The organism is Bacillus cereus group sp. MYBKT111-2, assembly GCF_051915205.1.
Taxonomy (GTDB): domain Bacteria; phylum Bacillota; class Bacilli; order Bacillales; family Bacillaceae_G; genus Bacillus_A; species Bacillus_A paranthracis.
On the sequence record NZ_JBQAEG010000002.1, the window covers coordinates 459,780 to 678,011 of the forward strand.

The window sequence follows — 218,232 nt, forward strand, 5'->3', positions numbered from 1 at the left end:
TATTATCAAATAGGTTCAAGTTTCTAAGAAGGTTGCTCTGCTGAAAAATAAATCCTATTTCAGTAAGACGTAATTTCGCTAACGCTTCTTCTTTCATACATGATAATTCTTTACTATCAATTTTTACACTTCCTGATGACATTTGATCCATTCCACTAATATTATATAGTAACGTCGATTTCCCAGAACCAGAAGGCCCCATGACCGATACAAATTCTCCCTCATAAATCTCTAAATCTATATTTTTTAACACGTGATAATTTGTATTTCCATCCATTGAATATGTTTTGTTTACTTGCTTTACTTCTAAAATTTTTTTCAAGTGATACACCCCTACTCCCCATTTGGCTTTACATCGTTTGTTTGTTTCATAGTAAAACTACTGAAAAGCGTTGTTGCAGTCACACATATACATAATATAGCTGGACATATTACATAAGAAACGATAGGATTCACGACAAACTTTATATGAGCAGCTCCCATAAAAGACCCTAACCAACTTACTAACATTTCACCAAACGTAGCAGCTATACATGTCCCTATCACAATGCCTAATAATACAATGAAGATAGAACGTGTTATATACTGTATACGAATATCTTTACTAGAAAAACCGATATTTTTCATAATTAAAATTTGCGAAGAATCTTTTGCTAATAACATTTTAAAAAACATTGCAGTAATTAAAACTGATATCAATATCGCAATCAAAATAGCCACTTGTGTCACGAGTCTTAATTGTTTAATTGTTTCTCCTAAAGTTTGCGTTACATAATCATTTGTATCTGTTATTTTTACAGAACTAAATTTTTGTTTATACTCCTTCACTTTTTCTTGCAAATCCACTTTAGGCTTCATATCTACATTTACTACATACCATAATATATTTTCATTATTATTAGAAAAACTAGCTTTAGCTGTTTTCCCACCATTCGTTACATCTTGATACATACCACTAATCGTTAGTGTTTTCTCTTTCCCATCAACAAATAAAACGATATGATCCCCTACATTCTTTTTTAATTCATTTGCGTTCATATAAGAAAGAGAAATTTCATTTTCATTTTTTGGTGCCCTACCTTGGATATAGTCTAATGGAAATTTAGTGAAGTCTCCCATTTCTACATTTAAGTTTTCATGTGTACCATCAGCGTTTACCATTTTAAATGTACTCGTAACAAATGTTGCATATTTTTCTACTTCTTTATCATTTTTTACATATGAAATAACACCCTTAAAACGTTTCTCTATATTTTCAGTTTGCTGTAAATCTATTCGAATATCACTTTTTCCTGTTCCCATATAATTTACAAAATCCGGTGACTGAATCGTATACAAAAAGTTAACAGGTACAACAATCATGAACACAGCTATTATTAATACGATACTTAACACACGATATAACTTGAATCTTTTTATAACATCTTGTATACCAATAAATATATTTACATTTGTAAATTTAGTTTGTTTGAGTGAAAAGGATTTTCTAATCTTTCTTTTTCCTAGTTTATCTCTTGATTGTAAAGCGTCTATTGCTGTAATTCCCCTAAAATTCCGCAAAATAATACGACAGAACAGGATAACGACTAAAAATAACAATGTTGTAATTATGAATGGCACAATATTGTGTAAAATGCTTTTATTTGCCGCCCCCATATAAAGGGTGATATTTGAAGTGAAGATTTTTGTAACAAATAGTGAGAGTATATATCCACATATACATCCACCAGCTGAAATCACAATATATTTTGTTATATATAATTTTTGAATATCTTTGTTATGAATCCCAATTGCTTTCATAACACCAATTTCTCGATAATCTTCTTCCATCGAAGTAATGATCGTAAATCTAATACATAACATTGCAATTAACATTAATAATCCACTTATTATGATAAGTACTGCAGCTATTATTCCGTCTGTTAATGAATTGAGTGTTTTAAATAGTGAGTACGTAATAGAGGGACCTTTTTGAGGTAAGTTCGATGACTTATATAGATTTTCAAATTCATTTATTTTATATTCGTCTGTTAGCTGGAATTCAATAAGATATTCGCTTTCTCCAAAATTTCTTTTTATTCTTTCAAAATCCTTATTGCTTATTACAAATCGTTTTGAACTAACGATTGATGGGTTCATTTGAACATCACGAACAAATGCTGAAATCGTAAATTCTAGTTCATTATTATCTTTAATAACCCATATTTTATCTCCCATACGCAAATTATATTTTTGCATATAATAAATGGGTACACCTATTTCCCCTTTCATAACATCGACCACTTCATTATTTAAATTTAATAAAAAATCAAACTTACTATTTTGTTTCACGAAACTAATGTCCATTACACTATTATGTTCTGCTTGATTTTTCTTTTTAATAAAAATGTTAGATCCATTTATTTGAACCATCTCAGCCGTTTGCTGTTTTTTTACAAACGGATTTTTTTCTACAAAGGAATCAATTGACTTTTGATTTACCTCTCCGGCATGCATTTGTACGAAGTGCGGTGCGTTTGATACTTTAACCAATTGATCCATTGAGTTCAATAGAGTAATAACGTTACTTGAAGCACTAGCCATTAAAAGACTTGATAACATGATAAACATAAACAAGATGGTAATTATCATTTTATTTTGAGAGAAATCTCTTTTTAACATTCTCCTAATCATATAAAGCTAGTTCCCTTCATTCGATAATATTTTCTTCGTCACAACCGCTAATAATATCATTATGAAACTAATAGCTAATATCGGTAAATAAATTTTCATGCTGAATTTTTCAAACATAAAACCATATACGACTTGCCCAATCGGTGCCATACATTGGGATACTGCTGTTATAATTGCCATTACTTTTCCTAAGTTTTCATTTGGTGTTTTCTTTTGGACTACAGTAATCACATAGATGGATACAACTGTCATAATCATTGCAATTAAAATAGAAGAAAGTATAAAGAGGATAAATGGTGGATAGTATCCTAAATTAAGAATAACTGGTGTAACTGATAGTGCCATCGGTATTACTAATAGAGCTATTAAAATCATCCAATAATACAATGTTTTCATCTGTAGCTTTTTCGCAAAAAAACCTATTGATAATGCACCTATTATAGTAGCAAAATCAATCAATCCCATTCCAATGCCATATAACGTGTGGCTACTCTCCATTGTTACTCGTATAATAATTGGAGCACCAACAACAAATAGCGGCGTCAGTATTAAATTTAGTAATGCGGCTAAAAGCATAGATTTCAAAATAAATGACTGTTTTAAAACGTATATAAACCCTTCTTTCATATCCTTTACAATTGTCGGTATGATATGGCTTTCTTGCACTCTCTTTATAAAAGGTATTGTAATAAACATTTCTAAAATCGCAGATAAAAAGAAAGCAAAGCAACTTATTATTACGAGCATTTTCAAACCAATTATGCCGTACAATATTCCTCCTAATACAGGAGCAACTATATTAGATAATGCTTGCACACCATTTACGATACCGTTCGCTTGTTCTAACTTTTTCTCTGGAACTAATTGCGGAATACTCGCCATTACAACTGGTGCGTACATTGCATTAACGATTGCTAGTAAAAACATAATTGTTCCGATCAATAGAATAGATACAGATCCAGTAAATAGCAAAACTATAAAGCTTAATACAATCGCAGCATTTATAAAATCAAAAATAACCATTACATTACGGCGATTGAAACGATCTGCTATCGCTCCACCAAGGGGAGCTAGCAAAAACGGAATACTCGTTACCGCATATAATCCTGCGAATATATCAGCACGCCCTGTTATATCAAGTACATATAATGACAGAGCAAAACGTAAAAGTGTTGAACCCAAAATAGTAATAATTTGCCCACTCACCATTAAATAAAAATCTTTCATCGAAGGTTTTATACTAATAGACATCATAATCACACCCTTCCTTTAATTTAGACCGACTGTCGGTCTATAATAAACAAACAGAAAAAATATTATTTCTGTTTCATTAAAACCTCCAGCATATAATTAAACGATCCTTCTTTCGCTCCAACAGATACTTCCATCATTTTAATATAAGCTTTCACTCTCCTCATCATTTCTTCCGGCTTCCATTGGAATAACCCATCATCAAATATAACTTGCGCTGAAGATAGTAATAGTTCAATCGTTTCTTGTGGATATGAAGTCGAAAATATCCCTTCTTCAATTCCTTGTTCTAAAATTTCTGTTAATACAGGAGATAAATGAATAATGGATTGTACTAAACTTTTTTGATGCATTTCTGCATTATTTGGTTGATGAAATTGCTCAATCATTTTATCTTTTACATCCCCTGATTTTGGCGATTGCTCCATTAAAACTCGAAATAACTTTTCTAATACTGGTATATTTGGATTAGAGACGATTACTTTCGCTTTAGCAACATCTTCTTTAATAATCCTCATAATAATCTCATCCATTACTTCTTCTTTCGATTTAAAATAATGATAAAACGTCCCCTTTGCTATCCCTATCTCTTTTAAAATGTCATTTACTGTTGTTTTCGTATAACCTTTCGTAACAAATAATCGTTCAGCCGTTTCTAAAATTTCTTTTCTACGCTCCTCATACTCCTTAATTATTCGCATTCACGTCCTCCTTCCCACCAGACCGACTGTCGGTCTATTTTAATTATATGTTTAATTAGTAAAAAGTTTCCTATTTTATACATATACGACATCCTACTTCCAATTTCCTTTATAAATTTTTATTTTTTAACGCCCATTCAATTTGTTTAAAACGTATCTCACGTTTCTTATCATCACCTTTCATTTTAGGAAAAAGAACGTTTTCGTATTGGTTAACACCACAAATTACATTGATCAAACAAATACTTCTTTCTTTTGTTACAGCAGAAGTAGGTAGGTTCTTCACTTATCTGCTTTTGCTGTATATTTTTTAAGAAATTGAAAATAATACCAACAAGCTGTTTGAACTAGCAGCTTCACTCTTCTCGTAATGGGGATGCAATTTATCACAATTAGCTAACTCATTGAACTCACTGGCAGACAACCAAAATCGTTGTCTGCTTTTTGTATGAGATTTTTTGTTTTACATATACTACTTTTGAACCTGCAGACCAATACGAGCCATTTTGGTGCTTGGGATTTCCCTTCCGGGGATAAGTATTTTTTACTTATCCCTTTTTTTGTATAGACACGTATATTTATGGCAAAACTAATTACAAGCAGATTTTCTGTTTATGCGTAGTTCTAAACAAGATTACTTTTTCTCCTATTAAAGGACGGCAGGTACGACTGCTAGTCCTTTTTTCTTATATCACGTTCCCTTCTGGTAACTTCACACTACATTACCTTCATCGTCGTAGTAAGTAATTTCCCAATAAGGATGGCAGTTATGCTTCTCGAGTTCCCCATCGAATAAAACAAACAAATTAGTTTCCCAGTTTCCAACGATTGTACTCCAATACGAGTTTAATTCTTCATAAACTTCTCTTGTTCCATTTTGATAATTGCGGAATGTATAATGAAAATGCTCACTCGCCTCAATATCTTCTCTTTCAACCAAAGTATTCTGCCGAAATAGTAGACATAATAAGTTCCGTTCTCATTTTGCTGCAGCATAACATTCCCGTACCAGTTGAATGTGTTACGAATTGCTTTCACCCCATCGTCCAATTCTTTGTTTGCAAAAGATGTTTTCATATCTTTATACCAATTGATTTTTTCATAATTCATATCATCATCAGAGGGGCTAGTACGAATTGCTTTCTCTCGATTTTTTTCGATTAAATATTGTTCATACGTAAGTTGCACTTGTTCTTGAATTGTGACATGGTTGTAATACCCTTGTCTTAATGGTTTTGGACTATAAAATTTATTTTAAATACGGTGAATGAAATTTCCCCTCTTCATCACCTTTGTTGTATACAAACGAAAAAGAGCCGCAATATTTTGCGACTCTTTACAATTATAACTATTTAACGGCCACGTCTTTGCTGCCCTTGCTTTGTACTACCTTTTTTATTACTTGGCTTATTAAATGATTGGTTGTTTTCATTTCTTGAACTATTTCTTGAATTACTTCTTGAGCCATTTCTCGAACCACGTCTTGAATCTTCACGGCTATCCTTTTGACGATACTCGCCTGATTTCTTCGGAGCCAGCTTTGGTAGCGGTTTTCCATTTTCATCTACACGTTTTATCTTCGGTTGTTCGATTATTTCTCTTTGTATTGGTGCGCCAAGCGTTTTTTCAATTTCTTCTAAATGTTTTTCGTCTTTCGCTGCAACGAACGTAATTGCAAGACCTGATCCACCTGCACGTCCTGTCCGGCCAATGCGGTGAATATAACTTTCTACATCTTCAGGGATATCATAGTTAAATACGTGCGTTACACCATCAACATCAAGTCCACGAGCTGCTACATCCGTTGCGATTAAATACTGAATTTTAGCTTCGCGGAAACTCTTCATAACTCTTTCACGTTTTGCTTGAGGTATATCACCATGAAGTTCAGCACAATTATAACCTAGTCCTTTTAAATTATCATACAACTTACTTGCTCTAACCTTTGTACGACAGAAAATAACTGCTAAAAATGGCTGATCACGATCCATAACAAAACGAAGTGCATCTGGCTTTGCACGATCTGTCGTCTCAATGACACGCTGCTCAATTGTATTTACCGTTACTTCTTCACTTTGTACTTGAATCATTTGCGGCTCATCCATATAACGCTTCGCCAATTTTTTAATATCTTTTGGCATCGTTGCTGAGAATAACATCGTTTGTTTACTACCAGGTGTCTCATCTAAAATATCTTCAATATCATATAAGAAACCGAAATAAAGCATTTGATCCGCTTCATCTAGTACAATGGTTGTAAGATTACTCAAATCAATTGTTTCACGTCGTATATGATCTAATAATCGTCCTGGTGTCGCAACAACAATATGTGTATTACCTTTTAACTTTCTCAATTGTTGTGCTACATCTTGACCGCCATAAATCGCTAATACATTAATATCTTCTCTTTGCACAAGCATTTTTTTAATTTCAGTTGTAATTTGCAGTGCTAGTTCCCTTGTTGGTGCAACAATTAAAGCCTGAACATCACTAGACTCTGAATCGATTTTTTCTAAAATTGGTAACACAAATGCTAACGTTTTACCCGTTCCTGTTTTCGCCTGCCCAATAATATCTTTACCTGACAGTATAACAGGAATTGCTTCCTCCTGAATTGGTGTTGCTTCTGTTATTCCATTTTCACGTAATGTATGATTAAAAGTTTCACTAATTCCTAATTCTAAAAAGTTTTTCAAATTGACCACTTCTTTTCCTTATTTTTCACATTAGCTTTCATTGTACCATTTGTTTCGCCAAATATGAAAAATAAAAAAATTCTTATCTTCTTTTTTTATATTCATTATGTACTAGTTGGACAAATTCTTTTTGTTTTGTCTCAGAATTTATTAATGCTTTCATATTTGCAGAATTCAAAATGAACTTCTTAATTTTTCTATTACTCCAAATTAATTTTGTATACTTTTTTGTATCTTCGTGTAGCTTTCGAAACCACTCAAATTCGCTTAATTTTGCAATATGATACTTTAATTTCATGTCATTTTGAGGGGAAAATAAAATGATATCTGCTATTACATCAAATAATAAACTCATCTTCTCCCCTCCTGTACATATATATTTCAATGTTACGGAAATATAGTTATAGGGTGATAAAATTGACAACTACATTCATAAGGATCTTTTGCATATTTTACTTACTATATTTTCAATCCACCACAATTATAACGGCAAAATCTCAAACAGATGTAATCAGTGAATTCAAACATGCTTTGCTCAAAAATGATAAAGAATTAATGCAGTCATATGTAACAGAAGGAGTTAAACTACCTACTTTCCAAAAGGAAAAACCTATTCATGAAATTAAAATCGTACCATCTCCAAAGGAAAATATAACGTAAAGGTTTTAATTCAAATTGCAGAATCTATGAATTAAAAAACCAATCTTTTCTATATAAGAAAGATCGGTTTTTTATTATTTTATATATTGACTTTCCCTCCATGATAGCAATAATACTTTACAGCTTTAAGGTCTTTAATCCTCTTTAAAGACTCTTCCGCTTTTTCTATATCTAAACAAAAATTCGGATTAGCTATTACTAATTCACCATTATCTTGAACGGCTGCATCTCCTGTAATTACACTGTGTAAGTCCGGAAAATATAATGAAATATGTCCCGAAGTATGTCCTGGGGTCGCTACTATTTGACATTCACCATTCAAAATCATTTGATCATTATGTACTTTTTCATCGACGGAAATATGTTTTATATTTTTTAACTGTTGTATAAACCATTTGCCAAATTCTTTTTCTTCATTTGGCATACGTTCTAACAGATCTTCAGCTTGAACTAATCTCTCTGATTTTATATCACCATTAATATAGTTAGATTCAATTTCACTAGCAATAATATTAACGTAAGGATATTTAACTTTGAAATCATATAAAGCCCCTATATGATCGTCATCATAATGAGTAATAATTATATTTTTTAAGTTTTTCATCTTGTATCCATGTTTTAAAATTGCCTCTTCAATTAAAGGTAAAAAATTCATATACCCTGTATCTACTAAAGTTAATTCATCGTTTACTATTATTAAACTTGGATAAATACATTGTTTTTGCCCATTAAATTCGAATTCAATTGGTAGTTCTATTATCTTCATTTTTCTTCCCCCATACCGCTTAATAAATGTTTAATAAAAACTAAATCATCTACATACATTTCGTTCAAATTTACGTTTAATGTGTACTATCTATATAGCAAAGAAAAAAGCATCCGTTATGAATGCTTTCCTTATCTTACCTGTTCAACTATATAAATCAACTTAGGCCTATCCGAAACCTGATATGTATAGTCTTCATTTTTATGCATATATGTTTCTATCCTATTTATCACTTCAAACATTCTGTCTGAATTCGCACTGAAACGAGATACTGAATCACATAAAACTATTGACCCTTTCTTGTAAAAATTAATAATTTCATAAATATCTCGTTCTAAACAAACTTCTCCTACTTGCAAATCCTCTTTCGCTTCATAGTTATAAATTCCCATTCCTATCTTCCCCTCAAATTGTATTTTTTCTTACAATATCCCCTTGTTACATAAATAATACCACGATAAAATTCTAAAATTCAAACTCATCGGCTTCATCTGAAAAATAAAAAAACATCACTGAAGTGACAACTTTTAAGAAGATGGGAGAAAAGAGAGGAAAAAATGGTTCAAAACAAGAATTGCAAAAGTTCTCATCAATAGATGTACCATTAGATTATTTAGAAGTAATTCAACATTGTACAAATGCAGAGATTCATGTAAAAAATGAACTTTAATATGTATTACCACCAAACATTATCTGCGTAGTACCTTTACTTGGAACGAACCCAGACACTGTAAGTCGTTATATAACCAACATTCTATTATTTTGAACAGGTAATTCCCTATTTTTATTGAAATATACATTAAGAAAAACTATAAAATTGATTAATCTCTCACTTCTTTGTCTATCCTTTTAAAAAATCTATTTTTTTGTAAAAGGAGTGTTTATATGGAGAAACAGACACTTTGGAAAAAATTCAAGAACAGCTCAGCAGATCTTGGTAAATCTAGCGTATATGAAAGTATTATTTTATATTATATAATGAGAAAAAAAGGGTTACCTACTAAAGCGAAGTTCATCATATTAGCCGCTTTATCTTATTACGTATTAACAATTGATTTTATTCCAGATATAGCTGCTATTATTGGGATTGGCTTATTAGATGATGTTTTGGCGATCGCTGTAGCTCATAAATACGTGATGCGCCATGCAAACGCTGAAATTCGAGAAAAGAGCAAAGTAAAAATGGAGTCATTATTTACTCCCGCACAAACATGATGAAAAAGGAGCTAATATAATTTCACTTAGCTCCTTTTTCATAAAACTATTTCACTTCATTCGCCACAAAAAATTGTTCGCACACACTCGATATGCGCTGTAAGTCTACGTTCCCACCAGATATAACTGCTACTACTTTTTTCTCTTTAATATATGTATCCACTTTCCCTGCAAGTAGAGCAGCAGTAGCTAATGCGCCTGCACCTTCTACAACAGCTTTCCCGCGTTGTAATAAGTCTTTCATCGCTAATTCCAGCTCTTTTTCTGATACTGTTACAATATCATCTACTAATTCTTTTACAACTTCAAAAGTTAAATTGCCTGGTATTTTTACCGCGCAACCATCTGCTATCGTAGGTGCCTCATAATGTTCTATAATTGTACCTTTGTCATAAGATGCCTTCATCCCATGAACATTTTCTGCTTGGACACCAATTATATGAATCGACGGATTAAAAGATTTTAATGCAACAGCAATTCCAGAAATAATTCCTCCTCCACCAATTGGTACAATGACCGTATCAACATCCCACATATCATCAAGAATATCTAATCCTATTGTACCTTGACCAGCCATTACTTCTACATCGTCATATGGATGTAAGTATGTTTCACCTGTTTCTCTAATAATCTCCTCACATTTTGCCTTCGCATCATCAAAGGTTTCACCATGTAAAACCACTTCAGATCCATATCCTCTCGTTGCATCAACTTTCGCTTGAGGGGCAGAAATCGGCATTACAATTTTACTTTTAATACCGAGTAAATGAGCAGATAAAGCAATTCCTTGCGCATGATTACCAGCAGAACAAGCAATTACTCCTCTCTCTTTTTCTTGATCTGTCAGCTGTGACATTTTATTAAACGCTCCACGGAATTTAAACGAACCTGTTAATTGCATATTTTCTAATTTCAAGTGAATTTCTCCACCTGTTTTACTAGTCAAATAAAATGATTTTACTAATGGAGTTTTACGAACATTTCTGTCCAAAATAGTTTGAGCTTTTTTAATATCGTCTATATGCAATGGTAGTTTTTTAGTTATCATACTAACACCTCTTCCAATGTTCTATTCCTAAGTTTTCGTAAGTCGCAGCTCCTTTATACGAAATGAAAAAGTCTTTATATATGTACCCCACTCTGTAATACATACATCTGCAAACAATTTAACATCCTCTTCATATCACGTTCTTTATAATGATTTAGGCATGCGATTTGGATCCAGTTATTCTTTTGTAAGTACGCTGATTCATAATGGACAATATATCCTTGTAATGCTAACGCATCACCGACCGCTTTAGAAGAAAGACCTTCATTTAATTGAATCGTAAGTATAATTGGTGCGGCATGTTCTTTAGGTGAAACAAGTTTTAGGCCTATACTAGTCATAGCTTCTTCCATATAATCATATGTCTCTTTAATTTTTACAAATGCTTTTTCATCTTCAAATCTCTTCAACGCTTCTTGCAATGCATAAATTAAATTCCATGAATGGGAATACGGAATACTTTCATTTTCTTCGTACATACCAATATCCATATAGGCTGGTAATGTCTCGTTTACTTTCACATTATGATTATGAAAAACGAAAGATAATCCAGTAAACGATTTAATTGCCTTTCCGCTCACGCCACTCGCAAAATATACATCCTTTAAATCTATCGGTATCGCTCCAATTGAGCTAATACAATCTACACATAGTTTCACTTTATACTTTTCACATAAAACATTTAGCTCGTCTAAATCATTTAACATTCCAGTTGATGTTTCGTGGTGAACAAACCAAAGCCATTCATAATTTCCAGCTCCCATTATTTTTTCCAATTCTGTATAAATAAACGGTTCTCCTATTTCTTTTTTATACGTATCAAAATGTAACTCTGCACGTGTTGCATGCCCGACTAATCTATTACCAAATTCCCCATTTGTTAATACGAGCCCCTTTCCTTTTAAAGAACGTAACTGTAAAGCAATGGCATCATTCGCTAATGTCCCTGTTCCTAACATAATTTGCACACGTTTTGCTTTTGTCATTTGAAGTAATCGTTTCTTTACATTATCCATCGTCACTTGAAATGACTTAGAACGGTGTGAAATAGGCTTAGTAAAAAATGCCTTTCGAACATTTTCTTCAATATCTACTGGGCCGGGTAAAAACGTATACTCTTTCGTCATAATTCCCCCAACACTCGACGCTTCAAACATAGCAGGGGTAACATACATAGGCTGGAATGCTGCTGCTTCTGTACCAACTAACGAATGGAAAGATTTGAATCCCATTTGCTCATATAAAGGTAGTTCACGTGTTGTTGCAGAAATGAGTGCCAATTCATATCCATTTAGAAGCAAATAACGATGTAAAAAGCGAATTAAACCTAATAACGCTCTTCCATTTCGATATTCACTTTCTACTGAAAGTAAACGAATTTCATATACGTTTTCTCCATGTTCTTGCAAATAAAAATCTAGATTTGAAATTTTATAATCTAACGAGAATGGTCGTTTTCCTCGCAACGCAACCATACCTACTAACTTATCGTCATCTAAACAAATTAAATATGTATTTTCTTCATGAAAACGATCTATACGAACACGATCTTTCGTTTCTTCATGTTGCGGAATTTCTTCTACAAATGTTTTATAATTCAATTTATGTATACTTTCAAATTCCCAAACTTGATCAGCAACTTTATAAATTAACCCCATGCCCTATCTCCTTTATCTATTTAGTAAAAAATGATAAGTGGAGATTAACTCCACTTATTAAATGTTTATTTCATTCGCGATTTACATATAAAATAAGTACAATGATGAGTGCACTTAAAATAGTCGTAACAATTGAGTAAGAATACAAAATCATGCAAAGTGGTAAACAAGCAATTGTAATTAGTCCTGGCTTCGTAAATCCTTTAAAGATTAAATAAAATATAATGAAAACTGCAACGAGGGTAAGCGCTATCAAATAATCAAATGCGATTAGTCCTCCGATAAATGTTGAAATACCTTTACCGCCCTTACCTTTAAATAAAACTGGATAAATATGTCCAATTATTACAGCCAATAATGTTAGCATTACAAATGTAGAATCTTCAAAAAGGTATTTTGCCATAGAAACAACAATTGCCCCTTTGATCGCATCGCCTAAAAATGTAGCGACGAAATACCCTTTTCCATATACGCGCCCCATGTTTCTTGCACCAGGATTACCACTTCCTTCATCACGAATATCAACGTTATGTCTCCATTTCGTTACTATATAAGCGGTCAATATGTTTCCAAATAAATAAGAAGCGACCAAATACAAAAATTGCATACTATTAATCATGTAATCATTCACTTTCTACGTAGGAGTACTTATACAATATTCAAGAACTATGTATATTGTACGTTTCTATCCACATCCCTTTATACATTTTAACATCATATATTTACAAATCATACAAAAATTCTCATACAGCTATTTTTTAAAATATGTATTTTTCATTAAATAATATGTTCCTTTCACTGCAGATTGTGATTGTGATATAAATGTAACTTTTCCTATGCTTTTCTCACAGCATTTCTTAAATTCATCATATATTTCAGGAACGAAACGCAATATGCTGCCACTTACTGCAATGGAAGCTGATAAATCAAACTGCATCTTGTTATAAACATCTATTGTAATCCTTGCTAATTCCTTTCCAGCTTGCATCATAATTTCATGTGCAGCATCATTCCCATTTCTAGCTTCCCGAATAACTAATGGTGTGATTGCTGCAACTTTATCTTTTGCAGATCTATAAACTAGACTTTTTATATGAGACGATGTCAAAAGTTGAAACTCATCTTGAATTCTTAAGCTTAATGGACAAAGTGTAACTCCTTGATCCAATTGATTTACCATTCTCTTTAAAGCTTGTAATGCAATCCAATATCCGCTTCCTTCATCTCCTAAAATATGTCCCCATCCGCCGCTATACTCATGTACTTCTCCTTTTCTCCCTAGACAAATCGCACCTGTGCCACCAATCGTTAAAATTCCATCCTTTCCTTCTAAAGCGGCTGCATGTGCTATCATTGCGTCATTAAAAACTTCAATTTGTATTCCATACTTCTTTTTTAGACGTAATGTTAATTCATTTATATTTGCTCCACTTATACCTGCTAATCCTAAACAAATACACACACAATGCTCTTTCACTACACTTATCTGGCAATGATCAATCGCTTCCATAATATGCACAAGAGCTTCTTCAAAATCTATTAATATGTTTCCAAATCCACTAGTAGCTCTTACAAGTTCATTTCCGTCTTTATCAAATGCAATTGCTTCTGTCTTCGTTCCCCCGCCATCTATTCCAATCATATACTTCATATACGTTCTCCTCATTTTCTTCATATTGAAGGGTACGTTACATTCCCTAAAACTACAGATTTCTTTGCACCTGTTGCGCTCGGCACGTTACTCGGATTACGATGATATGTTTCATTTGCTAAAATGGCAAAGGCGATTGCTTCCTTCGCTTCTGAAGAATAGCCTATACCTTCTTGAAGGAATAATACACATTTTTCTTCTTTCAATCCATACCGTATCATTTCTACAAGTGTATCATTATAGCTTCCGCCACCACCTAAAATTACCTCATCAATTTCATAATACGGCAAAATAAACTCCTTATAATGATAAACAATTGAACTTGCTGTAAACATCGTGACAGTCGTTAATATATTTTCTTTACTATACTTTTCATACCGCTTCAATAACTGACTTACAAACTCTTCACCAAACTGTTCTCTACCTGTTGATTTCGGTGGATTCATTTTCAAAAATGAATGATTCATACAATATGTCAAAATTTCTTCTACAACTACTCCTTGTTTTGCAATGTTACCATTTTGATCATATGGCAACTGAAATAACCTTTGACATACTTCATCAATTATCATATTACCCGGACCAGTATCAAAAGCTATAACGTTCTGATCACTTTTTTGACTTGGTATTACGGTAACATTACCAATCCCGCCGATATTTTGTAGTAGTCTATTTTTAGTTGGATGACGATATAAAATAATCTCTGAATATGGTACAAGTGGTGCACCTTGTCCTCTTGCTGCCATGTCCATCGTTCGGAAATTTGAGATAACCGTCGTGTTCGTGTCATATGCTATTACTGCAGGCTCCCCAATTTGTAATGTGGAAGCTATCATATTCCCTTCTGGCTTTGGCTGATGGTAAATCGTTTGTCCGTGAGAACCTATCAAATCTAATTGTTCCAAAGAAAAATTGGCCTCTTTACAAACTTCTTTTACAGCGTTGGCGAAACATAAACCTAACTTAAAATTTAAACTACATATGAGTTGGACATTTGAATTTTCTATTGATAATGCTTGTTGTATTTCACTTTTTATATCATTACGAAATGGAACTGTAGTAAAATGGATGAGTTCGACCTTAGACTCTACACCACTCCCTTCTATACGAACGAGCGCTACATCTATTCCATCTAATGAAGTACCGGACATTACCCCTGCAATATACATAACATGCATGACCTCCTATTTACTAAAAAACAATCATGTAAGTTACAAATGTACAACCGATCGAAAAGAATATAAATCTAAAAAACAACTGAGCTTTCGATGCAAACGATCCATCAATGAAAGAAACAACTACTGTAAGCAAAATGCTTGCCGCAATGCTTGTAACAAGCCATATACTATGCATTTGTGATAGATGTAGCATTCTTAATAAAGGCACAAAAAGTAAATTCGCACATATCACTCCAAATAATAATAAAAATACACCTTTATAACTAAATTTTATATTCATTCCATTTCATCCTCTCTGGACTTCATGTGCAAGAAGTGATAGGCAAAATACCTATCACTCATAAATTAAAGCATAAAGATTATAGATTAACAGATTCACCTTCACCACTCTTCTCAATTTCAAGCATATTTTTGTCGTACATTTTAAAGAATGGTAAATATATAAGGAACGATATTGCTATATTTATAAAAACTAATACAATCGCACGCCAATCCCCACCTGTTGCTAAATAAGCACCAATTGGAGCAGGTAATGTCCATGGCGGCATAATATGCGTTGGTGTTACAAATCCCATTGCAGTTGCAGAATATGCAACAGTTGCCGTTACAAGTGGTGTAATGATAAATGGGATAATTAAAATTGGATTTAGTACAATCGGTAATCCGAATATGACTGGCTCATTTATATTAAAAATACCCGGAACAATACAAGTTCTTGATAATGCTTTCGAATATTTTGATCGACCAAATACAATCATAGCTAATACAAGCCCTAATGTCGCACCAGAACCGCCAATCCATATAAACCATTGATATAACGGCTCTGGTGAAATAAATGGCAACTGATCTGCTCCACTAGCAACTGCTTCTCCATTTTTCCCTAGATATACTTCCCATAATGGCCGAGCAACAGTTCCAACAACCGACACACCATGGATTCCGAATGACCAAAAAAACGTAATTAAAAACACTGGAATCATTACACCGAAGTAACTATCGCCAGCTTTTACTAATGGTGCTGCTAGTTTATCAACAACATGGTGTAAATCAATGCTAAAAACGACAGTTACTAGACTCATAATAATAATAACGAATGCAGCAGGTATAAGTGCTTCAAACGAACGCGACACAGATGGCGGTACTTGTTCTGGCATTTTAATCATTACATTTTTCTTCTTACAAAACCTTAAAATCTCTACGGATAAAATAGAAACAATCATCGTCACGAATAATCCATGACCTCCAAGATTTGTCATCGGAAGCATAAATCCTTTTTTATCAATTAATTCAGGAGTTAATGTTAATAGCAGTGAACATACTGCAAGCTGTGCTCCTGATAAAGCATCTAGTTTATAACTTTTCGCCAAATTATATCCTATTCCAAATGCTATATATAAAGACATAATAAACATCGTTAGGCGATATGGTATTAATATACTTGTTTGATTTTTTAATGCCCAAACAGATATGAAACTATCTTTCGGTAATGGTGGAAATGCTACGATTAAAAAGAAACTTCCTACGATGATAAATGGTAATGCTGAAATCACTCCATCACGGATTGCTTGTAAATGTCTCTGTTCAGAAAGTCTTGCCATCGGTCCAGATAAGTTTTTATCAAGAAACGTGACAAACTTATTCATAACGGTTCCCCCTAACGAATTAAATCATTTACAGTCTTTAATAAAGTCGGTCCACCAAGAGGTGTATATGCTTGCGGCGGTATAATACCGCACGGGATAGATTCCTCTTCTGCGAATTTTTTAACAGAATCAAATCGATGTCTAACTTGAGGTGCAACCATTACAACGTCCCAGCCATTCTTTACTTCTTCCTCTACCTCATTTGTTCCAATCGCATGCACTTCCATGTTCATACCCTTTTTCTCCGCCTCCTTTTTTAAAGCGTTTACAACAATTGCGCTGGACATTCCTCCAGAACAAACGAACAAAACCTTCATTTATGAATCCTCCTATACTTATAATTTATTCCCCTTCAAATGAAAGGAAGTTTCACTTTACTAACAAGCATATGAAGTAGTAAATGAATTTAGTTATACTGAAAGTAAATTTCATTAAAAATATTTTTCCTATTAAATTAATGTTTCAATATACAATTTTCTCTATTGCAAGGCCAACCTTGCCTCGTATATTATCTTAGATAATCATATGATAAGGAGGCGTATACATGATCGTTAAACGTTTATTTATGATATGTTGCATCGTCATCTTGTTCATCCCTTTCTCTTTCATTTCCCCTCACTTTACTTATGCTGAAGTAACTACTACGTACAAAAAACACGAATTACGTGCTGTATGGATCGCATCTGTTCTTAATATTGATTGGCCCTCAAAAACTGGCTTACCAATTGAAAATCAAAAACAAGAATTTATTAAATTATTAGACGATGTAAAAAACACTGGTATGAATGCAGTCATTGTACAAATAAAACCAACTGCTGATGCCTTTTATCCTTCCAATTACGGCCCTTGGTCTGAATATATTACCGGTACACAAGGAAAAGATCCCGGATACGACCCACTAGCATTTATGATTGAAGAAGCACATAAAAGAAATATAGAATTTCACGCATGGATTAATCCATACCGAATAACGATGAATCACACTGATATAAATCGATTATCAAATAATCACCCTGCAAGACAGCACCCGGATTGGGTTGTACCTTATGGCGGAAAATTATATTACAACCCCGGTATTCCAGAAGTAAAAAAGTTTATAACTGAAGGTGCTTTAGAAATCGTACAAAATTACGATGTTGATGCATTACATATGGATGATTATTTTTATCCATATAAAGTGGCGGGTGAACAATTCCCCGATCAAAAAACGTACGAATTATATAATAACGGTAGATTTACAAATATAGAAGATTGGCGACGTGACAATGTAAATGAACTTGTAAGAGATTTAAATACTGCTATTAAACAAGAAAAGTCATATGTAAAATTTGGCATTAGCCCATTTGGCGTATGGCGAAATATAGCTGATGATCCGACTGGCTCTAACACAACTGCCGGCCAAAGAAACTTTGATGATCTTTATGCTGATACACGTGAGTGGATACAAAAAGGTTACATTGACTACATCACACCGCAAATATATTGGAATATAGGTTTCACTCCTGCTGCGTATGACATATTAGTAGATTGGTGGGTAAAAGAAACAAATAATAAACCGATCCACCTATACATCGGTCAGGCGGCCTATAAAATTAATAATAATTCTGTCCCAGCTTGGTCTGATCCAGAAGAATACCCAAGACAAATTGAATTAAATCGGTTATATCCTGAACTAAAAGGTAGTATGCATTTTAGCTTGAAAGATATTAATAACAATCCACTAGGAATTAAAGATAGACTCTCAAAAGACATATATAAATATCCTGCATTAATCCCCTCTATGCCTTGGCTTGATCATGATCCACCAAAACAACCGACTTTAAAAGGTGCTATTCCAAGAGATGAAGGTATTGCTGTAGGTATCATTGATAATAGAGAGAATGATTCTGCTTATTACGCTATTTACCGCGTGAATGGAAAAAGTGAAGTGAATATAGAAAATCCGAAAAATTTACTTACTACTGTAAGAAAAACAAAACTTGGAGAAATTTATGTAGATAAAGCAGTTATTTCTGGGGAGACGTATACGTATGTAGTAACTGCAGTTGATCGATTGCATAATGAAAGTGTTGCTTCTAGTCATACTACCGTTAAAGCAAAATAACAACTAATAAAAAAACGCCTTAAAGCTAAGTATTATAGCTTTAAGGCGTCTTTTTTATTTATTCTTAAACTTCTCAGTCGCTGCTCTCATCTTCACATTCAAATCGTGATCAATCGAGTCACGAATATCCCGCTCTACTACTTCCATTTCTTTTTGGAAATTTTGTAAGTAGATTTTCAATTCTTCTTCTTTTTCGGGACGTTGTGATGGTGGTAGTTGCACCACTAAAGATAACATTGCTATTAAATCTTTCATTAAGAACGTTTCAAGTTTATGTTGTTGTTCAAACATACGTTGCTCTTGATAGTATGGCAGTGCATTTAATACTGAAATTGTAATATCATCAACTGTTTTTTGTAATGAAGGATTTATTGAACGTTTATACGCTTGAATTGTATTTAATGCATCTGGATATCGATCATAAAAATACAATTTATAAAACGATAAATCTGTCGGTTTTACTGTTTGCTGCGTTTCTTGTCTTAAAAAATCTTTTACTTTCATCGCTGCTACATCAATATCTTCATTAGTAAGCTTTTTCGTCGTTTTTGCCATTACATGTACTTTTTTCTGCTTTTCTTTCGGTAACATTGAGAATACTTGCTCTCTCGTACGTTGACCCGATGCACAGAAAAGCGTGTTTAATATATGTTGTTCTTTCTTTCCTTCCGTACGAATCCAACGATAAAAGAGTGGATGTTGTGTAAATTCTTGTAGAAACGGTAATGATTTATTCGATAACTTATCTAAAGAATCGTGTGCTCTTTTATATGGCTTCGTCCACGAAAAATACAGTTTACGTCCGAAATATACAACTAAAACAACGACAGTAAATGCGATTAAAAACAATGTACCGAGTAGTAATAATACAGTTTGAATAAAACTCATTTTTTCACCTCCTCTAAAAGTCTGCTATTTTCTTGGGCGCTGAATGAGTTTTTGTTTCATTTCATCATTAAATGTGTCTAGTTCAATAACAAACTTCTTACTTGACTCGATAATACGTTCTGACGATTTTTCAGAAGCTTCAATTGCAGCAAATACATTTTGGAATGATTCGCGTAATTTATCCATGCTAATTGCAGGATTTTCAAGAAGTTTTGTTGTTTCTTCTGTATTTTGTTTTAATGCCTGAGAATTACTTAATACCATAGACTCAATTGCTTCATTTGTTGCATTCACTGCATCAATTGTTTTACGCTGATTTGTTAATGCTAACTGGATAGCAGCAGAAACTGTTACAACGTTTTGCGTCATCGTAATTGCATTACGAATTGCCTCTGTTAACTTTTCATTATTTTTCTTAATAATGTCTACTGATGCGATAGATTGTAATAACACACTTTTCGCTTGCTGCATATTGCGCGTACGTACGAGTATCTTTTCTAATGCATCATTAATTAATGGAATATCCCTTTGACGTTCTGGATTTTGTTTCTCAGCTTCCAGCATGCCAGCAAGTTTTTTCCCTAAGTATACTTGCTTATCAAGCGCGTGAATTTTATCGTGTGATTGCTCTTTAAGCATTTCAAGACCGACTGTATCTTCTTGTAAATTATCACGACCAATTAGAAGCGATCTTATAATCTCCTCAATTTGCTTATCTATAGATTGATATTTATGCACGTATGTTTCAAGTGGATTTTTCTTGAATACTTTAAACATAATTTTTTTCATACCACTTGCTTTTAATGAATTCGGATCAAGCTCTGATACCACTTTTCGTAACTCTAACAATGTATTTGGAATTTCTTCGTTCTTTCCATTCATCATCGCTGTGACAGGACGTTTTAATGCTGATAACGTTTGTCCTGCTGCTTGTTGCTCTTTATCCCCTAAATCTCCTAGCTGAGACAATACTTTTGATAAATCTGTATTTTGCTCGCTATTTAACTTTTGTACATAAAGATCGGCTTCCTTATTTAATTCATCAAGTTCTTCATCTTTTATAACTGTATCAACTACTACTTCTACATTATTATCTTTCACAATTGATACGGGTTCTTTTTTCTCGAGTTCAGTCAACAAAATCGCTCCTTTATTTATATGTGCGAATTTATGTGCACTATATTTCATCTAATATATTGTATTTCATGTGCAAACAGCCTATATGAAATCAATTTTCAAGAAATACCTGCTTATGCAGTCATTCCCTGTTTCTTACTATAAGTATACCTGTAAACAACATAATTTTCCTCAGACTTAAGACCTAGAGACCGACATGCTGAAGGCGGATTCTTCGTATGTCACATATATAAATTACGTCCTTCCCATCCTACTGTACTCAATCTTTTGACATACACCCTTTTTCAATGTGATAATTATATTGCGTTCAATCCTATTGCTTCTTACGCGCTACAAATGCACCATTTTGAAATGCCAATAACACTGTTTCAAACATTTTATCTTCTTCAATCATTTTTATAAACTCAGCTAATTCACTCGCATGAGAAGTAGCATTATCGACAACAAGAAGACCTTTTGGTTGTAAAATGCGTTTTATATGCTCAAGCCACCACATGTATTGCGTACGCTCTGAATCTAGGAAAATAAAATCAAATGAATGATCTAGTTGTGAATCTAAAAATGCCCCTGCTTCTTGATTGTGAACATCAATCCTTTGTAAAAGGTTTGCCTTTTCAAAATTGGCAAGTGCCTCTCCAACTCGTTCTGAGGAAAGCTCTACAGTTGTTACATTTCCATTTGTTTCTTCTACCGCATCAGCTAACCACAATGTAGAATAACCATTAGAAGTTCCAATTTCTAAAATGTTTTTTACACTACACCCTTTTACTAAAATTGATAAAAATTGCCCCATCTCACGAGAAATATTCCGTAATTTTTCTTCCCGTGTTTTTTTATTTCGATCATGCTCTTCTCCATATTGTTCAAGTTGAAATAATAATGAATTTAATGTATCCATTTTTTTCATCGCCTTTCTAAAGCAATATGATGAAAAAGCTCTTGTTGCTCGTCTACTTTCATTATATGCGAAACAAAAACCTTTTTCCCGTTATATGACAAAGATTTATAATTTTTTATAGCATATTGTTTCGTTTTTTGGTAAAGTTAATTTCTACGTGCAATTATTCCATTCATACTATTTTTAATTCAATTGCAGTTGTTAAATCATATAAACCTCATTTAAATGAATCGGTATTTCAAATTCAATTAAGCGCCCTTTCCGGACGCATTTTCTTTTGTTTATATATTTCTAGAAGAAAGGATGCTTACAATGAACGTGATTAGCTTAGATGCTGCTCGAAAGCGCAAGCAACATAAAAAATTAATGATTACTATACCGATTATTTCACGTATTTATGAAGAAGACGGGGAAATTAAATTTGAGGTAGCTGGTGAAAAAGATGTACCTCTTGAAATGTTAGAAAAATAATAAAAAAAACGCATTTCTGAAGAAATGCGTTTTTTTATATTTTTACATTTAAATGCATAAGTTTTTCAGGATTAACCATCATATAAATGTTTGAAATCTTCTCATCCTCAAATGCAAACGAAAGAACATACGTTATTTTATTATTTATTGTAACTATTACTCCAGGCATACCATTTACCATTTTGAAATCAACAGTGTACTCTTCTGTCAATCGTTGTGCAATCCCAAAGAACAAACGTATAATTCGATCCGCAGAGTAAATCGGATGAATCGCAGTTGTAACTTTACCACCACCATCTGCTTTCAATATCGCATCTGTTTTTAATACTTCTAACATACCTTGCGCATCACCACATTGTAGTGATGATACAAACTTTTCAACATAATCAGCCATTTTCTTCGTACTTAATGTTGATTGCTTCGGCTTATCCAATATACTATTTCGTGCGCGTTGAAAGATCTTCCTACAGTTCACACTACTCTTATCAACAATTGAAGCTATTTCTTCGTATTCATAACTGAAAACCTCTCTTAATATGAAAACAATCCTTTCTACCTCAGACAGTTGTTGTAAAAGTAATAAATATGCTGTGGAAAGGGATTCTTTCATAACAAATGACTCTGATGGCTCATTACTTTCTTCTACAAGTGGCTCTGGTAACCACATCCCTACGTACACGTTACGTTTATGCGCTGCCGAACGTAATTTATCAATTGAACGATTTGTCGCCATCTTACACAAATATGCTTTCATATTTTCTATAGACTGAAGATCCTCTATATTATTTAACGAGATAAATACATCCTGAACGATATCCTCAGCATCCATAACACTCCCAAGGATTCTATATGCTAACGAAAATAATAATGGTTGATACGCTTCATATAATTGCTCCGTTTCCATGATGAACTCCCTCACTTTCTAATTGCTTTAAAATGTGTAACGCTGCACGTTTTCCACTTGCTACTGCAGCATCAGCTAATATTTCATCATGCCCAGTCCAATCACCTGCAACGTAAACACCTGGCATTTCAGGGATATTAGGACCTGGTTTTTCAACTCGGTTTATATGAGGAAAATCATATACTACTGTTATTTTCGGTAAATATTGTTGTGCAACAACTTCTCTTTTCCAATTTGGATGTAGCAAATCCATTGTACTTTCTAACTGTTCTTTATCTTCATGAGTATATTTCATCTCTAGTACAGGATTATGGTACTTAATTAAACTCACTGCAATTGATCCATCATCACTTAATTTAGCTGCTCTTGATTGATTCGTGAAAAATATAGGCTGATCTAACCCTAATGCAAATTGATGTGTCGGATTAGGTAATCGTCTCAAACCAATATCTAATGCAGCAACAGTAACCGGTATCGATTGTTTACTCCATCTATGCAAACTTGTTCCTTCCACACCTTTAATTATGTTACAAGCTTCTTTCGGTGGAGTCGTCACAATGACTGTACCTACTTCAAATACCTCATCATCAAAACAATATATTCTTTGTTTATCTTCGTAATGCTCTATTTCCAAAACATGCTTTTTATCCAAAAATTGCACCCCGGCATGATTCGCAATGTCTCTTAATTTTGTTATTATCGTCTCCCAGCCACCATCTACATAAAATACCCCATCTTTTATCGAAAGCTGTATTTGCTTTAGTACAGATGATGCTAATTGTATTGTAGGAGCAAACGTATATGTTGTTGTTCGGCATAGCGCATAAAATATATTGCGAACCATTGGATCTTTTATTTCATTTTCTGCCCATGTAGTTAGGCTCACTTTTTGAACTTTTCTTACATCTAAATTCCCTAAACGAATCATAAGACGTGAGAATTGTACTTTTGCAGACCACGAAAGTAGTGGTGTTGATAAAATTGAGCGGAAATCTGTTGGTATGGTGAAAATATCCCCTTTCCATATTCCATGTGCTTTTGTAGATGGAATTCCACCCGGTAGATTCATACCGAGCTCATTAAAAGTTAAAAATGCGGCTCCTCCTCTATATAAGGCGTGTGCACCAAGATTCATACAGATCCCATTTTTATTAATAGTCATCCCTCGACCACCAAAGCGATTGGACTTTTCTAAAACAATCACTTTTCTTCCAGCTTTCGCTAAATATATAGACGCTGTTAATCCAGCAAGGCCCCCACCAACAATTGCTACATCAAATTTCTTCATAATAAAATCCCTCCTTATCGTTCTACATACAAGACGAACGACTAAAGAAGGATGTGACATAAAAATATATTTTTACTCATCTATTTAATTTCATTATTTTTTAATTCTGTCATATTGCATACGAAATAACTCAATTGCAAACGGTATATCCTCTGCACTCTTTATATAATAACTGATCCATCCTGATTCAGGTAATACGTGATGTGGTTTGACCAATCCTTGGTTTACTAATTCATCCCGCTTTAACTTTGGAAATGGTAAATCGACTAACTTATCTCCATGCAGATGACCAAGTTCTTTCTTACCGTAATTTATTTCAATGCCACCAAATCGATGCGGTTTTTCAGAAACACCTGCCCAGCTGAGCACTTCATTTCTAATCATTTCACTAAATGACATGGACATTCACCCCTTATAAATGATTGATGTAATTATAAATTAACATTTTCATTACTTTTTTCCATCAATCAAAAGTATGAACGAGAATACGAATATAGTTTAATCTCAACACCTTTATTTATTTCATAATTAAAATAATTTCAAAGGGTATTTATTCTATTATACAGAATTATTATTAAAAATAATTTTAAGGGATGGATTTATATGAGCGAGGTATTATTACAAAAGGCGAATTATTTACAGTCTAATGAATTAAATTTTTTGAAAAAAGCTATACAATTTGCAGAGCGAGCACATGATGGACAATACCGTCAAACCGGAGAACCATATATTATTCACCCTTTCGCAATTACAGAAATACTGCTAAATTATAAAGCTGACATCACTACATTGATTGCTGCATTATTACACGATGTTGTAGAAGATACCGAATATTCTCTAGAAGAAATCGAATCACATTTTGGTGCGACTATTCGATATATTGTAAATGGATTAACAAAAGGAAAAAAACAACAAGATCAAAACAAAGTATTATACGAAGCAATTAACTTTAAAAAATTACTATTATCCTCTCAACATGATATACGTGTTGGCATTATTAAAGTTATAGATCGCCTTCATAATATAAAAACTTTGAATGTTAAAAAACCCGCGAAACAAGTAGCATATGCGAATGAAACATTAACACTTTTTGCGCCACTTGCAAAGCGACTTGGATTATATACAATCCAGTATGAATTAGAAAATCTTGCTTTTCAATATTTACATAAAGAAAGATATAGCAAGGTACTTAAATTCTTAACGGGATATGTTCCACATCTTCAAAAAAATATAACTGATTTAAGAAGAGCAATTCATTCTTTTTATGATACTAACCTTTCATTTGAAATAAACTATGAGTTCCCTCCGATTTATACTACTTACTCACAATTACAAGAAATACAAAACGTATCAGGTATTTCACAAATTTGTATTACAACTACAAGTGTACTAGATTGCTATAAAATTCTTGGAATAATACATCAATTATACAATCCAACTATAAACTATTTCGAAGACAATATAGCACTTGAAAACAGCCATTTTAATAGCAATTTAAAAACTAAAATCAATATGAATGATACTGAACAAACAATTATCATTCAAACAAAACTTGCAAAAAGATTAAAAAATAATGGTATTTTTTCTTTATTGAATAATGAAACTATGGATATTCAATCCATATCTTATAAAATAATGAATGATACAATTGTGCATAACAATTTATTAACTACAGATCCAATTGCGTTCCACAATCTAGTATCGTACGAACTATTTGAAAATACCATAACGGCTTATACTTCAGATTTACAACCTATTTATTTACCAGATGGTGCTACAATTATTGATTTTACTTTCTCTGCATTTCCAAAAATTGCACATAACATGAAAAATGCAAAAGTAAATGGTATACCTGTTCCACTTAAAACAAAGGTATCCCATTTTGACGTCATAGAAATCTACTTTGATTTAAAACAAAACTTGGTATTAGATTGGCTCAATTATGCCAATACCGCTAAAGCACAATTAATTATTCAGCAAAAACTATCATAAAAAACAGACCAATGCTTCTTATAAAAAGTATTGGTCTGTTTTTTATGATACGAAATACACCCCATATTCTTTATGGAATAAGCAAATTTAATAAGATACCAACAACTGCACACAACCAACAATAGACACATATCCTAATTTTGTAACCTTACTTACTAATAGAAAGGCAGGTAATACAATTGAGTTCCAATATCGACTACACTTCCCCCTCAATTAATTTCACTTATGATTTAAATAAAAGTAATTTTTTTCAGAAAGATGCTCAAAACTATATAAACGTACTTGGCGAGAAACAATTAAATACGTTAGAAAACACTTCTTTATTAGATATCTATTTAAGTACAGGAAATGTTGTAGAGCCGCACATACATCAAAATGCAGCTGAACTTGTTTACTGCATTTCAGGCTCTGCAGTTGTTTCTTTACTTAATCCTTTTACAAATCAAATATTAAACTTACCAATAAAACCGGGGCAAGTTGCCAACATTCCACAAGCGTGGTGGCATTATGAAATTGCTACAGCAGATAACACTCATTTATTAGCAATCTTCGACGCACCAACACCAGAAGTTATTTTTGGTTCTGACATGTTAAGATTAACTCCCACTAATATAATGGCCCATACTTACTGTCTCGATGAGCAACAATGGAAACAAGCGGTATCCCCTATTCAATCCACTACAGTAATCGGTCCTCCAGCAAATTGTAATCAGAACCGCGGAACGATACCCCCTGCAACTCATCCTCCTAATCCACAACAAAATTTATATTACCAAGATTCATATTATTTTCCTCTTTACTGGGGATATTAATTTATATTATGAAAGGACAATTATTTATCTCCTCGGAAAATACGTAGGAGATTTTTTTATTATATACCCATTCCTATTTATTATCGTAACAATTAATAGAATAGCTACATATAATAGTTATATATTTAATTGGAGGTGATAGTACTATGAGTAATTATAACTATCGAAAAAACTACTCTCATAATAAAAATAGTAGTTCATCAACATCCTCTCAGTCTTCGAATTCTCAATCTTCCAATTCCCAATCACAAAGAGACTTAGCCAATCAAGGCTATGTAAAGAAAAAAGGATGTAACTGTAATAAAAACAAATAGTTTATTAATAATTTGTACAATAACATTTTAACACTCACGATAAATAAATTACTTCCCTTTTATTTAAAAGATGAATTCTGTTTTTAATAGAATTCATCTTTTTATTTATAGATATTTTTTCATATACAATAGAGTGTAAATCATACATTTTTATTTTTATACCAATTCAACAAAGAGTAATTTCTCAATTGAGTATCACCTATCTTCCCATAAAATATAGCCCTTCCTAATAAAATTAGGAAGGGCTATATACAAATGCCAGTTCAAATTTCAAACAGACATTGTAACAAGTTAGACGATATTAATACCTGCACTTACAAATCCAGCTACTGCTGCTATTGGACTTGCTGCTGTTAATGAAACGTATAGTAGTATTTTATCTCCTGCAGCTACTGGGATAGCTTCAGGTATAATACCTGATGCTGTAGAACCAATTGCGATTGCAGCAAATGCTGGTGTTAATAATAGAGGTGCACCCTGTACTGTAAACGTATTACTTGCTGCAGGTGCAATTAATATTTGTATCTGAACTTGAACAGGTGCTAATGGAGCCAATGCAGCTGTTGCACTAAAGAAACCTGCTAATGACGTAATAACCCCATCGCGTGGTGCTACAAATGCATAATCACCTACACCTAACGCCAATGTGATATCAGTTCCACCTGTTAATGCTGCACCAGGCTGACTAAATCCAAATCCAAGAAGAGTTCCTGTATTAGCTACTAATGCGTTAGCTAATGCAGCTGGTGTTGTACCTGAAGCGAATGGAATAATAGCTCCACCGCCAGTTGCTCCTGTTGCTCCTGTTGAACCCGTTGCTCCTGTCGGACCTGTGTCTCCTGTTGGACCTGATGGACCCGTCGGGCCTGTTGCTCCTGTCGGGCCTATGTCTCCTGTTGGACCTGTTGGGCCTGTCGCTCCTGCTAGACCTGTGTCTCCCGTTGGACCTGTTGGACCTGCTGCTCCTGTATCTCCTGTTGGACCTGTTGCTCCTGTCGCTCCCGCTAGACCTGTGTCTCCCGTTGGACCTGTTGGACCCGCTGCTCCTGTATCTCCTGTTGGACCTGTTGCTCCCGTTGCTCCTGCTAGACCTGTGTCTCCCGTTGGACCTGTTGGGCCTGCTGCTCCTCCTCCTGGACCTGTTGGGCCTGTTGGACCTGTTGCCCCTCCTCCTGGTGTAACTCCAATGAGTTGAGTTAACAAGTTTAATAGAAGTTGTAAACTTGCAGGATCAATAATTAATGAGAAAAAGAATGGTGCAAGAGCACTGTAGAATTGTTGTAATAAAGAAAGTAATTGATTTAAATCTGGATTAGGAGATTGTAGTAAATTGATAATACTTTGAATTAATTGTTTTAGGAAATTCCCTTCTGGAGAAGGTGCTAACTCATTTAGTAAATTCAATAGTTGCGTAAACAAATTGAGTAAAGCTAATCTGTTTGCGTCACTTGGATTTGCAAAAAACGCTGCAATAGCCGAAATTAAAGAGTTTAATAAAGTGATTAATCTTCCTAATTGTTCGCTAGTAATTGGAACCGTTTGTGGATTGTTACAACAATCTGGAGTGAAAACAATCGGATTATTGCAGTTATTATGACCAAAACAATTATTGTTTGACATTTATTTCCTCCTTACTTATTTTATATTTGAGTGTTTTCCTATTATAAGAACTATAAAATTGTGTATAGGTTTCATTCACTTAAAATAGGAAACATGAATTATAATTAAACTGAAAGAACGCTATTTAATTATGTTCATGACTCACATATTAATTATATGTTTTTAATAATTGACTGCTTAGATTAAACACCTAAACTTAAAAGTTTATTTTATTTTTCCACGTTTATCTCTTAGGTTTAAAAGCACATTTTAATTTAAATATTAAAACTAAGCATTAGCATATAACCAATAACTTACAAATAATAAGTAATAACACCACCTTTTCAAATAAATAACAATAATATCTTTACTTAAATTATGTTCCTTCTATTATCATAAAGCCGTTTCTATTATCAAAAACTCTCATACAATATAGTGGACAAGTTATTGTATACTTCGTTCCAAAAAACAATATAGGGAGTGAGAATTAATTGCCAATTATTCAACCATTTATGGCATCTAGAAGATTTACATCTACATTAGGAGCTGGTACAGGAACAGGTGCAGCTTTTGCAATTGCTGCTACAGCTTGTTTAAACGATGCTGGCACTACTGCAACTGCTTTTCCGACTTTTACGTATTACAACTTATATGTAAACGGCATTCTTCAACCTAGTGTGAACTCCAGTGTTACTACTGGACCTACTGGTGCTATTACAATTCCTGGCGGAGACGCATTAGACGGTGGAATTCCAATTACAATCGAATTTATCGTCACTTAGTTTTAACTATTTTAATGTAGAGCAAAAAGACAGATCCTTCTTATTTAAGAATCTGTCTTTTTTAATTAATAATGATAAATTGTAAAATAATTGAAGAACCTTGTGATGGTGGTTGATTATCTAATAAAGTTAGCTGGCCAGTACTAACCTGATATAATGGCTGTGGTTGAAGTATTCCATTAATAAACAAATTAATGTACGAAACCTCATCAGGAGATAATATGTGAGTTGTACCATATTGAGCTAGCCCATCTGAATCTGTATATGTAAGTTTTTCTCCATCTGAAAAAGTGTAAAATAATAAATTAGTTGTTGTTATGGGGCCAATAACGCCAGTTGGACCTGTTGTTCCTGTTACTCCCGTTGCTCCCGTTGCTCCTGTTGCTCCTGTTGCTCCTGTTACTCCTGTTGATCCCCTTACTCCTGTTGCTCCCGTTACTCCTGTTGATCCCGTTACTCCTGTTGCTCCCGTTGCTCCTGTTGATCCTGTTGATCCCATTGCTCCCGTTGCTCCTGTTGCTCCTGTTGCTCCTGTTGCCCCTGTTGCTCCTGTTGCTCCTGTTGCTCCTGTTGCTCCCATTGCTCCTGTTGATCCTGTTGCTCCTGTTGATCCCATTGCTCCCGTTGCTCCCATTGCTCCTGTTGCTCCTGTTGCTCCTGTTGCTCCCATTGCTCCCGTTGCTCCTGTTGCTCCTGTTGCTCCTGTTGCCCCTGTTGCTCCTGTTGATCCTGTTGCTCCTGTTGCTCCTGTTGCTCCCGTTGCTCCTGTTGATCCTGTTGATCCTGTTGCTCCTGTTGCTCCTGTTGATCCCATTGCTCCCGTTGCTCCTGTTGCTCCTGTTGCTCCTGTTGCCCCTGTTGATCCTGTTGATCCTGTTGCTCCTGTTGTTCCTGTTGCTCCTGTTGGAATATAAATTGGCGGAAGAACCGGAAAAGTAGGTCCAATATTTTCTGGTCTTACCATACCTTTATTCAAAGATAATTTTTCATCTCTGTTCAATTTACTACCTCATTTCACATTTTGTTTACTAATTAACAAAATAAACCCTCTATCATTTTAGAAAAATTCCATAACTACTTTTTCATACTCAAATGATTTTACATAAAGTAAACTTTTTACCGTTACTATAACTAGTAGTATTAATATAATAAAATGATAGTTCCATTCCAAAATACTAAATCGCTACTATTAAACTCTTCGACTCCACTTTCCGGATCTATTTTTTCTCCCGCATTATCAACTTCAAATTATAATAATAATTTAATAATTAATTTAACTGCTGGTAATACAATTTCACTTCAACTATTCGGCGTATTATCCATAGTTAATTTAGTTGGAGGTGGTTCAACAGGTGCCTCTTTAACAATTATACGAATCGATTAAAAAATGATTCATTCTTTTTATAATAATCATTCTTAAATGCTAAAATAGTAACTACTAGGTCATTCCTTTAGTTTATATTTTAATAACTTCACGTAAGTGATTATGCAATAAGAAATACTTTGTACTATATTCATAGTACAAAGTATCTATACTAAATTTTCCGTATATACATTATCAATTTACACTCCTCACTGCTAATGTTACATTGAACATGAAGATAGTTTCTCAAATGCGAACCATCTCAAAACATATTTGAGAAACATACTCCAATCCTATACGCGAGAGCAACACTATGTTGACACTCAAATGAGTGTCTTTTTTTGTGGATTATAAAAAATAAAAACCATCTCTTATAGATGGTTTTATCATTACGCCTTTCTTTGTTTTTCAAGGTAGCTGTAAATTTATGAAGTTGAATAATAAATAGTCATATTTAACCGGGTTTGCGTTCTTCCAAAATTACGATAGGAATGCGGTCTATCCGCCTTAAAGCGAATTGAATCCCCGCTATTTAATTTATACTGACAATCATTTATTTCAATTGTCAATTCCCCTTCAAACACCGTTATAAATTCTTCAGTCCCTTCTTTATGACCTTCCGAATTTAACTTTCCTTCTGTTTCAATTTCAACCGTATAGATTTCAAAGTTCCTATCATCTTGGAAAGGAAAAGAAGGATACACTTTATATCTTCCATTGTCTTCTGATAATACTTGAACATCATTTCGTAAAACAACTTTCGTATCCGGTTGCGGATTATTGATTAAAGAAGTAAAAGACACTTTCAAACCATTCGCAATTTTCCATATCGTTGTTAATGTTGGACTTGACTCTCCACGTTCAATTTGTCCAATCATCGTTTTACTCACACCTGTTAATTGGGAAACCTTTTCTAAACTTAATTTTTCTTTTTCTCGAATTGTTTTTAAATTTTTCGCCAGAATAAGTTGAATTTCTTCCATAAGAAACACTCCTACACTATATACAATATAACGACCGTTATGTATAATAAAAAGCACACGTTATATTGTTCCTTTCGGTCATTATAACATACAAAATACTTAGGAGGTTTGAAATGCCTATATTTTCTTTTTTGTTATTTGTTTTTATAAGTAGCTTCACACCCGGACCTAACAATTTTTTAGCTATGACATACGCTAATCAACATGGTTTAAAAAGGAGTATGCAATTTTGCTTCGGAGTAGCTTTCGGTTTTTTCATCCTAACTTCCTTATGTAGTTTCTTTAATATTGTACTAATTAAAATCCTACCTATAATCGAATTCCCTTTAAAAATCTTAGGTGTAGCATATATGCTATATTTAGCCCTTAAAATACTCACAAGTAAAACTAGCATAAATCCCGATGAAAAATATAATAAAAATTTATTTACAGTTGGGATTTTCCTTCAGTTTATTAACCCTAAAGGAATACTATTCGGACTAACTGTAGTATCAACTTTTATTCTTCCTTACTACAATTCATATTCAAGTTATCTACTTTTTTCATTATTTCTAGGTGTAGTTGGATTAATGAGCACATTTAGTTGGACATTATTCGGTTCCATGTTTCAAAAACTTTTGTTGAAGCATACTAAATCATTTAACATCCTTATGGCCGTTTTATTAGTTTTCAGTGCGCTTTCCATTATAATCAATTAAATTTCCTTTATTAAATACTCAATAAAAGTATCCTCTTTTTGAGGCCGAGTGATTTTTCTGTTTCACTAAAATAAAATCTTTACTTAACTTTTCATACCACCAGCCTCTACGCTCAAGGTAATCCGTCATTCCTTTAAGTTGCGGCCTCTACTTTTTATCATTCATTTTAAAATCTCCTTATAATAATACAGAAAAATACGCTATAATATAAGTTATTGTTCTTTAGGAGGGGTTTAATGGCTGATAAGTATAAATTTTTAATTCTTGTTGTTACAGCATTTTTTTCTTTCTTTTCCTTAATAAAAGATTTCCGTAACACTTCAAAAAGTTTCTTTTGGGGAAGCTTTGCAATTCTAACAAGCTTTATATTATTATTAACACACGCTTTAGAGTTAACTCCAATACTTCTCCATTCAGCCCAGATGGCTCTTGAGATTATTACAATACCTCGTAAATTATTGTTCCCGTCTGGCACTGAAGTTTCTAGTATTTGCTAACAATTCGTGTATCTAAAAAAATTCAAGTCTATATTTCTAATTATCTTTATAAATATAAAAATGCGGTTTCTCCTTTCTAGAGAAACCGCACCCTATCAAAAATTCTTCTTAAATTTTAAACTGACTCGTATACAGATCAAAGTAAAATCCTCTATCTTCCATGAGAGATTCATGGTTCCCTTTTTCCAAAATACTTCCATCTTTTATAACAAGGATTTGATCTGCTTTTTCAATCGTTTTCAGTCGATGAGCGATTACGAAACTTGTTCGACCTCTCATTAAATTGTTTAGTCCTTCTTGTATTTGTAATTCTGTTCTCGTATCAATATTAGATGTTGCTTCGTCGAGAATTAATATATCTGCATCTGCTAAAATTGCCCGTGCAATCGCAAGAAGTTGTTTCTGTCCTTGACTTAAATTCGATCCTTCTGAAGCAATTTTCGTTTCATATTGATTCGGTAAATGTTTTATAAAAGAATGTGCAGATGCTGCCTTAGCTGCATTGATTACTTCTTCATCACTCGCATCTAATCGACCATAACGTATATTATCCATAATCGTCCCAGCAAATAAATACGTATCTTGTAAAACTACTCCTATTTTACTTCGCAACGAATTCATATCATATTCTTTTATATTTTTTCCATCAATATGAATTTGCCCTTGCTGTATATCGTAAAAGCGCGTTAGCAAATTAATGATTGTTGTTTTGCCCGATCCAGTTGGACCTACTAAAGCAATTGTCTCCCCTGGCCGCGCTTTCAGACTCACTTCTTTTAAAATCGTTTTATTTTCCTCATACCCAAATGAAACATTCTCGAGTGCAACATGTCCTTGTAAATTTTGTACAACGAATGCATCTTTTTTATTTTTGATTTCCGGTACTTCATCCATAATTTCAAAGACACGTTCCCCACCAGCCACTGCCGCTTGAATCGTATTCATTAAAGTTGCGAATTGACTGAGTGGTCTTGAGAATTGACGAGAATAATTAATAAAAGCTGCAATGACACCTACTGTTGTCATTCCATTTAAAACCATTACTGACCCAGTCCCAATTACAAGTCCCATACCTAAGTTGTTAATAAAGTTCATACTTGGAAAAATAAAAGCTGAAAATGTATCCGCCTTCGTTGCAGAAACTCTTAGATATTCATTAATTTCATTGAAATTTTGTACGGTTTCTTTTTCTTTCCCATATAACGTTGTAACATCCGCACCTGTTATAGCTTCCTCAATAAATCCATTTAATTCTCCTAAATCTTTTTGACGCTTTGCAAAGTTTTTACCACTATAAGCAACTAGTTTTTTTGTAACGAAAAACATAATAGGTACTGTAATTAAAGTAACAATCGCTAAAATCCAATCTAATGCGAACATCGCAATCGTCACACCTATAAAAGTTAGCGCTGATGAAATAATTTGTACAACACTTTGTGTCAACGCTTGATTCAAATTATCTATATCATTTGTTACACGACTCATTAAATCCCCTTGAGAACGTACATCAAAGAACCGTAAAGAAAGCGTTTGGATTTTCTCAAAAATATCTTGTCTTATTTTTTGTATCGTTTTTAATGCAACGTTAACCATGACAAATGTTTGTAACCAAGTTAAAAACACTGTAATACCATAAATTGCGATAAGTAACATGCACATTCTTGCTGTGCCATTTAAATCTTTCGGTACAATATATTGATCTATAATTACTCCCATTAAATAAGGACCTAATAATCCAAGTAACGTTGTAGCAAATACTAAAAATATAACGAACGTAAGAGCAGCCTTTTGATAGTCCATATAGTTCCATACTCTCATCACAGTTCCTTTCGTATTTTTAGCCTTCCCCATCTTTGTTGCGTTACGCCCACCTTTATTAGCAAATTGCCCTTGAAAATTACGCATGTTCTTTCCCACCTTCCTTATACAAATTGCCACCTTGGGAAAGATAGATTTCTTGATAAACCTCGCATTGTTCTAACAGTTCTTTATGTGTACCATCACCAACTAATTCACCATTATCTAAAACGAGAATTTTATCAGCATCTATTATTGATGAGATTTTAGAAGCAATTAATAATGTTGTTGTTCCTTTATATTCTCTCCTTAATGCTGATTGAATGTTAGATTCTGATTTAGCATCAACTGCTGATGTAGAATCATCTAATACAAGAATAGATGGCTTTCTCACAAGCGCCCTTGCAATGGATACACGTTGTTTTTGTCCACCAGATAAATTCGTCGCACCTTGTGTTACATGATATTGATAAGAATCTTCCAGTTTGTTAATAAACTCAGTCGCACAAGCTGATGAAGCCGCCACTTCCAGCTCTTCCTTCGTTGCATCTTCTTTTCCATAACGTAAGTTCTCTTCTATACTACCTGAAAACAACAATGCCTTTTGAGGTACAAACCCGATTGAACCACGAAGTTTTTGTAAATCGTATGCCTTAACATTTATTCCATCAATACATATTTCACCTTGATCAACATCGTATAAGCGTGGTAACAATTTTGCTAAAGTAGATTTACCACTTCCTGTAGAACCGATAACCCCTACTTTTTCACCTTTACATATGCGAAATGAAATATCTTTTAAAACATATTCATTATTTTTCGTATAACTATAACTAACATTTTTAAAATCAATATTTCCCTCAATTTCCTTAGGTACAAGCGCATTTGTTTCGCTCGTAATATCAACCTCAGTATTTAAAACTTGCTGTACTCGATCCGCAGACGGAAATGCTCGCGCGATTTGCATAAATACCATACTGATAGACATAAGTGACATTAAAATGATATTCAAATAATTTATAAACGCTAATATAGCTCCTACTTGAAGAGTCCCGTTAAATACTTTTTCTCCACCAATCCATAATGTTGCGACAATCCCTCCGCTTACAACTAACATTATGATTGGCATCATTAAGGAAATAAGCTGCACCGCTCTAATATTTATCTTCGTTAAATTTGTATTAACATTTCCAAACTGATTAATTTCATATTTTTGTCTTACATACGCTTTAATAACACGTACTCCAGATAAATTTTCTTGTAACTTTGTATTCACTTTATCTAATGCTTCTTGCACCTTTTTGAACGTCCCGCTCGCTTTACTCGCAATGAATATAATCGCAAGTAATAAAATTGGAACGACTACGAGTAATATAGGAAATAACTCGCGTGCTGTTACAAAAACAATTATGATACTTCCGATAAATAACAAAGGACCACGAACAAGAACACGTAATGTCATCGTCATCGCTGATTGAATAGATGTAATATCATTTGTCACTATCGTTAATAACTTTCCAGTTCCAAACGAATCACGATTTTCACTAGAAAATGTTTCTATTTTCGCAAACACATTTTTTCGTATGTCAGTAGCGAAATTAACAGCTGCTTTTGTAGAATACATCATACACCCAAGCCCTCCAACTAAACCGAGTGCTGCAGCTCCTATCATAAGAAGCCCCATTTTTATTACATAATTCATATCCCGATTTGCTATCCCAACATCAATAATATGTTGCATAATAGTCGGTTGAATTAAGTCCATCGCAACCTCAAGTACCATAAATAGTGGTCCAATAATAGCGAAGAACATGTATGGTTTTAAATACTGTAATAATTTACGAAATGATTTCATACATAATCTCCTTTTCCCATGAAATTACCCCCGAATAACTCATATCCCTCCTTATTTAAGCGCTGTAGTTTATAATTTCTTTCTTATTCCTATTATATTATGTAAATTAATATTTAACATTATTAAATGATAAGCATTAATGACTTTACGGTCAATAAATGTGCTTTTTATTATATACATATAAAAACCGCATTCCTAATGAAAAGAATACGGTTTTTCATCTATATTTTTTCAGTTGTAAACTCTAAAAACTCAGTCTCAAATCCATTATTTTTAGACGGACTACACGTGTAAAAACCTATTTTAATAGGCTTATTTCCTATATCCTCCATCAAATGAGCGATTCTTATTTGTTCCCATTGGTGGATCTTCTTCACATATATTGTATAATCACCACGTTTACGAACAATTCGAAAACGAAGTTGCTCGTTAGCTAATTCTGTCGGAAAGTCTTGCGTGGACCAATCGGAATATCCATTATTCGTTACGACAGCTCCTAAATGAGATGGACCATCTGGAATATATTCTAATGAAGTTTTCAGCCAACACTTTTCCGAAACCATAACAAAAAGACCAGCTTGATCGAATTTTGAATTTGGATTCATACGCAATTGAACTTCAGCTTGAAAGTCTGTCATCGTCTCTGTATAAAATACATGACCATTCATTACTTCGAATCCATAATGTGTTTTAAGCCAAAAATCTGTTTCGGCTTTCGAGCGGACAATAAGCGCATGATTGTTATTAAGCTTATAATATTCAGGTACATTCATTATAGTAAGTTGCTCAATATGTTCTGGTATATGTGATATTTTCATAATTCCTCCCTAATAAAGCATCTATATACACATTTAAAATTCTACTAATACTGGGAATTTATAACCTTTCAAATCCAACTCTCTATTACTTCGAACCATTAAATACTTACTTGATTGTAATTCTGTAAACTGTACATCCTCAACCCCTAATTGATCTGGAGAGAAGTAAAATTCGATTTCTGTAAATCTTTCAGCAATCTCCCCACATATTTCATCTAAAACTGGAATTACTGGTGCAAACACTCCATATAATTTCAACTTTTCATTATCTACTTCATACACAATTAGAGCATCGAGTTTCTCTGAATAATACAATTTCTCATTCCATTCCGAATTGTACATATTCAAATAAAACGAAGGATGGAAGTTTAATGTTGAAAAATTATTTGAAAGTCTTTGGCTACTATCTATAGTTTCATGTATTAATTTTCTATCCTCTTCCATATAATAATCTAGCTCTCTAAGTAAGGAATCATTATTATTCTTTTTATCATATGGAATAGTCATCAAATACTCCTGCACAACTTTAAAACCATATGATGTATATAGTTCAGGTTTTTCCGTAAACAATAATGTGCATTCACATTTCTTATCGATTTCTTCTATCATTTTACTCATTAATTGTGTCATGAGTCCTTGTCTTCGAAAATTAGGGTGTGTCATCACCGATTGAATGCCTGCTGCATTTATTCTTTCACCATTCACTAGCAATGGTAACGAGAATACCGCAACGTTTGCAATCGCTTTATCTTCTTGTAAAAATGATAAAGCTTTATATGTATCATCCCAATAACCTCTCTCTGAAAAATCATGCAATGTTTGACTTGGAATCCCAAATACTTCTTCAAATAAAGGAAATAACTGCTCTCTTTTCGGTTCTTCTAAAAGAAGTTTTTCAAAACTTTCAACATTCCCCATGTTGTCCCTCCATATGTTAATTCCATCAAATTAGATATAGTTGTAGAACCTGCTCTTAAAGTAATAGGTCTTACCAATCAATATACTATCATAAAATATAAAAAAAAAGTCTAATTAATTTTATGTTTCGACTATTCGAAAACAAGTCGAATAAAACAATATTAGGATTTTTGGATATTAATGAGTTTATTATATAAAAATAGCGCTTTCTAATTCGTTTTTACTAATAGAAATACACTATTTATAATAAAAGATTTTTATTCTTTTATCCCTTCAAGTCTTTCCTTCGTATTCATTTCTTCTCCACTTATACGCTTTTCAAAAGACTTTCTCCAACTACTTGAAAGTGCATTTACTTCTAATATCCTTTTTATCCCTTCAATATTTTGCTTTTCCTTGTGCATGATACGGTTAGCAAACGCTACTGAAACACCCTTTGGATTAGACTGTAGTCTTTTTAAAGTATCAACTGATGATACCCATCCTTCTTTTAATACACGAAAATAAAATCCTGTATATCCTGTTTCTTGAAAATATAGTGGTAACTTTGGAATATTATATTTTTTTGCTAATTTAAAACAAGGTTGCCTTGGTTGTGTTACCTGTACGATTGCCTGTCCGAGCTTAAACGTATCACCAATACAAACATCCTCTTCGCGCATATCACTAACTGTTATATTTTCTCCGAAAGCCCCATATACAAGATCTTGATTCAACTCTTTTTCCCAGTATGGATAGTGATCACCAGTATAAACACAAACTGCTTTATCTACTCCTCCATGATGAACTAAGTCAGCTTGTCCATCCCCATTAAATTTTACAAAAGATAAATATACCGGTTCCTTTACTTGTTTCTTATTTATGCCTGTATGAATTACTTTTCCGCCGTATGTAACCTCTTTTGGTAATCCTATATTTAAAGATAATAATTGATATTAATTAGCCATTCTATTTCCTCCTTTAAAGGTGTTACATGTATTTTCTCTCGGTTAATTTTTACAACCCTCTCTACAAAAGTGAACTTATAATAGTCGTACCAACTGGTCATCAATTAGCTGAACATAATCATGTATCTATTGCTGAATTGCAGAATTACCCTTTAATTCTTTTACCTAAAAATTTCTTTTTAACCGAATTAATTACATCCCATTGTCAAAAATTCAACTTTAAACCAAAACCAATTTTAGAAATTAGTACAATGGAATCTTTAATCCAAATGGTTTCAAAAGGCATGGGAATTACAGTTTTACCAAAACCGTATATAGACTTTTTACAAAATAAAAACATTCAAGCTATTAAAATAGAAAATCCTACTCCAACAATAGAAATAGGGCTTATTTATAGAAAAGATAAATATATGTGTGCTGCAACTCGAGAATTTATTAAACAATTGAAACTAACCGTACATTCTTTACAAAATTAAACGAACAAAAGAGATTATCCTATGAAGTCATTTCATAACGACCTAGTAGAATAATCTCTTTTCATAATGAAATAAAGTATTAACTATAAATTTTAGTGTACCTTTTTGGAAATTGGAATATATTTTGTAAAATAAGCCCCAACTAACAATAATACGATTGAAAATAGCACTGTCAACATACCGCCGAACTGAAACCAATATGCGAACAAATTAAAAATTGCAAGTGAAAAGAAACAAATTGAAGTTAATGCACTCTTCAATCCTTTTATTTCTGCTTTTTTTCTTTTTTGATACGCAATATACATGGAAACGGCTAAAAAAATGATAAAAACAATCATTAATAAAATGTTTAGCATCGGTAATCCCTCCAGTATAAATAACCTCCTTCGGTGCTACCATATTACCCCATTTACCCTTTTGGAATCAATTTATTATTCTCTTCTCTCCAAAAATCAGTATAAGTTTTATTTTCAAAGTTCACATTCACCTCAGAAAAAGGAAGACTCCCTCCAACCTCCAACGAGTACCAGTCATTTAAAAGTGGAGACCCGAAACAAATATTCATTGTGCATTCATGCAAATCAAATAATACGGAATGTAAAGTTCCAAACCATTCTTCATAATTATGCACCGTCAGCCCGGCAGGATATTCTTTTTGTACTAATCCTTTTAAAGACTCTATACTCACTTGTTCATTTCGATTTAAATGTTCATACAATGTGTGATATCGGTTTGTAGATTGTTCTAATCTTCTACTATTCAGTTTTTGAATAGGTAAACTAATTGCGTGGTTTGTTGATACGATAAAATCTTGGCTTTCCTCAACAATTGTGATTATTGATTTATATCCATCAAATATTTCAATACATACTGCATCTACAGGGTCGGCTACTATTAGATTCATATTACTAGCAATTGGTATTTCTTCTATTAGTGACTTAGCCTCCTGCACATTTTTGCATTTCTCCAATAATACTCTAATGACCGCAAAACATTGTAAACCACTTACCGCTGGCTTTCTTAAACCCGCAATATTTCCAACCGGTTGACCACATGCTGAAAATGTAACAGATAATCCATGCTCGTTAACTCCTTCCGTTCGGCCAAAATATTGAGTAGAAAAGCCACTATGTGCATATGCACCTTCAACATGAGTCGAACAAAAACGCATATCATCTATTACTGGTGACAAATCATAGTTTCTTAATACATAAGTATGCTTTAAATCTGTCTTTTTAGGTAAAACAGCACAATGGCTACAACCTGCTTTTAATAGTGTTTGATAATAATACATCATATTTTCAGATGAAATTTTTAATACTTCACAAAACCCTTCAATCTCTTCATTAATTCCTGGACAATAATTATGTAATATGTTCCTAGATTCTGTCCAATGCTGATGCGATATTACATTTTCTTTCTGTATAAATTGCGGAATAAGGTAAGGATGTTGTTTTACAAATTCCCCTTGTTGCTTACCGATTTCATAATGACTTCCTTTTAGCGATGAAAAATACCCCTTTACTTGATACATCTAATTCCCCCTTATTGAATTTATCCATATCGTACCAAATAAACTGTATTCATTCTTGATGTTTTTTACTGTCTTTCAAATCAAATACGGCTGGAATAAAGCGAACAGTTATAAAATAAAAACTAGGAAACTGTAATCTTTAACAATTCCCTAGTTTCTTTCATACTAAATGATTCCCTCTTCCACCATCGTTTCTGCAATTTGCACCGAGTTCCACGCCGCACCTTTTAATAAATTATCGGAAACGATCCAAAGATGGAATCCGTTTGGTGTATCAGGATCTTTTCTAATTCTACCGACAAATGTATCTATTTTCCCTTCTGCGTATAATGGCATTGGATACAGCTGTTCACTAGGGTTATCCTGCAAAATAACACCTGGTGCATCAAACAATATTTCTTTAATTTCTGCAACACTTGCTTCTTTTTCAAGCTCTATATAAACCGATTCTGAGTGACCTGATATAACTGGAACACGCACACAAGTAGCTGCCATTTTCAAGTTTGGGTCTTCTAAAATTTTCTTCGTTTCTTGAATCATCTTTACTTCTTCAAAGGTGAAATCATTATCCGTGAATATATCTACTTGAGGAAGTACATTAAATGCAATTGGATAATGTTTTTTATCTTTTTTCGCTGGTAATATAGTACTCTCCACTTCTTCACCTGCAAGTATTGACTTAGCCTGTTCTTTTAATTCTTGAATTGCATGAATACCAGAACCCGATACAGCCTGATAAGTGGAAACGATAATTCGTTCTAATCCGAATACTTTTCGTATTGGCTGAAGAGCTGTTACCATCTGTAATGCTGAACAATTCGGAACTGCTATTATCCCTTTATGTTCCTTTAAAGTGTGCGCATTTACTTCCGGAACAACAAGAGGTACATCACGTGCCATTCGATATTCACTTGTGTTGTCAATTACAATGGCACCGCTAGTGACAGCTTGATTTACAAATTGTCTAGAAACTTCTCCCCCAGCGCTAAAAAAGGCAATATCTACCCTTTCAAAGCTATTTATTTTTGCTTCTTGTATAATGATCTCTCGCCCTTTAAATTGTACTGTCTTACCAGCTGATCTTTTTGACGAAAGTAACGTAACTTCAGTTATATTAAACTTTGTTTCTTTTTCTAACAGTTCAATAATTTTCTGACCTACTGCACCCGTAGCCCCGACAACAGCTACATGATAGCCCTTTTCACTCATCTTTTCTCCTCCAATGTTAAATGAATAAATATTTCTACAATTTCATTTTATAAGAAATTTAATCATTTGGAAAATTGAAATACGTGATATAATCATTCACAAATCATGATAATAAAAGAGGGATTGTTTATGGAAATGAGACACGTTAAAACATTTTGTGCGATTGTTAAGTATGGTGGTTTTTCTAAAGCTGCTCATGCATTAGGTTATGCGCAATCTACAGTTACAGCGCATATGAAAGCATTAGAGAACGATTTACATATTCCTCTTTTCGATCGGTTAGGAAAAAAAGTACTTCTTACAAAAGCAGGTCATCAATTTCATCCTTATGCTTTAGAATTACTTGCAATTTATGAAAAAGCGCAAGAAATCCCTCAAAATACCGATCAATTAGAAGGTACATTGAGTATTACATCAAACGAATCATTAGCAGTATATCGTTTACCACAATTATTACGTACTTACAAACAGAAAAATCCGAAAGTAAATATCGTACTTGAAACAAACACAAATGAACAAGCATTACAAAAATTACATGAAGGAGAAACAGACGTTGTCTTCATAATTGGAGAAAGTATAGAACATAATGATTTTATTACACGTACTTTTAGTAATGAAACATTTGGATGGATTTTACCTCCCCATTACTGTATACACTCTAATCCATTTTGTTTACTAAACGATACCCAGTTTATCTTTACGGAACAAAGCTGCGGCTATAGACCAATGGTAGATCGTTTTTTACGTCAAAGCGGGAATATTCCAGCTAAAACATTTGAAACGTCCAACGTTGAAGTCATTAAACAATCCGTCATGTGTGAATTAGGAATATCAATTCTACCTTACATCGTTGTACAAGAAAGTTGTCAAAAAGAGCAACTCTGTTTTCAGCCTATTGAAACTCCAACAGTTATTCAAAGCCATGTAATCTATCATAAATCTAGATGGATTTCCCCTGTAGTACAGTCGTTTCTTTCACTATTAAAGGTTATGAAAGTATAAAATAATATGAAAGAAAACATGAGTTGAAATCCTTTAAAGAATATCAACCCACGTTTTCTTTACTACCACTTATATAGTCATCTTCTTTTTATTAGGTGATGTTTTTTCTTTAACTAGAACAAATATGATTGGAAGGACAAGTAAACTAGCAATTGCACAGATTGTTCCTAAAGAAAAAAACGGAAATCCATTACTTATGGCAAGTGACGCTACGCCAGAAGCAATAGTCATCCCAATATACATGGCAGAGCTATTTAATGCCATTACAGTCCCTCGCACAGCTGGTTTTAATTCTGAAATTAGTGCCGTTAATGATGCTTGTCCAAATCCAATAAATAAACTCCAAATAATATGTACAATAATTGCAATTACTAGATTTTCTGTGGAAAGCGAGAATAACATTACACTAATTGAGGATACAATGCTCGCAATGACTATAACACTCTTCTTTCCTATTTTATCAGCTAATTTTCCACCTAAAATATTACCAGCTACACTACCAACTCCTGCCAAAAAAATTACTATACCTATTTTACCAACAGAAATTCCAAAATTATTCTCATAATAAACACCTATGTATGAAAACATGCCATGTAATCCAATTGTCCATAGAAACGTTGCTAATAATGCAAATAAAACTGATATATTTACTACAGTCATTTTCAATGGTGCATCCACCATTTCCGTTAAAGAAACATGCACATCCTCTCTCTCTTTTTCATTTCTTAATATGTGATTAATTAGTAATGTCAGAAATAAAGTTAAAAGTCCTATACTATAAAATGTCCATTGCCAATTTCCTATTTCAGATAAAAATGCGCCTATAGGTACTCCAATGACTGTTGAACCTATCATTGCTCCCATAATTGTTCCCATCGCTTTTCCTCTTGACTCATATGTAACTTTATCTCCTACTAATGCAAAAATACTTGGCATAATCATTGCACCAGATAAACCTGTTAGACCGCGAAATAATAAAAGAATTTCAAAATTCTTCGCTAATCCCGTACAAAATGTAGAAATAGAAAAAATAATAAACCCTATTATAATCATACGTTTCCTTCCAACTCTATCAGACATCATTCCAAATACGGGTGCAGTTATTCCATAACAAAGTGCATAAATAGTAATTAATAACCCTCCACTCCCATCAGGGATACTAATTGTTTCTGTAATTACTGGTAATAAAGGTGCCACTAATAATGAATCTAATCCAACAAAAAAAGCTACAATTGCCAAAATACGTATCATTGACTTTAACTCCATATATAACTCCCCTTTATTTCACATATGAAATAATTATTTATTATTATCCCTTCTTTAATTTTCACTGTACTAGTTTTTATTTCACATATGAAGTATTTATATAAATAAAAATGTAACAGAATGTTACATTTTTACTATATTTAATTCAAGTGCTTCTTCCACTTTAATAATAAAGCCTCTAAAAGTCCTTCTTCTTCTTTCGTAAAACAACCACAATTCTCTTTTAAAAAATCACTATATTGCACATCTACTTGCTTTTTCGTCTCTTCACCTTTTTTAGTTAAATAAACGAGCGTTTCACGTTGGTCATTCGGGTTCTTCTCTGTCATTACGTAACCATCTCGCTTCATCCGTTGAATCATTGTTGTCATATTACTTGGAACACATCCCATGTTTTCAATTAACTTTGACATAGATACTTTCCCAGATTTTGCGAGTACTTGAATCACTCCAAATTGTACATAACTTATATCATATTGTTCAATTGCCTTATCTAGATTTTTTTGGAGTAAATGATAAACATCACGAATATTACCGTAAAGCTCTCTGTTATTCATATGTAAGCCCCTCTATTTTATTTCATATATGAATCATATTCCCATTTATTTCTTGTGTCAACAAAAACACCTTTGTAATTATGATGACAAAGGTGTTTCAACATATCTCTTATTTATTAGTCTGTCCCCCACCTGCAATTAATTTACTACCTGAATATGTACCTTTTTGCATAAACACCTGATTAATCAACTCTTTTTGTTCCGCTTCTGACATTACTCCTGTTCCTTCGCCTAAATTCCCGCTTTGTAATTTCCAAATCTGATTGTGATCCGCATCCATTTTTTCATATTTTCCTTGTTTCCATCTCTCTAAAATATCTGCATATATTTTTCCTTGTACTAGATCATTGTTCTTTACAATATCAAGTAAACTTTCAATACGTTCTTGTGTAATAAAAATATAGCCCCACTTTTGATCAGCTTTCGTTTTTTGATGTGCCATTTCATGTAACGCTGTCTGTATTTTCTCATCTGTCCATTTAAAATTTTTATTAAATCCGCTATTTGGCAATGAATGATTGCCATTTTCTAAAACCTTTGCATCTTCAGCTTTTACATTACTATCAGCTAGTACTTCTGCTGCCGGAGCAGCGGGTGATGCCTTTTTCGCAGCTGGTTTACTATTATTCAAATAATACAGCATACCATATGTTAAACCTACTCCGATTACCGCCATGCCAGCTATAATTCCAATTATTTTAAAGAATGTTTTCATCTTGCTTGTTTCCTCCCGCATATCTCATTCATAATATCTATTTATCAAAAACAGATGCAGCATCTCTTTTTTCGCTGCTTACTACAATTTTTTCATACTAGTCAACATAAACATAACTTTTACTTTCTAGAAATGTAGCAACTCCATCCTCATCGTTACTTTTAGCAATAACTTTAGCGACTGCCTTTAATTCCTCAACAGCGTTGCTCATCGCTACACCAATCCCACACTTCTCTATCATTTCCATATCATTGTAGTCATCTCCAAAAGCAATAACTTCAGATACGTCTCGATTTAAGTGCTGTAGAACATATTGAATACTATTCCATTTTGAAACTTCTGCATGCATAATTTGACACAATGTCCCATCATCTGTAATGACTCCCCTGCATTCATCAGGCAATTCTTTAATGAATTCCTTGTTTATTGAACCTTTAGTACAAATAATTGCTTTAGAAGCTTTTTCAAAGTTCAAATCTCTTACATCCATAATTTCACATGGTACATTACCAAAATAATCAGTAACATCAAAATTGGAATACAACTTATCACCTATTTCAAGACAAATCTGATGAAGATTATACTTTGTTGCTATTTCTATGATTTCTAAAATGTCATTTTTAGAAATCTTCATTTCATATAAAATATCATTGCCTTTAAGAACTAAAGCCCCGTTATAACAAATGATAATCTCACTTTTTAACACGTTGGGAATATATTGTTTTATAGCTCTTGGCGGCCTTGCTGTAGCAAAAATTAATTCGTCCCCATTATTTTTACATTCCCTTAAAATATTAATAGATTTCTCTGAAATTGTTTTGTCACTTCTTAATAAAGTACCATCAAGATCTGAAATAATAATCTTTTTCATACTTAGCTTTATTCTCCTTTCACAAATAATAACTCGAAATATTGATTATTTGTTGAATCAACAGAGCATCTGCCGATAGTTAATCTCAACTTTCTTTTTGTCTCAATTTAATTCCAAGTATCATTTCCATTTGCTACATACTTTCTATTTCTTAAAGCATATACATATTTCCTTATATTGTATTCCTTTTCTTTATGAATTGAAAGATTATTCTGTTAAAAGAGCGAACTTTTCCAAATACTAATTCCACTCAAAGCATTTCATTTTAATTTTATAAAAATAAATGATAGCCTTATATTTAAAGGAGATGAATAAATATGAGTTTATTGCATAACGGTTTAACTTTTTTAAACTTTGATGATACGTATTTATTACAAAATAAACTACATTCTTATTCACATGAAGATATTGATTTTACTCATTTAGAACACGCAAATCTATATTGCGAAAACACTTCTTTAATGCATATAAAAAGAGCATTAAATCGCAGAAAGAATAAAGGAATTACTTTTATAGGTTCTGGAAATTATCATTATGTATCTCATTTATTATTAGAAGAAATAAACAAGCCTTTTACCCTTATACTATTTGATCATCATACTGATATGAACTTACAGGGAGCGAATGAACAGACTCTTATTTCCTGTGGATCTTGGGTATCATTTTCTCTTCGAAATAATGATAATTTAAAGAAGGTAATCATTATTGGGCCTTCTTCTCTTACAATTCATTCTAATGATTGTCCATACGTAGAAATTTTTCCAATTGATATATCACATGAAGTATCCATACATACAATACTTTCACATATTCATACAGAAACAATATATGTAAGCATTGATAAAGATGTTTTAGATCCAAAAGTTACTATTACCAATTGGGATCAAGGGCACATGAAATTATCTAGACTTTTACAATTTATTCATTCTCTAATTATGAATAAATCTATTTATGGTATTGATATTTGTGGTGAACTCCCAGTTTATCCTTCTCAACTTTTCTTACCTAAATATAAAAATGCTATTCAGAAAAATGAACAAGCAAACTTACAAATTTTAAAAACAATTTATGAAACGAACTTACATATTCAATATGCATAAAAAGAACGAGTACCTTATAAGGTACTCGTTCTTTTTATGCGCGATTTTCTTTTAACCACTTCGTAATCGCATCTAATCTCGAAACATCAAAACGACTCTCTTCACACACATGTAAACTGTTTAAGTTATTTACAATTTCTAGTTCATTCGTTTTTACACTTTTCGCTTCAATTATTTTGCAGTACCCGTCTGTAATGGCATTTAAATTTTCATAATAACGTTGAAACGATTTTGATATATGTAAATGTTTTTCAAAGTTTCTTCTTCTTTTTGTCTCGTCAAATTCTTTCCGTTTTCTAAGTTCTTCATCATTCGTATATAAATAAAAATATTGATCAGGAAAACCAATTTCCCTATGTATCAGCTTTTCTTTATAAAAGTTTTCTATTAAAGATAATGGCTGATCAAATATTTCAAAATGGAAACACCAATTATAACTAAGCGGCTGATAAATGTCTCCATCAAGTATTACTAATTTATATTGCTCTGACTTCTGCATTGCTATTTTCCAGCGCTCTACTTGTTTTTCAAAATACCATGTTCTATGTTCATTTTTTGGTCTTTCAAATAATAAATTCACTTCAGGTATAATATAAGCACCATAATTCTTTTCTAACTCACGACACGTTGTGCTCTTACCAACAGCACTTGCTCCCTCAAACGCTATAATCCCCATAGTTTCTCCCTCTTTCATTAACTAAAATCTCTTTGTTTCGCTTTTCTCCCCCATAACTGTTTCCATAAAACAATTGAAGCGATGGAGAGCATTATTGTTGTAATGATACTCCCTTCAATTCCGAACGAGCCTCCATGAAGGAATTCCGATCCACTTGTTACAGGTTTAAAAATTGGTGTAGAATACATTGTCATCCCACTAACTGCAAAACCAAATACGTTATATTGTGCCCAATTCCAAATGGAATGCCATGCGCATATCCCCCAAAGACTACTGTCTTTCAAAACGTAAAAAGCTGCAAACACACCAACTAATATTATATTCGATATTGAAAGAATTGTAATACCTGGATTTAGTAAATGAAGAAAACCAAATAAAAATGAAGTTACAACAATACCGACCCATATACGGCTTCTAACAGAAAGAACTGGAAATAACCAACCCCGAACAACAATTTCTTCTGTTGCACCTTGTATTAAAAAAGCAACTAAAGATCCCACAATTCCAAGTATAACGGTTGGTGTAATGTGTTGCATTTGTAGTTGTACATTTCCAGTTAATAAAAGTAGCATGACTGGTATTGAAATAAAAACAAAACCTATTAATGCACCTCTTAAATATTTTCTTATCCACTGATTTCTCCAAAATCCAATGGATGAAATTGATCTTTTCTCTACAAATCTAATCCATAAAAAAACAAAAAATATAGCTCCGCCAAACGTCAATATCATTTCAATATCACTATAAATTGCTTTCATTAAAAGCGTTTCTGCTTTCGGTAAAAACAACATAAATAACATGAACAATTCACCTAAAGTTAAAAATACAATTGCAAGTATAACAGCGAATACTGGATGAACTTTTCTTCTTCCTTTTTTGGCTGCTTCAATTATTTTAAATTTATTGGACTGCAATATTCTCGCCTCCTAAACAAATACATCAACACTATTCTTATACTATATATCGATTCACTAATACAAATTTTCAATAAAAATGTTCTTAGTTTAGCATAAACCAAAATTAGGAATAATATATAAATAAAAGAGATGTCTTTGTGTCTTTTACCATCCTATTTCAGACTGGTATTACCAGCACTTGCTATTTCCCACCATTTGTTGTAAGATAGTAATTAAGGTCAATTTAACAGTATATTTTCTTTGCATATTATCAAGTATCAATCAGGAACATTTTATATTCCTTATGGGTTTTTGATAATATGTGAAATTTTATTTTTCATTCAAATAAGGCCGAACATATTGTAATCTTTTTAATTTTTAGGAGGCATTACCATGACATTAACAGGTAAAGTAAAATGGTTTAACAGCGAAAAAGGTTTCGGTTTCATCGAAGTTGAAGGTGGCAACGACGTATTCGTTCACTTCTCAGCTATCACTGGCGACGGCTTCAAATCTCTTGACGAAGGTCAAGAAGTTAGCTTCGAAGTTGAAGACGGTAACCGTGGACCTCAAGCTAAAAACGTTGTAAAGCTATAATTCAAACAATAAAAAGGTTGTTACCAGCACGGTTAACAACCTTTTTAATATATAACTAAAATTTTTTACATAAAAGGAGTGGTTACATGTATCGCAATCGAAAGAACGATGTAGCAGAAGTACCACCAGAACAAACCCCTGTCTGGGAATGTGAAGCAGAGGATTGTTTAGGATGGATGAGAAAGAACTTTTCATTTGAAGAAGAGCCTAAATGCCCTTTATGTAAAAGTAGCATGAAAAGCGGAGAACGTTTATTACCTAAGTTAGGTTAATTTTTACTTAACCCCTCTTATTTAAGAGGGGTTTTTTATTATAAATTTAAATCTTCAACATCCGTTCGAACTATAGAATACAATAATGCATCATGTTGCTTATTTCCTTGATGAATATATCCACGTAATAATCCTTCTTTATGAAAACCTATTTTACATAACATTTTACAAGAAGTAACATTTTCAGGGTATGTAATAGCACCAATTCTAAATAAGCCTAAATCTTGAAATCCATAACGAATAATTTCCCTGGCTGCTTCTGACGCATAACCATTCCCCCAATAACGAGGATGTAAGTCATATCCAATTTCAGATCGTTTACTCCATAATTGTAAATTATTTAATCCAATTGTACCTATTAAAGTATTTGTTTCTTTTAATACAATCCCCCATCGTATTGCCTTTTTCTCAAAGTAATTTTTTGAAAAAGATTCAATCATACGTGAAGCTTGTCCAAATTCTGTAAAAGAATTCATACCGTAATAACACGTTACCTCATCCAATGAAAAGATTTCATATATTTTTTGACAATAAGATTGTTCTATTTCAACTAAACGCAAACGTTCTGTTTCTAATATAGGAAATGCCATAGGATCACTCCTTTCTTTCTACTTATTCATTATAGCAGAAAACATATTTATAATTAGGAAAGTCCTCAATGTCCCATTAATCAAATATTTCAAGAGTAGCCTACCCTCTTAATTCAATACGAACTAAGAGTAACCCTTCTTGCATTTACATGATGCGAAAAATAAAGAGATGATCATAGTACACTGATCATCTCTTTATTCCCTATTTATTTGCAACTAATGCCCAATGACATGGAGCTGTTTGTCTCCAATTTATACTTGAAAAACCAGTTTCTCTAAGAAGTGTATCTAACTCATTCACAAATGGATATACTTCTGTACTATCCCACTTCCTCCCAATTCGTTCTCGCGCTTCATTTAATGCAAAATCAGATATGAACATAATATCTAAAAGAAGAAATTTCCCTTCTTTCTTCACTATTCTATAAACCTCTTCACAAGCTTTTTTCCTCTCTGAAGGTAACACCTCATGAAAACAAAAACTGGAAATAACTATATCAAAAGCTTCATCTGCTTGATTCGTATTTGTAAATGATCCTACCTCTAAATGATACATTGGATATTTCTCTTTACATGTTTCTAACATCTTTTCTGATACATCCACCCCTACTACACTCTCATTATTTTCACTCACTAATGAAGCGAATGCACCTGTTCCAATTCCAATATCAATAATTTTTTCTTTCTTATATAGTTGAATCATTTCTTCCGCTTCAATCAAACTATTGTTATATCCATATAATGGACCTGTTGCTTCTTGTAAATTTTCATCGTAAGTTTTTGCCCATTCGTCAAATAATTTTTGCGTTGCTTCAACAGTACGTAACAATCACATTCCCTCCTATTATCCTGTTCTTATCTTCATTTTTAAAAAGTAATTGTATTATTCTCATTGCCATCACTCCGTTCGAATTGATATACCTTACCATTTCGATTCCATACTCACTTTTCCCTTCTAAAACAACCCCCTCCCCCATACATTTATGGTAAAATATAGTCAATACATTATTTTATTGTGGAGGTGTAAATTTCCTTTGTATATATTCATCAGCTTATCCCTCTTACTCATATTACTCATATTTTTATTCGCAAAAAAGTTCACTCCAAACTCATTCATGATGACTAGTTTTAAAGGCAATAGCTTTAAGACATTTTCAATCAGCATTTTAATCGCCGCTACTCTTTCTCTTTCATATGGAATCTATCACGCAGCAACATATCAACCTAAACATTTAGATATCACATTACAAAATCAAAACTTTACTGTTTTCGGTAACGTTGGAGAGCTTGGATATTTCTCAGAAGAATTATTAAAAAAAGATACAGAAGTTAAGCTACATTTTGCCTCTTGGAAACCAATGCAATTAAATAATCCAGAAATAATAGTAAACTATCCTTCAGGTAAACAGGAAACATGGAAACCGAACATAACATTACTTCCTGCCAATAAATTAAAAGAGAAACATGGTATAAAAGAGCTTTATCAACTCTCATCATATTCATTTAAAGAATCCGGTAATATAACATTAACGATTACTGAGAATCATACAACGAATAAAAAGATCTCAATTCAAGTAAAATAAATAAAATATCCCTCCGTTATATTGGAGGGACATTTTATTTATATATGTATGCTATATTAATTTGTCGGTTCATTTAATGTTGCAATTATCTTATTTGCAGTGTTCTTTCCATTTCCAATACACGCACCAATACCGACACCGTAATATGAGGCACCTGCTAAGTATACATTAGGATATAGATCCGTCATTTTTTCTTGTAATGTTTGAACTGCTTGATTATGTTCTAAATGATATTTCGGCATTAAATCTTTCCATTTTGTCACTTCAACTACTTCTGGTTCACCTTTAATTCCGAGACTCTTTTCAATATCATATAAAGCGACTCGTACTAGTTCTTCTTCATTATAATTTTTAATCGTTTCATATACCGGATTCGTACTCTTATAAAACATTCTCACTAATAGCTTTTGGTTTCCAGATGTATGTTTCCACTTCCGGCTTGTCCATGTACAAGCATCACAATGTAAATCACTGTTTTCTGTTACGATAAATCCTGTACCGTCCGCTGGTAATTGTTCATCTAGTATGTCAAATCCTAAGTAAATACTTATAAGTGATGAATTTTTAAATGTATGAAACTGCTCGTTTAACTCATTAGACTGTAATAAAGTTTCTGCGATATCATGCGGAGTTGCTAAAACAACATAATCAGCTTGGATTGATTCTTGATTTGCAAAGGAGACTTCATAGCGATTACCTTGTTTACTTACAGCTGTCGTTACAACACCCTTCTTAACAACCGTCTCAGTCAGCACTTCTTCTAAACGATCAATAATCGTAGATAATCCACCTTTAAATGATACGAATTTTTTATTTCCTGCTGATTGAAACTGCTTTTTATTCTCTTCAAAACCTTTAATAATACTTCCATATTTATTTTTATAATCCAGTAAATACGGTAGTGTAGACGCCATAGTAAGCTCATTCAATTTACCAGAATATACACCTGAAAGCACCGGAGCAATTTGTCTTTCTACTAACTCTTTCCCTAAAAAGCTTTCTAAAAATACAGCAAGAGAAGTATCTTTTGTAAACTCTTTATTTTTCGTTATGAAATCTTTTAAAGCAACAATTTTCCCCTTCGTTGATACTAGCGTACTGCTAAACAACGATCGGGCACTCATCGGTATCCCAAATATAGTGTCAGAAGGAATTGGATGTAAAATATTATCAGAATATATGTAAGAAATACCCGTTTCATTATATACCATTTCTTCTTCTAAATTTAAATCTTTTATAAGCGGCATGACATGTTCATTACGAGCAACGATAGAATCTGCTCCGGATTCCATAATAAAATCCTTTTCTTCTACACTATGGATTTTCCCACCTAAGTACTCTTCTTTTTCTACAAGGATTAAATTTAAATCTATATTATAATCCTTTTTTAATTTTTCTAAATAAAACATAGTAGAAAGTCCCGTTATACCTCCACCGATGACAACAACTGTTTTCATATGTATTGCGCTCCTAACCGATACAATTAATAATTCCTTTATTATTATACCCAAAAGTCCTTATATTCGACTAGCAACTTGCGCATTCTGTAAGAAATTAGACAATATATCCGAATAAATTTTTGGTTGATCATTATGTACTAAATGACCGGCAAACGGAATAACGGCAATATGAATATTGTTATTTAATTGTTTGAACGTTGTAGCAGCTACAACTTCATCTTCTGAATCTCCCCCAGCAATACAGAGTGTAGGTATTTGAAGATTCGCTACATCACCAGTTTCATCGAAAGGATACCAATCTTTAACTTGCCACGATTCAAACAATGCTTTCCAATCACTTTTTTCATGAATTTGATTCATATACGTTATAACTTCTTCATTTTCCATCAATTGCTCGTGACACTTCGCTTCATACTCCAGAGACTCTTCCCAATTATCCCTCTTAACCGGAAATATACCTGAAAAAGTTAATGTTCTCACTTTCTCTGGATACTTTTTTGCAAATAATAAAGCGACTAATCCTCCTAGTGAAACACCAGCTATATGACATCTATCAATTTGTAGATGCTCTAACGTATCATATAAATCCTTTGCAGAACGTAGGAAATAATTCTCCAATGTCCCCCCTGATTTTCCATGCCCTCTTAAATCAGGACGAATGACTTGATAATTTTGTTCTCGAAAAAATGCTACCTGCTCTTCGAATTCTACTAAACCTGTCATACCACCAGAGTGTAAAAGTACGATTGGTTCCCCTTCACCTGAAATATGAGTATGTAAAATCATATATAGCCCTCCTTAGAAACAGAATATTCCATCTATTATAAGTATATAGGATATACATTTGAATTCCCAAATAAAAAAGAACTATAACATTTTCACATCATGTCATAGTTCTTTCTATTTTAAAAACATAAAGTAATTAATCAGTTTGTCTAATTCTTGGCTTAATGCCAATACTTTTTCATGTTGAATTCCATAATCCGATACTAAATATAAAAGCTCTTCTTTCTTTATTTCAATGACTTTTTCCAATTTCACTAATTCCATGTCGTTTTACTTCTCTCTCCAATACTAAAATGTATGTATTTTAGTATAGCCTATTTACATAATTAGTAAAAGCAAAATACACATGTAAAAATATTACAAACATTAAAATAATATACTATCAACAAGCAATTTTAATTGAGCCCTTTATATAAATCATTAAACTTCACTACGTATTAATAATAAATCGATATTTCTCTAATGTTATATCTTTATATTTTGGAGCCCTCTTAATATGATCAAAGTAACTATATGAGAATTTAAAGACATGTCCGAAATCCCAATCAAATGCACTATAGTCTTTTAACCAGAATTGATTTTCTGTTGGTAATACATGAGCACGTTTAGATTCGATTAAAGGTAAACGATCTATAGGTGAGTGCAAGTTTATTTCAGTATTCGGCATAAGATTTTGACTAGCACGTAACACGTATACTAGCTTTAACAGTGGACGCAACGCTCGGTAGAATATATCTCTATGCCCTAAGTCATACATAATATTAATTGCATGAGAAAAAGTAAGTAGATGACCAATTAAATCATGGTGTGCTTCCGCTCTATAAATAGTATGAAATTGCAAGAGCTCCTTTAAAATAAATGTAGATAATTGTTTCGGATTTCTTAATTCATTTACTATCTCATCATTTATATGTAATTGTTTTACTTCCTTTGTTGTAAAACCAATCCATGATCTGCCTGGAATTGTTTTTCGAAACGATAATATAAGATTAGTAATCCCTTCAATCTCTTGATTATCTCCCCATTTTTGTAACTCTTTTATAGCTAATAAACTTAATGCAGCATAAATGACATTATGCCCTACCCAATGAAGTTCATCAATTGTTTGTTCCAATGATTTTATAATCATTCTTTCAGCACTTTGAAAATCTATTTCTTCTTTTTTATCGATGACTTCACCTAGATTTTGCTTGATCAACATTATTTTTGTTTGGGAATACATATTACGAGTTATTTCTTCTTCCATATAGTTATCTTTCATGAAAAAATAACTAGCAATTGCAGCTGCTCCGAAATGTGCATGCCAAATATCATTTGTTAGTCTTTTACATCGAGAAATAATTGAAAGGCCATCTCTTAAAACAGTTTTATTTTCCATCTTTTTATCCCCCATCACTTTATACTCAGCCTAAAGATGGCGTCAATACAAATAAAATATGATTAGATTCATCACTTTTATTTAAAAAACGATGTTTCACATTTGGCGGAATACGTACAACATCACCTTCTTCTAAAAAATATTCTTTTCCTTCTAATTCCACATACACTTCCCCTTTCATAACAACAGCAATCTCTTCCTTATCTTCATGTGAATAGTGACTTTCCGTTGTATTTGCTTTTTTATTTAAATCCATCATTAACATTTCAATACGTGCTTTCATAAAATCCGGTGTTAATACATCATATACAATGTGATCATTATTTTCCCGATATACTTTTTTTCGATCTTTTTTCTTAGATATGAGAGTATCTGTATCGATTTCATTAATAAAAAGTGTAAATAATGGTACATTTAATGCTTTCGCAATTAATTCCAATACACTTAAAGAAGGATTCGCATATCCTCGTTCAATTTGACTAATTAATGAAGTACTAATCCCAGCATAATCAGCAAATTCACGAATCGTCATATTATTTTTCTTGCGATAACTTAATACAGTTTGTCCGAGTCTATCATGTATCATTGTAAAAACTTCCTTTCGTCCATCATATTGCATGTTTCACTACCTTTGTGCTGACATAGTAAACAAAGGCAAATAATCCTTTCCTAACGTCTCAGGGACTTATATACTAACCATTGTACATTATATCGTATTTAGTTCATTATAATAAACATTCTATTGGAGGGACAAACTATGAAATCACCTATTCTTTCATATTGCATCTTATTTTTCGGCGTATTTGCCCTATCAACTTCAGCAATTTTTGTAAAATTAGCAGATGCTCCTGCGGCTATCATTGCTTTTTATCGATTATTATTTGCGGCACTCATTCTGTTACCCTTGTTACTTTTCAATAAAAATAATCGAAACGAGCTAAAAATAGTAACAAGAAGACAATGGGGGTTCGGTTTCATATCTGGATTATTTTTAGCTGCACATTATATACTTTGGTTTGAATCATTACAATATACTTCGGTAGCAAGTTCTACAGTTATCGTAACATTACAACCTTTATTTTCAATGATTGGTGGTTACTTTCTATTTAAAGAGAGATTTACAAACGGAGCAATTATTGGTTGCCTCATCGCTATTTCAGGAAGTATTGTCATTGGATGGCAAGACTTCCAAATTAGTGGAGAAGCTTTATACGGGGATATTTTAGCGTTTATTGCGGCCGGAATTATTACAGTTTACTTTTTCATTAGCCAACATGTTCGTAAAGATGTATCACTTATACCATATTCGGTAATTAGTTATGGAAGTAGCGCCTGTTTTCTCGGTATATTTGCTTATATGCAAAATGAATCTTTCATTCACTACTCTACAAAAACTTGGCTATGCTTTATTGGCTTAGCGTTTATTGCTACGATTTTAGGGCAAACGATTTTTAATTGGTTATTAAAATGGATGAGTGCTACTGTAATCTCCATGAGCATTTTAGGTGAGACGATTGGGACTTGTATACTAGCGTACTTTATATTAAATGAGACTATTTCTTTACAACAAGGACTAGGCATTACAGTTATTTTTATTGGTCTTGCATTATTTTTATTACAACCAAATTCTAATAAAAAAGCATGACATTATACTGTCATGCTTTCACTATCCATTATGTACGATTAAACCGTCAGGTCTAAAACGACTCATCATAATTTCATTAATAAACTTTCCGTGAGCCTTCAAATTCCCTATCTTTACTCCCTCTTCTACAAATCCGAATTTTTCATATAGAGATTTCGCTTTCGGATTCGTTTCTAAAACACCTAGTTCTACTCTCTCTAACATTAACCAATTATCAGCCAAATCAAGCATTTTTGTAAGAAGAGCTTTTCCAATGCCTTTATTATGATATTCACTATCTACCCCGATAAACAAATCACCCGAATGAGATCTACGTCCAGGACTTTGGGTTAACCCAACAAATCCTACAACTTCCCCATCATACTCTGCAACAAATTCAAATTGATTTGAAGCTAAATTTCGAATTCTATTTTCCATCGCATCTACACGCATGCTAGGTAAGAAAATCATATAAGGTAAAACGTCATCTTGTATGCATATACGGTGAATCGCTCTGGCATCTTGTATTTCTACTGCTCTTACTTTGATCGTCATATTTTCTTCCCTCCATATTCTTAACAATACATATATTCATTCTAGCCTCCTGCATGAAACCCCTTCTCTCCTTTATTTCTTTATGTTATTTTTATATAATTATTTCGGCATAATATTAGCTTTACGAACAAACTTATCTACATTAACCGGTTAACTTTTTACTTTATTATATAACGCAAGCAGCTTTTCCATTGGAATACCATTTACTTTCATACCGGCTATATCACAATTTTCTATTTCCATATTTTTTAGATTACTACTACTTATCGTACTCCCTTCTAAATCACATCTATTAAATGAAATAGGATATTTATTTTCTCCAAGACTTGTATCTTTAAATTGAACTCCACCTAAAGTCACCAAACTAAATTTACTGCCAGAAAGATTTAAATCTGCATATGAAGAACTTCTAAAATTAATATTTCTAAACTTGGATTGACTTACATTACAATTGCTCATATTCATATTCCTTATATTGCTGCCAACAAATGAACTATTTTTTAAATTTACTTGATAATACTCGGTATTTTCCAAGTTACAGTTTTCATATTGGCTATTTTTCATGTCTTCATTTTTAAATACACTTTCTTTGTTTGAGCTCGTCCCTATTCTTTTCACGTAACAATACTCATCTTCTGATTCAAAAATTGTTTGGTAACCCATCTTTTTATAAAAATGATGATTATTAATTTGTCTACTCGATGTTTCAAGATCCCAAATCCTTATGCTTGGATATTCCTCTTCTATTAATTTAATAACATTTGATCCAATTCCTTTCCCTTGATAAACAGGCTCTACAAAAATACGATCAATCCGGCCATATGACTTACCTGAGATCGTAACTATAATTCCCCCGATTATTTTTTCATCCATTATTACTTTATAAGAATCCAATTCTTCGATTGAATATCTCATCATTTCTACTGAAGAATACCCTGGTGGTTGGATGTTATAGTCAATAACATCACCTTGACCACATAACCATCGTTCTGCTTCTTCATCAAATGTTCTTGTCATTATTTCTGTTAATTTTTCAGCATCTACAATAGTAGCTTTTTCTATAGATATTATTGTCATTTTTGTTTTCCCCTTTATTATTACAAGATAATATTTTTGTAAACAATACAGTTATAAAATAAAGAAAATTAAAATTAATCACTCTACTTATTATTAAACTACAAATCAACCTATATTTTCCACTGTTCTTTAGATGAATAAAAAAGAGACCATGCAATATAAACATGATCTCTTCTATCATCCATTTTCACTTGTATATAATTAAACATTAGTTTTTATTTCAGCCACTCGTTGCAACTATCACTTAACTCCTGTAAATCCTCTATAAATCGACTTGCATGATATCCATCACAAACCGAATGATGAACTTGTAATGAAATTGGTAGCATAATCTTATTTTCTTCATTAAAATATTTCCCACAAGTTATAATCGGTAATAGAAAATCAGCATCATTACTAATATTAAGATTAAATCCAGTAAAACTAGTCCAAGGTATGCTAGAAATCGGAAATACATTAGGCGGAGTATTTTCTTTCGTGAAAAGACCATGGACACTAGCATAGTATCTCATATCGTCTTCATAATTTTTATAGAAAGTGCGGAAATCACTTGAATAATCCGTCCATATACTTGAAAAAGACTTATCATCTTTATGAAAGATTGTATAACTCGGGATCATTTCCTCCCAATAGCCTAAAGCTCCTTCATCATTAAAAGATGTTCGAAATTCTTTATGATTATTTACTACTTTAGAAATTAAATATATAAAAACGGGATAAAATTTTACTCCCTTTTGATATACTTCCTCTAATAACATCGTGATATCAACATTAACAGTCATACTAAATGTACATTTCAACTTTAAATAATGCTCAAAATACTGCTCTCTATTCCAATTTTCTCTATCAATTACATGAAACTTCATTTTAATAGCCTCCTAAAATTTTCTTTTTATTTTAGGAGGCTAATTTCCTTGCTTTCACCATAATTATTCACTCCTAACAGTTTACATTTCACCCTAATTGTTTATTTAATTATATTACATCTATAAGAATCGATTCACATATTTCTGGAAATCCATCCACATACTATAAATAAATCAAATAAAATTTGGAGGATTCATACATGAATAACAAAAATATAAATAAAAAAGAAAATGTTATCGAAAACGCTACACCTATTCAAAATAATAATACTGCCAATCTTACTATCGAAGAACAAGCAATGAACGGCTTATATGGAATGCCAGAAACCGATATTGAAGATGCTGATCATGCTGCATCTGATGATTTGACTTCAAAAAATTAATTACATTGAAAAAAGCCAAGGAAAATATCCTTGGCTTTTTCAACTACGCATCCACTTTTTGTATCTCTTCACTCTTCCTTGAAAGTTTTCCTGGCCAAAAAGCAAAGCGGCCTAAAACGACTGTGATTGCCGGTACAAGTAGTGGTCTTACAATAAACGTATCTAGTAATACACCAATTGCTGTTACAATACCAAATTGAACGAGCACTTGAATTGGAAGTGTTCCTAATACAGCAAAAGTTCCGGCTAAAATTAAACCTGCAGATGTAATGACACTACCGGTTTGTATAACGCCATTTTTTACTGCATCCAAATGATTTTGTGTCTTTCTGTTTTTCCATATTTCTGAAACCATAAAGATATTATAATCTTCACCTAAAGCAACTAAAAATACGAATGCATATAACGGTATTGCGCCTTGAATGGCTGGTGCTCCCATACCGAAGTGAAGTAATATCCATCCTGCTCCTAATGCAGAGAAAAATGATAAAACCACTGTTACAATTAAATAAATCATCGCGACAATTGATCGTAAGTAAACAAGTAATAATAAAGCTATAATACTAATCATTACTGGAATAATAACCGCTTCATCACGTTCTGTAATTTGCTTTGTATCATATAATGAAGCTGTTTCTCCGCCAATCCATAGTCGATCTTCTGCATTACTAACCCCAGCATCTTTTAATACTTTTTCTACACGAGTTTTCAATTTAGGGATTTGATCTAATGCTTCAATTGAGTATGGGTTTTCAGCTAAAGAAATCTCATACATTTTAATTTGCTTATTTTCTTTCCCCTCTTTTGGCTCTTTCACTGTTTTTACGAAAGAGAATTTCTCTAGTTCTTGTTTAATAGGAAGCTCTTTTCCTTTCGTATCAACAACAACTTTTACTGGCGCTAGTTCACCAGCTGAAAAATGATCACTAATTAACGTAAACCCTTCGCGTGAAGGCATATCCTTTGGAAACGATTCTAATAAGTCATATGTGTATTGAATACGTGGTACAAATGAAGCCAATCCACCTAATACAAATACAGTAAGCATAATGATTGTCCACGGTCTCCGTACTACTACATCTCCAAGTTTTTTACTAAAGGCACCTTTTGATTTTTTAACTTTTACGACTCTCTTTTTCTTTCTTGTAAATTCCTCATTCATCGAAGTTGTTCTCGGTATAAATGGGAAGAATGCGGCTCTACCGAAAATTAATAATAAAGCTGGTAAAATTGTTAAAGCAGCGATTCCCATAATGAATACAGCAACACTAAATGGTACTGCAAATCGATGAAAGGCACCATAATGAGCAAGCAATAATGTGCCTAATCCAAGTACAACAGTTAACGCACTCATTATTATGGCCCCACCAGAAGCTTTAATTGCAAGTTGCAGCGCCTTATATTTGCTTTCTTCTTCTAACAAGTACTCCCGATATCTCGAAATTAAAAATAGACAATAATCCGTTCCAGCACCAAACAATAATACTGTCATAATTGATATCGCTTGGGCATCTACTTTAATCCATCCGTGATCAGCTAAAAAACCGAGTGTAGGACTAATAATACCGTATGCAAAACCAACAACAAGTAAAGGTAAAATTGCTAAAATTGGTGAACGGTACAGTAAAATTAATAGAACCAATACGAGAAGTACTGTAGCAATTAACAATTTCACATCTGCTTGACTAAATAAGCTAACTGCATCCGTTTGAATGCCAACAGGTCCAGATAATCGAACATGTAAACCAGCGTCACTAATTTTTCGTTTGAATGGATCTTCATCGACTTTACTATTCACTATGTTTCTTAAATCTTCAAGATTTCCTTTTAATATATCTGTTCCAGCCGACTTGTTAAAAAATACCGGTGTAACAAGTGATGTACCGTCTTTTGATGCACTTTTTGATAATACTTGTTCCGGGATTGTATCAAATGGTGGTAACGTTGATTGTTCCTTTAAAGGACTAGCTTTTAACTCTTTATAAACGTCTTGTATGAGTTTATAATCCTGCGACTGTAATCCACCATCTCTATACCATACTACTAACAACGGATTCCCTGCATTATTCGGAAACTCTTTTTTCATAAGTGCTTCCGCTTGCTGCGACATAGCTGTTTCGGGTAAATTTTTCGGGTTCGGTTCTTTCGTACTATTTACTTGTGGTAACGTAAATGAAAGTAATAATGTAATAAGAATCCATACCGATAAAGTGATCCATTGCGTATTTTTCCCTGCTACAAGCCTCCCTAACATATGTAACGGGTGCTTTTTCATAAAAAACCCACCTTCCTTTTTTCCTCCACTATTAATTATATATACTGGTCGGTTAATTAATCAAGAATGAATAAAAATTATGTTATAATTATCTAAACAATACATGTCAGGAGCGAATGGATTTGGAACAAAAACAACGCCCTCTAGGAAGGCCTCGTCAAAATAAAAATACAAAATCTACAAAAGAAACCATTTTAGAAGTTGCAACTCGGTTATTTCTTACTCAAAATTATCAAGTCGTTTCTATGGAGGAAGTAGCAAAAGTTTGTGGTGTTACGAAAGCAACCGTCTACTATTACTATTCAACAAAAGCAGATTTATTTACCGCTACTATGATTCAAATGATGGTACGTATACGTGAGAATATGTCGCAAATACTCTCTACAAACAATACTTTAGAAGAGAGATTATTAAACTTTGCTAAAGTTTACTTACATGCCACAATGGATATCGATATGAAAAATTTTATGAAAGATGCAAAACTGTCGTTATCTGAAGAACAATTGAAGGAATTGAAAAAAGCTGAAGATAGCATGTATGAAGTGTTAGAAAAAGCACTCGCTAAAGCGATGCAATTTGGAGAAATCCAAAAAGGAAACCCTAAATTTGCCGCTCATGCATTCGTATCTTTATTATCAATTGGGAATTTTAAAGATGAAAATGACAATCCTATTCTTACAAATATAGATGAATTAGCACAAGAAATCGTTTCTTTTTATTGGAACGGATTAGGACGTTAAAATTACATGGGTTTCCTTTAATAAAAAAGCATGTTTGTATTTCTTCAAACATGCTTTTTTATCATTTAAGTGTTTTATTTATATACCAACAATTAGACTACACTTTAGCATCCATTATTAAAAAATTATTATCTTCGACTTTTACAAATTTTGAAGTTGAATCTTTATATTCCCCTTACTTAATCCCCCGTGGTAACAAACTACAGATTTAATATCTAGATTTAATATCTAGATTTAATATCTAGATTTAAATACTTCTTCAAAGACTCCTGCGCTTCTTTAATATTTAAAGTTGTTGGGGCGTGAATTCCTCCTAACTTTCCATTCACACTATACATCGAGTCTCCTGCAATAAGAGTTTTACTTTGTTTCAAATATAAACTAATATGACCAGGAGTATGCCCTGGAGTATGGAGAATTAGTATTCCACCGCAATACGGAAGTTCTTGCCCGTCAATCACTGTGTCACTCACTTTTCCTTTTGGTGGATTCTCTACATGTACATCTTTCAATAAAGGTAAATCTCCCTCAATATATGGCTTATCTAACTCGTGCGCATATACTTTAATATCGCTTACACCATTCTCCAATACATCAGGAAGGCTACCTATATGATCTATATCCTGGTGTGTCAAAATCACAACTTTTAGCTTATCAACAGATACCCCAACTCTCTCCATCTCTACTTGTATATCTTCGAATTGTCCAGGAAAACCAGTATCTATTAAAACTGCCATTTCATCATTCCATAAAAGAATTGGGTGAATGATAAATTTTTGAAATTTAAGTTGTAACATTTCTACCCCTTTAGCAATCTCCATACAGCAATTCTCCTTTATAACTGAAGTTTGAAAATATGTACGAGTAAACTGAAAATATAAAGCACCGCTATCTCATAATATGTTTTGTCATCCCAATAGAGAATGCTTCAAACCCTATAGATTCATAATAAGATTGCAATTTTTCCACACACATAAGTTGCGGAATAACCTTGTTTTGTTCGCAGTGATGGATTAATCGTTTCACTATGTCTTTTCCAATACCAATATACTGATACTCCGGCATTACACATACACCGCAAATAACACCTGTTATTACACCATCTGATATAACACGCCCCATACCAATTAATTGTTGCTCTTTAAATGCGTATATTGCATACCAACTTTGTTTACACATTTGTTCTAATTCATTCACTGTTAATTTAAGAGAATTCCATCCTAAAGATTCATATAAAGCTAATAATTCATTAAATTTTGTAGGATGTTCACTTGTGTAGTGTATACTATTTTTCATGTAAATACTCCCTATTCTATAGTTTGTTAATGTTTCATAAAATTCCCCTTATGAAAATTGCGATTGACGTGAAAATAACTAGAACAAACTTCAATAAGAAAAATAGAATTCCTTCTCAACATAAAATAAAAAGAAGTTATCTCACTTGAGATAACTTCTTTTATATAAGACTCTCATTATATTATTAACCAAAAATTATACAACTACATACGATAAGCACAAACACAACTAATAAACCATTTGAGAAATAACCCATAGAATACTGCCCCTTTATTTAATTATGTAAAAGATTTTATCATAAAATGATTTACAACATAATAACTGAAAAAGACATTGTATTCATTAGTTATATATGTTAAGTAATATTTTATTTTGGGGCATATTCTTCTTAACTTAAACCACTTCCCATTCCCTTATACTTAAGTTCTGATAACTTCAGAACAATACATAAAGAAGACCTCAACTTATTGACGTCTTCTTTTCAACTACACTAATAGCTAATTCACGTTTTTTATCGAATATATATAGACCCTTCACTAACAGAGACATATATGAAATGCCTTCCCCACTACATAAACATCTATAATCTGATTATTAACATCCTTATAACCTTTAAATCTCATCCTCAGTTATTCTAATAGCTCTCTTATTCGAAAAGATATTTTTAAAAATTCCTACTCCAAAAATTAATAAGCCTATACCAACTAACTTATTTATTTGTAATGGGACGCTCTCCATTCCGAACAATCCAAATGTATCAATGCATAACGCAACGACCAATTGAGTAATAAGACTAATTAGCACCGTATATGCTGGACCTAAGCTCTTTATTGCACCCATTATACAAATAATTAACCCGATGCCAAACAGTCCACTTACATAAAACAAATAATTTGTAGTATACACTTTAATGTTAATACTGTTTTCTGTAATGAAATAAAATAGAATAGAGCTAATGAGACCTATTCCAAGGACACATGTAGTCGTTAACCACTGTCCTACATTTTCATTTACTTTTGCATTAAAAACAGATTGTACGCTAATTAATATTCCTGCTAATATAGCTAAACTAAATCCAATCAAAATCTTCCTCTCCCTTTCATTGCTCATATATATTATCTTTAGCGACTTCCTTCATTCTAGAAAAATCTTTAATTACAATAACTCCATTACTCTTTTCAATTAATTTTTCATTATAAAATTTTTGTAATACCCGTATTACGTGCCTATAACTTACCCCTATAAAATCCGAAATACTTGTTACCGAAGTTGCATCCAAATCCTCTTTATACATATTTCCGTTACTATCTGTTGAAATTGAAAGTAAATAACTAGCTACACGTACTTCTACAGGATAAAGTAAATTAAGAGCAGTAAAACGAGTCGATATTTTTAATGTGTTCGCAATGTTTTCAAGCAAGAACTTCATAAATATAGGATCATGTAATAACTTGTTTCTAATAACCGTATTAGAAATAGAGATTGCTACAACATCTGAACAAGCTTCAACGACATTATGTGCTTTACTATTTTGTATGAATTCAATATCACCAACAATGGCCAATGGATTGATAAAGCGAAGGATTAGTTTCTTCCCTTCAGATGTAATCGTGTAAACTTTTACTTTACCTTTCACAACAAAATATAAACGATCCATTTCGTCATCTATATTGCAAATAAGCTCGCCTTTTTCAAAATGATTTAATTGAAAATATGCTGTATCTATTTCTGAAAAAAACCCGAGCGTTTTATTGATTTTCAAATAATGCGTAATTAATCCTGATCTATTCTCCATATTCATTTCCTCCTTTCCTTTACATATTAAATACAACAATACCTATAATCATTACTATTGTTCCCACAATATGATATCTCTCCATCTGTATCTTTTTTATATGAAACAGTCCTTTCATTTCAATAACTGTTGCCGTTAACAATTGAGCAACCATTAGTGTGCCAGCTGTCAATGTAACTCCTAGTGAATATATCGCCATAGTTTCTGCACAAATAATGAATCCACCAAATGCGCCCGCTGCTAAATATACTTTTTTCACACTCTTTAAATCTGTTACTTTCTCTTCTTTCTTTAACAAAAATACAGTTGTTGCAATAAGGAATCCAATTAAATGTGTTATAATGCTCGTCGACCATATACCGATATGTGAACTAAATTTCGCATTAAAGGTTCCTTGAAGTGTTATAAATAAACCAGCAAAAATAGCAAATATAATACCTTTCAAAAAATCATCTCCTCATCTTTTATTTCTGACTTAATTAAAAGCTATAATCCTATATAAACAAAAGGACAAATGTCACATCAGTATGAAAATAACTGCGAATGGCCATAAAAAAACACACCTCAAAATAATTGAGATGTGTTTTTATCCTTTTATTATTATATATAATTTTAATAATTATAATTACGCTACATTAACAGGTTTATTCTTCAAAACAAACTTTCCAAATAAGAAACGCACAAGCGGCCCCATAATAATTAATTGTAATGGATACGCCATAATGAAGTTTTTAATAAAAATCGAGAAATACATTGAAACAAAAGATTCACCATGTAATCCATTATGAAAATACATCATTGCCATTCCATAAAACGACATGAAGAAAACCATTCCAATAACCATAGCTGTCGCCATCGCAATAATAATATTTACTTTTTTCGATTTATCAAATGGCAACATGAATACAATTTTTTTCGCACTAGGTCCAACGATACATATTTCAATTAATAGCGCAATAATAAATCCAATTAGTAGTTCTAATGCGATCTCCTTAATATGAATTGGCCCTCCTGATCCATTCGTTAGTAAATTGTAAAACGTCATTACGATAACCATCCCAAGGCACATCATCATACCAAATTGGAGGTTTTCCTTTCTTGTTGTTGGCAAAATTCATCATCCTTTCTCTTTGAGTCTTTGTCATTATATCGATATTGGAAACCTCTTCGTAAGTGAACATTTTGTGAACAAATTTAAAACGTTTTCATATATTTTCTTTACTTTCAACACAAATTCTCACTTTTACTTATAAAGGTTTTATATATTTCAATGTTGAATTACTAAATTGAAACATTACTACTAGGAGGAGAACCATGAATGAACAAGGATTTTTCGTATATCATATCGTAACAAGGAAAAAAATGAAGAGCGGACAAATCATTCAATTTAATAAAAATCAAACTAATACGCTATTCCACTTCTTTTTTGAAAGAAAACATTTAAATTCTAATGGTAAAGATTCTATACAAATTTTAAAAGAACATTATACAAATGAAGAATTACATATAAAGAATGAAAATGCTACAGTCGTTATGAATTACATGGATCAAACAATTAGAGCCATTAGAGAAACGATTGTGGAAATGGTTAGGCTGCAAGAATATCCTGATTATCCATCAAGATTGTCTTGTTTATATGCTGCTAAAAGCTATGAAGATGCTTTAAAATGGAAAGCATTATTTGATTCTTACAATCGAGAAGTTTTGCAGATTGTTAAACTACGAGTAATCGGAAGTTCTTTTGAAGGTGACGGGAATCTTTTACCGAAAGAAGATGCTATTCCTTTTTCTCAAAAAATGGAACAAGCTAGAGAATATTGGAAAGGAAATGTGAATAACGAACTCCCTGAGCTACTCATTAATGGCGAAATTGAAGTAGTCGAAATTATTGATGACTTTTCCTCAATGCATGTTTAATTTCTAACTAAATCAAATAGGATGGAGATTACAATGATGAAAAAAGTGTACTTCAATCATGATGGTGGTGTAGATGATTTAATTTCACTATTTTTATTACTCCAAATGGATAATGTCGAACTTACAGGTGTTTCAGTTATCCCAGCAGATTGCTATTTAGAACCCGCAATGTCTACAAGTCGCAAAATTATTGATCGCTTCGGCCAAGGAAATATTGAAGTAGCTGCATCAAATTCCCGTGCAAAAAATCCATTTCCAAAAGACTGGCGAATGCATGCATTTTATGTAGATGCTTTACCAATTTTAAATGAGGCTGGAAAAGTTATAACACCTGTAGCAGCAAAGCCTGCACATCATCACTTAATAGAAACGCTTCTACAAACGGAAGGGAAAACAACTTTATTATTTACGGGACCCCTAACTGACCTTGCTCGTGCATTATATGAAGCTCCCATAGTCGAAGATAAAATTGAACGTCTCGTTTGGATGGGTGGTACATTTCTTACCGCAGGCAATGTACATGAACCAGAGCATGACGGAACAGCTGAGTGGAATTCATTTTGGGACCCTGAAGCAGTGGCTCGTGTATGGGAATCAAAAATTGAAATCGACTTAGTGACACTAGAAAGTACAAACCAAGTTCCATTAACTATAGACATACGTGAACGTTGGGCAAAAGAACGAAAGTATATTGGTGTAGATTTCCTTGGCCAATGCTATGCGATGGTTCCTCCCCTCGTTCACTTTTCAACGAACTCTACTTACTACTTGTGGGATGTACTAACAACTGCGCTTGTCGGAAACACTAACCTCGCAAAAACTCAAACGATTAATAGTATCGTTCATACATACGGACCAAGCCAGGGACGTACAGTGGAATTTGATGGTGGGCGGCCTGTAAATGTAGTATATGATGTAAACCACAATGGATTTTTCAACTATATAACTGAATTAGCAAAGAAAGTTTCTACTTGAACCACTATCTATACGAAAAATAAATAGAATGACACCCCTCCAGACAATGATTACCCATTTAGAATTTGGTTGAAACTACATATTTAACTATTGAAAAGAGTATTGAATTAAATTTCAATACTCTTTTTGTGCAATTTAATTATATTGGATTCATGTCGTGTCTTATTGATTATTCATTTCATAACCATTTACAAAAAACGTTATTGTTTCTAATTCATCTTCATTTAATTCTCTATCTATGTCTCGTTTATACGCTTCCTTTATCTTCCCTTCATCGCCTTTATGTATTTCAGTATAAGTTCCTACTGTTTTTAACATACGAATCTCTTGTAAAAACTCCTCTCGATTTATCGCTTCCCCATGAGAGAGAATATATGTCTCAGCATCAAATTTTTCTAATTCATCTATTAATGCAAACGTTCTTTTCGTCGTATAGTTCCACTTCGAAGAAAAAATATCTGCATATATACAGTCTCCTAAAAACAATATCTTTTCTTCTTTTATGTACATAACAACTGAATCATGTGCATGATCTCCGCCCACATGTTTTAACACGCAGGTCACCTCACCAAGGTCTAATTCAATTTGATCCTGGAACGTTAAGGTTGGAAGAATAATTTTAATATTTCTCGCTTTTTCTTCAAACTCTTTTTTGATGCAATCCGCACAAAATGCAATTTCCGTACCCTCTTTTACGCGTGCGTCCAACGCTTCATCTGTCCATTCATAAGATACTATTGCCTGCATTTCTTTTTTCGTTTCAGCGTGTGAAATAGTTAATGCATTCTGTAATACAGATAATCCAAAAATATGATCCCAATGCCAATGCGTTAGTGCTACAAATTCAGGATTCGATACATTTTTTTCTTTTAACATTTCTAAAAATAATTGTGCATGTTCCTCTGAATTCCCTGCATCGATCATTAACGTTTTTTCTTTTCCAATGACCATTCCTAATATAGGTCTATCTGTTTCGGAAACGGGTGTCATATACCAAAATGAGTTTCCTATTTTTTTAATTTGTTGCATCATTTGTTCCTCCATTTACTATTACTCTCTTGAATTATTATCTGTAGAACCTTTATCAAGCACATAGGGTGAAATTATATTGCTTTCTTTAAAACGTAATAACTTTTTCTATCCATTTAAATATGCATCCCAATCGTAGTCTTCAATTTTATAGAATCTACCTTCATCATTTCTTTCATATGCACATAAAGGTGGTTCCTCAAGAAATTTTAAAATAGAATCATCTATATTCAAAATGACTCCAATTGAAATAATTTGAAAGTTTTTAGGATTATTGACATAGTCATCACTTTCATAACCACTCAGTATTGACCAACCAGAGTCACCTTTTTCTCTTGAATCCTCTTTAAGCATAAAGTTAAATTCTCTTTTTTCAAGTACATCATTACTAACAATTACCTTCGTATCAAAATAAAAATCCCAATCTTTTGAAGATGGATCGTCATATTCCGTATCACATATATTTTCAATCCCAAATGAAATTTTATCACCTATTTTTAAATCTAAGCGATATGGTTCATTGCTCAGTTCCCCTACAAACTTCTTCTCATTCCTTTCAATGATTTCAACCCACATTCTTTCACCATTAAATCCATCTTCTTCCTCATTTTTAGATACAAAAATTAGCTTTACCAAATCCCCAACCTTTAATTTCTCCAAAACTTCTGAGCTAGGAAGGTAGAATGTATAGGGCGCTTCTTTATTTAATTCATAAACATTATCTAAGTACCAAGTCATTTTTTCCTCTCCTTAAAGGCTTTTCACATTCATATTTTTAAAATAATACTATTTTTTCTTCCGGCAGACTACTACCATAGAATAGCAATCTTCTCCCAACTCATTGCCTTCCCAATCATTATATATATGTAATAATTCAAAACCATTCGCTACTAATAATCTTTCTAACTCCTGCGGGTACGTATAACGAAGATCTATCGTTGTTTTTATTTCCTCTACTAGCGTATCCCCCTCATAAAACCTTCTTGTTGTTATGTAGTGCTGTATTTGTTGAATTGAATCGTATGTCATTTCAGTATATAAATCACATTTTCTTCCCTTTTCATCATTAACAGTTGTCCAATATTCTTCTATAGATGGTTGTATTAATTCTTCTTTTGAAGGGAAACGTGTATCGAATATGAATATACCATTCTCAGCTAACACATGATGAATAGATGTTAATAATTGATTTTGATGAATATTTGTAAGGAAATGCTGGAATCCATGCCCCACCATAAATGCTAGCGAAATGGTATCTTCAATGTTCAATTGTAAGCAGTCTTGTTGTAACCATTTTACCTTCTTACAATCCGTAGTTTTTATCTTTGCTTCAGCAAGCATGCCTTCATGTATATCTACACCAATCATTTGATATCCATTTTCTATAAATGGAATTGTAACCCTTCCTGTACCACAGGCAAGATCTAGAATCCATTCATTTTGTATATGTAGTTTTTGTGCCCATGATAGTAAAAACGGAAAATCTGATAAACTTTTATTTTCTATATCATATCGTTTTGGATTTTCGTATTCAGATAAACTCCATTTTGTTTGCAAAATTATTCCTCATTTCATATTTACACTTAAATTTAATATATAAATTATAACGAATTATTAGTTTTTTCTCTATAATCAAACACAATTACTTGGACTAATCTAACTTTCCTTTTCGTAAGCTAAAAATAAGGTGGAAGAATCGGAGTGTGATACGGTGGAACGATTATGGATTCCTATGATAGTTACATTTTTTTCATTTGGTGGCTTATTATTAGGCGGTGCTGTTGGCATTGCTACGCGCCAGCTAATTGAAGAAAAAATGCATCGTTTATATGCATTATGTGGCGGAATTTTACTTGGACTCTTACTACTTGAAATTATTCCTGAAACATTTTCAAGTTATGAAATGATTGGACCTATACTTGGTATGGCTATCGGTATTTTAATTATGAGCTTATTAGATAACTATTGTCACCATCCAATGATACATACAAAAGATCAACAAGCATGGCAAACTTTCCTTTTTCTCTCTTTCGCTATATTTATTCATAATTTGCCGAGTGGATTTGCTTTAGGTACTGCTTTTATTAATCATGCTGACTCTGCCATACCTTTTTTAATAGCAATCGTCATTCACCATATTCCTGAAGGCTTAGCATTAATTATCCCCTTTCTATTTACAAAACATAAATATATTTCCTTTTTATTAACAACTTTATTACTATCTCTTATTCTCGGTACCGGTACAGTTTTTGGAATTTTAATGGAAGGAAAAGCGCTTCATTTACAAGGACTCATTATGGGAAGTGCTATCGGTTCACTTGGCTATGTAACGATTCATGAAATGCTTTGGAAAGCTAAGAAACAGCTCTCTTTCCTTACATTTCTAATGTGGGCAACTAGTGGTTTTTTACTAATAACAGCGTTCACTTTATTCGCTGGTCATCATTAAAGTTGCTAAAGTGAAACTTTTGTACCTCCCACACTGATTCTTAGATTACAAATAACCAGATAAATTTTCTTATTTGTATATTTTCCCTTTTTATCCAAAACATAATGTTATCTACCTATTATAAGGAGGAACAATTATGTTTGGGAAAACAGCCGGTGAAGCATTAGTTGATTTATTAATTGACTGGGGAGTAGAACACATATACGGTATGCCTGGAGATTCCATCAATTCTATCATTGAAGCTTTAAGAAAAAAACAAGATAAAATTAAATTCATTCAAGTTCGCCACGAAGAAGCTGGTGCATTAGCAGCGGCTGCCTATGCGAAATTAACAGGAAAACTTGGCGTTTGTATGGCAATTGCAGGACCTGGTGCTATTCATTTATTAAATGGTTTATATGATGCGAAACTCGATAAAGCCCCTGTTCTAGCAATTTCAGGTCAAGTAGAAACCGATTTACTCGGAACGGATTTTTTTCAAGAAGTAAATTTAGAAAGAATGTTTGATGATGTCGCGGTTTATAACCAGCGTATTATGTCAGCAGAGCAACTACCTGCCGTAGTGAATCAAGCAATTCGAATGGCTTATACGAAAAAAGGTGTATCCGTTCTTACAATTCCAGATGATGTCCCGAAATTCGAAGTAAAAAATGGTGCTCGTATTACAAATACTTCTTTTACTTTGCCTGAGTTGTTTCCACAAAAAGAAGATTTAGATGCAGCAAAACTCGCAATTAATGAAGCGAAAAAGCCTGTTATTTTAGCTGGAAAAGGTACGAAACATGCGAGAGAATCTTTACTTGCATTGGCAGAACATATTGGTGCTCCAATCGTACTTACATTGCCAGCTAAAGGAATTATTCCTGATGAACACCCTCTTTGTATTGGTGGATTAGGATTAATTGGCACGAAACCTTCTTATGAAGCAATGAAGCATGCAGATACTTTAATTATGGTCGGTACTTCTTATCCGTTCACCGGCTTCTTACCTGAAAAAGCAAAAACAATTCATATCGATACAGATCCTGCCCAAATTGGAAAACGTTATGCGACAGATATTGGTTTAGCTGGTGATGCTGAAAAAACTTTACGATGGTTAATTGAAAATGTTGAAGAACACACAGACCATTCCTTCTTAGAACATTACCAAGACATGATGAAAAAGTGGGAAGAAAAATTACACGATCAAGAAGAAGACTCTTCCATTCCAATTAAACCACAACGCGTTATGCATGCTCTGCAGCAAGTAGCACATGATGACGCAATTCTATCAGTCGATGTCGGAAATGTAACAGTATGGACAGCAAGGCACTTCCGTATGACAAATCAACAATTTATCATTTCTAGCTGGCTCGCAACTCTTGGCTGCGGTTTACCTGGTGCTCTTGCTGGAAAAATTGCATTCCCGGATAAACAAGTATTTGCAGTTTGTGGTGACGGTGGTTTTGGAATGACAATGAACGACTTCGTAACAGCTGTTAAATATAAACTACCAATTGTTGTCGTCGTATTAAACAATAATAAAATTGCGATGATTAAATTTGAACAAGAAGTGATGGGTAATATCGAATTCGAAACAGACTTAACGAACCCTGATTTTGCAAAATATGCAGAGGCGTGTGGAGGTATTGGATACCGTGTTGAGAATTTAGATGAACTACTTCCCGCTTTCGAAAATGCAGTAAAACAAAATAAACCGTGTATTATTGATGTAGTTGTAGATGCTAACGAAGCACCAATGCCAGCAAAAATCACATTTGGTCAAGCTGCTGGTTATACGAAGCATATGATAAAAGAATTATTTGAAGAAGGTAAGATTGATTTACCACCACTATAAACAGAAAAAGATAGCTGAAAACAAGTTGCTTTCAGCTATCTTTTTATTTTTGTATCTCTCTATAAAAAGAAAAGTCATTCGTAGTTGGTTGTACTTGTTTCTCTGCTTGCACTTCTCTACCTTTCCGCTCTGGCCTTCTCGTATTTCCTAACTTAATCGCATCTTGCATACTATTACTAACTAGATTTCCTGCGAGAATTGTCATACTATAAAAAGCAATCGGTATAAGTACAATCCATGTATGTGTAGTTAAATGGCGGAAGTTTTGACCAATTAGGCCAGTCCATTCTTTTGTTACACTATCTGGATCCATTCCACTGAAGGTTATTGTTCCGCCAAAAAATAATTGTAACAAACCAAGATGTAAAAGAAGTAATAACGTACTTACAAATTGTTGTGCTACTAATAAAAGAAATGGTGGTAACATATGAGGCCATATATGGCGCTTCAACCTCTGCCACTTACTACCGCCGAGCACAGTGGCTGCCAACATAAATTCTTCTTTCTTAATACGTTTTACTTCTTGCGCTACATACAACATCACTGTTGGTACAGCGAGACATACAAGAACTATAATTTGAAATGCCACACGCAAATATAACGGCACAACTTCTGCTCCACTATCAAACGTTAATACTTCATTTAACATAAAATAAGAAATCATAACCATCGGTACAATACTAAAAGGATCAAAAAAGGATGAAATAACTGGAAAAGAACGTTTACCATACATACCAAGAAGTAAACCAATTCCCCCTCCAACTATAACTCGTAAAATCGCTATAATTATACTTGCACCAACTGTCCATTTTGCACCTTCTATTATTAATTGAACAAGGTCACGACCTTTCACATCACTTCCAAACCAAAATTTACTTGATGGTGCAAATGGAGCTGCCTCTAGTTCCCCTTTTTCGTTATACATCATCGTAAGTTCACGAATATTCCCATCAAAAAACAACGTATATCCAATACTAACAATCATTAGTACACTCAAAAAAGTAATACCTATCCAAAATCTCACATCTCTTTTTACAACTTGCCACATGTTACACACGCTCCTTTATAACATTTTGTAAAAGCGTATGTAATATACGAAATAGTATAAAAAGCGGTACGTATAATATTACTAGACTCACCGTAAATATTTCTAATTTTGAATTTTCTTTCACAAAAACAAACATACCATATGTATTAAATATCCATTCAATAATATATAAATTGGAAAGCATAAATAAAATATTTGTTTTCGCGTAATAAATTGTCGTTAATAAAACATTTCTTGAAATATGATGTGTCAAAATATACCGTAAGCTTAGCCCTTTACTCTTGGCAAACAAACTATAATCTTTCTCTAATTCTTCTTTAAACCGTAATAACAACAGTTTAATAAACAATAATGTTGTTGGTATTGTAAGACATATAATTGGTAACAAACGTATCCTTTCTTCCCCTAATCCAGCCAGTTTGATCGGCATAACTCCTGTTTTTTGAAACATAATTACGACAAGAAGTTGCGATAATAAAATAAGTAATATATCTGGTATACTCTCAAGCGTAAGAAAAATCCCGTTCCACATTTTCTGTTTCATATGAGAACGCTGTAATACCCAAATGACAAGTATATACGCTATAAGCAACGAGAATAAAAAAGCTGAAAGAAATACAATCATCGTTTCAATATAATGAATCCATATTTGCGGAAATAATTTTCTTGAGTCCCGAAATCCATATGTAATTTCACCCGGTTGAAGTAACTTTCCTCCAAGAAATACAATCGTATTCCAAAAACCGATTAAATCAATTTGTAATCCCTTAAATAAACGTGGTAGCGCTCCTAGGCAGATTATACATAAAATTGCAGCTACTAGTTGTAAACAAGTAATCCCACACCACTTAACCATTCTCATCAACATAACGATTTCCCCTTACCGTTCGATAGAATATTCAGAAACAAAAACTAAATATATCACATCTCTTTAGCTACAGCATGTACTTGCTTTTGCCCACTTGGTAAAATGGCTTGATATAAACATGTAACAAACAATAATAAACCAAATAAAATAATATACAATGTATCTGCACGAATCCATTTTGGGAATAACATTGCTATCGCACCGAGAGATAAAAGCTGGAATCCTGTCGTTAATGGACTAAGTAAGCTTTGTACACGCCCCATGAATGACTCTTCTACAATTTCATACATCCAGCCCGATATTGCAACATTAATAAACGGTAAAAAGAAAGTCGCAAAAGCGATACATACATAAAAAGACCATACGTGATTTACAAAGTAACACATACCGAAGAAGATCCCTGAACCTGCCATACCAAATACAATAATAGGTTTAGGAGCATATTTCTTACCTATACTTGTTGCTACTATGCTTCCAATTAATAATGAAATCCCTCCAACTACACCGCCCACCATTGCTAAACTTTCATACGTTGCTGGTGCCAATTTGTATTTTAATATGTAAGTAGTAGATACGCTTAAAATACCATTTAATAAACCAAACACGATAAATCCTAAAAGTAATTTTTTTAAAGTTTCATTTTGGTATATATACTTGATCCCTTCTTTAAACTCTGTTATTAACATCTTCAAATTAACTTCTTTCCATTTTGTTCTCCCATTTGGTAAACGAACTTTTTCTGGAATGGAGATCGTTTGAATCAAAATACCACTCATAATAAAAGTGAGCGTATTTACTAAAATGCTCCCGTAAATTCCAAAAGTCCAGTACACCATCGTTGCAATTCCTACACCAAACAAAGCATACAAACTATTTACCATTTGATTCATACCCGCTGCTGCACCGTATTGGTCTGATTCAACCACTCCCTGTATCATCGACTGTTCTGATGGAGAGAAAAATTGTATACATGCATTTTCCAAAAACAAAAATATAAAGACAAGTATAATCATCCCGTAATAAAGCGAAATTAGGATTCCAATATTACAGAGCGAACAACATATATTACTTATCGTACAAATACGTTGTCTATCAAAACGATCCACTACTGTCCCTACTAATAGAAAAAAGATTAATGCAGGTAACGCAATCATAATTTGCGTCATTGTTGCGTAAACTGGTTGTTTTCCGTATTGATCTAACAAGTAAAACATTAAAGAAATTCCAGCAATCATAGAACCGAGTCGTTCTAAAATATTCGCTAGAAAAAATCGTGCATACACTTTGTTGCGAAATAACTGTAGCATTTCTTTCATATTTCGTATCCTTTCTCTCGACAAAATAGTATTATTTTAGTCATTTCTCGGAAGTTATATTATATTTTTCGACCATTATCCAATCTTTTCCTTCTATATAAAGAACAATAAAAAAACTCTTGTTATCTATACAAGAGTCTTTTTTATTTAACTTCGCTTCATGTAATGATATATCTCGCTAACTTTTTAATTCTCTATAGTTTGGATACACTTTATTTATTTTACAAATGTATCGGACATCCACTCATAAAACTTTTCCTTCTCTTCAAATTGCGGATAATGCGCGGATTTTTCAAAAGTAATAAATTCTTTTTTCTCTGCTTCAATCGTATCAAAATATGTTTTTGCCGCATGAAATGAAGTATTATAGTCATATTTCCCCATAAGGAAATAAAACGGTAACTTCAGTTTCTTCACCTTAGTAGGTAATGGATTCTTTAAATCTTTTTCTAATAAGACAGTCTGAGAGTGTGATAATCCAACGTTATAACGAATTACGTCAAACAAGTTATATTCATTACTAAGTAACATCCCGATGTTATCACCATTTGGATTTTCAATGAGTCTTGATGTTCCACCATATTTCGCAACATAATTTCGCGGAGTGTATGTATCGCCATTTTTAATTTTTTCAGTCAATCCATTTAAATAGGAAACCTCATCTGTATTCCCAGCATTTTGTGCCTGTTCAATTACATAGTTTAAACTATCCATTTCACTTTCTACTGTATCACTCATCTGCCCTATCCCAACATACGCTTCGTATTTTTCAGGTGCTTTATTAGCAGCTTGCATTCCAATATATGTACCGTAAGAATGACCAATTAATATTACCTTTTCTTTTCCCATACGTTTTGAAATATACTCTGTCATAGCTAATACATCCTCTACAAGAAGATCTGATGTAAGATTTGAATAGTCCTCAAAGAAATGATACGATTTCCCACTTCCTCTTTGATCATAATTAACTACGGTGAATTTCTCTTCCAATAATTTTTGATACTTTTGAGCATATGGTATTTCTGAAGAACCAGGTCCACCATGTACAAAAATAATAACTGGATTGTTCTTATCTTTGCCGCGTATCATAATTTCATGACTACTTCCATTTATCTCTATTTGTTCTAATGTACTTATACTGTTTTTTCCTTTTATTTGCGAAGTCCATGTAGGAAATACTAGTGCTACGATTAATGTTAGTGTAGTTATGACTCCAATAAATGTTATTAATTTTTTTATCTTCTTCATAGGATATATCCTTTCTTATAAATTTGTAAAAATAACAATTTAATTCTATAAAACTACATTAATAATATCCCATACACTTCTTAACATTCCGCTATATAAACCCTTAATATTTTCTTAATTTTCAATACATTAATCATAGAAAAACTTAATCACAGGTATTACAAATATAGAAAAAAGCCCTTGTTTTCAAACAAGGACTCTTTTCATAAACTATTTAGCTACTTCTTCTTTCGGCATTACCATTCCTTTATACAATTGAACAGTTATCCAGTAATAGATGAAATAAATGACTAAGAAAATCCCAATTGGCACCCACACTTTTACAAACGGGTCAACTAATATAAAACTAAATAAGTTAAGCCCTACTAACACGTGAGAAATACCAATGATTGCTGGGAAGATAAATAAATATGAAATTTCTTTATATATACTTTTCGTTAACATACTACGTCTCACACCGATTTTTCGTAACATTTCATAACGGCGTACATCACGAGAAGCACCTGTTAATATTTTGAACATAAGGGAACTTGCCATCATTGCTAAAAAGGCAATTCCGAGGAAAAATCCCATAAACATTGTTCCGCTCATGAAACTGTTCATAAATTGATAAATTGTCATTTTCGTAAATAAGTCTACTTTTGCACCTGTTGTTTTTTCAATTTGTTCTTTTTGTCTCTTATCTATTTCGATCAACAACGGTTTATACTTTTTCATATCATCTACTTTTGCTAATGTTACAGTGTGTTCTGTTCCTTGAATTCCTTTATAATGTGCTTCATCTGCAATTCTTACAGGTTTTCCGTTAAATTGATTATGTGTAATTTGTATTTCTCTTACAATTGCATCTTCCCAATCTCTCGGCATACGAGGGAATTTTGCTAATTCAGGAGCCTCTAAAGCAGAATATACAGGTTCAGTTAAAGGTTCAGTCACACGTTTACGAACAGGCTCTTTTAAAGTTTTTGTATCAAAGTGGTCTGAAACAAGTGGCGGTTTCGCAGTTAAATCGTTACGTAAGTAATAAACCGCTTCTCCATCTACTTTATACTTATACTGGCTTTCTTCAACAATTTCCATTTCTTTTAATGCAGCTGTATCTTGTTCATTCGGATCATGAATTACGACATCATACACACGTGAGAAGTCTGTCATAATACCTACATTTTTTTGGAACGCCATACCTGCTGTCATCGCACCTGCTCCTAATGCAATTAACATTGCTACAGTACCTAATACTCTCGATAAACTATTTACTCGAAAGCGTAGCTGTGCATATGTAAAACTATTTAAGCCCGTTTCATTTCGCTTTTTATTCCCTTTAATTTTCATCACAAAAAATGGGAGCAATGAACTAAAGATAAAATATGTTCCAAGCGTTGTAACGATTGTCGCTATTATAAAACCAAATTCAGCATATATTTTTACGTTAATCATAAAATAGTACCCTGTACTTACTAGTAATACACCAAGTACAGTCATTATAATAATGCGAGTTTTACTTTTCTTCACTTCATCTAGTGTTTCATCTTCACGTATTAATTCTAATTCTGTTTTACGTAATAAACGGATGCTATTCATTAAACCAGTAATAAAAAATAATATTAAGAAGAATATAGCTGTAACTATGATTGCTGGTGTATATACAGATGAATAACTACCCTTTGCTGAAATTTCCATACCATTCATTAAAAAATTTCCTGCTACACTTGCAAGTAACATCCCTACTAAAATCCCGATAATAATACTAACAATACCCATACCGAATGTTTCAATAAATAATAATTGTGCTACTTTTTTCTTTTTCGCTCCGAGCATCATGTACATACCGAGTTCTTTTCTTCTTAATGTGAGTAAGAAAGAATTGGCATATATAATATAAAATACTGTAATGAAAGATAATAGTATTGCACCTACCCAGAATACGAGTCTTATACTACTAATAAGACTATTATCTTTCGTAAATTCACTATTCATCGCCATCGTTTGGAACATGTAAAAAATACTAATACTAATAACGAGACCGATAAGTAAAACCATATAATCTTTTAACATTTTTTTCATACTATGACGTGATAATTTGAATAACATAGTCTCTCCCCCCTACTTAGACTCAGCAGCTGAGCCCATATGAGCGAGCACACCTAAAATGTCTTGATAGAAACTTTCTCGCGTTCCTTGACGCTTTAATTCTTTATATAAAAGACCATCTTGAATAAATAAAATACGTTCACAATAACTGGCACTAAATGCATCGTGTGTCACCATCAAAATACTTACATTGTGATTTTCATGTAAATCTTGCATCGCTTCTAATAAGCTTTTTGCATTTTTACTATCAAGCGCTCCTGTCGGTTCATCTGCTAATACGATTGCTGGATTATGTACTAAAGCTCGTGCTGCCGCTGTTCTTTGCTTTTGTCCACCAGAAACAGCAGTTGGATATTTTGTTAAAATTTCAGTAATTCCTAATTTCTTCGCCACCTCATTTACCTTTCCAGTAATCTCACTTGAAGGTACACCTTGCAGAGAAAGTGGTAAAGCAATATTTTCATAAATTGATAAGTTTTCTAGTAAGTTAAAATCTTGAAAGATGAACCCTAATTTTTGAGATCGAAAATCTGATAATGCATTCCCCTTCATAGAAGTAATATTTGTACCAGCTATTGTCACACTGCCACCTGTCGCTTGATCCAATGTACTAATCACATTCAGTAAAGTCGTCTTTCCAGATCCAGAAGGACCCATAATCCCTACAAATTCCCCTTCTTTAATACTTAATGACACACCCCTTAATGCTTTTGACTGATTCTCATTTCTTTTCCCATACGTTTTTTCTACACTTTCTACAGTAACTACATTTGTTGACATCTCTTTCACTCCATCCCTTTTGTATAAATTTAATTTCTCACACATTTCTTATCTTTTTCTCATGTAAATTCTTAAGAATTTTTTAATTCTTCAAACTAAAAAGGTTATACAGATAACATGAACCTATTTCCTACTTCATATTCTCATCTTTCTACAACTCGTTCCTTCGATTTCGCTTACATTTACCTTACATTTTTGTAAGGTAAAAAAGAAAACACACCATTATGAATTGGTGTGTTTTCTCTTTAAACTCTATTTCCGATTATTTATTTCCTCTTTCATACTTTCCACAAATCCATTTAGTTCAACAACTTCTGATTTTTCTTCCCCATATTTACGTACATTTACAGCTCCGTTCTCCATTTCCTTATCCCCAATAACAAGTACATAAGGAATTTTTTGCATTTGTGCTTCTCTAATTTTATATCCTAATTTTTCATCTCGTACATCTTGTTCGACACGAACACCAGCTTGTGCTAATTTATCCGCAACCTCATCTGCGTATTGTACATGGACTGCATTCGAAACTGGAATGACCTTCACTTGAACTGGCGCTACCCATGCCGGGAATGCGCCTCCAAAGTGCTCAATTAATATCGCTAAGAAACGATCTAAAGATCCTAATACTGCCCTGTGAATGACAACTGGTCTTTTCTTTTCATTCTTCTCATCTATATAATTTAAGTCAAACTTTTCGGGCATTTGGAAATCTAGCTGGATTGTTCCGCACTGATGACTTCTATTTAAAGCATCTTTAATATGGAAGTCAATTTTCGGTCCGTAAAATGCACCGTCACCTTCATTTAGTCTATATTTACAATTCAATGAATGTAATACATTTGCTAACGCCGCTTCTGCTTGTTCCCACAACTTATCATCACCCATTGAATCTTCTGGACGAGTAGAAAGTTCTACTTCATATTCAAATCCAAAAGTTTTATATACATAATCGATTTGCGCCATTACAGATTTGATTTCATCTTCAATTTGTTCTGGAGTTACAAATAAATGTGCATCATCTTGGCAGAAAGTACGTACTCTTAATAATCCGTTTAACGCCCCACTAAATTCATGGCGATGTACTTGACCAAACTCACACATACGAATCGGTAATTCGCGATAAGAATGCAATTTATTTTTGAACATTAACATATGACCTGGGCAGTTCATTGGTTTTAATGCAAAACTTTTATTATCCACTTCTGAGAAATACATATTATCTTTATAATGTCCCCAGTGCCCTGATCTTTCCCATACTTCTTGGTTCATCATGAATGGAGTGCGTACTTCTTGATAATTATATTCTTTTTGAATTTCTCTTAAAAAAGCTTCTAATTCATTACGAATAATTTGACCTTTCGGTAAATAAAACGGCATTCCCGGAGCCTCTTCAGAAAACATAAATAACTCAAGCTCACTCCCTAATTTACGATGATTTCTTTTTGCTGCTTCTTCAACGAAATGTAAATACTCTTCTAATTCTTTCTGGGAAGAGAATGCAACACCATATATGCGCTGAAGCACTTGATTGTTACTATCTCCTCGCCAATATGCACCGGAAACGTGAGTTAATTGAAAGGCTTTCAAATAACCTGTAGATGGTAAATGTGGTCCTCTACATAAATCTACAAATTCACCTTGCTTATATAGTGTTACACTTTCCTCACTAGGAATTGCTTCTAAAAGTTCTAATTTCAAGCGATCGTTCATTTCTTGAAACAGTTTAGCTGCTTCTTCTCGAGAAACCTCAACTCGTTCTATCTTTATATTTTCATTTATGATCTTTTTCATTTCTTTTTCAATTTCCCGTAAATCTTCTACGTTTACACTACTTGGAAGGTCCATATCATAATAAAATCCATTTTCAATAACCGGTCCTACACCAAGGTTTACATTACCATAAATTCTTTTTATAGCTTGTGCTAAAATATGTGCCGCAGAGTGCCTTGCAATTTCTACACCTTCATTTGAATCTAAAGTAATGATTTCTACTTCCGCATTTCCCTCAATATTACGGCGCAAATCATATAACCCATCATTTACTTTCCCCGCGACTGCTTTCTTTTTTAAACTATTGCTAATGGATCCCGCAATTTCTTCTAAAGTAATTCCTTTTACAAATTCTTTCACACTACCATCTGGAAATTTAATTTCAATCATTTGTTCTTTCATTTTTCATCTCTCCATTTCATAATAAAAAGCACACTCATCCCTAAAATAGGGACGAGCGTGCTTATACCCGTGGTTCCACCCAGATTCCCATCATAAAAAACATAATGGCTTCATTTACGGTAACGTCGTTTACACGGCACTAGATACTTCATTTCCCCAGTGCAGCTCTAAGGTGGTAAGTTATTTTTCTGCGTTAGGAAGTTCTCAGCTTTCCTTCCTTCTCTGTATAACCGGGGAAAATAACTCGTGTCCTTTTCTTCGCTTATTATGAAATTGAATGCAAAAAAGCATATTCATCCCTAAAAATTAGGGACGAATATGCTTATATTCGTGGTTCCACCCAGATTCCCATTACAAAAAACATAATGGCTTCTTTTGCGATAACGTCGCTTACACGGCACTAGATACTTACTTTCCCCAGTGCAGCTCTAAGGTGGTAAGTTATTTTTCTGCGTTAGGAAGTTCTCAGCTTTCCTTCCTTCTCTGTATAACCGGGGAAAATAACTCGTGTCCTTTTCTTTGCTTTTATAATTACATCCATTAATTGTTATTTACTATATCTTATTCATTTTATTTTTGCAAGTGTTAAAAATAAATTTTTATTTAATAAAAAAAGAAACCAAAAATAAATTTTTGGTTTCCTCTTCTCAATTTTACCAATCTTGTGGTTCGTAATTTAAGTCTGCAAATAGACGGCGTTTCTCTTTTTTCGTTAAATCTCTCCACTGTCCAACAGGTAAATTATTCAATTCAATATTCATAATTCTCGTACGTTTTAACGTGTATACTTGATAACCTAAAGCTTCACACATACGACGAATTTGGCGATTTAGTCCTTGTGTTAAAATAATTTTGAACTCATATTTTGATAACTGTGTGATCTCACAAGGAAGCGTTTTCGTTCCTAAAATTTTCACACCAGCTGCCATTTTCTCTAGAAAATCAGGTGTAATTGGCTTATCTACTGAAACGATATATTCTTTTTCATGTTTATTTTCAGCACGTAAAATTTCATTAACGATATCGCCATCATTCGTTAACAAAATTAAACCGTCTGAGTCTTTATCAAGACGTCCAATGTGGCTAATTCGTAAAGGGTGATTCACTAAATCGATAATATTACCTTTTACAGATTTTTCACTCGTACATGTAATACCTACTGGTTTATTTAAAGCGATATATACATGATCTCGCGCGATACGAAGTTGCTCTCCATTTACGCGTACATCATCACCTGGATTCACTTGGTCACCAATTTTTGCAACTTTACCGTTAATAATTACTCTTCTCTCATTAATTAGTTTATCCGCTCCACGTCGAGACGCTTTTCCAGCTTCACTAATAAATTTATTGATACGCAAATTAGGCACATCCTTTTCTAAAAAAAATTTCAAGCTCACACTGCTTCTACCGTACAATACAAAAGGGTAAGCCTCCTATTATAACTTAAATATATTAACATGAAAGGGTATATAACGTCTTCTATTAATTACTTATTTATAAGAAAATATCTTTATTATACATTCATTTATGCACTTTTTCCGTGCTTAATATACAAACCATTCTTCCTTACATACAACTTGTTGACCTCTCATATCTTCTATATCTTCATGAATATTAGCTAGTTTATACAACTCAGGGAAAATCTCTTCTACATAATTTTGATGCGCCTTTCCATCTTTCCAATAAGTTAACACGATGTAACGATTTTCATTTTGTAAAGACTTCCCAACTACCCCACCTAGCATCCCTTTTATATTTTTCATTCCTTTATTCCAAATTGTTTCTTGTTTATGTAAAAATTGCTTTTCTTTTTCTTCCTTTACATCACATACAGCTGCCCTTACGAAGGATCCTTCTGTAACAACGTCTTTCAAAGGCACTTCTGCTATATCATACAACGTTTGAAATAGTTCAATTTCACATGAAAGAAACGTATCTTCTTGATTACTATTTATATAAATTGTATCGTGAGCACCATTCATAAATGTTTGATATGCACTTCTATCTTCCCATAAAGTAAATACGCATGCCTCATCTTCATGCCATCCACCAAATTGTCCATGAAAACCATCTAGATGCTGTATATCACGCCATTTTTCTTGTGCCATTGAAAATAACTCTTTTTTCTCTTCTTCTACTTTACAATAGATTGTTTTTAGTAGCATTTTTAATTTCCCCTTTAGCATATAATTGATCTTCTTCTCACAATAATTAGTTCACATAATATTTTTATAATCACCCTAATACTCTTTATAGATATATAGAACTAATCATATTTAGCAATACATCTATCAAAACATCTATCGAATTTAATTTCAAATAATTCAGAATGAAAAAAAGATGTAACTCTTAATGAATTACATCTTTAGCTAATCTCCCTTATTCATCTTTTTCTCAAATAAATAATACGTAATTTCTCCCGGATAATGTAATACAGTTACCTTCCGCTCCCCTTTTTTAAAACTAACAGTATGCCCGTTTTCACCTAAGTTCTCCCATCCACTTACCGTTGTAATAGGCATTACACTTATATATTTATAATCCTCTTCCTTATCATCGTTAATATGTATTGCTGACATTGGTACTGGAAAATCTTTAATTTTAGATTCTTTATTCATAAATATGAATGCAATTAAACCAACTAATAACATAGCCATTGAAATATTTGAAACTAGTTTTCTTCTATTCATTTCTACTAAAAATCCTCTTTTCTTACATATTACTTTCATCATTTTACTAACTTTAATTATTTATGTATATAATATATATATTATATACTTTCTAACCTATTTTCTCTACTTCAAACAACATTATTGTTATATATTATAATTATAAGTTTTTAAATTTTGGAGGCGTTACATATTGCAGAAATTACTTTTTACTAAATGGACAGTTGTTATTTCTATTTTCATCATTTTCGGTACAATTTTCTACGTTACTAATGGTAAAAATAACAACGAAAAAGCAACTGTAGAAACAGTGGATACAAAAATTTTCAAAACTAAATTACAACCTAAAATCGATGAATTGACTACTAATTATAATGACATCATCGAAAAAGATTGGTTGCCTGCCTGGGAAGAGATTAATACGACTGGAGATTCAGTAGATCGAAATAAACTATTAGTTACAATGAATGCTGTTTCCAAACAATATGAAAACATTATGAATGAAATAGACACTTTGAAAATTAAAGAAAATATATCGGAAGTACAAATACAAGAACAACTAGTTTATTTCACAACTGAGTTTAAAGCTGCTTCTAAATTTATGAAAAACGCAGCAGATTTAATTATAGACGGAGATAGTAACTCTACTCCAAACAGTGCAACAATTGAAAATACGAAACATGCTTTAGGGCTTGCAGATCAACATATTGTCATCGCTTTATCTACTTTAACTGAAGTTGAAGAGAAATTAGGACTTTCGAAAAAATAGAATTCTTTACTATTTTAAAATAAAAAATGATTGCATTTCATTAATTGTATATCTATAATGTTTTTATTGATTCTATACACATTCAATTCGTATAGGTTATTAATTTTATAATTCGGATGAACCATTCAGGAGAAGGTCTATTGATCTACCGACGGGGCAAAAAGTTGTTAACCGACTTTGAAACTCTCAGGTCTTGTTTACAAGTAGAACTGCATGGGGACGAATCTCTGGAGAGACTCCCTCCCGCTTTAAATAGCGCGGAGGAAAACGAGCACCGAAGGAGCAAATCCGCTACTATAGCGGATAATCTCTCAGGTAAAAGGACAGAGACAAGCGAAAGAAAATGCCGATTTGTATCGGTTTATTTTTCTATCCCTTGTTTCTCCAGAGACCATTTCATTTACTTGAAGTGGTTTTTATTTTTTCTAAAAAAGGAGAATAAAGATGGAGACAGTAAGTAAAGTATTAGAACAAATCAATCACTATGTGTGGGGATTACCAACGTTATTGTTACTCGTTGGTACTGGTATTATTCTCACAGTGCGTTTAAAATGTTTACAGTTTAGTAAACTATTATACGCTCACAAACTAGCTTTTAAAAAATCAGAAGATACATCTTCCTCTGGAGATATTAGCCACTTCCAAGCACTTATGACAGCTATGGCCGCAACGATTGGTATGGGAAATATAGCTGGTGTTGCAACTGCTGTGACGATTGGTGGACCTGGTGCCATCTTTTGGATGTGGATTACTGCTTTGTTTGGTATGGCAACAAAATATGCCGAAGCAATTCTTGCGGTGAAATACCGTGTTAGTAATGAAAATGGTGAATATTCAGGTGGACCCATGTACTATTTAGAACGTGGTTTAGGTAAGAAATGGCTTGCAGTTTTATTTGCTATATTCGGTACAACTGCTTCTTTCGGTATCGGGAATATGGTGCAATCTAATTCAGTTGCAGAGGCAATGCGAATTAATTTCTCTTTCCCTCCTGCTTTAACTGGTATAGTAATGTCATTTTTAATCGCTATCGTTATTTTAGGCGGTGTAAAAAAAATCGGGAAAGTAACAGGATATGTTGTTCCTATTAAAGCTTTCTTTTATATCATTGCTGGTCTTATCATTATTTTCTATCACTACGATCAAATTCCTGAAGCATTTTCACTTATTTTTTCTGGTGCGTTTAATGGTACTGCAGCTGCTGGTGGTTTTATCGGTGCAACAGTTGCATCAGCTATTCAAATTGGAATGGCGCGCGGCGTATTTGCGAACGAAGCTGGTTTAGGGAGTGCCCCTATTGCCGCGGCGGCGGCAAAAACTGATTCCCCTGCAAAGCAAGCTTTAGTTTCAATGACTGGTACTTTTCTAGATACGTTTATTGTATGTACAATTACAGGGCTAGTATTAATTACTACAGGTGCATGGAAGTCTGGTAAAACTGGGGTTGAAGCTACAACACTTGCGTTTCAATCTGTATTCGGTACTGCTGGTAGTATGATTCTTGGTATCGCAATTATTTTATTCGCCTACTCTACTATTTTAGGCTGGTCGTATTACGGTGAGAAATGCGTGGCTTATTTATTTGGAGAAAGTGCTGTTAAATATTATAAAGCAATCTTTATTGTCATGATTGCTATTGGTGCGAATTTAAAATTAGGCATCGTATGGACATTTGCGGATATTGCAAATGGACTTATGGCGATTCCAAACTTAATTGGTCTTATTGGGTTAAGTGGTATTGTTGTTGCTGAAACGAATCGCTTTTTACAAGCAGAGAAATTGAAAAAAAGTCATAAAAGACAGGCAAGTTAATCACTAAAAAAGAATGGCTTATTATAGATAAGCCATTCTTTTTTCAACTATTTCAATTCCTTCTGCACCATATGTAAATACAGTACAAAATCCATCATTGTCGACGAATGACCAAGTTGACGGATCATCGCTGTTATATTTCCTCTATGATATGTACCATGATTTACGACATGTTGTACTAACTCTAAAATTGAAGTTTCTAATTTTCCTACATATGGATTCTCGATAACAAATACAGCATTCACATCTTGTATTGTACTTAAAAAGTCTTTATATTGATCTGCCATGTTTTCAAACATTTTTTCTAATTCATGTAACGATTTGTTTTCCATTTGTTTTCGTAAATCTTCTCGGCCTTGTATTGCTTCATTCATACTTTTACCATGCAATATGTGTAACCACACTTGATCTGTAATATAAATATGGGCAAACGTATCCTTGATTGATGGAAATACACTCTGCATCTGTTCAGTAAAAATCGTCTCATAGTTTGGTAATTCTTTTAGTCGATTGAATAATCGTAGATTAGCCCAAGCATGGTAATCCACTTGTTTTAACATGTACTCTTTCAATCGAAATCGCCTCCTTATTGTATGAAACGAATAGTTTGTTTCTTTATTTCTGATTCTCTATCAGCTTTTGCAATTCCTTTTTCTTCAATTTCTTGTTTATTTATAGTTTTATATTTTACATACGTATGAAATTCCGTTTGAAATGGAAACGGTGTAATCCGAATTGTTTCCTTGTCCACCCATTCAGCTTGTATAGGTTTCTCCTCCTTACTATTAAACATTTCTGTTCCTTCAAAACCATCTTTAAACAAATCAATTTCCTCTTCCTTTTCTACACCCGGTTTATTCATACAGACATATAAAGAAAGTTCATCGCAAAACTTTAATAATCTATAATGTTTATCGAACATCGCAAATTGTTCTTTTGTTAGCGTCGTCAATATTCTTTTTTGTCGTTCCAATTCCCCTGTATAAAATGACATCATCTCTTCATCTTCCTCATTTAATGGAAATGATAAAAAATGCTTACTACAAAGTAATGCTCCGTATGGATTGGAATCTTCAATTTCATTCAAACCAATCGTATAAAAGACAAAACGTAATGAACTTGGACAATCCATAAATGTATATGGGATATTTTTAGCATCATTTAAAATTGGTACTTTATCAAGTTCTATCCATCCTCTATCATGCTCATATATTGCATCAATTGTCTCTTTTAAATATGTGTCATCTTCAAAAAAATCTTCTTTTATATGCTTTGCAATCTCTCCAGCTAAAAAACCATGATCATGTTGACGAATTAATGTACTTTCTTTCTCATCCTTTTCACGAAAAATCACCCGTATACTCCCCCTCATCCTCATATTATAGCGTTTTGTATGCATCATTTCTTAATTAATCCCTAATTATTAGCAGGGATTCAGTTTCCTGCAACGAAATTAACATAACTATATAGCATTCTTTCTAACAATATAAATAGCTTTATCTTTACTATCTATTATACTAAATCATTCATTCCAAAAATTTTTTTTATGAGGTGAAAACATGAACAAAACAGAATTAATTAAAAATGTCGCACAATCAGCTGATATTTCTCAAAAGGATGCTTCTGCAGCTGTACAATCTGTATTTGACACAATTGCTACTGCATTACAGTCTGGCGATAAAGTTCAATTAATCGGCTTTGGAACTTTTGAAGTGCGTGAAAGATCTGCTCGTACAGGACGTAATCCACAAACCGGCGAAGAAATTCAAATCGCTGCTGGTAAAGTTCCTGCATTTAAAGCAGGTAAAGAGTTAAAAGAAGCTGTGAAATAAACAAGAAACCAGCCATTTTATAGGCTGGTTTCTTGTTTTAATTTAGTAATTGCTTTATATTTTCTGCATGATACACCTCGCAAATATAAAATATGCATCTGCAGTTACTTACAATTTGATATTTTCTTGTTGGATACACATGCGCCGAAACAGAGCATCCATCGAACAATTCAATAATATTCCCAGAAGGCTGATATCCTTCATATAATACGTTCCTTCTTACTTCCATCTTTTCTATAAGTTTTTCAACTGGAATGTTTCCACTCTCTAGCTCCATCTTTATTGTATTTGGTAAAAACGAGGTATCCGCAAAAATGAGATTTTCAGATAATACTTTTCCTTTATAACTAATATTGGATACACGGTAAAGAAATGTTCCGTTTTTATCAAAGAAACTCTTTGCTTCTTTCGGGATATACTGTCTATCCAGCACCTCTTGTTCTAAAACATCAAACTGAACTGTATCATTCAATAACTTTTCTAAAGCATGAATAGATGATGTATCTCCAGAAAATAAAATATTTTTAATTGCTTGTACATTATAAGTGGATTCATTTGTTCTATTTTCCGCTACTAGCATGAGGAACACCCCTTCTATAAAATATTTTATTAAACTTATTTATCATTTAAAAGCGCTACTGCGTCCAACTGTGTGATTTCGGTGACTTCTTTACTAAATATTGCAATTGAAGCCATATAATCTACACTTGGCCTTAAATCTCTCATCACTGTATTTTCTACTAACTCTTGTCTATCCTGAAAAACTAACAAGTTTGGAGGATCATTTGGAGCTGATATAGTAATATCCACTGGTGGAATCATTAGACCTTCACCTGTCGCTTTGAGCACAGCTTCCTTTCTAGTCCAATATGTTAAAAAACCTTCTATTTTTTGTTCATTAGGTAACTTCATAACTTGCGCTATTTCAATGTCGGTTAATACGCCTTCTACCATTTTCATAACATCAACATCTGGATTCATTTGTTCAACATCAACGCCTACAGGTGCAGACTTTGTAAATGCAACTACAACCCACTCACCCGAATGTGAAACCGATAACTGCGGCATCCCCTCTGGTAATTGTGGTCTACCATGTTGTAACTTACATACTGGGCACAGCCTATCAATTGGCACTTGAACTGGTGACATAGAAAGTATTTTACCTAGAACTAATCTACTAATTACACAACCGATTATAAAACGAGCACGATCTGCCGAATGATGATATGAATTTGCTTTCTCTCGTTCAACATCATTTAGTAAATTGTAATGCCATGATTGTAAATCCGAAATCCTTCCCCACCATATTTGACAATCATTCTCATTCAAAATCGGTATAGAATCTACAACTTTACTTTCTATCATGTAAACTCTCTCCTTCTAAATACCAATATCATTTTATTTCAAAAGACCATTTTCAAACTTATTCATTTACAACTTCTTTCTCTTTTTGTAATACAGGTAACGGTTTTTTCTTCTTTTTTGACATTACCTCTTTATCAGAAATACGTAAAGAAAATAGTAATGCTACGAGTAAAAATATTGCTGATCCAATTAATGCTGCTTGATATGGCAATAAATCTGAATGAGTATTATGTTGTACACTGCTATTTCCAAAACCGGCTAGTATACTAGCTAAAACAGCAACCCCAATCGCTGAACCTAATCGATTTTGCACATTAAATATAGTAGTTGCTCTCCCCATAGAAGGCGGCGTTATATTGTTAAATGCAGAAAATTGAACTGCTCCAACTGACTGTCCTAAAAAAATACCTATACCAAACAATAATGCCCGTATTTGCCAAGGATTCGTATCGTGATTTACAAAACTTAATAAAACAAAGATAATCGCCGTACAAATTAACCCGATAGAAATTACCTTACGAGCACCTAATTTCTTATATGACCATGGCACAATCTGTGACGATATCATTAATCCAATTGCCTCTGGGAATGTAGTAAGACCTGATTCCAGTGCGGATACCCCTATTACATTTTGATACATAAGCGGAAAAACAAATAACATTCCTAGTAAACCAGCTGATGAAAATAATGAAATAAGGCTCATCTTTCTAAAGACTGGTTCTTTTAATAAGCGTAAATCTAACATCGGTTGCTTTACTTTCAGTTCTACGATTATAAACAATGTAATGAATACAACCCCAGCTATCCCAGTACTCATAATTTCTGGAGAAATCCACCCTTTTGACGGTCCCTGGCTGAGTGCATATATGAGCATCGCAAATCCTGGTGCTGATAAAATAAAGCCGAGAGAATCAAAGCGACCAGCTGATTTTTCAACATGCTCTGCTAAAAATAGAAGTCCAAATAGCAATGCAACGATTCCAAATGGTAGATTAATATAAAATGCCCAGCGCCAAGACATTTGATCTACAAAAAAGCCACCAATAATTGGTCCTACTGCCGGTGCGACAGCAATTGGCAACACAATAAACCGAGAAATTTTCGGCCTTTCCTCTGGTGAAAATGTTCGGAATAACATCGCCATCCCAACTGGTGTTAAAAGCCCCCCACCAGCACCTTGAATAATACGAAAAATATTCAAGGATGTAATATCGTTCGCTATCCCACATAACGCAGATGCGGTTGTAAATACGAAAAGAGCAGCTAGAAATACTCTTTTCGTACCAAATCGATCTCCTAACCAACCAGAAATCGGAAGGAAAACAGCTAAGCTAACTAAATATCCAACATTAACTGTCCCCATAGCAGATGGTGGCACTTGCAGTTCATTACTTATCGTTTGCAGTGCTACATTTACAATCGTTGCGTCCATGGCAGCCATAAACATCGCTGTTATATATACGATGCTTACAACTACTTTTGGATTTATTTTTGCTTTCATTATCGTTTTCCTACTACTATTTTTTCACCAGCTTGATTACTTTTTGGATTCAAATCTGTCCAGGTATTTTCAACATATTGTAAGCAATCGTGCCTGCTAGCTTCTTCATGTACGACATTCCACCCAATAGGTACATCAAGAAAGACAGGCCAGAGAGAATACTGGCCCTCCTCATTTATTAATACTTTATATGTGTAATTATCATTTTCAAATGGATTCGTCATACTCTCCTTACCCCTTTCTTATTCTGCAAATATTTCGCTAATACTTGTCCAATTTCCGTAAGTGGACCTGGCTGACATAGATCTTTATGTCTACAGTCAATATCATGCTGCACAATTTTCCCATCTAAATAATTTAGCCATGTATTTGGAGAAATAGGATCAAACCAGTCTGGTATAACAGTAGATCTAAAGAATAAAATATCTCCATTATAAACTTTCGGTACGTATCTCCCTAATAATCCTACCGAATTTACATATGTTTCTTTCAAGTTCAATATAGTCTCTTCTTCAAGACTTGCTAATGCACTTCCATCTGTACGAAGGATTTCAACTGCACTTTCCATCGTAAGTGGTTTACCATCCATGTTATCTGGGTCATATCCGCCTAAAGCAAGTAATGCGATTAACGCTTCCTCTTCAGTAGGCGCTTCCGTATTCGGTAGGAAGTGACCAGGATAAGAATCTAGCATAACGAGTAATTCTACTTCTTCCCCCTCATTTTGTAGTTGCGCTGCCATTGCATGCACAACATTTCCTCCGAGCGACCAACCGAGTAAACGATATGGTCCGTGAGGCTGTACTTCACGAACGTGTTTTAAATAATCCGCTGCCATTTCCTCTAAACTTTTTGGAAGTTCTTCATTTTTAGCGATACCACGTGCTTGTACACCATAGATTGGATAATCTGTTCCTAAAGATTTCATAAGTCCTGCATAGCACCAACTTAATCCACCTGCTGGGTGTACACAAAATAGTGGCAATTGGTTTCCACTTGCTCGTAACGGAAGTAACACATCGAGTGCACTTTGTCCATTTCCCACTTCAAGTCTTTCAGCAAGGCCTGCGACAGTAGGTGCTGCAAATAAAGTTCCGATATTTAATTCGATCCCAAGTGCTTCTTTAATACGGCTCATAAGCTGCACTGCAAGGAGTGAATGACCACCTAAATCAAAGAATCTGTCATCAATTCCAATTTGAGGTACACTTAGCACTTCTGTAAACAAGTCACATAACATTTCTTCTTGCGGTGTTCTTGGTCCACGACTAGAAGATGATACGATAAATTCTGGAGCTGGCAATGCCTTTCTATCTAACTTACCGTTCGGAGTTAAAGGGAACTCATTTACTACTACAAAAGCGTATGGAACCATATAATCTGGTAAACTACCACTAGCAAACTGACGCATTTCATTCGTATCAATCGCTTCATTATTTGATGCGACGATATAAGAAACTAATCGTTTATCCCCTGGTTGATCTTCCCGTACAATAACTGCTACTTGCTCAACTGTAGGGTGTTTCATTATGACCGCTTCTATTTCTCCTAATTCAATTCGGAATCCACGAATTTTTATTTGATGATCTGCACGTCCTATATAATCTAGCGTCCCATCTTGACGCCAACGTGCTAAGTCTCCAGTACGATACATTCTTGTACCTGGCTTGCCAAATGGATCTGCAATAAAACGTTCTGCAGTTAAACCTGCCCTTCCTAAATATCCACGAGCAAGCCCTGCACCTGCAACATACATTTCTCCAACTACTCCAGGTGGCACTGGTTGTAAATAATGATCTAATACGTATACTTTAAGATCAGGTATACTGCACCCAATTAAACTATTTGCTCGTGAAGAAACGGTACTCTCATCTAGCTCAATATAACTAACATGTACTGTCGTCTCAGTAATACCGTACATATTAATAAGCTTCGGTGCGTTATGAGGATGTCGACTATACCAATCTTCTAATCGACTTAGCTCAAGTGCTTCACCTCCAAAAACAACATATCGTAAAGATAATTGTTGGCCAATCTCTTTATTTTCACGATCTGCTTGCATCAATTGATAGAACGCTGATGGAGTTTGGTTTAAAACAGTTACCTTTTCTTTAACAAGAAGCTGTAAAAATTCTTTCGGCGAGCGACTTACAGTATGTGGAACTACAACTAAGCGCCCTCCGTATAATAAAGGTCCCCAAATTTCCCAAACCGAGAAATCAAAAGCATATGAATGGAACATCGTCCACACATCGTTTCCATCAAACTGGAACCAATGATCAGTTGCGCCTAAAAGTCTTACTACATTTTGATGAGGTATCATAACGCCTTTCGGTCTACCTGTTGAACCTGATGTATAAATAACGTAAGCAATATGTGATGGAGTTAATGGCTTCACGCGCTCCATTTCATCAATATTGTCTTCAATATGTTTCTCAATTTCTTCTATTACTTTTACATTATCAACTAAAACTTTTAGTGCCTCATTACATTCAATTTCCACTTCTGAATTCGTTAAAACACATGATGGTTTCGCATCGTGTAGCATAAAAGAAATACGGTCTGCTGGGTAATCTGGATCTAACGGAAGGTATCCAGCACCAGCTTTAAGAACAGCTAATAAGCTTACAACCATGTTTAATGATCTTGGCATCGCTAAAGCAACGAGTTGATCAGGACCAATTCCTTTTGCTATTAGGAATCGAGCTATTTTATTTGCTTTTCTATTTAACTCTTCATAAGTTAATTTCTTACCTTCAAAGACAACAGCAATAGCATTTGGATTAATATGAACCTGCTTTTCAAATAATTGTGGCAATGTCATTTCTGGTGCAATTTGAAAACCACCATTCCACTTTTCTAACACTGTATTTTTCTCTGCTAAAGTTAATATTTCTAATCTGCCAATGGATTGATCTGGATTTGTCGCCGCATCATCTAATAACAAAATGAATCGTTCTATTAGTTTTTGAACCGTTTCATGTTTATATAAATCGGTACTAAACTCTAGTAATCCATGTAAACCGTTCGGAGTACCATCAACCCCGTTACTCTCACTAATTTCAAATGTTAAATCAAACTTCGCAGAGCCAACACTTTGAATTTCAAGGCTCGCTTCTATATCCGGGACATCAAAGATTGCTTCTGGCGTATTTTGGAAAGCTAACATAACTTGAAATAGCGGATGACTATTTCGAGTACGCACCGGGTTTAACACTTCAACGAGTCGTTCAAATGGAACATCTTGATTTTCATAAGCTGCAAGATTTGCCTGCTTCACTCTATTTAATAATTCTTTAAAACTTGGATCTCCTGAAGTATTTGTACGTAACACTAATGTATTTACAAATAAACCAACAATATCTGAAAGTACATCATCATTTCTTCCAGCAATCGGACTTCCAATTGGTATATCAGTGCCTGCACCTAATCTTGTAAATAGCGCACTTAGTCCTGCTTGCAATACCATAAACAAACTAACTCCGTTTTTCCGTGCGAGCTCTACTAACCTACTATGCATACCTGCATCTATATGAAAATGAATTGTTTCTCCTCTGTAACTCGTTTCCATTGGACGCTGATAATCTGTAGGTAACTCCAATTGATCTGGTAATCCCTTTAACTCTTTCTTCCAAAAATCTAATTGTGTTGAAATGAGACTTTCTTGTGTAGTTTCATCCCCTAACAATTGCTGTTGCCAAAGTGCATAATCTGCGTATTGAACCGGAAGTGTCTCCAGCTGTACTTTGTTCCCTTGACATCGCGCTTTATACGCCGCTGTAAAATCTCTCGTTAACGGTTGTAACGACCAGCCATCCCCTACAATATGATGCAATAGAATTAGTAATACATGTTCGTTTTCATTCACTGTAAATAGTTGCAAACGAACTGCTGGTTCAACATCGAGGTTAAAGCTATATCTTACCGCTTCTGCAAGCGCATTTTCTAATTCCTCTTTACATATTTTTGTTTTAATTATTTCTAGATTTAAATCTTCTATATCTAAAATTTTCTGATAGGAACTCCCTAATACGTTAGGGAAAATTGTTCTCAGTGTTTCATGTTTCTCGACTACATCATAAAAGGCACCTTGTAATGCTCCCTCGTTCAACTTTCCAGACAAACGAATGACTAACGGAATATTATAAGTAGGACTTGGACCTTCTAAACAATGTAAGAACCATAATCTACGCTGTGCAAATGAAAGTGGAACTTCATTTGGCCTACTTACTTTCTTAATCGCTGGTCTTGCAGTTTTTGCTCGATCCAATTGTTTCACTAATTCAGCAACAGTTGGCGATTCAAATAGTTTTCCAATTCCTAATTCGACACTTAACGTTTCACGAATTCTTGCCATTAAACGCGATGCAAGAAGCGAATGTCCACCCATTTCAAAGAAATTATCATCAATGCTAATGCGAGAAACACCAAGTACTTCTGCAAATAAATGACATAATATTTCTTCTTTCGGATTTCTAGCAACCCTCTCATTGTTCATGCCATTAAAATCAGGAGCAGGTAATTTCTTTCTGTTAACCTTACCATTTGGCGTTAATGGTAATTTTTCTAGCCATACAAATGCTGATGGCAACATATAATTCGCTAAACTTTCCGATACGTAAGAACGAATTTCTGTAAGATGAATCGTTCCCTTCTCTTCGGCAACGATATACGCAATGATTCGTTTATCATTTGGGTGGTCTTCTCGTACCATAACCACTGCTTGCTTAACATTTTCATGTCGTTGTATTACCATTTCAATTTCAGCTAATTCAATTCGGAAACCACGAATTTTAATTTGATGATCTGCGCGGCTCATGTACTCTAAAACACCATCTTTGCGCCATTTTACTAGATCGCCTGTACGGTACATACGTTGTCCTGGTTTTCCATAAGGATTTGCAACAAACCGTTCAGCTGTTAACTCCGGTTTTCCTAAATATCCGCTTGCAAGCCCTTCCCCTGCAATATACAATTCACCAATTACTCCAGGTGGTACTGGTTGTAAACCTGCATCTAATACATACACGTCTGTATTCCAAATTGGCTTTCCAATAGGAGGTATACCACTTTCCCTTTCATCGATGTTCATGACAGTAGACCAAATAGTCGTTTCAGTTGGTCCATATAAGTTTGAAATAGCGCAACCTAATTCTTTTAATGTATTTGCTAAATGGGCCGGAAGAGCTTCACCACCAACGAGCACATTTAACCCTTGTAGCCTCTCTGGATATTCAGTTACTAACGCCTGCCAGAGCGTTGGTGTAGCTTGCATAATTGTCACTCTTTCTTCTTGTAACAGCGCCGTTAACGCCGAAGGTTCTTGAATTACCTCTTTTGGAGCAATTGTTATACTTGCACCGCTAATAAGAGGTAAATAAATTTCTAGAGCAGAAATATCAAACGCAAATGTTGTAACTGCTAATAAATGATCATTTTCATGTAATGACAACATATCGTCCATGGCCAATAAAAAGTTACTTAAAGCTTTCATAGGAACAATTACACCTTTTGGGTTACCCGTTGAGCCTGAAGTATATATTGTATAGGCTGGGTTTAAAAGTGATACATCATTCTTACATTCTATATTCATACGAGAATATGTATGTAATGCTAGTTTCGTTTCTTCGTCATCTAATACAATTTTTTTCATATCATTTTCTATAACTAACTTAGATGAAACAGATGAATGTGTTATGATACAAACTGGTTTTGCATCATTTACTATATAATTTATTCGCTCAGCTGGATATTCTGGATCTATTGGTAAATACGCTGCACCAGCCTTTAAAACTGCTAGCATACTAACAACCATTTCCGTTGATCTTGGAAATACTAAAGCTACAAACTGATTTGCTCGTATTCCGTCTTTTACCAAATAGTGCGCCAGTTCATTCGCTCGTTCATTTAACTCTTTATACGTAAGATCTACACCGTTACAAGTAACTGCTACTTTATTTGGAGTTTTTTGTACTTGTTTTTCAAATAGTATAGGTAGGGCGATTAAATTATCAGCTTCCTTAGTTTCATTCCATTCCAATAAAACTTTATGATTTTCTTCAGGAAGAGTAATGTTTATCTTTCCAATTGACTCGTTTTTTTGATAAGCATTTATCATTAATTCTAATAATTTCATAAATCTTTCTTTATGCAATGCTAGCTCCGCACCATTATATACTTCCGGATTCGCATCAAAATGAATCATTAGCTCATTTTGATCAAAACGTTTATATACATTTATTGATAAATCATCGACAGGTCCCGCTGATAAATTATGTGTAATACCACGATTCCCAGCAAAGTTAAGCCCATAATCAAAAGGCATAACATTCACTAACGGTCCAAATAATCTTTGATTTTCACCTAATAACTTTAAGTCTCTTCTTAATTCCTCATGACGGTATTTATGATGGCGACGTACATCTCGGATTTCTTTAGAAACTTGCTGCAATAATTCCGCAAGAGTTATATTTGGAGTTACTGTAATACGAAGTGGTACTAAATTCATTACCATACTAGGTGTATGAATAGATACAGAACCTAGACGTCCCATCATCGGTAAACCTAAAACAATATCATTTTCACCTGTTAGTTTATGCATATAAATACTTGTTACAGCGACAATGAATTCCGGCCAACTTATTAACGAAATATTGATATCTTCTAGTAAAGTTTTTGTACTAGAACTAGATAAACAAGCTGTTTCGCGTAAAAATCCATTTGATGTTCTCGGTGCTCGTTCTGCCAAACTTACAACTTCTGGTTCATCCGTAAATTTTTCTAACCAAAAAGCACGATCTTCCTGAAATTGTTTAGACTCACGATACTCCATATCTTCTTGCACAACTTTTGCAAGAGAACCAAATGGCTTTTCATTCTTGTTTTTTTCTTCTATAAGTGATGTATACTCATTCGCTACCTTTTGGCTAAGAAGTGAAAATCCATAGCCATCCATCACAATGTGATGGATGCGCTGATACCAAAAGAAACGATTATTTTCAACTTGAATAAGTGCTTCAGTAAATAAAGTATCTTTTTTCAAATCGACTGGCATAGATAAATCATTTTTCATCCATACTTTAGCAGCTTCTTCAGGGTTTTCTTCTTTACGTACGTCAATAAAATGCATATGAAACTGTGATTCTTCAATAACTTGCCATGGGCCAATTTCATCCTCTTCGAAGCGTACATGAAGTGCTTCTGCTTCCATTACAACTTTACGTACAGCTAATTCAAAAATGTCTTGATGAATATTCCCATTTATTTCTACATATTCCCCAGTATTATAAATTGGATTAAGCGGCTCTAATTGTTGCGCAAACCACATACCAGACTGCGCAGATGATAACGAATGACGAATCTTTTGACTGTTAGGCATTCTTTACTACCCCTTTATTATGTAGTCTATTTGTTACAGCACCTGTGCTGTTTGTGAAGATAGTAAACTGTACCAACTCGCAACAGTTGGACGTTCTGCTAAATCTGCAAAAGTGATTTCTTTCCCTTCACGACGCCACTTCTCTACTAAACTCATAATTCTGACCGAATCAAGCCCTCTAATTAATAAGTCCTCATCAATACCAATACTCTCTACTGGCTCACGAAGTAGTTGTGCAACTAATTCATGCACTTCCTGTATAGTCACCCCTTCACTCTCACCACCTTTTACACTTTGTAAATCGTTTAACAGTAAGTTTGTTGATGTCGTTACTGCACATCTATTAGATGCATACTCCAATGCTTGTTTATGATGCTCTAGTGAAAAATCAGCAACTGCATCTGCTACAAAGAACGGCTCTATACCATCCATAAATGCTTCACAAGCTGTTAAAAGGCAGCCAATATGCGCATAAATACCGCAAATAATGAGTTGATCTCTTCCTTGTTCATTTAAAATTTCTAATAGATTTGTCTTTTTAAATGCACTATATCTCCATTTTGTTAGGAATATATCATCCTCATCAGGAGTAAGTTCATCAACAATTTTCTTTTTATCTGGTCCAGCAGGAATACCGTCACCCCAAAAGTCTTGTAATAAACCTCGTTGTTCTAACGTTTGCCCACCAGGTTGTGCTGTATAAACAACTGGTATACCAAGTTCCTTACATTTTTCTCTTATCATTTTAATATTTGAAATAAGTTCTACTTTTGGTGATTCTTTATCGCTATATGCATCAAGAAAATATTCTTGCATGTCATGAATTAAAAGTACTGCACGTTTCGGATCTGGTGTCCAATTCACTTTATTTTTTGGTAGCTCTGATTCAATTGGCATTTTATATACTGAAATAGATGGGATAGCCATCTAATCACTTCCTTCCAGTTTTTATTATTGTTTTACTGTAATAAGTTTTTCAGCAATGACTTTACGTAATTCTTTTTTGCTTACCTTTCCAACGCCTGTTTGCGGGAATGATTCAATAAATTCAATTCGATCTGGAATCTTATAAGCTGCTATACCACGTTCTCTTAAAAACATTTTTAATTCACTTACTGCCGGAACTTGTCCGCGAGCTATAACAAAAGCACAGGTGCGTTCACCTAAATAATCGTCAGGCATAGATACAATTGCTACGTCATGGACCGCATCGTGTGCTAATAGATGATTTTCAACTTCTTCCGCAGCAACTTTCTCACCACCACGGTTAATTTGATCTTTATCTCTTCCTTCTACAATGATGTATCCTTGTTCATTTACTTTTACAAGATCACCTGTGCGATAAAATCCATCCTTTGTAAATGATCGTGCATTATGCTCTTCGGCTTTATAGTAACCACGAATTGTATATGGACCTCGAGTTAATAAACTACCTACTTCACCCGGTTTTACATCGTTGTCATTTTCATCAACAACTCGTACTTCATCGAGTTCAGACATTGGTCTACCTTGTGTATGAATAATAATTTCTTCCGGATCATCTAATCTTGTATAGTTCACTAATCCTTCCGCCATACCGAACACTTGCTGTAACGTACATCCAAATGTAGGGCGTATACGTTTTGCAACCTCAGCGCTAAACTTAGCACCACCTACTTGAATCACTTCTAGACTCGATAAATCAGCATTACGAGAAGATGCAGCATCAAGCCATATCATTGCTAATGGCGGTACGAGAGCAGTAATCGTAACTTTTTCTTTTTCGATAAGTGTAAATGCCTCATCCGGACTACCTCCAGTTGCCAGCACAACTTTTCCACCCGCATAGAAAGTTCCAAATGTTCCAGGAGAGCTCATCGGGTAATTATGTGCTACTGGAAGAACGGCCATATAGACACTCTCTGCACTTAAATTACAAATTTCAGCGCTAACACGTAAACTATAAATATAATCATCATGCGTTCGAGGAATTAATTTAGAAAGTCCTGTTGTCCCTCCTGATAATTGGAGAAACGCAACATCACTTGGCTGAACTTCTGGTAATGGAACGGGATCTATATATAAATCACTTATGTTCACAAATTCTTCTTCTTCTCCCACTACAATTACATGTTGTAAAGTTGGCACTTTCTCTTTCACTTCTCTTGCTAGTTTTCGATAATCAAAACCGAGAGCTTTATCTGAAATAACGTAAGCACTCGCCTCACCAAACTCACAAAAATAACTAATTTCACTGCTTCGATGTGAAGGTAATGCAAAAACAGGAAGTGCCCCAATTCGAAATAGCGCAAAACATACTTCGAAAAACTCAATAACGTTAGGCAGCTGGATTACAACTCGATCCTCTTGCTTTATTCCTAAATTCAGTAGCCCTGAAGCTAATCGATCTACTTTTTTATCAAACTCACTATACGTAATATGCGTATTACCACTTACAACTGCAATTTGATCGCCATATTTTTCAGCTCGTTCTCTTAACATCCCGCCAAATGTTTCCCCAAGCCAACAGCCTTCTTCTCGGTAACGATTTGCAAATTCTTTTGGCCATTTTGTATAACCTGTTAGCATTCTTTCTGCCCCCTACTTTTCATTAAGTGAACTATCATTTAATCCTAATGCTTTCAACATTGTTTGGAACTTAGCTGATGTTTCTGCTAATTCATCTTCTGGTTTTGACTCAGCAACAACGCCCGCTCCTGCATATAAACGGAGTGTATTTTCTTGTACTTCAGCACAACGAATTGTAACAATCCATTCACCGTCTCCATTTAAATCACTCCACCCTAGCATTCCTGTAAAGAATTCACGGTCAAATGGCTCAATTTTTTGAATCGCCTCTCTCGCTTCTTCCATCGGTGTGCCGCAAACTGCTGGCGTCGGATGAAGAGCAATTGCTAATTCCAAAGAAGTAGTATTCGGATCCTTTAGTTCACCTTTCACTTCAGTAGATAAATGCCACATCGCTTCACTATGAATAACGGATGGCTTTTCCGGAACATGTAATGTATGACAGTACGGACGAAGCGCTGCAGCAACTGCTTCTACTACTACCGCATGTTCATGTAAATCTTTTGGAGAAGAAAGTAATTCCTCTGCTCTTCTCTTATCTTCAGCTGAATCCTCACTACGTGGCCTTGAACCAGCTAACGGATTAGAAATAACTTGCATACCATTACGTGAGACGAGTAATTCAGGGCTCGCTCCAATTAACGTCTTACTATTCTCATTTTCATCTTTCGATACATTCACAGCAAATGTATATCCATGCTTATTATGCGCTGCTAATTCTCGAAGAAGTTTTTGCTTATCAATCTTTTCGGAAGAATTAACATCTAACGATCTGGATAGAACGATTTTCTTTAAATCCCCGCCCTTTATTTTTGCAATTCCTTGCTTCACACCATTCATATACACTTCAGGCTCTGGCATTGGCGTCATTTCGAATGTTACGTTCTCATTTGTTTCAAACTGATTTGTTGTATTCAATTGTAAACGCTCAGAAATTCTGCTATATTCTGGTACGATAAGTTGAACTTCTTTTCTACGATCAAATGGCAAGGCACCGACGACGATAGGATTCGGATTTCCTGCTTGTTTTGCATTACATAATACTGCTTGTACAAGCTCTGGAAAACTTTCAATTTCATGATGCTTTACTGTAGTAAACTCTCCTTCTGCTAATATCGTTCGAGTTGGTGAAGCGAAAAAGAATGAAGATTCAGTCTTATAATCTTCTAGTAATTTTTCTGACAGTTCCTTTACAGCCGTAAATTCCTTCATTGTATAGTAACCCCCTGTTTTTTTTATTAAACGCCTAATGTAGCTCCGCCATCAACACATAAATTATGCATTGTAATATGACTAGCTTTATCTGAAGCTAAAAACAATACTGCTTCAGCAATTTCTGAAGGCTGTGCAATTTTTTGTAACGGTATACCGAGTCTATATGTATTTTGAGAACCAGCAATTATATTTTTTTCTCCATTCTCATCAGCCCATAGTAGCCTTTGCATTTCAGTTTCAGTAGAACCTGGAGAAACTACGTTACAGCGAATGTTATACGCTGCAAGTTCTAATCCTAAACATTTCATAAACATCGTCGTAGCAGCTTTTGATGCAGCATATGCAGCCATCTCCATTCTCGGCGTATTTGCTGCATTTGAACCAACTGTAACAATTGCCCCTGACTTTCTTTGCATCATATGTTTACTTACTGCTCGGGACATATAGAAAACTCCTGTAGAATTTACAGAAAACGTTTTATTCCAATCTTCATCACTTAACGAGTGAATCGCTCCCATACGTAAAACCCCTGCAACATTTACTAATATATCTATTGGCGCTATTTCATTTTCAATATCATTTACCATCTGTTCAACTGCGGTACTATCACTCACATCTAAGCAAAACGTTTTCAAATGTATTTCATTTAAGAGTTCGTTTAATCCCTCTTCATTTTGATCAACCGCAATAACTGTAGCTCCTCTTTCTAAAAACATTTTAGCAACAACACTACCTATACCTTGAGCTGCACCTGTTACTAAAACAGTTTTCCCATCAAATTCCCCTAAGTTCATTTCCTCTATCCTTTCATTTGAAAATCAATCTAATTAAACAAATAATGATAATGATTATCATTATCGATGTAAAAAATAATACACTTACTAAACTAATTGGTCAAGTGTACTTTTCATTAAAATATTATTCATTGATAATGTTTTTCATTTAACGTTCTTACACCGAAATGATAATCTTTCTCAATAAACTTGTCAACCTATTTTTATTTTTCAGATAAAAACTTTAGTGCTTTTCAATACAATTACATCTAAAAGTATTAATAAACACTTACATTAATACTTTAATTCTTACTCCTCTTTGTAAAAATTGAAGATGATAAACTGAAGGTCTCTTCAGTTACAAAGCCTTAACAAAAAGTCGAGCATTTATTTTCTCAATATTTGTCTGAAAATATATCTTGCAAACATTAATTCATATTTTCTTTATTATTTAAGATTTAATACATATTTCGAATACGATGTATCGATTTATTATATTCCAATATAATCCAAACGGATATTTCACTCACTTTTATATCAAAAAAAATAAAAAGTAATTTAACCTTGTTAAAATAACTCAAAAAAGCACCCTATTTAACAGGATGCTTTTTCGTAACTATAGTGTTATAGAAGATTTATATACTTATGCTACGCTGCGATACTCTTCTTCTTGTTCTTTTTTCTGTTTAGGTGCTCGAATTAAAATTGCGATAATGAATGACACGACACATAGTACGCCAATCACCATAAAGGTTGGTTTGAATCCACCTAGAAGTGCACCGATAAAGGAACCTGCAAGCGCTCCAAATCCAAATCCTTGATACACAATTCCGTAATTCTTACTATGGTTTTTCATACCGAAGAAATCACCAACAATAGCTGGGAAAATAGTAATATTTCCACCAAAGCAAAACGCTACACTTGCTACACATACGAAGTAGATACCGTAATTCAAATCTACGAAACTTAGAACTAATACCGAACTCGCCATAACAACAAAAGTACCCGTAACGATTTTCAAACGACCAATTTTATCTGATAACGGTCCTAGAATAATACGACCTAATGTGTTAAATATTGCAACCATAGCCACCGCATTAGCTGCTGTCGCTGCACTAAGCCCTACAAGTTGAACACCAATGTCTTTTACCATACCAATTAAGTATAAGCCACTCATACATGATGTAAATAACATGATGAATAATAAGTATACTTGTTTTGTGCCTAACATTTCTTTTGTTGTATATTCATGAGTTTTTGTTTCCTGAACTGCACCTTGATCAGCAGCTTGATGGATTAAACAAGCTCCAAGAACAATCATAGCTGTAACAATTAAACCCCAATATATAAATGCTTGTGATACACCAACTGATTCAATTAACTGTGCGTTAACGTATTTAAAGATTAAGCTACCAGAACCATATGCAGAGACAGAAATACCAGCAATTAAACCTTTACGCTCTGGAAACCACTTTATTAAATTTGATAGTGAAGTGATATATGCTGTACCATCTGCATATCCTACAACAACTCCTGCAAGTACATAAAGCAATAGTAATGAGGACGCTTGTGAACTAAGTATTAACCCTAGTCCTAATGCTAATCCAGCTATCATAATAAGTTTACGAAGTCCCCATTTTTCTTGCAATTTACTTGCAAATAAAGTTGAAAATGCTAAAGAAAGACTAGTAATTGAGAAAGTTATCGCAACAGCGTTAAGACTCCAACCGTATTTACTAACTAAAGGCTGATTGAATAAACTCCATGTATATATCGTTCCAAGCCCCATTTGTACTATAACTGTGCCAAGGACAACAAGCCATGGATTAACCTTTGATTTTTTCATACCTTTCTGCCTCCTCTTTCTATTTCAATGCTTTTCGCTAAGTCTTGTTTTTTTATGTTCATTTTGGTCATCTCTTTTGATTTAACACCTTCATTGTATAAGATGTTTTCAGTTATGTAAGCACTTACAAGACAGGGCGTCAAAAACATGGAATCAGTTACAGAAAACGAAGGATGAAATACAAAAAACTACTTATTAAATACGTAACAGTTATTTAAATTGGTTTGTATAAGTTCGATTTACATTTGTTTTTGAACCCTTTTTTAAAAAATGAAACAATCGGCTCTACAAATTCCATCATAATGAAAGCATTTTTAATACGTCTTCTTAAAATTTCTTTCAATTCTGCACACATAGACTACAAATATTTTTTTGATAAATAAAACTAAATATTCACTAATATACCTATACGTGGTTTAATATATATAATAAAAAATATTTCTGTCTTTAATGAGGAGGTACTATGAAAGCAAACGTAGGGGATACTATACTTTTTCAACGAAACAATTTAAAGATTACAGGATCTGTACTAAAACTTTATACTGAATCGGTCTTAGTTGAAATTACAAATGTAAGCGGTGGTACTTTTGAATTTGAACGAACAATTGTAAATCATAAAAACTATAAAATATTAAATACGAATACATAAAGTGAAACTTTAATCAGTGGGGGTTTTGTTCATCCCCCACTGATTATTAGTTGAACCAATCGGACGTTTACGGACAGCCCGACTCCCACCTAACTTCTTTGCTCCAACTGAATTTTGAGGTGGGAGTTTTACTGTCGGTTAACGCGGGATAGAACAACACAAAATAGCCCCTGCTCACCAGCAGCGGCTATTTTATATGAAAATACTTCATTAGTTTATATATCCTAAAACACTTACAATCTTACTCGCTTTTAAATTATTAATATGATAATAAATTTCTAAACCTCTTCTCTCAGCTCGTAACACTTTACCTTTCATTTTTGATAAATGTTGCGAAACAGTCGATTGTGGAATATTTAGTAATTCTGTTAGTTGTGTTACGTTACAAGTTTTTCTCGTGCTTAATTCATTTACAATTTGTAATCGGATTGGGTGCGCCATAATTTTTAAAATATCTACATCTTCTTCTGAAACTAAACTTTTTCTCATTTCACTCGTATATGTTGTCATAAGACATTCCCCTTTTATATGAATTCCTTTTATTTAGATCTATTTCCAAAATATTTAAAACTCCGATGTGAAACCTTTATATAAAAATAATAGAATTTTTAATTTTTAAAAACAGAACGAAATACAATTCACTTTATTTATTTGGTACATATACATAATACAATGTTAATATGTGCTCTATGTGAAGTTAGCATAAATTTATAATGAAGATTTTTCAAATAATTCACATCTAACTACATATTTCCTCCTAACACTATCCAGTGATTTTAACATATTTTAGGCGTTTGTATATACTATCTACAAAATAAATGTTATTTAGGGGGAATTCAAATGCCTACAATGTTACAAGAAGAAGTTGAAGAAGCGCGCGAAACATATGTCAGTCGTATCATTTTGGTCGGTGGATCGGCTTTATTTTTAGTAGGCGGTGTTATCTCGGCAATTTCGGCTTTTAAAGCTTATAATCGTTTGGAAAATACGCCGTCTTCTACAGATAACTCATAGGTGAATTATCTAATTTTGAATAACAAATAAAGAGGCTGTCCCAAAAGATGCTTTTTAGCCAAAATCGTATAAAAAGTGAAAGGCAGAAATGTTGATTTTATAACATTTCTGCCTTTTCGATTTCATGTGATATTACTTCGAAAGAGACTTATGAGACAGCCCCTTTATTTTATCAAAAGTTCTATACTAAAGAATCGCAAATAATATGAATTACAATTGAACTTACTTCACCACAAACCGTGTCTGACTACACCCATCCTTCTGCTTCGTTATTTCTAATACAGCTGGCATTGCGTTTTTTAGCTCTTGAACGTGTGAGATTACACCAATAAATCGACCTGATTTTTGTAAGTCAATTAATGCGTCAACCGCTTTTGTTAATGACTCCTCATCTAATGAACCGAATCCTTCGTCGATAAACATCGTTTCGATGGAAATACCACCTTCATACGCTTGAATGACGTCTGCCATTCCGAGCGCTAAACATAGCGATGCATTAAATTTCTCGCCGCCAGATAGAGTTTTTACATCGCGTGTTTGGCCAGTATATGCGTCGTATACATCTAAACCTAATCCACTTTGGCGATTTCTCTTTTCAACTCGTTCACTTCGTTTTAAATAAAATTGTCCATTTGATAATTTACGTAATCGTTCGTTTGCGATTTGAACAATTTGTTCTAAATACTCAATTAAGATGTAACGTTCAAATGAAATACGGCTTTCGTTATCACCTTTCATTACTTCATATAAGTCAACAAGTTCTTGGAAAGCTTTTTCTTCCTCATGAATTTGCTCATCAATACGTCTAATATTTTCATGTAAATCAGAAATATATGTTACCGCATTTTGCGAACGTTGACGTTTTTCTTTAATGATATCAAGGTTAATTTCTAGATCTTTTATATGTTCACCTAACGCCGTAATATCCATATACTCTTTATCTTTTAATTCAGCATGTAACTCTTCAATTTGTTTTGCAAGTACTTCAAGAGATGAATAATAGCTTTGAATTTCTTTTTGTAACATATCCATCTCGACATCACTTAATTTCGCTTCTTTATACGTAATTTGATCTGTAAATCCACTCTGTTCAAGCTCTTTCATAAAGCGCGTGAAAGTCTCTTCTTTCTTCGATTTTGCACTTTCAAATTGATTAGAAGCACCTTCCTGTTCTGCTTGAATACGTATATTTTCATTTTGCCAATGTTGATACGCCTCCTGCACTTTCTTCCATTCGTCCTCCATTAATTTGAGCTCATGCATAGCTTGGTCAAACTGGACTTTCCAAGCTTGGACTGTTTGTAAGTTTTCAGGAATGTTTTTCTTATCATGTTCATATGACGTACGAAGCTGCATACAATCCATTTCTATACGGTGCTGTTCTGTTTCTACCTCATGTTTTTGTTTCTGAAGTGCATCTACTTTTTCTTCTATGCTTTTTATTTTCACAGCTGTTTGCTTACGCGTTTCTTCACTTGCTTTTAACGTATTCACTTCAGTTGCTAATTGTTTTCCTTTTTGAACAAGCGCACTATATGTTTCAGCTAATTCTTCTGAGCGATAGCCCCGCTTCTTAACCTCTTCTATTACTTGTTCATATTGAAGATGATAGAAATTCCATTTCTCCTCTAACTGAACATGTAATTTTTCAGCAAGATTCTTCTTGTCTCTTAAATCATTTAACTCTTTTTCATTGATGGCATCACTTTGCTCTGAAGCTTTTTTCGGATGGTTCGTGCTGCCACATACTGGACAAGATTCACCATCATGTAGATGAAGAGCTAATATACCAGCTTGTTCACTTAACCAGCGACGTTCCATATTCTCATATGCACGAACTGTCTCTTGCATCTTAATAAATGCAGTTTCTTTTTCTTGCTCGAATTTTTGTTTTTCTTGCCATACGTCATATGCTTGCTTTAAAACTTTTGCATCTTCTCGCATATTCGTTAGTTCTTCTACTTTATCTATATATCGTTCAAGCGCTCGCTCTAATTGCTGTAATTCACCAGACATTAGCTGTTTTTGATTTGTATGCTCTTCTAATTGTCGATCTAAGTTTTGCATACTTTCTTTTAATTTTCCTAGTTGAATTTCTGCATTTTGTAAATTCAACTGTTTCTCAGCTAACGATGCAATAATCGGTTGTAACTCTTCTAATCTTTGAACAAGTTTTTTTGCATTTTCTCTCTCAGGTTCTTTATTCTTTACTGCTTCATATTTCTCCTGAGCAAGTTCAAAATTATTCATTATATTTTCTTTTTTAGCGATAATTTGTTTTAACAAACTTTCAGCTTTCTGCTCATTTTGCATTGCTTCTTCATACCACTGTTCAAATGGTAATAAGCGCTTCGCTTGTTCCGCACGCTTAAAAGATAGTTCTTTCATTTCAATTACTGAACGTTTTTCTTGTAAAGTATTATATTTCTCATTCTTTTGTTGTAAATCTATAAATTTCTCATTTACAGACTTCGCTGCATGAAAACGTGTTTCAGCATCCTTTAATTGCTTCGTTTGAATATCTTGTTCTACTTGTAATTGCTCCACCTCTGCCTTATACGCAGCTGTCTCTTGTTCTAATGCCTCTACTACTTGATGCGTATTTACATGGTCTTGTTCCACTAATGTCTCTAATAATGCTCCATCTCGGATCGGTAATTTAAAAACATTACGAAAATGTAGCTCTCGCTCTTTTTGTTTTTCTTGTAAGACGTCTTTCCATTGTTTTCGTTTTTGATCAAGTAACTCACGCATTAACTTATAACGATCTGTTTTAAAAATACGACGCAAAATCTCTTCTTTGTTTTCTGTCTCAGATGTTAATAGTTTTCGGAATTCCCCTTGCGGTAACATAACAATTTGGCTAAATTGATGTTTACTTAAACCAATTAAATCTTCTACTTTTTTATTTACATCCGTTACATGGAAACGATCAACAGCCGGAATCTTCTCTTCATCAATTACTTCATATAATTCTACTGCATGTCCCGTAATCGTCTTGTTCCCTTGTTTTTTATGTCCCAGTTGTCGTTTTATTTCATAACGTTTCCCTTTTAACTGAAAGGTTAATTCTACGCTTGTATACACATTATCATCAGCAAATTGACTGCGGAGCATGCTCGTATCACTTCGTTCTTCTCCACTTGCCTCACCATATAACACATAACAAATCGCATCAAAAATTGTTGTCTTTCCAGCGCCCGTGTTCCCCGAAATAGCGAAAATACGATGCTCTCCCAAATCGTCAAAATCAATTACTTCTTTCTGTTTATACGGGCCAAATGCCGTCATAATAAGCTGAATCGGTCTCATCCTCGTTCACCTTCCCGTTCTTGCACTGTTTGTAATACTTCTACAAATAGACGTTCTTTCTCTTCTGATAAATCTAAGCCTTTCATTTCTTTATAAAAAGCTTTTAATAGTGATAAATCATCCGTTTTATGTCTTGAAACAGTTACTTCATTTGACTCAGTGAACTCTCGTCTTTGAATGGCTCTTTCAACATGCATTGCATTTGGATAAACAGAGCGTATTTTTTCCATTGGCTGCAAGACAGGATTTTCATCTAATAATTTTACAAACACGTAATCTTCACTTACTGGATGTTGTAACAATTCATCTATTTTCGCTTCTACTGTTCGCATTTTACGGCGTGGTGTAAGTAACCTTTTTTCAATTGTTGCTTCACCTTGCTCGTCCAATTCCACAATATAATATCCTTTTTTATGTTTTTCTTCAGAAATAGAATAGGCAAGTGGCGAACCTGAATATCGAATTGTTTCATTACGTACGAAATGCGCTTGATGTAAATGTCCAAGCGCTGTGTAATGAAACTTATCAAAATAATGACTATTTACGTATTCAGCACCACCAATTGAAAGCGGTCGTTCGGCATCACTAGTATTCTCTTCTGCTTCTCCAGCAGAAGTTACAAATGCATGACCAACAAATACATGTCTCGCTTCTTTATCCATCGTTTCAGAAAGCTCATTCATAAAAATACGCATCGCATCATCATGAGAACGTACGTCTTCGTTTTTCAATACATGTCTCACTATACTTGGATCCGCATATGGAACGAGATGGAAGTGAACCTCCCCATATTCATCATTTAATATAATTGGCTCATATGGAAATTGAAATTGCCCCACAATAAATAATCCTTGTTTCTTCATTAAACTACTTCCAAAATGAATACGATCTGGACTATCATGGTTTCCTGCAACTGCAATAACTGGCGTTTGTAAATCAATCACTATTTTTTGCAGCACATCATTTAATAAGTCTACTGCTTCTGTAGGTGGAATTGCTCGGTCATATAAATCCCCTGCAATAATTACGGCATCTGGTTTTTCTTCTTCAACAGCTTGTACAAACTGATCTAATACAATCTTTTGATCTTCAGTCATATACACGCCATGAACAAGCTTTCCTAAATGCCAATCGGCTGTATGAAATAACTTCATGGTTTCCTGCTCCTTTTAATTTACTGAATTTAGTGATACAAGTTGATAGTTTATTGTAGTTTTTCCGTTCTCCCATTCTAACTTTTGTATCATTGCACTACCGATTCTTTCTTCATTTGATTTATATAAAGGTAATATTTCTTGAACTGTAAATAAGTGATAACCATCCAATTTTAATTGAAATATGTTTTCTTCTATATGTAATCTTACTTCTTTTTCATTTGAAATAATTTTTGTGTGCATCTCAAATTTCATGATAGATACAACCCCTTTTTCTAATCTCTACACTATTAATAGTATATTGGCTATGCAAGATTGACAAGTACATACACGGTAAAGTACATACTTTTCTATTGCGATATGTTTTTTTAATTTCACATATAATACGGTATGTGAAATTTTATTCTTTCCAAAAATAAAAATGTCTCATATGACATCTTTATTTTTGGATAAATTCTTTCATTACATAATATAAAACTGTAATGAAAACAATCGCTACAAAAAATGAAAATACTGCAACAATGTACCCATCTTTATTTAATAAAATGCAAAAAGAAATAGATATGATAAAAATCGGAAATACAAGTCGTACTTTATCCTTCACTTCCTCTGTCGTATCTGTATGATGAAAATATTGCGTTATCCCTATCATTAAAGAAGACAAAATAATCACCGACAATAGTAAAGGTACTGGCATTCCGATTTCTCCTTTCTCTATTTCTAATGAAAAGCAATTTTTCTTTCATTATAATCACTTCAAATACTCTTTTCGAAGTGATTATGTACAATTTACACATATATAATAGCGTGTTTATCATGGTAACTTCAAATAATTACAATTACAGTAATGTTGTAATATTCATTTTCAACCTCCAAAATCCTGCAAATATAACTCGTCAAAATATGCAGTGGATAAATTAACATATACCGCCAACTTTAGACAAAATTTATAAAGGACATTTCAGTACGTATAAAGAATTAAGAATAAGAAGATATGTAAGGGAGGATGAATTATGACTGAACACGTTTTATTTTCTGTTAGCGAAAACGGCGTTGCATCAATTACTTTAAACCGCCCAAAAGCACTTAATTCTTTATCTTATGACATGTTGCAACCAATTGGGCAAAAACTGAAAGAGTGGGAAAATGATGAGCGAATTGCGCTTATCGTATTAAAAGGAGCTGGCACAAAAGGTTTTTGTGCAGGTGGCGACATTAAAACTCTTTATGAAGCACGTTCAAATGAAGCTGCATTGCAGCATGCGGAACGTTTCTTTGAAGAAGAGTATGAAATTGATACATATATTTATCAATATAAAAAACCGATTATCGCTTGTTTAGATGGAATTGTAATGGGTGGTGGTGTCGGTCTTACAAATGGTGCAAAATACCGAATTGTAACTGAGCGTACGAAATGGGCAATGCCAGAGATGAATATTGGCTTCTTCCCAGACGTCGGTGCTGCTTATTTCTTAAATAAAGCTCCAGGGTATGCTGGCCGATATGTTGCTTTAACAGCATCTATTTTAAAAGCTTCTGACGTATTATTTATAAACGCTGCTGATTACTTTATGACATCTGATTCATTACCAGAGTTTCTTACTGAACTTGAAAGTGTAAATTGGCATAAAGAAGATGATGTACATACTCATTTAAAAGAAGTCATTCGTACATTTGCAACTGCTCCAAACTTAGAAAGCAAGCTTTCCCCTTCATTAGAAGAAATTAATTCACATTTTGCATTCGATACAATTGAAGAAATTATCCATTCATTAGAGAAAGATCAAAGTTCCTTTGCTTTACAAACGAAAGAAACGTTATTATCAAAATCTCCTATTTCACTAAAAGTAACATTAAAACAGTTTATTGATGGACAAGATAAGTCCGTTGAAGAATGTTTCGCTACTGACCTTGTACTTGCTAAAAACTTCATGAGACATGAAGATTTCTTTGAAGGAGTACGCTCTGTTGTCGTTGATAAAGATCAAAACCCAAATTATAAATATAAGCAGTTAAGTGATGTTTCAGAAGAAGATGTAAACCGGTTCTTTAACTTACTTAATGCGTAAAGTGAGAATTTAATAAGTAGGGTTTATCTCCCTCTTATTATTAGTAGAAGCAATCGCCCTTTCATACGGGATTAAATTGAGGCTATATAGTCGTATAATTACACGCCTATATAGCCTTTTTCCTATTTAATAAATTTTAATAAAATTTAATTTTATTAAATCGAATTATGTGCTACACTATTTTTAATCAAATATTCTAAAAATAAAAAAGGAGGAGCGACTATGATTGAAAATTTTTTTCTTTTCATCATTATGTCTATTTGTCTTATTATTTTACCCGGTCCAGATACAGCAATGGCCACGAAAAATACATTAGTTGCTGGTAAGGCGGGCGGAGTAAAGACAGTGTTCGGCACATGTATTGCACTTTTGATTCATACGTTAGCTGCAGTAATCGGACTATCCGCACTTATTGTAAAGTCAGCTCTTTTATTCTCTATTTTCAAGTACGTTGGAGCTCTATATTTAATTTATATTGGTATTAAAGCCCTTTTAGCAGTAAGAAATAAAGAAGGCGTTGATACGAACGACTTACCTTTGAATAATGAAGATGAACACACTTCTTGCTTTCGCCAAGGGTTTCTTACGAATTTATTAAACCCTAAAGTTGCAGTTTTCTTTTTAACGTTTTTACCGCAATTTTTAAATCCAAATCATAATACGTTTATCCAACTTCTCGTAATGGGCCTTACTTATCTCGTTTTAACAGTTATTTGGTTCGCTTTTTATATATTTTTAATTGATAAAATTAGTGCTTTTATGAAGAAACCGAAGACGCAACGTTATATTCAAGGATTAACGGGAATTGTCTTAATTGGTTTTGGTATTAAACTAGCTTTTGAAAAAAGCAATTAACAAGAAGAAAACCACCACTATTTCATAGTGGTGGTTTTCTTTTAATAACTGATTTGGTTGTCTACATTATATTAAAACCAGCGCTCAGTTACAACTTTTTTACGTGTATAAAATTGAACGCCATCTGTACCATTTGTACCTAAATCACCAAAGAATGAAGCTTTATTTCCAGCGAATGCGAAGAATGCCATTGGTGCTGGAACGTTTACGTTTACACCGATCATACCCGCATCGATGTTATCACGGAACGTTTGCGCATGTTTACCGTTTGATGTATAAATAACCGCACCATTTGCAAATTTAGATTGATTTGTTAGTTTAATACCTTCTTCTAAATCTTTAACACGTACAATGCTTAATACTGGAGCAAAAATCTCATCTTGCCAAATTTTCATTTCTTGATTTACACCATCAAAGATTGTCGCACCTACAAAGTAACCTTCTCCAACTTCTTCCTTAATTTTACGGCCATCTACTAATAAAGTAGCTCCATCTGCTACACCACTGTTAATATAGCCTAATACACGCTCTTTATGAGATTCACGAATTAATGGTCCAACATAATTATCTTCGTGGAAACCGTCACCTACTTTTAACTTCTTCGTCTCTGCTACTAGTACGTCGATGAATTCATCCGCAATTTCATCAACTACTGCTACTACTGAACATGCCATGCAGCGCTCTCCGCTACTTGCAAATGCAGATCCAATTACACCTTGTACTGTTTTCTCAAGATTGCAATCTGGCATAACAATCGCATGGTTTTTCGCACCAGCTAACGCTTGTACACGTTTTCCGTGTTTCGTACCTGTTTCATATACGTAACGAGCTACCGGCTCAGATCCAACGAACGAAACAGCTTGAATATCTTTATTTTCTAAAATGCTATTTACAACATCTTTTCCGCCTTGCACTAAATTTAATACGCCTTTCGGGAAGCCAGCTTCATAGAATAACTCTACAAGTCGCTCTGCTAAAAGTGGCGTTCTTTCAGATGTTTTTAATACGAATGTATTACCGCAAGCAATTGCAAGTGGGAACATCCATAATGGAATCATCATCGGGAAGTTAAACGGTGTAATACCAGCGACAACTCCGATTGGGTAGCGCCAAATTGATCCATCAATGCCGCTAGCAATATTCGGAAGTGCTTGTCCCATCATTAAATTTGGTGCTGACGTCGCAAGTTCTACTGCTTCAATACCACGCTGCACTTCACCAGTTGCATCCGTTAATGTTTTACCATTTTCTAGCGTAATGATTTTTGCAAGTTCTTCTTTGTTTTCTTGTAAAAGCTGTAAATATTTATACAATTGTCTTGAACGATTCGGAACTGGTACTTTAGACCATGTTTCGTATGCTGCTTTTGCGGCTTCAACAGCTTTTTCAACATCTTCTTTCGGAGATAGCGGAACGTAAGCGATAATTTTTCCAGTCGCCGGATTTGGAACTGCTTCTACTTCTGTACCAGTAGATTCTACCCACTCACCATTAATATGATTTTTTACTCGTTTAATTTCAGTTGTAATCATTATATTCTCTCCTTTTTTATGATGTTTATAAATCTATTATTTTTGATTAGAAATTAATTGTTCACTAACTTTCTTATATAAAGCAGCCATATCGTTTTCACCATACCCAGCTTCACTTGCTTCTTCATATACATTTAATAGCATTTCGCTTACTGGTAAGTGAAGTTCACTTTCTTTCGCTAAATCTACTGCAAACCCCAAATCTTTCTTTAATAAATTTACAGTAAAACCTGGCTCGTAGTTTTCTGATGCAATAAAACTTTTATAATTGCGCTCATAAATTCTACTTTGGCCGTAACTTACATTTAAAATATCAAACATTTTATCTAAATCCATATTGTTCTTTTTCGCTAATGTTAATGCTTCACTTACACCAGCTGTATAAAAACCTATTAATAGGTTATTAATTAATTTAACAGTTGTCCCACTATCAATTTGCTCACTAACATGGAAGATGTTTGCACCTAATACACCCATGATAGATTCCGTTTTTTCATATACCTCTTTTGATCCACCGACCATAAACGTTAATGTACGGTTTTCGGCTCCAATTACCCCACCACTTACAGGGGCCGCTAAAAAGTCTACTTTCTTTTCTTTTGCCGCTTCCTCTAACTGTTTGTTTAACTGTGGAGATACAGTACTTGTATCAATTAAAACTATATTCGAATGACTATTTTCAAATAATCCTTCTTGTCCAAAATACACCGCTTCAACAGCACGAGGTGAAGGTAAACTTGTAAAAATCACATCGCATGTCTCTGCTAATTTTGAGATTGATAAGCCAATAATTCCTCCTTCTTTTTCAAAGGAAGCTTCAGCATCTTTATTTAAATCCACTCCATATACTGTGTAACTTGATTTAACTAAATTTTTAGACATCGGAAGACCCATGTTACCTAAGCCGATAAAACCAATCTTTTTCATATCGCTTTCCTCCTATTTACACAATATACTTTCCACGATTTATAATAGCTTTCGCAACTTCTCTCTTTTTTGTAAATACGTTCGTATATAAAGGTACTAATAATTGACGAATTTCAGCTAAAATTACGTGTCTATCTTGTTCTTCTGTAACAGCCGCTGAAAGTATAGAAATCGCCGCTTCTTCTACTTTGCGATAGCCTTCTTCACAAATAACGTCAGTTATCATTTGTTTCGTACGTTCTTTCTCTTCACCATTTTTACTAATTGCTTTACTCGTACGTAAAAATGCTGATTCCATGACGTACACGTCCGTTAACATATTTGATAATACACGTGAATATTCTTGCTCTTGATCAATTTTTAAACCTGGAGTTTTAGAGAGCGTTTTCAAAGATTGTTTCAACAATTTTTTCGCTAATAAAATGTAACGATGGTTTCTTTCGACATTTTCTACATCAATCTCTATTTCAGTATCTTCAATTTGTTCCATTTGCTTCATTAACATTTTGGCAACTGTTAATCTATTAATTTCGTTCGTCCCTTCAAAAATACGACTAATTCTAGCATCACGGTATAATCGTTCTACTTCATACTCTTGCATATAACCGTAACCACCATGAATTTGTACAGCTTCATCTACGATATGACCAAGTGTTTCAGAAGCATTTACTTTATTCAGTGCACATTCAATTGCAAATTGAGACATTTTCTTCATAAGATCTTCATCGCTCTCATGAATTGCTTCATCAATTACACCTGCTGTACGATACGCTGCACTTTCTGCTCCATATGTAGCAATGATCATATTTGCAATTTTCTCTTGAATCATCGTAAAGTCTACTAATTCCGTTTGAAACTGTTTACGTTCTTTTCCATATTGAACGGACAATCCAATTGCTTGCTTTGCTGTTCCAATATTTCCAAAGGCAAGTTTTAATCTAGCAAAGTTAAGAATGTTAAGAGCTACATGATGCCCTTTCCCAACTTCCCCTAAAACATTTTCTGCAGGGATGACAACATCTTCTAAAATAAGCGTCGCTGTTGAAGAACCTTTAATCCCCATTTTCTTTTCTTCTAGCCCAATAGATACACCTTCACATGTTCTTTCGACAATAAACGCTGTCATTCCTTTATTTGTCTTCGCAAAAACAACGTATACATCTGCCATATGAGCATTTGTAATCCACTGCTTCTCACCATTTAACTTCCAAGCAGTACCATCTTCATTTAATACTGCACTCGTTTTTGCACTTAAAGCATCAGAACCAGCATTTGGTTCAGTTAAAGCATAAGCCCCAATCCATTCTCCTGATGCAATTTTCGGCAAATATTTTTCTTTTTGTTCTTTCGTTCCGTAATATATGTAAGGCAATGTACCTACACCTGCGTGTATATTAAATGAAACGCTAAATGCACCAGCGTATCCCATTTTTTCTGCTACAAGCCCTGAAACTGCCTTTCCTAATTCAAATCCGCCATATTCTTCTGGTACCTCGATACTTAATAATCCAAGTTCTCCAGCTTTCTCAAACAATTGACGAGAAACTTTATAGTTATGTTGTTCAATATTCTCCATTTGTGGAACAATTTCTTGTTTAACGAATTGTTCTGTCGTTTTTGCGATTAAATCTTCATCTCCTGAAAAATCTTCTGGCGTAAAGAAAGCATGATTCACATCTTTATTAAGTGAAAAAAATTCATCCCACGGTAACTTCGTTTTCTCCATCTGAATCCCCCTATCATTTCGGCCTTACTTACTACTACATATGCTCGTCTACGATGAGTGGAATATCTTATTTTTGAAAACAGAAGGCGATGAATTTTCACATCAAGCAGTTCGTCTTGCTAAAGATGTATTCTCATCGCCTTAGTTGTTTTATCTATTGATCCTCTGATAATACTGTTTTTGCAATTCCAGTATCTAACTCTTCAAAGTCATGATATGAAATTGTTTCATATAACTCACTTCTCGTTTGCATATTAGAAAGTGCATCTTTTTGAGAACCTGTTTCCTTAATTAAAGTAAACACATTCTCATACGCTTTCGCTGCAACACGAAGTGAAGTTACAGGATAAATAACCATTTGGAAGCCCATATTCGCAAATTCTTCTGCACTATAATACGGTGTTTTTCCGAATTCAGTCATATTCGCTAATAAAGGTGCATTTACCTTGCTATTAAATAGACGGAATTCCTCTTCTGATTGTAGCGCTTCTGGGAAAATTGCGTCTGCACCTGCTTTTACATATGCATTCGCTCTTTCAATTGCTTCATCTAATCCTTCTACACCACGAGCATCTGTGCGCGCTACAATATATAAGCTCGGCGCAACTTCTTTAATCGCTTTAATTTTTTGAACTAATTCTTCTGTCGTAACGAGTTTCTTACCATTTAAATGTCCACATTTCTTTGGTAATTGCTGATCTTCAATTTGGACAGCTGCTACTTTCGCTTCCACCATTTCTACAGCAGTTCTCGCTACATTTAATACACCACCAAACCCTGTATCAATGTCAACAAGAACAGGTAAATCTGTAGCTCTTACTAAATCTCTTGCTCTCTCTGCTACTTCAGTAGACGTTACGATTCCTAAATCCGGTAGCCCTTTACTTGCAGTATAAGCAGCTCCCGATAAATAAAGAGCTGAAAAACCTGTATTTTTCGCAACAAGAGCTGCCATTGCATCATGAGCACCTGGAATTTGTAAAATTTCATTTGCTTCTACTAAAGCTCGGAAGCGATTCGCAAGCTCTTCTTGTGTTGACTGTTTATCCACAACCCAAGCCATTCTAGATTCCCCCTATTATTAAATTAAGAATAGATCTACAAATTCGTTTACATTCATATTTTCTAGTTTTTCTTCATTTAAACAAACTTCATGAATTTGTTCTTGTTGCTTATTAGAATAATGACCTGCCATATTCGCAGTGAATTTTTGAACAACTTTTGGAATCGCTTCGTCTCTACGGAAACGGTGTCCAAGTGGATATTCACATTCCACGCTCTCTGTTACAGTACCATCCTTGAAATGAACTTGAACAGCGTTGGCGATTGAGCGCTTGTTCGGGTCAAGGTAATCTAAACTGTACTGTTTGTTTTCAACAACAACCATCTTATTACGTAATTCATCTACACGTGGATCATTTGCTACTGCATCCTCATAATCATCCGCAACGATATCCCCTTTTAATAAACCAATTGCCGTAATGTATTGTAAGCAATGATCACGATCCGCTGGGTTATTTAATGGACCTTCTTTATCAATAATACGAATTGCTGATTCGTGCGTTGTAATTGTAATACGGTCAATTTCATCTAATTTTCCTTTAATTTCTGGATGTAATTTCACAGCACATTCTGCAGCTGTTTGTGCATGGAATTCTGCTGGATATGAAACTTTAAATAATACATTTTCCATTACATAAGAATCTAATGGTCTTGCTAATTTTAATTCTTGTTTATTGAATAATACATCTTGGAATCCCCAGCCCGGTGCAGATAATGCTGTAGGGTAACCCATTTCACCTTTTAGAGCAGTCATTGCAAGATGAACACCGCGGCTCGTTGCATCACCTGCTGCCCATGATTTACGTGATCCCGTATTTGGAGCATGACGATATGTACGAAGACTAGAATTATCAATCCACGCATGTGATAATGCATTAAAGATTTCTTCACGTGTTCCGCCAAGCATTTTCGCAACTACTGCAGTTGTTGCTACTTTTACATATAATACGTGGTCAAGGCCAACGCGGTTTAAGCTATTTTCTAAAGCAAGTACACCTTGAATTTCATGAGCTTTAATCATCATTTCTAATACTTCACGTACTTTTAACGGTTCTTTTCCTTCTGAAATACGAACACGGCTAATATAATCTGCAACTGCTAAAATTCCTCCTAAGTTATCAGATGGATGTCCCCACTCTGCTGCAAGCCAAGTATCGTTATAGTCTAACCAACGGATCATACATCCGATATTAAATGCACCTTTTACTGGATCTAGTACATAAGACGTACCTGGTACTCGTGTACCATTTGGCACGATTGTTCCTGGTACAACTGGTCCTAATAATTTCGTACACTCTGGATATTGTAACGCTAAAATTCCGCATCCAAGTGTATCAAGTAATACGTAACGAGCAGTACTGAATGCTTCTGCACTTGTTACCTCTTTATTTAATACATAATCTGTAATTTCTTCTAATAATGCATCTTTTTGTTTAATTTCATTTGTTTTAATCATGCTATCCTTCCCTTTCTGTCGAAAATTCGTTATTATTAATGATGGGTGTCGGTCAAACACCCATCTGGCGGGCGGTGCTAACAACTCCCCAGTTGTTCTTACTTACTAAGTACATGTCGCTCGCCAATATAATTTACACGTGGACGGAACAAACGATTGTTCGTATGTTGCTCAATAACGTGCGCACATAATCCTACTGTTCTAGAACTAAAGAAGATTGGCGTGTATAGTTGAATTGGAATACCAAGCATCCAATATACTGGAGCTGCATAATAATCAAGGTTTGGATAAATTCCTTTTTCCTTCTCCATAATCTTTTCTCCAGCTTCACACATTTCATATAGTGTATAATCACCTTTTACATCACATAACTGTTTTAAAGCTTCCTTCATCATCAGTGCTCTTGGGTCCATCTTCTTCATATATACACGGTGTCCAAAGCCCATAATTTTTTCTTTGTTATATAGTTTCTTCTGTAATAACTCTTCAAACTTTTCAACATTACCAGCTTCTAAAAGCATGTACATAACCGCTTCGTTCGCACCGCCATGTAAGCTACCTTTTAAAGATGCAACCGCACCTGTTAAAGCACCATATAAGTCGGATTGCGTAGATGCAATAACGCGCGCTGTAAATGTAGAGTTTGGCATTTCATGTTCACTATATAAAACAAGGGAACGATCAAAGATCTTCTCCTCAAGTTCAGTTGGTTTTTTACCTGTTAACATATAGAAGAAATTCGCGCTATATGATAATTCCTTAAGTGGCTCAATTGGCTCTTCATTATTTAAAATATGATAGCTATTCGCTACTATGTTTGGTACTTTACTCAATAATTTGTATCCGCGGCTTTTGTTTACTTCTAACGAGCGGTTTTCAATATCATTATCGTAACCAGCTAATGCGGACACACCTGTACGCAATCCATCCATAGGGTGCGTTTCTTTCGGTAATGCCTTCAGTACGTTGAATACACCTTCTGGTACCGCGTATTCTTCTTTTAATTTCTTTTCAAGTGTTGCTTTTTCATCTGCATTCGGTAGATGTTCTTCCAATAAAAGGTGCACAATGTCTAAGTACTCTTTTGTTTTTGAGAGTTCGATTAAATCATACCCTTGAATTACAATTTCACCTTTCACTGTGTCAAGAAACGAAATCTTCGTCTCCGCTGCCACTACACCATCTAATCCCGGGGAAAATTTTTCTTCAGCTTTCATCATTATTTCCTCCAATCCTAATAGATCTTCGTGCACATAACTGTAAGCCTTTACAATATTGTGAAACTACATTTCTATTTCAATGTATCAGAGTTTTTAGAAGATTTCAATTTATTTTATAATGATAAGTTTCCTATACTTTTCTTACTGTAACAATACAATTTTTTGAAAATAATTCTTATGTTTTATAAAGAAAGAATAGACTTCTTTGCATATTTTTAAAAACAAGATATAAAGATTTTCCATATAACACCGCCAAATATACAATTATTCTAATTTTATTTACGAAATAAAAAAAACGAGCTGTACATAAATACAGCTCGTTACTATATGATATTTATTTCACTATGTCTTAAATATAATTTTTATATAAAACTTATTCATTTTTAATAAAGTTATTATTTTACATAATTAAATTGAATTTCTTCCATTTCCTCATGATAACTTACAAATAAATCATAGTTTTGAAAATACCAAAGGTCATCAACATCTACAAAAAATATAATACCTTCCTTCTCAACTGACACGATTTCCCCATCTGGTTTCTCTGCAACAATCCCTAAAGAATATCCAGGCTGAATTGAACTATTCCCTCCGTACCTTACAGTAAAACGTACAGATTCACCGTGCTTTATACGTAATTCTTCCTGGAACCATTGTAGAGCTTTACGATCAATTGAAATTCTCATCTTTATTCCCCCCAGTTTATGCAAACTCTTTTTTCCTAATCGTTGTTTTACAAAGAAGACGAAAATAATTAAGGCTATTAATGCTGAAATTGCACTCCCTGAAAATAAAATACGATAACCAAACATTTGTGAAACAACTCCAAGTAAAATAGCACCTAACCCAATTCCTAAATCAAACGCTGTAAAAAATGAAGCGTTCGCAACTCCTCTTTTACTCGGATCGACAATTGTAAGCATTGCCGCTTGCAATGCTGGCTGTGCTGAACCGAATCCAACACCATATAATGTAGCTGCGATAACTACACCTATTAAATCATTTGAAATCGTTAATACAACTATTGCAATAATAGTAATGCATAGTGCCGGAAGTATGATAAATACTTCTCCATACTTATCTAATAGTTTTCCTGAAATTGGCCTTACAATCGTTAAAGCAATTGCATATACAAGAAAGAATGTCCCAGGATTCACATCAATTGACGATGCAAATAGCGGTAAAAACGTCGTAATGCCTCCATATGCAAATGATAAAAAGAATACAACTATCGTAATGGATAGAACCGATTTTTCAAACAGTTGTATTTTCCCTTTTTCTTTTTGTGGTGTGAATGGCATTTTCGTCATTAACGATAGTAAGACTGCCATAAAGGATAAAAGAGTTGCTAATAAGAAAAGGCCGTGAAATGAATAATTTTGTACAACCGATAATCCAATCATTGGGCCGATTGCCATTGCAATCGTCATAGCCATTCCATACCAACCCATACCTTCACCACGGCGTGAATCTGGAATAATATCAGTTATCGCTGTTCCAACAGCTGTTGTAGAAACAGCCCATGTTACTCCGTGAATAACACGTAAAACAGCTAAAAGGACAATAGTCGTCGCTAAATGATAAGAGTACATCGTTAACCCAAAAAAGATGAGTCCCAAAATAATAAAGGGTCTTCTACCATATTGATCCAACATCCCTCCAATAATCGGTCGTATTACAACTGCCGCTATTGTAAACATTCCCATCATAAGTCCGACTTGTGATTCATTGCCACCTATCTCTTTAATAAAAAGTGGGAGCGTTGGAACAAGTAAATAAAATGCTGTAAATAAGAATAACATTGCGAAAGTCATTTGAATAAATGATTTCGTCCATAATCGTTCCATAAATATTCCTCCATAAAAACGTAAAATCTTACAATTAACACCTCTATTTTACTGTTTCCTTGTTCCTTTTCCCTCCGTAAATAGACGTATCTTTTTATAATAAATAGTCTACCTTCAATTTAAATTGGTCTTACAACTTTATACGTATGTTTTAGCCTAAAGTCCTATCTAACTGTACCTTTACATGTGTGAAAAGAATATACTACTTTATTATCGCAACTTAGGAGTGAATATTTTTATGTGGGTATCATCAAGAGTAACTGCCGTAGTTCCTTCGGCTCCTGGGATACACGTTCCCGCCGTTCATACAGCTAGTTCTGATGTCGGTATTGAACTTCCCGCAACTTGGCAACACTATCAAATTCCCGGTCAAATTACCCCCTCATTTTGGCATCATGGTGCACATCCAAGTAGTACCCCCTTTCAAAGCCACGCTTATCCTCCGTTACCTCAATCTCAAATTTTTTATCATTTTCCTTCAATTTATTTTCAAAACTTCTATGGTACTTTTAATATTTAAAATACATTGTCTCATAGCTACTGCATTTAAAAGAAAAAAGCACTTAAGATTATAATTTTTACAAATCTTAAGTGCTTTTTAATATTTTTTATAAAATTTTCTTATTGTCCATTATTAGCAGGGGTCTCTCCTGCATTACCGCCAGTTTCTGGTTGTGTGGTCGCTGGTGGAGTTGTATTTCCTTGGCCTCCTCCATTATTTGCTGGAGGTGTCGTATTCCCTTGACCTCCACCGTTATTTGCTGGAGGTGTCGTATCTCCTTGGCCTCCTCCATTATTTGCTGGAGGTGTCGTATTCCCTTGGCCTCCTCCGTTATTTGCTGGAGGTGTCGTATTCCCTTGGCCTCCTCCGTTATTTGCTGGAGGTGTCGTATCTCCTTGGCCCCCTCCATTATTTTGTTCATTTTGTTTCTTTTCTTCTTCTTGTTTCTTTTGCTCTTCTAGTTTCTTTTGTTCTTCTTGCTTCTTCAGTTCCTCTTGTTTCTTTTCTTCTTCTTGTTTTTTAAGTTCTTCTTGTTTTTTTAATTCTTCTTGCTTTTTCTCTTCTTCAGTTTTTTGCTGTTGATCTTGTTTTGGTTTTTCTGTTGTATCCGGTACGCTCGTATTTGGAGAAGAATCACGTTTTTCACCTTTTATACGCAGCTCACTACCTTCTTGAATTACACTACTTGGCATTTTAAATCTTGATTTGTCAGTAGCAAACTGACTCATCATTTCTTTAAAGATCAACTGTGCAATTTTCGTATTTTTACTACTAATATACTCGTCTTTACCATCTTTCATATATCCAGTCCATACTGCCATCGTATATTGCGGCGTATAACCTGCAAACCAACTATCACGAGTTGCACTTTCCGGAATATTAAATTTCGCTAATTGTTTTGAATCATAGTTTGTTGTACCTGTTTTTCCAGCTACATCTAAAGAACTTATATTTGCTGCTGTACCAGTACCTGATGTCACTACTGAACGAAGCATATCAGTAATCATATATGCTGTAGAGTCAGCTATAACTTGTTTTGGTTTTTGTCCAAAACTTTGTGACTTTCCGTCTGGATAAACTACTTTCTTAACAAAATGCGGTTTTGCATACTTACCACCATTACCAAATGTCGCATAAGCACCCGCTATTTCAGTTGGTGATACTTCGTTTGTACCAATAGCTGTAGATTCTTTCGGTGTTGAGCTAAGTGTAATACCTAATTTCTCAGAGAACTCCTTCGACTTACTAAACCCTACTTCTTTTGCAGTTTTAACTGCTGGGACGTTACGCGACATTTTTAACGCTTCACGCATCGTAATTGATCCTAAATGACTTCTGTCCGCATTTCGAACTTCTTGTCCAGTTGAATATTTAAATGGAGAGTCATCAATTTGATGATACGTAGCCCATTTTAAGTATTCAATTGCAGGGCCATAATCATAGATTGGCTTCATAGTTGAACCAGCTGCACGATCTAATTCAATTGCCATATTATGCCCTTTAAATACTGCTTTATTTTCACCGCGACCACTACCTATAGCACGAATCTCACCTGTTTTCGTATCCATAAATGTGAAAGCACCTTGGAATTTATCATTTGGATAATTAATAATATTTTCATTTAAAATCTTATCAGCAAATTCCTGTGCTTTCGGGTCTAATGTTGTATAAATTTCTAAGCCATCAGATCCAATATTAACATCTGGTATTTCTTTTTCTACTTCTTTCACTACGGCATCCATAAATGCAGTATGCGGCATTGTTTGAAGTTCCGTTGCTGTCTTAAGTCCCTTTGTCACTTCAACTTTCGAAGCTTCTTCCATTTCTGTCTTCGTAATATAACCATGTCGATTCATCAATTTTAGGACAACATTTCTTCTTTCTGTTGCTCTTTGAATATTTTCTGTCTTCGTTGGATCATAGTTATTCGGTGCTTTTGGTAAACCTGCAAGCATCGCAACTTCTGGTAAAGTTAACTCTTTTAATTCTTTACCGTAGTAGTTCTGTGCTGCTGTTGCGATCCCATATGAACGATTACCTAAATTAATTTTATTTAAATACATTTCTAAAATCTCATGTTTTGAATACTGTTGTTCTAGCTTATACGCTAAATAAATTTCCTGAACCTTACGTTTTGATGTTTTTTCCATCGATAAGAAGTAGTTTTTAATAACTTGCTGCGTGATCGTACTTCCACCTTGTGAACCGTAATCTCCTTTAAGACTCACCAAAACAGCACGTGCAGTACCTTTAAAATCTACTCCGCTATGCTCGTAAAATCGTGCATCTTCTGTTGCTAAAAATGCATTTTCTACTAATTTAGGAATTTGATCATACGTAACATTCGTCCGTTTCTCTTTCCCATATTCATATACCAACTCGCCATTTTTATCATAAATTTTTGAGGATAACGGATTAACAAGTTTTGCTTTCTCAAGTTTCGGTGCGTCCTTAATCATTACGAAGAAGGTAGCAACCCCCGCCACTAAACCAACAATACCAAGTAATAAACAAGTAATTAAAAACTTGCGAAAGAATGATGTTTTACCTTTTGGTTTTTGTGTTTTAGAAGCTGGCTGTTTTTTCTTTTTAACTTGTCGTCGCTCCTCTCGAGAACGATAATTTTCTGACATGTTACTTTCTCCTGCCTTTCAATTCTCCCGTTGATTTACTTAAAAATATTGAGGTCACTTTCTAAAATGAATTAAATTAAGAAAGTATATCGACCTGGAGCATTCAATATTTTCCTAATTCACAGATTATAAATTTTAGAATACTTCTTATACTAAGTATTTTCACTTCTATTTTTCTAATAATGCTGCCCCTTTAAGCATAGAATGTAAAAAGTGAAATTTTAATACCTCGTATAAATAATATACCTTTTTTTCAAATGGTCAATATTTTCTTATTTATAAATCAAAGGTGAAATAAAAATAGCACAACGATATGTACTTCGTGTGAACTTCCTTATAATTACGTATAACGAACATTTAATATATTGCATATAAGTATAATACCTCTTTAATTATAAAGACTTCAACACCACAACCTCAACATCTATAAGAAATTATTAAAAATGAAAAGTGAGGAGTTGCGTAATAATGGAACTATCTCCCGTGATTTCAAAAACTATAGTTGCTGTTGGCTATAATCCTTTTTCTATGATTTTACGCATTCAATTAAAGCATGGACTGTATGATTTCTTTAACGTTCCTGAAAACATTTACACCGGTTTATTAAACGCACACTCCAAAACGAATTATCACAATACTTATATTAAAAATTCTTACCGCTACACTAAAATTTAAACTTAACTAGAATGAAAAAAGAAAGGAGGTAGTCCCCCTTTCTTTTTTAAATCATTTCACAACTCAGCTATCTTCTGTTCTTTTTATTTATTTCATCATATGCTTGAATTTGTTTTTTTAAACGCCGATCTGCTTTTTTATCATGTACAACTAATATCGCATGAATAACACCTGGAACCCAAAATATTAATGTTAATATGAAATTAATTACTGCTTGAAATGGTTTTCCGCAAAATAATACGGCTACAGGTGGAAGAAGAATTGCCAACAAATACATCATCTCTTGAAAACTCCTTGTTTTGTATTTTTCTCTCTCCATACACTATAAAAACCAGTAACTTTTACATTTCCGATATTTTTATTACCCACTAATAACTGTTCTACCATATCCTACATCTTAATAAAACTATATTTATGTTTACAGTGAGATTCGTCTAAAAAATTTTCAAACCATTTTTTCAACATAGAACTGTTCACCTCTATGAAAGAATCTTCATCTTGCCTTATTACATACTTTTACTTAAATACTCAATCTCATGTTGTAACTTTTTAAATTGTTCAAAATGCATAGTGATAGATTGACTGTTTCCATACTCAGCACTATGCTTCACCAATAAAACACCCGTGTCATGAAAAATCGCTTCAAGCTCTTTTCTGATGGATACTTTCATTATATGTGCCGTTTTAATAGCCGATAAAATTGCAATTTCATTAAACTTTAATTTTATTTCCTTTGGACAAAATGCTTCTTCCACCAATATAACTTCATTGCTATAAATAAGTGCAACAAGATTACTTGATTTTGCATCTGTTAAATCTACTTTTTTTATAACATTATTCATTACATTTTGCCTCCTTTATCTTCACATATACTGATTATACAATTATTATTTTTAATTACGTAACCTTACATTCAGTTTAACACACTTTTATTATGGGATTAAACTACACTTCAAACGTTTTACTATTTCGTAAGTTTTATTACATGAACCCTTTGGACTATAAGACCATATAGTAGTGTTAACAAATGATTGTAAAGTGGGTGAGAACTATGCCCTCAGTTGTAGGGAATTTAGTTGTACAAAATAGTAACGGTTCATTTAATTTAGGTGATTTCTATAACGTTTCTCCAAAAGAAAACACGAAGGCTTATAATGGATCTGGTGCTTCCAACGTTGGTTTTGTTGTTAATACTTTTAATGGTGTGAGTGCGACTAATACGTTTGATTCTGACCTTGCGGATCAAAACCAAGTCGGTACAGCTTAACCCTATTTTTTCATCGTCCTGTTTAAGAATTTTTAATTTGTCCATACTATAATCAGGCTGTTATACAGCTATTGTTGATTTTTGGAGTACCCTATCTTTTTCTCCCTTTCCCTGGGGCTTAGCAGCTAGTATGAAGCTAGCTGCTTTTCCGTTTCATTTTTTCTGTTTCACATCTAACATAGCTTACTTTACGCTATTTCAATAATATCCGTGGTATTAAATACGTAAGTTTTATAAAACGCGTCAGTACACATTACAATGCGCTTTAGCGGATTTATATGTACAACTGTCATGTAGCTTGTAAGTATGTATCCATCTTCAAAATATGTCACCAATATTTCTTTCTCAGACAATAATGACATTAATAATTTATCAGAAATTCCCTCTTTTGCTTCTTTTGTTAAAAATGGTTTTTGTACTTTAAATTTCTCCCCAATAACCTTTCGCATACTTAATAACTGTTCCGACATTACTGTAAATGGAACCCATTCTCTTTTTGCTCTTTGTATCTTTACATCATTCATTTCTCTATCTCCTCGATTATTTATCCATTCTATTTCAAACATATTGCGCTTCGATTATTCTTTAATAATTGCTCGGCTCATATTTCCACCGCATGAACAGATAGGAAATCTCCCACCTCAAAATTCACAACATACAAGGAAAGTAAGTCGAAAATCAACTCCCCGTAAACAGCCGATTGGTGAAAATGTAATTAGTGGATGATGAACACCCACTAATTACATTTTCACTTTATTTCTAAATCGTATACTATCTACACATACAAGAACATTCGTTCTAATTATACACGAACCTACGTTCTTTTGAGAAGGAATTTATTTTTTCTTCATCAAATGAGCCTTTTTCCCATTTAATAGGAAGTTCACGTATCAACTAAAAAACGACTTCACTTAAAGAGAAGTCGTTTTTTCTAATCACCTATATTTCTATATTTATTTTTCTATCCTGACAAGTGTTCTTTCTGGAATACGAATCTCATCTATATTAAAATGATTTATTTTTAATTTTAATTCTCCCAATCGTTCCTTATCTTCATTACCAACCCAACAACTGAATAATTCAAAATAGTCCCCATCATTTAAATAACCTTCCATAATCGTGCATAAAGCTATTAGCTTTTTTCTTCTCCCTTTCAGTTTGCCACTCAACAAGTTCAATGCCCCAACTCGTTGAAACTTCATATGTATAACTTGTTTGAAATTGAAACTCTTGTACAATTTCAAGCATACTTTCATCTGAAAAACATGGCGCAAAAACAATTACATCATTAGAATCTGGATCCGTTAATGGAATTTCTACATTACACCCTATATAACTTGCTAAACTCATTTTTACTCCTCCAATATTCACATAAAAATAACTTATATGAACATTTATCTACCCAAATATAAAATCCCTGCCTAAATTCAAAAAATCTATGAGATTTATAAAGAATCAAAACTCGTTCCTTATAAATTTCTATGAAAAGAGAGCAATTTAAACACTCTCTTTTCGTATATACTACATAAAACTATTCATTAATAATTCACTCTAATTACTAAATATATTTTGGTTGTACTATTATATGTAACTCCCTCTCTGTTACTGCTTTTTTCGGGTTTCGAAAATACTCTAATTCGTATTTTAATACCTCATATTCAACCATCCCGATCTTAATCCCTTTCGTTTCTTTTAAAATAGCTAATAGGTTATTTATATCTTCATCATACGATTCAAAAATTTTCCCTCCGTCTTCTCTTTGAAAAATTACTTTCACATTTTCTCCCCCTACATCATTTATTTATCTATCCAACAATTCATTCTTCACCTTAAAATTTCATACGAAAAAGAACATCCATCTTAATAGAATGCTCTGCTTTTCACTTCATTTAACGTCAATATATTTCAATCTTATTGTATGTTTCATTCTGCAAATTATGTTTATCCACTTCTATAAAGTGAAACTTTAATCCACTCAATCTTTGTTCATTCCTGACTAATAATTAGCCTACGCAAATCTTACTGCCTACAAATAATGGGCTAAAATTAATTAATTCGTTTTATATTTAATGAGATGAAACAAAACATTATAATATCAACATTCTATGAAGTGATGATTAACCTACTTCAAAATAATTACATAAATTTCCATTGTAATTCTTAATATTTATATGTAATATTGTATTGTCTTACTATCTATTTATAACTCACACACTAACTAGAAAAGGGAACCTTTAAAGGTTCCCTTTTCTAATTACAGTCATTATTTCTTTTCTAGAAATTCAAATGTATTTTTAAACTCTTTATCATTCACCTTAATATCAGCATCTTTCAATAATTCATTGACTACTTGTTGTTTCCATTTACCTGTCGTGTCTTGTAGTCTTTGCTGTTCTATATCTTTACGAATTGAATCTTTTACTTCATCAAATGGCTTTAATTCTTTTTTATCTGTCACTTTAATAATATGGTAACCGTAAGTTGTTTTTACTGGTTCACTTACTTGTCCTGCATCTAATTTATATGCAGCTTCCTCAAATTCTTTTACCGTTTGCCCTGGAGCAAAACCAGTGATTTCCCCGCCCTGTTCTTTTGAACCAGTATCCTCTGAGTATTGCTTCGCTAAAGCCGCAAAATCTTCTCCGTTATTTACTTTCTCTTTCACTTCTTTAGCAGTCTTTTCATCTTTTACTAAAATGTGACTTACCTTCATTTCTGGTTTATAGTTATCTTTTACATCTTTTTCTGTAACAGTCGCTTTAATCGCTTTCTCAAATGCAATTTCTGGCTTCATTTTTTCTTTTAATTCATCTTCATTTTTCAATCCAAGTTGTTCTAAAGTCGCTTTAAAGTTCTCACCCATTTTATCTTTTGCTTCTTCTACTTTCTTTTTTGCTTCCTCATCTGAAACTTTATATTTATCGAGCAACGCCTTACTTAACACCATTTGGTATAAAGTACTTTCTCCATATTTTTGTCTTAATTCTTTACTTAACTCTTTCTCTGTAACATTTCCTACTTTTGATGTTACTACGTTGTCTGAAGAGCCACATGCGGATAATGCCAGTACTACGCATGAAATAATTGTTCCTAAAAATAGCTTTTTCTTTTTCAATTCAAAATACCTCACTTTTATTATTATATAAGAATAACTATACAGTGTTGTTGTGTATACAATGTGTTTTCTAAATGTAATTCATTTCATTTGAATAAACTATGTATCAGTAAAGGGACTCTTTACGTATTCATAACACATGTAACTACCTATAGTTACATGCTCTTCTAGTATCCAATTATTTTATCCAATATGTACCACATTTTTCGCTCTGCCCACACATGTAAAAATTTTGATTCATTAATATTCCCTTAATAATTTATACATTCAGGCTCTGCATAGTAGTGAACTTTATATCATTATCAACTAAAGATTCATATTATACTAATATGCCTTTATAATCTAAACAAAAAACGCAGTATACAATACTGCATCATAGGAGCTGATTTCATGGAGAAAAAACCTATTGTTTTCAAAGTCCCACCAAATTCAAAATTAAAAGTTACATTTTTCGGTCCTTGTAACGAAGTAATTACAAATGTTTCTATAATTAATCAACTTTCCACACCTAAATGTCAAACTATTACACAATATCCAAACTATACGAAATATGAAACTGAAGTACGATTATTATCGAGTTGTTAATCCATTCTATACAAAATCCTTACAATTTGGTTAACTACAAAACCTTATTAATAGACTAAGATTACTCATTTCATGATATTTCATTGATAATTTATTGATTTTTCACACATTTACATCAACCGAACATATATTATCGTATGGAGATTATCCACTCATAAAACCTATCTTTCTTTAGAGCGTACTTTTTATGTATGCTCTTTTTTTATTTATCCCTTATTCTGTACATATAAATCTGATCACTTTTATATTTCACGTCGGGTAAATCGACCTGTCCTTTATAAATAATCTAGTCAAGGTGTCCCCCATAATACTTCTTTATTTATTAGACATTCACTACTCTATTAAATTCGTGTATCCATTCAAGCACCATTTATCTAATATATTTTCCTTCTAAATTCACCAAAGATGTATTAAAATTCTTTATATACTAAAGGAGGTCAAATATGTTCAAGTTGCATCCCATACTACTCATCTTAGGATTTATTTTATTTTTATATAGTGTACTTGCCTTCATGTTATTCCTTTCCATACAATAGTAATTTTATAAATTGTATACAGTTCCATATGGAATTGTAAAAAAAGAGCTTCCATCCGGTGCAACGTGATGTATCGGATAAAAATACTCCATGGATGAATAATACGGCTGGATACCTTGTTGCTGCATTTGCATTTGTTGTTGCATTTGTAACGCTTGTTGAACAGCTTGAACTGTACTTTGTGCTCCGCTAAACGTGATTGATGTACCATACGCTGGTCGCATACCCGCTTGAGAATCAAAATATGAATAAAACATTCTCTTGACTCCTTTCCATTTCATTTATTAAAAACTATAAAGCTACTTTATATTCGTTTTATCCCCAAGAGAAATGATATATATATTCCCCCGTTACACTTTGATTAATCCCAGTAATTCTAGCAAATCTCATTAAGTCTGCCCCTTGAAGAAAATACATCGCAAGCATTACTGGTACTTGCGACCACATAAATTGATAAAAATCCTCGACTCTTTCGTTTGTTGAAACAATTAAATCATTTACAGGCCCTTGATTCCATACAGAAGTACTAACTAAACGAAACGGAAGATCTTTCCCATTAACTACTATTCTTGCCATGCTTTGAGTTATGTCCACATCAATTCCCTCCATCATTACAAAAATCGGACCTGTGTATTTACTCCTATGGTTATAAATATTCTTGACTTTCATAAATGACTAAGGCAAACCTCTATTTTTCACTTCTATTCAAATGAATTTATTACAGTAAAAAAACAAATAAAATTTTAGTATTACTCTCCCTCAACTTCCGTATTATTTAGATCATTTATACCCTTGTTCGCTTTTACAATCCGGTATGCAAAATTACATATCTTATTATCTCAATATCACTTTATTAACTACAATTTGATAGAAATTCATTTGTATCACCTGATAAATCAGCGTTTGTAATTTAATTCCTTATTTGAAATCCCCCCTTTTATTTTTAAACACTATATTCGAATAATTATATTGGAATTTCTTGTTGTATACACATCTATCTTTTTCATGTATTATATACGAGAAGAGTAAGGTAAGAGTTACTCTTTGCCATTTTAGGAAAGGTCCTGTTGGAAACAACAGGACCTTTTTTCGTATTAGTAAAAGCAATCTTGATTTACTCATTTAACCCACTCATTACTTCCCCAAATATAGTTTCAACCATTTTTGCTTTAAGCTCTCTGACCTGAAATGCTATATGTTCTCTTCTAAGTAATCGACTACTCGTACTATGCGTGCTTCTCTTTACATACCTAACTTTCCGTACAGCTTGTTTCCCTTTAAAGTATTTCACATAATACAAACAAAAGAGCCGTTCTTGTTCCGTCAACTCTTCATCATCTAGCATCTCGTTCACCGCCTTCAAAATGCAGGATTTCCCTTTCCACTATCGAATTAGTAATGTTCGGAAAGGGGGTGTAACATGGCGGAAATCAAGGTAGGACTTACACAATTTTTAGACTTCACACTGAAAAGTAGTGCAGCTAAAACAAATTTTGTAAAGAATTTAAAATCTCAACCTGAATATCACCCAGTTTTTGATTACTGGAAACAATTACGAGAAACTGTTATTAAATTTCATAAAAACAAACTAGCTTTTGACTGTTTTGAAACATTAGTACAAACTGTTGACCAGAAGAAAAAGCAAAACTACATTGATGTTATAAAGCAGTATAAAAAATTTATTAAAAACAAAGACGTCTCTTGGTTTGATCCAGGTAAATCACATTGGTTATCACATAATTTAATCGTCCGCTCATCACCTGAACTCGGTTTGCTCATTAATGATGAGCCACATCTTATTAAACTGTTTTTCAAAGGAAAAAAAGAGCGAATTGATAAATATAACATCAACTCAACATTAACATTATTAAACGAATCAACATTTTCGAATGAACATAACAATGTGAATTATACGGTCCTTAATATTCAAAAGAACAAAATGTATACGAATAACTCTATTAATAATGATCATGTAATAGCTCTTGAATCAGAAGCTCACCAGCTTTGTTATTTATGGAATAAGATATAAAGGGTGTAGGAATCTCTTTATATGTCTTGTTCATGCGTAATTTAGGAACATTTTTCACAAACTACATTCATTTCGTTTAATGGAAGCTCACCTTCTTGTTTCTCACAAACAATGCAGGGTGGGCATTTTAAAAAATTAATTTCTTTACCCATTTCAACATCCTAGTTACCCCCTTTGAAAAAATAATGTAATACTGTCTTTCTATCACATCTACATTCCCCCTGACTTCTACCGCTAAATACTTCCTAACATGTTCTTACGATTCCTTTCTCGCTCCATATCATGTTTTTCTTTCACTCTATACAGTGCCGCAATTTCCCTTCTTGTTAGCCTTGCTTCTTTTACCTGCATTACTTTATTTAGGTGTAATTGTTGCTGGAACTCCGCTAACGCCACTTAATCTCTTCTCTCACAACACCTCATAAAAATATATGGGGAAAAGAACTTTATAGCAATGGCTATCATGAATACAATTTACCTTACTAATAAATAGTAGCCTTACAATTTCAGAAGTTTGACACAGCTCACGAAAAAGCTTATAAAGAAAAGTGAGGTTCCTAATATTCATTTCTAGATTTAAGATGCATATAAGACTAGGACATAAAAAGTAGAATCACACTGGATATCTACTCATATGTACCAGGACTTCAAGAAACTGCGGTGGATCAATTTGCTAACGAATTTTTCGAAAAGAAAGGTTCTCGTTATAATTTTTCCTTTCACAGCAAATACACCAACTAAATAACCAAAAATATTGATAGTGAAAAAGGAGAAACTAACATGAAAGAAATCAAATCTGAACAGGAATTCAAAGACATCATCGCAAGCGAGGAGCCAGTAGTTGTTAAGTTCTTTACTACATGGTGTCCAGATTGTGTACGTATGGACAACTTTATCGGAGATGTAATGGAAGAGTTCAATAAGTTTGAATGGTATTCTATTAATAAAGATGAGTTCCCAAATATCGCTGAAGAGTATCAAGTAATGGGTATTCCAAGTTTACTTGTATATCAAAATGGCGAGAAGCTAGGCCACTTACATAGTGCTAACGCAAAAACTGAAGAGCAAGTTACTGAGTTTTTAGAAGCATACTAAGATGAAAACCCTCTGAAAAATATTTTCTAGAGGGTTTTTATTTTTTCCAAATCAGCTGTCAGAAGTATACATATTTGTACTCCCTTCTCCTTCCCCGGTTATACATAGATCTAAATCGCTTGCATACCCTAACTTTGCACTTTACAACATATTTTTCCTTCATGAAACTTTGTTATCCACTTCTTAAAAAGCTATAAAACGTCAACAATGTTTGTATAGACCCACACGACTTTCGTTTGATACTCTATTTATAGAAAGAAATTCCTTGTAGAAAGGTGAGTGATTAAAATGGATACTCTTTCTCATAAAGAAGCTGATAAAGGTGCGATTGTCAGCATTTTGGCCTACATATTTTTATCCTCTATGAAAATCATCATCAGTTATATTACCCTCTCTAGCGCATTACGTGCTGACGGTTTAAATAACTTAACCGATATCGGTGCTTCTTTAGCGATATTAATTGGTCTAAAAATCTCTCGGAAACCTCGTGATCCAGATCATCCATATGGGCATTCGCGTGCAGAACAAATTGCATCACTTGTTGCTTCTTTTATTATGGCAACGGTCGGATTAGAAGTTGTTATTAGTGCCATTCAATCTTTTTTAAATCCGAAACAAGCAGCACCTAATGTACTTGCTGCATGGGTAGCTTTATTTTCTGCTGTCGTTATGTACTGTGTGTATTTGTATACGAAAAAGATTGCAGCACGAACAAGAAGTAAATCATTAGAAGCAGCTGCAAAGGATAATTTATCAGATGCCCTCGTAAGTATTGGTACAGTAGTAGGCATTGTCGGTTCGCAGTTCCAAATGCCTATTTTAGATCCTATTGCTGCTTTAATTGTCGGTCTTATTATTTGTAAAACTGCATGGGAAATTTTCGTAGAAGCTTCTCATATGTTAACGGATGGAATCGATCCAGATAAGATGGAAGAGTACGCTGATGCGATTGAACATATTGGTGGCGTGGAAAACATCGTAGATATTCGCGCTCGTATGTACGGGAATCAAACGTACGTTGATATTACAATTGAGGTAGATGCTCGTATGGATGTTGGAGAAAGTCATTGTATTACTGACAACATCGAGGCTATGCTTCGGAAAAAGTTTGGCATTTATCATGCGCACATTCATGTTGAACCAATGGAAAAAGAACCTATTATGACATAGGTTCTTTTTTAATGAACGTTTTATGAAATATTACGCATAAAACGAGCCAGCTACCGCCAGCTGCCCATCCTGCTAATATGTCAGATGGATAGTGAACGCCAAGATATATTCGGCTAACTGAAATAGATAATACAACAAAGCTCGCTATAAAAATAATCAACAATTTTTTATGCAATGTAATACGTTCTTCTGTAATCGTGACGTATGCAATAAATCCTAAAAAAGCAGTAGCATTCATCGTATGACCGCTCGGAAAACTATATCCAGTTGCAGTAACAAGCTGCGACACATCAGGTCTTGCTCGCTCGTACCATAGTTTAAGCATACTGTTTAAATAACGAGATCCATAATAATTAATTGTTAGAAGTAATGCACTAAGCAACTTTTTTCTAACGAGAAAATACATTACAAGAATAATGAGTAACGGAAAATATATTCTTTTGGAACCGATAAACGACACCCAAGTAAAGTAGGCTGTCAAATAATCGTTTCGAAAACTTCGAATAAAATGCGCGACTATATTGTCAAATTTCTCAATACAAGCGGTATGATACGAAAGTGATAATACGACAAAACAAATGAGTAGCGTTGAACTTAACAAGTATAAATGTCGATATCGTTTCACATACATAACCTCACTATGCAAAAAAATGGAGCGGTTGTTTTAGTTTTCCTCTCCATTTCTTTTTTATGCATAGTTTATTAAAAAATATAATTGTTAATTGTTTCTTTCATCATTGGAATATCTTCATTCGTTACTGTAAAGCGCATCACTTTCTCATCAAGATCAAGTGCTTCTGCAAATAAACCTGCTAATCCACGAGATTTTCTGTCTACTTCCATAATAATCTCTAGGCGATCGTAAGCACTTGGTAAAATTAATAATTCTAGTTCATCTAATTTCCCATAATACTGTCCGGAAACAGGAACAAACTCAAATTCTTGTGCAAATGGAACTTGCTTACGTAATCGATACGGTAATTCTTCACATTCTATATGACGCGCTGTAAAACCTAATTGATTCACACTTTCTAACACACTATTTAATAGTGCATTTGGCAACACTTGAATGTAATCACGATCACTTGGATCTATACTACGTTTAATATCAAGGCCTGTGTGAACCCAAACTGTTTTCATTCCAAGAGTAAGCGGTGTTTCAACTGGCATTTTAAATGAAAATGGAATTTCTCTTTTTTCATTCGGCTCAACAGAAAAAGGTTCTGTTAAACGAACTCGCTCTAAATCATATGTTGTTGTTACTTTTTTATCATCTACTTCTCGTACATACGATGTTGATAGCGTTAAGTAAATGCTTTCAATTTGTTGGCTAACGGAACCTCCAGTTATATGAACCTTTCCGTATATCTCTTCACCAACAATATACTCATCTTTTTCAAGAACTGTATCTACTTTTGCATTACCGATACCAACGCTTGCTAAAAACTTTTGAAACATGGATCCTCCATCCTTTCTAAAGCAAAAGCTACATCTTTTTTTAAATCTCGTACATTCTCATAGTACGGCGTTTTTATTTGTAACATACGCATCAGCATTTCACGGTTGTAATTTTCCAAAGTTAATTCGTCATACCATGGTTTTTCATATTTTTCATTAGATTCATAGCCTGCATATAATAAAAATAATGAGAAATGACCAAGCGCATAAAAATCGCTACGAAAGTGAACTTCTCGCATCAAAGCTTGTTCACCTTCATACGTTGTAGCTCGTTCATCACCCTCACCTTTCAATTTCGCCAACCCAAAATCAATAATACTAATTTGGTTTTCTTTCATTAATATGTTTGGAATGCGTAAATCTCGGTGAATAATACCTTTACTATGAAACACTGATACAATTTCTAATATTTTATATAAAATTTTTAAAACTTCACGTTCTGTATATACATGTCCATCTAAGAAAATATAATCTTCAAAATTTTTACCAGGCATATATTCCATCACAAAAAAGCTTTTTTTCTCCCATACGAAATGATCATATAAACTAGGAATTGCATGATGATTTAATGTTTGTAAAATCATTTTCTCTTGTTCAAATGATTTTCTACCAGACTCATATCTTTGTTTACTTTGTCTTAATTGTTTTAAGACTTTATATCTATTTATTTGTAAATCATTAACGACATATGTAACCCCATAACTACCCATTCCAATTACTGATTCAATTTTATAACGTTCTACAACAATTGTATTTTTTCGCAGTGGTCTATCAAATAAAGCTAGTATACGACGCCATTTCATCAACTACTTGAAAAGAAGCTACGGCTTTTACGTTTTCTTTTATAATGATGATGCCCATAACCAGATGAACGTCGTTTATAATCGCTACTTGAATAAGAGCGACCTCTATGGCGATAATCACTACTAGAATACGAACGATATTTTTTCTTTCCTAATAAAGAATCAATAATTTTTTTGAACATCCCTTCACCTCTTGAGTAAAATTTTCTTTTAATTATACCAAGTATTGCTGGCTACATTTGTGACAAGTTTGTAAAGAGTAAAAAACGACGAGTTAAGCCCGTCGTTACTTTCACTCATCCTCTTCATCAAACACTTCATCAATCATACATTTCTCTAATAAATACTCAAATGTAATATCTGCGAGATCTTCAATTTCTTCTCGTTTTGGGACGTATCCTCTTTCAATTAGTTGCTCATAAAAAAACTCCGCAATCTCTTCCGTATCAATTACGACTTCAATTTCCTTCATGAGCATCACTCCTTTATTTCTGTTTTATGAAAAAATCTCAAAAATATGTATATGAGATTAGAAAAATAGTTTTTCTTTTTTATAGGTCATATCCTTTGGACAAGGTGCATACGATGGTAGTACAAACTATCAAAAAGGGGGATATAATTATGGAATATCAATACGAGGTAAAGCAAGAAGTAGGACAAACAAAAGAAGAGTTCATGCATGAAGATCAATGGGCAGACTCTCTTATTAAATGGCTTTTTATTTTTTTAATAATTGTAGGCATACCTTATACTGCATATGTTGTTGTTCAATTCATTCTCTCTTTCTAGTTAACTATTTTTTCTCTGTCAATTTAACTAAATAATTATGAACAACATCCATAACAATTTTGTATTCTTCATCTTTAAATGTATCAAATAACAATTGATAATCGTTATAAATATCAAGTAATCCATCAATGATTTCTTGACGATTTGTCTTAACACTCACTTTTTTCGAGTTGTTAATTGACTTTAATTTTCCTAAATCTAATTTATTCATACCTGCTTTATCTTGTTTCATTTTCTTCAAAATTGCATTTGCCGTTTGAGCATTGGCAAGTAACGTTAAATCTGACTCATCTGCTTCTAACCATTCACCATCCGTAATTCGTGACAGTTCATATATTGTATCTTCCCATGCGTCATTTTTATATCTCCATACTTCTGTACGAAAACCAACAATTCGAAACACATCTTTATCGTATCCTGTTACTTGCACGAGATCACCAAATGTGAAATTATAGTTTAATTCAATCCACTCAGTTTCACCTTTTTTCATATCTTGCTCTGTAACGTGCTGCAATGTTTGCTCTACGTAAAATCCATCGTGATTATTGACTTCGTATACGTAAACTCCATCTAAAACCTTCATATTTGTGATTTTACCAACGGTTCCATATAGCGTAATCACGACTATGTCCCCTACGTTATATTTAGGTTGCTTTTTCCTTGCCATCTATATCTCTCCTTTTTTTGACGTCGTGATTTTGATAACAGTATATGCAACCTACATAAAAACGCTTATCACAGAAGCGTATATTCATAAATTTTTTCAATAAAAAATATCACCATATGAAAATTTATTTACAACGTAAAAAAAGCTAGCAAATAGACTAGCTTCTCGTAAAAAAAAGTTATTATAGTTTTATCTATCTTGTATGTATAAATCCCACGCTTCATCAAATATAGACATACTTGCTAGCATTCCACTTAATTCTAAGTATGAACTAATTTCATCGTAATCTTCAGATTGCTTCGGAAAGCTTAAATCATCATACATTGCCTCCGCTAAATTCGATATTTCATTACTAAATAAAGCTGCACGATGCTTCATCATATAGTGGTAAAATGTCTTTTTCAAAAATATTCCCTACCTTTCTAACTTGGGTACATTATACAAGGCAAAAAAGAAAAAAACCAGCATAAAAGCTGGTTAAAAGTCGAAATAATTTCTTTTTAATAGACGTGGTCTTCCCATTAATTCTTCATATGTTAGTTGTTTTGGTAAGTCTTTCGTATAAATTAGAAACAATTGATCTTCTATTTCTTTCACTGTTTGATCTGATTGATAGTCCATACCACATGAGGAACAAGAAATGCATGGTGTCTCTTGGATTTCAATGGCTTTCGTACCATCTGGTAATTCCCAATATACAGTATTTAAGCTTTCTTTTGCTTCTGTACTGTCACACCACATACAATTCATACTGCATCACCCTCAGTTTTTTTGTCGTTTTCTTCTAATTTAGCCATTTGTGCTTGATATTTTTTATCTTTCAATTGGTCGCGCTTATCACGTTTATCTTTTAATGTTGCATGCGTTTCATTATCCTCATAGTCTTTACGACGGTTCATACGCTGTAAATCATCTGGAACAAGATTAAATTTCTTATCACTCATAAGGCCTGCGATACCAACATCTGAACGTTTTTCTTCGTAGTTTGGATAAATTTCTTTAAAGTACCCTTCTGCTCTTCCTGGAATGTAGCTTTCTGGCTCTGGATACGTTGTAATAACACCTTCAAAGTTACGAAGTACAACTTTATCTGCACTTTGCGAGATTAAATAGTTTGGTTGAAGCGCAATTTTACCGCCTCCTCCTGGTGCATCAACAACGAATGTTGGTACTGCATAACCAGACGTATGTCCGCGTAAACCTTCAATAATTTCAAGACCTTTAGAAACTGGTGCACGGAAATGACCAATACCTTCAGATAAGTCACATTGATAAATATAATATGGACGTACACGGATTTTTACTAAGTCATGCATTAGTTTTTTCATAATTGGAACACTGTCATTAATACCAGCTAAAATTACTGCTTGGTTTCCGACTGGAACACCAGCATTCGCTAACATTTCACATGCTTTTTTCGATTCTTCAGTAATTTCAATAGATGTATTGAAATGTGTATTTAACCATACTGGATGATATTTTTTAATAATGTTACATAAGTTTTCTGTAATACGCTGCGGGAATACTACCGGCGCTCTCGTTCCGATACGAATAATCTCAACATGCGGAATCTCTCGTAAATTTTTTAATACATATTCTAAAATTTTATCGTTAATAAGAAGACCATCACCACCAGAGATTAATACATCTCGTACTTGTGGTGTTTCACGAATGTAAGCAATTGCATCATCTAATTGTTTCTTCGGCACACCCATTCCAATTTGTCCACTAAAACGACGGCGTGTACAGTAACGACAATACATAGAACATTGATTCGTTACTAAGAATAGTACGCGATCAGGATAACGATGTGTTAACCCTGGAACTGGTGAATCTTCATCTTCATGAAGCGGATCTTCTAAATCATATTTTGTTTTATATAACTCTTCCGAGATCGGTACAGATTGCATCCGAATCGGACAGCGTGGGTCATCAGGATTCATTAACCAAGCATAGTACGGTGTAATATTTAACGGGATCGTTTTCGTTGAAATTTTAACGCCCTCTTCTTCATCAGGTGTTAAGTTAATCACTTTCTTTAAGTCATCTAACGTTTTGATCGTATTCGTTAATTGCCAAACCCAATCATTCCATTGCTCTTCAGTAACATCTTTCCATAATTCGATATCCTTCCAGTGACGATTTGGTTTGTATACATCATGTAACATTGCTATTCCCCCTTTTTATACGCTCATCCTTTATATAAGCAATAGTTATGCCAACTTTACTTTATTGATAAGTAAATGTACGGAGAACCCAATTACATAAGCGAAAAAATATTTTTAAGCACTGAATGAAATCCATACATACTATCATATTCATTACTTTTTATATATGTAAACGCTCTTTTATTGGTGCAAACACACAAAAACCGCCAACTATTCGGCGGTTTTGTCGTACTTACTCAGTTTATATTGAAGCGTCTGACGAGGGATACCTAACATTTTTGCAGCTTGTAATATATTCCCTTCCGTTTCAATTAACGCTTGATCTATTAATTCTTTTTCCGTTTGATGAAGTGCTTCTCTAAGAGGCAATATACCCTTCTTCTTCGGAAGATTCTCTTTCCGAAATGTACGTGGTAAACAATTAGCTGTTAACGTATTCCCTTCTGTAATTATGACAGCATGTTCAATTGTATGTTTTAGTTCCCGAACATTTCCAGGCCACTGGTAAGCTTGTAATCTTTCTTTCGCTTCCTTATCCATTTGAAGTACACCTTTTTTATAACTTTTATTATATTCTTTCAAAAAATAAGACGCTAATAATAATACATCTTCAGTTCTTTCACGGAGCGGCGGAATATATAATGAAAAGACATTTAATCGATAGTATAAATCAGTGCGAATTTTATTCTCTTTTAAGCATATTTCTGGTGGCTGATTCATTGCGGTAATAACGCGAACATCTACTTTTCTCGTCTTATTATCACCAATACGACGAATAACACCATCTTCTAATACACGTAGCATTTTCGCTTGTAAATCGAGCGGCATTGAATTCAGTTCATCTAAAAACAATGTCCCTCCATCTACAAGTTCAAATAATCCCGCTCGTTCAATTGCCCCAGTATAGCTACCTTTCGTTGTTCCAAACAATAGACTTTCTAATAGAGACTCTGGCAAAGCTGCACAGTTTTGTGCAATAAACGGCTTGTTCTTCCGTTTAGAAGCTTCATGAATTGCTTGTACAAATAACTCTTTCCCGGTTCCTGTTTCCCCATATATTAAAACATTCGCATCAGTTGGGGCTACTTTTTGTGCTAATTCTTTCGTCTGTTTAAACCTTGCATCATTCGTCACGATCGTCTCAAATGCAACATGCTTTTTGATTGCTTTTTTTCTAGATGACCGCTTTATTTTCGACTGCAAATCAACGATTGTATCCGTAAGCTTTTGTACTGTGGAATAATCTTTTGCAATTTCAACAGCTCCAGCAATATTTCCATCTATAAAAATAGGTAACGTCGTATTTACTGTACAAATGTCTTCTCCATTTAAATTTTGATAATGCTGCACTTGATGAACGATTGGTTTTTTTGTATCTAACACTTTCATCAATGTACTTGTTTCCCTAGATAAAGAAGGGAACGCTTCTAACAAATGTTTACCTAACACTTTTTCAATTTTTGAACCATCGTGTTTTGCAGCTACAGTATTATAGAAAATTGTAATACCATTTTCATCTACTGCGTGTATAGCCTCATCAATACTGCCCAAAATCGCTTCAATGACTTCTTGTGTCGAAACTGCTAGCAATGTCATCCCCCCTCTTGCCGAAAATTCAGCAAATATCATGCCGAATTTTCGGCATACCTATGTGCGATTATAAGCATGACGATTCCGTTCTATTTTCACCGTACTATTTAGACAAATCTTTCACCCATATATTCATATCTTCCAACTTATCAAAAATGTAGCAATTGTTCGCCAATCTTCCTGTATACGTATAACCTAACTGATGAAAGGCTGCATTCATTCCGAAAGAAAGCGATCGAGCAATTGTATAAGAACAGAAAATCGATTTTTCTTGAAGTTCTTCTTCTAACTTAATTAATAAACTTTTCATAAACCCATGTTTACGATATTCGGGTAAGGTCGCACAATTCGTTAATTCTGCATTTCCTTCTTTTATATTCATTTCTGCAGACGCTGTACTAATTATTTTCCCCTCGAATTCATACACATAGTAAATTGTATCGTCTTCTTTCATCGTTTGTTTTACATAACTCGCTTCGTTTAAAGGAGTCGGATACACTTCAAATACTTCTCCAAAGACAGCTGCTAATTCTTCTGCGTCCTCTTCTGTCGCTTTTCTTAATAGAAATTTTTCCGGAACTATTTTTTCCTTTACTTCTTTTGCTTTTACACCGCTTAAAATGGTATCTTCCTCAGCCCAATGAATACTATTTCGTCTTTCATCATTATTAAATTTCACGAAGAAGTATGCATCGTGACCTTGAAAATAATGTGGTATTGTTGCTTCTAATAAAAAACCGAAAGAGAGCCATGTTGAAACATGCTCTCCCTTTCCTTTAACAATACATTTAGTGAAAGAATGTTTCTCTGCTAATTCGTCAATTGTTTGGATGATTCTCTCAATATTTCCTGTGTAGTGGTCTACTCGAATACGTTTATTAAAATAGTCCAAAACGCCTTCTACTGTATAGCCATTCGTCTGTTCTCTAAAAGATTCATAGTATTTCATTTTTTCACCTCACACCAATCTAGTAATGTACATGCAATAATTTTTGCGGCAGCTATCATTTTATCAACTTCTATATATTCGTTTGGATAATGCGCTACTTTCGTCTCTCCTGGGCCAAATACTATCGTTGGTACACCTGCGATTTGTGTAAATAAACCTCCATCAGTCCCCCACGGAGATGCTTCAATAATCGGTTTGTTCCCTTCGATTTCAACAAAGTTATGTTCAAGTGTTGTAATTAGCTCATGATTTTCTTCTAGTTCACCAGGAACCCATCTTGCTCCAAACCATTCTACTTCTACAGGATTTTCAACAAACCAATTGTCCACATCATTTAATTCAGCGATCCAATTCTCGAACTCTTCTTTTGCTGCCTCTATAGTCTCATTCGGCGCAATACCGCATCTTCCTTCTAAAATTAACGAATCAGGAACAGAACTTGGCCAGCTCCCGCCTTCAATTTTCCCAATATTAATTGGAATCGGAATCGGGATTCCTTTAAATAATGGGTCTGTAATTCGTTCATTTCTCTTCTCTTCCAGCTTTCTCAAATGATCTACAACAAACATACTTTTTTCAATTGCACTTACTCCTTCATAACGCGTCCCACCGTGTGCAGCTTTCCCTTTCACATGTAGACGAAACCACATGGACCCTTGTTGTTTCGGGAAAAACTTCATATTTGTTGGCTCTGGAATAATGACACCATCCGCTTTATATCCTCGTAGTATAGTCGCTAATGTTCCTGCCCCACCGCTTTCTTCTTCTATTACACTTTGAAAATAAATATCTCCTTTTAATTCAATACGAGATTCAATAATTGCTTCCATCGCAAGCATGAGTGCGACATTGCCGCCCTTCATATCTGTCGTTCCACGACCATATATACGATTTCCTATTTTCTCACCACTATAAGGGTGATGGTCCCACTGATTCACATCTCCTTCTGGTACGACATCAATATGCCCATTTAATATCATGGATTTTCCGTCGCCGCTTCCTTTAAGAGTTGCCACAATGTTCGGGCTATCTGCAAAACTTGTACGCGGTGATACAAAATAAGGATGATCTTTCATTTTTGAAAATGAAGGCTCCCATATATCAAGATCTAAACCTAGCTCACGTAATTTTTCAATTACAATTGCCTGCGCACCACTTTCATCACCAGATACGCTCTTTTCTTGAATTAATCGTTTTAAAAATTTTACGCTTTCTTCTTCATGACTCTCAATATAATCACAAACTTGTTTTTTTAATTGCTCCATATATTACATCTCCCCTCATTCAATTACTAGTAAGTTAGAGCCAATTTTAAAATCCGCTTCTGTATGTTTTTTTATATCTTCTACTGTGTATGGGCTCATCAATTCTTGTAAAATAAGTCCACCCTGCGTTACTTCCATTACTGCCATATCCGTAATAATTAAATCCACACATTTTTTTGAAGTTAATGGTAATGTACACTCGGGAACAATTTTTGCATTTCCGTATTTATCGACATGATTCATTACAACAACGACCCGCTTCGCTTTTTGAGCTAAATCCATTGCTCCTCCAATACCTGGAACGCGTTTTCCTGGAACAATCCAGTTTGCTAAATCACCATTCTCACTTACTTGTAATGAACCAAGAATCGTTATATCTAGTAAACCTTTTCGAATCATCCCAAACGCTGTGCAACTATCAAAATAACTTGCTCCTGTAATAAGAGAAGTTGGCAATCCTGCTGCGTTACATAAATTTTCGTCTTCATTTCCTTTGCTTGGCGTAGGTCCCATACCTACAATTCCATTTTCTGCATGAAACATAACGTTTATATCGTCAGGCAAATGATTCGGTACAAGCGATGGTATACCAATTCCTAAATTTACAATCATACCATTTTGTATTTCTTTCGCTGCACGTCTAGCAATCTTATCTCTCACTTCTACGCCCATACCCATTTCCAATTCACTCCTTCCGACGGTACGATATAATTTACAAATACTCCTGGGACAACAATTTCTTCTGGATCTAAACTTCCCAGTGGAACGATTTCTTCTGCTTCTACAATCGTTATATCCCCGGCCATAGCAACGTGAGGGTTCATGTTACGAGCGCTCTTATCAAACACAAGGTTGCCGAACGGATCTGCCTTTTTCGCATATACAATCGCAACCTCAGCAGTTAATGCTGTTTCAACTAAATATGTTTTACCATTCATTTCAACAGTACGTTTTCCTTCTTCTACAATTGTATCAACACCTACATCAACTAATACGCCACCAAGTCCTACACCACCAGCGCGAATACGCTCTGCTAATGTTCCTTGAGGAGAAAACTCAATTTGTAACCTTCCTTCGTTTAGCTGTCTTCCTGCATTTGGATTTGATCCAATATGAGAAGTAATTAATGATTTTACTCTTTCATTCGTAACGAGACGACCGATTCCTACATCAGGAAATCCTGTATCATTTCCAATTAAATTTAAATTTGTAACTCCTTTTTCTAAAATGGCCTGTATTAAAGATGGAGGGGAGCCAATCCCCCCAAATCCCCCAAACATTAATGTCATATCATCGTGGAATAAAGAAATTACCTCCTCTATCTCTTTTAATTTACTGAATGTATTCGTAATAGTTGTCATGCGATACTATGCCCTCCTTTTTGCATCATTTCTTCAACACTTTTTGCAAAAATTGAAAGTAATTCATCTAACTCGGAATATGTAGTTGTCATTGGCGGTGCTACAAGCAGTGCGCTATCTTCTTTTCCTGCTTGCCCTGAAACAGCTTGGTATAAAAGAAGACCATTTTTAGCTGCAACCGAAATAAGTTCCGACGCTTTTGTAAACGGTTGCAATTCTACTCCAATCAGCAATCCTTTTCCACGCACATCAGCAATGATTGTCGATTGTTGCTGAACTTTCTGTAATCCTTTTATTAAATACTCTCCCTTTTCCGCTGTTTTTTCAGGTAGATTATGTTTCTCCATATATTCAATAACAGCTAGAGCTGTTGCTGCAGATAATGGATTTGCACTTAACGTATGTCCACTCATAACAGAACGCGATCCTCGTAAAATTGGCTCCATAACACGGTCACTTACAACCGTCGCTGCCATCGGTGTGTATCCAGCTCCTAAACCTTTACCAAGGGTCATAATATCCGGTTCTACACCCCAATGCTCCATCGCAAACCATGCACCAGTACGCCCAAGCCCAGTCATTACTTCATCAGCAATAAATAAAATATCGTAATGACTACAAATGTCTTTAATAACTTTATAATATTCTTTCGGCGGAACGACTGCACCTCCAGCTGCTCCAATAATCGGTTCAGCAATAAAAGCCGCAATATGTTCTGCCCCAATCCTTTCAATTGATCTTTCTAGTTCAGTCGCACAAGCAAGCTGACAAGTTGGATATACCTTTTGTACCGGACATCTAAAACAATATGGAGCTGGAATAGTTGGATAATCTTCTAAAATTGACACGAAACGTTGTCTACGCAGTGGATGCCCAGACATTGATAAGGCTCCCATCGTAATACCGTGATAACTCATCCATCGTGACAAAATTTTATGTTTCCCTTGAATACCTCGCTCTTGAAAATGTTGAATTGCAATTTTCATAGCTGTTTCATTTGCTTCCGTACCACTATTCACAAAAAAGCTCCAGTTCAAATCTCCTACACTTAAATCGCTTAATTTCTTCGCTAATTTTTCAGCTGGTTCACTCGTAAACTGTGATCTATAAACGAAAGCAATCTCCTCTGCTTGCTTTTTGATAACGTCCGCAATCTCCTTTACGCCATGCCCAATACCTGCCGTAATTGCCCCTGACGAGCCATCAAAATATTTATTTCCGTTTTGATCATACAAATACACACCTTTTCCATGTGAAATCATTGGATACGGCTGACCAACAAGTGGTTTAATTAAGTAATCGCGCATAGCGCTCCCCCATTTCTCCAATTTGTATATATATATGAAGAAAATTGACGTTTCTTTCATAAAAAAGAACCCTCTGCGAAAGCAGTGAATTTATCAAAAAACTATTATAAAATATACAAATGAGTGCTAAATATCATTTTAAAAACAGAAAATTCAGAACTTAAATTAAAGACCAACCCTTATCTATACGCTCAAATAACCCTCCCTTATATAAAATTAACGCTTCACTAAATTTTTTTCTAACATAATGTCAGCTTCCCTCAAATGCCGACATTGTGTAAACTTCGACGAAACTCCCTTTAAACTCCTTCCTGTTCTCCTACTTTATATTGCATATTTTTAAACAAAACTCGACAATTAATCCTACTAAATGCATAGCAATTATTTTAAAGAAATCAATATTTCACATACAACTCCATCCGTTTTATACAATAAAAAAAGAACCGATTAACCACATTAATCAGTTCGGCACGACGCTCTTTTATCAGTTAATACCGTCACTTGCTAACATAAATAGAAACAATAGTATTACAAAATCACAATTCATCCTACAGTATAAAGCACAAAACCGTCCATAACTCCATTCACAATTCCTTGCGGGATATCCCCATCCCAAGATTTCATTCCTTTCCTTAATTTCAAACTACCTTTCCTTTATAATTTATGTAGGACAATTATTACTTTGTATGTGTATTTGCCCATAATTAAAAAAATCCCTAGTTTCCTAAGCGTTTCAGGACATGGTTTCGACATGTCACGTGTTATGCTCTCAAATTTTTCATTTCGAAATACACACTTCCTCAGCCAATATGGATGATATATTTTTGTATCCTCTAGAAAATTATAACTCTCGTTCACCTAAACTTAACTTATCCTAAAAAAATACTTATTATTAATTTTCAACCTTTCTCCTTTAAAAAACAATTTTTTCGCATAACCTCATTCTTGCTAAGCATATAGTTTTAATGATGACAAAGGAGGAATGTTCATGTCTCAATCTGAAATCGAAAAATATGGACAAGAAGCTGCACGTTACGAACAGCTCGCTCGTTACTACCAATTTCATAATCCAAAAAAATATGTAGAACTATATATGAAATATTATGATGCGCTTACGAATCTTGTACAGGCATACGAAAAAAGAAATTCACAAGAAGCTGCTTTACCATCGCACATAAGATTTTTTCACTCTGCTTCAAATACACCTGCCGTTGACATTTTAGTAAACGGGCAAAAGGTAATTAAAAATATTTCATTTAAACAATTTAGTCCTTATTTAACATTAGTACAAGGTAAGTACCGAATAGATATCGTTCCTGTTGGAAATGAAACGCCCATCTTTTCAGCTTTAGTACCAATAATGGGAAATCACACTTATACTTTTGCCGCAATAAATAGTGATAATCATCTACAATTACAACCTATGCTTGATAATACTCATTTACCAGCAGGCCAGGCAAAAATACGCTTTGCACACTTTTCTCCCGATACCCCTGTTGTAAATGTAAGTTTAAAAGCTGGCGATCATTTATTTGAAAATGTACTCTTTAAACAAATAACAGATTTTTTAGAAGTTAGCCCTGGTACAGCGGATATAGAAGTTTCACTCGCAGATCATCAAAGTGTCTTACTAACTATACCGGATTTCAAAGTCGAACCGAACATTATTTATACAATTTCAATTTTAGGTTATTCAACGAAAGATCCTAAATTAGAAGCCGTTATACTTACGAATTAAAACAGTCTACACCATTCATTTGGTGTAGACTGTTTATTTTTGAAATGCAATTTGAAATTCTGTCCAATCATTATCTGAACGACACATGATGGACCCATTATGCTTTTCTACAATTTGTTTACATACAAATAACCCAATACCAGTTCCTAACTTTTTAGTAGTTACAAATGGTTCAAAAATCGTTTCTACATTTTCAGCTGGAATCATTGGCCCGTTATTTTTTATTACAATCCGAATCGATTGATCTTCTTCAAATACATCAATGATAATTTTTCGTTCTTCTTTCATTGATTCAAGAGCGTCAATTGAGTTCATTAATATATTTAAAAATACTTGTCTCACTTCACTCCGATAACCAGTAAGCGGAATTGGATATGGCAAATTCTTTTCAATAGAAACATTTGCATTGACCAAACTTGGATATAAGAACTGTATAATGTCTTGAAACAAATCATTTAGCCAAAACCGTTCAGATTCAGTCCACATTTCTTTTTTCGATACGAGTAAAAATTGCGAAATGCGAAAATTTAATTGGTCTAATTCATGAGAAATAATATCTAAATACGATAAACTAGGATGGTCTGCCTTTAATAATTTGACAAACCCCATAATGGAAGTAAGCGGATTACGAAATTCATGTACAAAACTAGCTGACATTTGCCCTAAAATTGTCAGCCTTTCTTTATGTGTTTCATTAATATATTGCTGTTTTTCCTCTAAATTTCTTGATATAATTTCCGAGTATTTTAAAACAGTGTAATAAATTAATTTGTCAAAACAAGTATGTATTTGGGCCATAATTGGTTTCAATTCACGTGCACTAACATCTAATTCACACATCGCTTCGAAAAGCTCATTTCTTCCTACATTTGCATTATAAACAAAATCACCTATATTCGCATCTGCTCCTGCACGTTCAATAGCAATTTTCTCGCATAATGGCTGAAGATAATTTATATCTTTTTCTTCCATAGTAAGTTCAATAATAAACTCTAATAAATCCTCTCCATTTTGAACTGCTTCTAGTCTAAATGGATCTTTATCGGAAATTATCATTTTGTTTTTCCAGTTCTCAACGAATTGGTGCCTGTTGTTTTTCAAGTGCGAACAAAATACTTCTTTAATATCCTTATCGATTGGAAAAACCTCCATTCCTCCATTTCCATGCGACGAACACCCTTTATATTTTGAATATTAACACAAAAAACATGATTCGTTAATAGATTATTGTCACATTTTGTTAATATGTGTTGATAAAATTTTTATAACTTTATTAATTGTTTAGATTGTTACATTCCATTTTCCTTCCTTTCATTCAAATTTTTTATATTCGATGCGACTTTTTTTGCATCCTGCTTCATTCTTTCGTACAATAGAAAAGGAAAGGTGTGAAAAATATGGTAAATAAAAATGTGGAAGATTATCTCCAAGAAGGCATTTACGGCCAAAAGCAAAACAAACCAGAAGAACGTAATATGTATTTAACTACATTACGTGAGCGTGTAGAAATCGCTTTAACTATCGGTCAAGTAATGCAAAGTAATGTATATTCTGAAGTAGCTAGTAGCATGCGCTCTTCTCAATCATTACAAATATTCCTAAATGGTGGCATTGCTTACCCACATTTATCAAAATACATTAAATTAGCGAACGAAAAAAATGTTCCTTTTACAATTGTTCAAAATAAAGGTACAGAAACACCAATCGGTTTAGTATTATCTCATCGCACTGCTGTCGACAAAGAACAAATTTATGTAGAAGATGCTATTTTCAAACAAGAAATGAAGTAAAAGGTACACTTGATTAAATGAAATCATTCTAAGAAACGTCAAATAAACAAAAAAAACGAGTATGGAATCGTAAACATTTCCTACTCGTTTTTTTTCGATGTTTAAGTTCTAGTTCCTTTATTTTTTAATACACACTAATTTCATTTCTGTCATTTCTTCGATTGCATATTTAATTCCTTCACGCCCCGTACCACTTTCTTTCACACCCCCGTAAGGCATATGGTCTACTCTGAACGTTGGAATATCATTTATCATGACACCACCAACTTCAAGCTCATCAATTGCACGCATAGCTTTAAACAAATTATTTGTAAATACACCTGCCTGTAGACCGTAACGTGAATGATTTACTTGCTCTATAGCCTCATCAAATTCTTTAAATGTATTTACTGTCATAAGTGGACCGAACACTTCTTGGCACTGTACAGATACATGCTCTGGAACATTCGTTAATACAGTAGGTTCAAAAATCCTTTCATCACGTTTGTTACCACCATACAAAACGTTCGCTCCTTCTTTAACTGCTTCTTGCACCCAGTTATCGATACGCTCGACATCTTTTTTCGAAATTAAAGCTGATACATCCGTTTCCTCAAGCAACGGATCACCAACAACAACTGTTTCCATCGCTTTCTGTAACTTAGATAAAAATTCATCCAGTCTCTCTTCATGTACAAAAACGCGTTGTACCGAAATACAAACTTGTCCATTATTAACAAATGCTCCCCATTTTACTCGTTCAATTAATTCATCTGTTAATTCAACATCTTCATCAATAATAACAGCGGCATTCGATCCTAGTTCTAACGTAACTCGCTTTAACCCAGCCTTTGCCTTAATTCCAATTCCAACTTTCGGACTTCCTGTAAAAGTAATGGAAGCAACATCATCATTTGTAACTATTGCCTCACCAACAGTTGAACCGGGACCAGAAATAATATTTAAAGCCCCTTTTGGCAATCCTGCCTCTTCAAATAATTCAACTAATGCGTAAGATGATAAAGGCGTTTGATCAGCTGGCTTTAATACAACTGTATTTCCAGCAGCAATTGCGGGGCCCACTTTATGTGCCACTAAATTTAATGGAAAATTAAATGGTGTAATAGCTCCTATAACCCCAATTGGTTTTCGTATTGTGTATGCAATACGCCCATCTGCACCAGGTGCCGCATCAAGTGGCAGTGTCTCACCGTATATACGCTTCGCTTCTTCAGCTGCAAATTTGTATGTCTGAACGGTACGATCTACTTCCCCCCTTGCAGCACGTATTGGTTTTGCAGCCTCTTTTGCAATAATCTCTGCAAATTCTTCTCTTCTTTCATCCATTTTTTGTGCGACTTTCTCTAAAATAGTCGCACGATCATATGCAGATAACGTATTCATTTCTTTCATTGCATTTTTTGCAGCAATAACAGCCTCTTTTACATCTTCTTCCGTTCCTTGCGCGATTTCCGCTAATGTTTCTTCAGAATATGGTGCATATAATGGTTTATACGTATTTACAGACTTCCAATCTCCATTTATATATAAATGCTTTTTCATAATTCTTCTCCTTTCAAATATATGTATACAACAATACTTCACCTAGTGAAAGGTCTGACTTATGTCATTGTAACATAGCCCTTATTCTGCCAAAAACATTATGCTCAAAAAAAACTCTGCCATCTAGCAGAGTCTACGAACTAATTTGTTCTTGTAATGAAATTTGTTGTTCATCTTCTAAAATAACAATTGATTCTGCAGTTTTTGTAACTTCTAGTCTCTTTATATAGTGTCCATCTAATTCTTTTACGCAAAACTTATAATTTTCGATTTCAATGAAATCCTCTTCAGCAATTTCTATATTCTTCGTTAAAATCCATCCACCTATTGTGTCAACACCATTATCATCAATCGTTAAACCTAATAACGTATTTACTTCACTAACAAGTACTTTTCCCTCTAGTATTGTTTTCGTTTCACTAACTTGTTGAATTTCTGGCTGTTCATCTGTATCAAACTCATCTTGAATATCTCCAACTATTTCTTCTAAAATGTCTTCAACAGTAACAAGTCCAGACGTACCACCATATTCATCTATCAATATAGCAATATGTGTTCTTTCTTTTTGCATTTTTAAAAATAAGTCGTGTATTGGGATGGAGTCGATAACTAAAATAATCGGCCTAATATATTGCTCTACTTTCTTATTACTAACCGCATTATGCTGCACAAAATCTGTGAAAATATCTTTAAAATTCACAAAGCCTATTACGTGATCTTTGTCGCCATCAACAACTGGATATCTCGTATATTTTTCCCGAGACATTTTTTGCAACGCTTCTTCAGCAGGCATTTCTTTACTTATAATATGCATCTCAGTTCGGGGTACCATTATCTCTTTTGCTATACGATCATCAAATTCAAAGATTTTATTTACATATTTATATTCAGACTGATTAATCTCTCCATTTTTGTAACTTTCTGAAACTAATAACCGTAATTCTTCTTCTGAATGAACTTCATCGTGCCCTTTCGGTGGTTTCAGCCCTAGCAACTTCGTAATTATTCGGGCTGATCCATTTAATAGCCAAATAAATGGAAACGCCATACGATAAAAGAAAGTTAACGGTTTAGCAACAAATAAACTCACCTGTTCAGCTTTTTGAATCGCAAATGTTTTTGGAGCCAATTCCCCTATTACAACATGTAAAAATGTAATAAACAAAAACACTAAAATTACAGCAAAAATATCTGCTAGTTGAGTAGAAATGTTCAAATTCACAAAAAATGTGTCAAACATTTGCTTTAACGCAGGTTTACCGAACCACCCAATTCCCAGTGCTGTAACTGTTATTCCTAGCTGACAAGCAGATAAATATTCGTCTAAGTTTGTAATGACTGTTTTGACAGATGTTGCGCGATTATTTCCTTCTGCAATTAAATAGTCAATTCTTGAACTTCGCACTTTAACAATTGCAAATTCTGCTGCAACGAAAAATGCCGTTAAGGCAATTAAAACAATCACTATACTTATACTATATATGTCCAAATACTTTTCCTTACTTACATTGTAAGCAAGGAAGCCACCTCCTACTTAATTTTATTCAAGTGAAGTAAGCATTCTAATACTCTAACAAAATTCTACATTAGCAACCACCTTTTTATATATTATATGCATACATAAAAAAGATATTTATCATTATGATAATCTAATTCATTTCCCTCAGTCAAATGATTCTAAATTTCAAGATAAAAACTTTTATATTCACGATATATTCTTCCTAGCTTCATTTCGTGAAAAAACACTTTCTTTGCCGATTCCACACTTCTTTTGTCACACTGGAAGGGAACTTACTTCATAGATCGAAATCATTCAACAGGATATATATAGGAGGGATTATTTTGGAATATAAAACACCATTTATCGCAAAAAAATTAGGTGTTAGCCCAAAGGCTGTTGTCCGGATTGCACAACAATTAAATCTTACTATAGAAAAAAATAAATATGGTCACTTTATTTTTACACAAGATGATTTAGACCAAATGTTAGAATACCATCTTTCACAAATAGAGAAGTCCCAAAACACTCACCCTACTCAAAAAACATCATCAAATGATGTTGAAGAATTGAAAACTCAAGTAAATACAATTGTTCAAAACATATCATCACATGATTTTGAGCAATTAACCGCTCAATTAAACACAATTACGAGAAGACTAGATCGAATGGAAGAACAAATGCAAGATAAGGCAAATGATGTTGTTACGTACCAACTTTTACAACATCGCCGTGAAATGGAGGAAATGTTAGAGCGAATTCAAAAACTAGAAGCTACCCTCAAGAAAGAAGAACCAATCTATATTACTCCCGATACAAAGCCAATATATGAACGTGAAAAGAAACCGAAGCGCCGTAAAATGATTTTTAGTATATTTGGATTATAATTTTTAGACCCTTATTAAAATAATAAGGGTCTTTTTCATGAAGAATGCTTTTATTTTAAAATCGCATTCTCTTTATTATACATATTCATTTCGTTTTATTTGGTTAACATAATATTCTTACTGTATTCTGCGATTAATGCCTGTGCATGGGCATTTCCTTGAATTACATCTCGAAATTCTTTTAAAGAATACAAATGCGTAGCCCCTTTTCGGGCATGAATTCGTACTGGTACACCTTGTAAAGTATCATGAAATTGAAATGGCTTATCTATCGGTTCAATTGGGAAACCGAGTGTTAATAAATACATATACATTCTTTTTGTAACCGCTGCGATATACCATTCTGCTTTTGTTTCTAATGCATGCATAAATAAAATAGCTGTTAGTCTTTTGAAGTGTCCTCTCCCACGAGACGTTTTCGCGATACTTAACTTGCCTATTTCATATACATTTTGCAAATCTTTCACTAAATCATTTTTAGAAAACGGATAGAAAAACTCAGAATTTGATTGTTCTGGTACCGTATACTTCATACATTCTACTGTACCGATATGATGCTCATCTTCTATTAATAAAAATCGTGATGGATTTAAATTACGTTCTACGAACATTAAGTTTCTTTCTTCACAAAAATCTCCCCATAGTTGCTCGAACCAAAAATGTTCTTCCTTTGTTTGAACACGCTGGAACATATTTCCCCGCCTTTCCCATCGCCGCTCTGTTTTTGATAACGCTTTCACTATCTATCATATAAGAACAAATCTTCGTATGCAACTAAAAATATTTATGACTTATTATATTCTGCAAAACGAATTAAATTCCATCATAATCATCTCTTATCCCTCATGTACCATCCTTCTCACAATATATTTATATTACTTGCAAATTCATATCGTATGAAGCTGTCTCCCATACTGCATATAATTCTTCTTAATCTAAAAAAATCCTTTATAAAAAAGGATTTCTTTTACTTCTTCATGCTTTTTAACCACTTCTCAAAAATTTGTACCATTCCATGTTTTCCAGCTAATTTCTCTTCCCCTTGCTTTGTTTTATATGGATATAATTGTAAGAAAATACCACAACCAGACTCAATTTTTTTACTATGCATATGACTTCCTGGATATACACAAATGACTTCATAAATGGCCCTTCGATGATAGACTCGCTTTCCATCCTGTTCTTCTACAAATTTTATAGACCAGTACTTATACATTTGCTCAGTTGCTTTCGTATTCCCAACGTGCTGAAAAATATTGTACATTGGGCTATACTTCACTTCAATAATAATAGAAGATTGATAGACGTATTTCTCTTCCCCCTTTACATAACAGTCTAATCGAATATCTGGCTTCTTCGTATCTTCTCCATTATAAAAATTACTCCCTTTACTTAATGCAATAAGAGGATGTGTTTCAATTAAATCATTAAATGCGACATGGACTTTCATATCATCTCGATGTAAAACTACTGTCGTTCCATCTTGTAATCCATCTACATAAAAATGTTCTTGTATTTGTTCACGAATGGAATTTCTAGCTTCAAAACCAATTTGCTCTAACATGGAAATAACGATAAAAAAAGCGTAATATTCATACACTAAAAAAGTTGGTTTATAAACAAATAATAAAGATGGAGATTGATCTGTATATTGTGGGAGTAAATCTAAATGCTGTAGTAATTGTTGATGTGGTATCGGTAAATTATGTGCGTTCATTCTACCCGTTTCAGAAACTTCTCTCCAAAATGGAGAATGCATTAAAGTTTGAAAGTATTGTACACTATCATGTACGAAATGCGCTAAAATTTTATATTCTTGTATCTTCATAGAACTTTTTCGTAAATCCGCCTCTTTTAGTAAATGTATATTTTTATATTTTTGTTTCTCTCTATCGGTCACTGATCCATTACGCTCAATTGTTTGTATAATCGTTTTTACAGCTTGAAATTCTTCTGATTTCTTCTTTTTTTCTCTTTCTAATATTTCAATTGTTTGACGCAAAAAACTTTCGGCTTCAAGTAAATAAAGATAAAATTGCATCGCTTTAAATTTAAGAAATGCATTTTCTATACTATTTTTTTGTTCGATAAACTTACGATTATAATATTTTGCGTACGGTTTTCTTTCCGCCACTACCGCTCCTTTCCTCGTTACTTTCCGCTCCTTTTCTTCCCATTTATATTCATGTATAAATTTTGAACTCGATTCTATTTTCTTAAAAATTTGCTGTATCTTTTTCATTTTTTGCGGCAACTTTCTAAGTAACACTAGATAAGAAGAATCTTCAATATCGCTAAGTGCAGAGAAAGTCTTTTTATAATAACCTCTATCTAAAATCAACTCATTTAAAATTGACTTCACATAGTTTTGAATCATTTCAAATTGATCATCAAAAAAATTTTTGGGGACGACTTGAAAAGCGCCATAATACGTTCGATTTTCTATATTCACCTCAAAATGATATAAACCACAACGCCATGGATAAAAGAATTCCGTTTTTCCATGTTCATATATTAATACCTTTTGTTTTTTTTCATTTATTTCATATTTTGTCTCTTTTATATTTTTCTGTCCCTCATAGACTTTATTCCATATAAAAGTAATATTCATTGGATTTTCATAATGGTATTGCAATCTAATTGGTTTTAATTCTTGCACTTTATAAATACATTGAGCTAATGCTGTTGCAGAGGTACAAAGACGATTTAATAAAATATATTCTCCTTTTGACTCCGTTCCAATAATTAACTTTAATACAAAAGGAAGCGTTTCTTTCGTATCAACGATTTCTGTTTCGTATCGTCCATCATTTTGCATAACCATACAACTCCAGTTCTCTACGCTTTTCTCTTATATATGCTAAAGAGTGTTCAAATGTAGATACTCTGTTTGCAAGTGGAGATTGCAAAAGAGGTACTAATGTTGCCCCCCTTTTTACTTCCTCTGAAAGTAAAGACCCAACCATCATTTCAGTCCCTCTTATTTTCGTCAATACACGTTGCTTTATTTGTAAATCAAATCCTTCCTCTCTACTAATCATATAAGAATGATTATTTTGGAACGGTATATTTTGCAAATAAGTAGCAATTGCATTTGCACATCGAAAAGAAATTCCCTTTGACGTATCGTGTGATGACAATACACCATGTAACTTATCTAATAGCTCTAACTCTTCTTCAGAAAACACCTCAATCATCGTTTTATTCCTGACCCAATTTATGCGAAATTCTCCTGCAGTTACTTTCAGAGGTGGTTGTAATACAACTTTCTCTTGCTCCATACACATCTCACAAAACGGAATCTTTCGTAAAGTTATTACATTCGTCCGATCTAATAATCGATCTGAGAGCTCCTTCGTTGTTTCATCAAAATTCACAGTACCAACAAATATAATATTTTCTCCAATTTCAATTGTTGGCGGAATTGAATTTTCTTTTTCTTGCACACCTTCATATAAATTTAAAATGCGATTTTGTTTTTCAAGTTGAAGAACAGATAGAAATGGAGTAAACCAATGCTCAATATGTGACATATTCATTTCATCAAAAACGATTATATACAGCTGATTTTGATTTTCTTTTGCCTTCATTAACGCCCTAACTAATTTTGTTTCACTTTCAATAAAAGTACCATTTGGATGAAGGTAACCAAGTAAATCATGTGGTTCTTGATATGATGGTGAAATCGGGATCCAAACCAATTCTTCCCCGTATTGTAATCCAAGTGCTTCTGCATAAGCTTGCACAAAACGGGATTTTCCAGCACCTGGTATCCCCCCCAGAATCGTCAACATATTTGTTTTTGTACTTATATGAAAGTTATAAATATCTGTTTCATCCAAATATAGCCCTTTATTACGTACAAAACTTTTTACATACTGTAAAAAGACGGATTCACGCTCATCCCATTCCCATTCATCCTTTTGCACTTTTATTTCCTCTACCTCTACAAGCTTACCTTCTTCAGTTATTCGTTTTTTTAATTGCTCATACACATGATTGCTTACAAAATATAATTGATCTTCTACCGCTATTTCTACATACTTCATCCAGTCATTAAGTTCTATATACTTACATTCCCGCTGCTGTTCAAAATATGCGATTGAACTAATTGACGATGACTTTAAAGATATATTTCCATATAACCTTCCCTCATGCCACAATAACTCAGGGGGCTCAAAGTCTTTCGGATATTTTGGCATTAGAAATGACAAATAACCATTACTAAGTTTTCTTTCTAAAGACTCTCCCTTTTTATAATCGGAAACTTTAGGTACTGGAATCATTTTATAACCGTTTGCTATTTCTCGCGGTTCTTCTGTACAAATTAACTCCACGTATATATGTCCTCTTTCATAATAAAGACGAAACATAACCAATTGCTTTTCTAGTTTTCTTTTTTTTAATTCCGAAAAGACTTTTTCATTCTTTTTATTGCTACATAAACCTTCAAATACATATGGTTCATTTTTCAATTGCTCTTGCAACGTGAATGGTATTGGCGATAGGCATTGTATAAAGAAATTCTCTCCACTCTTCTCACTCTCTACTTTTGTAAACTTCCCAATAAACCTCATATAGTACATTCGTTTTATAAAACTTGGCTGAAGAGCTTTATGTAATTTCACCTTCGTCACCTTCTTTTTTTCATACTATTCTTAGTGTATGAAAGAAACGCAAAACTAGAAACAAAAAACCTGACGTTATCCGCCAGGTTCAAAATGAAATCGTATATTAATGAGATGGAAATGCGTTTTTCTCTTGTAAGATGGCATTATGAGCAATTTTCATTTTAGCAAGTACATATCGTAAACGATCTTCAGCGTTTTCATCTTTATGTTGCTGTAATTCCGCCAAATTCTCTACCGCACTCGCTAAATTTTCAATCACTCCTCGCAGTTCAGGATGATGATTAAAAAAAGATTCTTGCACTAACACTTTCCTTACTTCACTCGCTAAATCAACAATTCTGTTCAACTGTTCTTTTCCTTCCATTTTCATCCCTCCTGAATATCTTATGTATTAAATATTCTATAGACAAAGAAAAAAGCCCTTTAAATGAAAAGGACTTTTACATTTTTATATTTCCAGTCAATAACATATAAAGAGATGTAACAGCTGCTACGACAATTGCCCACATTACATATCTCTCTATACCAGTAAAACAACGATTTCCTTTTTCTTTTCTTGCGTACACATAAACAATGATTCCAATTCCGTATACGATTGAAACGAGCAATAAATTCTTCAAACCAGCTGCATAAATAAGCCATACAGAGTAAAGTGAAGCAATTAAAGCTAGCGAACCATTTTTCACTTTTGCATCTTTTAGTTCATTTGTAATCACTAATTTGAATTGGAATAACGCTGATAATAAATATGGTACTAATATTGATGTTGACGCTATGAAATACATAATTTGATATGTTGACTCTGAAAATAGAACGATTATAAATATAACTTGGGCAACACCATTTGAAATCCATAATGCCATATGCGGCGTTTGTTTTTTATTTGTTTTCGTAAAGACTTTCGGAAACACGCCATCTTTTCCTGCTACGTGAGAAATTTCAGAAACAAGTAAAAACCAGCCTATTAATGTACCTACAAGTGAAGCAACTAACCCGATGTTAATCGCAACTGCCCCCCATGTCCCAACAACATGTTCTAATACATGTCCCATTGATGGAGTTTCTAAAACAGAAAGTTCTCCTCTTGTCATCGCTCCCATTGACAAGACAGAAATTAAAATATAAATAGACATTACTAAAATAAGTCCTAATACTGTCGCTTTACCGACGTCTCGACTATTTTTCGCTCTTCCAGATAATACTACCGCTCCTTCAACCCCGATGAAAACCCAAAGAGTTACAAGCATTGTATTCTTCACTTGACCAAGTATAGAGGAAACTGAAATAGTTCCTTCTCCCCAAAAATCATGTGTAAATGTATCCCAGCGAAACGCTGTTACCATTACAACAATAAATAATACGATTGGAACCAATTTCCCTATTGTTGCAATCACATTCATAATAGATGCTTCACGAATGCCAAATAAAATTAGAAAATGAAGTGTCCATAATAAAAGTGATGCTCCTACGATAGACGCAACACTATTTCCACCTTTAAAAATGGGGAAGAAATAACCTAATGTACTAAACAGTAACATGATTGTTGCAACGTTTCCTAAAATTCCTGCTAACCAGTATCCCCAAGCACTGTTAAATCCGATATATTCACCGAAACCAGCACGTGCATAACTATAAATCCCGCCCTCAAGCTCTGGTTTCTTTCTTGCTAACGTTTGATATACGAGCGCGAGTGGAATCATTCCCATCGCTGTAATACACCAGCCAATTATGATAGAGCCGCTATTTGCTCCTACTGCTAAATCATGCGGTAAACTAAAAACACCGCCACCAACCATTGTTCCGACTACTAATGCAATTAATGGAAAAAATCCTAACTTCTTTTCTATTTGTACCACCCCATCTGTCATTCTAGGTGTTATGTTCGTTCAACTATTAAAGTCACCTTTTTCTCTAATAGACGCTTCTCTTATATTTTTTCAGGAAAACATTACTTATTCTAAAAGAAAATGAAGAAAAATGGAATACTTTTTTGAAAAAATGTATAAGTATGCACAAAAAAACCGTTCATTTTATAATGAACGGTCATTTCATACATATGAATTTGTATATTTTTTGTAAATTTAACGAAGTAAATTCTCTTTTTGTAAAAATTGTTTTGCGACTTCTTCACTACTTTTACCATTCACATTTACTTCATAATTCATTTTTCGCATTTCTTCATCTGTAATTTTTCCAGATAATTTATTTAATACTTTTTCAAGTTCAGGATATTTTTGTAATGTCTCTTTTCTTAATAACGGTGCACCTTGATATGGTGGGAATAACCCTTTATCATCTTTTAACACTTTAAGTCCGTACTGTTCCAATTCACTATCTGTTGAATATGCATCGATTACATTAACATCCCCTGATTGAATTGCACTGTAACGTAATTTCGGTTCCATCGTTTTAACATTCGAGAACTTATAGTTATATATTTTTTGCATTCCTTTATAACCGTCTTCACGATCAGCAAATTCTAATGTGAACCCTACTTTAGCATCCTGTGCAATATTTCCTAAATCAGAAATTGTACTTATATTCTTTTGATCTGCTATTTTTTTCGGCATAGCTAGTGCATATGTATTGTTATACTCCATTGGTTTCAACATAACCATACTATATTTCTTTTCCATTCCAACGCGAGCCTGCTCATATACTTCATCCCGATTTGTACTTTTTGGCTCTTCTTTCACGAATGTAGATAAAGCTGTTCCCGAAAACTCAGGGTATATATCTACTTCCCCTGATTTCAATGCTTCGAATACAAATGATGTTTTTCCAAGACCTGGTTTTAATTGTACATGTAAATCGGTATCTTGTTCAATAAGCTGCTTATACATTTGAATTAAAATTTCAGGTTCTGATCCAAGTTTGCCCGCAATAACAATATCTTTCTTTTCGGTATTCCAAAGAAATGGAGAAGCAACCATTATACAAACAATACATATCGTCAATATAACACGCTTAGACGAACGTTTTGGACTCTCAAGCACCCGAAGTACTACATCAAAGAATAAAGCAAGTAACGCGGCTGGTACGGCCCCTAAAATGATAAGCGCATGATCATTCCGATCGATACCAAGCAATATGAGTTTACCAAGCCCACCAGCACCTATAAGAGCTGCTAATGTAGCCGTTCCAACAATTAATACCATTGCCGTACGAATACCGGCCATAATAATTGGTAACGCAAGAGGAAGCTCTACCTTCCACAGTCTTCTCCAGCTATTCATCCCCATAGCTTTCGCTGCTTCAATTAAAGATTCATCTAACTCCCGTATTCCTGTATATGTATTGCGTAAAATAGGTAATAGTGCATACACAACTAATGCGATAATCGCTGGAAGTTTTCCGATTCCTACTAACGGAATTAATAGTCCGAGTAATGCAAGTGATGGCACCGTCTGCATTACTGCAGAAGTTCCTATTATAAATTCAGCCATTCGCTCTTTTCTCGTTAATAAAATGCCAAGCGGTACCGCAATAATTACTGCAAAAAATAATGAAATAAGCGATATTTGTAAATGCTCACTTAATGCAGTTAGTAATTCTATTTTTCGTTCTTGAAACGTTTGTATAAAATCAGTCACTGTTTAGCCTCTTTCCTTCATTTGTTCAACAATATAATTGACAATATGACGACTCATTAAAGCTCCAACATATCGACCATTTTCTTCAACTGGAACGACTTCATCAGCTCGCAGACGAACTAATGCTTCTTGTAAAGAAGAATGTAATGATAGTGCCTCTCCTTCTATCCGCATACTTTCATCAAGTGGCAATACATCTTCTATACTTTTCCCCTCATACCAAGGTCGCCCACGATTTCCAATGAACTCTTCTACAAATTCATTTTTCGGGTTATGTATAATTCCTTCTGGCGTATCTAATTGAACAACTTTTCCTTCTTTCATAACACAAATGCGATCTCCAAGTGATAATGCTTCTTGCATATCATGTGTTACGAATACAATTGTTTTTTGAATCTTCTTTTGCAATTGTACGATATCCTTCTGAAGTTGCTCTCTACTTAACGGATCTAACGCACTAAATGGTTCATCCATAAGAACAATTTTCGGGTTTGCGGCTAATGCCCGTACGACACCAATACGCTGCTTTTGCCCACCTGATAATTCATCAGGCATGCGATCGCGATATACGTCTGGATCTAGCCCGACCATCTGGAGCAACTCATCGACACGAGCTTTTATTTTTTCTTTGCTCCACTTTCTCATTTCAGGAACAACTGCAACATTTTCAGCAATTGTCATATGAGGGAACAAAGCGATTTGCTGCAACACATATCCTATATCCCATCGTAATTCATTAATATTATATTGTTGAATATCTTTTCCATCGATTAAAATTGAGCCTTCTGTCGTTTCAATTAAACGATTAATCATTTTCATTGTCGTTGTTTTCCCGCAACCACTCGGACCAATGAGAACAAAAAATTCTCCCTTTTTAATTTCTAAATGCAATGAATCCACTGCTTTTGTGCCATCTTCATATGATTTTGACACTTGATTAAACTGAATCACAAATACAACTCCTTTATCGTTGTTTCCTTTATTTTGATGGAATATGGCATTCATTTCAAATGATACGCATTTAAATTAAAAAAGAGCTCACATTTGAGCTCTAATGGTCTAACAATATTGTTTTCATTATAGCGGCGTATTCACGCACATACATTTTTCTCTTAGAGCGCATTGGCGTTTCAGCAGCTAATGCCTCCATCTTCATGCCTAAACGCTTTGCAATTATTTTCGTTCGATATAAATGATACGTATTGCTTACAACTACTGCATGTTTCACATCATATAAATCTATACTAAACTTTACATTCTCATACGTATTTGTAGATTGGTCTTCTATTAAAATACGACTCTCATCTATACCATGTACCATTAAATAGTTCCTCATACTATGAGCTTCCGGTATATCTTCATCTTCTCCTTGACCACCTGAAACAATCACTTTCGCTTCAGGATGAGAAACTAAATATTGTAATGCTACATCCAAACGGTTCTGAAGAGATAAAGACGGTCTATCTCCAAATAACTTTGCACCTAATATAAGAACATACGGAGAGTGATGGCTCAACTTTTCACGAGCAACTTTCTTCATTCGAAACGTCATATAAAGGATGTATAGTGGAGGTAATAATACGATTATAAGTAATATCCATTTGTTCATATATATGTTTGCACTCCCTTTCTTTTTATTATATAAAAAAAGATTGGAAGGCAGAAGGTTTTTTTAAACGATTGATTTATTAGAAACGTTCGTCCCTACTTTACGTTGTGAATATACATAATAAAGAGCAATTCCTAATGATAGAATCAATATACAGCTAAGTACGTAAAACGGGAGCATTACCCCAGCTTTAGATACACCAACTGTAAACAGCATTAATAATACAATTCTTATTCCTGTACCAATTAATCGAAATAAGCTGTCTACACGTCCCATTACTTCGTTTGGAATTTCCTCCATCATCAATACATTTCTCGCCACTCTTGTCCCCGCATTTCCAATCGCATGAAAAATCGCTAGTCCATATAAGAAAATTACGGAAGGTTCAATAATCATTACGGTAATTGAAATTACATAAATGAACATCGTCATAACGATTGAAACTTCTGTTTTGACATATTTCATTATGAGTGGAATACAGATTCCTGCAACAACAGCTCCAACACCGTACATCATTCCCTCTATCGCGTATACAGAGGCATTAGCTTTAAGTATATCCGAAATATAAACTGGTATTAAATAATTTGCCATCATGACACCTATAAACGGCATATAAGTGGCAAGTAAGAACCAAAAGAGCTTAGGACGGTTTTTCATAAAGTGAATTCCTTCGAACAATTGCTTCTTAAATGTTATTTTCTTTTTAATCTCTTTTTTCTTGACATACGGTATACATAAAAATAGCAAAAATGCTCCTGCAAAAGTTAACATATCTACTAACAATATCCACTTCAAAGACACAACTTCAATTAGGAAGCTCGCGGCTGCTCCTGAAATAACTTGTGTTAACTGTCCTTGTATTTCCATCGTTCCACTTAAACTTTTATAATGTTCTGCTTGAAAAATTTCTTGGTTGAACGCAAAAATTGTAGGATAAAATAATAGATAGTAAAAAGAGCCTGCTATATAAATAAGAATATAATGAATAGAATGATAGGATTGCCCAGCAAATCCCCATATAACCATTATTCCGATTACGGCTATCCCAATACCTTCATTGCATAATAATAAAGATTTTCTTGAAAAACGATCAATACTTTGCCCGATAAACGGAGTTAACAAAAACATAATCAGTGTTGAGATGATGGAAACATAACCAAACGTTGTCTCTCCTCCACTCTCTTTAATTAACAACCATGGAATCGTTATCATTACAATACCGGAACCAATAGCTGATAGACTATTGGCCCCTAGAATGAAATACAAGCGTGAATCTTTATAAAGAGATGACATATCACTCAACCCCTAGTTGCTTTTTCACCTCTTTATATACGCTCATATATGCTTTCAATTCTTTAACTACATCATGAATTAATGGTTTTGCATCTTCCCCAAGTTCACCATCTTGCACATGTAATCCATCAAGAACAACTTGTTTTGGAATTGCATTTGCATAAACACCTCTAGCGACCGTTCGCATGCTGTTTAATGCATTTATTCCACCTTTACCGCCACCAGCAACCGCTAACAACGCAACTGGTTTATGAATAAATTCATTACTACTTAAGTAATCTAAAGAGTTTTTCAGCGCACCGCTCATCGCATTATGATATTCTGGTGTACATAATACAACCCCATCCGCAGCTTTCACTAACGTTTTTAATTTTTTCACTGCCTCTAAATCACGTTGTGACTCTTCTCCATTGTATAAAGGTAACTCCTCAATTGCTAAATCATATAATTCCCCTTCAAATTGATCCGCAATATATTTTGCCACCACGCGAGTTCTACCAAATTTTCTTGGTGTACCGTTAATAACAACTAGTTTCATGATTATTTCTCCCCTTTGTTTTCAATTTCTACTTATATATTATCAGAAATTTCTACACAAAACACAATATAAAGAGTTAACTTGTTTCATAAAATAGTATGATAAACAAAAAAGAACTCATACTTTCGTATGAGTTTCGTACAATTACTTTGTTTCATCTCTCATGCTCAATGTACCTAAACTTTCATTTGCTTTAAAATGGTTATATGCTTTTTCCGCTAATCTTTTCCGTTCTTCTGATAACTCTATATATTTCATTACGTTTTCAATTATTTTTTCATACGGAGTAAATACAATACCCGGCCAATCTATTTCGTCCTCTGGGTTGCTATTTTCCGAAATAATAAATTTCTTATTTGCCACTGCATAAGAAACTCGAGGAGTTTCAAGAATACCAGATAAGTAAAAGTGGATATTTAATATAATTTTAGACCTGGCAATTAACTCATTTCTAACAATTCCCCATGCATTATTTTTAAAAACAATATTTAAATTCGGGGCAACGACTTTTAATTGATCCAATATAGCTTGCCGCCTTGGGTTAAGAGCACCTATAAACAGTATATCAATGTCTTCAATTAATTCTTCATCAAATGCATCTTTTTTTATTTCTAAAGTTGGTGCATAGTTCATGCCTACATGTTTTATTTCTTTTCCTACTCCTCTTTGTTTTAACCATTCTATATTTTGTTTACTATAATCCCAAATTTCCTTATCTTTTAATAACATTAAATAAAGAGGATGCGCATAAGGGCTTCCTTCATATAGCTGTTCTAAATTATAAATAATTGCATTTTTCGGAAGGAGATGTGGGCTATGTGCATATGTATGCGCTCCAAAAATAATTGTATTCCCCACATTTTCGAGTATTGTTTCTGATATGATTGCTGTATTTCCCTCTTGCTCCAATCGCCATTTCAAAGCTCGCGCAACATCTATAAAACTACCATACGTCTTTGGGCATATAAACAAACAATAATCATATTCTTTATTCAAATAAGCTTCCATTAGCCTTAAATTATTCTTATATAAATCTACATCCGGATATTTCAGTAAAAGATCCTTTGCATGTTTTTTTGCTACTTTATATAGTCCAGCATAATAAGCAGCAATGCACCTTCTTAATTCAATTCTTTGCTGATGTTCATCTGATACGTCCATGTTTAACAGAAGATTTGCGATACAATACGCTTTTAAATGATCACGATCATAATAATAATCTAGTAGTGGCAACAATTCTTCATACGTATTTCCATGCACAGATTCTCCTAGTTCTAGCGCCCATCGTATTAATTCCATTATTACTCCACTACTCCTTTAACCGAAATTGTATTTAATAAAATTTCGCATTACTTTCTACCATATTTGCTATATGCAACGGTAACTCATCTTTTTTCGATTCCAAAATTTTTTGTGACACTGCACCTAAATGCTTTTTATGTGGTATATAAAAAGCATTTATAGAAATCTCATAGTCAAATAAGTAATCATACACATGATAATCTACAAATAGAAGATCATTTTTCGGAAAAGGAATTTCCTTCCCTTGCAGGGCATACATCAAAGCAATATTATTTTGAGATTTTAATCGATACATTCTTGCAAGTTGATATAATGGCTCAGCCCTAGTTGGTCTATATTCCCACGCTTTTTGAAAATAAAGAACAGCTAATGCTGTATATTGCTCTTCTTGTTTCTTAGCATTTTCTTTTTCATCCACTTCTGTTACTTCAAGTTGTTTATTTGCTGAACGAGTTGCTAATTGTTCATAACAAAATCCTATTCGCAATAACGAATAAAATACCTCTTCAACCCATCCCCCTGCTTCCACTCGTTTTTTATACCATTTAATCGAATCTTCAAATTGACTTAAATGAAAATAAGTTTGAGCTAAATAAAATAAATATCTTATATGCAAATCTGGCGTAGTTTCTGGATCACTCAACCCTTGTAACAACAGCCTCTCATCTCTTTCAAATTTATCCGCTTTACTCCCACCATCACCAGGGTCATTAACGACAAGCGTCTCCAGTCTAGCTACTCTCGTATTGTAATCCTCTCCAACTTTGGAACGATCTATATCCCAATACTCATGAGTAACACCGACTGATTTCCATGGTAAAGACGCTTTTAAAAGCCGTGTAAGCCAATACTTAATATGAATATCATATTGTAATGTAAGATAATGGTCTTCCGTTAAGCTCGTTTTATCGAAATTCGGATCAACCTCTAAAATCATATCCGCATCTAATATTAATAAATAATCTGCTTCTGGGTATGTTTTTTGCGCTAACGATACAGCTAAGCTTCTGTTATAACCAAAGTTTTTAAATGGTTCATGATGAACTGTTCCAGGGATTTCATTTTCTTTACACCAATTTTCAATAATTTCAGGTGTATGATCAGTTGATCCAGTATCACAAATAGAAACAAAATCTACAATTGATTTCGTAGCATTTAAACATCTTTCCATAATTCTAGATTCGTTTTTAACAATCATACAAAGACATAACTTTTTTTCTTCCCCTACATTCTTCACTTGCTCATTTCCCATTTAACCACCTCATATTTTTTTAACACGCTCTCTCCATATGTAACATCATTTCTTAGCTACACTGATGACATAATCATTCTTTTACTATTTATGAAAACTTCATTTTATTTATTCTTATTTTTATGTTGGGACATATTTCATGCAGCGCTTTATACTTAATACAACCAATACAAAAAACATAATGCGGGAATCCGTACATTTCAAAGTCTAAGAGGAGGTTATATTTTGTTGGATTACATTTGGCTAGATGACAAATCACCAATTTTAGCACAACTACCAAGCACCTTTAAATCTGCAGCTATATTGCTACACCCTTTTGTCCAAATGCCTTTAGGATGGGAAAAGTCTATGAGAAAAAAACCATATGAGCACATCTATCCTAGCGCTGAAGAAATCATTCATAATGGGAAATCCGTTTCTTGGAAGGAAATGATGCCTTATAGTGGATTACATTCATACGCAGAATTAGCAATGGCCATGTTGACTTCCATTGGTGCTTTTACAGAAGAATATAAAAGAGAGGATTTAGCTGAAAAGCTACATTCAAACTTAAAAGAAGATCTTTATTATCCAACAGAAGATTATACGTCTATATTTTTATTACATAAATTACTTAAACTCCTCGGTTCTAAAGGTGCAAAAAATTTATATTTCTCTGAACCAATTCTTGATACAAGCGGATTATTAGAGATAAATAATACTACTCCATTAGATATTTGGGACATTAGCAATAATGAGTTAATTATTACTGGCGAAGATAATGAGTATGCGTTTATGAGTATATTTGATTCCTTTACAACCTTATTATTAGCTAAAGAAGAAAATATAGAATATATTGTTCATTCAATGAACGTTGAAGCTGTCATTTGTGGCAAAAAAACGATGATTGATTGGTATTTTTAAATTAGTAGTTTCTTTTCAAAAATCATCCTCTATTTTTTCACAACTTCATGCCCACCGAACTGATTACGTAATGCTGAAACTACTTTTCCATGGAATGTATCATCTTCCTGAGAACGATGGCGCATAAATAATGACATAGCGATTACTGGTGCTGCAGCTTGCAGTTCAAGTGCCGTTTCAACAGTCCATTTTCCTTCTCCTGAAGAGTTCATTTCACCTTTAATACCATCAAGTTTAGGATCTTCTGCAAATGCTTTTTCAGTTAATTCCATTAACCAACCACAGGTAACTGATCCATTCGGTAAAGTTATATAATATCCGTTTCGAAACAAACTCTTTTTCTAGTTTTTGAGTAACTTGTTCTTTCGCTTAATAGGTATGTGGTTTGTTGTACAAACTCAATATTTTCAGTAAGATTTCGTAAGGTGTTAGGGGACAAAAAGTTTTAAATTTCGTGAGCAAATTGTAGTAATAGATTAGATCAAAAAACGCCATCCTTTCCTATGATTCTATAGAAAGAATAGCGTTTTTTTCATTTTAGGTAGAATTTTATTTTGTTAACTTGATGATACTGCGCTTCTATCCCACATCGTCTCTAATTTCAAAACATTTATTCCATTTAATAATCCTTTAATGAAAATAACCAAACTGACATATTCAAACAACTCTATTGACACTTAACACTACACTTCATTAAGGTACATTATTCTAAATTTATTGATGTAGTTGAGATGGACTCACTTTTTGAATTTGAACAAGTATATCAAACGCTTTACCTAATGATATATCAACTGTTTTTGGTATATCAGGCCCTTCGGTAGTTACTCCAGCGAAAATTGGATGTTGTTCGTTCAACCAAGTTTTTGTCACGCCGTTTGCCTTACGTAAATCAATAAAAAATTGATCTTTTTTAACTTGTCCAAAGATGTAGTTATAACTGTTTGGATCATCCGATTTTAATATTCCATATGGGCCAAATTCACCATTGCTATTCTTGACATTGTATTGTCCTTCATAAACTGATGTTCCAATAGATACGTACCGTTTTCCGTAATACTCTGCTAAATACTGCCCAGCTACTTTAGGGTATACAAAAGGAAGCATATTTGTTTTCGAAACGTGGCCATTATGCCCCCATACAATAGTTTTTCCTAAATGTTCTTCAGTCCACTTTACATTTTCATACATTGCAATATCATGTTTCAAATATAAATCAGATGGTTTATCAGGAGGTGACATTAACATTGTAGTAAACTGTTCAATAATACGAGCATTTTGTTTTATCCATGCGAACTCTTTAGATTTCCCATTTAAATAACTTTTATTTTCCTCTAATAAAGCACTAATTTGTTTAGCATCTGAAATATACTTTTCTTTTTCTTCTTTCGTAAGGCTTTCAAAAGTATTCATATCCTTTGTTACAGGAATAAGACCTTTTATCTTCTCTTCTATCCTCGGCACAAGTTTTGAATTGGTTCTTTTAATATATTCTATTATATTATTATAAACATTCTCGTTTACTGATTGAATGTCCATCCCGATGATACGCACTTTAGATTTATGTTTTGGATTAGCATTATATTGCCGAATCCAATCAAGTAAATCTAACATTTCTTTCGTCTTAAATACAGGTGATAGATGCTGGCTTGGATTTCCCTTACCAGTAAGAACATATCGATCAAGTTCTAAAGCTCTGTCCCACCCCTCTTCTAAAACTAGGTTGGTAAAACCCTTTTCAGATACTAAATAATTTACAATACGGTTTTTCATCGTAAAAACTTCATGAGCCCCATGCGTAGCTTCACCTAAACCTACAATTGAAGCTGAACCCACCATATTCTTAAATGGTTTTAAATCATTAAAAGGTGTATTTGGATTTGTTGTTTTTAAAGGCTTCGCGTGCATTTCTAACCATTCCGCTATTTGATTTTTATTGTAGGAAGCTGTAACAGAAACTCCTGTTTTAGAGTCTGCATAAGTACTTCCTACAAAATTAGTCAGTATTATAGCAGAAACACCAAGTGCAGTAATCATTTTCTTTTTCATAAAACCCTCCTGAAATATTTACTTAAAACGATAGCGTTCTTTTATACTTAATTACGAGTATTAAATTTTTTTAGAGCAAGTTGTTTTTTGCACCAAAATGATATATTTTAAACTATAAACCTATGACAAAACTTATCCATTTCGCCTTTTTTCCTACTTCCTAAATTCAGCAAGTAAAATACTTTTAAAAGGATCAGGATTACTAAAGTTAAAGCTGTTCAAATTGACGGCCAATGTATGCTTGCCTCCAAGTGTTCCACCAACAAAAGTGGAAAACCCTAGAACGCTACCTCTGTGTCCCCATACCGAGACACCGTTCGGAAGCTTAAATTCAACGATTCCAAGACCATATCCCGCTCCTTCTCTATCTGTAGGAACTGTAGTAAGCATTTGTTTTAGTTGCTGTTCCTTCAGCAATTTACCACTAAGTAAGTATGAGAAGAATTTATTTAAATCGTCAGCATTAGAAATCATATCTCCATCCGAGCTACCTGGGTTCATATACGTAACGTCTTTTAGCTCACTTGCTCCATCTAGTTGGATATAACCACGGGCATGCTTGGTGCCTGGAATCACGCTTGAATTACCAGGTAGGAATGTATTTGACAAATCAAGAGGTTCAATAATCCGATTTTCAACCTCTTCCGCATAGCTGTTGCCAGTTACTTTTTCAATAAGGATCCCCAGTAATACGTATCCTGTGTTTGAATAAGACCAACCCTTTCCCGGGGCAAATTCTGGGGGAAGGGAAATCCCCATCTTTACAAATTCTTCAGCCGTATACGATTTTTTTGTATCCATAATATCGAAGTCTTTTGAATTCATATATTCAGCAATACCACTTGTATGATTCAATATTTGCCGGATCGTAATCTGGTTACCATCATATCCGTTTCCTTGAATGACACCAGGCAACCATTTTTCAATGGAGTCGTCTAGATTCAAACGGTTCTCTCCAGATAATTGAAGTAGAACTGTTGCAATGAACGTTTTCGTTACACTGCCAATACGAAAGCGAAAATCTGCTTTCATTGGTTTCTTAGTTCTCACATCTGCTACCCCAGCGGTATAACTCCAAGTTTTACCACTCTTAGAAATGTTAGCGAGTATTCCCGGGTATCCAAGTTGTAGTGCATCCCGTATTGCTTTCTTAACGGGAGCACGATCGCTTTGCGTACTTGTTTGTAACGAACTTGATACATTTTGCGACGATTCTGCTTTTACAATTGAGGCTGGTGTTATGTATAACAGGGAACTCCCAGCTATTAATAGCGCTAGACTTCCACATATAATTTTACTGCGTGTTTTCATAAAGCATTCCTCTCCTCTATTTAAATTGTATTGCTGGTTGATAGTTATGTCATATGCTAATCACACAGCTATCAACCCTCCCAATGATAAAAGTCAATACTGAATTTGCAATCATCTATAGACCAATTATTTCTTCAAACAACTCTCTGACCTAATAAATGATTAATCCCTCTTCTTCAGATATCTGTTAACTTCTATAATTTCTTCTTTTCTTCCATAGCGTTTTATTAATTAATTTGTTTTTATATAAATAGATAGTAACTACTCCCCCTCCCGTTCTTCTCTATATTTTGATCATACACATTGAAAATCTCTTTTTTCTTACTCCTTCCTTACAAATTCCTTACGTTCCAAACCACTTCTATATTTCGGTGGTTTTTGTTTTAAGAAAACTTAGTTCTATTAACTTGGTAACATTGGAATAACACCAAATGCCAATCAATTGAAGTAAAGTAAATGCTTCTAAAATGGAAATATTAGGATCCCCTCTTGATGGACATAGAAATCCGGTCCTCAATATAGAGATTTCCTTATGTAAGTATATTCCGTATTATAATTATAAAACCCAATTAATTTCTTATTTTTCAGAAAAATATAAAAATATACCGGAATTTATTGTATAATGTTGTAAAAAGATGTCGGAGGGATTTAATGTTACATAAAATATCTCAATTCACAATTAAGCTTTCATCCATTCTTTTATCACTCTTATTATTATTAAATTTACCTTATTTATTTATCACTCAAAATGGATTTACCTTTCAACCAATTCTTTTTTTTAATCAGATTGTTACTATGTTAAAGGATGTTTTCTCCCCTGAATCATTAGTGGTTATAGGATCAGACCCGAAATTTGGTAGTTTCAAAAAAACACCCTTATTCCCAACCGTTTTAGAACCTTACCTATATTCATTTACTGTATTATTTTTAGCCTTTTTACTTGCGCTCTTTCTATCATCTAGCATGGCATTTTTTTATTTTTTAGCAAAAGATTATATAAAAAAATGGATAAATCGAATTGTGTTCATATTAGAAGCTGTCCCTGATATGATGATGATGATTTGTTTGCAAATATTTTTCATATGGGTACTTAAGCAATTCGGGGAATCTCCTGTCACGATTATTTCTTTTAATGAAAACCGAGCTTATTTACTCCCTATTTTATCTTTAGCAGTCTTACCTACATTACAAATGTTTCGGATGATGGTGTTATACATAAAAGAAGAACATGGAAAAGATTATGTAGAAGTTGCCTATGGAAAAGGCCTTTCATCAAGTTATATACTTTGTATTCATTTATTCAAAAATATATCTATCCACTTCTTCCACCATTTAAAAACGATTTTTGTTTTCTTACTTTCTAATTTATTCATTTTAGAATTTATTTTTAATATGGAAGGCATTATTCAATTCTTATTTAATAAGGCTTTTATTTCACCTCCAGCTGCATTTATCATACTGGTTATGATTATTTTACCGTTTTATACTATTTTTCAAATAATCTCATTCATGATGAATAGATGGCAAAAGCACTTGAAAGGAGTAGCATTATGAAATCTATTTGGAAATCAAAACGCTTTTTAATCGGCTTTACCTATTTATTTATACTTATTTCAGCTAGTTTTATTTATAGTTGGTTCTTTAAAGATAACATCCCAAAACCTCCTCAGTTACTTTACAATGACAATAACGAATTACTTGGAAAGGCCCCCTTTCCGCCATCGTTAATTCCGCCTTTTGGATCTGATCGTTTTGGAGAGTCTGTTTTCTTTCAAATTATAGAAGGAGCAAAATTTACTATTCTATTAGCCGTGGCAATTAGCTTCTTTCGAATTTTATGCGGAACATGTATAGGAATCCTCTTAAGTTTATTTGCTCCAAAACTCAAGAGATTTTTCCAGGGATGCTCAGAAGTTTTTTACTATATTCCAACTCTATTTATCGCATTCATACTTATTACGCCCGTTAATATTGTAATCACATCAAATGCTGATGGGTTAGATCCAAATATTTCATTTACGTTTTATCAAGTACTCGTACTTATTTTCGTCGCTCTGCCTACACTTTCTTTATATATATCCTCAGAGGTTGATGAATTTATGAAACGAGATTACATTTTAAGTGCACAATTATTAGGTGCTAGCCGTTTTCATATTATGAAAAAACACTTACGAGTCTTATTACTTGACCGCTTATTTGTATTATTTATGGAACATATCGTCCAAACACTCATACTCGTTATCCATTTAGCGTTGCTTAACATTGTAATTGGCGGGATACAAATGCGTGAACTATATGACGGAGTGCTCAAACCTGTTTCTCTATCTAATGATTGGGCAGGTCTTATTGGCTTAAATCGTAATGAAATGAATCTTTCATGGTGGATCATTTTTTATACTCTCGCTTCATTCTTTATTACGATTCTATTTATTAAGCTTATGACACTCGGGATTCAAGATGCACTGAAAGCAAGAGATTCGCAAACTGTAGCAATTCAAACCGTTCCTGATCATAAAAAATTTGTTAAACATAAAGATTCTTTTTCTTTTGCAAATAAAGTGAACCTTTAATCCTGTCTCATTAATCAAGTATGGATTGGCATTGATATTAGTAGAATATAAAAAAGATGATCCCTATTGCATACAGGGATCATCTTTTTATGCAGTCTAACTTTTTTACATGTACTTTGTTAGACTCATATTTTTTATATTTAATGTGAATTATTTGCAATCACAATTATGCTGTTTAAAATCGATTACCATACGTCCTTGAATTCGACCTTGTTCCATTTCTTCGAATACATTTTGTACTTTATCTAGAGAACAAGTTTGAACAACAGGCACTACTTTTCCTTCTGCACCGAACAGAAATGCCTCTTCTAGATCCTTACGAGTACCGACTAGAGAGCCAACCACTTCAATTCCATCTAGTACAAGTCGCGGAATGTTTAAATCCATCGTTTCTACTGGTAAACCTACTGCAACGACTTTACCACAAGCACGTACTGCATCAACTGCAGAGTTGAATGCTACTTTTGAAACAGCTGTTACTACAGCAGCATAAGCACCACCAAACTCATCTTGAACAATCTTATCAGCAGGACCTTGAGAAATTGGATTGATTGTCATATCAGCTCCAACCTCTTTTGCTAAGGCTAATTTATCGTCATTAATATCTACTGCAATTACCTTTGCACCAAATACGTTTTTAGCATATTGAATAGCTAGGTTACCTAATCCACCACAACCATAGATGACGATAGGTTGGCCAGGTTTAATATTGGATACTTTTATAGCTTTATATGTAGTTACACCCGCACATGTGATTGATGATGCTTGAGCTGGATCTAATCCTTCTGGTACTTTCACCGCATAATCAGCTGTCACAATACATTGTTCAGCCATACCACCATCTACTGAATAACCAGCATTCTTAACTTCACGGCAAAATGTTTCTCTACCAGTCACGCAATATTCACAACGTCCACAAGATTGGAACATCCATGCAATACTTACACGGTCCCCCACCTTTAGTGAAGTAACATCATCAGCGATTTTCGTCACAATACCTATACCCTCATGACCAAGAATACGGCCATCTGTGTTTCCAAAATCATGATTTGCAACGTGTAAATCAGTATGACAAACTCCACAATACTCTACATCTACTAGCGCTTCACCTGAGTGTAACGGACGTAATTCCTTTTCAATAATTTCAATGTTTGCTTTACTATTTTTATTAACTACTACTGCTTTCATATGTGATCTCCCCTTTAGTGTTTTAGAATTTTTCATGAGTTCATCTCACAACTTCTGTCTTCACTAGTTTGGCTAATCATTGTGCCAAGTTTAAGTGTTCAATCATCATTACATGTTCATCATAACATGACACTTCAAAAACAAATTGTGAAATTATGAACAATGTTTGAATTGTTGTATAAATCGTTTTATATTTTTTTAAATGAGAGTCATCACTGGCTATAAGTAAGTCACATATTTCTACAAGAAAATAAATAAACAAACTATTCACTAATAAAAAAGGGGCTGTCTCATAAGTCTCTTTCGAAGTAAGATCACATGAAATTGAAAAAGCAGAAACGTTATAAAATCAACATTTCTGCCTTTCACTTTTTATACGATTTTGGCTAAAAAGCACCTTTTGAGACAGCCTCTTTTTTATATTCGTTTCATCGAAATTGTTTCCCGAATACTTTGTAGATTTTGCAACGTTTCTTCTTGGCGTTGTAACGATAACCCAACGTACAAAGTATCTAATAAACTTAACTGCGCTAATCTTGATGAACTTGCTTCTGTGCGGAATTCCGTTTCACGTGTTGAAGTGTATAATGTAATATCAGCCAGTTGAATTAATGCCGATTTCTGATATCTCGTAATCGCAATAATTTTAGCTCCTCTTGCTTTCGCTACTTCTAACGCTTCCAGTAACCCTTTATTGCTACCAGAATGAGAAATGCCGATAACAACTGAATTTTTCGAGAGCAAACCCGCTCCTATAATTTAGAAATGAGAATCAGTATGAGCGATACATGAAATACCCGTTCTCATAAATTTATGATATGCATCCATCGCAATAATACCAGGACCACCATTTCCGTAAAACTCGATTCGACTTGCTTCTTGCAAAGCTTTTACAGCTTGCTCTAATGCCGTATCATTTAACAACTGCAATGTATCTTGTAGTCCTGTAATATGTGAATGAAAAACTTTTTTAGCAACAGTTACCATACTATTCTTCTGCTGATACTTCTTCATGAATATTTTGCATCGGTGTATGGACAATTTCACGAGCTAATGTAATCTTTAAATCTTGGAATCCTTGCAAACCGAGGTGTTTACATAAGCGAAATATCGTAGCCTCAGAACTATTCGTAACTTCTGCTAACTCAGTAATAGATTTATGTACAACATCTTGTGGATGTTTTAAAATATGTTCAGCAATACTTCGCAATTTCGGTGATAAACCGTTTAACGAAGCTTGAATCTTTCCAATCCCACTTCTTGTACCAGGCATAGCATATCTTCACCTTCAATCGTAGCTTTATCCCGTAAAAAAACAATTGGTGTGGGTTAATAATCAGTGGGTATAGACCCTCCACGGATTAAAATTTCATTTTATTGTACCTAATTATTGAAAGAAGAAAAACCTTTATTAGACTTAACTATAACATTTTAATTGCTCCTATGTATTCTGTCATACTATGCGAAACATTTATTCATACTTATTATTATTTTCCCCATGTTTCACTGCATACAATGCAGCTTGCGTACGATCATCTACTTCTAATTTAGCTAAAACATTTGAAACATGTGTTTTTACAGTTTGTTCTGTAATATGAAGCACTGCTGCAATTTCTTTATTACTTCGCCCTTTCGCAATTTCACGAAGTACTTCTTGTTCTCTTTTCGTTAACATAGAAAAAGGGTTTTCTTTTTCTTTCTTGACTACTGATCGTCCTAATAGTGCTGGTGTTACTTTCGGATGAAAATTCGTATTTCCTTCATGTACTGCAATAATAGAAGCTACAAGTTGCTCAGGTTGTACTTCTTTTAATTGATAACCATCTGCTCCGGCTTCAAGTGCTGGTAAAACATAATCTTGCTCTGAAAAACTGCTTAATATTAGTATCTTTATCGTTTCATCATATTGTTTTATTTGTTTTGTTGCTTCGATGCCATCCATCTTCGGCATTGATAGATCCATTAATACTACATCTGGCCTTTTTGTTTGGACGAATGTTAACGCATCTTCTCCATTTTCTGCTTCCCCAACAATTTCAAATTCTTCTCTCGTTTTCAAAAAGAATACAAGTCCTCTTCGAACGATATGATGATCCTCAACTAGTAGTAATTTAATTTTCAACCTTCTTCTCCCCTTCAAACTGGCAATTGAATTTCAATTTTCGTACCCTTTTTCAGCTCCGTTTTTATTTGAAATGATCCCCTCATTAACTGAATACGTTCCTTCATACTTTTTAAACCGAGTGCTGACTCTCTTACTTGCTCTTGTATAAATCCTATTCCGTTATCCTCTATGTAAAAATACAACTGGTTATCTTCTATTTTTAAAAGAACATGTACCTTTTCACATGAAGCATGTTTTTTACAATTATGTATCGCTTCTTGACTAATACGCCATAAAACTTCTTCTATTTCATCACCAATTGAAACCATTCCATCAATTCGAACTTCCACGTGAATCCCTAACAACTTTCCGTAATTTTTAATTGCTTCAGCTAACCCTTTCTCTAATCCTTCCGGTCTTAATTGCCAAATCAAAAGTGTCATCTCTTGTAATGCTTCTTGTGATAATTCTCCAATATAGCTCAACATCTCTTGCAAGTCTCTATCTTGCGTCATATTTAGCGTACCTTTTGCTGTTAGCATAATAGAAAATAACAATTGTTTTACTGAATCATGTAAATCACGTGCAAGTCGATTTCGTTCAGCTACTACTACATATTTACGTTCTTTTTCCACTAGCTGAATACGTTGGATTGTCGTCCCTATTTGAAATGCAATTGATTCTAATAATGCTAATTCTTCCTCTGAAAAATGTGTTTTTTGAGGCGCGGCCACATTTAAGAGACCAAACTTCTCCGACCCGGACCTTAATGGAATTGTCGCATGGTGCGTAACATCTTCAGTATCTCCCCAATTACATTCAATCGCATCCTCTATTCGCTTACATTCAATAATATTCGTCGCTTTTTCTAATCTTCCATTTACAAAACGCTCTACACACCAGCAATCTCCTTCACACATCGGCTTCTTCTCTTGCCATGTAAGAGCTGGCGGTAAGTTTTGATCTACAAGCATACGGTATTTTCCACTTTCATCAATAAAAAAGATCCAGCCTGTTTGTAAATTCATAACTTGTAACAAAGTATGTAACACTTTTTCTAACATGTCTTGTAAATTTGTTGCTTCATTTAATAATTCAGCAATTGCTTTTAATGCCTCTAAACGATGCATCTCTTTTTCTTCAAAGTTCATTTTCATCACCATCTACCATTATAACATTAAGAAATTTCTAAATTCTACAAATTAAAAAGAACTGAATTCCTTCAGCTCTTTTTTATATCAATCATTTTATTATTATTTTTCTATCCAATGCTGAAAGCAGCATTTCCGTTACCAAACTATTCTACTTTAGCTATCCGATAAAGATTGTCCACCTTTGCTATGCTGTAAACTTTCAGTAGTAACAAGCATATTTACTGCTGGCATTTGCACTTGATTCTTATGGAACATAGACATTAATTCAAATCTTACTTGTCTAGAAGTTTCAAAATAATCTTCTGGCTTTATTAAACCTGTAATACAAAATTCATATCCAACGTATTTCAGATTCGGGTTTAAATCTGTAACACCTACATATTTAAAAGGTTCAACAGCTTCATCCTCTACTTGATAAAGACTTGGGGCCAACTTTTCATTACAATTCACACAAACTTCCTCTAACAATTCCTTAACTCTTGTCGGATCTTCCTGATAACTTACCGTAATTCGTTCAATTACGCGCATCCAGCCTTTATTAAAATTTTGTATCGTTCTAATCTCTCCGTGTGGTATGGTAAGGAGTTTTCCTGACCATTCACGAATTTGCATAAAACGAATACTAATTTCCTCAATCGTTCCTGAGTTTGTTCCGTTAAAAGTAACAAAATCGCCAACACGAAACTCTTTGTCCGCTAATCTCGCAAAGCCTAATATAACATCTTTCAGCATCTGTTGTGCAGCAAAACCGATAACAACCCCCGCTATCCCTGCACCTGCAATGATACTTTTTATATCTACAAATTGGCTAATTAAATATATGATTAGACTAATGATAATGATATATCTAAAAATAGATCGAATCACACTTTGAATCGTTTGCTCTACCTCTTCATCAAAAAAGCTTGATTTCCTAAAAAACCAATCAATAATGCGGTTTATGACAAATGAAATAATGATTAGAACGAAAGCAAATAGTAAAAATCTTAAAAGTAAAAACTCTCTTACATAATTAAAAAATTCTTCAGTATACGTTAATAAACTCATCTAACCACTTCCTTACTAATTAAAAAATTCATAATCATCTCAGTTTATTCTAGGAAAATCTATTATCTTCTCTAAAACGTCGCTACCCTTACTATGTATTTTGACTTTATTACTAATTCACTTTAAACAGTATGTCTAGATGTTCTTTTCCTTTCCCTTTAAATATACCCTTTTTAATAACCTAAAGGGAGCTAATCGTGAAATTTTTTAAGCGTTAAAACTTTATTCTACTCATTACGATTTCAACTAATTTATTCATTAACTAGATAAAAAAAGAGCTGAATTATCAGCTCTTTTATTCGATATTAATTGTTGTTTTACTGTTTTTTTCTTCTTTCAATTTTGGCAATTCAATTGTCAGTACGCCATCTTTATAATTTGCTTTAACATTTTCTTCCTCAACTCGTTGAAAATTAAAGCGTCGAGTTACAGAACCTATAGAACGTTCTTTACGAATATATATGCCATTCTCATTTTTTTCTTCTACTTCATTATGATTAGTTGCTTGAATCGTTAATACATCTTGTTCAAATTCAACTTGAATGTTTTCTTTTTGAAAACCCGGTAAATCTGCTTTTACTGTATATTTATCAGATTGTTCATGAACATCTACTTTAAAAGTATCCATGTTCATCGGTTTAAAGAAAGCATCTGTCATTCCTTCTAATAAAGAAGGCCCAAAATCAAAAATACCATTTTGACGTTTTGTTATCTCTGGAAATAAATTACGCATATTTTTTCCTCCTTATTATTTATGAATGAAAGATTATCTCTTTCTGCCTTTATTATAACACTTGGTCAAAAAAGGTCAAAGATTTTATTTGACCTTTTTTGATGTATATTTTACCAAATAAAACAAATAAGTTATATGACTTCTCTCCCTCTTATAAAGAGGAAAATATTCACATAACAACGAATAGTATACTTGCTCTTATTTTTTCTTACGGAGGTTACATGCAATGGGGTATATTGAAGAACTTAGAAAAGTTGTCGGATCAAGACCACTCAATCTAGCAGGAGTTGCTGTAGCTGTTTTCAATGAACAAGGACAAATATTACTTCAACAAAGGCGAAATGGTATTTGGGGTGTTCCTGGTGGATTCGTTGAACTTGGTGAACCAACAGAAGAAGCTGGGAGACGAGAAGTGTTCGAAGAAACAGGGATTGAAATAGGAACCTTACAGTTAATAAGCGTATTTTCTGGAAAAGAATTTTTTGTAAAATTACCAAACGGGGATGAGTTTTATCCTATAACAATCGCATATCTTTGCAAAGACATTAAAGGCGGCTTGCTAAAAGCTGATAGGATCGAATCATTAAGTGTACAATTTTTTGATTTTGATAAGCTACCAGAAAATATTAGCCCATTTATAAAAAAATTAATTGAGCAAAACCTCGTCTCAATTTAAACGTAAAAAGAGACCTTTTTTAAAGGCCTCTTTTTTTACTTCACTTCTGCGTTTAAACAAGATTTAAAATGTCCAAGTGCAAATTCATGCCCTTGCGCATTAAAAGATGCAACCGCCTTTTCATAAACTACAATTTTAAACCCTTTATTATAAGCATCTACTGCTGTATGAAGAACACAAATATCAGTACATACCCCTACAAGGTGAACCTCTTCAATTCCTCTTTCTCTTAACTTCATCTCTAAGTCTGTTCCTGCAAATGCACTATATCGCGTTTTATCCATGTAATATACATTCTCTGCATTTTTATATGTTTCGTACACATCTTGTAATTCACCAAACAAATCTCTTCCATTTGTACCCGTTATGTTATGAGGCGGAAATAATTTTGATTCAGGATGATATACATCGTTGTCTTCATGTTTATCAATAGCAAAGACAACGTAATCTCCATTTTCGATATATCGCTTCGTTATATTTACAAGTTCTTTCTCAATTTCTTGACCGGGTTTTCCGCAAGTTAAAGCACCTTTTTCCGCTACAAAATCATATGTATAATCAATATTTATAAGAGCTCGTTTCATTACTATCTCTCCTTCTCCTGTTTCACAGTAAACAATAGAAAATTTGTTATTACGACATCGTATGTACTATTCGACATTTCAAATGAAATACCTACATTTTTCTTCTGAAACTTACCTTATTCCGAGTTTATCATATAATAGCTAAACAATGGTAAAACAAATAGACCCTATCGATAAGTCATAAATTTGATAATGGAACGTAACTTGCATCATAAACCAAATTACTGACATCATCATATTAATCAAGAAGATACAAATACACCAGTTCACCTCTTCAACCGCTTTTTCTGTCATAGTAGTAACAAGTGGTCTCTTCCTAATTTAATCATATTAGAAAACGAAACAAGTGATTCACTATTACAACCTCTAGTATAAACAAAAAAGTACACTACTTTTTGAGTAATGTACTTTTTATTCTTCTTATGACGCTGGTTTTGTTTCGAATGTTGCTTGATTAAAACTAATAACCTTTCCTTTCGGATCATTGTTTTCATACTGAACTGCCGTAATCGTATGACTACCTGTTTCAAGCGTCTTTTCTTTTAATTGTACTGTTGTCTGTGTTGTACTAGTTACTTGATATTTATCTGCAAACACTCGATCTACAAATACGAATGTTTCTTTATCATTTTGAAAATTAGAGAGCTCTAATTCAACGTGTTGAATTAAAGTATCCTTTTTAATGAATACAGCTGGTATATTACCATTCTCAGAAGTACCGTCTGGAGTAATAACTTTCACTTTTCCTTCTCCAATTGGCATTACGCCTTCAGGAAATACAACTATATTCTCATTACTTGCGTTTACGACTTGTTCTTCAGGCTTTGATTGTGTACCCTCTTTTTCCTTTGGAGCACCGCAACCAACTAATAACAATACAGACAATCCAGTGATTATGAATTTTTTCAAAATTCATCCCCCCTGTCATTTCATTATAATTTATTATACAAAAATAACTTTTAAATTTTAAGACTACTTTCAACACTTTCATGAACAACTAGAATCTTGCTCACGATTAATGTATCATACTTTCCCTAATAGAACATTAATTTTTTTTATGAAATAAATAGTAATTCCCTCTTATCTATCATTTTAGCCTAACAGATTAATTACATACCTATCCAAAATAAAAAGACATTGTTTATTCAATGTCCTTTTATTTTGAGCTTTAAAAAACAAATGTTGTAATCTCATCTACTTCTTTTCTTGGAAGTTTCTTCGGCTTATCTTTCGGAAAACCGAGTGATATAACCATATTTATTTGCTTTTCAGGCTCAATTTGTAAATATTGTCGTAGTTCATCTTGAGCTAACAATACCGGTCCTGTCATTGGGCATGTACCAAGCCCCTTCGCATGTGCAGCTAACATTAAGTTTTGTGCCGCTAAACAGCTGCTCTTAATTCCTTCTTCTTCCCAAACTGAATCTGGAACAAAAGCAATCGGATCAAATATTTTTTCACGAAACTTTGATTCATATGGCGTTGCCAAACATACGATTAATACTGGTGCCTCCGAGAAAGCTGTTGCATATGGTCCAAAAGAACGTGTAAGTAATTTCCCTGCTTTCTCTTCTCCGTTTTCTGCCGCTTTTGCCGCAAGTTTATGTAATGCATCCCATGTCATTTGTTCAATTTCTTTAATTTTCTCTCGATTCATAATGACCAAGAACTCCCAAGTTTGTGAGTTCGTATCACTCGGTGCATAACGAGCACAATCAATAATTTCTTTTATATCACTAGTGGATACTTCTTGTTCTGTGAACTTTCTAACACTTCGTCTACCGTGAATTACTTCTTTAAAATCTTCATAATTCATACATTAAATCCCCTTTTTACAGCGTTTTCAAATCTTGTCCTATGTTTGAATTATATCATGAAAAAAAGCTGGAGTAATACCAGCTTTTTTCTTCAATATTAGTTCGTAACTTTAAACAAACGAATACTTTCTTCATATGCAACTTGGAGTTTCTTTGTGATCGCTCCTCTCTCCCCGTTCCCGAACTGCTCGTCACCAATTTGAACGACTGGGAATATTTCAAGTGGCGTCGCTGTGAAGAAGCATTCATCGGCCTCATATACTTCTTGAAGTGAAAATTCTCTTTCTTCTACTTCAATATGTAACTCTTTCGCTAATGTAATAACATAGTGACGGGTAATGCCGTGTAGAATGAAATTGTCAGCCGGATGTGTAATCAATTTATTATTTTTCACCATAAAGAAATTTGAATGACAACCTTCCGTTACAATTCCATCTCGCACTAATATTGCTTCTTGATAGCCTTGTTCGTTTATTTTATTTTTAATCATAATATTAGGTAGCAGGTTTAAGGATTTTATATGACAGAACTTCCAGCGTATATCCTCTTCTACAGTAACTTTTATTCCTCGTTCCATAGAAGCAATTGGTCGTGGAAAAGAAACAATGTTTGCGAAATATGTTGGTTGCATATTTGACTCATATACATGATTACGTGCTTGAGCCCCTCTTGATATTTGCAAATATACATTCCCATCTTCTTGAAATTTATTTTTTTCAATCATTTGATATAACTCTTCCACTAACTCTTCCTTAGTAAACGGTGGAATTAATTTTATTTCTTCCATAGAATGAAAGAATCGTTCTAAATGTAAATCTAATAAATGTGGCTTCCCATCATATAGTCTGAATACCTCGTATATACCATCACCAAATTGAAAGCCTCTCTCCTCTAATGGAATCATTGGCTGTTCTTCCTTCGTATTTACAATTCTTCCGTTAAATAAAATCCAATCTTTATGAGTAGCTTTCATTTATTCCCACTCCTTTATTACATGATTGTTTTAATTGTACAACTTATGCACGATCAAAAGAAGCAATTTTCTGTATTTTAACAAAATAAAAAGTGCATCACCTATTTAAAGTGATGCACTTTTCATTTACTTCAGAAAATATTTTTCAATATCATCTAACATAAGATTTGCAGCTACAATACCACCTGCTGTATTCCAAATCACTTCATCTACTTGGAATACTTTATTCTCTTTAGAAGCCTGCAGTTGCTTAAAGAGTGGATCTTCTGTCCATTCTTTTGCTAATGTATTTCCTTCATTATTCTTATCCGCGTCTTTATCAGATGTGAAATAGAATAAATAATCCCCGTCCATATTTGGAATTTGCTCTTTTGTAATTCCTTTAATTGCAAATTCATCTTTATCTTGTAATGGTGGTCGTTTAAATCCAATATCATTTAATACAACACCTGAGAATGAATTTTTTTGATAAATACGAACGTCACCAGGGACGAAACGAATAATAGAAACTTTAGAGTTAACTTTATCACCTAATTTTTCTTTTATTCCTGCAATACGCTTTTTATAATCATTAAGAGCATTTTGCCCTTCTTTTTCTTTATTTACAGCTTTCGTATAAAGTGTAAAGTTTTCTTTCCAATCACCGCGTAATGTTTCAGCATATACTGTTGGCGCGATTTCTTTTAATTGTTCGTATATTTTTTCGTGACGCATTTTATTTCCGATAATTAAATCCGGCTGAAGCTTCATTACTGCTTCTAAATTAATGTCACGCTCAGTTCCTACTACTTTCGTATTTTTTAACTCTTTCGCTAAATGAGGATACCATTCATCACCAGCTCGTGGTTTTGTAGTTCCAACTGGTGTTACTCCAACAGATAAAAGTGCCTCAGCGCCCTCATTTGTTAAAACAACAACTCTTTTTGGCGTACCATTTACTGTCGTTTCGCCCATTGCATGTTTTATCGTATACGAATCTTTTGCTTTAGCTGATGTCTCATTTTCTTTCTTCTCTTCTTTACTACACCCTGCGATTATGATCGTTAGTAGCATAACGCAAAATATAAGTATATTTTTAGTGCGTGCCATAAGTCCTCCTAGTTGAAATTGATTATCATTTACTTTTTAAAGATTAATGTATATATCATACATTGTCAATAGATATATCAGAAAACTTTTTCAATATATATAATTTAGACCTCATTTTTATTCAAACTATTTTTATATTTATTTGCTACTCACATTTTTTATTCGTAACATGTGAAACATAAATGGACATAAGAAAGTAATTGTAAATCCAGTCAATACATAACGTAAATAATACATATCTGGTATGACTTTTTTTAATAGGAGCTGTACCACTAACAAAATACTAAGACCCAATACTGTTTTTACCACTTGCATTTTAAAATCATTACTTTCATTCATATTAATAAAATGATTCTCTAACATGGTACCAATCGTAGAACCTGTCAAAACTCCTAGTAATTTAAGATTATCTACTTGGCTTGTCATAACATACATAATGAGTGAAACAGCCAATATAATTCGTTGTAACAATATAAATTTCCTATCACTTAATCCCATTGTTACCTTCGTATATAAATAAACAACTATGACACTAAATAAAACGGCACCTATTATATCACTGAGCCAATGTACACGTAAATATAGACGAGAAATAGCAACTAATATAATAAAAACAATACCAATGATCCAAATGATTCTCTTTTTACATAAAATCATAAATGAACCCCAAAACGTTGTTGCTAACTGCACGTGTGTACTTGGGAAAGAATAACTTGCAGCTGATTTTTCATATAAAGATTGAATTCCGTCGTATGTATACGGTCGCGGAATTTTCATAAATTCTTTTATCACTATCCCTATATATCCAGAGAAACAAAGCATAACAATCATATGAAATGCTTTTCTTTTAGAAACGCACCAATACGAAATTGAAATAACAATTAAATATAATGTTTCATTTGCAATAATAGATACAAGTTTAAAAAATGCTGTAAGTACACTTCCCTCCAGACTGATCATCCATTCAAGAAATAACATATCAATATTAAACATACAAACACGATACCTCCCTAAAATTTAATTCTGCTATTTTTTAGCACTTCATATAAAGTGAAACTTTAATCAGCCCTAACCAATCGGACTTTTATGGGCAGCCCGATCCCCATCTAACTTCTTTGCTTTCGTTGAATTTTGAGGTGTGGGTCTTACTGCCCATTAAAGCCGGATAAACTAGTTGATTAACATTTCCAATTTATACACCCACTTACGTTACAGATTAAGAATATATAGTACCACATACTAAAAACAGATAATATGTTAAATCCTCTAATCATTTTTATAAATTTCAATGGAATTTTGAGTTTTATATACAAAGCCATTACAATTACAAATTAAAAAACCGCCTTATGTAAGGCGGTTTCTATCATTTTGTTTTAACCAATTTAAAATAAATATATACGATTGATAGTGAATATAACGTATGCAAAATAAAAGAAATAAAAGGGCTATTCCAGTGGTACTATACAGCAAACCAAACTTCAAAAAAATATGTAACAGCGGTGGAAAGTTCGTTATGTTTTGTAATGTAAGTAGCATACAAAACAAAAGGAAAAACACTGGGGCATATTGTAATTCATATGGCTTTCTCTTCTTATTCATTCTTTTTCGAATAAGCATATGGCTTAGCTCCGCTACTAAAAAACATCCTCCAATTAATACAAGACCAGAAGTCATCGTCATACACCCACCTGCCTTATATTTATCCCGCATAACTACTCATCGTTATATTTTCTTCACATATATTCCGTCTTCCACATTAAATCCAAAGCTCTCTATGAAAGATTTCGCTTGTTCTGTTAATTCCGTTTGTAATACCTTTATCTCTTTCACATTTCTTTCTTTCATCATCATTTCAAATGTAAAATACGTATTTGTCCCATAACCGTAACTTTGATAATCAGAGTGAATAATTAACTGAGATAAAACCGCAGTCTCCCCTTGAACACGATAATCTATTACACCAATATATGTATCATCGACTTTCACACAATACTGTACCTGTTTCTCACTTAAACTATGTGAGTAAAACATTTCTTTAACAACGCTTTCATTTTCTACAGTTACTTTTTCAAACGTAATCATATGTTGTCCATCCTTTTACTATTATTGTATCAATAATACGTCCTATTTATGAAAAAAACCTTAAGACCATATGCGATCTTAAGGTTTTTCTAATTAAACTAAGCTATACGCACGTTTCGTTTCTTCGTGGAACTTATTCGTATCGTATTTATGCTCAACATAAATTTGATGCCATACCATAAACGCAAGTACAGTCCAAATTTTACGGCTATAATCGCCTTTATCTGCACAATGTGCTTCCAGTAAGTTTAATACATACTGTTTGTCGATTAAATGCTCTGTTTTACTCTCGTTTATAATATTGATAGCCCAATCATGCATTTCGTCTTTTAACCAGTGACGAATTGGTACTGGGAATCCAAGTTTTTTACGATCTAATACGTGATCTGGAACGATTCCGCGTGCTGCTTCACGTAAAATAGCTTTCGTAGTTCCGTTAGCAATCTTAAATTCAGTTGGAATTTTAGATGCAACATCGAATACTTCTTTATCTAAGAACGGTACACGAAGTTCTAATGAGTTCGCCATTGTCATTTTATCAGCTTTTAATAAAATGTCACCGCGTAACCAAGTGAACATGTCAATGTATTGCATTTTGCTTACATCATCATAATCTTTAATTTCGTTATACAATGGTTTCGTGATATCCATATAGTTAACACTTTCATTGTAATACTTCATTAATTCAGCTTTCTCTTCTTCACGGAAGATTTTCGCGTTTCCATAGTAACGCTCTTCAATTGGCGTACATCCACGCTCTAGGAAGCTCTTTCCTTTAAAGCCTTCTTTAAGAGCACCACTTAGTGCTTTTAGAACGCTCTTACCTGGGCTAGGAATGTAAGAGAACATTTTCAGTGAGTTTGGCTCACGATAAATGTTATAACCACCAAATAGCTCGTCTGCACCTTCGCCTGAAAGAACAACTGTTACATGCTTACGTGCTTCTTTTGCAACGAAGTACAACGGTACAGCTGCTGGATCTGCTAAAGGATCATCCATATGCCAAATGATTTTTGGGAACTCATCCATAAACTCTTTCGCTGAAATGAATACGTTATGGTTTTTAACACCTAATTTCTCAGCAGTTTCTTTCGCAACATCAACTTCACTGAAACCACGTTGCTCAAAACCAACAGAGAATGTTAAAAGATTTGGATTCATTTCTCTTGCGATAGAAGCGATGATAGATGAATCGATACCACCAGATAAGAATGAACCTACTGGTACATCACTGCGCATATGCACTTTTACTGAATCATATAACACATCACGAATTGCTTGGATATGCTCCTCTTTCGTTGCACTTGAAGCATTGAAATAAGGTTTCCAGTAGCGATGGATTTCCATCTCTTTACCAATTTCTTTTACGAAATAATGACCAGGCTCGATTTTATTAACATCAATTGTTAATGTTTCTGGCTCTGGACCATATTGATACGTAAAGTAATGTTGTAATGACGTTGGGTTAACGCCTTTATCTTCCATTACATGCATAATACTTTTCTTCTCAGATGCGAAGAATGTAGTATCACCTTGTTGTGCGATGTATAAAGGTTTAATACCGAAGTGATCACGTGCACCGAAAAGTTTCTTCTCTTCACGATCCCAAATCATAAATGCAAACATACCACGAAGGTAGTCTACACATTTTTCTTTCATATGTGCATACAATGCAATGATAACTTCTGTATCAGATTGCGTTGCAAACGTTGCACCTTTTTCAAGTAACATTTCACGTAATTCTACATAGTTGTAAATTTCACCATTAAAAATAATTACATATCGATCATTTTCATAAGTTAGCGGCTGATGTCCTGCCTCTAAGTCAATGATACTTAAACGGCGGAAGCCAAATTGTACATGCTCATCACGAAAATATCCTTCGTCATCTGGACCACGGTGGAAAATCATCGTGTTCATATTTTCAAATTGATGTTTTTCTGTTTCTGAAAACTCTCTAGGGTTTTCACATAAACATCCTACAAAACCACACATACTTCTTACCCTCTTTCAGTTTTCATTCTGTCTCTATACTACTATATCAACCCTATTTATACTAGCATAATCAACTGAATATGGCGACCAAAAACTATAAAAAAATCACTCCATTTCACATTTTTAACAATTTTTTATGAAAACATGAAAATTAGGCAATCACCTTTCTCCGCTTTTGTCATATGATATTGCAAATTGATTTCTAGGAGGGAATACCATGAGTGAAGAAAAAAAAGACTCTTCTCGCCCACCGGTTCGCAATTATTTAAAGCAAATTGATGATTTCTTCGAGCAAACACCACTTCGCAATGTAATTGCTGATTTAAATCATTTTTTCCAAAAAGGAAATCGTTTATTAACATTCCCTGTAGATTTATATGAAGTTGGTGAAGAACTCGTTGTTACAGCTGAACTACCAGGTATACAAAAAGAACAAATTCAAATTGAAATACAAAGTGAATACTTAAAAGTCTCTGTAAAAGAAGAGATACTTGAAGAGGCTGAAGAAGAAACTTCTCATAACTATTATCGCCGAGAACGTTCTATTTCAGAAGCATCCAGATTAATTAAATTACCGTACTCCATTAATAAAAAAGCAGCAAAAGCTTCGTATCAAAATGGCGTGTTAGAAATTCGGGCTCCAAAACTTCCACAGCAACATGACATTTTATCCATAGATTAATGTAAAAAAGAAGGGTGCTTTAATCTGCACCCTTCTTTTTATTCTGCTAATCGCTTCATATCACGTATAATGTCCTCATACGGCGTATTACTAATGCCACTGTACTTTTTCATTACTTTTCCGTTTTGATCAATTAAATAAAATGACGTACCATGTATCACTTGACCATTTTCAGGTTTATCTACAAGTGATTGGAAATTATCTTTTGCAAACTTTGTAATATCTTCTAACGAATAACCTGTTAACAGGTTCCAGTTACTTGTATCTTCTGTAAACTTTTGAATGAAAGCTTTCAAGTTTTCTGGCTTATCAAGGTCAGGATCTACGCTAAATGATACAAACTGAACATCTAATTTCTCTTCCTTTGCCATTTTCTGCAATTTCGCCATATTAGCAGTCATTGGCGGACAAACTGTTTGACAGTTTGTGAACATAAAATCTGCAACCCAAACTTTCCCTTTTAAGTCTTTTGTACCAAATGGCTTTCCATCTTGATTTGTAAATTGGAAAGTTTCTAAATCCCAATTCAATGGTTTACGAAGCTTTGAACCTGATCCACTACATCCAGCAAGTACAAAGAGACAAAATACAACCATAAGACCAATTACTTTTTGATAACGCTTCATTTATAAACCTCTTTTCTCTATCCTAAATTTAAATAGGTTATGTTTATCATAACAAAAGTTAACACTACGAGAAAATTGTTTACTACATTTGTTCACGAAATCGTACGAATTTACGTATGTTACTTCTTTATTTCAAGCGAATTACTAGACAAAATAATTTTTTTACTATTATTTCTCTAAATAATCGTCGCAAAACTAATTCTATTGTTATTTTTGTAAATGCACCTTCCTGTTTTTTTACAATTATTTAAACATTCATCCATGTTATACACTGTATTCCTTAACAACATTTCGGTACAATACAATTACAACGATTTTAAATGAGGTGATGTTCATGGCAAAGCGCTATGAAAATATGGATAATGTGAGTACAAAAAAATCAATTCGCTCTTTTATACGCTGGCGTAAAGAACGAAAGCAAAACAAAAAAGATTTTTCTTTCTTAGTAGAACAATCACCCGTTAAACAAAGTGCATTTTTGCAAAGTAATATTGAAAAAACGACTGTCACATGGATTGGGCATTCTACTTTTCTTATCCAAACGAATGGACTTAATATACTAACGGATCCAGTATGGGCCAATAAATTGAAGCTAGTCTCAAGACTTACTGAACCTGGTCTTTCTATACAAGAACTACCTAAAATTGATATTGTCCTCATTTCACATGGTCATTATGATCATTTAGATTTTTCAACACTTCGCCAACTTAATGATGACGTATTATATTTAGTACCCATTGGGCTAAAAAAATTATTTACTCGTAAAAAATTCAATAATGTAGAAGAGTATAAATGGTGGGAAAGTACGACTATTGATGATGTTTCCTTTCACTTCGTACCTGCTCAGCACTGGACGAGAAGATCATTATTTGATATGAACACATCTCACTGGGGTGGATGGATTATAAAAAATGACAATGTGGAGGAAACCATTTATTTTTGTGGAGACAGTGGCTATTTCCAAGGTTTCAAAGAAATTGGCAAACGCTTTTCAATTGATATTGCCCTTATGCCAATTGGAGCTTATGAACCAGAATGGTTTATGAAAATATCTCACGTTTCACCTGAAGAAGCAGTGCAAGCTTATTTAGATTTAAATGCTACACACTTTATACCAATGCATTACGGAGCTTTTGCACTCGCTGATGAAACACCTCGCGAGGCAATAACAAGGCTTCGAAATAATTGGAATTTACGTATGTTGCCGTGGGAACAACTGCATGTACTCTTTTTAGGTCAAACTTTCATTTATAATAGCGAAACACATTATAAGAAAGTGAATGAAAAAATTGAAACATTACATGTGTAACGTAACTACTGATTTTCTATATTCAACATATAATATAGAAAATCATAAAGGGTGTTTTCTATGAATGAATATTTACAGACTCGCTATATCATTAGCGGGAGTGCCTGTATAGCCCTTCTTATTTCTTACTTTCTATTCACATAAAAAAGCTACTTGAAATAAATTTCAAGTAGCTTTTTTATTATTCTGCTAAATACATAAATCCGATTGCACCCGGACCTGTATGAGTACTAATAATAGGCGTTGTAAAGAAAATTTCTGATTTAGCAAATCCACTTACTTTTTCAACAGCCGCTTTTACATTTTCAGCTAAAGGAATTGCTTTCGCATGCGGAATTGCCACAGCTTTTACAACTTTTCCAGCTGTATCTTCCTCAAATAACTTAGCTAACGTTTTTACAATTTGACCTTGGCTACGCACTTTCGTTACAGGGTTATAAACACCATCTTCAAGGCTAGCAATTGGCTTTATATTAAGTAGCGAACCGATAAACGCTTTTCCTTTACCGATACGCCCACCCTTCACTAAGTTTTCTAATGTATCTACTACTACATATAATCGAGTATTCTTCCTTACTTCATCTACACGTTTTAAAATTTCTTCTAGTGAGCGTCCTTCATTTGCCATTTTCGCAGCTTCAACTACTTGATATGCTAAAGCATGTGTAATAAATTGCGAATCAACAACTGTTACTTTTGTGTCGGTCATTGATGCAGCACTATTTGCAGTTGCCACAGTACCACTCATTCCACTTGTCATATGAATGGAAAGTACTTCACTTCCATCTTCCCCTAACTTGTCATACATTTCTACAAATGTACCCATTGCTGGTTGTGATGTTTTTGGTAGTTCCTCTGATTTAATCATTTCTTCAATAAATTCATCTGGTTGTAGATCAACGCGATCTAAATATGTTTGTCCATTTACAGAGATTGATAATGGTAGAACATGGATGTCATACTTCTCAATTACCTCTTGTGATAAATCTGCCGTTGAATCTGTTACAATTTTAATTTTTTGCATATTATATTCTTCCCTTTCCAATACGCTCTCCTTGTTATTATACTAGTATTCCCATTGCTTTCAACAATTTGGAACGAAATTTCATTAAATTAATTATATTTTTATATCTAAAATGAAAAAGACAGGGCTCTTAACCCTGTCCACACTCTATATCATGCATTTTTTTCAAGAGTATTTGTTTTATATACATTTAAATAATCATTCCACTTCAGACAATTTTGTAAATATTCACGGAAAGAATACGAAAATCTTGGGTGCTTTTGTTTTTGAATTTTTGCAATAAATAATTGAAGACGAGACTGAATTAGAAACGATAATGGGTGCTGCGCCTGTAGGACAGGGATTTCAAATATTTTAATACAATCCCCTGTTGAATGAGTGAAATAAAAACTTTTCGTAATCACAATATCAATCCTCTTTTTCATTGGATTTTTGAACTTCCTCTACTTTACGCTGTAACACGTTGTTTAAAGTGGAGACTCCTATGAATACAAAAGTACCCTTAGACAATCCCTGTAGTCCTTATGTTTAGAAGATTTATACTCTATTCATCTCCACCTAATCCATCCCCCATCCTACATATCCAATTAGACGAGGACTCGTTATCCGTATATTGCTTAATACATTTAGTATAAACTTATAAAAGCGCAAAGTTTGTCTAAATTTTGGAGATTCTATAATTTTTTTCTTCTTTATATTGTATACGTTTATAGCTAGAGTATAACAAATAAATAAAAAAAGTGCCTTTATAACGAGGCACTTTTCGAATGGATTTCTTCTTCTCTTTTCTTTTTTCGCTTACTCACAATCTTTGATAAAGCGATGCTAACTTCATAAATACAAATAAGCGGTACCGCAACTAAACTATGAGATAAAAAATCTGGCGGTGATATACACGATGCAATGATAATTAACGCTACGTAAGCATACCTTCTTATTTTTATTAAAAATTCTGCCGTAAGTATTCCAATACTCGTTAAAAACATTACTACTACTGGCAATTCAAAAATTACAGCAAATGGAACTGTTAAATTAAGAACAAAATGAAAATACTTTTCTGTCGTAAACATCGTATTAAACATTTCATTACCTATCGTAGTTAAAAAATGAAATAAAAACGGCATTACAACGAAATACCCAAAGCATAAACCTGCAACAAATAATATAGACAATACCGGTATATACATTACTGTCATCTTTTGTTCATTTGGATGTAAACCCGGTTTTACAAATAACCAAATTTGTATAGCAGCAAAAGGAATTGTACAAACGATAGCAAATACTGTAGCAATCGAGAAAAAAATCCACAATACATCACTTGGACCGAGAACAGTCAATTTCATTGGTAAATCTTTTACAAGCCAAAAATAAATATCCTTCGTAAAAGTAAACCCAATAATTAAAAATAACACAAAGGATAACACTGTATATATTACTCTTTTGCGAAGCTCAACTATATGTTCTACGACGCTCATTTCCCGATCTTCCATCTCGTTCACCACACTTTATTTATCCATTACGAGGAAAATTCTTTACATTTTTTCTTTCTTTTCCTTCTCTTGAAATGCATCATCAGTCAACTCTTTCGTTGATTTTTTGAATTCTTTTAACGTTTCCCCTAAAGCCTTTCCGATTTCCGGCAATTTTTTCGGCCCAAATAAAATAAGTACAGCTACTAAAATTAAAATTAATCCTGGAAAGCCAATATTTGAAAACATTTCTCCATCCCCTTTATTAGTAGATTCCTTGTCCTACTATTACATAATTTTATTTTGTCAAAAAAGTTTGAAAACGTCAACAAATCCATTGGCTTTTGTCAAAAAAATTCAAAAATATAATCAATTATACAAATTTCATTTTCTATTGCCCTTGTGTATGATATGGTAAGGGAAATGACATATTATTTTATAATAGTAGAAAGGATTGGCATTATGACTGAAAAAATGACACGAATGACCCAATTTGTAAAAGAAGAAATTGCAAATGCAATAACACATGGTATCGGTGCCATTTTAAGCATCCCTGCCTTAATCATATTGATTATTCATGCTTCTAAGCATGGTACCGCATCAGCTGTAGTTGCATTTACTGTTTATGGTGTAAGTATGTTCTTACTGTACTTATTTTCAACGTTGCTACATAGCATTCATCATCCTAAAGTAGAAAAAATATTTACTATTTTAGATCATTCAGCCATTTACTTATTGATTGCTGGCACGTATACTCCTTTTCTACTTATTACACTCCGCGGCCCATTAGGATGGACGTTACTTGCTATTATATGGACCCTTGCAATCGGAGGTATCATCTTCAAAATTTTCTTTGTACGCCGCTTTATTAAGGCATCAACGCTATGTTATATCATAATGGGATGGCTCATAATCGTTGCTATTAAACCACTTTATGAAAATCTAACTGGACATGGTTTTTCACTACTTTTAGCAGGTGGTATTTTATATTCTGTAGGAGCTATATTCTTCCTTTGGGAAAAGTTACCGTTCAATCATGCCATTTGGCATCTTTTCGTATTAGGTGGTAGTGCGATGATGTTCTTCTGCGTACTCTTTTACGTCTTACCTACGGCATAATAAAAAAGGTTTCAGCTTTATGTAAGCTGAAACCTTTTTTATTACTTATGTAATTGTGATGCGATAACATCCTGTGTATGCTTCGTTAACTCTTTAATATCCATATTCGCATACTCTTCAGGTGTAATCGGCTTAGAAATTGTTACTGTTGCACGAGCTCGCTTCATACGATTTCCATTTGCTTCAAACATTTTATATGTCCCATCTAATGTTACAGGTAAGATTGCTACACCAGATTTTACAGCAAGATGAAAACTACCAGCCTTAAACTCTCCAACTTCCCCACCCTTACTTCTCGTTCCTTCAGGGAAAATTACGATAGAATGTCCATTCTTCAATAGTTCAATCCCATCTTTAATCGCTTGAAGTGACTGGCGGCGATCGCTACGATCCATAAATACACAATTCATAAGTTCCATCCAAGTTGGTACAACTGGGAACTTTTTAATCTCTGCCTTTGAAACGAAGCCAATTGGTTTATTTAAATAACCTAGTAAAACAGGGATATCCATATTACTCTGGTGATTACTTACAACTAGTACCGGCTTGTCTTTCGGAACATTTTCAAGTCCTTTAACTTCTACTGTTCCTCCAGCTACACGTACCATTTTCTTACCAAACCAATTTGTCGTTTTGTACACAGCATTATCTTTTTCTTGTGGCGACATCGTATTTACTTGTCTTTTAAGACGCCACATTCTCGGTGTAATCGCAATTACGATTAAAATTAAATAAAAGATTTTAAAAAACGTTTGAATCATACAGAACCCCCACCTATTATCATTCCGACCTTCATTATACTAGACAAACGAAGGAAAAAGAAGAAAAAATGTCCAAACAACAAGTGTTTGGACATTTTTAAGTATGATATATTAGAAACGTTTTGCTAATTCACGAGCATTAGCAATTGCTGCTTCTTTAATTTCTTGTGCTTTTTCAGGGTTTGCATTCATACCTTCAACTGCAATATATTCAGTATCATTTACACCGACAAATCCTAATACAGTTTTTAAGTGATTGCGTCCGAAGTCTACAGCTGCGTATGCTCCTTCAGAATATACGCCACCTGTTGCTTGAATGTGAAGTGCTTTTTTACCTTCTAACAAGCCAACTGGACCATTTTCAGTATATTTGAATGTTTTACCTGCGATTGCTACGTTGTCTAAGTATGCTTTTACTACTGGTGGGTAGCTAAAGTTCCACATTGGAGTTACAAATACATAACGATCTGCATTCATAAATGTTTCTAAGTTTGTGTTCATTGCTGCAACTTTTTGTTGTTGAGCTTCAGTTAAAGTCTCAAAGCCTTCACCTGCTGCAAATTTACCCCAAGCAGCGAATACATCTGCATCGATTGCTGGTACTGTAGTGTTGAATAAATCAATTGTTACAACTTCGTCTTGTGGGTGTTCGTTTTTATAAGCTTCGATGAAAGCTTCCCCTACTGCCATTCCGAAAGAACCTTCTGCTGAATTTGGATTTGCTGTAATAAATAGTACTTTTGTCATTGTATTCTCTCCCTTTTTCCTCTTTATCTTTAATTCAAGATTTGTTTTTTAAAAGTTAATAACTTACCTTATGTAAGTATAATACAAAAAGTTTTAATCGATGTCAATAAAAAATAGCTACTTTTTTTTCGTAAGTTAATGATTTATTTTGTTTCCTTAAAATTTAGTATACAGATATTAAGAATTTTTTCATATAAAATGAAACTTTAATCAGTGGGGGTTTTCTTCATCCCCCACTGATTATTAGTTGAACTAATCGGACTTTTATGGGCAGTTGATCCCCTACCTAACTTCTTTGCTTTCGCTGAATTTTGAGGTGGGGGTCTTACTGCCCATTAAAGTGGGATAAAAAGGCTAGCTCTACAAATTATAGAGCCAGCCTTTTATTACATATTATTTTTGAAATACATGTTTTACTTTTTCCGCTGGAATATTACTTCCGCCTCTACCTTTTACATCTTCAATCATCATGGTAATGACCATATCTGGTGAATTTAAATCAAATGCAGCGAACCAGCCTAGTTCTTTTCCTTCAGCCTCTTTTGATACTTTTAATTCTGCTGTACCTGTTTTTCCAGCAAGAGTCATGCCATCAATTTTAGCAATTTTCCCAGTACCATCTGGATCATTAATTACTTTCGTCATAGCAGTTTTTAATATATCCTGATTGCCTTTTGAAATTACATTCTCTTTCCAAACTTTTGGTTGCTTATCTGTTTTAATAATATATGGAGAAGGTATGTTTCCATCATTAACAATTGGTGCGTACGTTAATGCTAGATGGAGTGGCGTCATTAATACTTGTCCTTGTCCATAACCTGTGTCTGCCATTTGAATATCATTTTTAATACTATCATTTGCGATTTTAGAAGCTGGGAATCCATATTCAATTGGTAATTTCTCATCGAATCCGAATTTTTTCGCTTCACTCATAAATTTTTCTTTCCCGATCTTCAAAGCTTCTTGTGCGAAATAAATATTATCCGAGTATTTCATCGCCTTATCAAAATCAATCGGATTTGCATCTTTTACACGCGTTACATAATAATTACCCCAAGAAGAATCTTTTGTCCATTTCAATCCTTCAATTTTTAACTCTTCTTTTGGATCAATCGTTTTCGTTTCAAGACCAATTGCTGCTGTAATAGGCTTAAATACAGAACCTGGAACTGATAATTGTGTAAATCGATTCGTCATCGGTTTTTTCGGATCATTATTTACCGCATCACGTTGCGCTTTTGACGCCCCTCTTGTAAGGGTATTTGGGTTATAAGCTGGTGTGCTCACAAGTGCAAGTGTTTCTCCAGTCTTTGGATTAATTGCTGCACTTGATCCTACCTCATTTTTCATTTCATTATAAATTTCGCTTTGAACTGCACTGTCAATCGTTAAAGTTACATTTTCTCCATCAACAGCATCTGTTTTTGCTAAATTTTTAATTTCTTTTCCTTGTGCATCTTCTACGAAGACACGACCACCTTTTTTACCGCGTAGCTTTTCTTCCAGTACTTGCTCTAAACCAGCTTTACCTACTGGATCATCTGCTTGATAACCTTTCTTTTGTAACGTTTTTAAATCTTCAGCATTCACTTTTCCAATATAGCCAGTAAGATGTGCGGCTTCTTCTCCTAATGGATATGAGCGAACATTTACTGGTTTTGTTGCAACACCAGGTAAATCTATGTACGTATTTTGTGTTGCTCCTTCAGGCAATATTCCAATTGGTACAAGGTAATTTGGTTTTACCCATTTAGCTGCTAGTTTTTGATCAATTTCTTCGACAGACATATTTAGTAACTTCGCTACCGTTTCTTTCGTTTGCGGAGCTGTATCCCCTAATTTTTCAGGAATCAATCCGATTTCAGAAGCTTTACCATTTACCGCAAGATATTTACCGTTACGGTCATATATTTCTCCGCGCTTCGGCTCTGTCGTTTGCATACGCACTTTACTATCTTTCGTCATACCTGGGAATATAAAATCAGGAGTCCAATCTATTTTCCAAGATTCTTTATCTCCATCCTTTTCTTTCACCATTTTTGCTTCATGGGCAAAATTGATTTTACCACCAACAGTATCCATGCTTACTTTAAAAGGAACAGGACCTTCATCTTTTTTATCTTCTTTTACTTCTCCTGCTTCTACTTTTAAGTCTTTCACTTCAATGCCAGAATAAATTTTTTCATATTTCTCAGTGAACTCTTTCTTTGAAATATCTTTTTTTGCCTTTTCTGATAATTGATCATACATTTCTGCAAATTTTTGTTTATTCCATGCTTTTGCATATGTATCAAATGCTTCTTGTGGTTTTTCTTCTTTACCACATCCGACTAACATGAATGTTAAGCAAAGAAAAAGAATCCCCCATATCTTTCTCAATCGATTCTCCTCCTCTTTCTATCTTAATACTCTTGAAAATTTTAGCATTTTTACATGCTACCATTCATTATAGCACTATCGAATCTCATCTATAAACCTATATTGATGGATACAAATAAAAAGATTGATGTGAATTTTCACATCAATCTTTTTTACTATTGTTGCTTCTCATATACATGATAATAGTACGTATACGGATTTTTTTCATCCGTTAAACCTTTTTCAACAAAAATTTCTTCCCAATTTGTCATATCCATTTCTGGGAAGAATGTATCGCCTTCAAATGCATGATGGATTTTTGTTATATATAACTTGTCTACAAAAGGTAAAAAGAGATCGTAAATTTGCGCTCCACCAAAAATAAAGATCTCTTCTTCATTTTTGCATAGCTCAAACACTTCTTCTACAGAATGAACAACTTCACAGCCTTCAACATGATACCCTTCATTGCGAGTTACAATAATATTACGTCTTCCAGGCAGTGGTCTACCAATCGCTTCATAGTTCTTTCTTCCCATAATAAGCGGGTGACCCATCGTTGTTTTCTTCACGTATTGTAATTCGCTCGGTAAACGCCAAGGTAAATTATTATCTTTACCAATTACTCTATTTTCGTCCATAGCGACCATAAATGAAACAATCATTTTTTCATCTCCTCTACAATTATACTGCAACCGGTGCTTTAATTGCTGGGTGTGGATCATATCCTTCAATCGTTAAGTCTTCCATTTCAAAATCAAACACAGATTTCACATCTGGATTTAGTGTAAGTTCCGGGAACGGACGTGGTTCACGTGCCAATTGCTTTTCTACTTGCTCAAAATGATTCGTATAAATGTGTGCATCTCCAATTGTATGAACGAATTCTCCCACTTCAAGTCCGCATTCATGTGCAATTAAATGTGTTAGTAGTGAGTAGCTTGCAATGTTAAATGGAATTCCAAGGAATATATCACCACTTCTTTGATATAGCTGACAAGAAAGTTTGCCATCCGCTACATAAAATTGGAATAGTGTATGACAAGGCGGTAATGCCATACTTGGTACATCTTCAGGATTCCAAGCAGAAACAATTAGGCGACGTGAATCTGGCGTCTTCTTAATCATTTCAATTACATCCTTTAATTGATCAAGTGTCTCACCAGCTGTCGTTTTCCAAGCACGCCACTGCTTACCGTATACGTCTCCTAAATAACCATATTTATTTGAGAAATCATCATCTTCTAAAACGTTCTTTTTAAATAATTCCATTTGCTCATCGTACTGCACTTTAAATTCCTCATCTTGTTGTGAGCGAAGACCGAAATCAGTCATGTCAGGACCCGTATACTCGTCGCTTTCTACCCAGCTCTTAAATGCCCATTCATTCCAAATGTTATTATTATGCTGCAATAAATAACGAATATTTGTATCACCTTTCATAAACCAAAGTAGCTCACTTGCTACAAGTCGAAACGGCACTCTCTTTGTTGTTAATAAAGGAAAACCTTTACTTAGATCAAAACGCATTTGATATCCAAATACAGATACAGTGCCTGTCCCTGTACGGTCTTCTTTCTTCGTACCATGCTCCATTACATGGCGGCATAAATTTAAGTATTCATTTTCAGCATGTTTCATATGTAGAAAAACCTTCTTTCAAATCTCTAGTCTATATGGATTTTATCATAAATTTAATGCTAACAGATTGAACAAACTAAATTTATAAAAAAACATTTCTATACTTAACAAAATTCTACTTCTGTATGTTCTTACAAAATCTAAATTCATATGCGCCTGAACCTAATTTCATTTCAGGCATATCACTTGACCTCCAATCATCTTCCACTATTCGTAATGTAGCAGATGTATTTGTTGGCACATCAACGTTTAATACTGCTTGTCCATGTTCTACACGCCAATCAATTTTAATTTCCCCATATGCTGTTTCACGCTTAATACAAACCCAATCTAGATTAGAATTAAAATGAGGCTGAATATAAAAATGTTTATATGCTGGTTTTGTTTCATCCACTTCTAATCCAATAATATATCGGTATATCCATTCAACGATAGAACCATATGCGTAATGATTGTACGAATTCATACTATCATTCCAAAGGGTTCCATCCTCTTTCACACCATCCCAATGTTCCCAAATCGTTGTGGCACCTCGTTTCACTTGGTATAACCATGATGGATAATCTTCATGAAATAGAAGCTTACAAGCAAGGTCATGACGGTTAAACTTGCTTAATATTAAATTTAAATACGGTGTTCCTATGAAACCTGTTGTTAAATGATTTTTATTTGCTTTTAAAAGCTCAATTAATCGATTAAATACTTTCTCCTTCACATTATCTTTCACTAGTTCAAAAAGAAGTACTAATATGTGGGCTGTTTGGGTATTTGAAATTAACCTACCATTCGGTGTAACAAATTCATTTTGAAACGCTTGAACAATATTTCCATGTAGCTCAGCATAAAACTTAGCATCTGTATTTTCACCTAAAATCTCAGCAACCTTTCGTAAAAGCGATGTAGAATACGCGTAATAAGCTGTCGCAATAAAATACTTGTCTGTTCCGCCTTCATATACATCAGGTTTCGTATCTAATGCGAGCCAATCCCCTAAATGATAGCCTGTATCCCATAAATACTCATTTTCACCTTGTGAACGTATGTAATCTATATACTTCTTCATACTGTTATATTGCTCTTTTAAAATGGATACATCTCCGTAATGTAAATAGTGAACCCATGGACAAATAATTGCTGCATCGCCCCAACCGCCAGAAGTATGTAAATCAAAATCCGCTCTTTTCCCAAATGCATCTGGAATAACTAATGGCACAGCTCCATTCACATTTTGATCTAATGATAAATCTTGGAGCCATTTTTTAAAGAACAATTGCACATTCATAATTTGCGTAGCTGTCCCAATAAACATTTGTGCATCTCCTGTCCATCCAAGTCGATCATCTCGCTGCGGACAATCTGTTGGCACATCAAAGAAGTTCCCTCTTTGAGACCATTCCACATTATGATGAAGTTGATTGATTAATGGATTAGACGTTTCAAATTCAGTCGCTTTTTCCATATCTGTATGTAATACAACCCCTTCAAAATCTGCTATTTGAGGGGGCTGGGTTAATCCACTTATTTTCACATACCTAAAGCCTTGATAAGTAAAATGAGGTTCAAACGTTTCCTCTTCCTCTCCTTTTGCTATATACACTATTTTTTGTTTTGCCTTGCGAAGATTCCCATTATAAAAACTACCGTCTTTATTTAATATTTCAGCATGATGCAATTCTATCTTTTGTCCAGTATAAACATGACGGACTTTAAACCGAACCCAACCTACCATATTTTGCCCCATATCAATAAGCCATTCATGATTGGGTAGTTTTGAAATAGCGATTGGTTTTATAATTTTCACTTTACGAATCGCTTCATTTTCCTGTGCAACAATTATTTGTTTGGAATGCTCAATTACTTCAACATCTTCTAGCACTTGTTCACTTTCTTCTAGCCTAGCGTCATAAACTTCTCCTTCATAAATTTCCGAATACAAAATAGGGCTTGGAGTTACTTTCCATGTTTCATCTGTTACAATTTTTTCTTTCGTTCCATCTTCATACGTGATATGTATTTGAGCAATTATCGCACGTCTTTTCCCGTAATAATTACGTACATGCTGCATAGTAATCGGCCCTTTATACCAGCCGTTACCTACCAGAGTAGAAACATCATTATACCCAATCTTTAATACATGCGTTATATCATATGTTTGATACAATATCCTTTTATCATAACTTGTCCATCCAGGGGTAAAATAACAATCTCCAATACGCTCTCCATTTATAGAAGCCTCGTATAATCCTAAACTAGTCATATATAAACGTGCTTTTTTAACTAATTTTTTAATAGAAAAGCTTTTATGAAAAGACATAACTTGCGTGCGTTCTTTTTTCGCAGCAATCCATTTTCCGCTCCAGTTTTGCCCTTGTAATCCAGTCTCCCAAAATGCTACTTCTGACCAAGGTGATTCTTCTCCGTAATTATCCCATACCTTCACTCGGTAAAAATAGCGTGTTTCCGTACTATATGAAAACGAATTAATTGGTATATATAAACTTTGATCTGTTTCTACCTTCTGTGAATCGAATACTATAGTTTGAAACTCTTTATCCTTCGCAACCTGCAATTGATACGCAAGTTGTTTTACATTTCGTTTACTCGACTCGATTTGCCAACTAATTTTAACAACTTTCGAATCTATACCTATCGGATTATTTTTATTATCACAGAGCAATTTTTTTATTGTTAGCACACTTCTTCACCATCTTTTCTAAATCTTAATTTAAATTAATTATAATAAAAATAAAATTCTAAATAAATAATAATTTTATTCATCCTTACAAAATTATTAACTTTCCATATTTAAAAAGGTTTTCATTTTCTATTACCGAAAGTATAGTGCGGTAGAACAAAATTTATATTTGGAGGTTAGAAGTATGTCTAAAATTGAAACGCCTGTTATGACTTCTTTACAAACAACGGTTGAAAAAATGATGAAGGATTTAAACGTTCCGGGAGCTGCTGTAGCTATTATAAAAGACGGTGAAGTTATTATTTCAGAAGGATTTGGCTATCGAAATCTAGAGACAAAAGAACTAGTTACACCGCGTACTTTGTTCGCAATTGGTTCCTCAACGAAAGCTTTTGGCACACTTTCATTAAGTTTGTTAGCACAGCAAAAAAAGTTTAATTGGGATACTCCTGTCCAGTCTTATATACCTAACTTCTCTTTATCTGAACTACTTGCTAGTTCACAAGTTACAGGACGAGATTTAGCTTCTCATCGTACCGGGATAAGTCGTCATGATGCCCTTTGGTACAGCTCTTCCTTATCTCGAAAAGATCTCGTTGAAAAAATAAAATATTTACCACTTGATGCACCGTTCCGCACATCATTTCTATATAACAACTTAATGTATGCGACAATTAGCTATATTGTAGAAAACATAACAAATCAAACGTGGGAGCAATACACTACAGAACATATTTTAGAACCTTTAAATATGAGACATACAAACTTCTCTGTTACCGATTCACAAACGACAGATGAATACGCTTTACCTTACATTGAAAATGACGGTGAAATAAAAGAAGTTCCATTCCACAACATTGATACCGTTGGCGCTGCTGGTTGTATCAATTCTACAATTAAAGATATGGCAAATTGGGTACTTCTCCACTTAAATGAAGGAAAATTTGGAGATCATGAATTAATCTCCTCTGAATTATTACAACAAATGTATACACCACACAATTCCATTCCAGACCAACCGGTTTTATCACTCCCTGAATCTCCATTAAATAGTTACGGTCTTGGTTGGTTTATTAGCGCTTATCGTGGTAAAAAAGTAATTCATCATGGCGGTAATATCGATGGATTTTCAGCGCTTGTTTCATTCATACCAACAGAAAACATAGGCCTTGTCATTTTAACGAATGCTGGAGGAACATTACTTCCTACTTATCTCGCTAATCAAATTTATGACGAACTACTTGAATTAGAATCCATTGATTGGCATAAACGTGCTGTAGAAGATACTGAAAAAATGAAGGAAATGATAAAAGAAGCAACTGAATCCATTCCAGAACAAATTAAAGGAACTACACCTTCTCACAAATTAGAGGATTATACTGGTACTTTCGAACATCCTGCATACGGAACATTACAAGTATACAAGCGTGATGATTCATTATTTGTGCAATTCATGGAAATGGACATTCAATTAACACATCATCATTACGACATCTTTTCTGCAAAAGTTGATTTATTCCAAATGAAGATGAATCTATTATTTGCATATGAAATGAGTTTGAACGGTGAATTCCCTTCCCTTCAGTTACATGTACCAGCTACGCTAAGTACTCAGCCGCTTGCATTTAAGAAAATTAAATAAATTTTTAATAGAGGGATGATAACACTTCCCTCTATTTTTCATTACAATTACCATCCAAATAAAGGATTTTAAGCATTGAGTAAAGAATCCTTTTATTTAACTATTTGAATTACAAGGAGGAAAAGCCGTGTACTCAGAAATTTTTAAAGAAGTTGTTTCAATTACTCATCACGATTATTCAGGTTGTATAGATAAAAAAGGATGGGACGATCCCACTACTTATTTACAGACAATCGAGAAACTAGAGAGACAAGGTGAACTAACACCAGTACAATTTACTGAAATTGTACGTGATTACTTATTAGACTTTAAAGATAATCATATGTTTTTCAAAATGATCTCTACTAATCAACCCCTTAATAGTGTTGGCTTTCAAGTAAAAAGATACGAAGACCGACTATATATTACATCTACTTCACAGGAAATAAGAGTGAAAAAGGGACAGTCTATTCTAGCATTAGATAATATGAAAGTTCCTGAGTTATTAATAAAATATAAGAAGTATTTAAATGAGAATACATATGAACGTGAAAAATGGGATTATGTTTTATTAAAATCATCAAATTGTACACTTATAGATGAAAACGGAGTAACCGAAACCATTCGTTTACAAAAGTATAAACAAAACGAATACACACCTATTTATTCATTTAAACAACATAACAAAGATACACTCTTAATTACTTTGACGGACTTCGCAAATGCTGAAGCTATCAATACATTATTAGACTCACACAAAGATGAGCTTAATGCTTTTCCGAATTTAATTATAGATGTGCGATTAAATCGTGGCGGAAGTGATGATGCATTTTTCAACCTACTTCCTTACTTATTTGAAGACAAAGAAATTTCTCTTTTCGATTCTTCAGAAACAATGCAATTAAATCATACAGAACGAAACTTTCATTTACGTATGAAAGACATGAAAATGGAAATGGAAGATTATGATTCTTTAGACGAACTTTCCAAATTATTCACTAATATGTTTATTCAAGATTTAAAAAAGAATTATAAAAAAGGATTCGTTACATTTAATACTTCTAGTTTACCGAAAGAACTTCAATCATTAAAAATACACGGACGAAAATCACCTAGTAGAGTAGTTATATTAACAGATGTTACATGTGGGAGTTCTGGCGATTCTTTTGTAGAAGTTGCAAAAAAATCATTGAAAGTAAAAGTAATAGGTCGTCCTACTGCTGGTGTAAATGATTATTCTAATTTAGCAGTAATGGAATGGGCTGATACATTCGCACTTTACTACCCTACTTCACGACTTTCCATTATAGATAAAGGTGAAGGAATGTCCGGAATTGGTATTCAACCACATATACATATCCCGTGGACTCCAGAACATATACAAGAAGATGTGGATTTAAAATTAGCATTGCAACTACTTCAAAACGAAGAATGGTAAAAAATAAAAGGTAGATGTAATTCACACCTACCTTTTATTTTTTATATCAATTTTTTCTGGTTGAAACCAAGTTGGCTTTAATAGCTCAAAGTCTTTATGATCCTCTAAAACGATAGTAAGACGTTCTAACGTATCATCTAACATATGCGGTGCTGCTCGTAATGTCCAGACAACTGAAGAGAAAACTGTCATGCCAACGTACACTGCATATAATTTCCAGAACTCCTCAGGTATTCTCCCGTTATAATATCCAGTAATTTGCCCAATCGCATATGGGATACTAATGTCTCGTGCAAATAGTGCAATTTTTACGAAATCATGAAGTGGGTCGCCCCAATCATAACCATTAAAATCAACAACACCTACATATTTCCCATCTCGCACAATTATATTTTCTAAATGAAAATCATCGTGTTGAAATCGATTTGGGCGGTTTTGTAAATACATTTCATTTTCATCGATAAACTTAATGATTTTATGATCATTTTTTATTTTTATTCCGCACGTTTTATATGCCTCTACATATTTTTGATGTTTTTTCATTGCTCTTTCATACCATGGAAGTAAATCCTTAGGAGCTTCATATGTATGCATTTTTGCTAAATCTTTTCCTGCCTCTATACCAATTTCATATTGTTCTTTTGGTGAATACGTAGGCAATAGCTTCTTTGCATCTTCCCCTTCTAAATACGAAAAAATACTATAGCATACACTTTCATCTTCCAATATACCTATTTCAATCGGCTTTTGTGCCTGTATGTTACGTTTTTCCATTTCATTTAAAATTTGAAACTCTATTTTTCTTCTTTCATACTCTTGTATATCGCCAATCCGTAACAAATATTTTTCCTCATCAATTGTCGTAACTATATATTTCTTATCCGGTGAAAAACCTTTAGAAATTTCTGCAATATTCGTTGCATCTTTTACTATTTGTATATTGTTTTGCCATGTTGTAATTGTTTTCATGTATATTCCTCCTTACATTTCTACATTTGGTGTATACGCTACCCAAAATTCCATATGATGGATGCCTGCTCGAAGTTTATTCCTATTAAGAATACGCTCCTTGTACTACTTGCACAATTTCCATCGGTTTATTGACCATATAATCTGGTGCATCTTTTTTCACTGTTTCAATGACATCATATCCCCAAGATACCCATATTACGTTCACCCCAGCCTTTTTACACGCTGCTACGTCTCGCTGTTCGTCACCGACGTATAACATATCTTTCTCCGTTATCTTTTTCGATTTTAAAAACCTTTTAATCATTTTATCTTTACCGAACAAATTTTTAGAACAATACACTTCTTGTATATTTTCTATATCATTATTGTGTAAAAATGCCCGAATATGCTCTTCTGAGTTGGATGATATGACTGCAATTCCGTAACCTTTTTTATGTAGTTCATCTAATACTTCCTTCATCCCATGGAACAAAATAAGATCTTTTATGGCAGGTTGATACAATTTATAAAACTCCAGCGCTAATATTGGTAGTTTATACAGCGGTACATCGAGTTGTTTACATCTTTCTGGCATCGTTAATTTACGTAAATACTCAATTTCTTCTTCCCTTACCGTTTTATATCCGTGCTTTTTAGCAAGTTGATTATAAATTGGTACAAATATATTTTGTGAATCTACTAATGTGCCATCAAAGTCAAAAACAATATATTTTTGCATTCCCATACTCCCTTTGCCTCTTTTTATAAACCTATCTTATTCAACACCGTAGTTGTCTTACCCTTCTATACACATAAAAAAGAACAAGATTTTCTCTTGTTCTTTTTAAGAAAGCCACTTTGGCGGCACATTCGTATTCCAATAAATATTTCCCAACTCATGATGTCCGGAGTACCCATCATCAAAACGGTGATAGTGGAAATTAAAATAATACCCATCTTGCGGTGGATGATCTCTTCTTACGTGGAAACGCAATAAGTCATTTCCTGTTTTCGTATCGTAAACGTGAAAAATCTTTTCATTATTTCCACCAGCTGGTTTTTGAGAAATCGCTAATGATTGTAACGAATCTTCCGGTACATCATTTGCTAGTTCAGCAATTGCCTCTTCAATCTTCGGTAATATTACATCTTTAAACTCATCTTCAATTACTGGACCAATTTTAGTACCAAACTTTTGCATCGACTGTTTCTCTGCTTCTTGCATTGCATAAGTAATAAAAGTATCGGTGGTTAACCTGTCATTCGTTTCTTCATATGTATAGGACGTACTCTCCAAATTTTGTTGACCAGCTGTGCTCGTAGGCTTGTCCGCAGCTTTGGCATTATCAAGCAATATGGAAGGAGGCGTCACTAAACCAAATGTAAATACGGTAATTAATGCGACTAAGGTTTTTCTAAACCAATTTGGCATGTATGTTTCCTCCCCTTTCACTCATTATATTTTATATAACGGTTGTTTTCTCTATTATACAAAATGATTGTAATTTTTGCACTTTACAATTTTGTTAACGTTCACATATTTTTCACTTGAATATGAAATTGTAAGATTTCATACAATAAAAATACAACAATAATGAGGAGGAGCTCCGATGACTTTAGATGCCATGTATTCCGCCGCAAGCATACTCGTTTTAGTATATTTTATTTATCAATGTGTTACAGATTAGAAAAAAGAGCCATTATGAAGTGACCCCTAAAAGTTAGACACAGTTATTTCATTAGGCAGCTTGATAAAAGTGAGTCCGGTATTGTACCGGGCTCATTTTTAATTTTGCCTTAATCCGTTTCGTATT

211 protein-coding genes, 11 pseudogenes, 1 riboswitch and 2 other annotated features (1 of these 225 cut by a window edge) are annotated in these 218,232 nt (G+C 33.7%); of the genes and pseudogenes, 52 read left to right on the plus strand and 170 right to left on the minus strand.

What is annotated here, in order from left to right; genetic code table 11:
* The 7 genes from ACTFNE_RS07660 to ACTFNE_RS07690 form a co-directional block, all read right to left on the minus strand.
* Positions 1–322, minus strand: the start of a protein-coding gene (locus tag ACTFNE_RS07660) for an ABC transporter ATP-binding protein (RefSeq protein WP_000721687.1). Its footprint begins 440 nt before the window's first position; only the first 322 of its 762 coding nucleotides appear in the window; its start codon is at positions 320–322; its stop codon lies beyond the left edge, outside the window.
* Positions 323–333: 11 nt separating this feature from the next.
* Entirely contained in the window at positions 334–2,673 is a 2,340-nt protein-coding gene (locus tag ACTFNE_RS07665; RefSeq protein ID WP_046197404.1) for an FtsX-like permease family protein, read from the minus strand.
* A gap of 6 nt (positions 2,674–2,679) precedes the next feature.
* Positions 2,680–3,927, minus strand: coding sequence for an MFS transporter (locus tag ACTFNE_RS07670; protein ID WP_082112581.1), 1,248 nt, complete (start codon positions 3,925–3,927; stop codon positions 2,680–2,682).
* 62 nt (positions 3,928–3,989) lie between these two features.
* Positions 3,990–4,625 carry a TetR/AcrR family transcriptional regulator gene (locus ACTFNE_RS07675; RefSeq protein ID WP_046197405.1) on the minus strand — a complete coding sequence of 212 codons (636 nt, stop codon included), beginning with the start codon at positions 4,623–4,625 and terminating at the stop codon, positions 3,990–3,992.
* An 846-nt stretch (positions 4,626–5,471) separates the two neighbouring features.
* Positions 5,472–5,813: a hypothetical protein gene (locus ACTFNE_RS07680; RefSeq protein WP_046197406.1), complete on the minus strand. Its 342-nt coding sequence runs from the start codon at positions 5,811–5,813 to the stop codon at positions 5,472–5,474.
* A gap of 164 nt (positions 5,814–5,977) precedes the next feature.
* Positions 5,978–7,330: a DEAD/DEAH box helicase gene (locus ACTFNE_RS07685; RefSeq protein WP_270706078.1), complete on the minus strand. Its 1,353-nt coding sequence runs from the start codon at positions 7,328–7,330 to the stop codon at positions 5,978–5,980.
* A gap of 73 nt (positions 7,331–7,403) precedes the next feature.
* The gene (locus tag ACTFNE_RS07690; protein ID WP_046197408.1) at positions 7,404–7,676 is read right to left on the minus strand and encodes a hypothetical protein; all 273 of its coding nucleotides are present in this window, start codon (positions 7,674–7,676) and stop codon (positions 7,404–7,406) included.
* Between the two features lie 29 nt (positions 7,677–7,705).
* Here ACTFNE_RS07690 and ACTFNE_RS07695 point away from each other — a divergent pair.
* Positions 7,706–7,978 (plus strand): annotated as a pseudogene (locus tag ACTFNE_RS07695) (hypothetical protein); the annotation flags it as partial.
* A gap of 82 nt (positions 7,979–8,060) precedes the next feature.
* Here ACTFNE_RS07695 and ACTFNE_RS07700 read toward each other — a convergent pair.
* Together ACTFNE_RS07700 and ACTFNE_RS07705 are read right to left on the minus strand one after the other, a co-directional pair.
* Entirely contained in the window at positions 8,061–8,747 is a 687-nt protein-coding gene (locus ACTFNE_RS07700; protein WP_270706077.1) for an MBL fold metallo-hydrolase, read from the minus strand.
* A gap of 131 nt (positions 8,748–8,878) precedes the next feature.
* On the minus strand, positions 8,879–9,139 hold the full coding sequence (locus ACTFNE_RS07705) for a hypothetical protein (protein WP_029438343.1): 261 nt from the start codon (positions 9,137–9,139) through the stop codon (positions 8,879–8,881).
* A 176-nt stretch (positions 9,140–9,315) separates the two neighbouring features.
* Between ACTFNE_RS07705 and ACTFNE_RS07710 the strand changes: the two are divergent.
* Together ACTFNE_RS07710 and ACTFNE_RS07715 are read left to right on the plus strand one after the other, a co-directional pair.
* Positions 9,316–9,414: pseudogene (locus tag ACTFNE_RS07710) on the plus strand (SMI1/KNR4 family protein); the annotation flags it as partial.
* Between the two features lie 218 nt (positions 9,415–9,632).
* Positions 9,633–9,962 (plus strand): YkvA family protein, encoded by a 330-nt coding sequence (locus tag ACTFNE_RS07715; RefSeq protein WP_046197411.1) that lies wholly within the window; start codon positions 9,633–9,635, stop codon positions 9,960–9,962.
* A 46-nt stretch (positions 9,963–10,008) separates the two neighbouring features.
* Here ACTFNE_RS07715 and tdcB read toward each other — a convergent pair whose 3' ends face one another.
* From tdcB to ACTFNE_RS07755, 8 genes are all read right to left on the minus strand, one after another.
* Entirely contained in the window at positions 10,009–11,010 is a 1,002-nt protein-coding gene (tdcB, locus tag ACTFNE_RS07720; RefSeq protein WP_046197412.1) for a bifunctional threonine ammonia-lyase/L-serine ammonia-lyase TdcB, read from the minus strand.
* A 74-nt stretch (positions 11,011–11,084) separates the two neighbouring features.
* A complete protein-coding gene (locus ACTFNE_RS07725; RefSeq protein WP_270706076.1) occupies positions 11,085–12,668 on the minus strand; it encodes an aminotransferase class V-fold PLP-dependent enzyme in 1,584 nt (527 codons plus the stop codon).
* 70 nt (positions 12,669–12,738) lie between these two features.
* Positions 12,739–13,287 (minus strand): glycerol-3-phosphate 1-O-acyltransferase PlsY, encoded by a 549-nt coding sequence (gene plsY, locus ACTFNE_RS07730; protein WP_000610860.1) that lies wholly within the window; start codon positions 13,285–13,287, stop codon positions 12,739–12,741.
* 132 nt (positions 13,288–13,419) lie between these two features.
* Positions 13,420–14,319, minus strand: a complete 900-nt coding sequence (locus ACTFNE_RS07735) for a BadF/BadG/BcrA/BcrD ATPase family protein (protein WP_103141555.1) — start codon at positions 14,317–14,319, stop codon at positions 13,420–13,422.
* A gap of 20 nt (positions 14,320–14,339) precedes the next feature.
* A complete protein-coding gene (anmK, locus tag ACTFNE_RS07740; protein ID WP_270706093.1) occupies positions 14,340–15,488 on the minus strand; it encodes an anhydro-N-acetylmuramic acid kinase AnmK in 1,149 nt (382 codons plus the stop codon).
* Positions 15,489–15,510: 22 nt separating this feature from the next.
* Positions 15,511–15,777 carry a hypothetical protein gene (locus tag ACTFNE_RS07745; protein WP_001021970.1) on the minus strand — a complete coding sequence of 89 codons (267 nt, stop codon included), beginning with the start codon at positions 15,775–15,777 and terminating at the stop codon, positions 15,511–15,513.
* Positions 15,778–15,856: 79 nt separating this feature from the next.
* The gene (locus ACTFNE_RS07750; RefSeq protein ID WP_270706075.1) at positions 15,857–17,140 is read right to left on the minus strand and encodes a PTS sugar transporter subunit IIC; all 1,284 of its coding nucleotides are present in this window, start codon (positions 17,138–17,140) and stop codon (positions 15,857–15,859) included.
* A gap of 11 nt (positions 17,141–17,151) precedes the next feature.
* A complete protein-coding gene (locus tag ACTFNE_RS07755) occupies positions 17,152–17,457 on the minus strand; it encodes a PTS sugar transporter subunit IIB (protein WP_000865887.1) in 306 nt (101 codons plus the stop codon).
* 227 nt (positions 17,458–17,684) lie between these two features.
* Here ACTFNE_RS07755 and ACTFNE_RS07760 point away from each other — a divergent pair, with 227 nt between their 5' ends.
* Positions 17,685–19,244, plus strand: a complete 1,560-nt coding sequence (locus tag ACTFNE_RS07760; protein WP_046197416.1) for a glycoside hydrolase family 10 protein — start codon at positions 17,685–17,687, stop codon at positions 19,242–19,244.
* A 54-nt stretch (positions 19,245–19,298) separates the two neighbouring features.
* On the opposite strand, the gene ACTFNE_RS07765 is transcribed toward ACTFNE_RS07760, so the two are convergent.
* The 3 genes from ACTFNE_RS07765 to ACTFNE_RS07775 form a co-directional block, all read right to left on the minus strand.
* Positions 19,299–20,132, minus strand: a complete 834-nt coding sequence (locus ACTFNE_RS07765; protein ID WP_000008358.1) for a DUF3974 domain-containing protein — start codon at positions 20,130–20,132, stop codon at positions 19,299–19,301.
* Between the two features lie 24 nt (positions 20,133–20,156).
* On the minus strand, positions 20,157–21,269 hold the full coding sequence (locus tag ACTFNE_RS07770; RefSeq protein WP_000137402.1) for a toxic anion resistance protein: 1,113 nt from the start codon (positions 21,267–21,269) through the stop codon (positions 20,157–20,159).
* A gap of 313 nt (positions 21,270–21,582) precedes the next feature.
* A complete protein-coding gene (locus ACTFNE_RS07775) occupies positions 21,583–22,167 on the minus strand; it encodes an O-methyltransferase (protein WP_000380333.1) in 585 nt (194 codons plus the stop codon).
* A 312-nt stretch (positions 22,168–22,479) separates the two neighbouring features.
* On the opposite strand from ACTFNE_RS07775, the gene ACTFNE_RS07780 reads away from it, so the two are divergent.
* The gene (locus tag ACTFNE_RS07780; protein WP_001100983.1) at positions 22,480–22,638 is read left to right on the plus strand and encodes a hypothetical protein; all 159 of its coding nucleotides are present in this window, start codon (positions 22,480–22,482) and stop codon (positions 22,636–22,638) included.
* Between the two features lie 34 nt (positions 22,639–22,672).
* Here the strand turns inward: ACTFNE_RS07780 and ACTFNE_RS07785 are convergent, their stop codons facing one another.
* The 3 genes from ACTFNE_RS07785 to ACTFNE_RS07795 form a co-directional block, all read right to left on the minus strand.
* A complete protein-coding gene (locus tag ACTFNE_RS07785; RefSeq protein ID WP_000447134.1) occupies positions 22,673–23,542 on the minus strand; it encodes an RNA polymerase sigma-70 factor in 870 nt (289 codons plus the stop codon).
* The gene (locus tag ACTFNE_RS07790) at positions 23,520–24,830 is read right to left on the minus strand and encodes a phytoene desaturase family protein (protein ID WP_270706074.1); all 1,311 of its coding nucleotides are present in this window, start codon (positions 24,828–24,830) and stop codon (positions 23,520–23,522) included. Before ACTFNE_RS07790 ends, ACTFNE_RS07785 begins: the two co-directional genes overlap by 23 nt.
* Positions 24,831–24,923: 93 nt before the next feature.
* Positions 24,924–25,229, minus strand: a complete 306-nt coding sequence (locus ACTFNE_RS07795; protein WP_270706073.1) for a luciferase domain-containing protein — start codon at positions 25,227–25,229, stop codon at positions 24,924–24,926.
* 204 nt (positions 25,230–25,433) lie between these two features.
* Between ACTFNE_RS07795 and ACTFNE_RS07800 the strand changes: the two genes are divergently transcribed.
* Together ACTFNE_RS07800 and ACTFNE_RS07805 are read left to right on the plus strand one after the other, a co-directional pair.
* Positions 25,434–26,822 carry an HD domain-containing protein gene (locus tag ACTFNE_RS07800; protein WP_270706072.1) on the plus strand — a complete coding sequence of 463 codons (1,389 nt, stop codon included), beginning with the start codon at positions 25,434–25,436 and terminating at the stop codon, positions 26,820–26,822.
* A 179-nt stretch (positions 26,823–27,001) separates the two neighbouring features.
* The gene (locus ACTFNE_RS07805) at positions 27,002–27,634 is read left to right on the plus strand and encodes a cupin domain-containing protein (RefSeq protein WP_000097590.1); all 633 of its coding nucleotides are present in this window, start codon (positions 27,002–27,004) and stop codon (positions 27,632–27,634) included.
* Between the two features lie 605 nt (positions 27,635–28,239).
* Here ACTFNE_RS07805 and ACTFNE_RS07810 read toward each other — a convergent pair.
* A complete protein-coding gene (locus ACTFNE_RS07810; protein ID WP_439997972.1) occupies positions 28,240–29,568 on the minus strand; it encodes an exosporium glycoprotein BclB-related protein in 1,329 nt (442 codons plus the stop codon).
* A 470-nt stretch (positions 29,569–30,038) separates the two neighbouring features.
* Here ACTFNE_RS07810 and ACTFNE_RS07815 point away from each other — a divergent pair, with 470 nt between their 5' ends.
* Positions 30,039–30,329, plus strand: coding sequence for a DUF4183 domain-containing protein (locus ACTFNE_RS07815; RefSeq protein WP_001121647.1), 291 nt, complete (start codon positions 30,039–30,041; stop codon positions 30,327–30,329).
* A gap of 61 nt (positions 30,330–30,390) precedes the next feature.
* Here the strand turns inward: ACTFNE_RS07815 and ACTFNE_RS07820 are convergent, their stop codons facing one another.
* Positions 30,391–31,329 carry a DUF4183 domain-containing protein gene (locus ACTFNE_RS07820; RefSeq protein ID WP_439997973.1) on the minus strand — a complete coding sequence of 313 codons (939 nt, stop codon included), beginning with the start codon at positions 31,327–31,329 and terminating at the stop codon, positions 30,391–30,393.
* 183 nt (positions 31,330–31,512) lie between these two features.
* On the opposite strand from ACTFNE_RS07820, the pseudogene ACTFNE_RS07825 reads away from it, so the two are divergent.
* Positions 31,513–31,713, plus strand: a pseudogene (locus ACTFNE_RS07825) (BclA C-terminal domain-containing protein); the annotation flags it as partial.
* A gap of 404 nt (positions 31,714–32,117) precedes the next feature.
* Here the strand turns inward: ACTFNE_RS07825 and ACTFNE_RS07830 are convergent.
* Entirely contained in the window at positions 32,118–32,732 is a 615-nt protein-coding gene (locus ACTFNE_RS07830) for a helix-turn-helix domain-containing protein (protein ID WP_116777243.1), read from the minus strand.
* Between the two features lie 56 nt (positions 32,733–32,788).
* Here ACTFNE_RS07830 and ACTFNE_RS07835 point away from each other — a divergent pair, with 56 nt between their 5' ends.
* Positions 32,789–33,373 (plus strand): LysE family transporter, encoded by a 585-nt coding sequence (locus ACTFNE_RS07835; protein WP_001121288.1) that lies wholly within the window; start codon positions 32,789–32,791, stop codon positions 33,371–33,373.
* Positions 33,374–33,391: 18 nt separating this feature from the next.
* On the opposite strand, the pseudogene ACTFNE_RS07840 reads toward ACTFNE_RS07835, so the two are convergent.
* Positions 33,392–33,514, minus strand: a pseudogene (locus tag ACTFNE_RS07840) (N-acetylmuramoyl-L-alanine amidase C-terminal domain-containing protein); the annotation flags it as partial.
* Positions 33,515–33,609: 95 nt separating this feature from the next.
* Here ACTFNE_RS07840 and ACTFNE_RS07845 point away from each other — a divergent pair.
* Positions 33,610–33,870 (plus strand): hypothetical protein, encoded by a 261-nt coding sequence (locus tag ACTFNE_RS07845; RefSeq protein WP_046197421.1) that lies wholly within the window; start codon positions 33,610–33,612, stop codon positions 33,868–33,870.
* 108 nt (positions 33,871–33,978) lie between these two features.
* On the opposite strand, the gene ACTFNE_RS07850 is transcribed toward ACTFNE_RS07845, so the two are convergent.
* The 5 genes from ACTFNE_RS07850 to ACTFNE_RS07870 form a co-directional block, all read right to left on the minus strand.
* Complete coding sequence (locus ACTFNE_RS07850) at positions 33,979–35,775, minus strand: ABC transporter ATP-binding protein (protein ID WP_270705440.1); 1,797 nt, start codon at positions 35,773–35,775, stop codon at positions 33,979–33,981.
* Positions 35,768–37,522, minus strand: a complete 1,755-nt coding sequence (locus ACTFNE_RS07855) for an ABC transporter ATP-binding protein (RefSeq protein ID WP_000834809.1) — start codon at positions 37,520–37,522, stop codon at positions 35,768–35,770. Before ACTFNE_RS07855 ends, ACTFNE_RS07850 begins: the two co-directional genes overlap by 8 nt.
* 221 nt (positions 37,523–37,743) lie before the next feature.
* Entirely contained in the window at positions 37,744–38,340 is a 597-nt protein-coding gene (locus tag ACTFNE_RS07860; RefSeq protein ID WP_000703153.1) for a DUF1349 domain-containing protein, read from the minus strand.
* Positions 38,341–38,373: 33 nt separating this feature from the next.
* Positions 38,374–39,258 (minus strand): GNAT family N-acetyltransferase, encoded by an 885-nt coding sequence (locus ACTFNE_RS07865; protein WP_000528697.1) that lies wholly within the window; start codon positions 39,256–39,258, stop codon positions 38,374–38,376.
* 257 nt (positions 39,259–39,515) lie between these two features.
* Positions 39,516–40,172, minus strand: a complete 657-nt coding sequence (locus ACTFNE_RS07870; RefSeq protein ID WP_270705443.1) for an MOSC domain-containing protein — start codon at positions 40,170–40,172, stop codon at positions 39,516–39,518.
* Between the two features lie 89 nt (positions 40,173–40,261).
* Between ACTFNE_RS07870 and ACTFNE_RS07875 the strand changes: the two are divergent.
* Positions 40,262–40,681: pseudogene (locus tag ACTFNE_RS07875) on the plus strand (LysR family transcriptional regulator substrate-binding protein); the annotation flags it as partial.
* A 92-nt stretch (positions 40,682–40,773) separates the two neighbouring features.
* Here the strand turns inward: ACTFNE_RS07875 and ACTFNE_RS07880 are convergent.
* The 3 genes from ACTFNE_RS07880 to ACTFNE_RS07890 form a co-directional block, all read right to left on the minus strand.
* Complete coding sequence (locus tag ACTFNE_RS07880; protein ID WP_000932119.1) at positions 40,774–41,037, minus strand: hypothetical protein; 264 nt, start codon at positions 41,035–41,037, stop codon at positions 40,774–40,776.
* Positions 41,038–41,090: 53 nt separating this feature from the next.
* On the minus strand, positions 41,091–42,215 hold the full coding sequence (locus tag ACTFNE_RS07885) for a C45 family autoproteolytic acyltransferase/hydolase (RefSeq protein WP_000285218.1): 1,125 nt from the start codon (positions 42,213–42,215) through the stop codon (positions 41,091–41,093).
* Between the two features lie 165 nt (positions 42,216–42,380).
* On the minus strand, positions 42,381–43,424 hold the full coding sequence (locus ACTFNE_RS07890) for an aspartate-semialdehyde dehydrogenase (protein WP_046197424.1): 1,044 nt from the start codon (positions 43,422–43,424) through the stop codon (positions 42,381–42,383).
* Positions 43,425–43,553: 129 nt separating this feature from the next.
* On the opposite strand from ACTFNE_RS07890, the gene ACTFNE_RS07895 reads away from it, so the two are divergent.
* The gene (locus tag ACTFNE_RS07895; protein WP_046197425.1) at positions 43,554–44,426 is read left to right on the plus strand and encodes a LysR family transcriptional regulator; all 873 of its coding nucleotides are present in this window, start codon (positions 43,554–43,556) and stop codon (positions 44,424–44,426) included.
* Positions 44,427–44,495: 69 nt separating this feature from the next.
* Here the strand turns inward: ACTFNE_RS07895 and ACTFNE_RS07900 are convergent, their stop codons facing one another.
* From ACTFNE_RS07900 to ACTFNE_RS07915, 4 genes are all read right to left on the minus strand, one after another.
* Positions 44,496–45,692, minus strand: a complete 1,197-nt coding sequence (locus ACTFNE_RS07900) for an MFS transporter (RefSeq protein WP_000421208.1) — start codon at positions 45,690–45,692, stop codon at positions 44,496–44,498.
* Positions 45,693–45,832: 140 nt separating this feature from the next.
* Entirely contained in the window at positions 45,833–46,249 is a 417-nt protein-coding gene (locus ACTFNE_RS07905; RefSeq protein ID WP_001065034.1) for a MarR family winged helix-turn-helix transcriptional regulator, read from the minus strand.
* A gap of 109 nt (positions 46,250–46,358) precedes the next feature.
* On the minus strand, positions 46,359–46,964 hold the full coding sequence (locus ACTFNE_RS07910) for a PRK06770 family protein (RefSeq protein WP_000846580.1): 606 nt from the start codon (positions 46,962–46,964) through the stop codon (positions 46,359–46,361).
* Positions 46,965–47,061: 97 nt separating this feature from the next.
* Positions 47,062–47,835: a Cof-type HAD-IIB family hydrolase gene (locus ACTFNE_RS07915; RefSeq protein ID WP_000720253.1), complete on the minus strand. Its 774-nt coding sequence runs from the start codon at positions 47,833–47,835 to the stop codon at positions 47,062–47,064.
* Positions 47,836–48,152: 317 nt separating this feature from the next.
* Between ACTFNE_RS07915 and ACTFNE_RS07920 the strand changes: the two genes are divergently transcribed.
* Complete coding sequence (locus ACTFNE_RS07920; RefSeq protein ID WP_046197426.1) at positions 48,153–48,935, plus strand: arginase family protein; 783 nt, start codon at positions 48,153–48,155, stop codon at positions 48,933–48,935.
* Between the two features lie 34 nt (positions 48,936–48,969).
* Here the strand turns inward: ACTFNE_RS07920 and ACTFNE_RS07925 are convergent, their stop codons facing one another.
* Both ACTFNE_RS07925 and ACTFNE_RS07930 read right to left on the minus strand, forming a co-directional pair.
* Entirely contained in the window at positions 48,970–49,629 is a 660-nt protein-coding gene (locus ACTFNE_RS07925; RefSeq protein WP_000657887.1) for an AAA family ATPase, read from the minus strand.
* Positions 49,629–50,525: a CPBP family intramembrane glutamic endopeptidase gene (locus ACTFNE_RS07930; protein WP_046197427.1), complete on the minus strand. Its 897-nt coding sequence runs from the start codon at positions 50,523–50,525 to the stop codon at positions 49,629–49,631. Before ACTFNE_RS07930 ends, ACTFNE_RS07925 begins: the two co-directional genes overlap by 1 nt.
* Positions 50,526–50,900: 375 nt before the next feature.
* Here ACTFNE_RS07930 and cspD point away from each other — a divergent pair, with 375 nt between their 5' ends.
* Together cspD and ACTFNE_RS07940 are read left to right on the plus strand one after the other, a co-directional pair.
* A complete protein-coding gene (gene cspD, locus ACTFNE_RS07935; protein WP_000176368.1) occupies positions 50,901–51,104 on the plus strand; it encodes a cold-shock protein CspD in 204 nt (67 codons plus the stop codon).
* 86 nt (positions 51,105–51,190) lie between these two features.
* A complete protein-coding gene (locus ACTFNE_RS07940) occupies positions 51,191–51,376 on the plus strand; it encodes a cold-shock protein (RefSeq protein ID WP_000286198.1) in 186 nt (61 codons plus the stop codon).
* 38 nt (positions 51,377–51,414) lie between these two features.
* Here ACTFNE_RS07940 and ACTFNE_RS07945 read toward each other — a convergent pair whose 3' ends face one another.
* Positions 51,415–51,966, minus strand: coding sequence for a GNAT family N-acetyltransferase (locus ACTFNE_RS07945; RefSeq protein ID WP_000885380.1), 552 nt, complete (start codon positions 51,964–51,966; stop codon positions 51,415–51,417).
* Positions 51,967–52,168: 202 nt separating this feature from the next.
* Positions 52,169–52,795 (minus strand): class I SAM-dependent methyltransferase, encoded by a 627-nt coding sequence (locus ACTFNE_RS07950; protein ID WP_000946614.1) that lies wholly within the window; start codon positions 52,793–52,795, stop codon positions 52,169–52,171.
* A 205-nt stretch (positions 52,796–53,000) separates the two neighbouring features.
* On the opposite strand from ACTFNE_RS07950, the gene ACTFNE_RS07955 reads away from it, so the two are divergent.
* Positions 53,001–53,549, plus strand: a complete 549-nt coding sequence (locus tag ACTFNE_RS07955; RefSeq protein WP_000275268.1) for a hypothetical protein — start codon at positions 53,001–53,003, stop codon at positions 53,547–53,549.
* A 56-nt stretch (positions 53,550–53,605) separates the two neighbouring features.
* Here the strand turns inward: ACTFNE_RS07955 and ACTFNE_RS07960 are convergent, their stop codons facing one another.
* The 5 genes from ACTFNE_RS07960 to ACTFNE_RS07980 all read right to left on the minus strand — a co-directional run bounded on the left by ACTFNE_RS07960 (position 53,606) and on the right by ACTFNE_RS07980 (position 57,759).
* A complete protein-coding gene (locus ACTFNE_RS07960) occupies positions 53,606–55,006 on the minus strand; it encodes a protoporphyrinogen oxidase (RefSeq protein WP_046197428.1) in 1,401 nt (466 codons plus the stop codon).
* A 60-nt stretch (positions 55,007–55,066) separates the two neighbouring features.
* Entirely contained in the window at positions 55,067–55,795 is a 729-nt protein-coding gene (locus tag ACTFNE_RS07965) for an alpha/beta fold hydrolase (RefSeq protein ID WP_270705436.1), read from the minus strand.
* A gap of 114 nt (positions 55,796–55,909) precedes the next feature.
* Positions 55,910–56,059, minus strand: a complete 150-nt coding sequence (locus tag ACTFNE_RS07970; RefSeq protein ID WP_072191050.1) for an aspartyl-phosphate phosphatase Spo0E family protein — start codon at positions 56,057–56,059, stop codon at positions 55,910–55,912.
* Between the two features lie 166 nt (positions 56,060–56,225).
* Entirely contained in the window at positions 56,226–57,173 is a 948-nt protein-coding gene (locus ACTFNE_RS07975) for a hypothetical protein (RefSeq protein WP_270705434.1), read from the minus strand.
* A 25-nt stretch (positions 57,174–57,198) separates the two neighbouring features.
* A complete protein-coding gene (locus ACTFNE_RS07980; RefSeq protein ID WP_270705433.1) occupies positions 57,199–57,759 on the minus strand; it encodes a helix-turn-helix domain-containing protein in 561 nt (186 codons plus the stop codon).
* Between the two features lie 171 nt (positions 57,760–57,930).
* Between ACTFNE_RS07980 and ACTFNE_RS07985 the strand changes: the two genes are divergently transcribed.
* Complete coding sequence (locus ACTFNE_RS07985; protein ID WP_270705432.1) at positions 57,931–58,818, plus strand: DMT family transporter; 888 nt, start codon at positions 57,931–57,933, stop codon at positions 58,816–58,818.
* Positions 58,819–58,839: 21 nt separating this feature from the next.
* Here ACTFNE_RS07985 and ACTFNE_RS07990 read toward each other — a convergent pair whose 3' ends face one another.
* The 3 genes from ACTFNE_RS07990 to catA all read right to left on the minus strand — a co-directional run bounded on the left by ACTFNE_RS07990 (position 58,840) and on the right by catA (position 61,295).
* Positions 58,840–59,352: a GNAT family N-acetyltransferase gene (locus ACTFNE_RS07990; RefSeq protein WP_046197431.1), complete on the minus strand. Its 513-nt coding sequence runs from the start codon at positions 59,350–59,352 to the stop codon at positions 58,840–58,842.
* Between the two features lie 150 nt (positions 59,353–59,502).
* On the minus strand, positions 59,503–60,429 hold the full coding sequence (locus ACTFNE_RS07995) for a GNAT family N-acetyltransferase (RefSeq protein ID WP_270705431.1): 927 nt from the start codon (positions 60,427–60,429) through the stop codon (positions 59,503–59,505).
* Between the two features lie 215 nt (positions 60,430–60,644).
* On the minus strand, positions 60,645–61,295 hold the full coding sequence (gene catA, locus ACTFNE_RS08000) for a type A chloramphenicol O-acetyltransferase (RefSeq protein ID WP_270705430.1): 651 nt from the start codon (positions 61,293–61,295) through the stop codon (positions 60,645–60,647).
* Between the two features lie 200 nt (positions 61,296–61,495).
* Between catA and ACTFNE_RS08005 the strand changes: the two genes are divergently transcribed.
* On the plus strand, positions 61,496–61,678 hold the full coding sequence (locus ACTFNE_RS08005; RefSeq protein WP_001060594.1) for a DUF4021 family protein: 183 nt from the start codon (positions 61,496–61,498) through the stop codon (positions 61,676–61,678).
* A gap of 43 nt (positions 61,679–61,721) precedes the next feature.
* Here ACTFNE_RS08005 and ACTFNE_RS08010 read toward each other — a convergent pair whose 3' ends face one another.
* Positions 61,722–63,953 carry an MMPL family transporter gene (locus ACTFNE_RS08010; protein ID WP_046197435.1) on the minus strand — a complete coding sequence of 744 codons (2,232 nt, stop codon included), beginning with the start codon at positions 63,951–63,953 and terminating at the stop codon, positions 61,722–61,724.
* 122 nt (positions 63,954–64,075) lie between these two features.
* Between ACTFNE_RS08010 and ACTFNE_RS08015 the strand changes: the two genes are divergently transcribed.
* Positions 64,076–64,693 carry a TetR/AcrR family transcriptional regulator gene (locus ACTFNE_RS08015; protein ID WP_000436042.1) on the plus strand — a complete coding sequence of 206 codons (618 nt, stop codon included), beginning with the start codon at positions 64,076–64,078 and terminating at the stop codon, positions 64,691–64,693.
* A gap of 141 nt (positions 64,694–64,834) precedes the next feature.
* Here the strand turns inward: ACTFNE_RS08015 and ACTFNE_RS08020 are convergent.
* The 6 genes and pseudogenes from ACTFNE_RS08020 to ACTFNE_RS08045 form a co-directional block, all read right to left on the minus strand.
* Positions 64,835–65,514, minus strand: a pseudogene (locus tag ACTFNE_RS08020) (MBL fold metallo-hydrolase).
* Positions 65,515–65,581: 67 nt separating this feature from the next.
* Positions 65,582–65,989: a GNAT family N-acetyltransferase gene (locus ACTFNE_RS08025; RefSeq protein ID WP_000797950.1), complete on the minus strand. Its 408-nt coding sequence runs from the start codon at positions 65,987–65,989 to the stop codon at positions 65,582–65,584.
* 612 nt (positions 65,990–66,601) lie between these two features.
* Positions 66,602–67,072: a DMT family transporter gene (locus tag ACTFNE_RS08030; RefSeq protein ID WP_046197438.1), complete on the minus strand. Its 471-nt coding sequence runs from the start codon at positions 67,070–67,072 to the stop codon at positions 66,602–66,604.
* Positions 67,073–67,088: 16 nt separating this feature from the next.
* A complete protein-coding gene (locus ACTFNE_RS08035) occupies positions 67,089–67,784 on the minus strand; it encodes a Crp/Fnr family transcriptional regulator (protein ID WP_046197439.1) in 696 nt (231 codons plus the stop codon).
* A gap of 19 nt (positions 67,785–67,803) precedes the next feature.
* Positions 67,804–68,229: a DMT family transporter gene (locus ACTFNE_RS08040; RefSeq protein WP_046197440.1), complete on the minus strand. Its 426-nt coding sequence runs from the start codon at positions 68,227–68,229 to the stop codon at positions 67,804–67,806.
* 180 nt (positions 68,230–68,409) lie between these two features.
* Entirely contained in the window at positions 68,410–68,895 is a 486-nt protein-coding gene (locus ACTFNE_RS08045) for a hypothetical protein (RefSeq protein ID WP_046197441.1), read from the minus strand.
* 203 nt (positions 68,896–69,098) lie between these two features.
* Between ACTFNE_RS08045 and ACTFNE_RS08050 the strand changes: the two genes are divergently transcribed.
* Complete coding sequence (locus ACTFNE_RS08050; protein WP_046197442.1) at positions 69,099–69,701, plus strand: DUF2441 domain-containing protein; 603 nt, start codon at positions 69,099–69,101, stop codon at positions 69,699–69,701.
* A gap of 33 nt (positions 69,702–69,734) precedes the next feature.
* The gene (locus ACTFNE_RS08055; protein WP_270705428.1) at positions 69,735–70,676 is read left to right on the plus strand and encodes a nucleoside hydrolase; all 942 of its coding nucleotides are present in this window, start codon (positions 69,735–69,737) and stop codon (positions 70,674–70,676) included.
* A 162-nt stretch (positions 70,677–70,838) separates the two neighbouring features.
* Here the strand turns inward: ACTFNE_RS08055 and ACTFNE_RS08060 are convergent, their stop codons facing one another.
* The 3 genes from ACTFNE_RS08060 to ACTFNE_RS08070 all read right to left on the minus strand — a co-directional run bounded on the left by ACTFNE_RS08060 (position 70,839) and on the right by ACTFNE_RS08070 (position 73,262).
* A complete protein-coding gene (locus tag ACTFNE_RS08060) occupies positions 70,839–71,705 on the minus strand; it encodes an MBL fold metallo-hydrolase (RefSeq protein ID WP_071742218.1) in 867 nt (288 codons plus the stop codon).
* 108 nt (positions 71,706–71,813) lie between these two features.
* On the minus strand, positions 71,814–72,443 hold the full coding sequence (locus ACTFNE_RS08065) for an immunity protein Imm33 domain-containing protein (RefSeq protein ID WP_000220342.1): 630 nt from the start codon (positions 72,441–72,443) through the stop codon (positions 71,814–71,816).
* 48 nt (positions 72,444–72,491) lie between these two features.
* Positions 72,492–73,262: a class I SAM-dependent methyltransferase gene (locus ACTFNE_RS08070; RefSeq protein WP_046197444.1), complete on the minus strand. Its 771-nt coding sequence runs from the start codon at positions 73,260–73,262 to the stop codon at positions 72,492–72,494.
* 154 nt (positions 73,263–73,416) lie between these two features.
* Between ACTFNE_RS08070 and ACTFNE_RS08075 the strand changes: the two genes are divergently transcribed.
* Both ACTFNE_RS08075 and ACTFNE_RS08080 read left to right on the plus strand, forming a co-directional pair.
* Entirely contained in the window at positions 73,417–74,154 is a 738-nt protein-coding gene (locus ACTFNE_RS08075) for a ZIP family metal transporter (RefSeq protein ID WP_046197445.1), read from the plus strand.
* 136 nt (positions 74,155–74,290) lie between these two features.
* Complete coding sequence (locus ACTFNE_RS08080) at positions 74,291–75,991, plus strand: pyruvate oxidase (RefSeq protein ID WP_046197446.1); 1,701 nt, start codon at positions 74,291–74,293, stop codon at positions 75,989–75,991.
* A 43-nt stretch (positions 75,992–76,034) separates the two neighbouring features.
* On the opposite strand, the gene ACTFNE_RS08085 is transcribed toward ACTFNE_RS08080, so the two are convergent.
* From ACTFNE_RS08085 to ACTFNE_RS08130, 10 genes are all read right to left on the minus strand, one after another.
* On the minus strand, positions 76,035–77,039 hold the full coding sequence (locus tag ACTFNE_RS08085) for an ABC transporter permease subunit (RefSeq protein WP_000267884.1): 1,005 nt from the start codon (positions 77,037–77,039) through the stop codon (positions 76,035–76,037).
* Between the two features lies 1 nt (position 77,040).
* Positions 77,041–77,907 carry an ABC transporter permease subunit gene (locus ACTFNE_RS08090; RefSeq protein WP_046197448.1) on the minus strand — a complete coding sequence of 289 codons (867 nt, stop codon included), beginning with the start codon at positions 77,905–77,907 and terminating at the stop codon, positions 77,041–77,043.
* Between the two features lie 53 nt (positions 77,908–77,960).
* The gene (locus tag ACTFNE_RS08095; protein WP_269430686.1) at positions 77,961–79,232 is read right to left on the minus strand and encodes an MFS transporter; all 1,272 of its coding nucleotides are present in this window, start codon (positions 79,230–79,232) and stop codon (positions 77,961–77,963) included.
* Between the two features lie 207 nt (positions 79,233–79,439).
* Positions 79,440–80,471, minus strand: coding sequence for an alpha/beta hydrolase (locus tag ACTFNE_RS08100; RefSeq protein ID WP_000721363.1), 1,032 nt, complete (start codon positions 80,469–80,471; stop codon positions 79,440–79,442).
* 210 nt (positions 80,472–80,681) lie between these two features.
* Positions 80,682–82,562, minus strand: coding sequence for an FtsX-like permease family protein (locus ACTFNE_RS08105; protein WP_000897875.1), 1,881 nt, complete (start codon positions 82,560–82,562; stop codon positions 80,682–80,684).
* Between the two features lie 12 nt (positions 82,563–82,574).
* Positions 82,575–83,342 (minus strand): ABC transporter ATP-binding protein, encoded by a 768-nt coding sequence (locus ACTFNE_RS08110; RefSeq protein ID WP_000106430.1) that lies wholly within the window; start codon positions 83,340–83,342, stop codon positions 82,575–82,577.
* A 252-nt stretch (positions 83,343–83,594) separates the two neighbouring features.
* Positions 83,595–85,514 (minus strand): threonine--tRNA ligase, encoded by a 1,920-nt coding sequence (thrS, locus tag ACTFNE_RS08115; protein WP_000663051.1) that lies wholly within the window; start codon positions 85,512–85,514, stop codon positions 83,595–83,597.
* 44 nt (positions 85,515–85,558) lie between these two features.
* Positions 85,559–85,782: a binding site (T-box leader), on the minus strand.
* Between the two features lie 37 nt (positions 85,783–85,819).
* Positions 85,820–86,043: a binding site (T-box leader), on the minus strand.
* Between the two features lie 124 nt (positions 86,044–86,167).
* Entirely contained in the window at positions 86,168–86,875 is a 708-nt protein-coding gene (gene rluF / locus ACTFNE_RS08120) for a 23S rRNA pseudouridine(2604) synthase RluF (RefSeq protein WP_001222167.1), read from the minus strand.
* 186 nt (positions 86,876–87,061) lie between these two features.
* Positions 87,062–87,682: a YdbC family protein gene (locus tag ACTFNE_RS08125; protein ID WP_046197451.1), complete on the minus strand. Its 621-nt coding sequence runs from the start codon at positions 87,680–87,682 to the stop codon at positions 87,062–87,064.
* A 204-nt stretch (positions 87,683–87,886) separates the two neighbouring features.
* On the minus strand, positions 87,887–88,249 hold the full coding sequence (locus ACTFNE_RS08130) for a hypothetical protein (protein ID WP_046197452.1): 363 nt from the start codon (positions 88,247–88,249) through the stop codon (positions 87,887–87,889).
* 130 nt (positions 88,250–88,379) lie between these two features.
* Here ACTFNE_RS08130 and ACTFNE_RS08135 point away from each other — a divergent pair, with 130 nt between their 5' ends.
* Positions 88,380–88,955, plus strand: a complete 576-nt coding sequence (locus tag ACTFNE_RS08135) for a hypothetical protein (RefSeq protein WP_046197453.1) — start codon at positions 88,380–88,382, stop codon at positions 88,953–88,955.
* Between the two features lie 217 nt (positions 88,956–89,172).
* Positions 89,173–89,292: riboswitch (glycine riboswitch) on the plus strand.
* Positions 89,293–89,399: 107 nt separating this feature from the next.
* A complete protein-coding gene (locus ACTFNE_RS08140; RefSeq protein ID WP_046197454.1) occupies positions 89,400–90,767 on the plus strand; it encodes an alanine/glycine:cation symporter family protein in 1,368 nt (455 codons plus the stop codon).
* A 47-nt stretch (positions 90,768–90,814) separates the two neighbouring features.
* Here the strand turns inward: ACTFNE_RS08140 and ACTFNE_RS08145 are convergent, their stop codons facing one another.
* Positions 90,815–91,339 carry a DinB family protein gene (locus tag ACTFNE_RS08145; protein WP_046197455.1) on the minus strand — a complete coding sequence of 175 codons (525 nt, stop codon included), beginning with the start codon at positions 91,337–91,339 and terminating at the stop codon, positions 90,815–90,817.
* Between the two features lie 14 nt (positions 91,340–91,353).
* A complete protein-coding gene (locus tag ACTFNE_RS08150; protein ID WP_000577275.1) occupies positions 91,354–92,121 on the minus strand; it encodes a DUF3891 family protein in 768 nt (255 codons plus the stop codon).
* A 205-nt stretch (positions 92,122–92,326) separates the two neighbouring features.
* Here ACTFNE_RS08150 and ACTFNE_RS08155 point away from each other — a divergent pair, with 205 nt between their 5' ends.
* Positions 92,327–92,599, plus strand: coding sequence for an HU family DNA-binding protein (locus tag ACTFNE_RS08155; RefSeq protein ID WP_001043907.1), 273 nt, complete (start codon positions 92,327–92,329; stop codon positions 92,597–92,599).
* A 37-nt stretch (positions 92,600–92,636) separates the two neighbouring features.
* On the opposite strand, the gene ACTFNE_RS08160 is transcribed toward ACTFNE_RS08155, so the two are convergent.
* The 10 genes from ACTFNE_RS08160 to ACTFNE_RS08205 all read right to left on the minus strand — a co-directional run bounded on the left by ACTFNE_RS08160 (position 92,637) and on the right by ACTFNE_RS08205 (position 109,245).
* Positions 92,637–93,179, minus strand: coding sequence for a hypothetical protein (locus tag ACTFNE_RS08160; protein WP_044791062.1), 543 nt, complete (start codon positions 93,177–93,179; stop codon positions 92,637–92,639).
* 35 nt (positions 93,180–93,214) lie between these two features.
* Entirely contained in the window at positions 93,215–93,964 is a 750-nt protein-coding gene (gene sfp, locus ACTFNE_RS08165; protein ID WP_046197457.1) for a 4'-phosphopantetheinyl transferase Sfp, read from the minus strand.
* Positions 93,965–94,022: 58 nt separating this feature from the next.
* Positions 94,023–95,465, minus strand: coding sequence for an MDR family MFS transporter (locus ACTFNE_RS08170; protein WP_046197458.1), 1,443 nt, complete (start codon positions 95,463–95,465; stop codon positions 94,023–94,025).
* Positions 95,465–95,689: an MbtH family protein gene (locus ACTFNE_RS08175; protein ID WP_000184064.1), complete on the minus strand. Its 225-nt coding sequence runs from the start codon at positions 95,687–95,689 to the stop codon at positions 95,465–95,467. Before ACTFNE_RS08175 ends, ACTFNE_RS08170 begins: the two co-directional genes overlap by 1 nt.
* Positions 95,686–102,843 (minus strand): non-ribosomal peptide synthetase, encoded by a 7,158-nt coding sequence (locus ACTFNE_RS08180; RefSeq protein WP_270705424.1) that lies wholly within the window; start codon positions 102,841–102,843, stop codon positions 95,686–95,688. The genes ACTFNE_RS08175 and ACTFNE_RS08180 overlap by 4 nt, the downstream gene beginning before the upstream one ends.
* A gap of 33 nt (positions 102,844–102,876) precedes the next feature.
* Positions 102,877–103,770 (minus strand): isochorismatase family protein, encoded by an 894-nt coding sequence (locus ACTFNE_RS08185; RefSeq protein ID WP_046197460.1) that lies wholly within the window; start codon positions 103,768–103,770, stop codon positions 102,877–102,879.
* Between the two features lie 24 nt (positions 103,771–103,794).
* Positions 103,795–105,411 carry a (2,3-dihydroxybenzoyl)adenylate synthase gene (locus ACTFNE_RS08190; protein WP_046197461.1) on the minus strand — a complete coding sequence of 539 codons (1,617 nt, stop codon included), beginning with the start codon at positions 105,409–105,411 and terminating at the stop codon, positions 103,795–103,797.
* Positions 105,412–105,423: 12 nt separating this feature from the next.
* On the minus strand, positions 105,424–106,623 hold the full coding sequence (gene dhbC, locus ACTFNE_RS08195; RefSeq protein ID WP_270705423.1) for an isochorismate synthase DhbC: 1,200 nt from the start codon (positions 106,621–106,623) through the stop codon (positions 105,424–105,426).
* 26 nt (positions 106,624–106,649) lie between these two features.
* A complete protein-coding gene (gene dhbA / locus ACTFNE_RS08200; RefSeq protein WP_046197463.1) occupies positions 106,650–107,420 on the minus strand; it encodes a 2,3-dihydro-2,3-dihydroxybenzoate dehydrogenase in 771 nt (256 codons plus the stop codon).
* Between the two features lie 622 nt (positions 107,421–108,042).
* The gene (locus ACTFNE_RS08205) at positions 108,043–109,245 is read right to left on the minus strand and encodes an L-lactate MFS transporter (RefSeq protein ID WP_270705421.1); all 1,203 of its coding nucleotides are present in this window, start codon (positions 109,243–109,245) and stop codon (positions 108,043–108,045) included.
* A gap of 463 nt (positions 109,246–109,708) precedes the next feature.
* Between ACTFNE_RS08205 and ACTFNE_RS08210 the strand changes: the two genes are divergently transcribed.
* Positions 109,709–109,894, plus strand: a complete 186-nt coding sequence (locus ACTFNE_RS08210) for a YkvS family protein (RefSeq protein WP_000646794.1) — start codon at positions 109,709–109,711, stop codon at positions 109,892–109,894.
* 210 nt (positions 109,895–110,104) lie between these two features.
* On the opposite strand, the gene ACTFNE_RS08215 is transcribed toward ACTFNE_RS08210, so the two are convergent.
* Entirely contained in the window at positions 110,105–110,404 is a 300-nt protein-coding gene (locus ACTFNE_RS08215) for an ArsR/SmtB family transcription factor (RefSeq protein WP_000214798.1), read from the minus strand.
* A gap of 330 nt (positions 110,405–110,734) precedes the next feature.
* Here ACTFNE_RS08215 and ACTFNE_RS08220 point away from each other — a divergent pair, with 330 nt between their 5' ends.
* The gene (locus tag ACTFNE_RS08220) at positions 110,735–110,908 is read left to right on the plus strand and encodes a hypothetical protein (protein ID WP_001142747.1); all 174 of its coding nucleotides are present in this window, start codon (positions 110,735–110,737) and stop codon (positions 110,906–110,908) included.
* Between the two features lie 222 nt (positions 110,909–111,130).
* Here ACTFNE_RS08220 and ACTFNE_RS08225 read toward each other — a convergent pair whose 3' ends face one another.
* The 4 genes from ACTFNE_RS08225 to ACTFNE_RS08240 all read right to left on the minus strand — a co-directional run bounded on the left by ACTFNE_RS08225 (position 111,131) and on the right by ACTFNE_RS08240 (position 116,071).
* Complete coding sequence (locus tag ACTFNE_RS08225; protein WP_270705420.1) at positions 111,131–114,220, minus strand: SMC family ATPase; 3,090 nt, start codon at positions 114,218–114,220, stop codon at positions 111,131–111,133.
* On the minus strand, positions 114,217–115,374 hold the full coding sequence (locus tag ACTFNE_RS08230) for an exonuclease SbcCD subunit D (protein ID WP_046197481.1): 1,158 nt from the start codon (positions 115,372–115,374) through the stop codon (positions 114,217–114,219). The genes ACTFNE_RS08225 and ACTFNE_RS08230 overlap by 4 nt, the downstream gene beginning before the upstream one ends.
* 15 nt (positions 115,375–115,389) lie before the next feature.
* Positions 115,390–115,629 (minus strand): DUF2584 domain-containing protein, encoded by a 240-nt coding sequence (locus ACTFNE_RS08235; RefSeq protein ID WP_000667348.1) that lies wholly within the window; start codon positions 115,627–115,629, stop codon positions 115,390–115,392.
* Between the two features lie 184 nt (positions 115,630–115,813).
* Complete coding sequence (locus tag ACTFNE_RS08240; RefSeq protein WP_001145041.1) at positions 115,814–116,071, minus strand: hypothetical protein; 258 nt, start codon at positions 116,069–116,071, stop codon at positions 115,814–115,816.
* A 316-nt stretch (positions 116,072–116,387) separates the two neighbouring features.
* Here ACTFNE_RS08240 and ACTFNE_RS08245 point away from each other — a divergent pair, with 316 nt between their 5' ends.
* Together ACTFNE_RS08245 and ACTFNE_RS08250 are read left to right on the plus strand one after the other, a co-directional pair.
* Positions 116,388–117,443, plus strand: coding sequence for an enoyl-CoA hydratase/isomerase family protein (locus ACTFNE_RS08245; RefSeq protein WP_046197482.1), 1,056 nt, complete (start codon positions 116,388–116,390; stop codon positions 117,441–117,443).
* Positions 117,444–117,665: 222 nt separating this feature from the next.
* The gene (locus ACTFNE_RS08250; protein WP_046197483.1) at positions 117,666–118,298 is read left to right on the plus strand and encodes a LysE family translocator; all 633 of its coding nucleotides are present in this window, start codon (positions 117,666–117,668) and stop codon (positions 118,296–118,298) included.
* A gap of 71 nt (positions 118,299–118,369) precedes the next feature.
* On the opposite strand, the gene ACTFNE_RS08255 is transcribed toward ACTFNE_RS08250, so the two are convergent.
* The 7 genes and pseudogenes from ACTFNE_RS08255 to ACTFNE_RS08285 all read right to left on the minus strand — a co-directional run.
* Positions 118,370–119,830, minus strand: coding sequence for a CoA-acylating methylmalonate-semialdehyde dehydrogenase (locus tag ACTFNE_RS08255; RefSeq protein WP_000633351.1), 1,461 nt, complete (start codon positions 119,828–119,830; stop codon positions 118,370–118,372).
* A gap of 36 nt (positions 119,831–119,866) precedes the next feature.
* Positions 119,867–120,757 carry an NAD(P)-dependent oxidoreductase gene (locus tag ACTFNE_RS08260; protein ID WP_046197484.1) on the minus strand — a complete coding sequence of 297 codons (891 nt, stop codon included), beginning with the start codon at positions 120,755–120,757 and terminating at the stop codon, positions 119,867–119,869.
* Positions 120,758–120,773: 16 nt separating this feature from the next.
* A complete protein-coding gene (locus ACTFNE_RS08265) occupies positions 120,774–122,483 on the minus strand; it encodes an acyl-CoA dehydrogenase family protein (RefSeq protein ID WP_000416020.1) in 1,710 nt (569 codons plus the stop codon).
* Between the two features lie 154 nt (positions 122,484–122,637).
* The gene (gene prpB / locus ACTFNE_RS08270) at positions 122,638–123,546 is read right to left on the minus strand and encodes a methylisocitrate lyase (protein ID WP_000312630.1); all 909 of its coding nucleotides are present in this window, start codon (positions 123,544–123,546) and stop codon (positions 122,638–122,640) included.
* A gap of 18 nt (positions 123,547–123,564) precedes the next feature.
* Positions 123,565–125,001, minus strand: a complete 1,437-nt coding sequence (gene prpD / locus ACTFNE_RS08275; protein WP_046197485.1) for a 2-methylcitrate dehydratase — start codon at positions 124,999–125,001, stop codon at positions 123,565–123,567.
* A 98-nt stretch (positions 125,002–125,099) separates the two neighbouring features.
* Positions 125,100–126,221 carry a citrate synthase gene (gene mmgD / locus ACTFNE_RS08280; protein ID WP_002021315.1) on the minus strand — a complete coding sequence of 374 codons (1,122 nt, stop codon included), beginning with the start codon at positions 126,219–126,221 and terminating at the stop codon, positions 125,100–125,102.
* 713 nt (positions 126,222–126,934) lie between these two features.
* A pseudogene (locus tag ACTFNE_RS08285) lies at positions 126,935–128,068 on the minus strand (MFS transporter); the annotation flags it as partial.
* Between the two features lie 238 nt (positions 128,069–128,306).
* On the opposite strand from ACTFNE_RS08285, the gene ACTFNE_RS08290 reads away from it, so the two are divergent.
* Positions 128,307–128,588, plus strand: a complete 282-nt coding sequence (locus tag ACTFNE_RS08290) for a hypothetical protein (RefSeq protein WP_000270175.1) — start codon at positions 128,307–128,309, stop codon at positions 128,586–128,588.
* A gap of 101 nt (positions 128,589–128,689) precedes the next feature.
* Here ACTFNE_RS08290 and ACTFNE_RS08295 read toward each other — a convergent pair whose 3' ends face one another.
* Positions 128,690–131,203 (minus strand): transglycosylase domain-containing protein, encoded by a 2,514-nt coding sequence (locus tag ACTFNE_RS08295; protein ID WP_270705417.1) that lies wholly within the window; start codon positions 131,201–131,203, stop codon positions 128,690–128,692.
* A gap of 468 nt (positions 131,204–131,671) precedes the next feature.
* On the opposite strand from ACTFNE_RS08295, the gene ACTFNE_RS08300 reads away from it, so the two are divergent.
* Positions 131,672–131,878, plus strand: coding sequence for a KTSC domain-containing protein (locus tag ACTFNE_RS08300; RefSeq protein ID WP_000423629.1), 207 nt, complete (start codon positions 131,672–131,674; stop codon positions 131,876–131,878).
* A gap of 67 nt (positions 131,879–131,945) precedes the next feature.
* On the opposite strand, the gene ACTFNE_RS08305 is transcribed toward ACTFNE_RS08300, so the two are convergent.
* Together ACTFNE_RS08305 and ACTFNE_RS08310 are read right to left on the minus strand one after the other, a co-directional pair.
* Positions 131,946–132,158 (minus strand): YqaE/Pmp3 family membrane protein, encoded by a 213-nt coding sequence (locus ACTFNE_RS08305; RefSeq protein WP_000990231.1) that lies wholly within the window; start codon positions 132,156–132,158, stop codon positions 131,946–131,948.
* A 226-nt stretch (positions 132,159–132,384) separates the two neighbouring features.
* Positions 132,385–132,720 carry a hypothetical protein gene (locus tag ACTFNE_RS08310; RefSeq protein WP_270705415.1) on the minus strand — a complete coding sequence of 112 codons (336 nt, stop codon included), beginning with the start codon at positions 132,718–132,720 and terminating at the stop codon, positions 132,385–132,387.
* Between the two features lie 209 nt (positions 132,721–132,929).
* Between ACTFNE_RS08310 and gerPF the strand changes: the two genes are divergently transcribed.
* Positions 132,930–133,145, plus strand: a complete 216-nt coding sequence (gene gerPF, locus ACTFNE_RS08315) for a spore germination protein GerPF (protein WP_001141565.1) — start codon at positions 132,930–132,932, stop codon at positions 133,143–133,145.
* A 188-nt stretch (positions 133,146–133,333) separates the two neighbouring features.
* Here the strand turns inward: gerPF and ACTFNE_RS08320 are convergent, their stop codons facing one another.
* From ACTFNE_RS08320 to ACTFNE_RS08340, 5 genes are all read right to left on the minus strand, one after another.
* A complete protein-coding gene (locus ACTFNE_RS08320; protein WP_001000611.1) occupies positions 133,334–133,669 on the minus strand; it encodes a YolD-like family protein in 336 nt (111 codons plus the stop codon).
* Between the two features lie 429 nt (positions 133,670–134,098).
* Positions 134,099–134,260, minus strand: a complete 162-nt coding sequence (locus tag ACTFNE_RS08325) for a hypothetical protein (RefSeq protein WP_169823865.1) — start codon at positions 134,258–134,260, stop codon at positions 134,099–134,101.
* Positions 134,241–134,495 carry a hypothetical protein gene (locus ACTFNE_RS08330; RefSeq protein WP_046197489.1) on the minus strand — a complete coding sequence of 85 codons (255 nt, stop codon included), beginning with the start codon at positions 134,493–134,495 and terminating at the stop codon, positions 134,241–134,243. Before ACTFNE_RS08330 ends, ACTFNE_RS08325 begins: the two co-directional genes overlap by 20 nt.
* Positions 134,496–134,703: 208 nt before the next feature.
* Complete coding sequence (locus tag ACTFNE_RS08335; RefSeq protein WP_000864286.1) at positions 134,704–134,922, minus strand: hypothetical protein; 219 nt, start codon at positions 134,920–134,922, stop codon at positions 134,704–134,706.
* Between the two features lie 486 nt (positions 134,923–135,408).
* A complete protein-coding gene (locus ACTFNE_RS08340; protein ID WP_000727481.1) occupies positions 135,409–136,260 on the minus strand; it encodes a peptidylprolyl isomerase PrsA in 852 nt (283 codons plus the stop codon).
* 390 nt (positions 136,261–136,650) lie between these two features.
* Between ACTFNE_RS08340 and ACTFNE_RS08345 the strand changes: the two genes are divergently transcribed.
* Positions 136,651–136,845, plus strand: coding sequence for a hypothetical protein (locus ACTFNE_RS08345; RefSeq protein WP_000412567.1), 195 nt, complete (start codon positions 136,651–136,653; stop codon positions 136,843–136,845).
* A 541-nt stretch (positions 136,846–137,386) separates the two neighbouring features.
* Here the strand turns inward: ACTFNE_RS08345 and ACTFNE_RS08350 are convergent.
* The 3 genes from ACTFNE_RS08350 to ACTFNE_RS08360 form a co-directional block, all read right to left on the minus strand.
* Entirely contained in the window at positions 137,387–137,638 is a 252-nt protein-coding gene (locus tag ACTFNE_RS08350; protein ID WP_270705413.1) for a DUF3947 family protein, read from the minus strand.
* 58 nt (positions 137,639–137,696) lie between these two features.
* A complete protein-coding gene (locus tag ACTFNE_RS08355) occupies positions 137,697–138,050 on the minus strand; it encodes a hypothetical protein (RefSeq protein WP_070805945.1) in 354 nt (117 codons plus the stop codon).
* Positions 138,051–138,495: 445 nt separating this feature from the next.
* On the minus strand, positions 138,496–138,726 hold the full coding sequence (locus ACTFNE_RS08360) for a terminase small subunit (protein WP_000883188.1): 231 nt from the start codon (positions 138,724–138,726) through the stop codon (positions 138,496–138,498).
* Positions 138,727–138,801: 75 nt separating this feature from the next.
* Here ACTFNE_RS08360 and ACTFNE_RS08365 point away from each other — a divergent pair, with 75 nt between their 5' ends.
* Positions 138,802–139,410 carry a hypothetical protein gene (locus ACTFNE_RS08365; RefSeq protein ID WP_000807973.1) on the plus strand — a complete coding sequence of 203 codons (609 nt, stop codon included), beginning with the start codon at positions 138,802–138,804 and terminating at the stop codon, positions 139,408–139,410.
* A gap of 234 nt (positions 139,411–139,644) precedes the next feature.
* Here ACTFNE_RS08365 and ACTFNE_RS08370 read toward each other — a convergent pair whose 3' ends face one another.
* Positions 139,645–139,806: a hypothetical protein gene (locus ACTFNE_RS08370; protein WP_001972344.1), complete on the minus strand. Its 162-nt coding sequence runs from the start codon at positions 139,804–139,806 to the stop codon at positions 139,645–139,647.
* Between the two features lie 109 nt (positions 139,807–139,915).
* Between ACTFNE_RS08370 and ACTFNE_RS08375 the strand changes: the two are divergent.
* The 3 genes and pseudogenes from ACTFNE_RS08375 to ACTFNE_RS08385 all read left to right on the plus strand — a co-directional run.
* Positions 139,916–140,151: pseudogene (locus ACTFNE_RS08375) on the plus strand (hypothetical protein); the annotation flags it as partial.
* Positions 140,152–140,163: 12 nt separating this feature from the next.
* Entirely contained in the window at positions 140,164–140,505 is a 342-nt protein-coding gene (locus tag ACTFNE_RS08380; protein WP_255256062.1) for a thioredoxin family protein, read from the plus strand.
* A gap of 288 nt (positions 140,506–140,793) precedes the next feature.
* Positions 140,794–141,675: a cation diffusion facilitator family transporter gene (locus ACTFNE_RS08385; RefSeq protein ID WP_000380376.1), complete on the plus strand. Its 882-nt coding sequence runs from the start codon at positions 140,794–140,796 to the stop codon at positions 141,673–141,675.
* On the opposite strand, the gene ACTFNE_RS08390 is transcribed toward ACTFNE_RS08385, so the two are convergent.
* The 5 genes from ACTFNE_RS08390 to ACTFNE_RS08410 all read right to left on the minus strand — a co-directional run bounded on the left by ACTFNE_RS08390 (position 141,665) and on the right by ACTFNE_RS08410 (position 144,408).
* Positions 141,665–142,300, minus strand: coding sequence for a phosphatase PAP2 family protein (locus ACTFNE_RS08390; RefSeq protein ID WP_002163663.1), 636 nt, complete (start codon positions 142,298–142,300; stop codon positions 141,665–141,667). The two genes, ACTFNE_RS08385 and ACTFNE_RS08390, sit on opposite strands and share 11 nt — an antisense overlap.
* A gap of 77 nt (positions 142,301–142,377) precedes the next feature.
* Entirely contained in the window at positions 142,378–143,133 is a 756-nt protein-coding gene (locus ACTFNE_RS08395) for a sporulation protein (protein WP_270705410.1), read from the minus strand.
* Positions 143,115–143,936: a serine/threonine protein kinase gene (locus ACTFNE_RS08400; RefSeq protein WP_000872046.1), complete on the minus strand. Its 822-nt coding sequence runs from the start codon at positions 143,934–143,936 to the stop codon at positions 143,115–143,117. Before ACTFNE_RS08400 ends, ACTFNE_RS08395 begins: the two co-directional genes overlap by 19 nt.
* Complete coding sequence (locus tag ACTFNE_RS08405) at positions 143,936–144,118, minus strand: hypothetical protein (protein ID WP_000473370.1); 183 nt, start codon at positions 144,116–144,118, stop codon at positions 143,936–143,938. Before ACTFNE_RS08405 ends, ACTFNE_RS08400 begins: the two co-directional genes overlap by 1 nt.
* 110 nt (positions 144,119–144,228) lie before the next feature.
* Positions 144,229–144,408 carry a YozD family protein gene (locus tag ACTFNE_RS08410; protein WP_000658451.1) on the minus strand — a complete coding sequence of 60 codons (180 nt, stop codon included), beginning with the start codon at positions 144,406–144,408 and terminating at the stop codon, positions 144,229–144,231.
* Between the two features lie 149 nt (positions 144,409–144,557).
* Between ACTFNE_RS08410 and ACTFNE_RS08415 the strand changes: the two genes are divergently transcribed.
* Positions 144,558–144,725, plus strand: coding sequence for a DUF3930 family protein (locus tag ACTFNE_RS08415; protein WP_000456537.1), 168 nt, complete (start codon positions 144,558–144,560; stop codon positions 144,723–144,725).
* A 4-nt stretch (positions 144,726–144,729) separates the two neighbouring features.
* Here the strand turns inward: ACTFNE_RS08415 and ACTFNE_RS08420 are convergent, their stop codons facing one another.
* The 10 genes from ACTFNE_RS08420 to ACTFNE_RS08465 form a co-directional block, all read right to left on the minus strand.
* Positions 144,730–145,392, minus strand: a complete 663-nt coding sequence (locus tag ACTFNE_RS08420; RefSeq protein WP_000101501.1) for a hypothetical protein — start codon at positions 145,390–145,392, stop codon at positions 144,730–144,732.
* Between the two features lie 189 nt (positions 145,393–145,581).
* On the minus strand, positions 145,582–145,797 hold the full coding sequence (locus ACTFNE_RS08425; protein WP_001972299.1) for a YozE family protein: 216 nt from the start codon (positions 145,795–145,797) through the stop codon (positions 145,582–145,584).
* Between the two features lie 72 nt (positions 145,798–145,869).
* The gene (locus tag ACTFNE_RS08430; RefSeq protein WP_000995764.1) at positions 145,870–146,142 is read right to left on the minus strand and encodes a YokU family protein; all 273 of its coding nucleotides are present in this window, start codon (positions 146,140–146,142) and stop codon (positions 145,870–145,872) included.
* Positions 146,139–147,560, minus strand: coding sequence for a lysine 2,3-aminomutase (gene ablA, locus ACTFNE_RS08435; protein ID WP_000902136.1), 1,422 nt, complete (start codon positions 147,558–147,560; stop codon positions 146,139–146,141). The genes ACTFNE_RS08430 and ablA overlap by 4 nt, the downstream gene beginning before the upstream one ends.
* Before the next feature lie 210 nt (positions 147,561–147,770).
* Positions 147,771–149,156 (minus strand): arginine utilization transcriptional regulator RocR, encoded by a 1,386-nt coding sequence (gene rocR / locus ACTFNE_RS08440; protein WP_270705409.1) that lies wholly within the window; start codon positions 149,154–149,156, stop codon positions 147,771–147,773.
* A 97-nt stretch (positions 149,157–149,253) separates the two neighbouring features.
* Positions 149,254–150,099 (minus strand): putative beta-lysine N-acetyltransferase, encoded by an 846-nt coding sequence (gene ablB / locus ACTFNE_RS08445; RefSeq protein WP_000878613.1) that lies wholly within the window; start codon positions 150,097–150,099, stop codon positions 149,254–149,256.
* Positions 150,096–151,364 (minus strand): peptidase, encoded by a 1,269-nt coding sequence (locus ACTFNE_RS08450; protein WP_000436682.1) that lies wholly within the window; start codon positions 151,362–151,364, stop codon positions 150,096–150,098. Before ACTFNE_RS08450 ends, ablB begins: the two co-directional genes overlap by 4 nt.
* 15 nt (positions 151,365–151,379) lie before the next feature.
* Positions 151,380–152,042 (minus strand): CoA transferase subunit B, encoded by a 663-nt coding sequence (locus tag ACTFNE_RS08455; RefSeq protein ID WP_046197494.1) that lies wholly within the window; start codon positions 152,040–152,042, stop codon positions 151,380–151,382.
* A complete protein-coding gene (gene atoD, locus ACTFNE_RS08460; RefSeq protein WP_000208119.1) occupies positions 152,027–152,725 on the minus strand; it encodes an acetate CoA-transferase subunit alpha in 699 nt (232 codons plus the stop codon). Before atoD ends, ACTFNE_RS08455 begins: the two co-directional genes overlap by 16 nt.
* On the minus strand, positions 152,722–154,032 hold the full coding sequence (locus tag ACTFNE_RS08465) for an aspartate aminotransferase family protein (protein WP_001205894.1): 1,311 nt from the start codon (positions 154,030–154,032) through the stop codon (positions 152,722–152,724). Before ACTFNE_RS08465 ends, atoD begins: the two co-directional genes overlap by 4 nt.
* A 988-nt stretch (positions 154,033–155,020) precedes the next feature.
* Between ACTFNE_RS08465 and ACTFNE_RS08470 the strand changes: the two genes are divergently transcribed.
* Complete coding sequence (locus ACTFNE_RS08470) at positions 155,021–155,770, plus strand: DUF4397 domain-containing protein (RefSeq protein WP_000083263.1); 750 nt, start codon at positions 155,021–155,023, stop codon at positions 155,768–155,770.
* Between the two features lie 33 nt (positions 155,771–155,803).
* Here the strand turns inward: ACTFNE_RS08470 and ACTFNE_RS08475 are convergent, their stop codons facing one another.
* Complete coding sequence (locus ACTFNE_RS08475; RefSeq protein ID WP_000451748.1) at positions 155,804–156,922, minus strand: BA2291 family sporulation histidine kinase; 1,119 nt, start codon at positions 156,920–156,922, stop codon at positions 155,804–155,806.
* Positions 156,923–157,167: 245 nt separating this feature from the next.
* Here ACTFNE_RS08475 and ACTFNE_RS08480 point away from each other — a divergent pair, with 245 nt between their 5' ends.
* A complete protein-coding gene (locus tag ACTFNE_RS08480; protein ID WP_046197495.1) occupies positions 157,168–157,560 on the plus strand; it encodes a YueI family protein in 393 nt (130 codons plus the stop codon).
* Between the two features lie 117 nt (positions 157,561–157,677).
* Here the strand turns inward: ACTFNE_RS08480 and ACTFNE_RS08485 are convergent, their stop codons facing one another.
* Both ACTFNE_RS08485 and ACTFNE_RS08490 read right to left on the minus strand, forming a co-directional pair.
* On the minus strand, positions 157,678–159,102 hold the full coding sequence (locus tag ACTFNE_RS08485; protein ID WP_046197496.1) for an aldehyde dehydrogenase family protein: 1,425 nt from the start codon (positions 159,100–159,102) through the stop codon (positions 157,678–157,680).
* Between the two features lie 133 nt (positions 159,103–159,235).
* On the minus strand, positions 159,236–160,591 hold the full coding sequence (locus tag ACTFNE_RS08490) for a hemolysin family protein (protein ID WP_046197497.1): 1,356 nt from the start codon (positions 160,589–160,591) through the stop codon (positions 159,236–159,238).
* Between the two features lie 353 nt (positions 160,592–160,944).
* Here ACTFNE_RS08490 and racA point away from each other — a divergent pair, with 353 nt between their 5' ends.
* On the plus strand, positions 160,945–161,487 hold the full coding sequence (gene racA, locus ACTFNE_RS08495) for a chromosome-anchoring protein RacA (protein WP_000456007.1): 543 nt from the start codon (positions 160,945–160,947) through the stop codon (positions 161,485–161,487).
* 95 nt (positions 161,488–161,582) lie between these two features.
* Here the strand turns inward: racA and ACTFNE_RS08500 are convergent, their stop codons facing one another.
* From ACTFNE_RS08500 to ACTFNE_RS08555, 12 genes are all read right to left on the minus strand, one after another.
* Complete coding sequence (locus ACTFNE_RS08500; RefSeq protein WP_000487805.1) at positions 161,583–162,179, minus strand: hypothetical protein; 597 nt, start codon at positions 162,177–162,179, stop codon at positions 161,583–161,585.
* A 275-nt stretch (positions 162,180–162,454) separates the two neighbouring features.
* Entirely contained in the window at positions 162,455–164,305 is a 1,851-nt protein-coding gene (locus ACTFNE_RS08505) for a hypothetical protein (protein ID WP_046197498.1), read from the minus strand.
* Positions 164,295–166,115, minus strand: a complete 1,821-nt coding sequence (locus ACTFNE_RS08510; protein ID WP_439997974.1) for an AAA family ATPase — start codon at positions 166,113–166,115, stop codon at positions 164,295–164,297. The genes ACTFNE_RS08505 and ACTFNE_RS08510 overlap by 11 nt, the downstream gene beginning before the upstream one ends.
* A gap of 106 nt (positions 166,116–166,221) precedes the next feature.
* Positions 166,222–166,482, minus strand: coding sequence for a hypothetical protein (locus tag ACTFNE_RS08515; RefSeq protein WP_000398576.1), 261 nt, complete (start codon positions 166,480–166,482; stop codon positions 166,222–166,224).
* A 76-nt stretch (positions 166,483–166,558) separates the two neighbouring features.
* The gene (gene arcD, locus ACTFNE_RS08520) at positions 166,559–167,986 is read right to left on the minus strand and encodes an arginine-ornithine antiporter (RefSeq protein WP_000129463.1); all 1,428 of its coding nucleotides are present in this window, start codon (positions 167,984–167,986) and stop codon (positions 166,559–166,561) included.
* Between the two features lie 213 nt (positions 167,987–168,199).
* Positions 168,200–169,711, minus strand: coding sequence for an ABC transporter permease/substrate-binding protein (locus tag ACTFNE_RS08525; RefSeq protein WP_046197500.1), 1,512 nt, complete (start codon positions 169,709–169,711; stop codon positions 168,200–168,202).
* Positions 169,712–169,714: 3 nt separating this feature from the next.
* Complete coding sequence (locus tag ACTFNE_RS08530) at positions 169,715–170,662, minus strand: ABC transporter ATP-binding protein (protein ID WP_046197501.1); 948 nt, start codon at positions 170,660–170,662, stop codon at positions 169,715–169,717.
* Positions 170,663–170,762: 100 nt separating this feature from the next.
* Complete coding sequence (locus ACTFNE_RS08535; protein WP_046197502.1) at positions 170,763–171,320, minus strand: YdcF family protein; 558 nt, start codon at positions 171,318–171,320, stop codon at positions 170,763–170,765.
* A 63-nt stretch (positions 171,321–171,383) separates the two neighbouring features.
* The gene (locus ACTFNE_RS08540) at positions 171,384–172,613 is read right to left on the minus strand and encodes an MFS transporter (protein WP_046197503.1); all 1,230 of its coding nucleotides are present in this window, start codon (positions 172,611–172,613) and stop codon (positions 171,384–171,386) included.
* Between the two features lies 1 nt (position 172,614).
* Positions 172,615–173,151 (minus strand): NADPH-dependent FMN reductase, encoded by a 537-nt coding sequence (locus ACTFNE_RS08545; RefSeq protein WP_000780354.1) that lies wholly within the window; start codon positions 173,149–173,151, stop codon positions 172,615–172,617.
* A 144-nt stretch (positions 173,152–173,295) separates the two neighbouring features.
* The gene (locus ACTFNE_RS08550; protein WP_046197504.1) at positions 173,296–174,450 is read right to left on the minus strand and encodes a hypothetical protein; all 1,155 of its coding nucleotides are present in this window, start codon (positions 174,448–174,450) and stop codon (positions 173,296–173,298) included.
* 34 nt (positions 174,451–174,484) lie between these two features.
* Positions 174,485–175,705, minus strand: a complete 1,221-nt coding sequence (locus ACTFNE_RS08555; protein ID WP_270705407.1) for a tetratricopeptide repeat-containing glycosyltransferase — start codon at positions 175,703–175,705, stop codon at positions 174,485–174,487.
* 139 nt (positions 175,706–175,844) lie between these two features.
* Here ACTFNE_RS08555 and ACTFNE_RS08560 point away from each other — a divergent pair.
* Positions 175,845–176,608: pseudogene (locus tag ACTFNE_RS08560) on the plus strand (DUF2711 family protein).
* 29 nt (positions 176,609–176,637) lie between these two features.
* On the opposite strand, the pseudogene ACTFNE_RS08565 reads toward ACTFNE_RS08560, so the two are convergent.
* The 3 genes and pseudogenes from ACTFNE_RS08565 to ACTFNE_RS08575 form a co-directional block, all read right to left on the minus strand.
* A pseudogene (locus ACTFNE_RS08565) lies at positions 176,638–176,907 on the minus strand (6-phosphogluconate dehydrogenase); the annotation flags it as partial.
* Positions 176,908–177,322: 415 nt separating this feature from the next.
* On the minus strand, positions 177,323–178,654 hold the full coding sequence (locus tag ACTFNE_RS08570) for an erythromycin esterase family protein (protein WP_046197506.1): 1,332 nt from the start codon (positions 178,652–178,654) through the stop codon (positions 177,323–177,325).
* Between the two features lie 153 nt (positions 178,655–178,807).
* The gene (locus tag ACTFNE_RS08575) at positions 178,808–179,965 is read right to left on the minus strand and encodes a serine hydrolase domain-containing protein (RefSeq protein ID WP_046197507.1); all 1,158 of its coding nucleotides are present in this window, start codon (positions 179,963–179,965) and stop codon (positions 178,808–178,810) included.
* A gap of 651 nt (positions 179,966–180,616) precedes the next feature.
* On the opposite strand from ACTFNE_RS08575, the gene ACTFNE_RS08580 reads away from it, so the two are divergent.
* Both ACTFNE_RS08580 and ACTFNE_RS08585 read left to right on the plus strand, forming a co-directional pair.
* Entirely contained in the window at positions 180,617–181,519 is a 903-nt protein-coding gene (locus tag ACTFNE_RS08580) for an ABC transporter permease subunit (RefSeq protein WP_046197508.1), read from the plus strand.
* Positions 181,516–182,535 carry an ABC transporter permease gene (locus tag ACTFNE_RS08585; protein ID WP_046197509.1) on the plus strand — a complete coding sequence of 340 codons (1,020 nt, stop codon included), beginning with the start codon at positions 181,516–181,518 and terminating at the stop codon, positions 182,533–182,535. Before ACTFNE_RS08580 ends, ACTFNE_RS08585 begins: the two co-directional genes overlap by 4 nt.
* 150 nt (positions 182,536–182,685) lie before the next feature.
* On the opposite strand, the gene adhP is transcribed toward ACTFNE_RS08585, so the two are convergent.
* From adhP to ACTFNE_RS08615, 6 genes and pseudogenes are all read right to left on the minus strand, one after another.
* On the minus strand, positions 182,686–183,723 hold the full coding sequence (gene adhP / locus ACTFNE_RS08590; RefSeq protein WP_046197510.1) for an alcohol dehydrogenase AdhP: 1,038 nt from the start codon (positions 183,721–183,723) through the stop codon (positions 182,686–182,688).
* A gap of 417 nt (positions 183,724–184,140) precedes the next feature.
* A pseudogene (locus ACTFNE_RS08595) lies at positions 184,141–184,996 on the minus strand (MurR/RpiR family transcriptional regulator).
* 198 nt (positions 184,997–185,194) lie between these two features.
* Positions 185,195–185,845 (minus strand): response regulator, encoded by a 651-nt coding sequence (locus ACTFNE_RS08600; protein ID WP_046197511.1) that lies wholly within the window; start codon positions 185,843–185,845, stop codon positions 185,195–185,197.
* 14 nt (positions 185,846–185,859) lie between these two features.
* Positions 185,860–186,957, minus strand: a complete 1,098-nt coding sequence (locus ACTFNE_RS08605; protein WP_141108617.1) for a sensor histidine kinase — start codon at positions 186,955–186,957, stop codon at positions 185,860–185,862.
* 177 nt (positions 186,958–187,134) lie between these two features.
* Positions 187,135–188,028: a mechanosensitive ion channel family protein gene (locus ACTFNE_RS08610; protein WP_046197513.1), complete on the minus strand. Its 894-nt coding sequence runs from the start codon at positions 188,026–188,028 to the stop codon at positions 187,135–187,137.
* Positions 188,029–188,323: 295 nt separating this feature from the next.
* Positions 188,324–188,761, minus strand: a complete 438-nt coding sequence (locus tag ACTFNE_RS08615) for an Hsp20/alpha crystallin family protein (RefSeq protein WP_001245061.1) — start codon at positions 188,759–188,761, stop codon at positions 188,324–188,326.
* A 226-nt stretch (positions 188,762–188,987) separates the two neighbouring features.
* On the opposite strand from ACTFNE_RS08615, the gene ACTFNE_RS08620 reads away from it, so the two are divergent.
* Complete coding sequence (locus ACTFNE_RS08620) at positions 188,988–189,437, plus strand: NUDIX hydrolase (RefSeq protein ID WP_046197514.1); 450 nt, start codon at positions 188,988–188,990, stop codon at positions 189,435–189,437.
* 35 nt (positions 189,438–189,472) lie between these two features.
* Here the strand turns inward: ACTFNE_RS08620 and ACTFNE_RS08625 are convergent, their stop codons facing one another.
* The 10 genes from ACTFNE_RS08625 to asnB form a co-directional block, all read right to left on the minus strand.
* Positions 189,473–190,021: a cysteine hydrolase family protein gene (locus ACTFNE_RS08625; RefSeq protein WP_046197515.1), complete on the minus strand. Its 549-nt coding sequence runs from the start codon at positions 190,019–190,021 to the stop codon at positions 189,473–189,475.
* Positions 190,022–190,162: 141 nt separating this feature from the next.
* The gene (locus tag ACTFNE_RS08630) at positions 190,163–190,315 is read right to left on the minus strand and encodes a hypothetical protein (protein ID WP_168770395.1); all 153 of its coding nucleotides are present in this window, start codon (positions 190,313–190,315) and stop codon (positions 190,163–190,165) included.
* A gap of 126 nt (positions 190,316–190,441) precedes the next feature.
* The gene (locus tag ACTFNE_RS08635; RefSeq protein ID WP_000713490.1) at positions 190,442–190,930 is read right to left on the minus strand and encodes a hypothetical protein; all 489 of its coding nucleotides are present in this window, start codon (positions 190,928–190,930) and stop codon (positions 190,442–190,444) included.
* Positions 190,931–191,189: 259 nt separating this feature from the next.
* A complete protein-coding gene (locus ACTFNE_RS08640; protein ID WP_001105300.1) occupies positions 191,190–191,837 on the minus strand; it encodes a nitroreductase family protein in 648 nt (215 codons plus the stop codon).
* Positions 191,838–191,935: 98 nt separating this feature from the next.
* Entirely contained in the window at positions 191,936–192,811 is an 876-nt protein-coding gene (dat, locus tag ACTFNE_RS08645; RefSeq protein WP_046197516.1) for a D-amino-acid transaminase, read from the minus strand.
* A 126-nt stretch (positions 192,812–192,937) separates the two neighbouring features.
* Positions 192,938–193,900, minus strand: coding sequence for an ABC transporter substrate-binding protein (locus ACTFNE_RS08650; protein ID WP_000124633.1), 963 nt, complete (start codon positions 193,898–193,900; stop codon positions 192,938–192,940).
* 138 nt (positions 193,901–194,038) lie between these two features.
* Positions 194,039–194,893, minus strand: coding sequence for a phosphatase PAP2 family protein (locus ACTFNE_RS08655; protein WP_046197518.1), 855 nt, complete (start codon positions 194,891–194,893; stop codon positions 194,039–194,041).
* Positions 194,894–195,244: 351 nt separating this feature from the next.
* Entirely contained in the window at positions 195,245–195,574 is a 330-nt protein-coding gene (locus ACTFNE_RS08660; RefSeq protein WP_046197519.1) for a hypothetical protein, read from the minus strand.
* A gap of 48 nt (positions 195,575–195,622) precedes the next feature.
* Complete coding sequence (locus ACTFNE_RS08665; RefSeq protein WP_000627529.1) at positions 195,623–195,982, minus strand: GNAT family N-acetyltransferase; 360 nt, start codon at positions 195,980–195,982, stop codon at positions 195,623–195,625.
* 93 nt (positions 195,983–196,075) lie between these two features.
* Positions 196,076–197,977, minus strand: a complete 1,902-nt coding sequence (asnB, locus tag ACTFNE_RS08670) for an asparagine synthase (glutamine-hydrolyzing) (protein ID WP_000333816.1) — start codon at positions 197,975–197,977, stop codon at positions 196,076–196,078.
* Positions 197,978–198,194: 217 nt separating this feature from the next.
* Between asnB and ACTFNE_RS08675 the strand changes: the two genes are divergently transcribed.
* A complete protein-coding gene (locus ACTFNE_RS08675; RefSeq protein ID WP_001288083.1) occupies positions 198,195–198,659 on the plus strand; it encodes an Hsp20/alpha crystallin family protein in 465 nt (154 codons plus the stop codon).
* A gap of 38 nt (positions 198,660–198,697) precedes the next feature.
* Here ACTFNE_RS08675 and ACTFNE_RS08680 read toward each other — a convergent pair whose 3' ends face one another.
* Positions 198,698–199,285, minus strand: a complete 588-nt coding sequence (locus tag ACTFNE_RS08680) for an SCO family protein (RefSeq protein WP_046197520.1) — start codon at positions 199,283–199,285, stop codon at positions 198,698–198,700.
* Between the two features lie 334 nt (positions 199,286–199,619).
* On the opposite strand from ACTFNE_RS08680, the gene ACTFNE_RS08685 reads away from it, so the two are divergent.
* Positions 199,620–200,594 carry an MBL fold metallo-hydrolase gene (locus ACTFNE_RS08685; protein WP_046197521.1) on the plus strand — a complete coding sequence of 325 codons (975 nt, stop codon included), beginning with the start codon at positions 199,620–199,622 and terminating at the stop codon, positions 200,592–200,594.
* A gap of 181 nt (positions 200,595–200,775) precedes the next feature.
* On the opposite strand, the gene ACTFNE_RS08690 is transcribed toward ACTFNE_RS08685, so the two are convergent.
* The 4 genes from ACTFNE_RS08690 to ACTFNE_RS08705 all read right to left on the minus strand — a co-directional run bounded on the left by ACTFNE_RS08690 (position 200,776) and on the right by ACTFNE_RS08705 (position 203,336).
* The gene (locus ACTFNE_RS08690; RefSeq protein ID WP_025991670.1) at positions 200,776–201,618 is read right to left on the minus strand and encodes a DegV family protein; all 843 of its coding nucleotides are present in this window, start codon (positions 201,616–201,618) and stop codon (positions 200,776–200,778) included.
* Positions 201,619–201,770: 152 nt separating this feature from the next.
* Positions 201,771–202,022, minus strand: coding sequence for a DUF2535 family protein (locus tag ACTFNE_RS08695; protein ID WP_000629012.1), 252 nt, complete (start codon positions 202,020–202,022; stop codon positions 201,771–201,773).
* Between the two features lie 342 nt (positions 202,023–202,364).
* On the minus strand, positions 202,365–203,108 hold the full coding sequence (gene tatC / locus ACTFNE_RS08700) for a twin-arginine translocase subunit TatC (protein WP_046197522.1): 744 nt from the start codon (positions 203,106–203,108) through the stop codon (positions 202,365–202,367).
* Between the two features lie 42 nt (positions 203,109–203,150).
* Positions 203,151–203,336, minus strand: a complete 186-nt coding sequence (locus ACTFNE_RS08705) for a twin-arginine translocase TatA/TatE family subunit (protein ID WP_000492443.1) — start codon at positions 203,334–203,336, stop codon at positions 203,151–203,153.
* 213 nt (positions 203,337–203,549) lie between these two features.
* Between ACTFNE_RS08705 and trhA the strand changes: the two genes are divergently transcribed.
* A complete protein-coding gene (gene trhA, locus ACTFNE_RS08710; protein WP_000136887.1) occupies positions 203,550–204,206 on the plus strand; it encodes a PAQR family membrane homeostasis protein TrhA in 657 nt (218 codons plus the stop codon).
* 41 nt (positions 204,207–204,247) lie between these two features.
* Here the strand turns inward: trhA and ACTFNE_RS08715 are convergent, their stop codons facing one another.
* The 6 genes from ACTFNE_RS08715 to ACTFNE_RS08740 all read right to left on the minus strand — a co-directional run bounded on the left by ACTFNE_RS08715 (position 204,248) and on the right by ACTFNE_RS08740 (position 212,408).
* Complete coding sequence (locus ACTFNE_RS08715) at positions 204,248–204,967, minus strand: lysophospholipid acyltransferase family protein (protein ID WP_000616589.1); 720 nt, start codon at positions 204,965–204,967, stop codon at positions 204,248–204,250.
* A gap of 111 nt (positions 204,968–205,078) precedes the next feature.
* The gene (locus tag ACTFNE_RS08720; RefSeq protein ID WP_000170029.1) at positions 205,079–205,714 is read right to left on the minus strand and encodes an FMN-dependent NADH-azoreductase; all 636 of its coding nucleotides are present in this window, start codon (positions 205,712–205,714) and stop codon (positions 205,079–205,081) included.
* A gap of 393 nt (positions 205,715–206,107) precedes the next feature.
* Positions 206,108–208,093, minus strand: a complete 1,986-nt coding sequence (gene pbpC / locus ACTFNE_RS08725; RefSeq protein ID WP_046197523.1) for a penicillin-binding protein 3 — start codon at positions 208,091–208,093, stop codon at positions 206,108–206,110.
* Positions 208,094–208,248: 155 nt separating this feature from the next.
* Positions 208,249–208,737, minus strand: a complete 489-nt coding sequence (locus tag ACTFNE_RS08730; protein WP_046197524.1) for a dihydrofolate reductase — start codon at positions 208,735–208,737, stop codon at positions 208,249–208,251.
* 19 nt (positions 208,738–208,756) lie between these two features.
* On the minus strand, positions 208,757–209,713 hold the full coding sequence (locus ACTFNE_RS08735) for a thymidylate synthase (protein ID WP_000679597.1): 957 nt from the start codon (positions 209,711–209,713) through the stop codon (positions 208,757–208,759).
* 115 nt (positions 209,714–209,828) lie between these two features.
* Entirely contained in the window at positions 209,829–212,408 is a 2,580-nt protein-coding gene (locus tag ACTFNE_RS08740; RefSeq protein WP_270705398.1) for an alpha-L-rhamnosidase, read from the minus strand.
* A 184-nt stretch (positions 212,409–212,592) separates the two neighbouring features.
* Here ACTFNE_RS08740 and ACTFNE_RS08745 point away from each other — a divergent pair, with 184 nt between their 5' ends.
* Both ACTFNE_RS08745 and ACTFNE_RS08750 read left to right on the plus strand, forming a co-directional pair.
* Positions 212,593–214,050: a serine hydrolase gene (locus tag ACTFNE_RS08745; protein ID WP_270705397.1), complete on the plus strand. Its 1,458-nt coding sequence runs from the start codon at positions 212,593–212,595 to the stop codon at positions 214,048–214,050.
* Positions 214,051–214,177: 127 nt separating this feature from the next.
* Positions 214,178–215,467 (plus strand): S41 family peptidase, encoded by a 1,290-nt coding sequence (locus ACTFNE_RS08750; protein ID WP_270705396.1) that lies wholly within the window; start codon positions 214,178–214,180, stop codon positions 215,465–215,467.
* Positions 215,468–215,494: 27 nt separating this feature from the next.
* On the opposite strand, the gene ACTFNE_RS08755 is transcribed toward ACTFNE_RS08750, so the two are convergent.
* The 3 genes from ACTFNE_RS08755 to ACTFNE_RS08765 all read right to left on the minus strand — a co-directional run bounded on the left by ACTFNE_RS08755 (position 215,495) and on the right by ACTFNE_RS08765 (position 217,850).
* Positions 215,495–216,436 (minus strand): aminoglycoside phosphotransferase family protein, encoded by a 942-nt coding sequence (locus ACTFNE_RS08755; RefSeq protein WP_046197527.1) that lies wholly within the window; start codon positions 216,434–216,436, stop codon positions 215,495–215,497.
* Between the two features lie 85 nt (positions 216,437–216,521).
* Positions 216,522–217,157: an HAD family hydrolase gene (locus tag ACTFNE_RS08760; protein ID WP_270705395.1), complete on the minus strand. Its 636-nt coding sequence runs from the start codon at positions 217,155–217,157 to the stop codon at positions 216,522–216,524.
* A 105-nt stretch (positions 217,158–217,262) separates the two neighbouring features.
* Entirely contained in the window at positions 217,263–217,850 is a 588-nt protein-coding gene (locus ACTFNE_RS08765) for a YpjP family protein (protein ID WP_001134413.1), read from the minus strand.
* Positions 217,851–218,232 lie beyond the last annotated feature (382 nt).

Coding starts and splice junctions, on each gene's coding strand:
- ACTFNE_RS07665 (WP_046197404.1), bottom strand. CDS start 2,673: ATGATTAGGAGAATGTTAAAAAGAGATTTCTCTCAAAATAAAATGATA.
- ACTFNE_RS07670 (WP_082112581.1), bottom strand. CDS start 3,927: ATGATGTCTATTAGTATAAAACCTTCGATGAAAGATTTTTATTTAATG.
- ACTFNE_RS07675 (WP_046197405.1), bottom strand. CDS start 4,625: ATGCGAATAATTAAGGAGTATGAGGAGCGTAGAAAAGAAATTTTAGAA.
- ACTFNE_RS07690 (WP_046197408.1), bottom strand. CDS start 7,676: ATGAGTTTATTATTTGATGTAATAGCAGATATCATTTTATTTTCCCCT.
- ACTFNE_RS07700 (WP_270706077.1), bottom strand. CDS start 8,747: ATGAAGATAATAGAACTACCAATTGAATTCGAATTTAATGGGCAAAAA.
- ACTFNE_RS07705 (WP_029438343.1), bottom strand. CDS start 9,139: ATGGGAATTTATAACTATGAAGCGAAAGAGGATTTGCAAGTAGGAGAA.
- ACTFNE_RS07715 (WP_046197411.1), top strand. CDS start 9,633: ATGGAGAAACAGACACTTTGGAAAAAATTCAAGAACAGCTCAGCAGAT.
- tdcB (WP_046197412.1), bottom strand. CDS start 11,010: ATGATAACTAAAAAACTACCATTGCATATAGACGATATTAAAAAAGCT.
- ACTFNE_RS07725 (WP_270706076.1), bottom strand. CDS start 12,668: ATGGGGTTAATTTATAAAGTTGCTGATCAAGTTTGGGAATTTGAAAGT.
- plsY (WP_000610860.1), bottom strand. CDS start 13,287: ATGATTAATAGTATGCAATTTTTGTATTTGGTCGCTTCTTATTTATTT.
- ACTFNE_RS07735 (WP_103141555.1), bottom strand. CDS start 14,319: ATGAAGTATATGATTGGAATAGATGGCGGGGGAACGAAGACAGAAGCA.
- anmK (WP_270706093.1), bottom strand. CDS start 15,488: ATGTATATTGCAGGGGTAATGTCCGGTACTTCATTAGATGGAATAGAT.
- ACTFNE_RS07745 (WP_001021970.1), bottom strand. CDS start 15,777: ATGAATATAAAATTTAGTTATAAAGGTGTATTTTTATTATTATTTGGA.
- ACTFNE_RS07750 (WP_270706075.1), bottom strand. CDS start 17,140: ATGAATAAGTTTGTCACGTTTCTTGATAAAAACTTATCTGGACCGATG.
- ACTFNE_RS07755 (WP_000865887.1), bottom strand. CDS start 17,457: ATGAAGGTTTTGTTCGTTTGTTCTGGAGGAATGTCCAGCGCAATTGTT.
- ACTFNE_RS07760 (WP_046197416.1), top strand. CDS start 17,685: ATGATCGTTAAACGTTTATTTATGATATGTTGCATCGTCATCTTGTTC.
- ACTFNE_RS07765 (WP_000008358.1), bottom strand. CDS start 20,132: ATGAGTTTTATTCAAACTGTATTATTACTACTCGGTACATTGTTTTTA.
- ACTFNE_RS07775 (WP_000380333.1), bottom strand. CDS start 22,167: ATGGATACATTAAATTCATTATTATTTCAACTTGAACAATATGGAGAA.
- ACTFNE_RS07780 (WP_001100983.1), top strand. CDS start 22,480: ATGAACGTGATTAGCTTAGATGCTGCTCGAAAGCGCAAGCAACATAAA.
- ACTFNE_RS07785 (WP_000447134.1), bottom strand. CDS start 23,542: ATGGAAACGGAGCAATTATATGAAGCGTATCAACCATTATTATTTTCG.
- ACTFNE_RS07790 (WP_270706074.1), bottom strand. CDS start 24,830: ATGAAGAAATTTGATGTAGCAATTGTTGGTGGGGGCCTTGCTGGATTA.
- ACTFNE_RS07795 (WP_270706073.1), bottom strand. CDS start 25,229: ATGTCATTTAGTGAAATGATTAGAAATGAAGTGCTCAGCTGGGCAGGT.
- ACTFNE_RS07800 (WP_270706072.1), top strand. CDS start 25,434: ATGAGCGAGGTATTATTACAAAAGGCGAATTATTTACAGTCTAATGAA.
- ACTFNE_RS07810 (WP_439997972.1), bottom strand. CDS start 29,568: ATGTCAAACAATAATTGTTTTGGTCATAATAACTGCAATAATCCGATT.
- ACTFNE_RS07835 (WP_001121288.1), top strand. CDS start 32,789: ATGCCTATATTTTCTTTTTTGTTATTTGTTTTTATAAGTAGCTTCACA.
- ACTFNE_RS07845 (WP_046197421.1), top strand. CDS start 33,610: ATGGCTGATAAGTATAAATTTTTAATTCTTGTTGTTACAGCATTTTTT.
- ACTFNE_RS07850 (WP_270705440.1), bottom strand. CDS start 35,775: ATGCGTAATTTTCAAGGGCAATTTGCTAATAAAGGTGGGCGTAACGCA.
- ACTFNE_RS07855 (WP_000834809.1), bottom strand. CDS start 37,522: ATGAAATCATTTCGTAAATTATTACAGTATTTAAAACCATACATGTTC.
- ACTFNE_RS07860 (WP_000703153.1), bottom strand. CDS start 38,340: ATGAAAATATCACATATACCAGAACATATTGAGCAACTTACTATAATG.
- ACTFNE_RS07865 (WP_000528697.1), bottom strand. CDS start 39,258: ATGGGGAATGTTGAAAGTTTTGAAAAACTTCTTTTAGAAGAACCGAAA.
- ACTFNE_RS07880 (WP_000932119.1), bottom strand. CDS start 41,037: ATGCTAAACATTTTATTAATGATTGTTTTTATCATTTTTTTAGCCGTT.
- ACTFNE_RS07885 (WP_000285218.1), bottom strand. CDS start 42,215: ATGTATCAAGTAAAGGGGTATTTTTCATCGCTAAAAGGAAGTCATTAT.
- ACTFNE_RS07890 (WP_046197424.1), bottom strand. CDS start 43,424: ATGAGTGAAAAGGGCTATCATGTAGCTGTTGTCGGGGCTACGGGTGCA.
- ACTFNE_RS07895 (WP_046197425.1), top strand. CDS start 43,554: ATGGAAATGAGACACGTTAAAACATTTTGTGCGATTGTTAAGTATGGT.
- ACTFNE_RS07900 (WP_000421208.1), bottom strand. CDS start 45,692: ATGGAGTTAAAGTCAATGATACGTATTTTGGCAATTGTAGCTTTTTTT.
- ACTFNE_RS07905 (WP_001065034.1), bottom strand. CDS start 46,249: ATGAATAACAGAGAGCTTTACGGTAATATTCGTGATGTTTATCATTTA.
- ACTFNE_RS07910 (WP_000846580.1), bottom strand. CDS start 46,964: ATGAAAACATTCTTTAAAATAATTGGAATTATAGCTGGCATGGCGGTA.
- ACTFNE_RS07915 (WP_000720253.1), bottom strand. CDS start 47,835: ATGAAAAAGATTATTATTTCAGATCTTGATGGTACTTTATTAAGAAGT.
- ACTFNE_RS07920 (WP_046197426.1), top strand. CDS start 48,153: ATGAGTTTATTGCATAACGGTTTAACTTTTTTAAACTTTGATGATACG.
- ACTFNE_RS07925 (WP_000657887.1), bottom strand. CDS start 49,629: ATGAAAGAGGGAGAAACTATGGGGATTATAGCGTTTGAGGGAGCAAGT.
- cspD (WP_000176368.1), top strand. CDS start 50,901: ATGACATTAACAGGTAAAGTAAAATGGTTTAACAGCGAAAAAGGTTTC.
- ACTFNE_RS07940 (WP_000286198.1), top strand. CDS start 51,191: ATGTATCGCAATCGAAAGAACGATGTAGCAGAAGTACCACCAGAACAA.
- ACTFNE_RS07945 (WP_000885380.1), bottom strand. CDS start 51,966: ATGGCATTTCCTATATTAGAAACAGAACGTTTGCGTTTAGTTGAAATA.
- ACTFNE_RS07960 (WP_046197428.1), bottom strand. CDS start 55,006: ATGAAAACAGTTGTTGTCATCGGTGGAGGTATAACGGGACTTTCTACT.
- ACTFNE_RS07965 (WP_270705436.1), bottom strand. CDS start 55,795: ATGATTTTACATACTCATATTTCAGGTGAAGGGGAACCAATCGTACTT.
- ACTFNE_RS07970 (WP_072191050.1), bottom strand. CDS start 56,059: ATGGAATTAGTGAAATTGGAAAAAGTCATTGAAATAAAGAAAGAAGAG.
- ACTFNE_RS07975 (WP_270705434.1), bottom strand. CDS start 57,173: ATGGAAAATAAAACTGTTTTAAGAGATGGCCTTTCAATTATTTCTCGA.
- ACTFNE_RS07980 (WP_270705433.1), bottom strand. CDS start 57,759: ATGATACATGATAGACTCGGACAAACTGTATTAAGTTATCGCAAGAAA.
- ACTFNE_RS07985 (WP_270705432.1), top strand. CDS start 57,931: ATGAAATCACCTATTCTTTCATATTGCATCTTATTTTTCGGCGTATTT.
- ACTFNE_RS07990 (WP_046197431.1), bottom strand. CDS start 59,352: ATGACGATCAAAGTAAGAGCAGTAGAAATACAAGATGCCAGAGCGATT.
- ACTFNE_RS07995 (WP_270705431.1), bottom strand. CDS start 60,429: ATGACAATAATATCTATAGAAAAAGCTACTATTGTAGATGCTGAAAAA.
- catA (WP_270705430.1), bottom strand. CDS start 61,295: ATGAAGTTTCATGTAATTGATAGAGAAAATTGGAATAGAGAGCAGTAT.
- ACTFNE_RS08005 (WP_001060594.1), top strand. CDS start 61,496: ATGAATAACAAAAATATAAATAAAAAAGAAAATGTTATCGAAAACGCT.
- ACTFNE_RS08010 (WP_046197435.1), bottom strand. CDS start 63,953: ATGAAAAAGCACCCGTTACATATGTTAGGGAGGCTTGTAGCAGGGAAA.
- ACTFNE_RS08025 (WP_000797950.1), bottom strand. CDS start 65,989: ATGAAAAATAGTATACACTACACAAGTGAACATCCTACAAAATTTAAT.
- ACTFNE_RS08035 (WP_046197439.1), bottom strand. CDS start 67,784: ATGGAGAATAGATCAGGATTAATTACGCATTATTTGAAAATCAATAAA.
- ACTFNE_RS08050 (WP_046197442.1), top strand. CDS start 69,099: ATGAATGAACAAGGATTTTTCGTATATCATATCGTAACAAGGAAAAAA.
- ACTFNE_RS08055 (WP_270705428.1), top strand. CDS start 69,735: ATGATGAAAAAAGTGTACTTCAATCATGATGGTGGTGTAGATGATTTA.
- ACTFNE_RS08060 (WP_071742218.1), bottom strand. CDS start 71,705: ATGCAACAAATTAAAAAAATAGGAAACTCATTTTGGTATATGACACCC.
- ACTFNE_RS08065 (WP_000220342.1), bottom strand. CDS start 72,443: ATGACTTGGTACTTAGATAATGTTTATGAATTAAATAAAGAAGCGCCC.
- ACTFNE_RS08080 (WP_046197446.1), top strand. CDS start 74,291: ATGTTTGGGAAAACAGCCGGTGAAGCATTAGTTGATTTATTAATTGAC.
- ACTFNE_RS08085 (WP_000267884.1), bottom strand. CDS start 77,039: ATGTGGCAAGTTGTAAAAAGAGATGTGAGATTTTGGATAGGTATTACT.
- ACTFNE_RS08090 (WP_046197448.1), bottom strand. CDS start 77,907: ATGTTGATGAGAATGGTTAAGTGGTGTGGGATTACTTGTTTACAACTA.
- ACTFNE_RS08100 (WP_000721363.1), bottom strand. CDS start 80,471: ATGAAGAAGATAAAAAAATTAATAACATTTATTGGAGTCATAACTACA.
- ACTFNE_RS08105 (WP_000897875.1), bottom strand. CDS start 82,562: ATGTTATTCAAATTATCACGTCATAGTATGAAAAAAATGTTAAAAGAT.
- ACTFNE_RS08110 (WP_000106430.1), bottom strand. CDS start 83,342: ATGTCAACAAATGTAGTTACTGTAGAAAGTGTAGAAAAAACGTATGGG.
- thrS (WP_000663051.1), bottom strand. CDS start 85,514: ATGAAAGAACAAATGATTGAAATTAAATTTCCAGATGGTAGTGTGAAA.
- ACTFNE_RS08125 (WP_046197451.1), bottom strand. CDS start 87,682: ATGCTACTAAAAACAATCTATTGTAAAGTAGAAGAAGAGAAAAAAGAG.
- ACTFNE_RS08130 (WP_046197452.1), bottom strand. CDS start 88,249: ATGATGAAAGTAATATGTAAGAAAAGAGGATTTTTAGTAGAAATGAAT.
- ACTFNE_RS08140 (WP_046197454.1), top strand. CDS start 89,400: ATGGAGACAGTAAGTAAAGTATTAGAACAAATCAATCACTATGTGTGG.
- ACTFNE_RS08155 (WP_001043907.1), top strand. CDS start 92,327: ATGAACAAAACAGAATTAATTAAAAATGTCGCACAATCAGCTGATATT.
- ACTFNE_RS08160 (WP_044791062.1), bottom strand. CDS start 93,179: ATGCTAGTAGCGGAAAATAGAACAAATGAATCCACTTATAATGTACAA.
- sfp (WP_046197457.1), bottom strand. CDS start 93,964: ATGATAGAAAGTAAAGTTGTAGATTCTATACCGATTTTGAATGAGAAT.
- ACTFNE_RS08170 (WP_046197458.1), bottom strand. CDS start 95,465: ATGAAAGCAAAAATAAATCCAAAAGTAGTTGTAAGCATCGTATATATA.
- ACTFNE_RS08175 (WP_000184064.1), bottom strand. CDS start 95,689: ATGACGAATCCATTTGAAAATGATAATTACACATATAAAGTATTAATA.
- ACTFNE_RS08180 (WP_270705424.1), bottom strand. CDS start 102,843: ATGCCTAACAGTCAAAAGATTCGTCATTCGTTATCATCTGCGCAGTCT.
- ACTFNE_RS08185 (WP_046197460.1), bottom strand. CDS start 103,770: ATGGCTATCCCATCTATTTCAGTATATAAAATGCCAATTGAATCAGAG.
- ACTFNE_RS08190 (WP_046197461.1), bottom strand. CDS start 105,411: ATGCTAACAGGTTATACAAAATGGCCAAAAGAATTTGCAAATCGTTAC.
- dhbC (WP_270705423.1), bottom strand. CDS start 106,623: ATGAAGGAATTTACGGCTGTAAAGGAACTGTCAGAAAAATTACTAGAA.
- dhbA (WP_046197463.1), bottom strand. CDS start 107,420: ATGAACTTAGGGGAATTTGATGGGAAAACTGTTTTAGTAACAGGTGCA.
- ACTFNE_RS08205 (WP_270705421.1), bottom strand. CDS start 109,245: ATGAAAAAATCAAAGGTTAATCCATGGCTTGTTGTCCTTGGCACAGTT.
- ACTFNE_RS08210 (WP_000646794.1), top strand. CDS start 109,709: ATGAAAGCAAACGTAGGGGATACTATACTTTTTCAACGAAACAATTTA.
- ACTFNE_RS08215 (WP_000214798.1), bottom strand. CDS start 110,404: ATGACAACATATACGAGTGAAATGAGAAAAAGTTTAGTTTCAGAAGAA.
- ACTFNE_RS08220 (WP_001142747.1), top strand. CDS start 110,735: ATGCCTACAATGTTACAAGAAGAAGTTGAAGAAGCGCGCGAAACATAT.
- ACTFNE_RS08225 (WP_270705420.1), bottom strand. CDS start 114,220: ATGAGACCGATTCAGCTTATTATGACGGCATTTGGCCCGTATAAACAG.
- ACTFNE_RS08230 (WP_046197481.1), bottom strand. CDS start 115,374: ATGAAGTTATTTCATACAGCCGATTGGCATTTAGGAAAGCTTGTTCAT.
- ACTFNE_RS08235 (WP_000667348.1), bottom strand. CDS start 115,629: ATGAAATTTGAGATGCACACAAAAATTATTTCAAATGAAAAAGAAGTA.
- ACTFNE_RS08240 (WP_001145041.1), bottom strand. CDS start 116,071: ATGCCAGTACCTTTACTATTGTCGGTGATTATTTTGTCTTCTTTAATG.
- ACTFNE_RS08245 (WP_046197482.1), top strand. CDS start 116,388: ATGACTGAACACGTTTTATTTTCTGTTAGCGAAAACGGCGTTGCATCA.
- ACTFNE_RS08250 (WP_046197483.1), top strand. CDS start 117,666: ATGATTGAAAATTTTTTTCTTTTCATCATTATGTCTATTTGTCTTATT.
- ACTFNE_RS08255 (WP_000633351.1), bottom strand. CDS start 119,830: ATGATTACAACTGAAATTAAACGAGTAAAAAATCATATTAATGGTGAG.
- ACTFNE_RS08260 (WP_046197484.1), bottom strand. CDS start 120,757: ATGAAAAAGATTGGTTTTATCGGCTTAGGTAACATGGGTCTTCCGATG.
- ACTFNE_RS08265 (WP_000416020.1), bottom strand. CDS start 122,483: ATGGAGAAAACGAAGTTACCGTGGGATGAATTTTTTTCACTTAATAAA.
- prpB (WP_000312630.1), bottom strand. CDS start 123,546: ATGGCTTGGGTTGTGGATAAACAGTCAACACAAGAAGAGCTTGCGAAT.
- prpD (WP_046197485.1), bottom strand. CDS start 125,001: ATGATTAAAACAAATGAAATTAAACAAAAAGATGCATTATTAGAAGAA.
- mmgD (WP_002021315.1), bottom strand. CDS start 126,221: ATGATGAAAGCTGAAGAAAAATTTTCCCCGGGATTAGATGGTGTAGTG.
- ACTFNE_RS08290 (WP_000270175.1), top strand. CDS start 128,307: ATGTGGGTATCATCAAGAGTAACTGCCGTAGTTCCTTCGGCTCCTGGG.
- ACTFNE_RS08295 (WP_270705417.1), bottom strand. CDS start 131,203: ATGTCAGAAAATTATCGTTCTCGAGAGGAGCGACGACAAGTTAAAAAG.
- ACTFNE_RS08300 (WP_000423629.1), top strand. CDS start 131,672: ATGGAACTATCTCCCGTGATTTCAAAAACTATAGTTGCTGTTGGCTAT.
- ACTFNE_RS08305 (WP_000990231.1), bottom strand. CDS start 132,158: ATGATGTATTTGTTGGCAATTCTTCTTCCACCTGTAGCCGTATTATTT.
- ACTFNE_RS08310 (WP_270705415.1), bottom strand. CDS start 132,720: ATGAATAATGTTATAAAAAAAGTAGATTTAACAGATGCAAAATCAAGT.
- gerPF (WP_001141565.1), top strand. CDS start 132,930: ATGCCCTCAGTTGTAGGGAATTTAGTTGTACAAAATAGTAACGGTTCA.
- ACTFNE_RS08320 (WP_001000611.1), bottom strand. CDS start 133,669: ATGAATGATGTAAAGATACAAAGAGCAAAAAGAGAATGGGTTCCATTT.
- ACTFNE_RS08325 (WP_169823865.1), bottom strand. CDS start 134,260: ATGGAAGGTTATTTAAATGATGGGGACTATTTTGAATTATTCAGTTGT.
- ACTFNE_RS08330 (WP_046197489.1), bottom strand. CDS start 134,495: ATGAGTTTAGCAAGTTATATAGGGTGTAATGTAGAAATTCCATTAACG.
- ACTFNE_RS08345 (WP_000412567.1), top strand. CDS start 136,651: ATGGAGAAAAAACCTATTGTTTTCAAAGTCCCACCAAATTCAAAATTA.
- ACTFNE_RS08350 (WP_270705413.1), bottom strand. CDS start 137,638: ATGTTTTATTCATATTTTGATTCTCAAGCGGGTATGCGACCAGCGTAT.
- ACTFNE_RS08355 (WP_070805945.1), bottom strand. CDS start 138,050: ATGAAAGTCAAGAATATTTATAACCATAGGAGTAAATACACAGGTCCG.
- ACTFNE_RS08360 (WP_000883188.1), bottom strand. CDS start 138,726: ATGCTAGATGATGAAGAGTTGACGGAACAAGAACGGCTCTTTTGTTTG.
- ACTFNE_RS08365 (WP_000807973.1), top strand. CDS start 138,802: ATGGCGGAAATCAAGGTAGGACTTACACAATTTTTAGACTTCACACTG.
- ACTFNE_RS08385 (WP_000380376.1), top strand. CDS start 140,794: ATGGATACTCTTTCTCATAAAGAAGCTGATAAAGGTGCGATTGTCAGC.
- ACTFNE_RS08395 (WP_270705410.1), bottom strand. CDS start 143,133: ATGTTTCAAAAGTTTTTAGCAAGCGTTGGTATCGGTAATGCAAAAGTA.
- ACTFNE_RS08400 (WP_000872046.1), bottom strand. CDS start 143,936: ATGAAATGGCGTCGTATACTAGCTTTATTTGATAGACCACTGCGAAAA.
- ACTFNE_RS08405 (WP_000473370.1), bottom strand. CDS start 144,118: ATGTTCAAAAAAATTATTGATTCTTTATTAGGAAAGAAAAAATATCGT.
- ACTFNE_RS08410 (WP_000658451.1), bottom strand. CDS start 144,408: ATGAAGGAAATTGAAGTCGTAATTGATACGGAAGAGATTGCGGAGTTT.
- ACTFNE_RS08415 (WP_000456537.1), top strand. CDS start 144,558: ATGGAATATCAATACGAGGTAAAGCAAGAAGTAGGACAAACAAAAGAA.
- ACTFNE_RS08420 (WP_000101501.1), bottom strand. CDS start 145,392: ATGGCAAGGAAAAAGCAACCTAAATATAACGTAGGGGACATAGTCGTG.
- ACTFNE_RS08430 (WP_000995764.1), bottom strand. CDS start 146,142: ATGAATTGTATGTGGTGTGACAGTACAGAAGCAAAAGAAAGCTTAAAT.
- ablA (WP_000902136.1), bottom strand. CDS start 147,560: ATGTTACATGATGTATACAAACCAAATCGTCACTGGAAGGATATCGAA.
- rocR (WP_270705409.1), bottom strand. CDS start 149,156: ATGACATTGCTAGCAGTTTCGACACAAGAAGTCATTGAAGCGATTTTG.
- ablB (WP_000878613.1), bottom strand. CDS start 150,099: ATGAAATACTATGAATCTTTTAGAGAACAGACGAATGGCTATACAGTA.
- ACTFNE_RS08450 (WP_000436682.1), bottom strand. CDS start 151,364: ATGGAGCAATTAAAAAAACAAGTTTGTGATTATATTGAGAGTCATGAA.
- ACTFNE_RS08455 (WP_046197494.1), bottom strand. CDS start 152,042: ATGGGTATGGGCGTAGAAGTGAGAGATAAGATTGCTAGACGTGCAGCG.
- atoD (WP_000208119.1), bottom strand. CDS start 152,725: ATGACAACTATTACGAATACATTCAGTAAATTAAAAGAGATAGAGGAG.
- ACTFNE_RS08465 (WP_001205894.1), bottom strand. CDS start 154,032: ATGCGCGATTACTTAATTAAACCACTTGTTGGTCAGCCGTATCCAATG.
- ACTFNE_RS08470 (WP_000083263.1), top strand. CDS start 155,021: ATGTCTCAATCTGAAATCGAAAAATATGGACAAGAAGCTGCACGTTAC.
- ACTFNE_RS08475 (WP_000451748.1), bottom strand. CDS start 156,922: ATGGAGGTTTTTCCAATCGATAAGGATATTAAAGAAGTATTTTGTTCG.
- ACTFNE_RS08480 (WP_046197495.1), top strand. CDS start 157,168: ATGGTAAATAAAAATGTGGAAGATTATCTCCAAGAAGGCATTTACGGC.
- ACTFNE_RS08485 (WP_046197496.1), bottom strand. CDS start 159,102: ATGAAAAAGCATTTATATATAAATGGAGATTGGAAGTCTGTAAATACG.
- ACTFNE_RS08500 (WP_000487805.1), bottom strand. CDS start 162,179: ATGTTCCAGCGTGTTCAAACAAAGGAAGAACATTTTTGGTTCGAGCAA.
- ACTFNE_RS08505 (WP_046197498.1), bottom strand. CDS start 164,305: ATGCAAAATGATGGACGATACGAAACAGAAATCGTTGATACGAAAGAA.
- ACTFNE_RS08515 (WP_000398576.1), bottom strand. CDS start 166,482: ATGGAAGGAAAAGAACAGTTGAACAGAATTGTTGATTTAGCGAGTGAA.
- arcD (WP_000129463.1), bottom strand. CDS start 167,986: ATGACAGATGGGGTGGTACAAATAGAAAAGAAGTTAGGATTTTTTCCA.
- ACTFNE_RS08535 (WP_046197502.1), bottom strand. CDS start 171,320: ATGAACAAATGGATATTACTTATAATCGTATTATTACCTCCACTATAC.
- ACTFNE_RS08540 (WP_046197503.1), bottom strand. CDS start 172,613: ATGTCATCTCTTTATAAAGATTCACGCTTGTATTTCATTCTAGGGGCC.
- ACTFNE_RS08545 (WP_000780354.1), bottom strand. CDS start 173,151: ATGAAACTAGTTGTTATTAACGGTACACCAAGAAAATTTGGTAGAACT.
- ACTFNE_RS08550 (WP_046197504.1), bottom strand. CDS start 174,450: ATGGAATTAATACGATGGGCGCTAGAACTAGGAGAATCTGTGCATGGA.
- ACTFNE_RS08555 (WP_270705407.1), bottom strand. CDS start 175,705: ATGGGAAATGAGCAAGTGAAGAATGTAGGGGAAGAAAAAAAGTTATGT.
- ACTFNE_RS08570 (WP_046197506.1), bottom strand. CDS start 178,654: ATGAAAAAGAAAATGATTACTGCACTTGGTGTTTCTGCTATAATACTG.
- ACTFNE_RS08575 (WP_046197507.1), bottom strand. CDS start 179,965: ATGAAAACACGCAGTAAAATTATATGTGGAAGTCTAGCGCTATTAATA.
- ACTFNE_RS08580 (WP_046197508.1), top strand. CDS start 180,617: ATGTTACATAAAATATCTCAATTCACAATTAAGCTTTCATCCATTCTT.
- ACTFNE_RS08585 (WP_046197509.1), top strand. CDS start 181,516: ATGAAATCTATTTGGAAATCAAAACGCTTTTTAATCGGCTTTACCTAT.
- adhP (WP_046197510.1), bottom strand. CDS start 183,723: ATGAAAGCAGTAGTAGTTAATAAAAATAGTAAAGCAAACATTGAAATT.
- ACTFNE_RS08605 (WP_141108617.1), bottom strand. CDS start 186,957: ATGCATCGTTTAGAGGCATTAAAAGCAATTGCTGAATTATTAAATGAA.
- ACTFNE_RS08610 (WP_046197513.1), bottom strand. CDS start 188,028: ATGAGTTTATTAACGTATACTGAAGAATTTTTTAATTATGTAAGAGAG.
- ACTFNE_RS08615 (WP_001245061.1), bottom strand. CDS start 188,761: ATGCGTAATTTATTTCCAGAGATAACAAAACGTCAAAATGGTATTTTT.
- ACTFNE_RS08620 (WP_046197514.1), top strand. CDS start 188,988: ATGGGGTATATTGAAGAACTTAGAAAAGTTGTCGGATCAAGACCACTC.
- ACTFNE_RS08625 (WP_046197515.1), bottom strand. CDS start 190,021: ATGAAACGAGCTCTTATAAATATTGATTATACATATGATTTTGTAGCG.
- ACTFNE_RS08630 (WP_168770395.1), bottom strand. CDS start 190,315: ATGACAGAAAAAGCGGTTGAAGAGGTGAACTGGTGTATTTGTATCTTC.
- ACTFNE_RS08640 (WP_001105300.1), bottom strand. CDS start 191,837: ATGAATTATGAAGATTTTAAAGAAGTAATTCACGGTAGACGAAGTGTT.
- dat (WP_046197516.1), bottom strand. CDS start 192,811: ATGAAAGCTACTCATAAAGATTGGATTTTATTTAACGGAAGAATTGTA.
- ACTFNE_RS08650 (WP_000124633.1), bottom strand. CDS start 193,900: ATGGCACGCACTAAAAATATACTTATATTTTGCGTTATGCTACTAACG.
- ACTFNE_RS08655 (WP_046197518.1), bottom strand. CDS start 194,893: ATGTTTAATATTGATATGTTATTTCTTGAATGGATGATCAGTCTGGAG.
- ACTFNE_RS08660 (WP_046197519.1), bottom strand. CDS start 195,574: ATGACTTCTGGTCTTGTATTAATTGGAGGATGTTTTTTAGTAGCGGAG.
- ACTFNE_RS08665 (WP_000627529.1), bottom strand. CDS start 195,982: ATGATTACGTTTGAAAAAGTAACTGTAGAAAATGAAAGCGTTGTTAAA.
- asnB (WP_000333816.1), bottom strand. CDS start 197,977: ATGTGTGGTTTTGTAGGATGTTTATGTGAAAACCCTAGAGAGTTTTCA.
- ACTFNE_RS08675 (WP_001288083.1), top strand. CDS start 198,195: ATGAGTGAAGAAAAAAAAGACTCTTCTCGCCCACCGGTTCGCAATTAT.
- ACTFNE_RS08680 (WP_046197520.1), bottom strand. CDS start 199,285: ATGAAGCGTTATCAAAAAGTAATTGGTCTTATGGTTGTATTTTGTCTC.
- ACTFNE_RS08685 (WP_046197521.1), top strand. CDS start 199,620: ATGGCAAAGCGCTATGAAAATATGGATAATGTGAGTACAAAAAAATCA.
- ACTFNE_RS08690 (WP_025991670.1), bottom strand. CDS start 201,618: ATGCAAAAAATTAAAATTGTAACAGATTCAACGGCAGATTTATCACAA.
- tatC (WP_046197522.1), bottom strand. CDS start 203,108: ATGGAAGATCGGGAAATGAGCGTCGTAGAACATATAGTTGAGCTTCGC.
- ACTFNE_RS08705 (WP_000492443.1), bottom strand. CDS start 203,336: ATGTTTTCAAATATTGGCTTTCCAGGATTAATTTTAATTTTAGTAGCT.
- trhA (WP_000136887.1), top strand. CDS start 203,550: ATGACTGAAAAAATGACACGAATGACCCAATTTGTAAAAGAAGAAATT.
- ACTFNE_RS08715 (WP_000616589.1), bottom strand. CDS start 204,967: ATGATTCAAACGTTTTTTAAAATCTTTTATTTAATTTTAATCGTAATT.
- ACTFNE_RS08720 (WP_000170029.1), bottom strand. CDS start 205,714: ATGACAAAAGTACTATTTATTACAGCAAATCCAAATTCAGCAGAAGGT.
- ACTFNE_RS08730 (WP_046197524.1), bottom strand. CDS start 208,737: ATGATTGTTTCATTTATGGTCGCTATGGACGAAAATAGAGTAATTGGT.
- ACTFNE_RS08735 (WP_000679597.1), bottom strand. CDS start 209,713: ATGAAACATGCTGAAAATGAATACTTAAATTTATGCCGCCATGTAATG.
- ACTFNE_RS08745 (WP_270705397.1), top strand. CDS start 212,593: ATGTCTAAAATTGAAACGCCTGTTATGACTTCTTTACAAACAACGGTT.
- ACTFNE_RS08755 (WP_046197527.1), bottom strand. CDS start 216,436: ATGAAAACAATTACAACATGGCAAAACAATATACAAATAGTAAAAGAT.
- ACTFNE_RS08760 (WP_270705395.1), bottom strand. CDS start 217,157: ATGCAAAAATATATTGTTTTTGACTTTGATGGCACATTAGTAGATTCA.
- ACTFNE_RS08765 (WP_001134413.1), bottom strand. CDS start 217,850: ATGCCAAATTGGTTTAGAAAAACCTTAGTCGCATTAATTACCGTATTT.